Source organism: Enterobacter sp. QK-SA4 (genome assembly GCF_056856775.1).
In genome coordinates this window covers 3867252-4097937 of the sequence record NZ_JBXFXH010000007.1, presented here as the reverse complement: position 1 = coordinate 4097937, position 230686 = coordinate 3867252, and the positions used below count along the sequence as shown (strand labels likewise).

General features: G+C 55.9%; 201 protein-coding genes, 4 tRNA genes, 3 rRNA genes, 1 pseudogene, 1 riboswitch and 1 other annotated feature (2 of these 211 only partly in view). Of the genes and pseudogenes, 129 read left to right on the top strand and 80 right to left on the bottom strand.

Translation table 11 applies throughout. The features are described from left to right. Nucleotides 1-670, bottom strand: the 5' portion of a protein-coding gene (gene ettA, locus AC1VYI_RS21340) for an energy-dependent translational throttle protein EttA (RefSeq protein WP_003856515.1). Its footprint begins 998 nt before the window's first position; the window shows 670 of its 1668 coding nt (coding positions 1-670); it begins with the start codon at nt 668-670; the stop codon falls past the left edge of the window. Between the two features lie 227 nt (nt 671-897). Here ettA and sltY point away from each other — a divergent pair, with 227 nt between their 5' ends. Together sltY and trpR are read left to right on the top strand one after the other, a co-directional pair. Next, nucleotides 898-2835 (top strand): murein transglycosylase, encoded by a 1938-nt coding sequence (sltY, locus tag AC1VYI_RS21335; RefSeq protein ID WP_023310329.1) that lies wholly within the window; start codon nt 898-900, stop codon nt 2833-2835. A 55-nt stretch (nt 2836-2890) separates the two neighbouring features. Continuing rightward, nucleotides 2891-3220 carry a trp operon repressor gene (trpR, locus tag AC1VYI_RS21330; RefSeq protein ID WP_023310330.1) on the top strand — a complete coding sequence of 110 codons (330 nt, stop codon included), beginning with the start codon at nt 2891-2893 and terminating at the stop codon, nt 3218-3220. A gap of 27 nt (nt 3221-3247) precedes the next feature. Here the strand turns inward: trpR and yjjX are convergent, their stop codons facing one another. Then, the gene (gene yjjX / locus AC1VYI_RS21325; RefSeq protein WP_134866824.1) at nt 3248-3763 is read right to left on the bottom strand and encodes an inosine/xanthosine triphosphatase; all 516 of its coding nucleotides are present in this window, start codon (nt 3761-3763) and stop codon (nt 3248-3250) included. Between the two features lie 50 nt (nt 3764-3813). Here yjjX and gpmB point away from each other — a divergent pair, with 50 nt between their 5' ends. Continuing rightward, on the top strand, nt 3814-4461 hold the full coding sequence (gene gpmB / locus AC1VYI_RS21320; RefSeq protein ID WP_023310332.1) for a 2,3-diphosphoglycerate-dependent phosphoglycerate mutase GpmB: 648 nt from the start codon (nt 3814-3816) through the stop codon (nt 4459-4461). On the opposite strand, the gene robA is transcribed toward gpmB, so the two are convergent. Beyond that, on the bottom strand, nt 4458-5327 hold the full coding sequence (robA, locus tag AC1VYI_RS21315; protein WP_023310333.1) for an MDR efflux pump AcrAB transcriptional activator RobA: 870 nt from the start codon (nt 5325-5327) through the stop codon (nt 4458-4460). The two genes, gpmB and robA, sit on opposite strands and share 4 nt — an antisense overlap. 211 nt (nt 5328-5538) lie before the next feature. Here robA and creA point away from each other — a divergent pair, with 211 nt between their 5' ends. Beyond that, nucleotides 5539-6012 (top strand): protein CreA, encoded by a 474-nt coding sequence (creA, locus tag AC1VYI_RS21310; protein ID WP_032660778.1) that lies wholly within the window; start codon nt 5539-5541, stop codon nt 6010-6012. 46 nt (nt 6013-6058) lie between these two features. Here creA and arcA read toward each other — a convergent pair whose 3' ends face one another. Further along, nucleotides 6059-6775, bottom strand: a complete 717-nt coding sequence (gene arcA / locus AC1VYI_RS21305; protein ID WP_003856501.1) for a two-component system response regulator ArcA — start codon at nt 6773-6775, stop codon at nt 6059-6061. 95 nt (nt 6776-6870) lie between these two features. Between arcA and yjjY the strand changes: the two genes are divergently transcribed. The 7 genes from yjjY to AC1VYI_RS21270 all read left to right on the top strand — a co-directional run bounded on the left by yjjY (nt 6871) and on the right by AC1VYI_RS21270 (nt 13746). Continuing rightward, entirely contained in the window at nt 6871-7011 is a 141-nt protein-coding gene (gene yjjY / locus AC1VYI_RS21300; protein WP_085928893.1) for a YjjY family protein, read from the top strand. 399 nt (nt 7012-7410) lie between these two features. Then, a complete protein-coding gene (locus AC1VYI_RS21295) occupies nt 7411-8097 on the top strand; it encodes a tRNA/rRNA methyltransferase (RefSeq protein WP_032660775.1) in 687 nt (228 codons plus the stop codon). A 211-nt stretch (nt 8098-8308) separates the two neighbouring features. Continuing rightward, entirely contained in the window at nt 8309-8377 is a 69-nt protein-coding gene (gene thrL / locus AC1VYI_RS21290) for a thr operon leader peptide (RefSeq protein ID WP_015572623.1), read from the top strand. Continuing rightward, nucleotides 8316-8433 (top strand) — a sequence feature (Thr leader region). It overlaps the preceding gene by 62 nt. 24 nt (nt 8434-8457) lie before the next feature. After that, entirely contained in the window at nt 8458-10920 is a 2463-nt protein-coding gene (gene thrA / locus AC1VYI_RS21285) for a bifunctional aspartate kinase/homoserine dehydrogenase I (RefSeq protein WP_226483421.1), read from the top strand. Nucleotide 10921: 1 nt separating this feature from the next. Then, the gene (gene thrB, locus AC1VYI_RS21280) at nt 10922-11851 is read left to right on the top strand and encodes a homoserine kinase (protein ID WP_134866823.1); all 930 of its coding nucleotides are present in this window, start codon (nt 10922-10924) and stop codon (nt 11849-11851) included. Between the two features lie 3 nt (nt 11852-11854). Further along, a complete protein-coding gene (thrC, locus tag AC1VYI_RS21275; RefSeq protein WP_134866822.1) occupies nt 11855-13141 on the top strand; it encodes a threonine synthase in 1287 nt (428 codons plus the stop codon). A 302-nt stretch (nt 13142-13443) separates the two neighbouring features. Next, the gene (locus tag AC1VYI_RS21270; protein WP_023310339.1) at nt 13444-13746 is read left to right on the top strand and encodes a DUF2502 domain-containing protein; all 303 of its coding nucleotides are present in this window, start codon (nt 13444-13446) and stop codon (nt 13744-13746) included. Between the two features lie 31 nt (nt 13747-13777). Here the strand turns inward: AC1VYI_RS21270 and yaaA are convergent, their stop codons facing one another. After that, nucleotides 13778-14551 carry a peroxide stress protein YaaA gene (gene yaaA, locus AC1VYI_RS21265; protein WP_045355099.1) on the bottom strand — a complete coding sequence of 258 codons (774 nt, stop codon included), beginning with the start codon at nt 14549-14551 and terminating at the stop codon, nt 13778-13780. A 66-nt stretch (nt 14552-14617) separates the two neighbouring features. After that, on the bottom strand, nt 14618-16048 hold the full coding sequence (locus AC1VYI_RS21260; RefSeq protein WP_134866821.1) for an alanine/glycine:cation symporter family protein: 1431 nt from the start codon (nt 16046-16048) through the stop codon (nt 14618-14620). 262 nt (nt 16049-16310) lie between these two features. Between AC1VYI_RS21260 and tal the strand changes: the two genes are divergently transcribed. From tal to AC1VYI_RS21245, 3 genes are all read left to right on the top strand, one after another. Further along, entirely contained in the window at nt 16311-17264 is a 954-nt protein-coding gene (gene tal, locus AC1VYI_RS21255; RefSeq protein ID WP_023310342.1) for a transaldolase, read from the top strand. Between the two features lie 110 nt (nt 17265-17374). After that, nucleotides 17375-17962 (top strand): molybdopterin adenylyltransferase, encoded by a 588-nt coding sequence (gene mog, locus AC1VYI_RS21250; protein ID WP_023310343.1) that lies wholly within the window; start codon nt 17375-17377, stop codon nt 17960-17962. Between the two features lie 121 nt (nt 17963-18083). Further along, nucleotides 18084-19406 (top strand): MFS transporter, encoded by a 1323-nt coding sequence (locus AC1VYI_RS21245; protein ID WP_226483422.1) that lies wholly within the window; start codon nt 18084-18086, stop codon nt 19404-19406. On the opposite strand, the gene satP is transcribed toward AC1VYI_RS21245, so the two are convergent. Next, nucleotides 19383-19949 (bottom strand): acetate uptake transporter, encoded by a 567-nt coding sequence (gene satP, locus AC1VYI_RS21240; RefSeq protein WP_023334461.1) that lies wholly within the window; start codon nt 19947-19949, stop codon nt 19383-19385. The two genes, AC1VYI_RS21245 and satP, sit on opposite strands and share 24 nt — an antisense overlap. A 296-nt stretch (nt 19950-20245) precedes the next feature. Here satP and dnaK point away from each other — a divergent pair, with 296 nt between their 5' ends. From dnaK to nhaR, 4 genes are all read left to right on the top strand, one after another. Continuing rightward, nucleotides 20246-22159 carry a molecular chaperone DnaK gene (gene dnaK / locus AC1VYI_RS21235; protein WP_023310346.1) on the top strand — a complete coding sequence of 638 codons (1914 nt, stop codon included), beginning with the start codon at nt 20246-20248 and terminating at the stop codon, nt 22157-22159. 87 nt (nt 22160-22246) lie between these two features. Continuing rightward, nucleotides 22247-23392: a molecular chaperone DnaJ gene (gene dnaJ / locus AC1VYI_RS21230; protein ID WP_045400956.1), complete on the top strand. Its 1146-nt coding sequence runs from the start codon at nt 22247-22249 to the stop codon at nt 23390-23392. Nucleotides 23393-23564: 172 nt separating this feature from the next. Then, the gene (nhaA, locus tag AC1VYI_RS21225) at nt 23565-24740 is read left to right on the top strand and encodes a Na+/H+ antiporter NhaA (protein ID WP_134866820.1); all 1176 of its coding nucleotides are present in this window, start codon (nt 23565-23567) and stop codon (nt 24738-24740) included. Nucleotides 24741-24798: 58 nt separating this feature from the next. Beyond that, nucleotides 24799-25698, top strand: coding sequence for a transcriptional activator NhaR (nhaR, locus tag AC1VYI_RS21220; protein WP_032660752.1), 900 nt, complete (start codon nt 24799-24801; stop codon nt 25696-25698). Nucleotides 25699-25755: 57 nt separating this feature from the next. Here nhaR and rpsT read toward each other — a convergent pair whose 3' ends face one another. Beyond that, complete coding sequence (rpsT, locus tag AC1VYI_RS21215) at nt 25756-26019, bottom strand: 30S ribosomal protein S20 (protein WP_003856458.1); 264 nt, start codon at nt 26017-26019, stop codon at nt 25756-25758. Between the two features lie 101 nt (nt 26020-26120). On the opposite strand from rpsT, the pseudogene AC1VYI_RS21210 reads away from it, so the two are divergent. The 13 genes and pseudogenes from AC1VYI_RS21210 to folA all read left to right on the top strand — a co-directional run bounded on the left by AC1VYI_RS21210 (nt 26121) and on the right by folA (nt 41420). Then, nucleotides 26121-26339, top strand: a pseudogene (locus AC1VYI_RS21210) (DUF2575 domain-containing protein). A gap of 7 nt (nt 26340-26346) precedes the next feature. Beyond that, nucleotides 26347-27273, top strand: coding sequence for a bifunctional riboflavin kinase/FAD synthetase (ribF, locus tag AC1VYI_RS21205; RefSeq protein ID WP_023310350.1), 927 nt, complete (start codon nt 26347-26349; stop codon nt 27271-27273). 45 nt (nt 27274-27318) lie between these two features. Beyond that, complete coding sequence (ileS, locus tag AC1VYI_RS21200; RefSeq protein WP_134866819.1) at nt 27319-30135, top strand: isoleucine--tRNA ligase; 2817 nt, start codon at nt 27319-27321, stop codon at nt 30133-30135. Continuing rightward, a complete protein-coding gene (lspA, locus tag AC1VYI_RS21195; RefSeq protein WP_023310352.1) occupies nt 30135-30635 on the top strand; it encodes a signal peptidase II in 501 nt (166 codons plus the stop codon). Before ileS ends, lspA begins: the two co-directional genes overlap by 1 nt. Before the next feature lie 52 nt (nt 30636-30687). Next, the gene (fkpB, locus tag AC1VYI_RS21190; RefSeq protein ID WP_003856450.1) at nt 30688-31137 is read left to right on the top strand and encodes an FKBP-type peptidyl-prolyl cis-trans isomerase; all 450 of its coding nucleotides are present in this window, start codon (nt 30688-30690) and stop codon (nt 31135-31137) included. 1 nt (nt 31138) lies between these two features. Then, the gene (gene ispH, locus AC1VYI_RS21185) at nt 31139-32089 is read left to right on the top strand and encodes a 4-hydroxy-3-methylbut-2-enyl diphosphate reductase (protein WP_045355108.1); all 951 of its coding nucleotides are present in this window, start codon (nt 31139-31141) and stop codon (nt 32087-32089) included. Between the two features lie 205 nt (nt 32090-32294). After that, the gene (gene dapB, locus AC1VYI_RS21180; protein ID WP_134866818.1) at nt 32295-33116 is read left to right on the top strand and encodes a 4-hydroxy-tetrahydrodipicolinate reductase; all 822 of its coding nucleotides are present in this window, start codon (nt 32295-32297) and stop codon (nt 33114-33116) included. A 454-nt stretch (nt 33117-33570) separates the two neighbouring features. After that, nucleotides 33571-34719, top strand: coding sequence for a glutamine-hydrolyzing carbamoyl-phosphate synthase small subunit (gene carA / locus AC1VYI_RS21175; protein WP_010427050.1), 1149 nt, complete (start codon nt 33571-33573; stop codon nt 34717-34719). Nucleotides 34720-34737: 18 nt separating this feature from the next. Next, nucleotides 34738-37962 carry a carbamoyl-phosphate synthase large subunit gene (gene carB, locus AC1VYI_RS21170; RefSeq protein ID WP_023310356.1) on the top strand — a complete coding sequence of 1075 codons (3225 nt, stop codon included), beginning with the start codon at nt 34738-34740 and terminating at the stop codon, nt 37960-37962. A 138-nt stretch (nt 37963-38100) separates the two neighbouring features. Continuing rightward, nucleotides 38101-38334, top strand: a complete 234-nt coding sequence (locus AC1VYI_RS21165; protein ID WP_023310357.1) for a YgdI/YgdR family lipoprotein — start codon at nt 38101-38103, stop codon at nt 38332-38334. A gap of 103 nt (nt 38335-38437) precedes the next feature. After that, entirely contained in the window at nt 38438-38968 is a 531-nt protein-coding gene (gene kefF, locus AC1VYI_RS21160) for a glutathione-regulated potassium-efflux system oxidoreductase KefF (RefSeq protein WP_023310358.1), read from the top strand. Then, a complete protein-coding gene (gene kefC / locus AC1VYI_RS21155; RefSeq protein ID WP_482882694.1) occupies nt 38961-40826 on the top strand; it encodes a glutathione-regulated potassium-efflux system protein KefC in 1866 nt (621 codons plus the stop codon). Before kefF ends, kefC begins: the two co-directional genes overlap by 8 nt. 114 nt (nt 40827-40940) lie before the next feature. Continuing rightward, the gene (gene folA / locus AC1VYI_RS21150; protein ID WP_008502023.1) at nt 40941-41420 is read left to right on the top strand and encodes a type 3 dihydrofolate reductase; all 480 of its coding nucleotides are present in this window, start codon (nt 40941-40943) and stop codon (nt 41418-41420) included. 39 nt (nt 41421-41459) lie between these two features. Here folA and apaH read toward each other — a convergent pair whose 3' ends face one another. From apaH to lptD, 6 genes are read right to left on the bottom strand one after another with little or no spacing between them, the layout of a single operon-like run. Continuing rightward, on the bottom strand, nt 41460-42308 hold the full coding sequence (gene apaH, locus AC1VYI_RS21145) for a bis(5'-nucleosyl)-tetraphosphatase (symmetrical) ApaH (RefSeq protein ID WP_023310360.1): 849 nt from the start codon (nt 42306-42308) through the stop codon (nt 41460-41462). Between the two features lie 4 nt (nt 42309-42312). Beyond that, on the bottom strand, nt 42313-42690 hold the full coding sequence (gene apaG, locus AC1VYI_RS21140; RefSeq protein WP_023310361.1) for a Co2+/Mg2+ efflux protein ApaG: 378 nt from the start codon (nt 42688-42690) through the stop codon (nt 42313-42315). Between the two features lie 3 nt (nt 42691-42693). Then, nucleotides 42694-43515 carry a 16S rRNA (adenine(1518)-N(6)/adenine(1519)-N(6))-dimethyltransferase RsmA gene (gene rsmA / locus AC1VYI_RS21135; protein ID WP_134866817.1) on the bottom strand — a complete coding sequence of 274 codons (822 nt, stop codon included), beginning with the start codon at nt 43513-43515 and terminating at the stop codon, nt 42694-42696. After that, entirely contained in the window at nt 43512-44498 is a 987-nt protein-coding gene (gene pdxA, locus AC1VYI_RS21130) for a 4-hydroxythreonine-4-phosphate dehydrogenase PdxA (RefSeq protein WP_134866816.1), read from the bottom strand. Before pdxA ends, rsmA begins: the two co-directional genes overlap by 4 nt. Next, the gene (gene surA / locus AC1VYI_RS21125) at nt 44498-45784 is read right to left on the bottom strand and encodes a peptidylprolyl isomerase SurA (RefSeq protein WP_134866815.1); all 1287 of its coding nucleotides are present in this window, start codon (nt 45782-45784) and stop codon (nt 44498-44500) included. Before surA ends, pdxA begins: the two co-directional genes overlap by 1 nt. Before the next feature lie 53 nt (nt 45785-45837). Beyond that, complete coding sequence (gene lptD / locus AC1VYI_RS21120) at nt 45838-48189, bottom strand: LPS assembly protein LptD (protein ID WP_226483424.1); 2352 nt, start codon at nt 48187-48189, stop codon at nt 45838-45840. 239 nt (nt 48190-48428) lie between these two features. Here lptD and djlA point away from each other — a divergent pair, with 239 nt between their 5' ends. Beyond that, nucleotides 48429-49244 carry a co-chaperone DjlA gene (gene djlA / locus AC1VYI_RS21115; protein ID WP_023310366.1) on the top strand — a complete coding sequence of 272 codons (816 nt, stop codon included), beginning with the start codon at nt 48429-48431 and terminating at the stop codon, nt 49242-49244. A gap of 28 nt (nt 49245-49272) precedes the next feature. Here the strand turns inward: djlA and rluA are convergent, their stop codons facing one another. The 6 genes from rluA to araB all read right to left on the bottom strand — a co-directional run bounded on the left by rluA (nt 49273) and on the right by araB (nt 59419). After that, a complete protein-coding gene (gene rluA / locus AC1VYI_RS21110; RefSeq protein ID WP_008502014.1) occupies nt 49273-49932 on the bottom strand; it encodes a bifunctional tRNA pseudouridine(32) synthase/23S rRNA pseudouridine(746) synthase RluA in 660 nt (219 codons plus the stop codon). A 12-nt stretch (nt 49933-49944) separates the two neighbouring features. Next, the gene (gene rapA / locus AC1VYI_RS21105) at nt 49945-52851 is read right to left on the bottom strand and encodes an RNA polymerase-associated protein RapA (RefSeq protein WP_226483425.1); all 2907 of its coding nucleotides are present in this window, start codon (nt 52849-52851) and stop codon (nt 49945-49947) included. 128 nt (nt 52852-52979) lie between these two features. Then, on the bottom strand, nt 52980-55337 hold the full coding sequence (gene polB, locus AC1VYI_RS21100; RefSeq protein WP_134866814.1) for a DNA polymerase II: 2358 nt from the start codon (nt 55335-55337) through the stop codon (nt 52980-52982). 116 nt (nt 55338-55453) lie between these two features. After that, the gene (araD, locus tag AC1VYI_RS21095; RefSeq protein ID WP_045355118.1) at nt 55454-56149 is read right to left on the bottom strand and encodes an L-ribulose-5-phosphate 4-epimerase; all 696 of its coding nucleotides are present in this window, start codon (nt 56147-56149) and stop codon (nt 55454-55456) included. Nucleotides 56150-56196: 47 nt separating this feature from the next. Further along, the gene (gene araA, locus AC1VYI_RS21090; RefSeq protein ID WP_023310371.1) at nt 56197-57699 is read right to left on the bottom strand and encodes an L-arabinose isomerase; all 1503 of its coding nucleotides are present in this window, start codon (nt 57697-57699) and stop codon (nt 56197-56199) included. A gap of 10 nt (nt 57700-57709) precedes the next feature. Further along, on the bottom strand, nt 57710-59419 hold the full coding sequence (gene araB, locus AC1VYI_RS21085) for a ribulokinase (protein WP_023310372.1): 1710 nt from the start codon (nt 59417-59419) through the stop codon (nt 57710-57712). A 338-nt stretch (nt 59420-59757) separates the two neighbouring features. On the opposite strand from araB, the gene araC reads away from it, so the two are divergent. Beyond that, complete coding sequence (araC, locus tag AC1VYI_RS21080; protein WP_023310373.1) at nt 59758-60603, top strand: arabinose operon transcriptional regulator AraC; 846 nt, start codon at nt 59758-59760, stop codon at nt 60601-60603. Between the two features lie 128 nt (nt 60604-60731). Then, nucleotides 60732-61499, top strand: a complete 768-nt coding sequence (locus AC1VYI_RS21075; RefSeq protein ID WP_023310374.1) for a DedA family protein — start codon at nt 60732-60734, stop codon at nt 61497-61499. Nucleotides 61500-61531: 32 nt separating this feature from the next. Here AC1VYI_RS21075 and thiQ read toward each other — a convergent pair whose 3' ends face one another. The 4 genes from thiQ to sgrR form a co-directional block, all read right to left on the bottom strand. Continuing rightward, the gene (thiQ, locus tag AC1VYI_RS21070; protein ID WP_023310375.1) at nt 61532-62233 is read right to left on the bottom strand and encodes a thiamine ABC transporter ATP-binding protein ThiQ; all 702 of its coding nucleotides are present in this window, start codon (nt 62231-62233) and stop codon (nt 61532-61534) included. After that, a complete protein-coding gene (gene thiP, locus AC1VYI_RS21065) occupies nt 62217-63827 on the bottom strand; it encodes a thiamine/thiamine pyrophosphate ABC transporter permease ThiP (protein WP_134866813.1) in 1611 nt (536 codons plus the stop codon). Before thiP ends, thiQ begins: the two co-directional genes overlap by 17 nt. After that, nucleotides 63803-64786 (bottom strand): thiamine ABC transporter substrate binding subunit, encoded by a 984-nt coding sequence (gene thiB / locus AC1VYI_RS21060; protein ID WP_134866812.1) that lies wholly within the window; start codon nt 64784-64786, stop codon nt 63803-63805. The genes thiP and thiB overlap by 25 nt, the downstream gene beginning before the upstream one ends. 31 nt (nt 64787-64817) lie before the next feature. Continuing rightward, a riboswitch (TPP riboswitch) is annotated at nt 64818-64918 on the bottom strand. Between the two features lie 36 nt (nt 64919-64954). Continuing rightward, entirely contained in the window at nt 64955-66610 is a 1656-nt protein-coding gene (sgrR, locus tag AC1VYI_RS21055; RefSeq protein ID WP_059445787.1) for an HTH-type transcriptional regulator SgrR, read from the bottom strand. A gap of 88 nt (nt 66611-66698) precedes the next feature. Between sgrR and sgrT the strand changes: the two genes are divergently transcribed. Continuing rightward, nucleotides 66699-66851 carry a glucose uptake inhibitor SgrT gene (gene sgrT, locus AC1VYI_RS21050; RefSeq protein ID WP_023310379.1) on the top strand — a complete coding sequence of 51 codons (153 nt, stop codon included), beginning with the start codon at nt 66699-66701 and terminating at the stop codon, nt 66849-66851. A gap of 119 nt (nt 66852-66970) precedes the next feature. Beyond that, complete coding sequence (locus AC1VYI_RS21045; RefSeq protein ID WP_023310380.1) at nt 66971-68149, top strand: sugar efflux transporter; 1179 nt, start codon at nt 66971-66973, stop codon at nt 68147-68149. 48 nt (nt 68150-68197) lie between these two features. Here AC1VYI_RS21045 and AC1VYI_RS21040 read toward each other — a convergent pair whose 3' ends face one another. From AC1VYI_RS21040 to leuL, 7 genes are all read right to left on the bottom strand, one after another. After that, entirely contained in the window at nt 68198-68779 is a 582-nt protein-coding gene (locus tag AC1VYI_RS21040; protein ID WP_045400998.1) for a cytochrome b/b6 domain-containing protein, read from the bottom strand. Nucleotides 68780-68885: 106 nt separating this feature from the next. Next, a complete protein-coding gene (locus AC1VYI_RS21035) occupies nt 68886-69776 on the bottom strand; it encodes a cation diffusion facilitator family transporter (protein WP_134866811.1) in 891 nt (296 codons plus the stop codon). Nucleotides 69777-69938: 162 nt separating this feature from the next. Continuing rightward, a complete protein-coding gene (leuD, locus tag AC1VYI_RS21030; RefSeq protein WP_039260825.1) occupies nt 69939-70544 on the bottom strand; it encodes a 3-isopropylmalate dehydratase small subunit in 606 nt (201 codons plus the stop codon). 10 nt (nt 70545-70554) lie between these two features. Next, nucleotides 70555-71955 carry a 3-isopropylmalate dehydratase large subunit gene (gene leuC, locus AC1VYI_RS21025; protein ID WP_047742830.1) on the bottom strand — a complete coding sequence of 467 codons (1401 nt, stop codon included), beginning with the start codon at nt 71953-71955 and terminating at the stop codon, nt 70555-70557. Nucleotides 71956-71957: 2 nt separating this feature from the next. Beyond that, nucleotides 71958-73049 carry a 3-isopropylmalate dehydrogenase gene (leuB, locus tag AC1VYI_RS21020; RefSeq protein WP_134866810.1) on the bottom strand — a complete coding sequence of 364 codons (1092 nt, stop codon included), beginning with the start codon at nt 73047-73049 and terminating at the stop codon, nt 71958-71960. After that, complete coding sequence (gene leuA, locus AC1VYI_RS21015; RefSeq protein WP_226483426.1) at nt 73049-74620, bottom strand: 2-isopropylmalate synthase; 1572 nt, start codon at nt 74618-74620, stop codon at nt 73049-73051. The genes leuB and leuA overlap by 1 nt, the downstream gene beginning before the upstream one ends. Before the next feature lie 91 nt (nt 74621-74711). After that, nucleotides 74712-74798 (bottom strand): leu operon leader peptide, encoded by an 87-nt coding sequence (gene leuL / locus AC1VYI_RS21010; protein ID WP_071786497.1) that lies wholly within the window; start codon nt 74796-74798, stop codon nt 74712-74714. A gap of 606 nt (nt 74799-75404) precedes the next feature. Here leuL and leuO point away from each other — a divergent pair. The 23 genes from leuO to mutT all read left to right on the top strand — a co-directional run bounded on the left by leuO (nt 75405) and on the right by mutT (nt 102581). After that, nucleotides 75405-76349 (top strand): transcriptional regulator LeuO, encoded by a 945-nt coding sequence (gene leuO / locus AC1VYI_RS21005; protein WP_029741223.1) that lies wholly within the window; start codon nt 75405-75407, stop codon nt 76347-76349. A gap of 380 nt (nt 76350-76729) precedes the next feature. Continuing rightward, nucleotides 76730-78454: an acetolactate synthase 3 large subunit gene (gene ilvI, locus AC1VYI_RS21000; protein ID WP_134866809.1), complete on the top strand. Its 1725-nt coding sequence runs from the start codon at nt 76730-76732 to the stop codon at nt 78452-78454. A 1-nt stretch (nt 78455) separates the two neighbouring features. Beyond that, entirely contained in the window at nt 78456-78947 is a 492-nt protein-coding gene (ilvN, locus tag AC1VYI_RS20995) for an acetolactate synthase small subunit (RefSeq protein ID WP_023310389.1), read from the top strand. Between the two features lie 179 nt (nt 78948-79126). After that, nucleotides 79127-80134, top strand: a complete 1008-nt coding sequence (gene cra / locus AC1VYI_RS20990; protein WP_008501993.1) for a catabolite repressor/activator — start codon at nt 79127-79129, stop codon at nt 80132-80134. A 599-nt stretch (nt 80135-80733) separates the two neighbouring features. Next, nucleotides 80734-81192 (top strand): division/cell wall cluster transcriptional repressor MraZ, encoded by a 459-nt coding sequence (gene mraZ, locus AC1VYI_RS20985; protein WP_021240528.1) that lies wholly within the window; start codon nt 80734-80736, stop codon nt 81190-81192. A 2-nt stretch (nt 81193-81194) separates the two neighbouring features. After that, complete coding sequence (gene rsmH, locus AC1VYI_RS20980; protein WP_134866808.1) at nt 81195-82136, top strand: 16S rRNA (cytosine(1402)-N(4))-methyltransferase RsmH; 942 nt, start codon at nt 81195-81197, stop codon at nt 82134-82136. Beyond that, nucleotides 82133-82498: a cell division protein FtsL gene (ftsL, locus tag AC1VYI_RS20975; RefSeq protein WP_008501989.1), complete on the top strand. Its 366-nt coding sequence runs from the start codon at nt 82133-82135 to the stop codon at nt 82496-82498. Before rsmH ends, ftsL begins: the two co-directional genes overlap by 4 nt. Before the next feature lie 15 nt (nt 82499-82513). Continuing rightward, complete coding sequence (locus AC1VYI_RS20970) at nt 82514-84280, top strand: peptidoglycan glycosyltransferase FtsI (protein ID WP_023310391.1); 1767 nt, start codon at nt 82514-82516, stop codon at nt 84278-84280. Beyond that, nucleotides 84267-85754 carry a UDP-N-acetylmuramoyl-L-alanyl-D-glutamate--2,6-diaminopimelate ligase gene (gene murE, locus AC1VYI_RS20965; RefSeq protein WP_134866807.1) on the top strand — a complete coding sequence of 496 codons (1488 nt, stop codon included), beginning with the start codon at nt 84267-84269 and terminating at the stop codon, nt 85752-85754. The genes AC1VYI_RS20970 and murE overlap by 14 nt, the downstream gene beginning before the upstream one ends. Then, nucleotides 85751-87109, top strand: a complete 1359-nt coding sequence (gene murF / locus AC1VYI_RS20960; protein WP_134866806.1) for a UDP-N-acetylmuramoyl-tripeptide--D-alanyl-D-alanine ligase — start codon at nt 85751-85753, stop codon at nt 87107-87109. The genes murE and murF overlap by 4 nt, the downstream gene beginning before the upstream one ends. Continuing rightward, the gene (gene mraY, locus AC1VYI_RS20955; protein WP_008501985.1) at nt 87103-88185 is read left to right on the top strand and encodes a phospho-N-acetylmuramoyl-pentapeptide-transferase; all 1083 of its coding nucleotides are present in this window, start codon (nt 87103-87105) and stop codon (nt 88183-88185) included. Before murF ends, mraY begins: the two co-directional genes overlap by 7 nt. A gap of 2 nt (nt 88186-88187) precedes the next feature. Continuing rightward, nucleotides 88188-89504: a UDP-N-acetylmuramoyl-L-alanine--D-glutamate ligase gene (gene murD, locus AC1VYI_RS20950; protein WP_045355138.1), complete on the top strand. Its 1317-nt coding sequence runs from the start codon at nt 88188-88190 to the stop codon at nt 89502-89504. Then, complete coding sequence (ftsW, locus tag AC1VYI_RS20945; protein ID WP_023310395.1) at nt 89504-90748, top strand: cell division protein FtsW; 1245 nt, start codon at nt 89504-89506, stop codon at nt 90746-90748. Before murD ends, ftsW begins: the two co-directional genes overlap by 1 nt. Continuing rightward, nucleotides 90745-91809, top strand: a complete 1065-nt coding sequence (gene murG, locus AC1VYI_RS20940; protein ID WP_039260813.1) for an undecaprenyldiphospho-muramoylpentapeptide beta-N-acetylglucosaminyltransferase — start codon at nt 90745-90747, stop codon at nt 91807-91809. The genes ftsW and murG overlap by 4 nt, the downstream gene beginning before the upstream one ends. Nucleotides 91810-91865: 56 nt before the next feature. After that, nucleotides 91866-93341, top strand: a complete 1476-nt coding sequence (gene murC, locus AC1VYI_RS20935; RefSeq protein ID WP_134866805.1) for a UDP-N-acetylmuramate--L-alanine ligase — start codon at nt 91866-91868, stop codon at nt 93339-93341. Then, nucleotides 93334-94254 carry a D-alanine--D-alanine ligase gene (locus AC1VYI_RS20930; protein WP_134866804.1) on the top strand — a complete coding sequence of 307 codons (921 nt, stop codon included), beginning with the start codon at nt 93334-93336 and terminating at the stop codon, nt 94252-94254. The genes murC and AC1VYI_RS20930 overlap by 8 nt, the downstream gene beginning before the upstream one ends. 1 nt (nt 94255) lies before the next feature. Then, the gene (gene ftsQ / locus AC1VYI_RS20925; protein WP_134866803.1) at nt 94256-95065 is read left to right on the top strand and encodes a cell division protein FtsQ; all 810 of its coding nucleotides are present in this window, start codon (nt 94256-94258) and stop codon (nt 95063-95065) included. Between the two features lie 29 nt (nt 95066-95094). Continuing rightward, nucleotides 95095-96351, top strand: coding sequence for a cell division protein FtsA (ftsA, locus tag AC1VYI_RS20920; protein WP_023334508.1), 1257 nt, complete (start codon nt 95095-95097; stop codon nt 96349-96351). 63 nt (nt 96352-96414) lie between these two features. Next, nucleotides 96415-97566, top strand: coding sequence for a cell division protein FtsZ (gene ftsZ, locus AC1VYI_RS20915; RefSeq protein WP_008501978.1), 1152 nt, complete (start codon nt 96415-96417; stop codon nt 97564-97566). A gap of 101 nt (nt 97567-97667) precedes the next feature. After that, nucleotides 97668-98585: a UDP-3-O-acyl-N-acetylglucosamine deacetylase gene (gene lpxC, locus AC1VYI_RS20910; RefSeq protein ID WP_010426966.1), complete on the top strand. Its 918-nt coding sequence runs from the start codon at nt 97668-97670 to the stop codon at nt 98583-98585. 278 nt (nt 98586-98863) lie between these two features. After that, nucleotides 98864-99367, top strand: a complete 504-nt coding sequence (gene secM, locus AC1VYI_RS20905; RefSeq protein WP_023310401.1) for a secA translation cis-regulator SecM — start codon at nt 98864-98866, stop codon at nt 99365-99367. A 58-nt stretch (nt 99368-99425) separates the two neighbouring features. Beyond that, nucleotides 99426-102131, top strand: a complete 2706-nt coding sequence (gene secA, locus AC1VYI_RS20900; RefSeq protein WP_023310402.1) for a preprotein translocase subunit SecA — start codon at nt 99426-99428, stop codon at nt 102129-102131. A 57-nt stretch (nt 102132-102188) separates the two neighbouring features. Continuing rightward, the gene (mutT, locus tag AC1VYI_RS20895; RefSeq protein WP_023310403.1) at nt 102189-102581 is read left to right on the top strand and encodes an 8-oxo-dGTP diphosphatase MutT; all 393 of its coding nucleotides are present in this window, start codon (nt 102189-102191) and stop codon (nt 102579-102581) included. A gap of 34 nt (nt 102582-102615) precedes the next feature. Here the strand turns inward: mutT and yacG are convergent, their stop codons facing one another. The 3 genes from yacG to coaE are packed head-to-tail and all read right to left on the bottom strand — an operon-like array spanning nt 102616 to nt 104183. Next, on the bottom strand, nt 102616-102810 hold the full coding sequence (yacG, locus tag AC1VYI_RS20890) for a DNA gyrase inhibitor YacG (protein WP_023310404.1): 195 nt from the start codon (nt 102808-102810) through the stop codon (nt 102616-102618). Between the two features lie 9 nt (nt 102811-102819). Further along, entirely contained in the window at nt 102820-103563 is a 744-nt protein-coding gene (zapD, locus tag AC1VYI_RS20885) for a cell division protein ZapD (protein ID WP_023310405.1), read from the bottom strand. Further along, a complete protein-coding gene (gene coaE / locus AC1VYI_RS20880) occupies nt 103563-104183 on the bottom strand; it encodes a dephospho-CoA kinase (RefSeq protein WP_045355148.1) in 621 nt (206 codons plus the stop codon). The genes zapD and coaE overlap by 1 nt, the downstream gene beginning before the upstream one ends. Nucleotides 104184-104411: 228 nt before the next feature. Here coaE and AC1VYI_RS20875 point away from each other — a divergent pair, with 228 nt between their 5' ends. Beyond that, nucleotides 104412-105455 carry a GMP reductase gene (locus tag AC1VYI_RS20875; protein WP_023310407.1) on the top strand — a complete coding sequence of 348 codons (1044 nt, stop codon included), beginning with the start codon at nt 104412-104414 and terminating at the stop codon, nt 105453-105455. A gap of 43 nt (nt 105456-105498) precedes the next feature. Here AC1VYI_RS20875 and hofC read toward each other — a convergent pair whose 3' ends face one another. The 4 genes from hofC to nadC all read right to left on the bottom strand — a co-directional run bounded on the left by hofC (nt 105499) and on the right by nadC (nt 109571). Continuing rightward, complete coding sequence (gene hofC, locus AC1VYI_RS20870) at nt 105499-106683, bottom strand: protein transport protein HofC (protein WP_134866802.1); 1185 nt, start codon at nt 106681-106683, stop codon at nt 105499-105501. After that, on the bottom strand, nt 106673-108055 hold the full coding sequence (gene gspE / locus AC1VYI_RS20865; protein ID WP_226483428.1) for a type II secretion system protein GspE: 1383 nt from the start codon (nt 108053-108055) through the stop codon (nt 106673-106675). The genes hofC and gspE overlap by 11 nt, the downstream gene beginning before the upstream one ends. Nucleotides 108056-108065: 10 nt before the next feature. Next, nucleotides 108066-108503 (bottom strand): prepilin peptidase-dependent pilin, encoded by a 438-nt coding sequence (gene ppdD / locus AC1VYI_RS20860; RefSeq protein ID WP_134866801.1) that lies wholly within the window; start codon nt 108501-108503, stop codon nt 108066-108068. A gap of 174 nt (nt 108504-108677) precedes the next feature. Then, on the bottom strand, nt 108678-109571 hold the full coding sequence (gene nadC / locus AC1VYI_RS20855; protein WP_134866800.1) for a carboxylating nicotinate-nucleotide diphosphorylase: 894 nt from the start codon (nt 109569-109571) through the stop codon (nt 108678-108680). A gap of 87 nt (nt 109572-109658) precedes the next feature. On the opposite strand from nadC, the gene ampD reads away from it, so the two are divergent. Continuing rightward, complete coding sequence (gene ampD, locus AC1VYI_RS20850; RefSeq protein WP_134866799.1) at nt 109659-110210, top strand: 1,6-anhydro-N-acetylmuramyl-L-alanine amidase AmpD; 552 nt, start codon at nt 109659-109661, stop codon at nt 110208-110210. A gap of 9 nt (nt 110211-110219) precedes the next feature. Next, nucleotides 110220-111074, top strand: a complete 855-nt coding sequence (ampE, locus tag AC1VYI_RS20845; RefSeq protein WP_023310413.1) for a beta-lactamase regulator AmpE — start codon at nt 110220-110222, stop codon at nt 111072-111074. A gap of 18 nt (nt 111075-111092) precedes the next feature. Here ampE and AC1VYI_RS20840 read toward each other — a convergent pair whose 3' ends face one another. The 4 genes from AC1VYI_RS20840 to AC1VYI_RS20825 all read right to left on the bottom strand — a co-directional run bounded on the left by AC1VYI_RS20840 (nt 111093) and on the right by AC1VYI_RS20825 (nt 115260). Beyond that, on the bottom strand, nt 111093-112043 hold the full coding sequence (locus tag AC1VYI_RS20840) for a glycoside hydrolase family 43 protein (RefSeq protein ID WP_134866798.1): 951 nt from the start codon (nt 112041-112043) through the stop codon (nt 111093-111095). Nucleotides 112044-112053: 10 nt separating this feature from the next. Beyond that, on the bottom strand, nt 112054-113451 hold the full coding sequence (locus AC1VYI_RS20835; RefSeq protein WP_045355156.1) for a glycoside-pentoside-hexuronide (GPH):cation symporter: 1398 nt from the start codon (nt 113449-113451) through the stop codon (nt 112054-112056). 164 nt (nt 113452-113615) lie between these two features. Then, complete coding sequence (aroP, locus tag AC1VYI_RS20830) at nt 113616-114986, bottom strand: aromatic amino acid transporter AroP (RefSeq protein ID WP_482882578.1); 1371 nt, start codon at nt 114984-114986, stop codon at nt 113616-113618. A 46-nt stretch (nt 114987-115032) separates the two neighbouring features. Continuing rightward, nucleotides 115033-115260: a hypothetical protein gene (locus tag AC1VYI_RS20825; RefSeq protein WP_023310417.1), complete on the bottom strand. Its 228-nt coding sequence runs from the start codon at nt 115258-115260 to the stop codon at nt 115033-115035. 263 nt (nt 115261-115523) lie between these two features. Here AC1VYI_RS20825 and pdhR point away from each other — a divergent pair, with 263 nt between their 5' ends. From pdhR to lpdA, 4 genes are all read left to right on the top strand, one after another. After that, complete coding sequence (gene pdhR, locus AC1VYI_RS20820; RefSeq protein WP_008501960.1) at nt 115524-116288, top strand: pyruvate dehydrogenase complex transcriptional repressor PdhR; 765 nt, start codon at nt 115524-115526, stop codon at nt 116286-116288. 123 nt (nt 116289-116411) lie between these two features. Next, the gene (gene aceE, locus AC1VYI_RS20815; protein WP_023310418.1) at nt 116412-119075 is read left to right on the top strand and encodes a pyruvate dehydrogenase (acetyl-transferring), homodimeric type; all 2664 of its coding nucleotides are present in this window, start codon (nt 116412-116414) and stop codon (nt 119073-119075) included. Between the two features lie 14 nt (nt 119076-119089). After that, complete coding sequence (gene aceF, locus AC1VYI_RS20810) at nt 119090-120985, top strand: pyruvate dehydrogenase complex dihydrolipoyllysine-residue acetyltransferase (protein ID WP_134866797.1); 1896 nt, start codon at nt 119090-119092, stop codon at nt 120983-120985. Between the two features lie 175 nt (nt 120986-121160). Further along, entirely contained in the window at nt 121161-122585 is a 1425-nt protein-coding gene (gene lpdA, locus AC1VYI_RS20805; RefSeq protein WP_003856313.1) for a dihydrolipoyl dehydrogenase, read from the top strand. Between the two features lie 53 nt (nt 122586-122638). Here lpdA and AC1VYI_RS20800 read toward each other — a convergent pair whose 3' ends face one another. Both AC1VYI_RS20800 and AC1VYI_RS20795 read right to left on the bottom strand, forming a co-directional pair. Beyond that, nucleotides 122639-123430: a DUF2950 family protein gene (locus tag AC1VYI_RS20800; RefSeq protein WP_134867399.1), complete on the bottom strand. Its 792-nt coding sequence runs from the start codon at nt 123428-123430 to the stop codon at nt 122639-122641. Nucleotides 123431-123440: 10 nt separating this feature from the next. Next, nucleotides 123441-124994 carry a DUF3300 domain-containing protein gene (locus AC1VYI_RS20795; RefSeq protein WP_045355162.1) on the bottom strand — a complete coding sequence of 518 codons (1554 nt, stop codon included), beginning with the start codon at nt 124992-124994 and terminating at the stop codon, nt 123441-123443. Nucleotides 124995-125393: 399 nt separating this feature from the next. Between AC1VYI_RS20795 and acnB the strand changes: the two genes are divergently transcribed. Both acnB and yacL read left to right on the top strand, forming a co-directional pair. Next, entirely contained in the window at nt 125394-127991 is a 2598-nt protein-coding gene (gene acnB, locus AC1VYI_RS20790) for a bifunctional aconitate hydratase 2/2-methylisocitrate dehydratase (protein ID WP_045355163.1), read from the top strand. 190 nt (nt 127992-128181) lie between these two features. After that, nucleotides 128182-128544, top strand: a complete 363-nt coding sequence (yacL, locus tag AC1VYI_RS20785; RefSeq protein ID WP_023310423.1) for a protein YacL — start codon at nt 128182-128184, stop codon at nt 128542-128544. A 31-nt stretch (nt 128545-128575) separates the two neighbouring features. Here the strand turns inward: yacL and speD are convergent, their stop codons facing one another. From speD to AC1VYI_RS20770, 3 genes are all read right to left on the bottom strand, one after another. Then, nucleotides 128576-129370 (bottom strand): adenosylmethionine decarboxylase, encoded by a 795-nt coding sequence (gene speD / locus AC1VYI_RS20780; protein ID WP_008501953.1) that lies wholly within the window; start codon nt 129368-129370, stop codon nt 128576-128578. Continuing rightward, on the bottom strand, nt 129371-130240 hold the full coding sequence (speE, locus tag AC1VYI_RS20775; protein WP_023310424.1) for a polyamine aminopropyltransferase: 870 nt from the start codon (nt 130238-130240) through the stop codon (nt 129371-129373). A gap of 115 nt (nt 130241-130355) precedes the next feature. Further along, nucleotides 130356-130703 carry a YacC family pilotin-like protein gene (locus AC1VYI_RS20770; RefSeq protein WP_014882582.1) on the bottom strand — a complete coding sequence of 116 codons (348 nt, stop codon included), beginning with the start codon at nt 130701-130703 and terminating at the stop codon, nt 130356-130358. 145 nt (nt 130704-130848) lie between these two features. On the opposite strand from AC1VYI_RS20770, the gene cueO reads away from it, so the two are divergent. Continuing rightward, complete coding sequence (gene cueO, locus AC1VYI_RS20765) at nt 130849-132417, top strand: multicopper oxidase CueO (protein ID WP_134866796.1); 1569 nt, start codon at nt 130849-130851, stop codon at nt 132415-132417. 132 nt (nt 132418-132549) lie between these two features. On the opposite strand, the gene AC1VYI_RS20760 is transcribed toward cueO, so the two are convergent. Beyond that, a complete protein-coding gene (locus tag AC1VYI_RS20760) occupies nt 132550-134940 on the bottom strand; it encodes a glucose/quinate/shikimate family membrane-bound PQQ-dependent dehydrogenase (protein WP_134866795.1) in 2391 nt (796 codons plus the stop codon). 208 nt (nt 134941-135148) lie between these two features. On the opposite strand from AC1VYI_RS20760, the gene hpt reads away from it, so the two are divergent. Next, a complete protein-coding gene (gene hpt, locus AC1VYI_RS20755; RefSeq protein ID WP_008501948.1) occupies nt 135149-135685 on the top strand; it encodes a hypoxanthine phosphoribosyltransferase in 537 nt (178 codons plus the stop codon). 61 nt (nt 135686-135746) lie between these two features. Here hpt and can read toward each other — a convergent pair whose 3' ends face one another. Beyond that, nucleotides 135747-136409 carry a carbonate dehydratase gene (gene can, locus AC1VYI_RS20750; protein WP_008501947.1) on the bottom strand — a complete coding sequence of 221 codons (663 nt, stop codon included), beginning with the start codon at nt 136407-136409 and terminating at the stop codon, nt 135747-135749. A 107-nt stretch (nt 136410-136516) separates the two neighbouring features. Here can and AC1VYI_RS20745 point away from each other — a divergent pair, with 107 nt between their 5' ends. The 4 genes from AC1VYI_RS20745 (at nt 136517) to AC1VYI_RS20730 (ending at nt 140065) form a co-directional block, all read left to right on the top strand. Next, nucleotides 136517-137443: an ABC transporter ATP-binding protein gene (locus tag AC1VYI_RS20745; protein WP_003856300.1), complete on the top strand. Its 927-nt coding sequence runs from the start codon at nt 136517-136519 to the stop codon at nt 137441-137443. After that, the gene (locus AC1VYI_RS20740; RefSeq protein WP_023310428.1) at nt 137440-138210 is read left to right on the top strand and encodes an ABC transporter permease; all 771 of its coding nucleotides are present in this window, start codon (nt 137440-137442) and stop codon (nt 138208-138210) included. The genes AC1VYI_RS20745 and AC1VYI_RS20740 overlap by 4 nt, the downstream gene beginning before the upstream one ends. A 104-nt stretch (nt 138211-138314) precedes the next feature. Further along, complete coding sequence (locus AC1VYI_RS20735) at nt 138315-138755, top strand: PTS sugar transporter subunit IIA (protein WP_033144654.1); 441 nt, start codon at nt 138315-138317, stop codon at nt 138753-138755. Nucleotides 138756-138817: 62 nt separating this feature from the next. Then, a complete protein-coding gene (locus tag AC1VYI_RS20730; protein ID WP_045355167.1) occupies nt 138818-140065 on the top strand; it encodes a polysaccharide deacetylase family protein in 1248 nt (415 codons plus the stop codon). A 3-nt stretch (nt 140066-140068) separates the two neighbouring features. On the opposite strand, the gene panD is transcribed toward AC1VYI_RS20730, so the two are convergent. The 9 genes from panD to thpR all read right to left on the bottom strand — a co-directional run bounded on the left by panD (nt 140069) and on the right by thpR (nt 147007). After that, nucleotides 140069-140449 (bottom strand): aspartate 1-decarboxylase, encoded by a 381-nt coding sequence (gene panD, locus AC1VYI_RS20725; RefSeq protein WP_006810068.1) that lies wholly within the window; start codon nt 140447-140449, stop codon nt 140069-140071. Nucleotides 140450-140482: 33 nt separating this feature from the next. Continuing rightward, the gene (gene panC / locus AC1VYI_RS20720) at nt 140483-141334 is read right to left on the bottom strand and encodes a pantoate--beta-alanine ligase (protein ID WP_023310431.1); all 852 of its coding nucleotides are present in this window, start codon (nt 141332-141334) and stop codon (nt 140483-140485) included. An 11-nt stretch (nt 141335-141345) separates the two neighbouring features. Then, a complete protein-coding gene (gene panB / locus AC1VYI_RS20715; protein WP_023310432.1) occupies nt 141346-142137 on the bottom strand; it encodes a 3-methyl-2-oxobutanoate hydroxymethyltransferase in 792 nt (263 codons plus the stop codon). Between the two features lie 123 nt (nt 142138-142260). Next, nucleotides 142261-142740, bottom strand: coding sequence for a 2-amino-4-hydroxy-6-hydroxymethyldihydropteridine diphosphokinase (gene folK / locus AC1VYI_RS20710; RefSeq protein WP_134866793.1), 480 nt, complete (start codon nt 142738-142740; stop codon nt 142261-142263). Next, nucleotides 142737-144134, bottom strand: coding sequence for a polynucleotide adenylyltransferase PcnB (pcnB, locus tag AC1VYI_RS20705; RefSeq protein WP_072162357.1), 1398 nt, complete (start codon nt 144132-144134; stop codon nt 142737-142739). Before pcnB ends, folK begins: the two co-directional genes overlap by 4 nt. A 42-nt stretch (nt 144135-144176) precedes the next feature. Further along, the gene (gluQRS, locus tag AC1VYI_RS20700; protein ID WP_134866792.1) at nt 144177-145067 is read right to left on the bottom strand and encodes a tRNA glutamyl-Q(34) synthetase GluQRS; all 891 of its coding nucleotides are present in this window, start codon (nt 145065-145067) and stop codon (nt 144177-144179) included. A gap of 59 nt (nt 145068-145126) precedes the next feature. Beyond that, complete coding sequence (dksA, locus tag AC1VYI_RS20695; RefSeq protein WP_001155232.1) at nt 145127-145582, bottom strand: RNA polymerase-binding protein DksA; 456 nt, start codon at nt 145580-145582, stop codon at nt 145127-145129. 176 nt (nt 145583-145758) lie between these two features. Further along, nucleotides 145759-146463: a DNA/RNA nuclease SfsA gene (sfsA, locus tag AC1VYI_RS20690; RefSeq protein ID WP_023310436.1), complete on the bottom strand. Its 705-nt coding sequence runs from the start codon at nt 146461-146463 to the stop codon at nt 145759-145761. Beyond that, nucleotides 146453-147007 (bottom strand): RNA 2',3'-cyclic phosphodiesterase, encoded by a 555-nt coding sequence (thpR, locus tag AC1VYI_RS20685; RefSeq protein ID WP_023310437.1) that lies wholly within the window; start codon nt 147005-147007, stop codon nt 146453-146455. Before thpR ends, sfsA begins: the two co-directional genes overlap by 11 nt. A 73-nt stretch (nt 147008-147080) precedes the next feature. On the opposite strand from thpR, the gene hrpB reads away from it, so the two are divergent. The 6 genes from hrpB to fhuB all read left to right on the top strand — a co-directional run bounded on the left by hrpB (nt 147081) and on the right by fhuB (nt 158382). Continuing rightward, entirely contained in the window at nt 147081-149510 is a 2430-nt protein-coding gene (hrpB, locus tag AC1VYI_RS20680) for an ATP-dependent helicase HrpB (RefSeq protein ID WP_226483429.1), read from the top strand. 144 nt (nt 149511-149654) lie between these two features. Beyond that, nucleotides 149655-152180: a bifunctional glycosyl transferase/transpeptidase gene (gene mrcB, locus AC1VYI_RS20675; RefSeq protein WP_023310439.1), complete on the top strand. Its 2526-nt coding sequence runs from the start codon at nt 149655-149657 to the stop codon at nt 152178-152180. A gap of 235 nt (nt 152181-152415) precedes the next feature. Beyond that, complete coding sequence (gene fhuA / locus AC1VYI_RS20670) at nt 152416-154665, top strand: ferrichrome porin FhuA (RefSeq protein WP_226483430.1); 2250 nt, start codon at nt 152416-152418, stop codon at nt 154663-154665. A gap of 50 nt (nt 154666-154715) precedes the next feature. Further along, nucleotides 154716-155513, top strand: a complete 798-nt coding sequence (gene fhuC / locus AC1VYI_RS20665) for a Fe3+-hydroxamate ABC transporter ATP-binding protein FhuC (protein ID WP_033144663.1) — start codon at nt 154716-154718, stop codon at nt 155511-155513. Further along, nucleotides 155513-156403 carry a Fe(3+)-hydroxamate ABC transporter substrate-binding protein FhuD gene (fhuD, locus tag AC1VYI_RS20660; RefSeq protein WP_033144664.1) on the top strand — a complete coding sequence of 297 codons (891 nt, stop codon included), beginning with the start codon at nt 155513-155515 and terminating at the stop codon, nt 156401-156403. The genes fhuC and fhuD overlap by 1 nt, the downstream gene beginning before the upstream one ends. Then, a complete protein-coding gene (gene fhuB / locus AC1VYI_RS20655) occupies nt 156400-158382 on the top strand; it encodes a Fe(3+)-hydroxamate ABC transporter permease FhuB (RefSeq protein WP_134866791.1) in 1983 nt (660 codons plus the stop codon). Before fhuD ends, fhuB begins: the two co-directional genes overlap by 4 nt. Before the next feature lie 93 nt (nt 158383-158475). Here the strand turns inward: fhuB and hemL are convergent, their stop codons facing one another. After that, nucleotides 158476-159756, bottom strand: a complete 1281-nt coding sequence (gene hemL, locus AC1VYI_RS20650; RefSeq protein ID WP_023310444.1) for a glutamate-1-semialdehyde 2,1-aminomutase — start codon at nt 159754-159756, stop codon at nt 158476-158478. A gap of 177 nt (nt 159757-159933) precedes the next feature. On the opposite strand from hemL, the gene clcA reads away from it, so the two are divergent. Both clcA and erpA read left to right on the top strand, forming a co-directional pair. After that, nucleotides 159934-161334 (top strand): H(+)/Cl(-) exchange transporter ClcA, encoded by a 1401-nt coding sequence (gene clcA / locus AC1VYI_RS20645; protein ID WP_023310445.1) that lies wholly within the window; start codon nt 159934-159936, stop codon nt 161332-161334. Between the two features lie 79 nt (nt 161335-161413). Then, nucleotides 161414-161761 (top strand): iron-sulfur cluster insertion protein ErpA, encoded by a 348-nt coding sequence (gene erpA / locus AC1VYI_RS20640; protein ID WP_023310446.1) that lies wholly within the window; start codon nt 161414-161416, stop codon nt 161759-161761. A 93-nt stretch (nt 161762-161854) separates the two neighbouring features. Here erpA and AC1VYI_RS20635 read toward each other — a convergent pair whose 3' ends face one another. The 3 genes from AC1VYI_RS20635 to mtnN are packed head-to-tail and all read right to left on the bottom strand — an operon-like array spanning nt 161855 to nt 163997. Beyond that, the gene (locus AC1VYI_RS20635) at nt 161855-162478 is read right to left on the bottom strand and encodes a TRIC cation channel family protein (RefSeq protein WP_023310447.1); all 624 of its coding nucleotides are present in this window, start codon (nt 162476-162478) and stop codon (nt 161855-161857) included. Between the two features lie 27 nt (nt 162479-162505). Continuing rightward, a complete protein-coding gene (gene btuF / locus AC1VYI_RS20630; protein ID WP_134866790.1) occupies nt 162506-163306 on the bottom strand; it encodes a vitamin B12 ABC transporter substrate-binding protein BtuF in 801 nt (266 codons plus the stop codon). Then, nucleotides 163299-163997, bottom strand: a complete 699-nt coding sequence (gene mtnN / locus AC1VYI_RS20625; RefSeq protein ID WP_014882620.1) for a 5'-methylthioadenosine/S-adenosylhomocysteine nucleosidase — start codon at nt 163995-163997, stop codon at nt 163299-163301. The genes btuF and mtnN overlap by 8 nt, the downstream gene beginning before the upstream one ends. A gap of 82 nt (nt 163998-164079) precedes the next feature. Here mtnN and dgt point away from each other — a divergent pair, with 82 nt between their 5' ends. The 3 genes from dgt to cdaR all read left to right on the top strand — a co-directional run bounded on the left by dgt (nt 164080) and on the right by cdaR (nt 168466). Next, nucleotides 164080-165594: a dGTPase gene (gene dgt, locus AC1VYI_RS20620; RefSeq protein WP_045355182.1), complete on the top strand. Its 1515-nt coding sequence runs from the start codon at nt 164080-164082 to the stop codon at nt 165592-165594. Nucleotides 165595-165725: 131 nt separating this feature from the next. Then, nucleotides 165726-167162 carry a serine endoprotease DegP gene (gene degP / locus AC1VYI_RS20615; RefSeq protein WP_134866789.1) on the top strand — a complete coding sequence of 479 codons (1437 nt, stop codon included), beginning with the start codon at nt 165726-165728 and terminating at the stop codon, nt 167160-167162. A 146-nt stretch (nt 167163-167308) separates the two neighbouring features. Further along, a complete protein-coding gene (gene cdaR, locus AC1VYI_RS20610) occupies nt 167309-168466 on the top strand; it encodes a DNA-binding transcriptional regulator CdaR (protein ID WP_023310452.1) in 1158 nt (385 codons plus the stop codon). 92 nt (nt 168467-168558) lie between these two features. Here the strand turns inward: cdaR and AC1VYI_RS20605 are convergent, their stop codons facing one another. From AC1VYI_RS20605 to map, 4 genes are all read right to left on the bottom strand, one after another. Further along, entirely contained in the window at nt 168559-168945 is a 387-nt protein-coding gene (locus AC1VYI_RS20605) for a DUF3461 family protein (RefSeq protein WP_014168696.1), read from the bottom strand. Between the two features lie 111 nt (nt 168946-169056). Continuing rightward, nucleotides 169057-169881, bottom strand: coding sequence for a 2,3,4,5-tetrahydropyridine-2,6-dicarboxylate N-succinyltransferase (dapD, locus tag AC1VYI_RS20600; protein ID WP_008501915.1), 825 nt, complete (start codon nt 169879-169881; stop codon nt 169057-169059). 32 nt (nt 169882-169913) lie between these two features. Continuing rightward, a complete protein-coding gene (glnD, locus tag AC1VYI_RS20595; protein ID WP_029741204.1) occupies nt 169914-172589 on the bottom strand; it encodes a bifunctional uridylyltransferase/uridylyl-removing protein GlnD in 2676 nt (891 codons plus the stop codon). A gap of 63 nt (nt 172590-172652) precedes the next feature. Beyond that, a complete protein-coding gene (gene map / locus AC1VYI_RS20590) occupies nt 172653-173447 on the bottom strand; it encodes a type I methionyl aminopeptidase (RefSeq protein ID WP_023310454.1) in 795 nt (264 codons plus the stop codon). Nucleotides 173448-173768: 321 nt separating this feature from the next. Between map and rpsB the strand changes: the two genes are divergently transcribed. From rpsB to tilS, 20 genes are all read left to right on the top strand, one after another. Then, nucleotides 173769-174494, top strand: a complete 726-nt coding sequence (gene rpsB, locus AC1VYI_RS20585; protein WP_003856207.1) for a 30S ribosomal protein S2 — start codon at nt 173769-173771, stop codon at nt 174492-174494. A 117-nt stretch (nt 174495-174611) separates the two neighbouring features. Then, nucleotides 174612-175463, top strand: a complete 852-nt coding sequence (tsf, locus tag AC1VYI_RS20580) for a translation elongation factor Ts (RefSeq protein WP_014882627.1) — start codon at nt 174612-174614, stop codon at nt 175461-175463. Nucleotides 175464-175613: 150 nt separating this feature from the next. After that, nucleotides 175614-176339, top strand: coding sequence for a UMP kinase (gene pyrH / locus AC1VYI_RS20575; protein WP_008501910.1), 726 nt, complete (start codon nt 175614-175616; stop codon nt 176337-176339). Between the two features lie 167 nt (nt 176340-176506). Next, nucleotides 176507-177064, top strand: a complete 558-nt coding sequence (frr, locus tag AC1VYI_RS20570; RefSeq protein WP_003856180.1) for a ribosome recycling factor — start codon at nt 176507-176509, stop codon at nt 177062-177064. A 95-nt stretch (nt 177065-177159) separates the two neighbouring features. Next, nucleotides 177160-178359 carry a 1-deoxy-D-xylulose-5-phosphate reductoisomerase gene (ispC, locus tag AC1VYI_RS20565; RefSeq protein WP_182931550.1) on the top strand — a complete coding sequence of 400 codons (1200 nt, stop codon included), beginning with the start codon at nt 177160-177162 and terminating at the stop codon, nt 178357-178359. Nucleotides 178360-178545: 186 nt separating this feature from the next. Then, nucleotides 178546-179304, top strand: coding sequence for a (2E,6E)-farnesyl-diphosphate-specific ditrans,polycis-undecaprenyl-diphosphate synthase (gene ispU, locus AC1VYI_RS20560; RefSeq protein WP_024907522.1), 759 nt, complete (start codon nt 178546-178548; stop codon nt 179302-179304). Between the two features lie 12 nt (nt 179305-179316). Then, complete coding sequence (cdsA, locus tag AC1VYI_RS20555; protein WP_023310457.1) at nt 179317-180174, top strand: phosphatidate cytidylyltransferase; 858 nt, start codon at nt 179317-179319, stop codon at nt 180172-180174. Between the two features lie 11 nt (nt 180175-180185). Continuing rightward, nucleotides 180186-181538 carry a sigma E protease regulator RseP gene (gene rseP, locus AC1VYI_RS20550; RefSeq protein ID WP_059445822.1) on the top strand — a complete coding sequence of 451 codons (1353 nt, stop codon included), beginning with the start codon at nt 180186-180188 and terminating at the stop codon, nt 181536-181538. A gap of 29 nt (nt 181539-181567) precedes the next feature. Next, entirely contained in the window at nt 181568-183985 is a 2418-nt protein-coding gene (gene bamA, locus AC1VYI_RS20545) for an outer membrane protein assembly factor BamA (RefSeq protein WP_023310459.1), read from the top strand. Nucleotides 183986-184106: 121 nt separating this feature from the next. Then, nucleotides 184107-184601, top strand: a complete 495-nt coding sequence (skp, locus tag AC1VYI_RS20540; RefSeq protein WP_023310460.1) for a molecular chaperone Skp — start codon at nt 184107-184109, stop codon at nt 184599-184601. Between the two features lie 3 nt (nt 184602-184604). Continuing rightward, nucleotides 184605-185630: a UDP-3-O-(3-hydroxymyristoyl)glucosamine N-acyltransferase gene (lpxD, locus tag AC1VYI_RS20535; RefSeq protein ID WP_047742778.1), complete on the top strand. Its 1026-nt coding sequence runs from the start codon at nt 184605-184607 to the stop codon at nt 185628-185630. 102 nt (nt 185631-185732) lie between these two features. After that, nucleotides 185733-186188 (top strand): 3-hydroxyacyl-ACP dehydratase FabZ, encoded by a 456-nt coding sequence (gene fabZ / locus AC1VYI_RS20530; RefSeq protein ID WP_010426706.1) that lies wholly within the window; start codon nt 185733-185735, stop codon nt 186186-186188. 3 nt (nt 186189-186191) lie between these two features. Then, nucleotides 186192-186980 (top strand): acyl-ACP--UDP-N-acetylglucosamine O-acyltransferase, encoded by a 789-nt coding sequence (gene lpxA, locus AC1VYI_RS20525; RefSeq protein ID WP_023310462.1) that lies wholly within the window; start codon nt 186192-186194, stop codon nt 186978-186980. Further along, on the top strand, nt 186980-188128 hold the full coding sequence (gene lpxB / locus AC1VYI_RS20520) for a lipid-A-disaccharide synthase (RefSeq protein ID WP_023334578.1): 1149 nt from the start codon (nt 186980-186982) through the stop codon (nt 188126-188128). The genes lpxA and lpxB overlap by 1 nt, the downstream gene beginning before the upstream one ends. Further along, nucleotides 188125-188721 (top strand): ribonuclease HII, encoded by a 597-nt coding sequence (rnhB, locus tag AC1VYI_RS20515; RefSeq protein WP_023310464.1) that lies wholly within the window; start codon nt 188125-188127, stop codon nt 188719-188721. Before lpxB ends, rnhB begins: the two co-directional genes overlap by 4 nt. 38 nt (nt 188722-188759) lie before the next feature. After that, on the top strand, nt 188760-192242 hold the full coding sequence (gene dnaE, locus AC1VYI_RS20510) for a DNA polymerase III subunit alpha (RefSeq protein ID WP_134866788.1): 3483 nt from the start codon (nt 188760-188762) through the stop codon (nt 192240-192242). Between the two features lie 12 nt (nt 192243-192254). Continuing rightward, nucleotides 192255-193214: an acetyl-CoA carboxylase carboxyl transferase subunit alpha gene (accA, locus tag AC1VYI_RS20505; RefSeq protein WP_023310466.1), complete on the top strand. Its 960-nt coding sequence runs from the start codon at nt 192255-192257 to the stop codon at nt 193212-193214. 100 nt (nt 193215-193314) lie between these two features. Beyond that, the gene (locus tag AC1VYI_RS20500) at nt 193315-195447 is read left to right on the top strand and encodes a lysine decarboxylase LdcC (protein WP_134866787.1); all 2133 of its coding nucleotides are present in this window, start codon (nt 193315-193317) and stop codon (nt 195445-195447) included. 65 nt (nt 195448-195512) lie between these two features. Next, nucleotides 195513-195902, top strand: a complete 390-nt coding sequence (locus tag AC1VYI_RS20495) for a VOC family protein (RefSeq protein ID WP_023310468.1) — start codon at nt 195513-195515, stop codon at nt 195900-195902. 58 nt (nt 195903-195960) lie between these two features. Then, nucleotides 195961-197250 carry a tRNA lysidine(34) synthetase TilS gene (gene tilS, locus AC1VYI_RS20490; RefSeq protein WP_182931554.1) on the top strand — a complete coding sequence of 430 codons (1290 nt, stop codon included), beginning with the start codon at nt 195961-195963 and terminating at the stop codon, nt 197248-197250. 28 nt (nt 197251-197278) lie between these two features. Here the strand turns inward: tilS and rof are convergent, their stop codons facing one another. After that, on the bottom strand, nt 197279-197539 hold the full coding sequence (gene rof, locus AC1VYI_RS20485; protein WP_008501890.1) for a Rho-binding antiterminator: 261 nt from the start codon (nt 197537-197539) through the stop codon (nt 197279-197281). Continuing rightward, on the bottom strand, nt 197526-197726 hold the full coding sequence (locus tag AC1VYI_RS20480; protein ID WP_008501889.1) for a YaeP family protein: 201 nt from the start codon (nt 197724-197726) through the stop codon (nt 197526-197528). The genes rof and AC1VYI_RS20480 overlap by 14 nt, the downstream gene beginning before the upstream one ends. Nucleotides 197727-197922: 196 nt before the next feature. Between AC1VYI_RS20480 and AC1VYI_RS20475 the strand changes: the two genes are divergently transcribed. Genes AC1VYI_RS20475 through nlpE form a run of 3 tightly spaced genes read left to right on the top strand, consistent with a single transcriptional unit; the run spans nt 197923 to nt 199620 of the window. Further along, entirely contained in the window at nt 197923-198468 is a 546-nt protein-coding gene (locus AC1VYI_RS20475) for a YaeQ family protein (RefSeq protein ID WP_023310470.1), read from the top strand. After that, nucleotides 198465-198887, top strand: coding sequence for an alternative ribosome rescue aminoacyl-tRNA hydrolase ArfB (gene arfB / locus AC1VYI_RS20470; protein WP_134867398.1), 423 nt, complete (start codon nt 198465-198467; stop codon nt 198885-198887). The genes AC1VYI_RS20475 and arfB overlap by 4 nt, the downstream gene beginning before the upstream one ends. A 34-nt stretch (nt 198888-198921) precedes the next feature. Then, entirely contained in the window at nt 198922-199620 is a 699-nt protein-coding gene (nlpE, locus tag AC1VYI_RS20465) for an envelope stress response activation lipoprotein NlpE (RefSeq protein ID WP_032660574.1), read from the top strand. A gap of 47 nt (nt 199621-199667) precedes the next feature. Here nlpE and proS read toward each other — a convergent pair whose 3' ends face one another. The 6 genes from proS to metN form a co-directional block, all read right to left on the bottom strand. After that, complete coding sequence (proS, locus tag AC1VYI_RS20460) at nt 199668-201386, bottom strand: proline--tRNA ligase (RefSeq protein ID WP_134866786.1); 1719 nt, start codon at nt 201384-201386, stop codon at nt 199668-199670. A gap of 112 nt (nt 201387-201498) precedes the next feature. Continuing rightward, on the bottom strand, nt 201499-202206 hold the full coding sequence (gene tsaA / locus AC1VYI_RS20455) for a tRNA (N6-threonylcarbamoyladenosine(37)-N6)-methyltransferase TrmO (protein WP_023310474.1): 708 nt from the start codon (nt 202204-202206) through the stop codon (nt 201499-201501). Further along, the gene (gene rcsF, locus AC1VYI_RS20450) at nt 202203-202607 is read right to left on the bottom strand and encodes an Rcs stress response system protein RcsF (RefSeq protein WP_008501883.1); all 405 of its coding nucleotides are present in this window, start codon (nt 202605-202607) and stop codon (nt 202203-202205) included. Before rcsF ends, tsaA begins: the two co-directional genes overlap by 4 nt. Before the next feature lie 106 nt (nt 202608-202713). Further along, on the bottom strand, nt 202714-203529 hold the full coding sequence (metQ, locus tag AC1VYI_RS20445) for a methionine ABC transporter substrate-binding lipoprotein MetQ (RefSeq protein ID WP_014168729.1): 816 nt from the start codon (nt 203527-203529) through the stop codon (nt 202714-202716). A 40-nt stretch (nt 203530-203569) separates the two neighbouring features. Next, nucleotides 203570-204223: a methionine ABC transporter permease MetI gene (locus tag AC1VYI_RS20440; RefSeq protein ID WP_003856130.1), complete on the bottom strand. Its 654-nt coding sequence runs from the start codon at nt 204221-204223 to the stop codon at nt 203570-203572. After that, nucleotides 204216-205247, bottom strand: a complete 1032-nt coding sequence (gene metN, locus AC1VYI_RS20435; protein WP_023310475.1) for a methionine ABC transporter ATP-binding protein MetN — start codon at nt 205245-205247, stop codon at nt 204216-204218. Before metN ends, AC1VYI_RS20440 begins: the two co-directional genes overlap by 8 nt. A 188-nt stretch (nt 205248-205435) precedes the next feature. Between metN and gmhB the strand changes: the two genes are divergently transcribed. The 8 genes from gmhB (at nt 205436) to dkgB (ending at nt 212547) form a co-directional block, all read left to right on the top strand. Further along, nucleotides 205436-206002: a D-glycero-beta-D-manno-heptose 1,7-bisphosphate 7-phosphatase gene (gene gmhB / locus AC1VYI_RS20430; RefSeq protein ID WP_029741186.1), complete on the top strand. Its 567-nt coding sequence runs from the start codon at nt 205436-205438 to the stop codon at nt 206000-206002. 368 nt (nt 206003-206370) lie between these two features. Further along, nucleotides 206371-207912, top strand: a 16S ribosomal RNA gene (locus AC1VYI_RS20425). A gap of 69 nt (nt 207913-207981) precedes the next feature. Further along, nucleotides 207982-208058, top strand: a tRNA-Ile gene (locus tag AC1VYI_RS20420). Between the two features lie 42 nt (nt 208059-208100). After that, nucleotides 208101-208176, top strand: a tRNA-Ala gene (locus tag AC1VYI_RS20415). Nucleotides 208177-208357: 181 nt separating this feature from the next. After that, nucleotides 208358-211262 (top strand): 23S ribosomal RNA (locus AC1VYI_RS20410). 73 nt (nt 211263-211335) lie between these two features. Beyond that, nucleotides 211336-211451: ribosomal RNA gene (rrf, locus tag AC1VYI_RS20405) — 5S ribosomal RNA — on the top strand. Together the 16S, 23S and 5S rRNA genes with 3 tRNA genes alongside form the textbook arrangement of a ribosomal RNA operon. 55 nt (nt 211452-211506) lie before the next feature. After that, nucleotides 211507-211583: transfer RNA gene (locus AC1VYI_RS20400), tRNA-Asp, on the top strand. Between the two features lie 160 nt (nt 211584-211743). Beyond that, nucleotides 211744-212547: a 2,5-didehydrogluconate reductase DkgB gene (dkgB, locus tag AC1VYI_RS20395; RefSeq protein WP_059446033.1), complete on the top strand. Its 804-nt coding sequence runs from the start codon at nt 211744-211746 to the stop codon at nt 212545-212547. 29 nt (nt 212548-212576) lie between these two features. Here the strand turns inward: dkgB and yafC are convergent, their stop codons facing one another. Beyond that, complete coding sequence (gene yafC, locus AC1VYI_RS20390) at nt 212577-213482, bottom strand: DNA-binding transcriptional regulator YafC (RefSeq protein ID WP_029739684.1); 906 nt, start codon at nt 213480-213482, stop codon at nt 212577-212579. Nucleotides 213483-213586: 104 nt separating this feature from the next. Between yafC and AC1VYI_RS20385 the strand changes: the two genes are divergently transcribed. From AC1VYI_RS20385 to AC1VYI_RS20375, 3 genes are all read left to right on the top strand, one after another. Then, complete coding sequence (locus tag AC1VYI_RS20385; protein ID WP_134866785.1) at nt 213587-214762, top strand: MFS transporter; 1176 nt, start codon at nt 213587-213589, stop codon at nt 214760-214762. 136 nt (nt 214763-214898) lie between these two features. Then, nucleotides 214899-215699, top strand: coding sequence for an endonuclease/exonuclease/phosphatase family protein (locus AC1VYI_RS20380; protein ID WP_024909448.1), 801 nt, complete (start codon nt 214899-214901; stop codon nt 215697-215699). Nucleotides 215700-215774: 75 nt separating this feature from the next. Continuing rightward, nucleotides 215775-216548, top strand: coding sequence for a class I SAM-dependent methyltransferase (locus AC1VYI_RS20375; RefSeq protein ID WP_134866784.1), 774 nt, complete (start codon nt 215775-215777; stop codon nt 216546-216548). A gap of 52 nt (nt 216549-216600) precedes the next feature. Here AC1VYI_RS20375 and mltD read toward each other — a convergent pair whose 3' ends face one another. Together mltD and gloB are read right to left on the bottom strand one after the other, a co-directional pair. Further along, nucleotides 216601-217965: a murein transglycosylase D gene (mltD, locus tag AC1VYI_RS20370; RefSeq protein WP_134866783.1), complete on the bottom strand. Its 1365-nt coding sequence runs from the start codon at nt 217963-217965 to the stop codon at nt 216601-216603. Nucleotides 217966-218033: 68 nt separating this feature from the next. After that, complete coding sequence (gene gloB / locus AC1VYI_RS20365) at nt 218034-218792, bottom strand: hydroxyacylglutathione hydrolase (protein WP_134866782.1); 759 nt, start codon at nt 218790-218792, stop codon at nt 218034-218036. Between the two features lie 32 nt (nt 218793-218824). Here gloB and AC1VYI_RS20360 point away from each other — a divergent pair, with 32 nt between their 5' ends. Continuing rightward, nucleotides 218825-219544, top strand: a complete 720-nt coding sequence (locus tag AC1VYI_RS20360) for a class I SAM-dependent methyltransferase (protein WP_134866781.1) — start codon at nt 218825-218827, stop codon at nt 219542-219544. Here the strand turns inward: AC1VYI_RS20360 and rnhA are convergent. Continuing rightward, nucleotides 219541-220008, bottom strand: coding sequence for a ribonuclease HI (gene rnhA, locus AC1VYI_RS20355; RefSeq protein ID WP_023310485.1), 468 nt, complete (start codon nt 220006-220008; stop codon nt 219541-219543). The genes AC1VYI_RS20360 and rnhA overlap by 4 nt on opposite strands. A gap of 64 nt (nt 220009-220072) precedes the next feature. On the opposite strand from rnhA, the gene dnaQ reads away from it, so the two are divergent. From dnaQ to AC1VYI_RS20310, 9 genes are all read left to right on the top strand, one after another. After that, entirely contained in the window at nt 220073-220804 is a 732-nt protein-coding gene (gene dnaQ, locus AC1VYI_RS20350) for a DNA polymerase III subunit epsilon (protein WP_029739690.1), read from the top strand. A gap of 132 nt (nt 220805-220936) precedes the next feature. Further along, a tRNA-Asp gene (locus AC1VYI_RS20345) sits at nt 220937-221013 on the top strand. A gap of 379 nt (nt 221014-221392) precedes the next feature. Beyond that, on the top strand, nt 221393-222112 hold the full coding sequence (locus AC1VYI_RS20340; RefSeq protein WP_134866780.1) for a FadR/GntR family transcriptional regulator: 720 nt from the start codon (nt 221393-221395) through the stop codon (nt 222110-222112). Beyond that, the gene (locus tag AC1VYI_RS20335; RefSeq protein ID WP_023310488.1) at nt 222109-223122 is read left to right on the top strand and encodes an ABC transporter ATP-binding protein; all 1014 of its coding nucleotides are present in this window, start codon (nt 222109-222111) and stop codon (nt 223120-223122) included. Before AC1VYI_RS20340 ends, AC1VYI_RS20335 begins: the two co-directional genes overlap by 4 nt. Then, entirely contained in the window at nt 223119-224201 is a 1083-nt protein-coding gene (locus AC1VYI_RS20330; protein WP_045356212.1) for an ABC transporter ATP-binding protein, read from the top strand. Before AC1VYI_RS20335 ends, AC1VYI_RS20330 begins: the two co-directional genes overlap by 4 nt. Before the next feature lie 2 nt (nt 224202-224203). Continuing rightward, nucleotides 224204-225718, top strand: a complete 1515-nt coding sequence (locus AC1VYI_RS20325) for an ABC transporter substrate-binding protein (protein WP_226483432.1) — start codon at nt 224204-224206, stop codon at nt 225716-225718. Between the two features lie 18 nt (nt 225719-225736). Then, complete coding sequence (locus tag AC1VYI_RS20320) at nt 225737-226678, top strand: ABC transporter permease (RefSeq protein ID WP_023310491.1); 942 nt, start codon at nt 225737-225739, stop codon at nt 226676-226678. 2 nt (nt 226679-226680) lie between these two features. Next, entirely contained in the window at nt 226681-227556 is an 876-nt protein-coding gene (locus AC1VYI_RS20315) for an ABC transporter permease (protein ID WP_023310492.1), read from the top strand. A 9-nt stretch (nt 227557-227565) separates the two neighbouring features. Continuing rightward, entirely contained in the window at nt 227566-229167 is a 1602-nt protein-coding gene (locus AC1VYI_RS20310; protein ID WP_045356214.1) for a gamma-glutamyltransferase family protein, read from the top strand. Nucleotides 229168-229274: 107 nt separating this feature from the next. Here the strand turns inward: AC1VYI_RS20310 and AC1VYI_RS20305 are convergent, their stop codons facing one another. Next, nucleotides 229275-230045 (bottom strand): amidohydrolase, encoded by a 771-nt coding sequence (locus AC1VYI_RS20305; protein ID WP_023310494.1) that lies wholly within the window; start codon nt 230043-230045, stop codon nt 229275-229277. A gap of 108 nt (nt 230046-230153) precedes the next feature. Further along, nucleotides 230154-230686, bottom strand: the end of a protein-coding gene (gene fadE / locus AC1VYI_RS20300; protein ID WP_023310495.1) for an acyl-CoA dehydrogenase FadE. 1912 nt of this gene lie beyond the right edge of the window; the window shows 533 of its 2445 coding nt (coding positions 1913-2445); the start codon falls outside the window, past its right edge; it ends in the stop codon at nt 230154-230156.

Below are 230686 nucleotides of genomic sequence, written 5' to 3'. Positions count from 1 at the left end.
TGTCGAGGAAGTAACGGTCGTGGGTAATCGCCACAACGGTGCCTTCGAAGTCGTGCAGGAAGCGCTCCAGCCACGCCACGGATTCTGCATCCAGGTGGTTAGTCGGTTCGTCGAGCAGCAGCATGTCTGGTTTTTCCAGCAGCAGGCGGCACAGCGCCACGCGGCGGCGTTCACCACCGGAGAGGTTAGCGATTTTCGCATCCCAGTCTGGCAGACGCAGGGCATCAGCCGCGCGCTCCAGCTGCACGTTCAGATTGTGACCGTCGTGCGCCTGGATGATCTCTTCATACTTGCCCTGCTGTGCGGCCAGCTTGTCGAAGTCCGCATCCGGCTCGGCGTATTTGGCATACACTTCGTCCAGACCTTTCAGCGCGTTAACCACTTCGGATACCGCTTCTTCAACGGATTCGCGAACGGTGTGTTCCGGGTTCAGCTGAGGTTCCTGCGGCAGGTAACCAATCTTGATGCCGGGCTGCGGACGGGCTTCACCTTCGATGTCTGTATCAATGCCGGCCATGATGCGCAGCAGGGTGGACTTACCGGCACCGTTGAGACCCAGAACACCGATTTTTGCGCCCGGGAAGAAGCTCAGCGAGATATTTTTAAGAATATGACGTTTCGGCGGGACAACTTTGCCGACACGATGCATGGTATAAACGAATTGAGCCACGTTGGACTTCGCCTCTTTTATCGTAATGAGAAGGAATTTCAGCCTCGAAGTGTAGCCTTTTTCACGTCCTAATCCCAGCCAGGAACGTCGGGAGTGTTAAAACGCGCAAGAAAGGTAAAAAAGTGTCCATGACGTGGCGCGTTGAAGGATGCCTGGTTAGCATAAGTTAATTAGACTTTGACGTAGCAAGACGCTGCAATTGACGAAAAAACAATGAGGAAGAGCTTGTGGAAAAAGCCAAACGGGTGGTCTGGCGTCTGCTGGCTGCCAGCGTATGCGTAATGGCGGTAAGCCAGGCGGTGCATGCCGATTCACTGGATGAACAACGTAACCGCTACGCCCAGATTAAACAGGCGTGGGACAACAAGCAGATGGATACCGTGCAGGCACTGATGCCGACGCTAAAGGATTATCCGCTGTATCCGTATCTGGAGTATCGCCAGATTACGGACGACCTGATGAACCAGCCTACCGTCACCGTGAATAACTTCATTCAGGCGAACCCGACCCTGCCGCCTGCCCGAAATCTCCAGTCTCGTTTCGTTAACGAGCTGGCGCGTCGCGAAGACTGGCGCGGCCTGCTGGCGTTTAGCCCTGAAAAGCCGAATGCCACCGAAGCCCAGTGTAACTATTACTACGCAAAATGGGCGACCGGCCAGCAGGAAGAGGCCTGGGCCGGGGCGAAAGAGCTCTGGCTGACCGGAAAAAACCAGCCGAACGCCTGTGATTCCCTGTTTAGCGCGTGGCGTGCTTCCGGCAAGCAGGATCCGCTGTCCTACCTTGAGCGCATCCGTCTGGCGATGAAAGCCGGTAACACGCGTCTGGTGACCACGCTGGCGGGGCAGATGCCGTCCGATTACCAGACGATCTCCACGGCGGTTATCGGGCTTGCAAACGATCCCAACAGCGTGCTGACCTTTGCCCGCAGTACGGGCGCGACCGATTTCACCCGCCAGATGGCGGCGGTGGCCTTTGCCAGCGTGGCGCGTGACGATGTGGAAAACGCGCGGCTGATGATCCCGCAGCTGGTGCAGGCGCAGCAGCTCAATGAGGAGCAAACCCAGGAGCTGCGCGACATCGTGGCGTGGCGACTGATGGGCACCGATGTGACCGATGAACAGGCGCGCTGGCGTGACGATGCCATTATGCGTTCGAACTCCACGTCGCTGGTGGAACGCCGCGTGCGCATGGCGCTGGGCACGGGCGATCGTCGCGGGCTCAATACCTGGCTCGCGCGCTTGCCAATGGAGGCCAAAGAGAAAGACGAATGGCGCTACTGGCAGGCCGATCTGCTGATGGAGCGCGGCCGTGATGATGAAGCCAAAGAGATCCTCCATACGCTGATGCAGCAGCGCGGGTTTTACCCGATGGCAGCCGCGCAGCGTCTGGGCGAGGAGTACACCTTCCGCATTGATAAAGCGCCTGCCAACGCGAACCCGGCGCTGACGCAGGGGCCAGAAATGGCGCGCGTTCGAGAGCTGATGTACTGGAATATGGATAACACCGCGCGCAGCGAGTGGGCGAATCTGGTGACCAGCCGCACCACCGATGAGAAAGCCCAGCTTGCCCGCTATGCGTTTGATAATCACTGGTGGGATCTCAGCGTGCAGGCGACGATCGCCGGCAAGCTTTGGGATCATCTGGAAGAGCGTTTCCCGCTGGCGTACAAAGATCTTTTCGATCGCTACACCAGCGGCAAAGATATCCCGCAAAGCTACGCGATGGCGATTGCCCGTCAGGAGAGCGCCTGGAACCCGAAAGTCCGTTCCCCGGTGGGCGCCAGCGGCCTGATGCAGATTATGCCAGGCACGGCGACGCACACGGTGAAGATGTTTAATATTCCGGGGTACAGCAGTCCGTCGCAGCTTCTGGATCCGGATACCAACATCAATATCGGTACCAGCTATCTCCAGTACGTGTATCAGCAGTTCGGCAATAACCGCATCTTCTCATCGGCGGCGTATAACGCGGGGCCAGGACGCGTGCGCACCTGGCTCGGCAACAGCGCCGGACGCATCGACGCGGTAGCGTTTGTGGAGAGTATCCCGTTCTCGGAAACGCGCGGCTACGTGAAGAACGTGCTGGCCTATGACGCTTACTATCGCTACTTCATGGGGCAGAAAGATACCCTGATGAGCGATGCCGAGTGGCAGAGGCGTTACTGATCGGCGTGGGTTGTGTTATGCTGTACTCGCTAAAGAGTACAAGAGGCAGCATAACATGACCCAGCATTCCCCGTATTCCTCGGCAATGGCCGAACAACGTCATCTGGAGTGGCTTCGTTTTGTGGAGCTGCTGCGTCAGTCTTACGAACAGGATCTGCATTTACCCCTGATGCAGCTGATGCTCACGCCGGACGAGCGTGAGGCGCTTGGCACGCGCGTGCGGATCATTGAAGAGCTGCTGCGCGGAGAAATGAGCCAGCGCGAGCTGAAAAATGAGCTCGGCGCGGGCATTGCAACGATCACCCGCGGCTCGAACAGCCTGAAGTCGGCGCCGGTTGAGCTGCGCCAGTGGCTGGAAGCGGTATTGCTGAAAAATGCCGGATGACGGCTTTTCTTTACCCGGCCAACAAACTTACCGATAAATCGCGTTATGGAACGGGCTTAACGCCAGAATCACGGCCTGGTGGTAAACGCCTGAACGCGTCAGCTTGCCAGCGGTAAAGACGCCAATAGCCCCTTCTTTACGGCCAATCTCATCGATGCCGGTGTACTGCGACATCACTGGCCCGAGCGCTTCACCCGCACGGACTTTTTCCAGAATGATTTCCGGCAGCGGCAGGGTGGCCGAACGCGCTTCACCGCGCTGCTCGCGGCTTTCGATGACAACCCAGCTAAAGGTTGCGCCTTCGTCGATACCTGCTTCAATCGCTACCCAAAAATCAGCATTCGGTGCGGCGGCCTTAGCGTTTGCCACGCGATTTCGTGCGCCAGCGCGCGTTTCCTCGCTGCCAAACGGCTGTTCAGGAACGCCACTCTCGACGCCGATGGCCTCAATATGGCAGGATCCTGCGCCGAAGATCTCGTCAAATGCCCTTAGAATTGCCTGAATTTTGGCAGGATTAGTGGTAGCAGAGACAACATGGTGCATAATTAAGCTCGATTCAAAAAAAACTCATCGCAGTATAACGGAAAAAAAGCATGTTACAGGTATACCTTGTTCGCCACGGTGAAACGCAGTGGAACGCCGAGCGACGTATTCAAGGCCAGTCAGACAGTCCTCTCACCGAGAAGGGGGTGCAGCAAGCGTGGCAGGTGGCGGAACGCGCCAGAACGCTGGGCATTACCCACGTGATTACCAGCGATTTAGGTCGCACACAGCAGACGGCGCGCATCATCGCAGACGCCTGCGGCTGCGACGTCATGCTGGAGCCGCGCCTGCGCGAGCTGGATATGGGCGTGCTGGAGAAACGCCATATCGATACGCTGACGGAAGCGGAGGAGGGCTGGCGCCGCACGCTGGTGAACGGTACCGAAGATGGTCGAATTCCTGAAGGCGAATCCATGCAGGAGCTTAGCGTACGCATGCATGCCGCCCTGGCGGAATGCCTGAAGCTGCCGGCGGGAAGCCGTCCGCTGCTGGTGAGTCACGGGATTGCGTTGGGTTGCCTGGTGAGCACCATTCTGGGGTTACCGGCTTACGCTGAGCGCCGTTTGCGTCTGCGCAACTGCTCCATTTCCCGGATTGATTATCAGGAAAGCGCGTGGCTGGCGTCGGGCTGGGTAGTGGAGATGGCAGGGGACATTTCGCATCTTGATGCCCCTGCGCTTGACGAACTGCAGCGTTAACGACGTATTGGAATCAAGAATTCCATACGCAGATTGATTGGGCCTTCTTCCGGTTTGGCATCCTGCGCCGGGTAGTAGCGCTCAATGTCCTGACCTTTACGGCGATTCAGATTCAGCATCGGCATGCAGGTTCCGTAAACGGTCAGGATAAACTCCTGAACCCCCGTTCCCAGCCCTTCATAGGCGAACATCACGTATTCGCCGCCTTCCAGCACGACAGGCTTCGAACCCTGAATATACCCATTCGCCATCTCTGGCGTCAGCGCGGTGGTGTAGAACACCTCCTGCTCGTCGTCTTTTTCCTGGCTTGGGTGCGTTTCGTTGAGGCCATACAGGATTGGCGGGATCGTCGGTGCGTGGCTCAGGAAGTCGCGCCAGAACTGGACGCGCATCTGATGACGGAACTCAGAAATCTGCTCCAGTGAACAGGAGTAGCTCTGCGTCGTGCCGATCAGATGGGTTTCCGGCAGCGCGACAATTTCATATTTCGGCATCGCGAACTCGCCCAGACGCAGCGGCGGACGCATGCCAAACGAGCTCCAGTCAGGCGAGCGACGATACAGCGCTGGCGTCAACGAAAACTGTTTTTTAAAGGCGCGGGTGAAGGTCTGCTGCGAATCGAAACGATATTGCAGGGCAATATCCAGAATCGGCCGCGCGGTCAGGCGCAAAGCCACCGCAGATTTTGATAAACGACGTGCGCGAATATAGGCCCCGATAGCATGACCGGTGACATCCTTGAACATCCTTTGCAGATGCCACTTGGAATAGCCTGCTTTAGCCGCCACATTATCCAGTGACAAAGGCTGGTCGAGATGACCTTCCAGCCAGGTGAGCAGGTCGCGAATAATTCCAGCCTGATCCATATACTATCCTCATCCTTAAAACAGCAGGTGCCTGATAACAGGTTAGCGGATAATAGCATTTTTTGATGTTTTAGCATTCAGTGTTTTTTTTGCGCATTCATGCTTTTTAGAGCACATTACAGGCAGATATATTCTAATCCTGTGATCTTGCTACATTTTTGTCTAAAGTGTTGAATAATCGCTCAGTGTAATTTTAAAGAATGGTAACAATATGAAATACAAGACTTTGATCTTCACCGCGTTGATGCTGATGGTCGGGCGCGTGGCGCAGGCAGAGCAGATTGGCTCCGTCGATACCGTGTTCAAAATGTTCGGCCCGGACCACAAAATCGTGGTGGAGGCGTTTGACGATCCGGACGTGAAAAACGTCACCTGCTACGTCAGCCGCGCGAAAACGGGCGGTATCAAAGGCGGGCTGGGACTGGCGGAAGATACTTCCGATGCGGCGATTTCTTGTCAGCAGGTGGGGCCGGTTGAGTTGAGCGATAAAATTAAAAACGGCAAAGCGCAGGGCGACGTTGTATTCCAGAAACGGACTTCGCTGGTATTCAAAAAACTGCAGGTGGTGCGTTTCTATGATGCCAAACGCAACACCCTGGCGTACCTTGCCTACTCTGACAAAGTGGTGGAAGGCTCGCCGAAAAACGCAATCAGCGCGGTGCCGATTATGCCGTGGCGGGAATAAAAAAAACGGCGCAAATGCGCCGTTTTTTAATGCGTTAACTGCGGGATTACTCCTGCAGATCGCCGCAGAAACGATACCCTTCGCCGTGGATCGTGGCGATGATTTCCGGCGTATCTGGCGTAGATTCGAAATGCTTACGAATACGACGAATGGTCACGTCTACGGTACGGTCGTGCGGTTTCAGCTCACGGCCGGTCATTTTCTTCAGCAACTCTGCACGGGACTGAATTTTGCCCGGGTTTTCGCAGAAGTGCAGCATCGCGCGGAATTCACTGCGCGGCAGTTTATACTGCTCACCGTTCGGGCTAATCAGCGAACGGCTATTGATATCAAGTTCCCAGCCGTTGAATTTGTAGCTGTCTACGCTACGACGCTCTTCGCTGACCGTACCCAGGTTCATGGTGCGGGACAGCAGGTTGCGTGCACGAATGGTTAACTCGCGAGGATTGAACGGCTTGGTGATGTAGTCATCCGCACCGATTTCCAGGCCAAGAATTTTATCAACTTCGTTATCACGGCCTGTCAGGAACATTAACGCGACGTTCGCCTGCTCGCGCAGTTCGCGCGCCAGAAGAAGACCGTTTTTGCCCGGCAGGTTAATATCCATGATCACCAGGTTGATATCATTTTCAGAAAGGATCTGATGCATCTCTGCGCCATCGGTCGCTTCAAAGACATCGTAGCCTTCTGCTTCGAAAATGCTCTTTAACGTGTTGCGTGTTACCAACTCGTCTTCAACGATAAGAATGTGCGGGGTCTGCATGTTTGCTACCTAAATTGCCAACTAAATCGAAACAGGAAGTACAAAAGTCCCTGACCTGCCTGATGCATGTCGCAAATTAACATGATCGGCTTAACGTGACTAAAGTACGTAATTGCGTTCTTGATGCACTTTCCATCAACGTCAACAACATCATTAGCTTGGTCTTGGGTACTTTCCCTTTGGACCCGACAGTGTCAAAAACGGCTGTCATCCTAACCATTTTAACAGCAACATAACAGGCTAAGTGACACCAGACACCCAATAAAACTACGCTTCGTTGACATATATCAAGTTCAATTGTAGCACGTTAACAGTTTGATGAAATCATCGTAGCGGAATGCTAGCCTTTGTCACAATTTTTCAATAAACCAACTAGTTGCGGACATTGATTTATAAACGAAGCGAATCCAATCAGAATAGGGTATTCATGTTGCTATTATCATTATAAAACATAGGGATAATAGTGTTCTGTTAACATTCTAACTGATTGTTCAGACAAGGAATAGTTTAGCGTTTTTAATTTGTTATGAAACGCTATTTCGGTGATTTGTGTTGCAATTTTGTAAATTCTCGCTGCGTAATATGTTGAAGTGCATCACATTTTTACCCGCTAACTGATTAAAAAGAGAGCATAAATGCATCTGTCGATTGTACTGGTTGCCCCAGCCAGAGCCGAAAATATAGGCGCTGCCGCGCGTGCCATGAAAACCATGGGGTTCACAGATTTACGTATCGTGGACAGCACTGCCCACCTGGAGCCTGCGGCTCGTTGGGTAGCGCACGGATCGGGCGATATCCTCGATAATATAACCACTTACGCTACGCTTGCTGATGCGCTGCACGACATTTCGTTTACCGTTGCGACCACCGCGCGCAGCCGTGCGAAGTTCCATTACTATGCCACGCCAGCGGAGCTGGTGCCGATGCTGAGCGAGAAAAGCCAGTGGCTGGAGAAGGCCGCTCTGGTGTTTGGTCGCGAAGATTCCGGATTAACCAACGAAGAGCTGGAGCTGGCGGACGTTCTTACCGGTGCGCCGATGGTCGCCGATTATCCCTCCCTGAATTTAGGCCAGGCGGTCATGGTTTACTGCTATCAATTAGCCTCCCTAATACAAATCCCCCAACCTCCGGCAGAAGGGGCAAATGAAAATCAGCTGGCTGCGCTGCGCGCTCGCGTTGAGCAACTGTTGTCTCAGCTGGGGGTAGCGGACGATCAGAAAATGGCTGACTGGCTGCAGCAGCGTTTGGGCCGTCTTGAGCAGCGGGACACCGCAATGCTGCACCGTTTGCTGCACGATATTGAAAAAAAATTAGCGGAGTAAAATCCTGTCATAAGTTTTTACTATGGAGAATAAGTCTGTCCTGATGGGTTGCATCTGGGCGAATCGGATGAAAATAAATCTGCAAACAGCGGGAGGTGAGAGTCTCCCGAATTGTGATCAAATTAAAAATTCGTTGACTTAAGGTGCCCGATCCTTTAACCCTAAAAGAATACAGCACAGACAGATAATAATGACAGAGTACACAACATCCATGAAACGCATCAGCATCACCACCATTACCACAACCATCATCATTACCACAGGTAACGATGCGGGCTGACGCGTACAGGAAAAACAAAAAAAAGCCCGCACCTAGACAGTGCGGGCTTTTTTTTCGGCTAAAGGAAACGAGGTAGAACCATGCGAGTGTTGAAGTTCGGCGGTACATCAGTGGCAAATGCAGAACGTTTTCTGCGTGTTGCCGATATCCTGGAAAGCAACGCCAGGCAGGGGCAGGTTGCTACCGTGCTCTCTGCCCCGGCAAAAATCACGAACCATCTGGTGGCGATGATTGAAAAAACCATCGGTGGCCAGGATGCACTCCCGAACATCAGCGACGCAGAACGTATCTTCGCTGATTTATTGCAAGGGCTGGCAGAGGCGCTGCCTGGCTTCCCGCACGCTCAGCTGAAGTCCTTCGTTGAGCAGGAGTTCGCGCAAATCAAACACGTCCTGCACGGCATCAGCCTTCTCGGCCAGTGCCCGGACAGCGTCAACGCGGCGCTGATCTGCCGGGGCGAAAAACTTTCTATCGCCATCATGGCCGGCGTGCTGGAAGCGCGCGGCCATAGCGTGACCGTAATCGATCCGGTTGAAAAACTGCTGGCGGTGGGCCACTACCTCGAATCCACCGTTGATATTGCCGAATCAACCCGCCGTATCGCCGCCAGCAAAATTCCGTCTGACCACATGATCCTGATGGCAGGCTTCACCGCCGGTAACGAGAAGGGCGAGCTGGTGGTGCTGGGCCGTAACGGCTCCGACTACTCCGCCGCCGTGCTGGCCGCCTGTTTACGTGCGGACTGTTGTGAAATCTGGACTGACGTCGACGGCGTTTATACCTGCGACCCGCGCCAGGTACCCGATGCCAGACTGCTGAAGTCGATGTCGTACCAGGAAGCGATGGAGCTTTCCTACTTCGGCGCCAAAGTGCTTCACCCGCGTACCATCTCCCCGATTGCCCAGTTCCAGATCCCTTGCCTGATTAAAAACACCGGTAATCCGCAGGCGCCGGGTACGCTGATTGGCGCGAGTACCGATGAAGACGGTTTGCCGGTCAAAGGCATCTCCAACCTCAACAACATGGCGATGTTCAGCGTCTCCGGTCCGGGGATGAAGGGGATGGTCGGCATGGCGGCGCGCGTCTTTGCTGCTATGTCCCGTAACGGTATCTCGGTGGTGCTGATTACCCAGTCTTCTTCCGAATACAGCATCAGCTTCTGCGTGCCGCAGGCCGACTGCCTGCGCGCCCGCCGCGCGCTGGAGGACGAGTTCTACCTGGAGCTGAAAGAAGAGCTGCTGGAGCCGCTCGCCATTCAGGAGCGTCTGGCGATTATCTCCGTGGTCGGCGACGGCATGCGTACGCTGCGCGGTATCTCCGCCAAGTTCTTTGCCGCGCTGGCGCGCGCCAATATCAATATCGTGGCGATTGCCCAGGGCTCGTCAGAGCGTTCAATTTCTGTTGTTGTGGACAACGATGACGCCACCACCGGCGTACGCGTGGTTCACCAGATGCTGTTTAACACCGATCAGGTTATCGAACTGTTCCTGATTGGCGTCGGCGGGGTGGGCGGCGCGCTGCTGGAGCAGGTGAAGCGTCAGCAGGAGTGGCTGAAGAAGAAACATATCGATCTGCGCGTCTGTGGGATTGCCAACTCCAGAGCGTTGCTGACCAATGTGCATGGCCTTAAACTGGAAAACTGGCAGGCCGAGATGAACGAGGCGAAAGAGCCGTTCAACCTGGGGCGCCTGATCCGCCTGGTGAAAGAGTATCATCTGCTTAACCCGGTGATCGTCGACTGTACCTCGAACCAGGCGGTGGCCGATCAGTACGCCGACTTCCTGCGCGAGGGGTTCCACGTGGTGACGCCGAACAAAAAGGCCAACACCTCGTCGATGGATTACTATCACCAGCTGCGTCTGGCGGCGAGCAAGTCGCGCCGCAAGTTCCTGTACGACACCAACGTGGGCGCGGGCCTGCCGGTTATCGAGAACCTGCAGAACCTGCTGAACGCCGGCGACGAACTGCAGCGTTTCTCCGGCATTCTCTCCGGCTCGCTGTCGTTTATCTTCGGCAAGCTGGATGAGGGGATGAGCCTGTCGGAAGCCACCCGCGCCGCGCGCGAGCTGGGCTATACCGAGCCGGATCCGCGTGACGATCTCTCCGGTATGGACGTGGCGCGCAAGCTGCTGATCCTCGCCCGTGAAACGGGCCGTGAGCTTGAGCTTTCCGATATCGTGATTGAACCCGTGCTGCCAGCAGAATTTGACAGCAGCGGTGATGTCGCTGCATTCATGGCAAATTTGCCGCAGCTTGACGACGCTTTTGCCGCTCGCGTTGCGAAAGCCCGTGATGAAGGTAAGGTATTGCGCTATGTTGGCAACATTGAAGAAGATGGCGTGTGCCGGGTGAAGATTGCCGAAGTGGATGGCAACGACCCGCTGTACAAAGTCAAAAACGGCGAAAACGCCCTCGCGTTTTACAGCCACTATTATCAGCCACTGCCGCTGGTGCTTCGCGGCTATGGCGCAGGGAACGATGTTACGGCGGCGGGTGTGTTTGCCGATCTGCTGCGTACCCTGTCATGGAAGTTAGGAGTTTAACATGGTCAAAGTTTATGCCCCGGCTTCCAGCGCGAATATGAGCGTCGGATTTGACGTGCTGGGCGCGGCGGTGACGCCGGTGGATGGTTCACTGCTGGGCGATACGGTCACGGTGGACTCGGCAGACAGCTTCAGCCTGAACAACGTGGGCCGCTTCGCCAGCAAACTGCCGTCAGACCCGCGCGAGAATATCGTCTATCAGTGCTGGGAACGCTTCTGTCAGGAGATCGGTAAAAACGTGCCGGTTGCCATGACGCTGGAAAAAAGTATGCCGATTGGCTCGGGTCTGGGTTCCAGCGCCTGCTCGGTGGTCGCCGCGCTGGTGGCGATGAACGAGCACTGCGGCAAGCCGCTAAACAACAACCGCCTGCTGGGGTTGATGGGCGAGCTGGAAGGGCGCATCTCCGGCAGCATTCACTATGACAACGTGGCGCCGTGCTTCCTCGGCGGCATGCAGCTGATGATCGAAGAAAATGGCATCATCAGCCAGCAGGTGCCAGGGTTTGATGAGTGGCTGTGGGTGCTGGCCTATCCGGGCATTAAGGTCTCTACCGCGGAAGCGCGTGCGATCCTGCCCGCGCAGTATCGTCGTCAGGACTGTATCGCCCACGGGCGTCATCTGGCGGGCTTTATCCACGCCTGCTACACCCGTCAGCCGCAGCTGGCGGCGAAGCTGATGAAGGACGTCATTGCCGAGCCGTACCGCACGAAGCTGCTGCCTGGCTTTAACGAGGCGCGACAGGCATCCATGGATATCGGCGCGCAGGCGTGCGGCATCTCCGGCTCCGGCCCGACGCTGTTCGCCCTGTGCGACAAGCCTGACACCGCGCAGCGCGTGGCGGACTGGCTCTCTAAACACTACCTGCAAAATCAGGAAGGCTTTGTTCATATTTGCCGTCTGGACACGGCTGGCGCACGAGTACTGGGATAATTAATGAAACTCTATAACCTTAAAGATCATAACGAGCAGGTCAGCTTCGCGCAGGCGGTAACTCAGGGGCTGGGCAAAAATCAGGGGCTGTTCTTCCCGCATGACCTGCCGGAATTCCAGCTGACCGACATCGACGAGCTGCTGAAACAGGACTTCGTCACCCGCAGCACCAAAATTCTGTCTGCGTTTATCGGCGACGAAATTCCGCAGGAGCTGCTGGAAGAGCGCGTGCGTGCGGCGTTCGCTTTCCCGGCGCCGGTGAAGCAGGTTGAGCCTGACGTTGGCTGCCTGGAGCTGTTCCACGGCCCGACGCTGGCGTTTAAAGACTTCGGCGGCCGCTTTATGGCGCAGATGCTGACCCACATCAGCGGCGATAAACCGGTGACCATCCTCACCGCGACATCCGGCGATACCGGTGCGGCGGTGGCGCATGCCTTCTACGGCCTGAAAAACGTCCGCGTGGTGATCCTCTATCCGAAAGGCAAAATCAGCCCGCTGCAGGAAAAACTGTTCTGTACGCTCGGCGGCAACATTGAAACCGTGGCAATTGACGGCGATTTCGATGCCTGCCAGGCGCTGGTCAAGCAGGCTTTCGACGACGAAGAGCTGAAGGTGGCTCTGGGTCTGAACTCTGCTAACTCCATCAACATCAGCCGTCTGCTGGCGCAGATTTGCTACTACTTCGAAGCGGTGGCGCAGCTGCCGCAGGAAGCGCGCAACCAGCTGGTGATCTCCGTGCCGAGCGGTAACTTCGGTGACCTGACGGCAGGTCTGCTGGCGAAATCCCTGGGTCTGCCGGTGAAACGCTTTATCGCCGCGACCAACGCCAACGACACCGTGCCGCGCTTCCTGAAAGACGGGAAGTGGGCGCCGAACGCTACGCAGGCGACGCTCTCCAACGCGATGGATGTGTCACAGCCGAACAACTGGCCGCGCGTGGAAGAGCTGTTCCGCCGTAAGATCTGGCGTTTGGGTGACCTGGGTTACGCCGCGGTGACGGATGAAACCACCAAAGAGACCATGCGCGAGCTGAAGGCGGTGGGGTATACCTCTGAACCGCACGCGGCGATTGCCTACCGCGCGCTGCGCGACCAGCTTAACCCGGGTGAATATGGCCTGTTCCTGGGCACCGCGCATCCGGCGAAGTTCAAAGAGAGCGTAGAAGCGATCCTGGGCGAAACGCTGCCGCTGCCGAAAGAGCTGGCCGAGCGCACCGACCTGCCTCTGCTGTCACATGAGCTGCCGGCAGATTTTGCCGCGCTGCGTAAGCTGATGATGACCCGCGCGTGATTGTGTTGCCCGGTGGCGGCTACGCCTTACCGGGCCTACAACGACCACGACGACCTAATCGTAGGCCGGGTAGCGCAGCGCCACCCGGCAATCGCAACACCGATCTCTATGCCGGGTAAGGCGAAGCCGCCACCCGGCTTTTTTATGGAGAAATTAAGGAGAGAAAAAGCAGGAAAAAAGCAGAAATTCCCAATAAATGCGGTCACTTAGCCTTTAGGATTGCAGAGAATAACATCCCCCGTTCCCCTCGCGTAATCTCCTTACATCGGCCCACGTTGGGCAAGAAGAATAAGGAGTCACCTGTGTCTACACTGAAACCTGCACTCATCGCGCTTTCACTGGTGCTGGCCGCCCCCATGGCGGTTCAGGCATCTGAAATTACCCTCGTACCGGCGGTTAAACTGCAGATTGGCGACCAGGATAACAACGGTCATTACTGGGACGGCGGCCGCTGGCGCGACCACGACTGGTGGAAGGCGCATTATGACTGGCGTGATAACCACTGGCGTCCACATGATGAGCATCGTAAACACGACGATCGTCACGATGACCATCACCACGATGACCACCGCGACGATCGCGGCCCGGACTGGAAACACCATTAATGCAAAACCCCGCCAGCTGGCGGGGTTTGTTTTACTGCTCGTGGCGCTTAAACACCAGTTCGCCTTTCCCTGACGCTTCTTCGTCAAAGAAATAGCCTTCGCTGTTAAAGGCGGTCAGCTGCTCCGGCTTCGTCAGGCGGTTCTGGATGATGTAGCGGCTCATCAGGCCGCGCGCTTTCTTGGCGTAGAAGCTGATCACCTTGAACTTACCGTTCTTCTCGTCGAGGAATACCGGTTTGATAATCTCCGCATCCAGCTTTTTCGGCTTCACCGACTTGTAGTATTCATCGGATGCCAGGTTTATCACCACGTTGTCGCCCTGGGCGTGCAGCGCCGCATTAAGCTTGTCGGTAATGATATCGCCCCAGAAATGGTACAGATCTTTGCCTTTGGCATTTTCCAGGCGAATCCCCATCTCCAGACGATACGGCTGCATCAGATCCAGCGGGCGCAGTACGCCGTACAGTCCCGACAGCATGCGCAGATGCTGCTGGGCAAAATCGAAATCGGCTTCGCTAAAATCTTCCGCCTGCAGGCCGGTGTAGACATCACCTTTAAACGCCAGAATCGCCTGGCGAGCGTTTGCCGGGGTGAAATCCGGGTGCCACTCGTGAAAGCGGGTCGCGTTAAGATCGGCCAGCTTGTCGCTGATGCTCATCAGCGAGGCGATTTGCGGCGCAGAGAGCTTACGCGCTTCGCGGATCAGCTGTTGCGAGTAGTCCAGCAGTTCAGGCTGGGTATAGCGCTCGGTGGCGAGCGGGCTCTGGTAGTCGAGCGTTTTTGCAGGTGAAATCAGAATCAGCATATCCAGTCCTTGCAGGAAATTTAGAGCGACTTTAGCAAAAAATCGCCCTGAATTGATCGATAGCTGTTATTGCCGCGGCAAATCATCCCACGTGCCGGGGGCAAGCTGCACCTTAACGTCGGGATAGCGGGCGGGATCAAATACCGGCGGAACGCCGAGTTTGCGCTGACGCAGATAGTCTCTGGCAATCAGGATCACAACGGGTGAGAGCAGCAGGATAGCGGTGAGGTTCGTGATCGCCATCAGCGCCATAATGATATCGGCCAGCTGCCAGACCAGCGGCATACTGAGGAAGGAGCCAGCGATGATCATCAGAATGACCGCGAGACGCAGGGTTCCGATTGCGGCGCGGGAGTCGAGTTTCAGGAAAATAAGGTTATTTTCGGCGTAGAGGTAATTCACCACAATCGAACTGAAGGCAAACAGCACCAGGACGAGCGAGACAAATCCTGCTCCCCAGCCGCCGGTCAGGTTCACCAGCGCCTGCTGGAGAAGCTGTATCCCGGCGGTACCAGAAGAATGCGGGACGGGGCCTGCCAGCAGCAAAATCATGGCGCTGGCGGAGCAGATGATAATGGTATCGGTAAAGACGCCAATCATCTGCACAATGCCCTGTGCCGCCGGGTGTGGCGGCCAGGAAGAGGCGGCAGCGGCCGCGTTGGGGGTTGACCCCATTCCGGCTTCATTGGAGAACATGCCCCGCTGAAAACCCGCCATCAGCGCCTGGCTGAAGGTGTAGCCCAGCGCCCCGGAGGCCACCTCGCGCCAGCCAAAAGCGCTTTTGACGATGGTCGCAATCACGCCCGGCACCTGGTCGATATGCAGTGCGGCGACGAACAGGCTCGCGACAACCCAAAGCAGCGCCATAACGGGAACCAGCCACTGCATCAGGCGGGCGATGCCCCTGAGACCGGCTGAAATGGTGAGCAAAACGACGAGGGCTAACACGATACCGGCGATCCACTCCGGGCAGGAGAAGGCATAGCGCAGGGCATTGGCGACAGAATTTGCCTGGACGGTATTAAAAATAAGGCCGTACGCGAGCAGTAAAAAAAGCGAGAACAGAACGCCCATCCAGCGCATCCCTAAGCCACGCGCCATGTACCAGGCAGGACCGCCGCGAAACTGGCCGTTTTTATCTTTCTCTTTATACAGCTGGGCGAGCGAACTTTCCGCAAAGGAGGTTGCCATCCCGAGTAGCGCCGTTACCCACATCCAGAAGACCGCGCCTGGCCCACCGGCGCTGATGGCCAGCGCAACGCCCGCCAGATTCCCGCTGCCGAGGCGTGCCGCCAGGCTGGTACAGAGTGCCTGGAACGACGTTAATCCGCCCGGCTGGGGCGTAACGCTGTTTTTCAGACTTCTGCCAAACTTGCGAATATAACGAAACTGGATAAACCCACTGCGTAGCGTAAACCAAATACCTGCTCCCAGAAGCAGGTAAATCATTATCGAACCCCACAGGACTTCGTTAATAAAGAAAAAGAAATCAGGCATTAACGTCCCTCTTGTTGATGCCAAAGTGAATATGTAAGCGCTACCACTGATTGGGCATGCTGTTGCTTAGCAGCCTGTTAATCTTCCGAGTTTACCATACTCTACCTAAGCGCACTGTCTGCGGTTGCGCTGCCTCTCACTCGTGTTATCATCAGGGCAGACCGGTTACATCCCCCTAACAAGTAAACCTGTCATTTTTCCGCTGCAGGCATGCTGTCGGTAGCGTGAATTATCCAGGGCACGTTAAAAGAGAAACACTATCATGACGGATAAATTGACCTCCCTTCGTCAGTTCACCACTGTCGTAGCTGACACCGGAGATATCGCGGCAATGAAGCTGTACCAGCCGCAGGATGCCACAACCAACCCTTCTCTGATCCTTAACGCCGCACAGATCCCTGAGTATCGCAAACTGATTGACGACGCAGTGACCTGGGCGAAAGCACAGAGCAACGATCGCGCGCAGCAGGTTGTGGACGCTACCGACAAGCTGGCAGTGAACATCGGTCTGGAAATCCTGAAGCTGGTTCCTGGCCGTATCTCTACCGAAGTGGATGCACGTCTCTCCTACGACACCGAAGCGTCTATCGCGAAAGCGAAACGCCTGATCAAAATGTACAACGACGCTGGCATCAGCAACGACCGTATCCTGATCAAACTGGCTTCTACCTGGCAGGGTATCCGCGCGGCAGAGCAGCTGGAAAAAGACGGTATCAACTGTAACCTGACCCTGCTGTTCTCCTTCGCGCAGGCGCGTGCATGTGCAGAAGCAGGCGTATACCTGATTTCTCCGTTCGTGGGCCGTATTCTGGACTGGTACAAAGCTAACACCGATAAGAAAGAGTACGCGCCGGCTGAAGATCCAGGCGTGGTTTCTGTTACTGAAATCTACGAATACTACAAACAGCACGGCTATGAGACCGTGGTTATGGGCGCAAGCTTCCGTAACGTCGGAGAAATCATCGAGCTGGCTGGCTGTGACCGCCTGACCATCGCCCCTGCGCTGCTGAAAGAGCTGGCAGAAAGCGAAGGTACCATCGAGCGTAAGCTGTCCTACACCGGTGAAGTGAAAGCACGCCCAGAGCGCATCACTGAATCCGAGTTCCTGTGGCAGCACAACCAGGATCCAATGGCTGTAGACAAGCTGGCGGACGGTATCCGTAAGTTTGCTGTTGACCAGGGCAAACTGGAAAAAATGATCGGCGACCTGCTGTAATCATTCTGCGTGACCGGGCACCCGGTCACGCGACTTCTTTCGTCCCCTGTCTGAATCTCCTCTCTGCGTGTATCATTCCCTTTAATCAGTACTTTTTGAATGGAATGGATATGAATACCTTACGCATCGGCTTAGTGTCGATTTCTGACCGCGCCTCCAGCGGCGTTTACCAGGATAAAGGCATCCCCGCTTTGGAAGAGTGGCTTGGCAGCGCGCTGACCACCCCCTTTGACATTCAGACCCGCCTGATCCCTGACGAACAGCCGATCATCGAGCAGACGCTCTGCGAGCTGGTGGATGAGATGAGCTGCCACCTTGTTCTGACGACGGGCGGAACCGGCCCCGCGCGCCGCGACGTGACGCCGGACGCAACGCTGGCGATCGCCGATCGTGAAATGCCGGGCTTCGGCGAACAGATGCGCCAGATCAGTCTACACTTTGTTCCGACGGCCATTCTTTCCCGCCAGGTGGGAGTGATCCGCAAGCAGGCGTTGATTCTGAACCTGCCGGGGCAGCCGAAGTCGATCAAAGAGACGCTGGAAGGGCTGAAGGCGGAAGATGGCAGCGTCCTCGTTCACGGCATCTTTGCGAGTGTACCGTATTGTATACAGCTGCTTGACGGCCCCTATGTGGAAACCGATGAGAAAGTAGTAGCAGCTTTTCGTCCGAAAAACGCACGCCGCGAAACAATCTCCTGAAATTAACCAATATGTGGCATTAGCTGAAGCGGCGATAGCGTGGTAAAGCTTTTACGGTATAGTAATTTTTTCTTTACGATTGCTGTAAAAATAAATCCACAATATACGCAAATGGTTCGCTATGTCACATAACACCCGACCTCTGAATCGACAGGACTACAAAACTCTCACGCTCGCGGCCTTAGGCGGCGCGCTGGAGTTTTACGACTTTATCATCTTCGTCTTCTTCGCCGCCGTGGTGGGAGAACTCTTCTTCCCGGCGGATATCCCGGAATGGCTGCGTCAGGTGCAAACCTTCGGTATTTTTGCCGCCGGATATCTGGCGCGTCCGCTGGGCGGCATTATCATGGCCCACTTTGGCGATCTGGTCGGGCGCAAGAAGATGTTTACCCTTAGCATTCTGCTGATGGCCGTGCCGACGCTGGCCATTGGCCTGCTGCCCACCTATGCCTCGATGGGCATCCTTGCTCCGTTCCTGCTGTTGCTGATGCGCGTCCTTCAGGGCGCGGCGATTGGCGGTGAAGTGCCGGGCGCATGGGTGTTTGTCGCGGAGCATGTTCCGGCGCGCCGCATTGGTATTGCCTGCGGAACCTTAACCGCGGGGTTAACGGTAGGGATTTTGCTTGGTTCCGTCGTCGCGACAATTGTAAACACCAGCATGACGCAGCAGGCCGTGCACGACTGGGGCTGGCGTATTCCGTTCCTGCTGGGCGGGGCGTTTGGTCTGGTCGCGATGTACCTGCGCCGCTGGCTGCAGGAGACGCCGATTTTCCTCGAGATGCAGCAGCGCAAGGCGCTGGCGCAGGAGCTGCCGGTGAAGGCGGTCGTGGTACGCCATAAAAAAGCGGTGGTGGTGTCGATGCTGCTCACCTGGCTGCTCTCGGCGGGCATTGTGGTGGTGATATTGATGTCCCCGGTGTGGCTGCAAAAGCAGTACGGTTTCGCTCCTGCCGTGACGCTACAGGCGAACAGTATCGCGACAATCATGCTCTGCTTTGGCTGCCTGGCCGCCGGGCTGGCGGCAGATCGTTTCGGTGCCAGCGTTACCTTTATCGTCGGCAGCCTGTTACTGGCCGCATCAAGCTGGGCGTTTTACCATCTGGCGGGCAGCCATCCTGAACAGCTGTTCCTGCTGTACGGCACGGTAGGGCTGTGCGTGGGCGTTGTCGGGGCGGTACCGTACGTGATGGTCCGCGCGTTCCCGCCGGAGGTACGCTTCACCGGGATCTCATTTTCCTACAACGTGTCGTATGCCATTTTTGGCGGGCTGACGCCGATTGCGGTGACGGTGCTGATGGGCGTGTCGCCGATGGCGCCAGCCTGGTATGTACTCGCGCTCTCGCTGATGGGGCTGGTATTAGGATTTTGGCTTCGTCAGGCGGGGGGATGTCGTGCCCGCGAGGCGGGCACGACAGAGGGATCAGTGTTTTTCACCAATCGGTAGAATGGTGCGGTCAAACTGCTCGTTCAGCACTTCACCCATTGCGAGGTAGATAGCGCTTGCGCCGCAAACCAGACCAATCCAGCCTGCAACATGAACGATGCCTTCGTTATCCACCAGGTGACCAATCGCCAGCAGGGCGAACAGTACGGTCAGGCTCAGGAAAACGAACTGCAGCATGCGGTTACCTTTCAGGGTACCGAAGAACATGAACAGGGTGAAGACGCCCCACAGGCCCAGGTAAACGCCCAGGAAGTGGGCGTTTGCCGCGTCTGCCATGCCCATTTTAGGCAGCAGCAGAATGGCAACCAGGGTCAGCCAGAAAGAACCGTAAGAGGTGAAGGCGGTTAAGCCGAAGGTATTGCCTTTCTTATATTCCAGCAGGCCCGCGAAGATTTGCGCGATACCGCCGTAAAAAATGCCCATCGCCAGAATAATGCCATCCATCGGGAACATCCCGATGTTGTGCAGGTTCAGCAGGATAGTGGTCATGCCAAAACCCATCAGGCCCAGCGGAGCCGGATTAGCCAACTTAGTGTTGCCCATAAGTCCTCAAAAAAATCATCATTAATATGGTGAAATGGTTAAACCCGCGTCAATACTCCCTGACGGGGCGCGGCATCATAATGGGCGCTATCGATGGCGTCTATGATCTCATCAGGGTGAAATTAAAATTTTTTTTATGCTTGCCCCTTGATGGATGCCGTCGCGACCCCATCTTGTAGTCAACCGCAGTGTGTGGACCTGAAAAAAATCAAATCTGGGCAGTTGAAAAAGCACGTTCTGCCCTTATTACAGGTACACAACCACATGTTGACTGAATTTTTAGTGGAGACGTTTAGATGGGTAAAATTATTGGTATCGACCTGGGTACTACCAACTCTTGTGTAGCGATTATGGATGGCACTACTGCTCGCGTGCTGGAGAACGCCGAGGGCGATCGCACCACGCCTTCTATCATTGCTTATACCCAGGATGGTGAAACTCTGGTTGGTCAGCCGGCTAAACGTCAGGCAGTGACAAACCCGCAAAACACCCTGTTTGCGATTAAACGCCTGATCGGCCGCCGCTTCCAGGACGAAGAAGTTCAGCGTGACGTTTCCATCATGCCTTACAAAATCATCGCGGCAGATAACGGCGATGCATGGCTTGATGTGAAAGGCACCAAAACTGCACCACCGCAGATTTCTGCTGAAGTGCTGAAAAAAATGAAGAAAACCGCTGAAGATTACCTGGGTGAGCCGGTAACTGAAGCTGTTATCACCGTTCCTGCATACTTCAACGATGCTCAGCGTCAGGCAACCAAAGATGCTGGCCGTATCGCAGGTCTGGAAGTAAAACGTATCATCAACGAACCAACCGCTGCTGCACTGGCTTACGGTCTGGATAAAGAAGTTGGCAACCGTACTATCGCGGTTTACGACCTGGGTGGTGGTACCTTCGATATTTCTATTATCGAAATCGACGAAGTTGACGGCGAAAAAACCTTCGAAGTTCTGGCAACCAACGGTGATACCCACCTGGGTGGTGAAGACTTCGATACCCGTCTGATCAACTACCTCGTTGACGAGTTCAAGAAAGATCAGGGCATTGACCTGCGTAACGATCCGCTGGCCATGCAGCGCCTGAAAGAAGCCGCTGAGAAAGCGAAGATCGAGCTGTCTTCCGCTCAGCAGACCGACGTGAACCTGCCGTACATCACCGCAGACGCGACCGGTCCTAAACACATGAACATCAAAGTGACCCGTGCGAAACTGGAAAGCCTGGTAGAAGACCTGGTGAACCGTTCTATCGAGCCGCTGAAAGTTGCACTGCAGGACGCTGGCCTGTCCGTGTCTGACATCCAGGACGTTATCCTGGTTGGTGGTCAGACGCGTATGCCAATGGTTCAGAAGAAAGTGGCTGAGTTCTTTGGTAAAGAGCCACGTAAAGACGTTAACCCGGACGAAGCGGTCGCAATCGGTGCTGCGGTTCAGGGTGGCGTACTGACCGGTGAAGTTAAAGACGTACTGCTGCTGGACGTTACCCCGCTGTCTCTGGGTATCGAAACCATGGGCGGTGTGATGACTGCGCTCATCAACAAAAACACCACCATCCCAACGAAACACAGCCAGGTATTCTCTACCGCTGAAGACAACCAGTCTGCGGTAACCATCCATGTGATTCAGGGTGAGCGTAAGCGCGCGGCGGATAACAAATCTCTGGGTCAGTTCAACCTGGACGGTATTAACCCGGCACCGCGCGGCATGCCGCAGATCGAAGTGACCTTCGACATCGATGCTGACGGTATCCTGCACGTGTCTGCGAAAGACAAAAACAGCGGTAAAGAGCAGAAGATCACCATCAAGGCATCTTCTGGCCTGAACGAAGCGGAAATCGAAAAAATGGTTCGCGATGCCGAAGCTAACGCGGAATCCGACCGTAAGTTCGAAGAGCTGGTTCAGACCCGCAACCAGGGTGACCATCTGCTGCACAGCACCCGTAAGCAGGTTGAAGAAGCAGGCGATAAGCTGCCAGCGGAAGACAAGACTGCTATCGAAGCTGCACTGAGCGCGCTGGAATCCTCACTGAAAGGTGAAGATAAAGCGGACATCGAAGCGAAGATGCAGGAACTGGCGCAGGCTTCTCAGAAGCTGATGGAAATCGCTCAGCAGCAGCACGCTCAACAGCAGGCGGGCGCTGACGCTTCGGCGAACAACGCGAAAGACGACGACGTTGTCGACGCTGAGTTCGAAGAAGTTAAAGATAAAAAATAATCGCCCTGATGCAGGGTAATTAATCGGCACGGGCGTAGGAGAACTCTCCACGCCCGTGCTCGCATGTTAAGGGGCTTAAAAAAAACAATGGCAAAGCAAGACTATTACGAGATTTTAGGCGTTCCGAAAACTGCGGAAGAGCGTGAAATCAAAAAGGCGTACAAGCGCCTGGCCATGAAATTCCACCCGGACCGTAACCAGGGTGACAAAGAGGCTGAAGCCAAATTTAAAGAGATCAAAGAAGCCTACGAAGTCCTGACCGATGCACAAAAACGCGCGGCCTATGACCAGTACGGTCACGCAGCCTTTGAACAGGGCGGCATGGGCGGCGGTGGATTCGGCGGTGGCGGCTTTGGCGGCGGCGCTGACTTCAGCGATATCTTTGGCGATGTGTTCGGCGATATCTTCGGCGGCGGTCGTGGTCGTCAGCGCGCGACGCGCGGCGCGGACCTGCGCTACAACATGGAGCTGACGCTGGAAGAGGCCGTTCGCGGCGTCACCAAAGAGATCCGTATCCCGACGCTGGAAGAGTGTGACGTTTGCCACGGCAGCGGCGCGAAAGCGGGTACGCAGCCACAGACCTGTCCAACCTGTCACGGCTCTGGTCAGGTACAGATGCGCCAGGGCTTCTTCGCGGTACAGCAGGCCTGTCCTCACTGTCACGGTCGCGGCACGCTGATTAAAGATCCATGCACCAAATGCCACGGGCACGGTCGCGTTGAGAAAACGAAAACCCTGTCCGTTAAAATCCCGGCTGGCGTTGATACGGGCGACCGCATCCGTCTGGCAGGTGAGGGCGAAGCAGGGGAGCACGGCGCACCGGCGGGCGATCTGTACGTTCAGGTTCAGGTCAAGCAGCACGCTATTTTCGAGCGTGAAGGTAATAACCTGTACTGCGAAGTGCCGATCAACTTCGCGATGGCGGCACTCGGCGGTGAAATCGAAGTGCCTACGCTGGACGGTCGCGTGAACCTGAAAGTACCTGGGGAAACCCAGACCGGCAAGCTGTTCCGCATGCGCGGAAAAGGCGTTAAATCCGTTCGCGGTGGCGCCCAGGGCGATCTGCTGTGCCGCGTCGTCGTAGAAACGCCGGTTGGCCTGAACGACAAGCAGAAACAGCTGCTGAAAGAACTGCAGGAGAGCTTTGGCGGCCCAACGGGTGAGAAAAACAGCCCGCGTTCCAAAAGCTTCTTCGATGGCGTCAAAAAATTCTTCGATGATTTGACCCGCTAATTCGTTAGCTGATTTTCATCTTCGAAAAGCCCGGAAGCGATTCCGGGCTTTTTTATTTGCGCGTATAGCTCGGTTAAACTGAGTCTATACTCAACATTAATCTGTTTTTGCCGAGCTATTTGGCTTGGTATTATGGTTTTATCGAGGTATTGTTGTAAAAGAGAGAACTTAAATGAAATTACTACACCGTTTCTTTAGCAGTGAGGCGTCCGGTGGGGTGCTCCTGATTATTGCCGCAGCGGCCGCGATGGTGCTGGCTAACCTTGGCATCACGCAGGATCTCTACCATGCATTTCTGGAAACGCCCGTTGAGCTGAAGGTCGGGGCGCTGGAAATTAACAAGAACATGCTGCTGTGGATCAACGATGCGCTAATGGCGGTATTCTTCCTGCTGGTGGGTCTTGAGGTTAAGCGTGAGCTGGTTCTGGGCTCGCTTGCCAGCCGCCAGCGCGCGGCGTTTCCTGTGATCGCAGCCATCGGCGGAATGGTCGTTCCGGCGTTGCTCTTCCTGGCGTTCACCTGGCAGGATCCTGTTGCGCGTGACGGCTGGGCGATCCCGGCCGCGACGGATATCGCCTTTGCGCTCGGTGTCTTAGCCTTGCTCGGTAGCCGCGTGCCGGTGGCCCTGAAAATCTTCCTGATGGCGCTGGCGATCATCGATGACCTGGGCGCCATTGTGATTATCGCGCTGTTCTACACCAGCGATCTGTCGATCCTGTCCCTGAGCGTCGCCGCCGGGGCGATTGCGGTGCTGGCGCTGCTGAACATCTTCAATGTTCGCCGTATCGGTATCTATATCCTGGTGGGGATGGTGCTGTGGACGGCGGTGCTAAAATCCGGCGTGCACGCCACGCTGGCAGGCGTGATTGTGGGCTTCTTCGTGCCGCTTAAACCGCAGGACGGCAAGTCGCCTGCCAAACAGCTGGAGCATGTGCTGCACCCGTGGGTTGCCTTTATGATCCTGCCGCTGTTTGCGTTTGCCAACGCAGGCGTTTCCCTCGGCGGCGTGACGCTGGACGGGCTGACGTCCGTGCTGCCGCTGGGCATCATTGCCGGGCTGTTTATTGGTAAGCCGTTGGGCATTAGCCTCTTCTGCTGGCTGGCGACGAAGCTGAAGCTGGCGTCATTACCGCACGGCACAACGTTTGGTCAAATTATGGCCGTCGGCGTGCTGTGTGGCATCGGGTTTACGATGTCGATCTTTATCTCGACCCTTGCGTTTGGTGCGCATGCGCCTGAGCTTATCGTCTGGGCTAAACTCGGCATTCTCATCGGATCATTACTGGCCGCGGTAATCGGTTATACCTTGTTGAAGGTGAAGTTGTCCGGACAGGCCGTCCAGGCATAACGGAACACCGGGAGGAGGCGATCCTCCTTCCGATATACACTCAGGGAGAGAAGACGCGATGTCTCATTTAAATTACAACCATCTGTACTACTTCTGGCACGTTTACAAACAGGGCTCGGTGGTGGGGGCGGCAGAGGCGCTCTACCTGACTCCGCAAACCATCACCGGGCAAATCAAGGCCCTGGAAGAGCGCCTGCAGGGCAAGCTGTTCAAGCGTAAAGGGCGTGGGATTGAACCCAGCGAACTGGGTGAACTGGTGTTCCGCTATGCGGACAAAATGTTCACCCTGAGCCAGGAGATGCTGGATATCGTCAACTATCGCAAAGAGTCGAACCTGCTCTTTGACGTGGGCGTGGCGGATGCGCTGTCCAAACGGCTGGTGAGCGGCGTGCTGGATGCGGCGGTAGTCGAAGACGAGCAAATCCACCTGCGCTGCTTTGAATCCACCCACGAGATGCTGCTGGAACAGCTGAGCCAGCACAAGCTGGACATGATTATCTCGGACTGCCCGATTGACTCCACCCAGCAGGAAGGGCTATTTTCGGTGAAGATTGGCGAATGCGGCGTGAGCTTCTGGTGCATTAATCCACCGCCGGAGAAACCGTTCCCCGCGTGCCTTGAAGAGCGCCGTCTGCTGGTGCCGGGAAGACGTTCCATGCTCGGACGCAAGCTGCTGAACTGGTTTAATTCGCAGGGGCTGAAGGTAGAAATCCTCGGTGAGTTCGACGATGCGGCGCTGATGAAAGCCTTTGGCGAAGCGCATAATGCGATCTTCGTTGCGCCGACGCTGTACGCGCACGATCTCTATTCAGACGACAAGATTACGGAGATAGGCAGAGTGGATAACGTGATGGAGGAGTACCACGCCATATTTGCCGAAAGAATGATTCAGCACCCGGCGGTGCAGCGAATCTGCAATCGTGACTACTCGGCGCTGTTTACGCCACCGGCAATCTGAAGGCATAAAAAAACCCGCGTTAAGCGGGTTCTTTAAACAAGCAACAACAAGTAGCGATTAAGCCAGTTTGTTGATCTGCGCGGTCAGGTTTGCTTTATGACGCGCTGCTTTGTTTTTGTGGATCAGACCTTTAGCAGCCTGACGATCCACGATTGGTTGCATTTCGTTAAATGCGTTCTGCGCTGCAGCTTTGTCGCCTGCTTCGATTGCTGCGTATACTTTCTTGATGAAAGTACGCATCATAGAGCGACGGCTTGCGTTGTGCTTACGAGCCTTTTCAGACTGAACGGCACGTTTCTTAGCTGATTTGATATTAGCCAAGTCCAACTCCCAAATATGTTCTATGTGGACAATTCAAAGGCCGAGGAATATGCCCTCTTTGCCTTCTTTTGTCAATGGATTTGTGCAAATAAGCGCCGTTAATTAGCGACGCTACGTTACGTAGTGATGGCGCAGGATTCTACCAGCTTGTCTTCCCTGAATACAGCCTTTCGGCATAAAAATCGCAGTTCAGGAGCAGATTTTTTCGCTGCGAAAGGTCAGCCTGATGAAATCATTACGGCTTTCTGTTTTGCGCGAACAATCGCCGGTTAACCTTAACCGCTGTACAAGGTATACTTTGGCGATTTTCACTGTTTTGAGCCAGACATGAAGCTGATACGCGGCATACATAATCTCAGCAGCGCGCCACACGGGTGCGTGCTGACTATTGGTAATTTCGACGGCGTGCATCGTGGTCATCAGGCGCTGTTGCAGGGATTGCGTAAAGAAGGGGAGGCCCGCGGCCTGCCCGTTGTAGTGATGATTTTCGAGCCGCAGCCGCTGGAGCTGTTCGCGGGCGATAAATCTCCCGCCCGACTCACTCGCCTGCGCGAGAAATTGCGCTATCTGGCGGAGTCCGGCGTGGACTATGTATTGTGTTTACGTTTCGATCGTCGCTTTGCCGCGCTGACAGCACAAAATTTCGTCAGCGACCTGCTGGTTAAGCGTCTTGGCGTACAGTTTCTCGCCGTGGGTGATGATTTCCGCTTTGGCGCTGGTCGTCAGGGCGATTTCTTGCTATTACAGAAGGCTGGTCTGGAGTATGGATTTGACGTCACCAGCGCGATGACCTTCTGCGAAGGCGGCGTACGCGTCAGCAGCACGGCGGTGCGTCAGGCGCTGGCTAATGATGACCTGGACACGGCAGAAACCCTGCTGGGGCATCCGTTCACTATCTCTGGCCGCGTGGTTCATGGCGATGCGCTGGGCCGCACGATAGGCTTCCCGACGGCGAATATACCGCTGCGTCGTCAGGTTTCCCCGGTTAAAGGGGTGTATGCGGTGGAAGTAGCAGGACTGGGCGATAAGCCGTTCTACGGCGTCGCCAACATTGGCACGCGTCCGACCGTCGCCGGTGTGCGTCAACAGTTAGAAGTGCACCTGCTGGACGTTGTAATGGACCTCTATGGTCGCCATATAGATGTGATACTGCGTAAAAAAATACGCAACGAGCAGCGATTTGGTTCGCTGGATGAACTAAAAGCGCAAATTGCGCGAGATGAATTGACGGCCCGCGAGTTTTTTGGGCTTTGAACCCGGCTTAACTGCCTACGTGATAAATACGGAACCGAGAATCTGATGAGTGACTATAAATCAACCCTGAATTTGCCGGAAACAGGGTTCCCGATGCGCGGCGATCTCGCCAAGCGCGAACCGGGAATGCTGGCGCGTTGGACCGATGATGACCTGTACGGCATCATTCGTGCAGCCAAAAAAGGCAAAAAAACCTTCATTCTGCATGATGGCCCTCCATATGCGAATGGCAGCATTCATATTGGTCACTCGGTTAACAAGATTCTGAAAGACATTATCGTGAAGTCCAAAGGCCTCACGGGATATGACTCGCCTTATGTTCCAGGCTGGGACTGCCACGGTCTGCCAATCGAGCTGAAAGTGGAGCAAGAGTTTGGCAAGCCTGGTGAGAAGTTCACCGCCGCCGAGTTCCGTGCGAAGTGCCGCGAATACGCAGCCACGCAGGTTGACGGTCAGCGCGCTGACTTCATCCGTCTGGGCGTGCTGGGCGACTGGTCGCATCCGTACCTGACCATGGACTTCAAAACTGAAGCCAACATCATCCGTGCGCTGGGTAAAATCATCGGTAACGGCCACCTGCACAAAGGCGCTAAGCCGGTGCACTGGTGCGTGGACTGCCGTTCTGCGCTGGCAGAAGCGGAAGTTGAATATTACGACAAAACCTCTCCATCTATCGACGTGGCGTTCCAGGCCGTCGATCAGGATGCGGTGAAAGCTAAATTTGGCGTCTCCTCGGTAAACGGCCCGATCTCTCTGGTGATCTGGACCACCACCCCGTGGACCCTGCCAGCCAACCGCGCGATCTCCCTGTCCGGTGAGTTCGAATACGCGCTGGTTCAGGTTGAAGGTCAGGCGGTTATCCTGGCGAAAGATCTGGTTGAGAGCGTGCTGAAGCGCGCGCATATCAGCGACTACACCGTGCTGGGCACCGTGAAAGGCGACGCGCTGGAGCTGATGCGCTTCAAACACCCGTTCCTGGACTTCGACGTTCCGGCGATCCTGGGCGACCACGTGACGCTGGAAGCGGGTACCGGTGCGGTGCATACCGCCGGTGGCCACGGTCCTGACGACTACAACATCAGCCTGAAGTACGGTCTGGAAATCGCTAACCCGGTTGGCCCGGACGGATCTTATCTGCCTGGCACCTACCCGGCGCTGGACGGTATCAACGTCTTCAAAGCGAACGACATCATCGTCGACATGCTGCGCACCAGCGGCGCGCTGCTGCACGTTGAAAAAATGCAGCACAGCTATCCGTGCTGCTGGCGTCACAAGACCCCGATCATCTTCCGTGCGACCCCGCAGTGGTTCGTCAGCATGGATCAGAAAGGCCTGCGCGAGCAGTCTCTGAAAGAGATCAAAGGCGTGCAGTGGATCCCTGACTGGGGCCAGGCGCGTATCGAATCCATGGTGGCTAACCGTCCTGACTGGTGTATCTCCCGTCAGCGTACCTGGGGCGTGCCGATGTCTCTGTTCGTACATAAAGAGACGCAGGAGCTGCACCCGAACACTCTGGAACTGATGGAAGAAGTGGCGAAGCGCGTCGAAGTTGACGGCATTCAGGCGTGGTGGGATCTCGACTCCCGCGACATCCTGGGCGCTGACGCAGACAACTACGAGAAAGTGCCGGATACCCTGGACGTGTGGTTCGACTCCGGGTCTACTCACTCCTCCGTGGTTGACGTGCGTCCGGAATTTGCCGGTCACGCTGCCGATATGTATCTGGAAGGGTCGGACCAACACCGCGGCTGGTTCATGTCATCTCTGATGATCTCCACCGCCATGAAGGGTAAAGCGCCTTACCGTCAGGTACTGACTCACGGCTTCACCGTGGATGGTCAGGGCCGCAAGATGTCCAAATCTATCGGTAACACCGTTTCTCCGCAGGATGTGATGAACAAGCTGGGCGCAGACATTCTGCGTCTGTGGGTGGCCTCTACCGATTACACCGGCGAAATGGCGGTGTCTGACGAGATCCTGAAGCGTGCTGCCGACAGCTATCGTCGTATCCGTAACACCGCGCGCTTCCTGCTGGCGAACCTGAACGGGTTCGATCCGGCAAAAGACATGGTGAAACCGGAAGAGATGGTGGTGCTGGACCGCTGGGCAGTAGGCTGCGCGAAAGCGGCGCAGGAAGATATCCTGAAAGCCTATGAGTCTTACGACTTCCACGAAGTGGTGCAGCGCCTGATGCGCTTCTGCTCCATCGAGATGGGCTCGTTCTACCTCGACATCATCAAAGACCGCCAGTACACCGCGAAGGCGGACAGCGTGGCGCGTCGTAGCTGCCAGACCGCGCTGTTCCACATCGCAGAAGCGCTGGTTCGCTGGATGGCGCCGATCATGTCCTTCACCGCGGACGAAATCTGGGGCTACCTGCCGGGCGACCGTGAGAAGTATGTGTTCACGGGCGAGTGGTACGAAGGTCTGTTCGATCTCTCCAGCACCGAAGCGATGAACGATGCCTTCTGGGACGAGCTGCTGAAAGTGCGTGGCGAAGTGAACAAGGTGATCGAGCAGGCGCGCGCGGACAAGAAAGTCGGCGGCTCCCTTGAAGCAGCAGTTACGCTGTATGCCGAACCGGAGCTGGCGGCGAAGCTGACGGCGCTGGGCGATGAATTACGATTTGTCCTGTTGACCTCCGGTGCGAAAGTTGCGGATTATGCCGAGGCTTCTGCTGATGCTCAGCAGAGCGAGCTGCTCAAAGGACTGAAAGTCGCGCTGAGCAAAGCCGACGGTGAAAAATGCCCGCGTTGCTGGCATTACACCACCGATGTCGGCCAGGTGGCGGAACACGCAGACATCTGCGGACGCTGTGTAAGCAACGTCGCCGGTGACGGCGAAAAACGTAAGTTTGCCTGATGAGTAAAACTCTCTGTTCAACAGGACTGCGCTGGCTGTGGCTGGTTGTGGTGGTGCTGATTATCGATCTGGGCAGCAAGTTCCTGATCCTCCAGAACTTTGCTCTGGGGGAGACGGTTCCGCTGTTCCCGTCGCTTAACCTGCACTACGCGCGTAACTACGGCGCAGCGTTTAGTTTCCTTGCCGACAGCGGTGGCTGGCAGCGCTGGTTCTTTGCGGGTATCGCTCTCGGTATCTGCGTGATCCTCGCGGTGCTGATGTACCGCTCGAAGGCGACGCAAAAGCTGAATAACATCGCCTACGCGCTGATCATTGGCGGCGCGCTGGGCAACCTGTTTGACCGCCTGTGGCACGGCTTTGTGGTCGATATGATCGACTTCTACGTCGGCGACTGGCACTTCGCGACCTTTAACCTGGCCGACACCGCAATTTGCGTTGGCGCCGCGTTAATCGTGCTGGAAGGCTTCCTGCCTAAACCCGCCGCGAAAGAGCAGGCGTAACACACTCGCCCGGCGGCGTAACGCCACCGGGCAAAACAAGCGAGCAATTTGCATGTCTAAATCCGTACAGAGCAACAGCGCGGTTCTCGTTCACTTCACGCTGAAGCTGGATGACGGCTCCACGGCCGAATCCACCCGCAATAACGGCAAACCGGCCCTGTTTCGTCTTGGCGATACCTCCCTGTCTGAAGGTCTTGAGCAGCAGCTTCTGGGCCTGAAAGAGGGAGAGAAAAAAGCCTTTTCGCTGGAGCCGGATGCCGCGTTTGGCGTGCCGAGTCCGGACCTGATCCAGTATTTCTCGCGCCGCGAGTTTATGGACGCGGGTGAACCGGAAATTGGCGCGATTATGCTCTTTACCGCTATGGACGGCAGCGAAATGCCTGGCGTGATCCGCGAAATTAACGGCGACTCTATTACCGTTGACTTCAACCATCCGCTTGCCGGGCGTACCGTTCATTTTGATGTTGAAGTGCTGGAAATCGATCCTGCACTGGAGGCCTGAAATGCAGATCCTGTTGGCTAACCCGCGCGGCTTCTGCGCCGGTGTAGACCGCGCTATCAGCATTGTTGAAAACGCGCTGGAGATTTACGGCGCGCCGATTTATGTGCGTCACGAAGTGGTGCACAACCGCTACGTGGTCGACAGCCTGCGCGAGCGCGGCGCCATCTTTATCGAGCAGATCAGCGAAGTGCCGGACGGTGCGATCCTGATCTTCTCCGCGCACGGCGTCTCGCAGGCGGTACGTAACGAAGCGAAAAGCCGCGACCTGACCGTCTTCGATGCCACCTGTCCGCTGGTGACAAAAGTGCATATGGAAGTGGCGCGCGCCAGCCGTCGTGGTGAAGAGTCGATTCTGATTGGCCATGCCGGTCATCCGGAAGTCGAAGGCACCATGGGGCAGTACAGCAACCCTGAAGGGGGGATGTATCTGGTTGAGTCGCCTGAAGATGTCTTTACGCTGAACGTTAAAAATGAGGCCCGTCTGTCGTTTATGACTCAGACGACGCTCTCCGTAGACGATACCTCAGACGTGATTGACGCGCTGCGTCAGCGCTTCCCGAAAATCGTCGGTCCACGTAAGGATGATATCTGCTACGCGACCACTAACCGTCAGGAAGCGGTGCGCGCGCTGGCTGAACAGGCGGATGTGGTGCTGGTGGTCGGCTCCAAAAACTCGTCTAACTCCAACCGTCTGGCCGAACTGGCGCAGCGTATGGGGAAAGCGGCGTTTCTGATCGACGATGCTACGGACATTCAGGAAGCGTGGGTGAAAGAGGCGAAATGTGTAGGCGTCACCGCAGGCGCTTCCGCGCCGGATATTCTGGTGCAAAACGTGATTACCCGTCTGCAGGAGCTGGGCGGTGGCGAGGCTATTCCGCTGGAAGGGCGTGAAGAGAACATCGTTTTCGAAGTCCCGAAAGAACTGCGCATCGACGCCCGCGAAGTCGAATAGTCCTTTTTCTGATGAAAGGCCAGCACCTCCTGTGCTGGCCTTTTTTTTACCCGTTACTTTATCGTGACGACAAAATCATGTCTTTTACTGATATTTAAGTCGGTTTCACGTTAAATTCTAATTATCGGTGTTTTCAGTTGGCAGTGCTTCTCAAGGCTGGTTAATCTGAAAACGGTTTACATCATTTTAACGTAAGAGAATAACTATGCATGATGCACAGATCCGTGTCGCCATTGCGGGCGCGGGTGGACGTATGGGCCGTCAGCTGATTCAGGCGGCACTTCAGATGGATGGCGTCGCGCTTGGCGCGGCACTGGAGCGTGAAGGTTCGTCGCTTCTGGGGTCCGATGCCGGTGAGCTGGCAGGCGCAGGCCACACGGGCGTTACCGTGCAAAGCAGCCTGGAGGCGGTTAAAGAGGATTTCGATGTCTTCATCGATTTTACCCGCCCGGAAGGGACGCTCGCGCATCTGGCATTTTGCCGTCAGCACGGCAAAGGGATGGTGATCGGCACCACCGGTTTTGACGATGCGGGCAAGCAGGCTATCCAGGATGCATCCAAAGAGATTGCGATTGTCTTCGCCGCAAACTTCAGCGTCGGCGTTAACGTCATGCTGAAGCTGCTGGAGAAGGCCGCGAAGGTGATGGGCAACTATACCGATATTGAGATCGTAGAAGCTCACCACCGTTACAAGGTTGATGCGCCATCTGGTACGGCGCTGGCGATGGGCGAAGCGATTGCGCATGCACTTGATAAAGATTTAAAAGACTGCGCGGTCTATACCCGCGAAGGTTACACCGGCGAACGCGTGCCTGGCACCATTGGTTTCGCAACCGTGCGCGCGGGTGACATCGTCGGCGAACACACGGCGATGTTCGCCGATATTGGCGAACGTGTCGAAATTACGCATAAAGCCTCCAGCCGGATGACGTTCGCCAACGGCGCCGTACGTTCCGCTTTGTGGCTTAAAAGTAAGAAAGATGGCCTTTTTGATATGCGAGACGTGCTCGATCTCAACAATTTGTAAGCATTATTACCCATCGTGATGTGGTTATTGCAGTCGTAATTGTTTGATTGCATAGGGCAATATTTTATTGCCCTTTTATTTTATCTGTTTCATCGCGTGCTTTTGCTTAATGCTCTAAAAATATATCTCTTATAGCGTTTTAACGTTACTGAAATGTAAATTTTGACCATCCGGTCTACTTTTTCATGTTCCAACACGACATTTTTTATTAAACCCGGCGCGCAAGCGTTTTCTGCGGTGATTTACCTGATCTTTTTGTCGCTTAAGCTCTGTTCCGCTCGCCAGGCTTGCAAAAGGCTAAGCAAAATATCCGTTTTAAGTTGACTTTTACCCACCAAATCTCCAGAATGCCGCCGTTTGCCAAAAATCCGCTGGCAACACATTTGCATTGATTCATGACATGGTTATGAATTAATATGCAAATAAAGTGAGTGAATATTCTCTGGAGGGTGTTTTGATTAAGTCAGCGCTATTGGTTCTGGAAGACGGAACCCAGTTTATCGGTCGGGCCATAGGGGCAACGGGTTCGGCGGTTGGGGAAGTCGTTTTCAATACTTCAATGACCGGTTATCAAGAAATCCTCACTGATCCTTCCTATTCTCGCCAAATCGTTACTCTTACTTATCCTCATATCGGCAATGTCGGCACCAATGCGGCTGACGAAGAATCTTCTCAGGTACATGCGCAAGGCCTGGTCATCCGCGACCTGCCGCTGATTGCCAGCAACTTCCGCAATACTGAAGACCTCTCTTCTTACCTGAAGCGCCATAACATCGTGGCGATTGCCGATATCGATACCCGTAAGCTAACGCGTCTGCTGCGCGAGAAGGGTGCACAGAACGGCTGCATCATCGCGGGTGATAACCTCGATGCGACGCTGGCGCTGGAAAAAGCGAAAGCCTTCCCGGGCCTGAACGGCATGGACCTGGCGAAAGAAGTGACTACTGCTGAAGCCTACAGCTGGACTCAGGGTAGCTGGACGCTGGAAGGCGACCTGCCGGAAGCGAAAAAAGAGAGCGAGCTGCCGTTCCACGTGGTGGCCTACGATTTCGGCGCCAAGCGCAACATCCTGCGTATGCTGGTTGACCGCGGCTGCCGCCTGACGGTGGTTCCGGCACAAACGTCCGCCGAAGACGTGCTGAAGATGAATCCGGACGGTATTTTCCTGTCCAACGGCCCTGGCGACCCGGCGCCGTGTGATTATGCCATCGCCGCTATCAAGTCCTTCCTGGAAACTGATATCCCGGTATTCGGCATCTGCCTCGGCCATCAGCTGCTGGCGCTGGCGAGCGGAGCGAACACCGTCAAGATGAAGTTCGGCCACCACGGTGGTAACCACCCGGTAAAAGATATCGATAACAACACGGTGATGATCACCGCGCAGAACCACGGCTTCGCCGTCGATGAAGCCTCAATGCCGGCTAACCTGCGCGTGACCCATAAGTCGCTGTTCGATGGCACCCTGCAGGGGATTCATCGCACCGATAAGCCTGCGTTCAGCTTCCAGGGCCACCCGGAAGCGAGCCCGGGCCCGCACGACGCCGCGCCGCTGTTCGATCACTTCATCGAACTTATCGAGCAATACCGTAAGACCGCTAAATAATCAGGAGCCGAGAAGACAATGCCAAAACGTACAGACATAAAAAGCATCCTGATCCTTGGCGCTGGCCCGATCGTCATCGGCCAGGCCTGCGAATTCGACTACTCCGGCGCGCAGGCGTGTAAAGCCCTGCGCGAAGAGGGTTACCGCGTAATCCTGGTAAACTCTAACCCGGCAACCATCATGACCGACCCGGAAATGGCCGATGCAACCTACATCGAGCCGATTCACTGGGAGGTGGTGCGTAAAATCATCGAGAAAGAGCGTCCGGACGCGGTGCTGCCAACCATGGGCGGCCAGACGGCGCTGAACTGTGCGCTGGAGCTGGAGCGTCAGGGCGTGCTGGAAGAGTTCGGCGTGACCATGATTGGTGCGACCGCCGACGCGATTGATAAAGCAGAAGACCGTCGCCGCTTCGACGTGGCGATGAAGAAAATCGGCCTCGACACCGCGCGTTCCGGTATCGCACATAACATGGAAGAAGCGCTGGCCGTCGCGGCTGACGTGGGCTATCCGTGCATCATCCGTCCATCGTTCACCATGGGCGGCACCGGCGGCGGTATCGCCTACAACCGCGAAGAGTTCGAAGAGATTTGCGAACGCGGTCTGGATCTCTCCCCAACCAAAGAGCTGCTGATTGATGAATCGCTGATTGGCTGGAAAGAGTACGAGATGGAAGTGGTGCGTGATAAAAACGACAACTGCATCATCGTCTGCTCCATCGAAAACTTCGATGCGATGGGTATCCACACCGGCGACTCCATCACCGTTGCGCCAGCCCAGACCCTGACCGACAAAGAGTATCAAATCATGCGTAACGCCTCGATGGCGGTACTGCGTGAAATCGGCGTGGAAACCGGCGGTTCTAACGTGCAGTTCTCGGTGAACCCGAAAACCGGCCGTCTGATTGTTATCGAAATGAACCCGCGCGTGTCCCGTTCCTCCGCGCTGGCCTCTAAAGCGACCGGCTTCCCGATTGCGAAAGTGGCGGCGAAGCTGGCGGTGGGTTACACCCTCGACGAGCTGATGAACGACATCACCGGTGGCCGCACGCCTGCGTCCTTCGAGCCGTCCATCGACTACGTTGTCACCAAAATTCCACGCTTCAACTTCGAGAAGTTCGCAGGCGCGAACGACCGTCTGACCACCCAGATGAAGTCTGTCGGTGAAGTGATGGCGATTGGCCGCACGCAGCAGGAATCCCTGCAGAAAGCGCTGCGCGGCCTCGAAGTGGGCGCGACTGGCTTCGACCCGAAAGTGAGCCTGGACGACCCGGAAGCGCTGACCAAAATTCGCCGCGAGCTGAAAGACGCGGGCGCTGAGCGTATCTGGTACATCGCCGATGCCTTCCGTGCGGGCCTGTCCGTCGACGGCGTGTTCAACCTGACCAACATCGACCGCTGGTTCCTGGTGCAGATTGAAGAGCTGGTGCGTCTGGAAGAGCAGGTCGCGGAGCTGGGCATCACCGGCCTGGACGCTGATTTCCTCCGCGTGCTGAAGCGTAAAGGCTTCGCCGATGCGCGTCTGGCTAAGCTGGCGGGCGTGCGTGAAGCGGAAATCCGCAAGCTGCGCGACCAGTATGACCTGCACCCGGTCTACAAGCGCGTGGACACCTGTGCGGCTGAATTCTCGACCGACACCGCCTACATGTACTCCACCTATGAAGACGAGTGCGAAGCGAACCCGTCCGTCGACCGCGACAAGATTATGGTGCTGGGCGGCGGTCCAAACCGTATCGGCCAGGGCATCGAGTTCGACTACTGCTGCGTACACGCCTCGCTGGCGCTGCGCGAAGACGGTTACGAGACCATCATGGTGAACTGTAACCCGGAAACCGTCTCTACCGACTATGACACCTCTGACCGCCTCTACTTCGAGCCGGTTACCCTGGAAGACGTGCTGGAAATCGTGCGCATCGAGAAGCCAAAAGGCGTTATCGTGCAGTACGGCGGCCAGACCCCGCTGAAGCTGGCGCGCGCGCTGGAAGCAGCAGGCGTGCCGGTTATCGGCACCAGCCCGGACGCGATTGACCGTGCTGAAGACCGCGAGCGTTTCCAGCAGGCGGTTGACCGTCTGAAGCTGAAACAGCCGGCGAACGCCACCGTCACCGCCATTGAAATGGCCGTTGAGAAGGCGAAAGAGATTGGCTACCCGCTGGTGGTGCGTCCTTCGTACGTGCTGGGCGGCCGCGCGATGGAAATCGTGTATGACGAAGCCGACCTGCGCCGCTACTTCCAGACCGCTGTGAGCGTGTCGAACGATGCGCCAGTGCTGCTCGACCGCTTCCTCGACGACGCGGTGGAAGTGGATGTGGACGCCATCTGCGACGGCGAAATGGTGCTGATTGGCGGCATCATGGAGCACATCGAGCAGGCTGGCGTGCACTCCGGCGACTCCGCCTGTTCTCTGCCGGCGTACACGCTGAGCCAGGAGATTCAGGACGTGATGCGCCAGCAGGTGCAGAAGCTGGCCTTCGAGCTGCAGGTTCGCGGCCTGATGAACGTCCAGTTCGCGGTGAAAGACAACGAAGTCTACCTGATTGAAGTGAACCCGCGTGCGGCACGTACCGTACCGTTCGTCTCCAAAGCCACCGGCGTACCGCTGGCGAAAGTGGCGGCGCGCGTGATGGCGGGCCAGACGCTGGCGCAGCAGGGCGTGACCAAAGAGATCATTCCACCGTACTACTCGGTGAAAGAAGTGGTGCTGCCGTTCAACAAATTCCCGGGCGTTGACCCGCTGTTAGGGCCAGAAATGCGCTCTACCGGGGAAGTGATGGGCGTGGGCCGCACCTTCGCCGAAGCGTTCGCGAAGGCGCAGCTGGGCAGTAGCTCCACCATGAGAAAATCAGGCCGTGCGCTGCTCTCCGTTCGCGAAGGCGACAAAGAGCGCGTGGTTGACCTGGCCGCCAAGCTGCTGAAACAGGGCTTCGAGCTGGACGCAACCCACGGTACGGCGATTGTGCTGGGCGAAGCCGGCATCAACCCGCGTCTGGTGAACAAGGTGCATGAAGGTCGTCCGCACATTCAGGACCGTATCAAGAATGGCGAGTACACCTACATCATCAACACCACCGCAGGCCGCCAGGCGATTGAAGACTCCAAGCTGATTCGCCGCAGCGCGCTGCAGTACAAAGTGCACTACGACACCACCCTGAACGGCGGTTTCGCGACGGCCATGGCGCTGAACGCGGATGCCACCGAGAAGGTGATTTCGGTTCAGGAAATGCACGCGCAGATTAGCAAGTAAGTAAAAATGCCCGGTGCCGTTCGGTTGCCGGGCATTCTCCCATCTTCAGAACCTTCTGGTTTTTCATCCGCTTTCAGTCAGTTAGCCTAAAATGGTTAGGTCGATAACGAAATTCAACTGAGAGCAGGGGAAAACACCATGCAAAATAAATTACTGATCGCTTCCGTTCTGGCTGCCACGACAATGTTCACCGTTGCGGGCTGTTCGTCTAATCAGGCCGTAAAAACCACCGATGGCAAAACCATTGTCACCGACGGCAAACCGCAGGTAGATGACGATACCGGTCTGGTGTCGTATAAAAACGCCGAAACCGGTCAAACCGAGCAGATCAACCGTGACCAGGTGAAATCCATGGGCGAGCTGGATAACTAATTCAGAATTCTGACGTAAGCCCGTCAATAATATTCACTATTAGCCTGTTGAATTACTGACTACACTCTTTTGTTAAAAGAAAGCAGTAACAACAGGCTAATCAATGATTCTGATAATTTATGCCCATCCTTATCCGCAGCACTCGCATGCGAATAAGCGGATGCTTGAGCAGGTAAGGACGCTTGATAACGTAGAGATACGTTCCCTCTATCAACTTTATCCCGATTTTAATATCGATATCGCCGCCGAACAGGAGGCGCTCTCCCGTGCCGATCTGATTATCTGGCAGCACCCCATGCAGTGGTACAGCACGCCCCCGCTCCTGAAGCTGTGGATTGATAAAGTCTTCTCCCACGGCTGGGCGTATGGCCACAACGGCAATGCGCTAAAAGGAAAAAGCCTGATGTGGGCGGTCACCACCGGCGGCGGTGAAAGCCATTTTGATATCGGTTCCTTCCCGGGTTTTGACGTTCTGGCTCAGCCGCTGCAGGCGACTGCGCTCTATTGCGGTCTGAACTGGCTCCCGCCTTTTGCGATGCACTGCACGTTTGTTTGCGACGATGAAACGCTGCAGGCGCAGGCTCGCCATTATAAACAACGCTTACTTGAGTGGCAGGAGACGCACCATGGATAGCCATACGCTGATACAGGCGCTGATTTACCTCGGCGCGGCGGCGCTGATTGTGCCCGTGGCGGTACGCCTGGGGCTGGGCTCGGTGCTCGGCTACCTGATTGCGGGCTGCGTCATTGGGCCGTGGGGCTTTCGGCTGGTCACGGATGCCGAGGCGATTCTCCATTTCGCTGAAATCGGCGTGGTGCTGATGCTGTTTGTGATTGGCCTGGAGCTCGACCCGCAGCGGCTGTGGAAGCTTCGCGCCTCGGTATTTGGCGGCGGCGCGCTGCAGATGGTGGCCTGCGGCCTGCTGCTGGGCGGCTTCTGTATTCTGCTGGGGATGGACTGGAAGGTGGCAGAGCTCATCGGCATGACGCTGGCGCTCTCCTCGACGGCGATTGCCATGCAGGCGATGAACGAGCGAAATCTGACGGTCTCCCAGATGGGACGCAGCGCGTTCTCGGTGCTGCTGTTCCAGGACATTGCCGCTATCCCGCTGGTGGCGATGATCCCGCTGCTGGCGGCCAGCGGCTCTTCTACCACGCTGGGCGCTTTCGCGCTGTCGGCGCTGAAGGTGGCGGGCGCGCTGGCGCTGGTGGTGCTCCTTGGCCGCTACGTGACCCGCCCGCTGCTGCGGTTTGTCGCCCGCTCTGGCCTGCGCGAAGTGTTCAGCGCCGTAGCGCTGTTCCTGGTGTTTGGCTTCGGTCTGCTGCTGGAGGAGGCCGGGCTGTCGATGGCGATGGGGGCGTTCCTCGCAGGCGTTCTGCTGGCGAGCTCTGAATACCGTCACGCGCTGGAAAGCGATATCGAGCCGTTCAAAGGACTGCTGCTGGGGCTGTTTTTCATCGGCGTCGGGATGTCCGTCGACTTCGGCACGCTGGTGACGCACCCGCTGCGGATCGTCATCCTGCTCGTCGGCTTCCTGGTCATTAAAATGGTGATGCTGTGGCTGATTGCTCGCCCACTGAACGTGCCGGGCAGGCAGCGCCGCTGGTTCGCCGTGCTGCTGGGGCAGGGGAGTGAATTTGCGTTCGTGGTCTTTGGCGCCGCGCAGATGGCAAACGTGCTCGATCCCGAGTGGGCGAAGGCGCTGACGCTGGCGGTGGCACTGTCGATGGCGGCGACGCCGGTGCTGCTGGTGGTGCTGACGCGCCTGGAAAAATCGGGCAGCGAGCAGGAGCGCGAGGCCGACGAGATCGACGAGGAGCAGCCGCGCGTCATCATCGCCGGATTTGGCCGCTACGGGCAGATCGTGGGTCGTTTACTGCTGTCGAGCGGGGTGAAAATGGTCATCCTCGATCACGATCCCGACCATGTCGATACCCTGCGTAAATTTGATATGAAGGTGTTTTACGGGGATGCGACCCGCGTCGATCTGCTGGAATCCGCCGGGGCGGCAAAAGCCGAGGTGTTAATTAACGCCATTGACGATCCGGAAACCAGCATGCAAATGGTGGAGCTGGTAAAAGAGCATTTCCCGGCGCTGACTATTATCTCCCGCGCGCGCGATGTGGATCACTACATCCGGCTGCGACAGGCTGGCGTAGAGGCGCCTGAACGTGAAACGTTCGAAGGTGCGCTGAAGTCTGGCCGAGTGGCGCTGGAAAACCTGGGGCTCGGGGCGTATGAAGCGCGTGAGCGTGCAGACCTGTTCCGCCGCTTTAATACCGAGATGGTTGAAGAGATGGCGGCGATGGCCGGCAATACGGCCACCGAGCGCGCGGCGGTGTTCAAACGCACCAGCGCGATGCTGACGGAAATCATTAACGAGGACCGTAACCACCTGTCGCTGATCCAGCGCCATGGCTGGCAGGGCACGGAAGAGGGCAAGCATACCGGCGATCCGGCTGACGAGCCCGAGAGTAAACCTTCCGCGTGAAGTGGAGTTGCCAGCAATATTAAAAAATTTCTTTATCTTTACCCTGCCGCCAGTCGACGAAAGATTAAGCTTTCCGTATAGTGGCGGCAATTTTTTGCATCCGGGAAATTTTCAATGATCAGTCTGATTGCAGCGCTGGCGGTGGACCGCGTTATCGGTATGGAAAATGCCATGCCGTGGAACCTGCCTGCCGATCTCGCATGGTTTAAACGTACTACGTTAAACAAGCCGGTAGTGATGGGCCGCCTGACCTGGGAGTCGATTGGTCGTCCATTGCCGGGCCGTAAGAATATCGTTATCAGCAGCCAGCCGGGCACTGACGATCGCGTCGAATGGGTAAAATCAGTAGACGAGGCGATTGCTGCATGCGGCAATGCCGAAGAGATCATGGTGATTGGCGGTGGGCGCGTGTACGAGCAGTTCCTGCCAAAAGCGCAAAAGCTGTATCTGACCCACATTGATGCAGAAGTGGAAGGGGATACCCATTTCCCGGACTACGATCCGGACGAGTGGGAATCGGTATTCAGCGAATTCCACGACGCGGATGCACAGAACTCCCACAGCTACTGCTTCGAGATTCTGGAACGTCGTTAAGTGATTTTCCCTCTCCCGGCCGGGAGAGGGAATAGCGTATCAGGAGGCAACGGCCTCACTTTCTCCTAAGTCCAGCTGTCGGTTGGACGGCTGCACAAAGTAAGCTTTATCTTCCCAGCGTAAGCAGGTTAACTCTCCGCCCCAGCAGCATCCGGTATCCAGACCGTAAATCCCTTCCGGTGTTCCTTTTCCTTCCAGCGCAGCCCAGTGACCAAATACCACGCTGTACTCGCTGGTCACCGGTCCCGGAATGGCAAACCACGGTTTCAGCGGAGCGGGCGCGCTTTCCGGCGTCTCTTTGGAATACATGTCCAGCTGTCCGTTCGGGAAGCAGAAGCGCATGCGGGTGAACGCGTTGGTGATAAAGCGCAGACGGGCCAGACCGCTGAGATCCTCGCTCCAGTGGTTCGGCATATCGCCGTACATGGCATCGAGGAAGAAAGGATACGAGTCGCTCGCCAGCACCGCCTCAACGTCACGCGCGCAGGTTTTCGCCGTCTCAAGATCCCATTGTGGCGTGATCCCGGCATGCGCCATGACCAGCTTTTTCTCTTCGTCGATCTGCAGCAGGGGCTGACGGCGCAGCCAGTTAATCAGATCGTCTGCGTCCGGCGCATCCAGCAGTGGGGTGAGGCGATCTTTAGGTTTGTTGCGGCTGATCCCGGCGAAAACCGCCAGCAGATGCAGATCGTGATTGCCCAGCACCATGCGGACGCTGTCGCCCAGCGATTTGACGAAACGTAATACTTCAAGGGAGCCGGGGCCACGCGCGACTAAATCGCCCGTCAGCCAGAGCGTGTCCTGTCCTGGCGTAAAGTCGACCTGTTTTAACAATGCGATCAGTTCATCGTAGCAACCGTGAACGTCGCCAATCAGATATGTAGACATTAGATTAATGAATGAGTGTGGTTACGGCGAGACGGAACACAGGAATGGCAACGCGGAAATCATTGCCATCGACGTCGACCATTTCATAATGGCCTTGCATAGTACCCATCGGCGTTTCAATCACCGCGCCGCTGGTGTACTGGTACTCTTCGCCAGGAGCGATGTGGGGCTGTTCACCAACCACACCTTCGCCCTGAACTTCAATTTCGCGGCCATTGCCGTTAGTGATAAGCCAGTAGCGCCCGCGCAACTGCACGGGCATCCGCCCCAGATTGCGAATGGTCACGGTGTAAGCGAAAACAAAACGTTCTTCGTCCGGTGAGGACTGTGATTCAACATAGACGCTTTGTACATGGACACATACGCGGGGCGAATCAATCATGGCTTAACTCTCCTTCGGCGGCGCATTATCGCTGATGTAATTAGCCAGCTTGCAGTACTGCTCTACGGAAATGTTCTCTGCACGCATTGCCGGGTCGATCCCCAGCTCGGCTAACACCTCAACGGTAAACGAATTGCTCAGGCTGTTACGGATCGTTTTACGGCGCTGGTTAAAGGCTTCTGTGGTAATGCGGCTCAGTACGCGCAGATCTTTAACCGGATACGGTTTCGTCTTGTGCGGCACGAGGCGCACAACCGCTGAATCCACTTTTGGTGGTGGTGTGAACGCTGACGGCGGTACTTCGAGTACCGGGATCACGTTGCAGTAATACTGTGCCATCACGCTTAAACGACCATACGCTTTACTGTTCGGGCCTGCAACCAGACGGTTAACAACCTCTTTTTGCAACATGAAGTGCATGTCGGTAATGGCATCAGTATAGCTAAAGAGGTGGAACATGAGCGGCGTGGAGATGTTGTACGGCAGGTTGCCGAAGACGCGCAGCGGCTGGCCCATTTTTTCGGACAGCTCGCCAAAGTTCATGGTCATGGCGTCCTGCTGATAGATGGTCAGCTTCGGCCCGAGGAACGGGTGCGTTTGCAGGCGTGCGGCCAGATCGCGGTCCAGTTCGATGACGGTCAGCTCGTCGAGGCGTTCGCCTACCGGCTCGGTCAGCGCGGCAAGGCCCGGGCCGATTTCGACCATCGCCTGACCTTTTTGCGGATTAATAGCCGAGACAATGCTTTCGATCACGAACTGATCGTTAAGGAAGTTTTGCCCGAAACGTTTACGGGCTAAGTGGCCCTGATGGACTCGATTAGTCATTGAGTATTAACAATCATTTTGATGGCGAGATTAAGCGCCGTAATAAAACTGCCGACATCCGCTTTCCCCTGGCCTGCCAGATCCAGCGCAGTACCGTGGTCAACGGACGTTCGAATAAAGGGTAAACCGAGGGTGATATTCACCCCGCGGCCAAAGCCCTGGTATTTTAGCACGGGCAGGCCCTGATCGTGGTACATCGCGAGCACGGCGTCGGCATTATCCAGGTATTTCGGCTGGAAAAGGGTATCTGCAGGCAGCGGCCCGCTGAGGTTCATCCCCTTCGCCCGCATTTCGTTGAGTACCGGAATGATGGTGTCGATCTCTTCGGTGCCCATGTGCCCGCCTTCACCGGCGTGCGGATTCAGGCCGCAGACCAGCACGTGCGGCTGCGGGATCCCAAACTTTGTCTGCAGATCGTGATGCAAAATCCCGATGATCTCGCGCAGGAGTTCAGGGGTGATCGCGTCAGGAATGGCTTTGATCGGCAGATGGGTGGTCACCAGCGCAACGCGCATCTCCTCCGTCGCCAGCATCATCACCACTTTCGGGCTGTGCGAGCGCTCTTCGAAGAATTCCGTATGCCCGGTAAAGGGTATACCCGCTTCGTTGATGACGCCTTTGTGGACGGGGCCGGTAATAAGGGCGGCAAATTCGCCCTTCAGGCAACCGTCGCAGGCGCGCGCAAGGGTTTCAACGACATAGTGACCGTTTTCCGTGCTGAGCTGGCCCGGGATGACCAGCGTACGAAGGGGAACTGAAAGAAGGGTGAGCGTACCGGCTTGCTGGGGTGCAGGCTGTTGGCCTTCAACGTAAGGGATGAGCGTTAAAGGCAGACCGAGCAGCGTTGCCCGGTCTTGTAACAGTGTTGCATCGGCGCAGACAACCAGTTCTACCGGCCAGCTGCGCTGGGCGAGCTGGACAACGAGGTCAGGCCCAATCCCGGCGGGTTCGCCGGGCGTGATAACAACACGATGCTGTTTCATTAGTTGCTCAGAACTTTCACGTAAGCGCTGGCGCGTTGTTCCTGCATCCAGGTTGCTGCTTCTTCAGAGAACTTACGGTTAAACAGCATACGGTAGGCTCTGTCTTTCTGTGCCGCATCCGTTTTATCAACGTTACGGATGTCCATCAGCTCGATCAAATGCCAGCCGAATGAAGAGTGGACCGGCGCGCTGATCTGGCCTTTGTTCAGCTTCATCAACGCATCGCGGAAGGCAGGATCGTAGATATCCGCAGCCGCCCAGCCCAGATCGCCGCCCTGGTTAGCAGAGCCTGGATCCTGAGAGAGCTCTTTTGCTGCTTTCGCAAATGAGGTTTTACCGCTCTTAATGTCAGCTGCGATCTGTTCCAGCTTCACACGCGCCTGATCGTCAGTCATGATCGGTGACGGTTTCAGAAGAATGTGGCGAGCGTGAACTTCGGTGACGGAGATATTTTGGCTCTGGCCGCGCAGATCGTTCACCTTCAGAATGTGGAAGCCCACGCCTGAACGGATAGGACCGACGATATCCCCTTTCTTCGCCGTGCTCAGCGCCTGGGCAAAGATGGATGGCAGCTCCTGAATACGGCCCCAGCCCATCTGGCCGCCTTTCAGCGCCTGTTGGTCAGCGGAGTAGGTGATTGCCAGCTTGCCAAAGTCGCCGCCGTTACGCGCCTGTTCAACAATAGAACGCGCCTGGCTTTCGGCTTCCGCAGCCTGATCGGACGTTGGGTTCTCTGGCAGTGGGATCAGAATGTGGCTCAGGTTCAGCTCTGTGCTCGCATCGTTCTGGTTACCCACCTGTTTTGCCAGCGCGTCGACTTCCTGAGGCAGGATGGTAACGCGGCGACGCACTTCGTTGTTACGCACTTCCGAAATCAGCATCTCTTTACGGATCTGGTTACGGTAGGTAGCGTAGCTGATGCCGTCATAGGCCAGGCGGCTGCGCATCTGGTCTAAAGACATATTGTTCTGCTTCGCGATGTTAGCGATCGCCTGATCGAGCTGCTCGTCAGTGACCTTCACACCCATTTTCTGCCCCATCTGCAGAACGATCTGATCCATGATCAGACGCTCCAGGATCTGGTGGCGCAACGTGGCGTCATCCGGAAGCTGTTGACCGGCTTCGCCCGAATTGAGCTTCACCGATTTCATCAGACCGTCAACGTCACTTTCAAGCACGACGCCGTTGTTAACCACAGCAGCGACTTTATCAACAACCTGGGGGGCCGCGAAGCTGGTATTCGCAACCATAGCGACACCGAGCAGCAGCGTTTTCCAGTTCTTCATACTTTTTCCATTTCAATTAATCGCAAAGCGGATTACGTTGCAAATCAAGCACATTACAAGGCGCTACTGTACGGCAGAATATTCGAGCGCAGCATTTTCTGCGTACCCAGACCGTAGTTGGAACTCAGGCCGCGTAACTCGAAGTTAAAGCCAATCACGTTATCGTATTTGCTCTGATTGTTTTGAGTATCCCAGCCGTTAAGCTTGCGTTCGTAGCCGACACGCAGCGCGTAACAGCAGGAGTTATATTGCAGACCCACCATCTGGTCAGCAGGTTTATTGGCGTTAGTGTCGAAGTAGTATGCGCCTACGATTGACCAGCGGTCGGCGATCGGCCAACTCGCTGCGCCACCCACCTGCGAGATACCGTCTTTATACTGTTCTGCACCAGCATATGATGGCAATGTTGCCTGAATATATTCCGGGCTGGCGTAACGATAAGTCAACTGCACCATACGGTCTTCATCGCGACGGTACTCAATAGCCGCACTACTTGTGGCAATATTATCGAGGCGAGTGTCATATTGCACACCACCGCGCAGACCCCAACGATCGGTCATACGCCAGTAAGTATCTCCCGCCCAGACCAGCGATCCCGTTTTGTTATCTTTCTCCCAGTTAATGTTGTCATCACCGGTGCGTGACTCGGTGAAATAGTAGATTTGACCAACAGAAACGTTAAAACGTTCAACGGCAGCATCATCATAAACACGTGTTGTGACGCCGGTCGTTAACTGGTTAGCAGACGCGATGCGGTCAAGACCGCCGTAAGTACGGTCACGGAACAGGCCGCTGTAGTCAGACTGCAGTAAAGAGGAGTCGTAGTTCTGGATTTTGCTCTGGTCGCGGTATGGCACGTACAAATACTGCATACGCGGTTCAAGCGTTTGGGTATAACCATCCGCCAGCAGAGCCATATCACGTTCGAAGATCAGCTTCCCGTCCATTTTGAACTGCGGAAGCGTTCGGTTGACCGACTCCTCAAGGTTGGCATTTCTACTGGCATTGTAATTATCGATATTTTTTTGCTGATAGTGAGTCGCCATCAGCTTGGCTTCGGTATTCAGGCTCGCCCAGTCGTTAGACCACGGCAGATTGATCGTCGGCTCAAGGTGAACACGCGTCGCTTCAGGCATGTCCGAATCCGTGTTAACGAAATGTACCGCCTGAGCGTAAACCCGGGTGTCGAATGGACCCACGTCATTCTGATACCAGTTAACGTCCAGCTGTGGCTCTGCCCCATATGTAGGCGTGGACTGGTCAGAAAATACCTGGAATTGCTTGGTCGAGACGGTTGCGTCAAAGTTCTGTACCGCATAGCCTACGCTGAATTTCTGCGTGGCATAGCCATCGGTACTTGAGCCGTATTTGGACGAGAAGTCATTAAAATAAGACGAATCGCTAACTTTGGTGTAGTCAACATTAAAGCGCCATACCTGATCCATTACCCCGGCATGCTGCCAGTAGAATAACCAGCGGTGCTTGTCGCCTTCGGTCGGATGCTCGTCCTGGAAGACTTTATCGGACGGCAGATAATCCAGCTCCATCAGACCCGCACCGGCGTGGGTCAGATAGCGGAACTCGTTTTCCCACATGATGTTGCCGCGCTTGTGGATATAGTGCGGCGTGATCGTCGCATCCATGTTTGGCGCGATGTTCCAGTAATACGGCAGATAGAACTCAAAGTAGTTCGACGTGCTGTACTTGGCATTCGGGATCAGGAAACCGGAGCGACGTTTGTCACCGACGGGAAGCTGCAGATAAGGGCTGTAGAATATGGGTACTGGACCCAGCTTAAAGCGGGCGTTCCAGATCTCTGCGACCTGTTCTTCGCGGTCATGGATAACCTCGCTCCCGACCACGCTCCAGGTATTTGAACCCGGCAGACATGATGTGAACGTACCGTTTTCCAGGATCGTATAGCGGTTTTCACCGCGCTGTTTCATCAGGTCAGCGTCGCCGCGCCCCTGGCGACCCACCATCTGGTAATCACCTTTCCAGACGTTAGTATCTTTAGTATTCAGGTTTGACCAGGCTTTCGGACCTTTCAGGATGACCTGATTGTCGTCATAGTGCACATTACCCAGCGCATCCACCGTTCGTACCGGCTCGGCCGCATCTTCCGGCTGCTTCTGGTGCAGCTGCACTTCGTCTGCCTGCAGGCGGCTATTGCCCTGGTTAATATCGACATTGCCCGTAAACGTGGCATTGTCAGGGTAAGTCCCTTTCGAACTGTCGGCAGTAATGGTTACCGGCAAGCTATTTGTATCGCCACTCACCAGTGGGCGATTATAACTTGGGACGCCAAGCATACACTGCGAGGCGAGATCGGCCGCCAGCCCCTGTTGACTGTACAGGGCGGAGCCAATCATTGTGGCCAGGAGGGTGGGGATACGTTTTTTCATACGTTGTATTTTATTGTTCCGTCATCAGTGGCTACGGCTTACAAACGCTCAGAGACTATCTTACTCATCTGCGCAGTACCAGCGTTAATCCTGCCCGTTTGCGTGCCAGAGTGTTAGGCTCGCTATCGAATGACGAGTATGATAAAGCAAATTATAGGCGATGTCCTTCAATTGACCGTGACTTGAACACAGTGATGATGACGTTGCGTCGGCCAGGAATATGACTATCCGGGGAGTATATGCAGTATTGGGGTAAAATAATCGGCGTTGCGTTCGCCATCATCATGGGTGCCGGGTTCTGGGGAATTGTGCTTGGGCTTATTATCGGCCATATGTTTGATAAGGCGCGCAGCCGCAAAATGGCCTGGTTTGCCAATCAGCGCGAGCGTCAGTCACTCTTTTTCTCCACCACCTTTGAGGTCATGGGGCACTTAACCAAATCCAAAGGGCGTGTCACAGAAGCCGATATTCAGATTGCCAGCGTTTTTATGGATCGCATGAACCTGCACGGCGACTCCCGTCTGGCAGCGCAAAATGCGTTTCGCATCGGTAAGTCGGATAATTATCCGCTTCGCGAAAAAATGCGTCAGTTCCGCAGCATCTGCTTTGGACGTTTTGATTTAATTCGGATGTTTCTGGAAATTCAAATCCAGGCGGCCTTCGCAGACGGCTCACTTCACCCTAACGAACGTGACGTGCTGTACGTCATTGCGGAAGAGCTGGGCATCTCCCGTATGCAGTTCGATCAGTTCCTGCGCATGATGCAGGGCGGGGCGCAGTTTGGCGGTGGCTATCATCAGCAGTCGTCCGGCGGTGCCTGGCAGCAGGCGCAGCGTGGTCCGACGCTGGAAGACGCCTGTAACGTGCTTGGCGTTAAGCCCTCTGACGATCAGACCACGATTAAACGTGCCTATCGCAAGCTCATGAGTGAACACCATCCGGACAAACTGGTCGCGAAAGGCTTACCGCCAGAAATGATGGAGATGGCGAAGCAAAAAGCGCAGGAAATCCAGAAGGCGTACGAGCTCATTAAAGAGAAGAAAGGTTTCAAATAAAAAAAGCCCGACGATGTCGGGCTTTTTTTTAGAAGTCCACCGGGGCTTTAAACGTCATCGCGTTACCGAAGGCCGGATGGGTGATGGTGAGCGTCTGCGCATGGAGCTGCAGACGTGGCGCTAAGGCCAGCGCTTCAGGCGGCGCGTAGAAGCGGTCGCCCAGAATCGGATGACCCAGGGCGAGCATATGCACGCGCAGCTGGTGCGAACGTCCGGTAATCGGCTTAAGCAGGACGCGCGCGGTATTATCCGGAGCGTACTCCAGCACTTCGTACTCGGTCTGCGCGGCCTTGCCGGTTTCGTAACACACCTTCTGCTTAGGCCGGTTCGGCCAGTCGCAGATCAGCGGTAAATCCACCAGGCCTTCCGCCTGCGCGGGGTGGCCCCAGACGCGGGCGACATACTGCTTTTTCGGCTCGCGCTCGCGGAACTGGCGCTTTAACTCGCGTTCCGCCGCTTTGTTCAGCGCTACCACAATCACGCCGCTGGTGGCCATATCCAGGCGATGGACAGACTCCGCCTGCGGATAATCGCGCTGAATGCGCGTCATCACGCTGTCTTTGTGCTCGTCCAGACGCCCCGGCACGGACAACAGGCCGCTGGGCTTGTTGACCACCATAATGTGTTCATCCTGATACAGAATGACCAGCCAGGGATCCTGCGGCGGATTGTAAGGCTCCATCACCATCTTGCGCTCCGTTTACTGATGCGTCACAACGATAAGACGCAGGGCATCCAGACGCCAGCCAGCCTGATTCAGGCTTTCCAGCACCTGCTGACGGTTGCTTTCAATCGCCGCCAGCTCGTCGTCGCGGATGTTCGGGTTGACCGCTTTTAACGCCTCCAGACGGGACAGCTCCGCAGACAGTTTCTCGTCGGCTTCACTGCGCGCGGCGTCAATCAGCGCTCTGGCCGCTTTTTCAATCTGGGTTTCGCCCAGTTGCAGAATCGCGTGCACATCCTGCTGTACCGCGTTCACCAGCTTGCTGCCCGTATGGCGGTTTACCGCGCTCAGCTGTCGGTTGAAACTCTCGAATTCAACCTGTCCTGCCAGGTTAGTGCCGTTTTTGTCCAGCAGCAGGCGGACGGGCGTTGGCGGCAGGAAACGGGTGAGCTGCAGCTGTTTCGGCGCCTGCGCTTCCACAACGTAGATCAGCTCTACCAGCAGGGTGCCCACCGGCAGCGCCTTGTTTTTCAACAGGGAGATGGTGCTGCTGCCGGTATCGCCGGAGAGAATCAGGTCCAGCCCATTGCGGATCAGCGGGTGTTCCCAGGTGATGAACTGGGCATCTTCACGGGACAGCGCCACATCACGCTCGAAGGTGATGGTGCAGCCATCTTCCGGCAGGCCCGGGAAATCTGGAACCAGCATGTGATCGGACGGGGTCAGGACAATCAGGTTCTCGCCGCGATCGTCCTGGTTGATGCCGACGATGTCGAACAGGTTCATGGAGAAGCCGATCAGGCTGGTGTCATCATCCTGCTCTTCGATGCTCTCTGCCAGCGCCTGCGCTTTCTCACCGCCGTTGGAATGGATCTCCAGCAGGCGATCGCGGCCCTGTTCCAGCTGTGCTTTCAGCGCGTCATGCTTCTCACGACAGGATTTAATCAGATCGTCAAAGCCCTCGGTGTTTTCCGGCGCGGCCAGGTAGCCGATCAGATCGCCATGCACTTGATCATAAATGGTGCGGCCCGTCGGGCAGGTATGTTCAAACGCGTCCAGACCTTCGTGGAACCAGCGTACCAGCACGGACTGCGCGGTTTTTTCCAGATACGGCACGTGGATCTGAATATCATGCGCCTGACCGATACGATCCAGACGGCCGATACGCTGCTCCAGCAGATCCGGGTTAAACGGCAGATCGAACATCACCAGGTTGCTGGCAAACTGGAAGTTACGGCCTTCAGATCCGATTTCCGAGCACAGCAGAACCTGTGCGCCGCTGTCCTCTTCCCCGAACCACGCCGCGGCGCGGTCGCGCTCGACGATGGACATGCCTTCGTGGAACACGGCGGCGCGAATGCCTTCACGCTCGCGCAGAACCTGCTCCAGCTGCAGCGCGGTGGCCGCTTTAGCGCAGATCACCAGCACTTTCTGGGAGCGGTGCGCGGTCAGGTAGCCCATCAGCCACTCCACGCGCGGGTCGAAGTTCCACCAGGTGCCGGTATCGCCTTCAAATTCCTGGTAGATTTGTTCCGGATAAAGCATGTCGCGGGCGCGCTCTTCCTGGGTTTTGCGCGCCCCCATAATGCCGGAGACTTTAATCGCCGTCTGATACTGCGTCGGCAGCGGCAGTTTAATCGTATGCAGCTCGCGTTTCGGGAAGCCTTTAACGCCGTTACGGGTGTTACGGAACAGCACGCGGCTGGTGCCGTGGCGGTCCATCAGCATGTCGATCAGCTCTTTACGCGCGGATTCCGCGTTGTCGCTGTCGCTGTTCGCAGCCTGCAAAAGCGGCTCGATATCCTGCTCGCCAATCAGATCGCTCAGGGTGTTGAGCTCGTCATCAGAAAGACGCTTGCCCGCCAGCAGCATGGCGACGGCATCCGCGACCGGACGGTAGTTATTTTGTTCTTCCACGAACTGCGCAAAGTCGTGGAAACGGTTTGGATCGAGCAGGCGCAAGCGGGCGAAGTGGCTTTCCAGACCCAGCTGCTCCGGCGTTGCGGTCAGCAGCAGAACGCCAGGCACGCGCTCGGCAAGCTGCTCGATAGCCATGTATTCGCGGCTCGGCGCGTCTTCGCTCCAGACCAAATGGTGCGCCTCGTCAACAACCATAATGTCCCACTCGGCATCGCACAGGTGCTCAAGACGCTGCTTGCTGCGGCGCACGAAGTCCAGAGAGCAAATGACCAGCTGTTCGGTTTCAAACGGGTTGTCGGCATCGTGCTGCGCTTCGGCATAGCGTTCATCGTCGAACAGGGAGAAACGCAGGTTAAAGCGGCGCAGCATTTCAACCAGCCACTGGTGCTGCAGAGTTTCTGGCACCACGATCAGCACGCGTTCTGCAGCGCCGGAAAGCAGCTGTTGATGCAGGATCATGCCCGCTTCGATGGTTTTACCCAGGCCCACTTCATCTGCCAGCAGCACGCGCGGCGCGTGGCGACGGCCCACGTCGTGGGCGATGTTCAGCTGGTGGGGGATCAGGCTGGTGCGCTGGCCGCGCAGGCCGCTCCACGGCATGCGGTACTGTTCACTCTGGAACTTACGCGCGCGATAGCGCAGGGAGAAGCGATCCATACGGTCGATTTGCCCGGCAAACAGGCGGTCCTGCGGCTTACTGAACACCAGTTTGCTGTCGAGCAGCACTTCACGCAGGACGACATTGGCTTCATCCGTATCAAGACGAGTACCAATGTAGGCGAGCAGTCCATTCTCTTCTTTTACGTCTTCAATCTTGAGCTGCCAGCCGTCATGGCTGGTCACGGTGTCACCCGGATTAAACATCACGCGGGTTACAGGGGAGTCATTGCGAGCGTACAGACGGTTTTCACCGGTGGCAGGGAAGAGGAGGGTAACCATACGCGTATCGATTGCTACGACGGTTCCTAATCCAAGTTCGCTTTCTGTATCGCTGATCCAGCGTTGACCAAGTGTAAAAGGCATAGTTGTTCGGCTCTAATCTTTAATTGCAGGCAATAGTTCGACTACCGTCAAAAAAGACGGTCATCGAAAAATGGGTCCGGGAATGGAAAGGGCGCTATGGTACTGGATGGCAGCCATTTCGTCACGCGTCAAAATAGGCCAAGTTGCCCTGTCACTAGTGTAGCAAAATCATCGTCGATGAAGGGCAAAATTCCGTCGGCAACCGGCTGAAGCTGACGCGTCAGATAGTGTTCGTAATCCAGAGGAGAATGCTGATAATCCACGGGTTCCGGGCCGCTAGTGGTCCAGACGTATTTAATGGTTCCCCGGTTTTGATATTGCGGCGCGCGGCCACGGCGGACGTTTTCTTCATCCGCCAGACGCGCGGCGCGTACGTGCGGAGGAACGTTGCGCTGGTACTCCGCCAGCGGGCGGCGCAGGCGCTTGCGGTATACCAGCTGCGCGTCAAGTTCGCCCGCCATCAGGCTGGCTATCGTCTCGCGCACGTAGTCCTGATACGGCTCATTGCGAAACACCCGCAGATAGAGCGTCTGCTGGAACTGCTGCGCCAGCGGCGTCCAGTCGGTACGTACCGTCTCCAGCCCTTTAAAAACCATCCTCTGCGCGTCACCTTCCTGAATCAGCCCGGCGTAGCGCTTCTTGCTGCCCTGATCGGTGCCGCGAATGGTGGGCATTAAAAAGCGGGCGAAATGGGTTTCAAATTCCAGCTCCAGCGCGCTGGTTAACCGCTCTTTCTGCAAATGTTCCTGCCACCAGTCGTTCACGAAGGCGACCAGCGCTTTGCCGATTTGCGCGGCGTCGTCTTCAGAGTGCGCGCCCTTAAGCCACACAAAGGTGGAGTCGGTGTCGCCGTAGATGACGTCATAGCCCCGGGACTCAATCAGCGCTTTGGTCTGGCGCATGATCTCGTGCCCGCGCATGGTGATCGAGGAGGCCAGACGCGGATCAAAGAAGCGGCAGGCGCTGGTGCCCAGCACGCCGTAAAAAGCATTCATAATGATTTTTAGCGCCTGAGAAAGGGGCTTGTTGCCGTGGCGCTTGGCCTCATCGCGGCCGTGCCAGATGTTTCCCACGATTTCAGGCAGGCAGTGTTTTTCCCGCGAGAAGCGTGCGCCGAGGAAGCCTTCGGTGCTGTGCTCATCATCAGGCTGGGCCAGGCCTTCCACCAGCCCGACGGGGTCGATCAGGAAGGTGCGGATAATCGACGGGTAGAGGCTTTTGTAATCCAGCACCAGAACGGAGTCATACAATCCTGGCCGGGAGTCCATGACGTATCCGCCGGGGCTGGCCTGCGGCGGCACGTCCCCGAGGTTGGGGGCGACGTATCCTGCCCGATGCATCCGCGGAAAATAGAGGTGGCTAAAGGCCGCTACGGAGCCGCCGTGTCTGTCGACGGCCAGGCCGTTTACCGTCGCGCGCTCCAGCAGGAACGGCATAATCTCGGTTTTGTGGAAGATCTGCGTGACCAGCTCGCAGTCTTTCAGGTTATAGGTGGCGAGCGCGGGTTTGTCTTCGTTAAAGCGCCGGTCAATTTCGTCCATTCTGTCCCAGGGGTTGTCGATGGATTTGCCTTCGCCAAGCAGCTCCTGCGCGACGGCTTCCAGGGAGAATGAAGAGAAGTTCCAGAAGGCGGATTTTAGCGCCTCGATGCCGTCGATAATCAGGCGACCGTTAGCCTGCGCGAAGAAAACGCCGTTCTTAAAACCGTGTTCGCGCCATTCCAGCTCGCTGTTTCCGCGCCCCAGCATCAGCGGGATGCGGTAGCGCTCGGCGTGTTTTTGCAGCACGCGCAGGTCAAACTGCACCACGTTCCAGCCGATCAGGACGTCGGGGTCGTTGTCTGCAAACCACTGGTTAAGCTTCTCCAGCAGCTGCGGGCGGCTGTTGACGTACTCAAGCCGGAAATCCAGCGCGGAGGCATCGCCATTCGGCGGCCCGAGCATATAGACAACCCGATCGCCGCAGCCTTCCAGACCGATGCAGTACAGTTCGCCGTGGCGGGTGGTTTCAATATCCAGTGAGACCCACTTCAGCGGCGGGCGGTAGTGCGGATTGGGCTTCAGGCGCGCGTTAACGAGGCTGCCGCTATGATCGGTGCCGTCGACCCAGACGGGGGCAGTAATAAACCGCTCCATCAGAAAGCGTTCCGGTGGGCGAATATCCGCCTCGTAGAGCGTCACGCCCGCCTCGCGGAGCAGCTTTTCATAGCGCATCAGCTGACGATGGGCGCGACAGTAGAGGCCGTAAACCGGCTGGCGTTGGAAATCTTTCAGCTCAAGCGGGGTGATGCGCCAGCCGTTTTCGCCGCGCAGCAGCTGCTTCACCTTCTCGACGTGGGCTTCAGGAATAAAGGCAACGGATTCCTGCGGGGGCAGCGTAACGTGCAGCGGACCGCTGTCGGTTGCCAGCCAGAACGCGACCTCGGTGCCCTGAGGGGTATCCCGCCAGTGTCGGGTCAGTAAAAAACCTTCTTGCGCCTGCGCCACGCCGTTATCCCAGAAAACAAAACCAGGCCTGATTATAGCCTGGTTAAGGTTGTTTTGCTGGGGTTTTATACAGTATCTGTTTTGCCAGATTGCGCTGCGCTTGTCCAGCCTGCAAACTACTGCCCGTAATAGGCCTTCGCGCCGTGCTTGCGCAGGTAATGCTTATCCAGCAGGGTTTGCTGCATATCCGGCAGCTGCGGCGCCAGCTGGCGACAGAAGATCCCCATATAGGCGACCTCTTCGAGCACGATGGCGTTATGCACCGCGTCTTCTGCGTTTTTACCCCAGGCAAACGGGCCGTGGGAGTGCACCAGCACGCCGGGCATCTGCGCCGCGTCGATCCCCTGTTTTTCGAAGGTTTCGACAATCACATTCCCCGTTTCCCACTCGTACTCACCGCCGATCTCCGCATCGGTCATCAGACGCGTGCAGGGAATGGTACCGTAGAAGTAGTCCGCGTGGGTGGTGCCGGTCGCCGGGATGGACTGGCCCGCCTGCGCCCAGATGGTGGCGTGGCGCGAATGGGTATGCACGATGCCGCCGATGCTCGGGAATGAGCGGTACAGCAGGCGGTGAGTCGGCGTATCGGAGGACGGTTTTTTCTTACCTTCGACCACTTCGCCGGTCTCGAGGCTGACAACGACCATATCGTCTGCGGTCATCATCGTGTAATCCACGCCGGAAGGCTTAATCACCAACACGCCTTTTTCGCGGTCAACGGCGCTGACGTTGCCCCAGGTCAGGGTGACCAGATTATGTTTCGGCAGCGCCAGGTTGGCTTCGAGAACCTGACGTTTGAGATCGTCTAACATTGTTGTCTCCCTGCCCGGTGAGCGTAGCGTCACCGGGCATTCCGTACTTAGCGTTTTGAACCGTAATAGACTTCGTTCCAGCGCAGCGCGTCCTTGAAGGCGGGCAGGCGGGTATCGTTATCAATCACGGTCAGCTCGATATCGTGCAGCTCGGCGAACTGACGCATGTCGTTCAGATCAAGGGCGTGGCTGAACACCGTGTGGTGCGCGCCGCCGGCCAGGATCCATGCCTCAGAGGCGGTTGGCAGATCAGGCTGCGCTTTCCACAGGGCGTTGGCGACCGGCAGTTTCGGCAGAGAGTGCGGCGTTTCAACCGCATCGACGCAGTTCACCAGCAGGCGGAAGCGATCGCCCAGGTCGATCAGGCTGGCGTTGATGGCCGGGCCCGTACGGGTGTTGAAGATCAGGCGCGCCGGATCGGCTTTACCGCCGATGCCGAGGTATTGCACGTCGAGGATCGGTTTCTCTTCCACGGCGATCGTCGGGCACACTTCCAGCATGTGCGAGCCGAGCACCAGGTCGTTGCCGTTTTCGAAGTGATAGGTGTAGTCCTCCATAAAGGAGGTGCCGCCCTGCAGACCGGTCGACATCACCTTCATGATGCGAAGCAGAGCGGCAGTTTTCCAGTCGCCTTCGCCCGCAAAGCCGTAGCCCTGCTGCATCAGACGTTGTACCGCCAGGCCCGGCAGCTGTTTCAGGCCGTGGAGGTCTTCAAAGGTAGTGGTAAAGGCGTGGAAGCCGCCCTGTTCCAGGAAGCGCTTCATGCCCAGCTCGATGCGCGCCGCGTCCAGCACGTTCTGACGCTTGTCGCCGTTGATTTGTGCCGCAGGCGTCAGGCGGTAGCTGCTTTCGTACTCGTCCACCAGCGCGCTCACGTCGCCGTCGCTGATTTCATTCACCACCTGCACCAGGTCGCCCACGGCCCAGGTATTTACGGAGAAGCCGAACTTGATCTGCGCGGCCACTTTGTCGCCGTCGGTGACCGCCACTTCACGCATGTTGTCGCCGAAACGCACCACTTTCAGATGGCGGGTATCCTGTTTGGATACTGCCTGGCGCATCCAGGAGCCGATACGCTGTTGCGCTTTGCCATCCTGCCAGTGGCCGGTGACCACCGCGTGCTGCTGGCGCATACGCGCGCCGATGAAGCCGAACTCGCGGCCGCCGTGCGCGGTCTGGTTCAGGTTCATAAAGTCCATGTCGATGCTGTCCCACGGCAGGGAGGCGTTGAACTGGGTATGGAACTGCAGCAGCGGTTTGTTGAGGATAGACAGGCCGTTGATCCACATTTTGGCGGGTGAGAAGGTGTGCAGCCACACCACCAGACCGGCGCATTTATCGTCGTAGTTGGCGTCGCGGCAGATGTGGGTAATTTCATCCGGCGTGGTGCCCAGCGGTTTCAGCACCAGTTTGCACGGCAGTTTAGCTTCCGCATTCAGCGCGTTAACGACGTGCTCCGCGTGTTTCGTCACCTGCTGCAGCGCTTCCGGTCCGTACAGATGCTGGCTGCCAATCACAAACCACACTTCATAGTTATTAAAAATGGTCATCATCGTGTCCTTAATGGGTCAGGGTTGCCGTAGTGTCCGCGGTGCTTTTGGCCGGGGCGGCGACAGGGAGATAGTGAAGTTCGGCGCTTTTTGCCCATTGCTGGTAGCGCTGATAAAGCTGTTCAAAGCGCTGTGCCTGTTGGGTGCGCGGCTGGAGCGTGTTTTCGACGGCGCTCGCCATATGCTGCTGTGCGGTCGGGATGTCGGCATGGACGCCCGCGGCCACGGCGGCGAAAATCGCCGCGCCCAGCGCGCAGCACTGATCGGAGGCCACAATCTGCAGCGGACGGTTCAGCACGTCGCAGCAGGCCTGCATGATCACCGGGTTTTTACGGGCGATGCCGCCCAGCGCCATCACGTTGTTCACGTCGATGCCCTGCCCGGTGAAGCACTCCATAATGGCGCGGGCACCGAAGGCCGTTGCGGCAATCAGACCGCCGAACAGCGCGGGCGCGTCGGTCGCCAGGTTGAGATCCGCGATCACCCCTTTCAGGCGCTGGTTGGCAAACGGCGTGCGGCGGCCGTTAAACCAGTCCAGCACCACCGGGAGGTGATCGAGAGACGGATTTTTGGCCCAGGCGTCGGTAAGCTGCGGCAGAAGCTGCTTTTTGCTGTCGGCTATCTGGGTTTTCAGTTCAGGATGCGCCGCCGCCAGCCGATCCAGCGGCCAGCCCAGCACGCGGCCAAACCAGGCGTAGATATCGCCAAACGCGGACTGACCGGCTTCCAGACCGATAAAGTCCGGCACCACGCTGCCGTCAACCTGGCCGCAGATGCCTTTCACCGCGCGGTCGCCGACGGTGGCTTTATCCGCCGTCAGGATGTCGCAGGTGGAGGTGCCGATAACTTTCACCAGGGTGTTTGGCTGTGCGCCCGCACCCACGGCGCCCATATGGCAGTCAAAGGCGCCGCCGGAGATGGCCACGTTCTGAGGCAGGCCGAGGCGCGTCGCCCACTCTTCGCAGAGGGTGCCGACCGGAATATCAGCGGTGAAGGTGTCGGTAAACAGCGGGTACGTCAGGCTCTTGTTGATGATCGGATCGAGCTCGTCGAAGAACGTAGCCGGAGGCAGACCGCCCCAGCTTTCGTGCCACAGGGATTTATGCCCGGCGCTGCAGCGGCCGCGGCGGATATCCTGCGGGCGAGTGGTGCCGGAGAGCAGGGCAGGCACCCAGTCGCACAGCTCAACCCATGACGCCGCAGCCTGCGCAACGGCTGCGTCGGCACGGGTGACGTGAAGGATCTTGGCCCAGAACCATTCGCTGGAATAAATCCCGCCGATGTAGCGCGAGTAGTCTGTCTTGCCCGGCTGATGGCACAGGCGCGTAATGGCTTCAGCCTCTTCTACGGCGGTGTGGTCTTTCCACAGCACGAACATGGCGTTCGGGTTGTCGGCAAACTCCGGGCGCAGCGCCAGCACGCGGCCTTCGGCATCCACAGGGGCCGGCGTGGAGCCGGTGCTGTCGACGCCGATTCCGACAATCTCAGCCCGCTGGGCGTCGGTCAGTTCAGCCAGAACGGTTTTGATCGCCGCTTCCATCGACTCGATATAGTCACGCGGGTGGTGACGGAACTGGTTGTTAGGCGCATCGCAGTAGCGCCCCTCTTGCCAGCGCGGGTACCACTCAACGCTGGTTGCTATCTCCTGGCCGGACGTACAGTCCACTGCCAGCGCGCGAACCGAATCGCTGCCAAAATCGAGGCCAATCGCAATTGCCATGGTGTTGCTCCATCGAAAAAACAGGTATGGAAGAACATTAGAGACTGGGGAAAAAAGTCGTCAGGCAGGATCCGCTAATCTTATGGACTAAATTGCTGTTACAACGGAAAGTGTGACGCCGTGCAAATATTCAATGTGGACATTTCTGCCGCACTTATAGACACTTTTGTTACTGGTTATCTGCCTGCTCTGGCGGAGAAATCAGGGGGGAAAGGCTGAAACATGGCGGACGTAAAAGCGGCGTGATGCTTTTTGGATCTTTTCGCGGGCCATTTTAAAGCTGCTTTTAGTGATATGGACAATTGGTTTCCTTCAGGACCCTTGGGAGAACTGAATCTATGGCCGAAACGCAAAACGATCCCCTGCTGCCGGGATACTCGTTTAACGCGCACCTTGTGGCGGGACTGACCCCTATCGAGGCTGAGGGATACCTCGACTTTTACGTCGACCGACCGCTCGGCATGAAAGGGTATATCCTCAATCTGACCGTGCGAGGAGAAGGGATCATCAAGAACGGTGACCAGCAGTTTGTCTGCCGCCCCGGCGATATCCTGCTGTTCCCGCCGGGGGAGATCCACCACTATGGCCGTCATCCCGATGCCAAAGAGTGGTATCACCAGTGGGTCTATTTCCGTCCGCGCGCCTACTGGCAGGAGTGGCTTTCGTGGCCAGCTATTTTTGCGCACACCGGTTTTTATCGCCCGGATGAGGTTCATCTGGCGCAGTTTCGCGAGCTTTTTGCGCAGATTATCGAGGCGGGACAGGCCGGTGGTCGCTACGCCGAACTGCTGGCGATTAACCTGCTCGAACAGCTGCTGCTTCGCCGCATGGAGGCGATTAACGAGTCGCTTAACCCCCCGCTGGACAACCGCGTGCGCGACGCCTGCCAGTACATCAGCGACCACCTGGCCGATAGCCAGTTTGATATCGCCAGCGTTGCTCAGCACGTCTGCCTGTCGCCGTCGCGGCTGTCGCATCTTTTCCGCCAGCAGCTGGGCGTCAGCGTATTGAGCTGGCGCGAGGATCAGCGCATCAGCCAGGCGAAGCTGCTGCTCAGCACCACCCGGATGCCGATTGCCACCGTGGGGCGTAACGTGGGCTTTGAGGATCAGCTCTATTTCTCCCGGGTATTTAAAAAATGCACCGGTGCCAGCCCGAGCGAATTCCGCGCGGGATGTGAATAAACGGTAAAAAAAGATAAACAAACAGGTGAATGCAGAAAGCAACCTGTAAACTATTCAGACAATTGTTGCCTTGACGCGGTGCGGGGCGCTAAGCAGAATCGCTGATTCGTTTTCTGACCGGAATAGTTATGCAGGCATTGCTGGAACACTTTATTACCCAGTCCGTTATGTACTCGCTCATCGCCGTGGCGCTGGTGGCGTTTCTGGAATCGCTGGCGCTGGTTGGGCTGATCCTGCCCGGCACCGTGATGATGGCAGGGCTTGGGGCGCTGATTGGCAGCGGCGAGGTTAATTTCTGGCAGGCGTGGCTGGCCGGGATAATCGGCTGCCTGCTCGGTGACTGGATCTCCTTCTGGCTGGGCTGGCGCTTTAAGAAGCCGCTGCACCGCTGGTCGTTCATGAAAAAGAACAAAGCCCTGCTGGATAAAACCGAGCATGCGCTGCATCAGCACAGCATGTTTACCATCCTCGTCGGCCGCTTTGTCGGGCCAACGCGTCCGCTGGTGCCGATGGTGGCGGGGATGCTGGATCTGCCCGTCGCAAAATTCGTGGTGCCGAACATTATCGGCTGCGTCTTCTGGCCGCCGTTCTACTTCCTGCCGGGGATCCTCGCGGGCGCTGCCATCGATATTCCTGACGGTATGCAAAGCGGTGAGTTTAAGTGGCTGCTGCTGGGCACGGCTGTGCTGCTGTGGCTGGCGGCATGGCTCTGCTGGCGGCTGTGGCGCAGCGCGAAAGCCAGCGTCGATCGTCTGACGCGCTATCTCCCGCGCACTCGTCTTTTGTGGCTGGCCCCGCTGACGCTGGGTGTGGCCGTGGTAGCCCTGGTCGCGCTGATTCGCCACCCGCTGATGCCGGTGTACGGTGAGATTTTATTGAAAGTGGTGAGCCGTTAAGGACTTTTTCCCTCTCCCTGTGGGAGAGGGCATCAGACGGCACGAATGCCCAACAGTGAAGACGCCCCCGCTTTACCGCTCAGCAGTTCTTCTGTTTTTCCATCCCACAAAATACGCCCTTCGGCAATCACTACCGATCGCGGGGCGATGCGGGCAGCATCCTCAATACTGTGTGAAACCATCAGCATCGTCAGCTGCTGGCGCTGACAGACGTCCTGCACCAGGGCGAGCATCTCCTGGCGCAGCGCGGGATCGAGCGCCGAGAACGGCTCATCCAGCAGCAGGATCGGCTGCTCGCGGACCAGACATCGCGCCAGCGCCACGCGCTGACGCTGGCCGCCGGAAAGCTCGCCCGGGAGCCTGTCGATGAACTCGTTGATCCCCATCTGGGCGGCAATGATCTCCAGCTTCTGACGCTGGGCATCGTTCAGCCTGAGTCCCGGATGCATTCCCAGCGCGATGTTTTGCCGCACCGTCAGGTGGGTAAACAGGTTGTTTTCCTGAAACAGCATTGAGACCGGACGTTTTGCGGGCGGCGTGTGGGTATGATCTTGATTGTTAATGGCGATCGCACCGCTTGCCGGCTGCAGAAAACCCGCAATCAGATTAAGCAGCGTGCTTTTTCCCGCGCCGCTTGGGCCAAGTACGGCGATCATCTCCCCCTGGCGCACGGAGAGCGTGAAGCGCATCGGCAGATGCTGATAAAGCCAGGTTACATCAGTCAGTTTTAACATCACGCCCCGGAAGTTTCTCGATAACGGTAAATAAGGCAAAGCACAGCAGCAGCAGTAACAGTGCGGTGACCGCGCCGTCCTGGCTGCGGTAAGAGCCGATTTGCTGATAGAGCCAGTATGGCAGCGTGCGGAAATCGTCATTGCCGAACAGCGCCACGACGCCAAAGTCTCCAATAGAGAGCACGCAGGCAAACGCCAGCGCCTGCGCCAGCGGACGTTTCAGTGCGCGCAGTTCGACCACCTTCAGCCGCTGCCAGCCCTGCATGCCCAGCGACTGGCACAGCAAACCGTAGCGGCTGTTGACGTCGCGCATCGGGTTTTCCAGCACTTTGAGCGCGTAAGGGATGGCCATTAAGGCGTTGGTAAAAATCACAATGCCGTCGGCGCTTTCCGGCAGGCCGACGGTGCTGTTGAACAGTAAAAAGAAGCCCGTCGCCAGCACGATGCCCGGCATCGCCAGAATCAGCATGCCCGTCAGCTCCAGCATTTGCCCGGCCTTACGGGCCTGACGCGCGTAGAGTTCGCGGCTGCTCCACAGCAGCATCATGGTCAGCATGATGCACAGTAACCCTGCCGCCAGCGCGATACGCAGCGAGGTCCAGGTCGCCTGCCAGAGGACGGGCTGTTGCAGGACGGAGATGAGATTGAGGTTCAGTCCGTCAACGATAACGGCCATCAGCGGCGGCAGCAGAAGCAGAAGCGCCAGCGCGATCAGGATAAAATCGGTAACGCGGCTGTGCAGGCTGTCCTGCGGATCGCGCCAGCCGGTTATTTGATTACTGCCCGCGGGAATGGCTTTACTCAGCCGCTGGCTCAACAGGACCAGCACAAGGCAGCACGCCATCTGCACCATCGCCAGCAGCGCGGCGCGACCGGGATCGTAGTCGTAACTCAGTGCCTGGTAAATCGCCAGCTCAATAGTGGTGGCCTGCGGCCCGCCGCCGAGCGACAGCACGGTGGCAAAGCTGGCAAAGCAGAGCATAAAGATTAACGCCGCGACGGGCGGGATCTGACGGCGCAGCCACGGCCATTCGACAAAGCGGAAGAATGACCAGCCGCGCATGCCGAGCTGAGCCGCAATCTGGCGCTGTTCGCCGGGAATATTTTCCAGCGCCTGCAAAAAGAGGCGCGTCGCCATCGGCATATTGAAAAACACGTGCGCCAGCAGAATGCCCTGCAGTCCGTAAGGCGAGAATGACCATTCCAGACCAAGCTGGCCGAACAGCGAAGCCAGCCAGCCCTGGCGACCGTAAACGCTGAGGATCCCAAATACCGCCACCAGCACGGGCAGGATCAGCGTCATGGCACAAAGGCGAAGCAGCGCCTCTCTGCCTGGGAAACGCCGACGATACAGCGCGCGCGCCAGGAAAATAGCCGGGATCGCCGACAGCAGGGCAGAGAGAGACGCCTGCCAGAAGGAGAACCGGATAACGTGCCAGAGGTAGCTGTCGTGCCAGAGGGCGAGCAGGTCGCTCTCTGGCGCGTTGAACCACAGCGCAAGAAAAGCCCCCAGGCTGACCGCCACCATCACTGTGGCGGCGAGCAGCCCGGGAAGTAACCAGCCGGGAATCAACGGCTGACGGCGCGTTGCCATTCACTTACCCATGCTGCACGCTGCGCGGCGACCTGCTGCGGCGTAAACTCCAGCGAGGTGTTTGGTTTGGTCAGTTGCTCGAAACCTGCGGGCAGGGTAACGTTCGTGACCGGATACATCCAGTTGCCTGCGGGAATCGCATTCTGGAAAGCCGGTGAAACCATAAACTTCAGGAACTTCTCGGCCAGCTCCGGCTGTTTGCTGGCAGCGGTACGCGCGGCCACTTCCACCTGCAGATAGTGCCCTTCAGCAAAATTAGCGGCAGCGTAGTTATCTTTCTTCTCGGCGATAATGTGGTAGGCCGGAGAGGTGGTGTAGCTCAGCACCAGGTCGCTTTCGCCTTTCAGGAACAGGCCATAGGCTTCGCTCCAGCCTTTGGTGACGGTGACGGTTTTAGCGGCCAGTTTCTGCCACGCCTCCGGCGCTTTATCCCCGTAAACCTTTTGCATCCACAGCAGCAGGCCCAGGCCTGGCGTACTGGTGCGCGGATCTTCATAAATCACGCGCCATTTCTGGTCACTTTCCACCAGCTCTTTCAGGCTCTTCGGCGGGTTTTTCAGCTTATTTTTGTCGTAAACAAAAGCAAAGTAGCCATAGTCGAACGGCACAAAGGTGTCGTTTTTCCAGCCTCCCGGCACGTTAACGGCCTCTGCCGCGACGCCGCTTTTGGCAAACAGTTTGGTCTGCGAGGCGGCTTCCAGCAGGTTGTTATCCAGCCCGAGCACCACGTCGGCCTTGCTGTTTTTCCCTTCCATGCGCAGACGGTTGAGCAGCGATACGCCATCTTCCAGCGCCACGAACTTCAGTTCGCAGTTACAGTCCGCTTCGAAAGCTTTTTTGACTACCGGGCCAGGGCCCCAGTCGGCAGAGAAGGAGTCATAGGTGTAGACCGTCAGGACGGGCTTCGCAAAAGCAGGCAGCGCAAACAGCGCCAGCAGGGGGAGAACTTTTTTTAACACTTTGCACCTCAAAGTTGAGTGGCAAAGGATTTTGAGAGACAGCCTCAAATCCCTTCGCCGGCGTTATCCGGATCAGGTTCGACGGGTATTATCTCAGCGCACATCTGTGATGCAGCACCCCGTTGAGAACGGCGCTATTGTAATGATTTGGTGAATATTACGAAAGCGTTATGGCTCCGGCGGCGCAAACCAGGCGGATTTAAAATCAAACCAGCCCAGGGTGTTCATCCGCAGGCCGCGCATGCTGCGCTGGCCCTGGATCATCAGCCAGTGGTGGATCAAGGGTACGATCGCCTGCTCGGCCAGCAGCTGCTGGCACCACGCTGCAAGATTCATTTCGCCCGCGCGCCACAGGGCGGCGTCCTGCTGCCAGTCACGGTCGATGCAGTGCTGGATCAGCGGGACTTCATACAAATGCGAGAAAAGGGAAAAATCGAGCGGCAGGGTAAAGTTGGCGCTGTTGAGCCAGATATCACTGGCGATCTCCCCCTGATGCCATTCGTCATAGTCCACTTCCCTGACCTCTAACCTGACCCCCTCGGCTGCCAGCAGCCGGGTCATGATTCTGGCGATAAAACGATGCTCCACGTGCTCGCGGTAGTAGGTCAGGGTGATGGACTCCAGCCCTGCGGGTTTGTCGCAGTGCACCGGGCGGGCGTGGTGCCAGCGCGGAAGCAGGCCGTACGCCGGGAACCAGTATGTCTGGTACTGCTCTTCCGCATGGTAAATCAGATTGGAAGGGGACAAAACGTGGCTGATCCACTTGCGGACGGCCTGATTTGCCCCACGGTGGGTGCGGCGGTCAAACAGGAGATAGTAACACCCTTCCTCGAGGCGACTCTCCACGGCTTTTTCTCCCGTGGTGGGGCCTTCCAGCGTCAGCCCGCAGCTCAGGTCTTCATTGAGATCCGGCAATACCCAGACGTTCACTTCGTCGATCAGCGCCCGATAGCCAAAGTAGTCGTCGAACGCGCGGATTTTCAGCTGGTTGCTGTTATTGCGGGACACGGAGTAAGGCCCGGTGCCAATCGGCAGGCTGGCAAAGTTGTTCATTGATTCCCACTCGCCGGGCAAAATCATCGACGGCACATAGCCCAGCAGCCAGGGAAGCCACTTATCCTGCTGCGACAGCTCAATATCCAGCGTCCAGGCCGTGGGCGAGTGGACGCGGGAGATATGCGAGTAGAGTGGGAGCCTGCGGGCACGTTCCAGGGAGGCGATAACGTCGTGCATTTCCAGCTCGCGGCCGTGGTGAAAGTGGATACCGGGGCGTAAAAAAAAGCGCCAGTGAAGCGGGGAAACCTGCTGCCAGTGGTGCGCGATATCCGCCTCCAGTTCCCCGTTTTCCTCATTTATCCGCGTCAGGCCGCTGAAGATTTGCCGGGCCATGTGGGTTTCAGAGCGGCGTAAGGCCGTGCCGGGCAACAGATTTTTCATCGGGCGATAGTAGAGCACCCGCAGAATGTGTCGGCCCTGACGAAAGCTGCGCCCGAGGTGGGAAACCAGCATCTGGCGCACGGCGGCTTTGTCGCCCACCAGCTGTACCAGCTGATCGATGCGATCCTGCTCGAGCAGATCTTCCGCGCGCTGCTGCTGCAGCGCCAGCCCGGTATAGAGGAAAGTCAGCCGCGAGCGTTTGCCGCGTCCCGCCTCCGCTTCCCAGCTTAACCAGCCCTGCTGCTGCATGGTGTTGAGCAGCGTGCGCATATGGCGGCGGGAGCAGCTAAGCAGGTCAGCCAGCTCGTTGAGCGTGGTCTCCTGCGATTGCCCCTCGCAGCACTGCCAGAGGCGGATAAACTGTTGTTGCAGACGACCGGAAGGCATAAAAGGGGAACTCCTGACAAAAAACCAGCAATTTATTTATCCCTATATTAGGCCAATAATTTTCCCCGATGAAGCGAGGAGGTAAATTATGAAGAGGTCTACCGCACGTCAGTTCTATCAGCAGTACTTTTCAGCGACAAAAGGAGCGTCCTGGCTGGCCCGCCGGTGTGCAGAGCAACGGCTGAAAACGTTAGAAGAATTGATGCAGTGGGACGTTACAGCCCCGACCTCTTCCCGCTAACTCGCCTCGATCATGTGTGACTGAGTATTGGTGCTTATCACCCGCCAGCAAAATGTTTTTGCTGGCTTTTTTCGTTTACTATTCACCCAATTTCGATTCGCTTTCACAAGGACTTGCGCATGCTGTGGTTGATGACGATGGGGCGACGCCTGAACGGCGTGTATGCCGCTTTTATGCTGGTGGCCTTTATGATGGGCGTGGCGGGGGCGCTGCAGGCCCCGACGCTGAGCCTGTTTCTCAGCCGCGAGGTGGGGGCGCAGCCGTTTTGGGTCGGCCTGTTTTACACCGTTAACGCCATTGCCGGGATCCTGGTCAGCCTCGCGCTGGCGAAACGATCGGACAGCCAGGGCGATCGCCGCAGGCTGATCCTCTTTTGCTGCGCCATGGCCGTGGGTAACGCGCTGCTCTTTGCCTTCAACCGTCATTATCTGACGCTCATTACCTGCGGCGTGCTGCTGGCGTCGCTGGCGAACACCGCCATGCCGCAGCTGTTCGCGCTGGCCCGTGAATATGCGGATAACTCGGCGCGGGAAGTGGTGATGTTCAGCTCGGTGATGCGCGCCCAGCTTTCGCTGGCGTGGGTCATTGGCCCGCCGCTGGCCTTCATGCTGGCGTTGAACTACGGCTTTACCACCATGTTTTCCATCGCCGCCGGGATTTTTGTCATCAGCCTGGCGCTTATTGCCTTCGCGCTGCCGTCCGTGGCGCGCGTCGAACAGACGACGGATAAACCTGTCACCGAAGTGAGCGGCTGGCAGGACAAAAACGTCCGCATGCTGTTTATTGCCTCCACGCTGATGTGGACCTGCAACACCATGTACATCATCGATATGCCGCTGTGGATCAGCAGCGATCTGGGCCTGCCGGACAAGCTTGCGGGGATCTTGATGGGAACTGCCGCCGGGCTGGAAATTCCGGCAATGATTCTGGCGGGTTACTACGTTAAGCGGTTTGGAAAGCGCAGGATGATGATCGTCGCCGTGGCGGCCGGGGTGCTGTTCTACGCGGGGCTGATCCTTTTCCATTCGCGGGAAGCGTTGCTGGCGCTGCAGCTGTTTAACGCCGTGTTTATTGGGATTGTTGCCGGGATCGGCATGCTCTGGTTTCAGGATCTCATGCCCGGCCGTGCCGGCTCGGCGACCACGCTTTTTACCAACAGCATTTCAACCGGGGTGATTCTGGCGGGCGTGATTCAGGGGGCGCTGGCGCAAAGCTACGGCCATGCGTCTGTCTACTGGATGATTGCGGCGCTATCCGTCGTGACGCTTCTGCTAACCTGCCGCGTAAAAGACGTGTGATCGGATGAACGAAACGGAGCCCGGGAACGCCGGGCTCTGTGAACCGTTTTATTCTGAATACTGATATTTACGCTGCGCTCGTAGCGTCAGGTACATATGAACGAGGCCCATGAAGCCGTGTGCCCAGAAATATGTCTCAATAAAGACCGTCAGGAATTTATGCAAATCTAAGACGGATTCCGTGACGGACGAAACCGGCCCGAGCGTGGCGTTCAGCACGAACCAGGCCGCGCCGCAGAGTGCAACGCCCAGCAGCGCCAGCACGCCCAGACCTTGCACCGTTGCCGCCATACCGCCAGCATGCGCGTCAGGAAGCTGACGCTGCGCGAGGGTGCGAATATCGTCAACAATTCCGCGAAAATCCAGCGCCAGCCAGGCGAAGTAATACTTAAATCCGCGCTGGGTTAACATCCATGCCATCATGGCAATGCCACAAAAAATTAAACCAAATCCGGAGATAACATGGATCCAGGTGACAATTCCGTTCAGCCCGGATTCGTGGAGGGCTTCACTTTCGGTGAAATTAGAATTGATAATCTGGGCCAGGACCAGTACGGCCACAAGAATGTGCAGTATGCGAAGAAAAGGCGTTTCTTTATGGGGAAGCGTATCGCGTAATGTTGGTTTCATCGCATTTTACCTCAATAATGAGAGAGCTGATGCGATGCAGTGTGACGCAGATTAATTAACGAAACCTTAACGATAGGTTGCGTCACACTGTATTTATGCGTTTCGATTAGCGGGCAGGATCAATATGCGTCATCACGTTCAGCACATTGAATTTTTGCATCACGTTATTTCTGGCATTAACGGCAATCTGATGTCCTTCTTTTACGCTTAATTCGCCGTTTACTTCCAGATGAACATCGACAAGGGCTAAATCACCCATCTTGCGGGTTTTTAAATCATGGAGTCCGGTGACGCCCTCGGTTGCGAGAAGACACGTTTTGATGTCGTGCTCCAGTTCGGGCTCCAGCGAGCGGTCCATCAGGTCGTGCAGGGCATCGGCAGCAAATTTGTAACCCATATGGGCGATGAAAATCCCGACAATCAGGGCCGCAATGAGGTCCATCGCGTGAAAACCCACTAAATTCCCGGCAATGCCGATGGCGACAACCACTGACGACGCTGCGTCAGAACGGGCGTGCCAGGCATTGGCTATCAGCAGCGAGGACTGAATACGTTTTCCCGTGGCAAACATGTATCTGAACAGGCTTTCCTTTACCACCAGCGCCAGAATCGCCACCCACAAGGCGGCCCCTTTCACCAGCTGATGCGTCTCGGGGTGAAGCAGTTTATTCCCTGCGGACCAGAGCATCCCGACCCCCACAAGCAGCAGAATAGCGCCAATAATGAGCTTTGCACCGTTTTCGAAACGCAGATGACCGTAATGATGATCGATATCAGAGGCTTTCTGACTCTTTTTATTCGCAATCAGAACGACAAAGTCGGAGGATAAATCGGAAAGAGAATGAATTCCATCAGCAATTAAACCTTGTGAGCCGGAAAATATTCCTGCAACTATCTGAAAGGCAGTGAGTAAACTATTTATTATTACGCTTACTAATGTGCATTTATGTATTTCCCGAGAACGGATATGAGACTCATTGCCATTTTTCTTTTCCATGATTGTTTCCGCTGCCAGCTGATTGAGCGGTTATTCTGCGCAGGAAACATTAAATTGACATTAAATATAACGTCATTAGTGGCTGGGTTTGGGAAGTATTTACAGAAGGAGTCGGGTATCAAGATAAAACGCGGCCTGCAGAGTGGACTGCAGGCCGGAGGATTATTTCATAAATGCAGGTTGTTTGTTTTCGTAAGCGGCAATCGCCGCGTCGTGCTGGAGAGTTAAACCAATGCTGTCCAGACCGTTCAGCATGCAGTGACGGCGGAAGGCATCAATGCTGAAGCTGTAGGTCTTATCCCCGGCTTTCACCACTTCGGCTTCCAGATCCACTTCAAACGAAATGCCCGGATTCGCCTTAACCAGCGCGAACAACTCATCGACCTGTTCATCGCTCAGCGTGACGGGCAGCAGCTGGTTGTTGAAGCTATTGCCGTAGAAGATATCCGCGAAGCTAGGGGCAATGACCACTTTAAAACCGTAGTCGGTGAGCGCCCACGGCGCGTGTTCACGGGATGAGCCGCAGCCAAAGTTTTCGCGTGCCAGCAAAATGGAGGCGCCTTTGTATTCCGGGAAGTTCAGAACGAATTCCGGATTAGGCACTTCGCCCTTATCGTCCAGGAAACGCCAGTCGTTAAACAGATGTGCGCCGAAACCGGTACGCGTTACTTTCTGCAGAAACTGTTTAGGAATAATAGCGTCAGTATCGACGTTAGCGGCGTCCAGCGGGACAACCCGGCCCGTATGTTGGGTAAATTTCTCTGCCATGATTGTCTCCTTATTTCAGGCTGCGAATATCGGCGAAATGGCCGGTGACTGCCGCAGCGGCTGCCATTGCCGGGCTGACCAGATGGGTGCGCCCACCGCGGCCCTGACGGCCTTCAAAGTTTCGGTTGCTGGTGGAGGCGCAGCGCTCGCCCGGATTCAGGCGATCGTTGTTCATGGCCAGACACATGGAGCAGCCGGGCAGGCGCCACTCGAAGCCCGCTTCGATAAAGATCTTATCCAGACCTTCGGCTTCCGCCTGGGCTTTCACCGGACCGGAGCCAGGTACCACCAGCGCCTGCACGCCCGGTGCCACTTTGCGGCCTTTGGCAATCTCGGCGGCGGCACGCAAATCCTCGATACGGGAATTGGTGCAGGAACCGATAAAGACTTTATCAATGGCGACATCGGTCAACGGCACGCCGGGCTTCAGTCCCATATAGGCCAGCGCTTTTTCGGCACTGGCGCGCTCGACCGGATCGGTAAAGGATGCCGGGTCAGGGATATTGTCGTTAACGGAAATCACCTGGCCCGGATTGGTGCCCCAGGTCACCTGAGGCGCAATCTCTTCTGCCTGCAGCGTGACGACGGTGTCAAACGTTGCCCCATCGTCGGTTTTCAGGGTTTTCCAGTACGCTACCGCGTCGTCAAAATCCTGATCTTTCGGCGCGTGCAGACGACCCTTCACGTAGTTGAAGGTGGTTTCGTCCGGCGCTACCAGACCGGCTTTTGCGCCCATCTCAATCGCCATATTGCACAGGGTCATGCGTCCCTCCATGCTCAGCGCCTGGATGGCTTCCCCGCAGAATTCAACAACATGACCGGTGCCGCCCGCGCTGCCGGTTTTACCGATGATGGCCAGCACGATGTCTTTTGCGGTAATACCCGGTGCGGCTTTACCCTTCACTTCAATCTTCATGGTTTTGGCGCGGCCCTGTTTCAGGGTCTGCGTTGCCAGAACATGTTCCACCTCGGACGTGCCAATCCCGAATGCCAGAGCGCCAAACGCGCCGTGGGTCGCGGTATGGGAGTCCCCGCAGACGATGGTCATGCCCGGCAGGGTGATCCCTTGCTCAGGCCCCATCACGTGGACGATCCCCTGGTATGGATGGTTCAGGTCGTACAGCTCAACGCCAAACTCGTTGCAGTTCTTAATCAGCTCCTGCATCTGGATACGGGCCATCTCACCCGAGGCATTAATGTCTTTGGTCTGGGTGGATACGTTGTGATCCATCGTCGCGAAGGTTTTACCCGGCTGACGTACCGGACGCTTGTGCGCCCGCAGGCCGTCAAATGCCTGAGGAGAGGTCACTTCGTGCACCAGATGACGGTCAATGTACAGCAGCGGGGTTTCGTTTGGCGCCTCGTAAACAACGTGCGCATCAAACAACTTTTCATATAACGTCTTAGCCATGATTACACCCCTTCAGCGACATAGCGGGCAATGATGTCGCCCATTTCATCGGTACTGACTGCCGCCGTGCCGCGTGCTAAATCGCCGGTACGGACGCCTTCTTCTAACGCCCGGTTAATGGCGTTTTCAATTGCGGTTGCTGCATCGCCTGCATCCAGGCTGTAGCGCAGCAGCAGGGCCAGGGAGAGGATCTGCGCAATAGGGTTGGCAATGTTTTTGCCTGCAATATCCGGCGCGGAGCCGCCCGCAGGCTCGTACAGGCCAAAGCCTTCTTCATTCAGGCTTGCGGAGGGCAGCATGCCCATCGAGCCGGTGATCATCGCGCACTCGTCAGAGAGGATATCGCCGAACAGGTTGGAGCACAGCAGCACGTCAAACTGGGACGGATCTTTAATCAGCTGCATGGTCGCATTGTCGATGTACATGTGCGACAGCGCGACGTCCGGGTACTCCCTAGCGACTTCACTGACGATCTCGCGCCACAAAATGGAGGACTGCAGCACGTTCGCTTTATCAATGGAGGTTACTTTATGGCGGCGTTTGCGCGCCGACTCGAAAGCGATGTGGGCGATACGTTCGATTTCGAAACGGTGATACACCTCGGTGTCGAACGCTTTCTCGTGTTGTCCGCTGCCTTCGCGGCCTTTTGGCTGACCGAAGTAGATCCCGCCGGTCAGTTCACGCACGCACAGAATGTCGAAACCGTTGGCGGCGATATCCGCGCGCAGCGGGCAGAACTCTTCCAGACCCTGATACAGCTTCGCCGGACGCAGGTTGCTGAACAGCTTGAAATGTTTACGCAGCGGCAGCAGCGCGCCGCGCTCTGGCTGCTCTGCCGGCGGCAGGTGTTCCCATTTCGGGCCACCGACGGAACCAAACAGCACGGCATCGGCATTTTCGCAGCCTTCCAGGGTCGCTTTTGGCAGCGGCGTGCCGTGGTTATCAATCGCAATACCGCCCACGTCATAGTGGCTGGTGGTGATTTTCATCGCAAAACGCGCGCGAACGGCTTCCAGTACTTTCAGCGCCTGTGCCATCACTTCCGGACCAATACCGTCGCCCGGCAACACAGCAATATGGTAATTCTTCGACATTACACGGTTTCCTTGTTGTTCTCTTTATTCTGAGCTTTGCGTTGCAACTCTTTTTCGACTTCGGCGGCGCGCCAGATGTTGTTCAGCACATGCACCATCGCTTTCGCGGAGGATTCAACGATATCGGTCGCCAGGCCCACGCCATGGAAGCGGCGGCCATTGTGGGTAACAACAATGTCGACCTGACCCAGTGCATCTTTGCCGTGGCCCTTGGCCGTCAGGTCATATTTCACCAGCTCAACGTCGTACTCGGTGACGCGATTAATCGCCTGGTAGATGGCATCGACAGGGCCGTTACCGTTAGCGGCCTCTGCTTTAATTTCATCCCCGCAGGCCAGTTTGACCGAGGCGGTTGCGATGTCGCTGGAGCCGGACTGCACGTTGAAGTAATCCAGACGGAAGTGCTCCGGCTCTTCCTGCTGCTTGTTAATAAAGGCCAGCGCTTCCAGGTCATAGTCGAACACCTGACCTTTTTTGTCGGCCAGCTTCAGGAACGCGTCGTACAGCTGATCCATGTTGTAATCGCTGTCCTTATAACCCATCTCTTCCATACGGTGTTTAACCGCGGCGCGACCGGAACGGGAGGTCAGGTTCAGCTGTACCTGATTCAGGCCAATGGATTCCGGAGTCATGATTTCGTAGTTTTCACGGTTCTTCAGGACGCCATCCTGGTGAATACCGGAGGAGTGCGCGAAGGCGCCGGTACCGACAATCGCTTTGTTAGCCGGAATCGGCATGTTGCATATCTGGCTGACGGTCTGGCTGGTGCGCCAGATTTCGTTGTGATTGATGCGGGTGTGCACGTCCATGATGTCTTTGCGCACTTTGATCGCCATGATCACCTCTTCCAGCGAACAGTTGCCCGCGCGTTCGCCGATGCCGTTCATCGCGCCTTCTACCTGACGCGCGCCGGCGTGTACCGCGGCGATGGCATTGCCCACGGCCAGACCCAAATCATCGTGGGTGTGGACGGAGATAATTGCCTTATCAATATTCGGCACGCGGTCATACAGGCCGGTGATGATGTTGGCGAACTCAAACGGCATGGTGTAGCCGACTGTGTCCGGGATGTTGATGGTTTTCGCACCCGCGTTGATGGCGGCTTCCACAACGCGTGCCAGGTCTTCGATTGGCGTACGGCCCGCATCTTCACAGGAGAATTCAACGTCATCGGTATAGTTGCGTGCGCGCTTAACCATGTAAACCGCACGCTCAATCACCTCATCCAGCGTGCTGCGCAATTTGGTTGCGATGTGCATAGGCGAGGTGGCAATAAAGGTGTGGACACGGAACGCTTCGGCGACCTTCAGCGACTCGGCGGCGACGTCGATGTCTTTCTCTACGCAGCGCGCCAGGGCACAGACGCGGCTGTTTTTAATGGTGCGCGCAATGGTCTGTACGGATTCGAAATCACCCGGGGAAGAGACAGGGAAACCGACCTCCATCACGTCGACACCCATACGTTCGAGAGCCAGCGCGATCTGCAGTTTCTCTTTTACACTCAGGCTTGCCTGTAATGCCTGTTCACCGTCACGTAAAGTAGTATCGAAAATAATGACTTGCTGGCTCATGGGTTAGGTCCTTGTCAGTCTTAGGGCGCCTTGCTACGAGCATAAAAAAACCCGCGCAGTGGCGCGGGTTTTTAGTCTTACTGGTGACGATTCAACGCTGAATTTCGCCCGCCAGTCTACCGCGCACAGTGGATGCGTTTAGTAGTAGTAGACCGGTGAAACGAATGGTGCGTGTCATGAATCGTGCTCCGTTAAATTCAATATGCTTTTAGTGGTACTGGATACGGCTGTTCATGTCAACCCCTGAGGATGAAAACGGGCCCGACAGACGGAATCAACAGGATATTCACTTTAGCTAATTGTGCTGGTTTTAGCTTTTCCTGCCCGACTAATTGTCTAATTTTGGACTTAAGAAAAGAGTTGCAGAAACAAATGAATATAATTGTTTAAAAATGAGTGAAATGTCATGAAGAGGATGCTTTATGCTTAAAGAGTTTGGATATCATTAAGTTATAAATGCAGTGAATCTATTTCTGAGTGCTAAAAAACGAACAGAGATAACAGGTTGTTAACTAACTGTAGGGAGATAGCAATAACAGTTTAATAATGCTTAAGTCATCATTAACCTGATGGCAATTGTATATTTGTTTGGTTTATGGTTTCATTCAGATCCTAAAGTCAAACATATCTTTTTTGCTCATTAATTTTCGTTAGTATAGAGTCTTTATATATTCCGAATTTTAAATAATTCTCTTTCGCTGATCGTATTTGCATGATAAATCATATTTTTCGAGATTATTACAGTACGTTGGCAAAGGAGTGTAGCGTGACAGTGGAGTCAGAAGTGCCAGAAAATAATATTAAACAGTCTCAAGCTACTGATGGGATTAAACCGCAGTTACGCACGGTGGATCTGAATCTTCTGACGGTGTTTGATGCGGTTATGCAGGAACAGAATATCACCCGCGCGGCTCAAGCGTTGGGGATGTCACAACCTGCGGTGAGTAATGCCGTCGCCAGACTTAAGCTCATGTTTAACGACGAATTATTTGTTCGCTACGGGAGGGGGATCCAGCCTACGGCACGCGCATTCCAGCTGTTCGGCTCCATCCGCCAGGCGTTGCAACTGGTCCAAAATGAGCTGCCGGGATCGGGCTTTGAACCTTTAAGCAGCGAGCGCGTATTTCATCTTTGTGTCTGCAGCCCATTAGATAATTATTTAACGTCAATAATCTATAATAAAGTTGAAGAGATCGCACCAAATATCCATCTTGTTTTTAAATCATCTCTGAATCAAAACACGGAACATCAGTTACGCTATCAGGAGATCGAATTCGTTCTGGGATATGAAGAGTTCCGTCGTCCGGAATTTTCCTGCGTGCCGCTGTTTAAAGATGAAATGGTTCTGGTCGCCAGTAAAAAACACCCGCGCCTGAATTCTCCGCTGCGAGAAAACGATGTTTATAACGAGCAGCACGCCGTTGTTGCGCTCGACAGATATGCTTCCTTTAGCCTGCCGTGGTATGACACTGCGGATAAACAGGCGAGCGTGGCTTATCAGGGCATGGCCATGGTCAGCGTATTAAACGTGGTTTCCCAGACACAGCTGGTGGCAATTGCGCCGCGCTGGCTGGCAGAAGAGTTTTCTGACCCTTTAAATCTGCAAATTTTGCCTCTGCCGCTCAAGCTAAATAGCCGTACCTGTTATCTTTCCTGGCATGAAGCGGCGGGCCGGGATAAAGGGCATCAGTGGATGGAAGAGTTGCTGGTTGGCATCTGCCGCCGGTAAACGCATCAGGATAAATCGCATTGGTTTATGTGATTTATCCTGAGTTTTTCAGAATACTTGCTATTTTGTTCTGTGAATCTTTTTTTCTGACTGCTCTCCGGCGCGCAAAAATAGATGATTTCCTGCATTGTCGCGGTTTTCAGCGATGATTTATCACCCCATCCTCTATTCCCAGAGGAATTAACCATATCTTCTGATAACGGCTGCTTTTTCTGCTTTACGCAGCGTTTATCTCACCGGGTTTGCTAATTGCCTGCCTCATAACGAGCGGTTAAGGTAAAGAACACTCTGCAAAATATAAGATTGGTTTATCCCAATCGTAAGACGGTGCGGAAATGAATTCGGCAGTCCGTCTATAACAAAATGCCTGGAGGCAAAGCATGGAGATGTTGTCTGGCGCGGAAATGGTCGTTCGGTCGCTGATCGATCAGGGCGTAAAGCAAGTGTTCGGCTACCCTGGCGGTGCGGTCCTCGATATTTATGATGCGCTGCATACGGTTGGGGGCATTGACCATGTTCTGGTACGTCACGAGCAGGCGGCGGTACACATGGCTGACGGCCTGGCACGTGCGACGGGTGAAGTGGGCGTGGTATTAGTCACGTCCGGCCCCGGCGCGACAAACGCCATTACCGGCATTGCGACGGCCTATATGGACTCCATTCCGCTGGTGATCCTCTCCGGGCAGGTAGCAACCTCGCTGATTGGCTACGATGCGTTTCAGGAGTGCGACATGGTCGGGATTTCGCGTCCCGTTGTGAAGCACAGCTTTCTGGTCAAGCAAACAGAAGACATTCCCGGCATACTGAAAAAAGCCTTCTGGCTGGCGGCGAGCGGACGCCCGGGACCGGTGGTGGTCGATCTGCCTAAAGATATTCTCAACCCGGCAAACAAGCTGCCTTATGTCTGGCCGGAATCGGTCAGCATGCGCTCTTATAACCCCACAACGCAGGGGCATAAAGGTCAGATCAAGCGAGCGTTGCAAACGCTTCTGGCCGCCAAAAAACCGGTGGTCTATGTCGGTGGCGGGGCGATCAACTCTGCCTGTGAAGCCCAGCTTCGTGAACTGATTGAAAAGCTTAACCTTCCCGTTGCGTCGTCGCTGATGGGGCTGGGGGCGTTCCCTGCCACCCATCGTCAGGCGCTGGGGATGCTGGGTATGCACGGTACCTATGAAGCCAACATGACAATGCATCATTCCGATGTGATCTTTGCCGTCGGCGTGCGCTTTGACGATCGCACCACTAACAACCTGGCGAAGTATTGTCCGAACGCCACCGTGCTGCACATTGATATCGATCCAACGTCAATTTCAAAAACGGTGTCGGCTGATGTGCCGATCGTCGGCGATGCCCGTCAGGTTCTGGAGCAAATGCTGGACCTGCTGACCCAGGAGAGTGTAACCCAGCCGCTGGATGAGATCCGCGACTGGTGGCAGCAGATTGAACAGTGGCGCGCGCGTCAGTGCCTGAAATATGACACGCAAAGTGAAAACATTAAGCCGCAGGCGGTCATTGAAGCGGTGTGGCGACTGACGAAAGGTGAGGCGTACGTGACCTCAGACGTGGGGCAGCATCAGATGTTTGCCGCCCTGTATTACCCGTTTGATAAACCGCGACACTGGATCAACTCCGGTGGTTTAGGAACCATGGGCTTTGGTCTGCCCGCCGCGCTGGGCGTGAAGCTGGCGCTGCCGAATGAAACCGTCGTCTGCGTGACCGGAGACGGCAGCATTCAGATGAACATCCAGGAGCTGTCTACCGCGCTGCAATATGAACTGCCGATACTGGTGCTGAACCTGAATAACGGCTACCTCGGGATGGTGAAGCAGTGGCAGGATATGATCTACTCTGGCCGACATTCTCAGTCCTACATGCAATCTCTGCCGGATTTTGTTCGTCTTGCTGAAGCTTATGGCCATGTAGGCATGCGGGTGACGGATCCGGCCGAGCTGGAAACGAAGATTGCCCAGGCGCTTGAGCACGTTAAAAGCAACCGCCTCGTCTTTATGGATGTGATTGTTGATGGAACCGAGCACGTTTATCCGATGCATATTCGGGGTGGTGGTATGGATGAAATGTGGTTAAGCAAAACGGAGAGAACCTGATATGCGCCGGATATTATCTGTTTTACTGGAAAACGAGTCTGGCGCACTGTCGCGCGTCATTGGCCTTTTTGCGCAGCGCGGCTATAACATTGAAAGCCTGACCGTTGCCCCGACGGAAGACCCGACGCTGTCGCGCATGACGATCCAAACCGTCGGCGATGCCAAAGTACTTGAGCAAATTGAAAAACAGCTGCATAAGCTGGTCGACGTACTGCGCGTGAGCGAGCTGGGGCAGGGTGCCTACGTTGAACGTGAGGTCATGCTGGTGAAAATCCAGGCCAGCGGCTACGGGCGTGATGAAGTCAAACGCAATGCGGATATTTTCCGCGGCCAGATTATCGACGTCACGCCTTCTCTTTATACAGTTCAGCTGGTCGGGACAAGCGACAAGCTGGATGCTTTCCTGGCGTCCGTGCGGGATGTCGCAAAAATTGTCGAGGTCGCGAGATCGGGGGTTGTGGGTCTGTCACGCGGCGAGAAAATCATGCGTTAGTTGTCAAAAAGGTTCGCCTCTTTCTGCCCGGTCACCAAAGCCGGGCTTTTTTTTGCGTAATCAGCCGACAACGCAGATAAAAGCGGTTGCCGCGAAGGCTTTTCTGCGTTTAGATGTTAAAAGATTTAACCATAACCTTGACAGGGCCATGGACTCTTTTCTTTTTTTAAGGGGCAATTGTGAAACTGGATGAAATCGCCCGGCTAGCCGGCGTGTCACGAACAACGGCCAGCTATGTGATTAACGGTAAAGCAAAGCAGTACCGTGTCAGCGACAAGACCGTTGAAAAAGTTATGGCGGTGGTTCGTGAGCATAACTACCATCCGAATGCTGTCGCAGCCGGTCTGCGTGCCGGGCGTACCCGCTCTATTGGTCTGGTGATCCCTGACCTGGAAAACACCAGCTATACCCGTATCGCCAACTATCTTGAACGTCAGGCGCGCCAGCGCGGCTATCAATTGCTGATTGCCTGCTCGGAAGACCAGCCCGACAACGAGATGCGCTGCATTGAGCATCTGCTCCAGCGCCAGGTGGATGCAATCATCGTGTCGACCTCCTTGCCGCCAGAGCATCCGTTCTACCAGCGCTGGGCGAACGACCCGTTCCCAATCGTTGCGCTGGATCGCGCGCTCGATCGCGAGCATTTCACCAGCGTCGTGGGTGCGGATCAGGATGATGCAGAAATGCTGGCCGCAGAGCTGAGAACGTTCCCCGCAGAGACAGTGCTGTATCTTGGCGCGTTGCCCGAGCTTTCCGTGAGCTTCCTGCGCGAGCAGGGATTCAGAACCGCCTGGAAAGACGATCCGCGCGAGGTCCACTACCTCTATGCCAATAGCTACGAGCGTGAAGCCGCGGCGCAGCTGTTCGAAAAATGGCTGGAAACGCACCCAATGCCTCAGGCGCTGTTCACCACCTCGTTTGCGCTGTTGCAGGGCGTCATGGATGTGACCTTACGCCGTGAAGGTAAACTGCCCTCCGATCTGGCGATTGCCACGTTCGGGGATAACGAGCTGCTCGACTTCCTCCAGTGCCCGGTGCTGGCGGTAGCACAGCGTCACCGCGATGTGGCTGAACGCGTGCTGGAGATTGTGCTGGCAAGTCTGGATGAGCCGCGCAAACCGAAGCCGGGCCTGACGCGGATCAAACGTAATCTCTACCATCGCGGAATTTTAAGCCGCCAAAAATGAAATGACTGGGGCGGCGAAATCTGCCCCATTTTGTTGCGATAATTCGTGCGCATAATTCCCGGAGAGAAATTAGGATAATTCTTGAGAAATCCTAATCGCCTATTTTCTTAATTCATTCCTGCTTTTAAATTGGCCCTTTAAAGAACGTCCGGGCGATTTTAAACAGCCATCTTTGTATTAATTTGTTACAAACCCTCTTCGGCCGATGAATATTCAGACGTTTTTCCTCCTCCTTTGTCAGCTTACGTGGCAACCGCCGCGCTTACCGGGTGCCCGAGTGAATCTGGCGCTGTTATCCCCTGAGAATCTGTCATAAAATGCTGCCCGCGTCGCAAACTGACACTTTATATTTATCTGCGATGATATTGAGTGAGCTTTAACGCTAGTGTGCATATTCGGTTTTTTTCTTACAAATATTCATAACGTTAATTTTGCCTCGCCAGTTGTGCAGTTATTAACCAGGACTGTTTATCTCTGTAAATAGAGGGCTTTCGGGTTCTTATAGGGAGAGTCCTGGCTTGACAAGCTTTTCCCTCGCTCCGTAAACTCCTTTAGGTGGGAATTTGTGGGTTAAAGTGGTGAGGAGGGGTGAGACTGGCATGTTCCGTGGAGCTACGTTAGTCAATCTCGACAGCAAAGGGCGTTTATCGGTACCAACCCGATACCGCGACCAGCTGATTGAGAACGCTGCGGGTCAAATGGTTTGCACCATTGACATTAACTCCCCCTGCCTGCTGCTTTACCCCTTGCCTGAATGGGAAATTATTGAGCAAAAGCTGTCGCGACTGTCGAGCATGAACCCGCAGGAACGCCGCGTGCAGCGGCTTTTATTGGGACATGCCAGTGAATGTCAGATGGATAACGCAGGGCGATTACTGATTGCGCCTGTGTTGCGGCAACATGCCGGTCTGACCAAAGAAGTGATGCTGGTCGGGCAGTTCAACAAGTTTGAACTGTGGGATGAAACGACCTGGTATCAACAGGTCAAGGAAGATATCGACGCTGAGCAGTCTGATTCCGCGACATTATCGGAACGGCTGCAGGACTTGTCTCTATAAATATGATGGAAAATTATAAACATAAAACGGTGTTACTGGACGAGGCCGTTAACGGTCTGAATATTCGTCCGGATGGCATCTACATTGATGGCACGTTTGGTCGCGGTGGTCACTCGCGTTTGATTCTCTCCCAGCTTGGAGAGGAAGGACGTCTGCTGGCAATCGATCGCGATCCGCAGGCAATTGCCGTTGCACAGACCATCAATGATCCACGCTTTTCCATCGTGCATGGACCTTTCTCTGCGCTCGCGGAATATGTTGCCGAGCGCGGCCTGACGGGCAAGATCGACGGGATTCTTCTCGATCTTGGCGTCTCTTCACCCCAACTTGATGATGCCGAACGTGGTTTCTCCTTTATGCGTGATGGTCCGCTGGACATGCGGATGGACCCGACGCGCGGTCAGTCTGCCGCTGAGTGGTTACAGACCGCTGACGAAGCAGACATTGCATGGGTCATCAAAACGTTTGGCGAAGAGCGCTTTGGCAAACGTATTGCGCGCGCCATCGTTGAGCGCAATCGCATTGAGCCAATGACCCGCACCAAAGAGTTGGCTGAGGTGATCGCGGCGGCGACACCGGTGAAGGATAAGCACAAACATCCCGCGACCCGTACCTTCCAGGCGGTTCGCATCTGGGTAAACAGTGAACTGGAGGAAATAGAGCTGGCGCTAAAAAGCTCGCTCGACGTGCTGGCCCCGGGTGGGCGGTTATCCATCATCAGCTTCCATTCGCTGGAAGACCGTATTGTGAAACGCTTTATGCGTGAACAAAGCCGCGGTCCAAAGGTGCCAGCGGGGCTGCCGATGACGGAAGAACAACTCAGGAAGCTGGGTGGCCGTCAGTTGCGAGCATTAGGCAAGTTGATGCCGGGCGAAGAAGAAGTGGCAGAGAATCCACGCGCCCGTAGTTCAGTGCTGCGTGTTGCAGAGAGGACGAACGCATGATCGGCAGAGTGACAGAGACCCTAAGCAAAGTTAAGGATTCGTTAGGAAGCAACGAGCGCCATGCCTTGCCTGGCGTGATCGGCGACGATCTTTTGCGGTTTGGGAAACTGCCACTCTGTCTGTTCATTTGCATCATTGTCACGGCAGTTACGGTGGTGACCACCGCCCACCATACACGTTTATTGACTGCGCAACGCGAGCAGATGGTACTGGAACGCGATGCGCTGGATATTGAATGGCGAAATCTGATCCTTGAAGAAAACGCGCTCGGCGATCACAGCCGGGTTGAACGGATCGCAACGGAAAAGCTGCAACTGCAGCATGTTGATCCTTCGCAGGAAAATATCGTAGTACAAAAATAAGGGAAAACGCGACGCATGAAAGCAGCGGCAAAAACGCTAAAACCAAAACGTCAGGAAGAACAGGCCAACTTTGTCAGTTGGCGTTTTGCGTTGCTTTGCGGCTGCATTTTACTCGCTCTGGGTTTTCTGCTGGGACGCGTGGCCTGGCTGCAAATCATCGCCCCTGACATGCTGGTGCGCCAGGGCGACATGCGCTCCCTGCGCGTCCAGGAAGTGTCGACATCCCGCGGGATGATCACCGACCGTTCGGGTCGTCCGCTGGCGGTGAGCGTGCCGGTGAAGGCGATCTGGGCCGATCCTAAAGAACTGCATGATGCTGGCGGGATCACGCTTGATAACCGCTGGAAGGCCCTTGCGGATGCGCTGAAGATGCCGCTTGACCAGTTAGCTTCACGCGTAAATACGAACCCGCGAGGGCGGTTTATCTATCTGGCACGTCAGGTGAACCCTGACATGGCAGACTACATCAAAAAATTGAAGCTGCCGGGGATCCATCTGCGTGAAGAATCTCGTCGTTACTATCCTTCCGGCGAAGTGACTGCTCACCTCATTGGCTTTACTAACGTAGATAGCCAGGGGATTGAAGGCGTCGAAAAAAGCTTTGATAAATGGCTAACCGGCCAGCCGGGCGAACGCATTGTGCGTAAAGACCGCTACGGTCGCGTGATCGAGGATATTTCCTCTACGGACAGCCAGGCCGCACACAACCTTGCGCTGAGTATCGATGAGCGCTTGCAGGCGCTGGTTTACCGTGAGCTGAACAACGCCGTGGCCTTCAACAAAGCGGAATCGGGCAGTGCCGTGTTAGTCGACGTCAACACGGGTGAAGTGCTGGCGATGGCCAATAGCCCTTCCTACAACCCTAACAATCTCACCGGTACGCAGAAGGATGTTATGCGTAACCGTACCATCACCGACGTATTCGAACCGGGTTCGACCGTTAAGCCGATGGTAGTCATGACTGCACTCCAGCGCGGTATCGTCAATGAAAACACCGTACTGAATACCATTCCATACCGAATTAACGGCCACGAAATCAAAGACGTGGCGCGCTACAGCGAATTGACCCTGACCGGGGTGTTACAGAAGTCGAGTAACGTCGGTGTTTCAAAGCTGGCGTTAGCGATGCCGTCCTCAGCGTTAGTAGAGACTTACTCACGTTTTGGGCTTGGAAAGGCGACCAATTTGGGGTTGGTCGGAGAACGCAGTGGCTTATATCCTCAAAAACAACGGTGGTCTGACATAGAGAGGGCCACCTTCTCTTTCGGCTACGGGCTAATGGTGACACCGTTACAGTTAGCGCGAGTCTACGCAACGATCGGCAGCTATGGCGTTTATCGTCCGCTGTCGATTACCAAAGTTGATCCACCGGTTCCCGGCGAGCGTATCTTCCCGGAATCAACCGTCCGTACTGTTGTTCATATGATGGAAAGCGTAGCGCTGCCCGGCGGCGGCGGCGTGAAGGCGGCAATCAAAGGTTATCGCATCGCCATCAAGACCGGTACGGCGAAAAAAGTAGGGCCGGACGGCCGCTATATCAATAAATACATTGCCTATACCGCAGGCGTTGCGCCTGCAAGCAATCCGCGTTTTGCGCTGGTGGTCGTGATAAACGATCCACAGGCGGGTAAATACTACGGCGGCGCCGTCTCCGCGCCTGTGTTCGGGGCTATCATGGGCGGCGTGTTACGCACCATGAACATCGAGCCGGATGCGCTGGCGACGGGCGAAAAAAGTGAATTTGTAATTAATCAAGGCGAGGGTACAGGTGGCAGATCGTAATTTGCGCGACCTTCTCGCTCCGTGGGTGCCAAATGCACCGGAGCGAGCACTGCGAGAGATGGTACTGGACAGCCGCGTGGCTGCTTCTGGCGATCTTTTTGTGGCGGTGGTCGGTCATCAGGCGGACGGGCGTCGTTATATCCCGCAGGCGATTGCGCAAGGTGTGGCTGCCATTATTGCTGAGGCCAAAGATGAGGCAACCGACGGTGCGATCCGTGAAATGCACGGGGTGCCGGTCATCTATCTCAGCCAGTTAAACGAGCGTCTTTCCGCGCTGGCGGGGCGTTTTTATCACGAACCTTCCGACCAGCTGTGCCTGGTTGGCGTGACGGGTACCAACGGTAAAACCACTACCACGCAGCTGATGGCGCAGTGGGCCCAGCTGCTGGGTGAAACCGGTGCGGTGATGGGTACCGTGGGTAACGGCCTGCTGGGCAAAGTGAGCCCGACGGAAAACACCACCGGCTCGGCGGTAGACGTACAGCATGTGCTTGCCGGTCTGGCAGGGCAGGGGGCAACCTTTGCTGCGATGGAAGTCTCTTCGCACGGTCTGGTTCAGCACCGCGTCGCGGCGCTGAAATTTGCCGCGTCCGTGTTTACCAACCTGAGCCGCGATCATCTTGATTATCACGGTGATATGGAGCATTACGAAGCCGCGAAATGGCTGCTGTTCTCTACTCACCATTACGGACAAGCCATCATCAACGCCGACGACGAAGTGGGCCGCCGCTGGCTGGCGAAACTGCCGGATGCGGTTGCAGTGTCGATGGAAGACCATATCAATCCGAACTGCCACGGCCGCTGGCTGAAGGCGGTTGAGGTGAATTATCACGACAGCGGAGCGACAATCCGCTTTGCCTCTTCCTGGGGGGAAGGTGAAATTGAAAGCCGCCTGATGGGCGCCTTTAACGTCAGCAACCTGCTGCTGGCGCTGGCAACGCTGCTGGCGCTGGGTTATCCGATGGCTGAACTGCTGAAAACCTCAGCGCGTCTGCAGCCTGTTTGCGGCCGTATGGAAGTGTTCAGCGCGCCGGGCAAACCGACCGTTGTGGTTGATTATGCCCACACGCCGGATGCGCTGGAAAAAGCGCTGGAGGCGGCGCGCCTGCACTGCACAGGGAAGCTCTGGTGCGTGTTTGGCTGCGGCGGCGATCGCGACAAAGGCAAACGCCCGCTGATGGGGGCTATTGCCGAGCAGTTTGCAGATATTCCGGTTGTGACCGATGACAACCCGCGTACCGAAGAGCCGCGCGCCATTATTAATGACATTCTGGCGGGCATGCTGGACGCGGGCCGCGCTCGCGTGGTGGAAGGGCGTGCGGAAGCCGTGACCAACACCATCATGCAGGCGCAGGAGAATGATGTTGTTCTGCTGGCGGGCAAAGGCCATGAAGATTATCAGATCGTTGGCAATCGCCGTCTGGACTACTCGGACCGCGTAACGGCAGCACGCCTGCTGGGAGTCGTGGCATGATTAGCATCACGTTAAGCCAGGCCGCTGCTATTCTGCAGGGCGACCTCTACGGGCAAGACCTGACCATTGATGCCGTAACGACGGACACCCGTAAAATCACCGCAGGCTGTCTGTTTGTGGCGCTGAAAGGCGAGCGTTTTGACGCACATGATTTTGCGGAACAGGCCAAAGAGAACGGCGCTGGTGCGCTGCTCGTCAGCCGCAGGCTCGATATCGATCTGCCGCAAATTGTGGTGAAAGATACGCGTCTCGCGTTCGGTGAGCTGGCCGCCTGGGTTCGTCAGCAGGTCCCTACTCGCGTTGTCGCCTTGACCGGTTCATCAGGCAAGACGTCGGTGAAAGAGATGACGGCGGCGATCCTCAGCCAGTGCGGGAATACGCTTTATACCGCGGGCAACCTCAATAATGACATCGGCGTGCCGATGACATTACTCCGTCTGACTAAAGAACACGAATTTGCGGTGATCGAGTTAGGGGCGAACCACCAGGGCGAAATCGCCTGGACCGTGAGCCTGACTCGCCCGGAAGCCGCGCTGGTGAACAACCTCGCGGCGGCGCATCTGGAAGGTTTTGGCTCGCTGGAAGGCGTAGCGAAAGCCAAAGGTGAGATTTATACCGGCCTGCCGGATGACGGTATCGCCATCCTGAACGCCGACAACAACGACTGGCTGAACTGGCAAAGCATCATTGGTTCGCGTAAAACCTGGCGCTTCTCGCCGAATGCGGCCAGCAGTGATTTTACCGCGACCAATATCCACGTGACGTCGCACGGTACGGAGTTCACCCTCACCACCCCAACGGGTGGCATTGATGTGCTGCTGCCGCTGCCGGGTCGCCATAACATCGCCAATGCGCTTGCGGCGGCGGCGTTGTCGACGGCGGTGGGCGCGTCGCATGAAGCGATTAAAACCGGGCTGGCGAACCTGAAAGCCGTGCCGGGGCGTCTGTTCCCGATTCAGCTTTCGGAAAACAAGCTGCTGCTGGATGACTCCTACAACGCGAACGTTGGCTCAATGACGGCGGCGGTGCAGGTGTTATCTGAAATGCCGGGCTATCGCATCATGGTGGTGGGCGATATGGCAGAGCTGGGCGACGAAAGCGAAGCCTGCCATACCCAGGTCGGTGAAGCGGCGAAAGCGGCGGGGCTGGACTGCGTGCTGAGCGCAGGAAAACTGAGCCAGGCGATTAGCCATGCCAGCGGCGTTGGCGAGCATTTTGCTGATAAAACCGCGTTGATAGCGCGCCTTAAGGCGTTGATTACAGAAAAACAAATTGTGACTGTGTTAGTGAAAGGTTCACGTAGTGCCGCCATGGAAGAGGTTGTGCACGCATTACAGGAGAACGGGACATGTTAGTTTGGCTGGCCGAACATTTGGTCAAATATTATTCAGGCTTTAACGTCTTTTCGTATCTGACGTTTCGCGCCATCGTCAGCCTGCTGACTGCGCTGTTCATCTCGTTGTGGATGGGCCCGCGCATGATTGCCCGTCTGCAAAAACTCTCTTTCGGCCAGGTTGTGCGTAACGACGGTCCGGAATCGCACTTCAGCAAGCGCGGTACGCCGACGATGGGCGGGATCATGATCCTGACCGCCATCGTCGTTTCCGTGCTGCTGTGGGCGTATCCCTCCAACCCGTACGTCTGGTGCGTTCTGACGGTACTGGTGGGTTACGGGATCATCGGTTTTGTTGATGATTACCGCAAAGTCGTTCGCAAAGATACTAAGGGCCTGATCGCGCGCTGGAAATATTTCTGGATGTCGGTGATCGCGCTGGGCGTGGCCTTCGCACTGTATCTGGCAGGCAAAGACACGCCAGCCACCGAGCTGGTCGTGCCGTTCTTTAAGGACGTGATGCCGCAGCTGGGGCTGTTCTACATCCTGCTGGCCTACTTTGTGATTGTTGGTACCGGCAACGCCGTTAACCTGACCGACGGCCTGGATGGTCTGGCGATTATGCCAACCGTCTTTGTGGCCGCCGGTTTTGCGCTGGTGGCGTGGGCGACCGGTAACATGAACTTTGCAAATTATCTGCACATCCCTTATCTGCGCCACGCGGGTGAGCTGGTGATCGTCTGTACGGCGATTGTCGGCGCGGGGCTGGGCTTCCTGTGGTTCAACACCTATCCGGCGCAGGTCTTTATGGGTGACGTCGGTTCTCTGGCTTTGGGCGGTGCGCTCGGCATTATCGCCGTACTGCTGCGTCAGGAGTTCCTGCTGGTGATCATGGGCGGCGTGTTTGTGGTTGAAACCCTGTCGGTGATTTTGCAGGTCGGTTCCTTCAAGCTGCGCGGTCAGCGCATCTTCCGTATGGCGCCGATTCACCACCACTATGAACTGAAAGGCTGGCCGGAGCCGCGCGTGATTGTGCGCTTCTGGATTATTTCGCTGATGCTGGTGCTGATTGGCCTGGCAACGCTGAAGGTACGTTAATCATGGCAGATTACCAGGGCAAAAAAGTCGTTATCATCGGGTTGGGTCTCACGGGGCTCTCCTGCGTGGACTTTTTCCTCGCACGCGGCGTGACGCCGCGCGTGATGGATACGCGTGTCTCTCCGCCGGGTCTGGACAAACTGCCGGAACAGGTTGAACGCCACCTTGGTGGTCTGAATGATGACTGGCTGCTGGCAGCCGATCTGATTGTCGCAAGCCCAGGTATGGCGCTGGCGCATCCTTCGCTGAGCGCTGCCGCGGATGCGGGCGTTGAGATTGTCGGCGATATCGAACTCTTCTGCCGCGAAGCGCAGGCGCCCGTTATCGCCATTACCGGTTCTAACGGTAAAAGCACCGTCACCACCCTGGTGGGTGAAATGGCGAAAGCGGCGGGAATGAACGTCGGCGTTGGCGGTAACATTGGTTTACCCGCTCTGATGCTGCTGGACAAAGGCTGCGAGCTGTATGTTCTCGAGCTTTCCAGCTTCCAGCTGGAAACCACCTCCAGCCTGCACGCTGCGGCTGCGACGATCCTCAACGTGACTGAAGATCATATGGACAGGTATCCATTTGGTCTTCAGCAGTACCGTGCCGCCAAGCTCCGCGTTTATGAAAATGCCAAAGTCTGCGTTGTTAACGCCGATGACGCGCTAACCATGCCGGTGCGTGGCGCAGACGATCGCTGTATTAGCTTCGGTATCACGATGGGCGATTACCACCTGAACCGTCAGCTGGGCGAAACCTGGCTGCGCGTGAAGGGTGAGAAAGTGCTGAACGTGAAAGAGATGAAGCTCTCAGGTCAGCACAACTATACCAATGCCCTGGCGGCGCTGGCGCTGGCGGATGCAGTAGGACTTCCGCGCTCCTCCAGCCTGAAAGCGTTAACCACGTTTTCTGGTCTGGCGCACCGTTTCCAGCTGGCGCTGGAGCACAACGGCGTGCGCTGGATCAACGACTCCAAAGCCACCAACGTGGGCAGCACCGAGGCCGCGCTGAATGGCCTGCACGTTGACGGCACCCTGCATTTACTGCTGGGCGGCGACGGTAAATCAGCGGATTTCTCCTCCCTGAAGCCGTATCTCGCCGGAGATAACATCCGCCTGTACTGCTTCGGCCGTGACGGCAGCGAGCTGGCTGAACTGCGCCCTGAGGTTGCCGAGCAAACCGAAACCATGGAACAGGCGATGCGGCTGATTGCCCCTCGCGTGAAGCCAGGCGATATGGTGCTGCTCTCTCCGGCCTGCGCCAGCCTCGATCAATTCAAGAATTTCGAACAGCGTGGTGATGTCTTTACCCGCCTGGCGAAGGAGTTAGGCTAATGCGTTTATCTCTCCCTCGCCTGAAAATGCCGCGCCTGCCAGGATTTGGGATCCTGGCATGGGTGTTTGCGGCGCTCAAAGGCTGGGTGATGGGCTCTCGTCAAAAAGATAACGACAGCCTGGTCATGTACGATCGCACGCTGTTCTGGCTCACGATGGGGCTGGCGGCGGTCGGCTTCATTATGGTCACGTCAGCTTCAATGCCCGTCGGGCAGCGTCTGGCGAACGATCCTTTCCTGTTTGCCAAGCGTGATGGTCTGTACATTATCCTGGCATTCTGCCTGGCGCTGGTGACCTTGCGTCTGCCGATGGAGTTCTGGCAGCGGCACAGTACGGCGATGCTGATCGCCTCGATTATTATGCTGCTGATCGTGCTGGTGGTGGGGAGCTCTGTTAACGGCGCATCACGCTGGATCGCCTTTGGCCCGCTGCGCATTCAGCCTGCGGAATTTACCAAGCTCTCCCTGTTCTGCTACCTCGCTAACTACCTGGTGCGTAAGGTAGATGAAGTGCGTAACAACCTGCGCGGCTTCTTAAAACCGATGGGCGTGATTCTGGTGCTGGCGGTATTACTGCTGGCGCAGCCTGACCTCGGTACCGTTGTCGTGCTGTTCGTTACCACCCTGGCGATGCTGTTCCTGGCGGGCGCGAAGCTGTGGCAGTTCATCGCTATCATCGGGATGGGGATTTCAGCGGTTGTGCTGCTGATCCTCGCCGAGCCTTACCGTATTCGCCGTGTAACCTCGTTCTGGAACCCGTGGGAAGATCCGTTCGGCAGCGGTTATCAGCTGACGCAGTCGCTGATGGCCTTTGGTCGCGGTGAAGTCTGGGGGCAGGGGCTGGGTAACTCAGTACAGAAACTGGAGTATTTACCGGAAGCGCATACTGACTTCATCTTCTCCATTATTGCGGAAGAACTGGGTTATATCGGTGTGGTATTAGCGCTATTAATGGTATTCTTCGTCGCTTTCCGCGCCATGTCCATCGGGCGGAAAGCGCTGGAGATCGATCACCGCTTCTCAGGATTCTTAGCCTGTTCAATTGGTATCTGGTTTAGCTTCCAGGCATTGGTTAACGTCGGGGCCGCAGCGGGTATGCTGCCGACCAAAGGTCTGACGTTGCCGTTGATCAGTTATGGTGGTTCCAGTCTGTTGATTATGTCGACGGCCATCATGTTTTTGTTGCGCATAGATTATGAAACGCGTCTGGAAAAAGCCCAGGCGTTTACACGAGGTTCACGATGAATCAACCGAAGCGGTTAATGGTGATGGCAGGCGGTACCGGTGGACACGTGTTCCCGGGACTGGCGGTTGCGCACCATTTAATGGATCAGGGCTGGCAGGTACGCTGGCTGGGAACCGCAGACCGCATGGAAGCCGATCTGGTACCGAAGCACGGTATTGAGATCGACTTTATTCGTATTTCCGGCCTTCGGGGCAAAGGCCTCAAGGCAATGCTGCTGGCACCGGTGCGTATTTTTAACGCCTGGCGTCAGGCGCGCACCATCATGAAGCGCTTTAAGCCAGATGTGGTGCTGGGCATGGGCGGTTATGTCTCGGGTCCTGGCGGGCTGGCGGCGTGGTCGTTAGGCATTCCCGTTGTGCTGCATGAACAGAACGGTATTGCCGGACTGACCAACAAGTGGCTGGCGAAAATCGCTACCAAAGTTATGCAGGCATTTCCCGGCGCGTTCCCGAAAGCGGACGTGGTGGGTAACCCGGTGCGTGTGGACGTGCTGGCGCTGCCGCTACCGGATGCTCGCCTGACGGGCCGTGAAGGGCCGGTTCGTGTACTGGTCGTCGGCGGCTCTCAGGGCGCACGCATTCTAAACCAGACGATGCCGCAGGTTGCCGCAAAGCTGGGGGATACCGTGACGATCTGGCACCAGAGCGGAAAAGGCGCTCAGCAGACCGTTGAGCAAGCGTACGCAGACGAAGGCCAGCCGCAGCATAAAGTCACAGAGTTTATCGACGACATGGCGGCAGCGTATGCCTGGGCCGATGTCGTGGTCTGTCGTTCAGGCGCGCTGACGGTGAGCGAGATCGCCGCCGCGGGTCTGCCGGCCCTGTTTGTGCCGTTCCAGCACAAAGACAGACAGCAGTACTGGAATGCGCTGCCGCTTGAGAAAGCCGGTGCCGCGAAGATATTTGAGCAGCCACAATTTACCGCCGACGCGGTCGCCACCACCCTGGCGGGCTGGAACAGAGACGCACTGCTGGAGATGGCGCAACGCGCGCGCGCGGCCGCTATCCCTGATGCGACGGAACGGGTGGCAAAAGAAGTGAGCCTGGCAGCCCAGGCTTAACCCTCGCAGCGCGTGTTGCGCTGCACGAATTTTAAGTAGTCGATGGCGTTTAGAGAATGAATACACAACAACTGGCAAAACTGCGTTCAATCGTGCCCGAGATGCGTCGCGTCCGGCACATTCACTTTGTTGGCATCGGTGGTGCTGGCATGGGCGGTATTGCCGAAGTGTTAGCTAACGAAGGCTATCAGATCAGCGGGTCTGACCTGGCGCCAAACCCTGTAACGCAGCAGCTGGCGTCGCTTGGGGCGACTATCTATTTCAACCATCGCCCGGAAAACGTGCGCGATGCGAGCGTGGTGGTGGTCTCAAGCGCTATCTCCTCTGACAACCCGGAAATCGTTGCCGCGCACGAAGCGCGCATTCCGGTGATCCGCCGTGCAGAAATGCTGGCGGAACTGATGCGTTTCCGTCACGGCATCGCCATTGCCGGGACCCACGGTAAAACCACGACCACGGCGATGGTCTCCAGTATTTATGCGGAAGCGGGTCTCGACCCGACGTTCGTCAACGGCGGTCTGGTCAAAGCAGCGGGCGTACATGCGCGTCTGGGACACAGCCGTTACCTGATTGCTGAAGCGGATGAGAGCGACGCGTCGTTCCTGCACCTGCAGCCGATGGTGGCGATTGTCACTAACATCGAAGCTGACCATATGGATACCTACCAGGGCGACTTCGAGAACTTAAAGCAGACCTTCATCAACTTCCTGCACAACCTGCCGTTCTATGGACGCGCGGTCATGTGCGTTGACGATCCGGTGATCCGCGAGCTGCTGCCGCGCGTGGGTCGTCAAATCACCACTTACGGCTTCAGCGAAGACGCTGACGTCCGCGTGGAAGAGTACAAACAGATCGGTGCGCAGGGGCATTTCACTCTGGCGCGTCAGGACAAAGAGCTGCTGCACGTCACGCTGAATGCGCCAGGGCGCCATAACGCCCTCAATGCCGCAGCGGCTGTGGCCGTCGCGACGGAAGAAGGCATTGATGATGATGCCATTCTGCGCGCGCTGGAAAGCTTCCAGGGCACCGGCCGTCGTTTCGACTTTCTCGGTGAATTCCCGCTGGACGCCGTTAACGGTAAAGCCGGCACAGCGATGCTGGTGGACGACTACGGCCACCATCCGACCGAAGTGGACGCCACCATTAAAGCCGCGCGTACAGGCTGGCCTGACAAAAATCTGGTGATGATCTTCCAGCCGCACCGCTTCACGCGTACGCGCGATCTGTACGACGATTTCGCCAGCGTCCTGTCACAGGTAGACACCCTGTTAATGCTGGACGTGTACGCCGCAGGCGAGACGCCGATTCCGGGTGCTGACAGCCGTTCCCTGTGTCGTACCATCCGTGGACGCGGTAAAGTTGACCCTATTCTGGTTTCTGACCCTGCACAGGTGGCGGAAATTCTGGCACCGGTCCTGACGGGTAACGATTTGATTCTGATTCAGGGTGCGGGAAATATCGGCAAAATCGCCCGTACCTTAGCTGAAATCAAACTGAAGCCGCAAACCCAGGAGGATGAGCATCATGGCTGATAAGATTGCTGTCCTGTCTGGCGGCACCTCCGCCGAGCGCGAGGTTTCCCTGAATTCCGGCGCGGCTGTGCTGGCGGGCCTGCGCGAAGGTGGCGTCAATGCGCACCTGGTTGATCCAAAAGAGGTCGACGTGACGCAATTAAAAGCCATGGGCTTCGATAAAGTCTTTATCGCTTTGCATGGTCGCGGCGGTGAAGACGGCACCCTGCAGGGACTTCTGGATCTGATCGGCCTGCCGTACACCGGCAGCGGCGTGATGGCTTCCGCTATCTCTATGGATAAACTGCGCAGCAAGCTGCTGTGGCAGGGGGCAGGGTTACCTGTTGCGCCATGGGTAGCGCTGACGCGTCGCGAATTTGAATTGGGCCTGTCGGATAGCGTTAATGCACGCATTGCTGAGCTAGGCTTACCGGTTATTGTAAAGCCCAGCCGGGAAGGCTCCAGCGTGGGAATGTCCAAAGTCGACAAAGCTGAAGATCTTTCGTCCGCTTTAGTGCTGGCATTTCAACATGATGAAGAAGTTCTGATTGAAAAATGGCTCAGCGGGCCGGAATTTACCGTCGCGATGCTTGGCGAAGAAATTTTACCGTCAATCAGTATCCAACCGGCCGGAACCTTCTATGATTATGAGGCGAAGTATCTCTCTGATGAGACGCAATATTTCTGCCCTTGTGGTCTTGAAGCTGAGCGTGAAGCCGATTTACAGTCCCTGGTGCTTAAAGCCTGGCATGTTCTGGGTTGCCGTGGCTGGGGACGCATCGACGTGATGCAGGACAGCGATGGACAATTTTATCTGCTGGAAGCGAATACCTCTCCGGGAATGACCAGCCACAGCCTTGTGCCGATGGCCGCGCGTCAGGCGGGGATGAGTTTCTCGCAGTTAGTCGTACGCATTCTGGACCAGGCGGGCTGATATGTCTCAGGCTGCATTGAACACGCGCAACCGCGATGACGAGGACGAATACGCCTCTTCACGCCGCAGTAATGGAACGCGTCTTGCAGGCATCATTTTCCTGCTCGGGGTGCTGTGCACCGTGTTTATCAGCGGCTGGATGGTCCTGGGCTGGATGGAAGATGCACAGCGGTTGCCGCTTTCTAAGCTGGTGGTCACCGGTGAGCGTCACTACACGCGTAACGACGATATTCGCCAGTCAATACTGGCGCTGGGCTCACCTGGCACCTTTATGACGCAGGACGTCAATATTATCCAGAGCCAGATAGAACGTCTGCCATGGATAAAACAGGCGAGCGTAAGAAAGCAATGGCCTGATGAATTGAAGATTCATCTGGTTGAATATGTGCCCATTGCGCGTTGGAATGATCAGCACATGGTTGACGCAGACGGAAATTCCTTCAGCGTCCCGGCCGATCGTGTCAACAAGCAAAATTTACCGATGTTGTATGGCCCGGAAGGTAGCGAAAACGAAGTATTACAGGGTTTTCGCGAAATGGGTCAGGTGCTGGCGAAGGACAGGTTTACGTTAAAAGATGCAGCCATGACGGCGCGCCGTTCCTGGCAGCTGACGTTAACAAACGGCATTAAGCTCAACCTGGGACGCGGCGACACAATGAAGCGTCTGGCGCGTTTTGTCGAACTTTACCCGGTTTTACAGCAGCAGGCACAGACTGACGGCAAACGGATAAGCTACGTTGATTTGCGCTATGACTCAGGCGCAGCAGTCGGTTGGGTACCGGCTCCGGTCGAGGAACCTAATCAGCAATAGAATCAGGCACAGGTACAGGCAGAACAACAATGATCAAGGCGACGGACAGAAAACTGGTAGTTGGACTGGAGATTGGCACCGCGAAGGTTGCCGCTTTAGTAGGGGAAGTTCTGCCCGACGGTATGGTCAATATCATTGGCGTAGGCAGTTGCCCGTCCCGTGGTATGGATAAAGGTGGGGTAAACGATCTTGAATCGGTGGTGAAATGCGTTCAGCGCGCCATCGATCAGGCTGAACTGATGGCAGATTGCCAGATTTCTTCTGTCTATCTGGCCCTTTCTGGTAAGCATATTAGCTGCCAGAACGAAATCGGTATGGTGCCGATTTCCGAAGAAGAAGTGACGCAGGAAGACGTTGAAAACGTTGTGCACACCGCGAAATCCGTGCGTGTCCGCGACGAGCATCGCGTGCTGCACGTCATTCCGCAGGAATATGCGATTGACTACCAGGAAGGGATTAAGAACCCGGTCGGTCTTTCTGGCGTACGTATGCAGGCAAAAGTGCACCTGATCACATGTCACAACGATATGGCGAAGAACATTGTAAAAGCCGTTGAACGTTGTGGCCTGAAAGTTGACCAACTTATTTTCGCCGGCCTGGCGGCAAGTTATTCCGTACTGACCGAAGATGAACGTGAACTGGGTGTCTGTGTGGTCGATATTGGTGGTGGTACAATGGATATCGCCGTGTATACCGGCGGTGCGTTGCGCCACACGAAAGTGATCCCTTATGCCGGGAACGTTGTAACCAGCGATATTGCTTACGCTTTTGGTACGCCGCCGAGCGATGCAGAAGCGATTAAAGTGCGCCACGGCTGTGCGCTGGGATCTATCGTTGGCAAAGATGAGAGCGTTGAAGTGCCGAGCGTCGGTGGTCGTCCACCGCGTAGCCTGCAGCGCCAGACGTTGGCAGAGGTCATTGAGCCGCGCTATACCGAGCTGCTCAACCTGGTCAACGAAGAGATTTTACAGTTACAGGAACAGCTTCGTCAGCAGGGCGTTAAACATCATCTTGCGGCGGGGATTGTATTAACCGGCGGTGCAGCGCAAATTGAAGGTCTTGCGGCCTGTGCTCAGCGGGTGTTCCATACGCAGGTGCGTATTGGTGCGCCGCTGAATATCACCGGTTTAACGGATTATGCTCAGGAGCCGTATTATTCAACGGCTGTGGGCCTGCTCCACTACGGGAAGGAATCTCATCTCAGTGGTGAAGCAGAAGTGGAAAAACGCGTCTCAGTGGGGTCGTGGGTCAAACGACTGAACAACTGGTTGCGAAAAGAGTTTTAATTTTTTTAAGAGACCGGAGAGAATTAGCGGTCTCGGGCGACAGGCACAACGGAGAGAGAAATTATGTTTGAACCTATGGAACTGACCAACGACGCGGTGATTAAAGTCATCGGCGTCGGTGGCGGCGGCGGTAACGCCGTAGAGCATATGGTGCGTGAACGCATTGAAGGTGTTGAATTCTTCGCAGTTAACACCGATGCGCAGGCACTGCGTAAGACGGCTGTAGGCCAGACTATCCAGATCGGCGGTGGTATCACCAAAGGGCTGGGAGCAGGGGCTAACCCGGAAGTCGGTCGCAATGCGGCTGAGGAAGATCGTGAAGCGCTGCGCGCTGCGCTGGAAGGTGCGGACATGGTCTTCATCGCAGCAGGCATGGGTGGCGGTACCGGTACCGGCGCAGCACCTGTTGTGGCTGAAGTGGCTAAAGATTTAGGTATCCTGACCGTTGCTGTCGTGACCAAGCCTTTCAATTTTGAAGGCAAGAAGCGTATGGCCTTCGCGGAGCAGGGTATCACCGAGCTGTCCAAGCATGTGGACTCGCTGATCACCATCCCGAACGACAAACTGTTGAAAGTTCTGGGTCGCGGTATCTCCCTGCTGGACGCATTCGGTGCAGCAAACGACGTGCTGAAAGGCGCGGTTCAGGGTATCGCTGAACTGATTACCCGTCCTGGCCTGATGAACGTTGACTTTGCAGACGTTCGCACCGTGATGTCCGAAATGGGCTACGCGATGATGGGCTCTGGCGTGGCGAGCGGCGAAGACCGTGCAGAAGAAGCGGCTGAAATGGCTATCTCTTCTCCACTGCTGGAAGATATCGATCTGTCTGGTGCGCGCGGCGTGCTGGTCAACATTACCGCTGGCTTTGACCTGCGTCTGGATGAGTTCGAAACCGTGGGTAACACTATCCGTGCGTTCGCCTCTGACAACGCTACCGTGGTAATCGGTACTTCTCTTGACCCTGAAATGAACGACGAGCTGCGTGTTACCGTTGTTGCGACCGGTATCGGTATGGACAAGCGCCCAGAAATCACTCTGGTGACTAACAAGCAGACTCAGCAACCGGTAATGGATCGTTACCAGCAGCACGGTATGTCTCCTCTGACTCAGGAGCAGAAACCGGCCGCGAAAGTGGTGAACGACCCAACGCCTCAAACGGCGAAAGAGCCAGATTATCTGGATATCCCGGCGTTCCTGCGTAAGCAAGCTGACTAAGAATTGGCTGGAATTTGGGGATTTGCGCTCTTTGTGCTAAACTGGCCCACCGTTAGTGATATACACTCTCGGTTGGATAGTTAATTTGGCGAGATTATACGATGATCAAACAAAGGACACTTAAACGTATCGTTCAGGCGACTGGTGTCGGTTTACATACCGGCAAGAAAGTCACGCTGACGTTACGCCCTGCGCCGGCCAATACCGGGGTCATCTATCGTCGCACCGACTTGAATCCACCGGTAGATTTTCCGGCCGATGCCAAATCTGTGCGTGATACTATGCTCTGTACTTGTCTGGTGAACGAGCATGACGTGCGGATTTCTACCGTAGAGCACCTGAACGCCGCCCTGGCGGGTCTGGGTATCGATAACATTATTGTTGAAGTCGATGCGCCAGAAATCCCGATTATGGATGGCAGTGCTGCACCGTTCGTCTATCTGTTGCTGGATGCCGGCATCGAAGAACTGAACTGCGCGAAGAAATTTGTACGCATCAAAGAGACCGTTCGCGTCGAAGATGGCGACAAGTGGGCTGAATTCAAACCGTACAATGGTTTCTCGTTGGACTTTACCATCGACTTTAACCATCCGGCGATTGATTCCAGCACCCAACGCTATGCGATGAACTTCTCTGCTGATGCGTTTATGCGCCAGATCAGCCGAGCCCGTACATTTGGCTTCATGCGTGATATCGAATATCTGCAGTCCCGCGGCCTGTGCCTGGGCGGCAGCTTCGATTGTGCCATCGTTGTTGACGATTATCGCGTACTGAACGAAGACGGCCTGCGTTTCGAAGATGAATTCGTTCGTCACAAAATGCTGGATGCTATCGGCGACCTGTTCATGTGTGGTCACAACATCATTGGTGCATTTACCGCGTTCAAATCCGGTCATGCGCTGAACAACAAACTGTTGCAGGCCGTCCTGGCAAAACAGGAAGCCTGGGAATATGTGACCTTCGAAGACGAAGCAGAACTGCCGCTGGCTTTCAAAGCGCCAAACATGGTTCTGGCGTAACGGTTCACGCCGTTTCGTAAAAAATAGACTGGTTAACCTGGTACTCTCTCCGACCAGGGAGACCAGTCGTTTTTATTTTTACCCTTCTTAGTTTGCCCCAGCGTTATCTCTCGTTTGTCTTACGCAGAAAATGTGTGCGTTAGCTGCATTCTTGACCGTTTTTCCCCGCGGCGGCACCTCATTCCTGCTGATGTATATTGGCTTTAGTGGTACTATCTGGGCGCTAAAAAGAATAACTGAACTCAGCCTCTGCAAGGCTGGCTTATTGGGTGGAGCAGGTGAGCGGAATACTGACGCGCTGGCGACAATTTGGCAGACGTTACTTCTGGCCGCATCTCTTATTAGGGATGGTCGCGGCGAGTTTCGGCTTGCCTGCGCTCAGCAACAGTGCCGAAGCGGCGACGCCCGCAAAAACCTCCACCACCAAACACGATCTCAATTCGCGGGTTAACTTCACTAACCTCGCGTGGCTTGAAGCCAACCGCCGCCCAAACTTCTCCGTCGATTACTGGCACCAGCACGCTATCCGCACGGTTATCCGCCATCTGTCCTTCGCGATGGCACCGCAGGCCATGCCTGTTGCGGAAGAGGCGCTGCCGGTGCAGGCTCAGCATCTTGCCCTGCTGGACACGCTCAACGCGCTGCTTACGCAGGACAGCCAGCCGCCGGTCATGGTTCGTCAGACAACGCAGCGTGCGTTTGTTTCACCTGTTTCATTCTCTGTTTCAACCTGGATTAGCCAGGCCCACGGCATTCGCGCCGGGCCGCAGCGCCTCAGCTAAATTAACTTTTTCAATACCTTAATTTATCTGCCCATACTGGGGCGTTTGAGAATTTATTATGCTAATCAAATTGTTAACTAAAGTTTTTGGTAGTCGTAACGATCGTACCCTGCGCCGTATGCGCAAAGCTGTTGCCGTCATCAACGGTATGGAACCGGCGATGGAGAAGCTCTCTGATGACGAGCTGAAAGCGAAAACGGCGGAATTCCGCGCTCGTCTGGAAAAAGGTGAAACCTTAGAAAGCCTGATCCCGGAAGCGTTTGCTGTCGTGCGCGAAGCGAGTAAGCGCGTATTCGGCATGCGTCACTTCGACGTCCAGCTACTGGGTGGTATGGTGCTCAACGAGCGCTGCATCGCGGAAATGCGTACCGGTGAAGGTAAAACCCTGACCGCAACGCTGCCGGCTTACCTGAACGCGCTGACCGGTAAAGGCGTTCACGTCGTTACCGTCAACGACTATCTGGCGCAGCGTGACGCCGAAAACAACCGCCCACTGTTCGAATTCCTCGGTATGACCGTCGGTATCAACATGTCCGGCCTGCCTGCGCCAGCCAAGCGCGAAGCATATAACGCGGACATCACCTACGGCACCAACAACGAATACGGGTTCGACTACCTGCGTGACAACATGGCGTTCAGCCCGGAAGAGCGCGTCCAGCGTAAACTGCACTATGCGCTGGTGGATGAGGTTGACTCCATCCTGATCGATGAAGCGCGTACTCCGCTGATCATCTCCGGCCCGGCTGAAGACAGCTCCGAGATGTACCGTAAAGTCGACAAAATCATTCCACACCTGCTGCGTCAGGAGAAAGAGGACTCGGATACCTTCCAGGGTGAAGGCCACTTCTCCGTAGATGAAAAAGCGCGCCAGGTGAACCTGACCGAGCGTGGTCTGGTGAAAATTGAAGAGCTGCTGGTCGCTGAAGGCATCATGGAAGAGGGCGAGTCCCTGTACTCTCCGAGCAATATCATGCTGATGCACCACGTGACCGCTGCACTGCGCGCCCACGCGCTGTTCACCCGCGACGTCGATTACATCGTTAAAGACGGCGAAGTGATCATCGTCGATGAACACACCGGCCGTACCATGCAGGGACGTCGCTGGTCTGACGGTCTGCACCAGGCTGTGGAAGCCAAAGAAGGTGTGGATATTCAGAATGAAAACCAGACGCTGGCATCTATCACCTTCCAGAACTACTTCCGTCTGTATGAGAAGCTGGCGGGGATGACCGGTACTGCTGATACCGAAGCGTTTGAATTCAGCTCCATCTACAAGCTGGATACCGTGGTCGTTCCAACCAACCGTCCAATGATCCGTAAGGATATGCCGGACCTGGTGTACATGACCGAAGCGGAAAAAATTCAGGCGATCATCGAAGATATTCGCGACCGTACTGCGAATGGTCAGCCGGTTCTGGTGGGGACCATCTCCATCGAGAAATCCGAAGTGGTTTCTCACGAGCTGACTAAAGCGGGTATCAAACACAACGTTCTGAACGCCAAATTCCACGCCAAAGAAGCGGACATTGTTGCGCAGGCGGGTTATCCGGCTGCCGTAACCATCGCCACCAACATGGCGGGTCGTGGTACCGATATTATGCTGGGTGGTAGCTGGCAGGCTGAAGTGGCGGAGCTGGAAAACCCAACGCCAGAACAGATTGCCCAGATCAAAGCCGACTGGCAGGTTCGTCATGATGCCGTTCTGGCGTCCGGCGGTCTGCACATCATCGGTACAGAGCGTCACGAGTCTCGTCGTATCGATAACCAGCTGCGTGGCCGTGCGGGTCGTCAGGGTGATGCCGGTTCATCCCGCTTCTACCTGTCTATGGAAGATGCGCTGATGCGTATTTTCGCCTCCGACCGCGTGTCCGGCATGATGCGTAAGCTGGGGATGAAGCCAGGTGAAGCCATCGAGCACCCGTGGGTGACGAAAGCGATCGCTAACGCACAGCGTAAAGTGGAAAGCCGCAACTTTGATATTCGTAAGCAGCTGCTGGAATATGATGATGTGGCTAACGATCAGCGTCGTGCGATCTACACCCAGCGTAACGAACTGTTGGACGTGTCCGACGTGAGCGAAACCATCAACAGCATTCGTGAAGATGTGTTTAAAGCCACCATCGACGCGCATATTCCACCGCAGTCTCTGGAAGAGATGTGGGATATCGAAGGCCTGCAGGAACGTCTGAAAAATGACTTTGACCTCGATCTGCCAATCAAAGAGTGGCTGGATAAAGAGCCTGAGCTGCACGAAGAGACCCTTCGTGAACGTATCTTTGAAACCGCGCTGGACGTCTACAAGCGTAAAGAAGAGGTTGTTGGCGCTGAAATGATGCGTCACTTCGAAAAAGGCGTGATGCTGCAGACTCTGGACTCCCTGTGGAAAGAGCACCTGGCGGCGATGGACTACCTGCGTCAGGGTATCCACCTGCGTGGCTATGCGCAGAAAGATCCGAAGCAGGAATACAAGCGTGAATCCTTCTCCATGTTTGCCTCTATGCTGGAGTCACTGAAGTATGAAGTGATCAGCACCCTGAGCAAGGTTCAGGTGCGTATGCCGGAAGAAGTGGAAGCGATGGAGCAGCAGCGTCGTGAAGAAGCCGAGCGTCTGGCACAGATGCAGCAGCTGAGTCATCAGACCGACGACAGCGAAGCCGCAGCGGCGATCGCCGCGCAGACCGGCGATCGTAAAGTGGGTCGTAACGATCCGTGCCCGTGTGGTTCCGGTAAAAAGTACAAGGCGTGCCACGGCCGTCTGAGCTAAGTTCATAAAAAAACAAAAAGGCGCAGAAATCTGCGCCTTTTTTATGGAAGTGACAATATGAAAATACTGCAAATTGCCGTCGGGATTATTCGCAACCCGCAAAACCAAATCTTTATCACCCAGCGCGCTGCCGACGCCCATATGGCGAACAAGTGGGAGTTTCCGGGCGGTAAAATCGAGTCAGGTGAAACGCCGGAAGAGGCGCTGGTTCGGGAGCTTCAGGAAGAGGTGGGGATCACGCCGCTTGGCGCAACGCTGTTTGATAAGCTTGAGTACCAGTTTCCTGACAGGCACATCACGCTGTGGTTCTGGCTGGTGGAAAACTGGGAAGGTGAACCCTGGGGAAAAGAGGGACAGCCGGGTAACTGGGTGGAACTTCAGGCAAGTGATGCCGAAAAATTCCCGCCAGCTAATGAGCCCGTGATCCTGCGGTTAGTCGCACAACCGTAGGCCTGCCAGGCGAAGCGCCAGCAGGCTTTACAGATTACTGCTGGGTTTCGCTCCAGTCATCGCTGTCCGAGAGATCGCCTTCGCTTGGAATGCGTTTCTCTTCCGCTGCCCATTCGCCCAGGTCAATGAGCTGACAGCGCTTGCAGCAGAATGGGCGGAACGGACTGACTTCGCCCCAGACAACGGTTTTGCCACAGGTTGGGCAGCTTACGGTGGTGACATCAGACATCGGCACTCCTTAACAACAAGCCAGTTCAAAATCGAGACGTTCCGGCACGGTGCCATTTTCACTGTCCAGCGGCATAAAGCGAATCGCAAAGCGGCTCTTATGCCCGGAAATCTGTGGGTAAAGCTGTTCGCCGAGAGACAGATTGAGACGCAGAAGATCGGCATCATCACCGTTATCCTGGAAGAAACCATTCAGGCTGGTTTGCTTGCGGAACGGAGCAGAGTTACGGATCAGATCGAGGATCAGCGACAGCGTCTGGTGCATTGGCTCCAGGCTTGCCAGCCAGCTGTTCACCTGCGCGTCACGCTGCGCCTGTGGCATATGTAGCCACATATGCAGCGTCGGCAGGTCGAAGCTGCAGCAGCCGCCAGGAATGCTCAGACGCTGGCGCACCAGGCCAATCAGGCGGTCTTCACGCAAAAACTGCCCGACGCGCGGCGCGGCCATCAGGACGGCACTGCTGCTTTTCAACTGCTGGCGGAGCGCGTCGATACGGCTCTGATCTACGCCTGGGACCTCTGTCCATGCCTGCAATTTACGCTGCTGGCGCTCCAGCTCTTTGAGTAATTCTGTGCGGACATCGCCGCGTTCAATCACATCCAGCAGATCGCCTACGTTGCGGAAGAAGTGCAACGCCGTGGCATGATCGTTAACTGGCAGATGTTGTGAAAGTTGTTGAATAAGGAATTCGATGCGCAGCCAGGTGCGCATTTTTTCGTTGAGCGGATGCTCAAAAAGGATGTGTGTCGACATTATGGTTTTTCCTGTGCAACGGCCTGCGCGGCGAACGTCAGATACTGCGCGTGCAGACGGGCAACATCCGATGCAATGGCATCTGGTGCGCCGTTATTATCAATAACATCATCCGCCACGGCAAGGCGCTGAGCGCGCGTAGCCTGAGCGGCAAGAATTTGTTCAGCATGCTCCCGCGAGACGCGATCGCGCGTCATGGTTCTCTGGATTTGCGTTTCGGGTGCGACATCTATCACCAGAACCCGATCGGCTTTCTTCTGCAGCTGATTTTCAACCAGTAGCGGAACTACCCACAGGACATAGGGCGAGCGGGCTGCGGCTATCTGACGCTGAGTTTCCTGGTGGATGATGGGGTGGAGCAGGGCATTAAGCCAGGCTTTTTCCGCAGAATCAGAAAAAATGCATTCGCGAAGCTGACGGCGATTCAGTGTGCCATCGGCATTGATGACTGTCTGACCAAAATGTTCTGCGATGAACTTTAGCGCGGGTGTATTGGGCTCTACCACCTGGCGGGCAATGATATCGGCATCAATAATCGTGATACCCAAACGAGAGAACGCGTCCGCAACGGTACTTTTGCCACTACCGATGCCGCCGGTTAATGCGACGATATACCCCATTAATTCAAATCCTGGGAATTATTCATTATTAAAATCAGTTGATTAAAACTCTTAGGTGCGCCAGCAACTGTTTGGTCCTGTTTACCGGCTTTTTACCAGGTAAATTTATAGGATTGTAGCGTAAAAAAAGAGAATTTCGCAGTCTTGCGGAGCAGGTATTAGTGCGTATGATAACGTCACTGGAGTTGTGCTTTTAACATATTTGCCTCTAACCCCAGGAATCCGCACATGCGTATCGAAGAAGATCTGAAGTTAGGTTTCAAAGACGTTCTTATCCGCCCTAAACGCTCTACACTGAAAAGTCGCTCAGACGTTGAACTCGAACGTCAATTCACCTTTAAGCATTCCGGTCAGACCTGGTCTGGCGTGCCGATCATCGCCGCCAACATGGATACTGTGGGAACCTTTGAGATGGCAACCGCCCTGGCACAGTTCGACATTCTTACCGCCGTGCACAAACATTACAGCCCTGAAGAGTGGAATGCGTTTGTTGCGTCCGCGTCTGCTGACGTGGTGAAGCATGTGATGGTTTCTACCGGCACTTCCGATGCCGATTTCGAGAAGACCAAACAGATCCTGAACGCTAACCCGGCGCTCAACTTCGTTTGTATTGACGTGGCGAACGGTTACTCCGAACACTTCGTGCAGTTCGTCAGCAAGGCGCGTGAAGCCTGGCCGACGAAAACCATCATCGCAGGCAACGTGGTGACCGGTGAAATGTGTGAAGAGCTGATCCTTTCCGGTGCAGATATCGTGAAAGTGGGTATTGGTCCGGGCTCCGTGTGCACGACCCGCGTCAAAACCGGCGTCGGTTATCCGCAGCTTTCCGCCGTCATTGAATGCGCCGATGCGGCGCACGGTCTGGGCGGTCAGATCATCAGCGATGGCGGCTGTACCATGCCGGGTGATGTTGCGAAAGCCTTCGGCGGCGGCGCCGACTTCGTGATGCTCGGCGGTATGCTGGCAGGCCACGAAGAGAGCGGTGGTACCGTTGTTGAAGAGAACGGCGAGAAATTTATGCTTTTCTACGGCATGAGCTCTGAATCCGCGATGACCCGTCACGTCGGTGGCGTGGCAAAATACCGTGCGGCGGAAGGTAAAACCGTGAAGCTGCCTCTGCGTGGCCCGGTTGAATACACCGCGCGCGATATCCTCGGCGGCCTGCGCTCGGCCTGCACCTACGTTGGGGCATCTCGCCTGAAAGAACTGACTAAACGTACGACGTTTATTCGCGTTCAGGAACAGGAAAACCGCGTATTCAACAGCCTGTAATGGCTTCTGCTGGCGCATGCCCGTGCGCCAGCGCTGTTCAGCACTACCCCACGCTCATCGCATCCCCCAGATGGAAAATCGGCAGATACATTGCCACTACCAGCGTGCCGATGATGACCCCTGTCACAATCAGAAGCACTGGCTCGAGAAGTGCCGCCAGATTATCTGCCCGTTGAAAGGTCTGTTCCGTGTGGTGCCGGGCGAGATTTGCCAGCATGATGTCCAGCGCACCTGACATTTCACCGGTTCGTAAAAGCTGAATACACAGCGGGGTAAAGATGGCCGCTTTCTGAAAGGATGACCAGACGGGGAGACCTTTTTCAATGTCCTCCCGAACGCTGTGGAGTATCCCCCGCCAGTAACAACTTTCAACGGTCTCCTCTGCGCTCTCCAGACCCTGTAAAAAGGGGATACCTGCCTGCTGCGTGAGTGACAGCACGGTAAAGATGTGCCCCAGTTTTTGGCCTTTTGCCAGCGCGCCCATCACGGGTATGTGCATCAGCATGCGCTGCCAGCGAGGGTTGTGCCGCAGTGCCCAGGCGGCGGTTAAGGGCGTTAATAACGCGACGAACAACGCGAGGGCATAGGACTGGATAAATGCGGCCATCCCCATGACCATTTGCGTCAGCATCGGGAGCGGCGTGTTAAACGTTTTGTAGATCGCGGCAAACTCGGGCAAGACCAGAATGACCATCGCCAGCACCACGAGTACGGCCAGCGTCAGGACGATCGCCGGGTAGCGTAGGGCCTTTTTCACCTTCTCTCTGAGCTGCTGCTGCGCTTTTTGCTGCTGCGCGAGCTGACGGCAGCACTCCTCCAGTTTCCCTGTGAGCTCACCGGTTTTCACCATAGAGACATGCAGTGGGCTAAACACCGCTGGCCACTTTTTTAGCGACTCAGAAAAGGGGGATCCCTCACTGAGCTCATCGGCAATGCTTTGCAGCAGCGCCTGCCACGGTTTTAACGGATGTTGCTCTACCAGCATCTGCAGGCTGTGGGACAACGTCAGCCCCGCCTGCAGAAGCGTTGCGAGCTGGCGAAACATCTCGCAGCAGTGTTGCGGCTGCCAGCGGTGTCGCTGAGCGCATCGGGTCAGCGCCAGAGGATGGAGATCGCTACGCATCAGCCTGGTGAAGGCGGCAGTGCGGTCTGTGGCCCAGAGTGTTCCGCTTCGGGGTTCTCCTTCTTGGGTGAGCGCTCGCCAGCGCCAGAGCTGATTAGCAGCCATCCGGCATTCCCAGCACGCGCACCAGCTCTTCGATCGTGGTCAGCCCTTGTTCTACGGCCCTGCAGCCGTGCTCAAAAAGAGAAATCATTCCCGCCTGCCGGGCACTCGCCTCTATCACTTCGATTCCCGCCCCGCTGGCAATGGCCTGACGCAGGGCATTGTCGATCGCCAGCACTTCAAAAATGGCCACGCGGCCATAAAAACCGTGATAACAGCGATCGCAGCCGGTGGGCTGCCAGCGTGGAAGCGGTCTGGACCATACGGCGCGCGGTAATTCAGCATGCTCGCTGGCTTCCCGGCGACAGTGCGGACACAAACGCCGGACCAGTCTCTGGGCAATCACCATCGACAGCGCGGAAGATATCATCCAGCGCGCAACGCCCATCTGCTCCAGGCGAATCAGGGTTTCCGTCGTCGAGTTGGTGTGCAGCGTTGACAGCACCAGATGACCGGTCTGGGCGGCATTAATGGCAATTTCTGCCGTTTCGCCGTCACGGATTTCGCCGACCATAATGATGTCTGGATCCTGACGCAGCAGCGCCCTCAGCACGCTCTGGAATGTTAACCCCGCCCGGGGATTAATCTGCGTCTGGTTTAATCCCGCAAGGGGGATCTCAATAGGATCCTCCACGCTACAGATGTTGACGTCGGGGGTGTTACGCGCCTGCAGCGCGCTGTACAGCGTCACGGTTTTGCCGCTGCCGGTGGGGCCGGTGACCAAAATCAGCCCCTGCGGCTGGTGGAGAACCTCATTGAAACAGGCCAGTTGTTCTGCGCTCATACCAAGCGCTTTCGGCTCAAGAGCCTGCTGAACCTGATGCAGCAGACGCAGCACAATTTTCTCGCCACCGCTGCAGGGAAGCGTTGCGATCCGAAACGAGACCGGCGCGTTTGCCAGCTCAATCGTAAACTGACCGTCCTGAGGTAAACGACGTTCAGCAATATCCAGATTACCCAGCACCTTTAAACGAGCGCTGAACAGGCTGGCCAGCGAGGCGGAAAGCGGAGGCTGGGGGCAAAGAACCCCGTCGATACGTAAACGGATCTGGCATGCATGCTCCATCGGTTCGATATGAATGTCGGAGGCGCGTTGGCTGATTGCCTGCTGCAGCGTGTGGTTGAGGATATCCACCGTCGAGTGTGTTTGCGAAACGACGGGCAGATGCGATTGTGACGTTAGCTGCAGGTGTTTTTCCATGCGCTCAGCGCTCCAGCACTCAATATCAATCCGTTTCTGGGTCGCGAAGCGCAGCGCCTCCATGAGTTCAGCCGCGGGGCTGCCCACGACGGCGATGCTGACCATGTCACTGTCGCTGTTCAGCAGCAGAGCGTGATGGCGTTGACAAAGCGCCACGAGTTGATCGGTATTCATTATCCGCTCCTCAGTTATTGTCGAAGCGGAAAACGTCTTCGCAGGCCTGTTTCAGGGCGCTGTCAGCACTGATGTTGCAGTCGCGCGTCCAGCCCGTCATCCCGTTGCCGTCGTTCCACCGTGGCGTCATGGTTACCGTCAGCCCGTTAAGACTCTCCTGTCCTGTTAAGGTCACGGTCCCTTTCGCCACGCTCATTCCTGAAACGTAGCGTGTCGTGGTGGGAGAGGGGATACCGTTACTGCCCGCATCGCAGCTCTCCACGCCACCGTGATCCAGCGCGCAAAGCTCAATGGCCGTACGGTAGGGAACGAAGGTTTGCAGCATATCGGTCAGCGCCGCCTTGCGCAGGTAATTTTGATAGGCGGGAACGCCGATGGCGCTCAGAATCGCAATGATGCCAATGACCACCATCAGCTCAATGAGGGTGAAGCCTTGTTGTCTGTTCATATCTGCTCCTTATGCAAAGTGGCGCTACTTTGTCAGTGGGAAAGAGCAGAAACGAGAGGCAAAAAAGGGAACGGGAAGGAGGCTTCAGAGAATTTTTTCAGTGTTGCAGGGCAGAACAGTGGATCTGCGAGCGGGGCTGAAATTCCCCTCTCCGGGTGGAGAGGGGAGAATGCGTTATTTGAAGCGCATTGAGAGGTCGAGGGCGCGAACGTGTTTGGTCAGCGCGCCGACGGAGATGTAATCCACGCCGGTTTCGGCGAATTCACGGATCGTTTCGAAAGTGACGTTCCCGGACACTTCAAGCTGGGCCCGGCCGTTAGTCAGTTTTACCGCCTCGCGCATCTGCTCTGTTTCGAAGTTATCAAGCATGATGATATCGGCCCCGGCCTTAATCGCCTGCTCCAGCTCCTCCAGGCTTTCGACTTCCACCTCAACAGGCACGTCCGGGTGCAGCCAGAAGGCTTTCTCCACCGCCTGACGCACGGAGCCAGAGGCAATAATGTGGTTCTCTTTAATGAGGAAGGCGTCGGATAAGCCTAGGCGATGGTTAGCGCCGCCGCCGCAGAGCACCGCATACTTCAGCGCGGTACGCAGGCCCGGCAGCGTTTTGCGGGTATCCAGCAGCTGGGTGCGGGTACCGGCCAGCAGGTCAACGTAACGACGCACTTCACTGGCCACGCCAGAGAGCGTTTGTACAAAATTGAGCGCGGTACGTTCGCCGGTCAGCAAGACGCGGGAAGGACCGTCCAGTTCGAACAGCGGCTGGTTTGCCGTAATTGCATCGCCGTCTTCAACGTGCCAGATAATCTGCACATCATCACCCGCCAGCTGGGTAAAGACCTCTTCAACCCAACGCTTGCCGCAAAAAACGCCGTCTTCACGGGTGATAATGACCGCGTGCGAGCGCGTCTCTTTTGGCAACAATTGTGCGGTAATATCCTTATCAGCGTTAACGTCACCGACCAGATCTTCTTTCAAAGCATGGGAGACGCTTGCCGGAATATCCATATTAATACGTTCCAGAAGCGCTTCACGTCGGTGGTCGGGGTTGTAGCGGCGAGGCGGCATGATAAAACTCCAAATTGGTAACGAATCATAATATTGAAACATGCTACTCTGAACCGAGTCATTGCACCATACAGAAGGAGTTCCAGCATGTTGTTAGAAAACGGATGGCTGGTGGATGCGCGGCGTGTGCCCTCGCCGCACCACGATTGCCGCCCGGAGGATGAAAAGCCCACACTGCTGGTGGTTCATAATATTAGTCTCCCGCCGGGTGAATTTGGCGGCCCGTGGATCGATGCGTTATTCACGGGAACTATTGATCCCGATGCTCATCCCTTCTTTGCTGAAATTGCACATCTGCGCGTATCGGCTCACTGCCTGATTCGTCGCGATGGTGAAGTGGTTCAGTATGTTCCCTTTGATAAGCGCGCCTGGCATGCCGGCGTGTCGATGTATCACGGGCGCGAACGGTGCAACGATTTTTCTATCGGGATCGAAATGGAAGGCACGGATACTACGCCCTACACCGATTCACAGTATCAACGGCTAGCGGCAGTGACCCGCACGCTTATCGGACTCTACCCGGCTATCGCCGACAATATCACGGGACACAGTGATATTGCCCCGGAGAGAAAAACCGATCCCGGCCCGGCCTTTAACTGGCCCCGGTTTCGCGCCATGCTCACCGCGTCGTCAGAATAAGGAGATACCATGACGTTGTTTACCATGCTGCTGGTTATCATCGCTGAACGCCTGTTCAAGCTCGGCGAGCACTGGCATCTGGATCACCGGCTGGAGGTGTTATTCCGCCGTATCAAACATTTTTCCATGCTGCGCACGCTGCTGATGATGGCAGGGGTGATGGTCATTACGTTCCTGCTCCTGCGCTCGCTGTACGGACTCTTTTTCAACGTGCCGCTGCTGGTGGTGTGGATCCTGCTTGGGGTGCTGTGCATTGGCGCAGGCAAGGTGCGTTTACACTATCACGCATACCTGAAAGCCGCCTCCCGTGACGATGCCCATGCGCGCGGTGCCATGGCGAGCGAGCTGACGATGATCCACGGCGTGCCGCCGGACTGCGACGAGCGCGAATTCCTGCGCGAGCTGCAAAACGCGCTGCTGTGGATTAACTTCCGTTACTATCTTGCGCCGCTGTTCTGGTTTGTAGTGGGTGGCCCGCTGGGGCCGGTGCTGCTGATGGGATATGCGTTCCTGCGCGCCTGGCAGACCTGGCTTGCCCGTTATCTGACGCCGCATGAACGCCTGCAGTCCGGTATTGACGCCATCCTGCACGTGCTCGACTGGCTCCCGGTGCGTCTGGTCGGCGTGGTGTACGCGTTAATTGGTCACGGTGAAAAAGCGCTGCCCGCATGGTTCGCTTCTCTTGCCGATCGCCATACGTCGCAGTACCAGGTGCTAACGCGTCTGGCGCAGTTCTCGCTGGCGCGTGAGCCGCATACCGACAAGATTGAAACGCCGAAGGCCGCTGTCTCCATGGCGAAGAAAACGTCGTTTGTGGTGGTGGTTATCGTGGCGCTGCTGACGATTTACGGCACGCTGGTGTAGGCCAGCGCGCCGCAAAGGCTAAAGCGTATCCGCGGGCGGGATGCCGAAATCAGGCATCCCGTTTTCATTCCAGCGGACGAGCTTCAGTCGAGTATGGCGATTCGGATCGTACAGCGGGTCGCCCTCAATTTCGGTGTAATTCCGCGCGTGATACACCAGCACATCTTCTCCTTCCGGCGTTTGCGTAAAGCTGTTGTGTCCCGGGCCGAACTGGCGGTTTTCATAGCTGGTAACGAACACCGGACGCGGGGATTTGTGCCAGTTTGCCGGATTTTGCGGATCGGCATTCAGGTCTATCCACAGTAGACCCATGCAGTAGTTCTCGTCGGTCGCGCTGGCGGAGTAGCTGATAAACAGCTTATTGCCGTGAACCAGCACCGCCGGGCCTTCGTTGACCCAAAACCCGCGACGCTCCCAGTCATACTCCGGCTTGCTGAGCATCACCGGCTCGCCTTTCAGCGTCCACGGGTTCTCCATTTCACAGAGATAAAGATTGGAGTTTCCGGTGATGTCCGGCGCTTTTTGCGCCCACAGATACCAGCGTTTCCCCTGATGAACAAAGGTGGTGGCGTCCAGAGCGAAGGTATCGAAAGGCGTTTTGATTTGCCCTTTCTCCACCCACGTGCCGGTTAGCGGATCGCCGTCGGCACATTCAATGGCGAACATACGGTGCTGGAACATTCCGAGCGCGTCGAGCGCCTGGGTGTGCGTCGCAGCAAAATAGATGTACCACTTCCCGTCAATGTGATGCAGTTCCGGTGCCCAGATCAGCTGGCTCATCGGGCCGGTGTCGGGCTTGCGCCAGACCACCACTTCTTCGGCATTACGTAAGCCTTCAAGAGACTCTGCGCGGCGGATTGCCAGCCTGTCGTACTCCGGCACGGAGGCGATAAAATAGTACAGCCCCTCGTGGCGTAAAATGTACGGATCGGCGCGTTGTTCAATAAACGGGTTTGGCCAGGTTTGCATTCGGCTTTCCTTATTTTGTCTCAGCGACTTTGAGTTCCTGATAATCGTTCAGCTCGCGGTAGTTATTGCGACGCTTTTCCAGATCGGACTGGATCTGCTTCATGGTTTCGCGGTCCACTTTCAGCAGGCGCACCACGCCCGCGGTAATCAAGTATCCAATGCCGGGAATGACGGTAAAGAGCAGCACGATCCCATTAATGGCGTTCGCGCTCTGCGCTTTTGCGCCCGCGTCATAACCGTACCAGGAGAGCAGGAAGCCGACCATCGCCCCGGCAATCGCCAGCCCCAGCTTCAGGAAGAAGATGTTGCCGGAGAAGCTGATCCCCGTGATGCGCTTACCGGTCTTCCACTCGCCGTAGTCGTCCACGTCGGCCATCAGCGACCAGTGCAGCGGAGACGGGATCTGGTGCAGGATGTTCAGCAGGAAGTAGAGCACCACGATGGTGACGGTGGCTTTCGGGTCGAAGAAATAAAAGGTGGTTGAGAAAATCGCCAGAACGATATTGGTCCAGAAGAAGACCTTGAGCTTACACCAGCGGTCGGTCAGCACTTTTGCCAGCACGCTGCCGAGCATCATGCCGACCACGCCCAGGCTGATAAACAGCGTGGCGAAATGGGTGCTCTGGCCCATCACCCAGGTGACGTAATACATGGTGGCCGCCATGCGGATAAAGCCCGGGCAGACGTTGCACAGGGTCAGGAGCAGAATGCGTACCCACTGGTCGTTCTTCCACACGTCTTTCAGATCGTTTTTCAGCTCGTCGTTGGTCTGTACCGCCGGACGCACGCGCTCGCGCACGGTGGCGAAGCAGAACAGGAACATGCAGGTCCCAATCAGCGCCAGAACGGTCATCGCCATCTGGTAGCCTTTGGCTTTGTTATCCCCGCCAAACCAGTCGGCCATCGGCAGCAGCGTTAATGAGAGCAGCAGCGTGGCGATGCCCACCAGCACGAAGCGATACGACTGGCAGGCCACGCGCTCTTTTGGATCGTTGGTGATCACCCCGCCCAGCGAGCAGTAGGGAATGTTGATGGCCGTATAGGTCAAAGAGAGCAGGAAGTAGGTGACAAACGCATAGATAACTTTGCTGTTATAACTCCACTCCGGCGTGGTGAACATCAGGATGCTGAACAGCGCGTAGGGGAAGGCGATCCACAGCAGCCATGGACGAAACCGGCCATATTTGCTGCGGGTACGGTCGGCAATCGCCCCCATGATCGGGTCCGTTACGGCGTCAATCACGCGCACGGAAAGCAGCAGCACGCCGACCAGCGCAGGGGCGAGGCCAAAAATATCCGTATAAAAATAGTTAACAAACAGCATGATGGCGCCGAAGATGATGTTGCATCCCGCGTCGCCCATCCCATAGCCGATCTTTTCTTTTACTGACAGTGTGTTGTTATCCATCGACAGCTCTCCGGTTTACGGTATGGAGAGAATTATTTGCTGGCAAAGGAATATATGCGTTGCAGTATCAGGGCGGTGATATGGATAAATGCGCTGTGGGCATGAAAGTGTGAGGGAGGTAACAACGCGCGGCACCCGCAAAAGCAGGTGCCGCGAAGAGAGGCTTAGTGTGCCTTCATGGCATTACGGCTTTTCTGACTGAACAGATAGCCCACGCCCAGGATCGCAATCCAGACCGGGATCAGGTAGACGGAAATCGCCATACCCGGGGTGATCAGCATAATCACCAGCACGGCTGCCATAAACAGCAGGCAGATCCAGTTACCCAGCGGATAGAGCAGGGCAGGGAAGCGCGTGGTGACGCCCTGCTGCTGCTTGGCGCGGCGGAACTTCATGTGCGCCAGGCTGATCATGGCCCAGTTGATGACCAGGGCAGAGACCACCAGCGCCATCAGCAGGCCAAACGCCGATTCCGGAGCCATGTAGTTAATGAGCACGCACAGCGCGGTCACAACCGCCGAAACCAGAATTGTGTTTACCGGCACGCCGCGTTTATCGACGTTGAGTAGCGCTTTTGGCGCGTTGCCCTGCTGGGCCAGGCCGAACAGCATGCGGCTGTTGCAGTACACGCAGCTGTTGTAAACGGAGAGCGCTGCGGTCAACACCACGATGTTCAGGGCGTTGGCGACAAAGGTGTCGCCCAGCTCGTGGAAGATCAGCACAAACGGGCTGGTGTCGGCGGTCACGCGCGTCCACGGCAGCAGGGAGAGCAGCACGGCCAGCGAGCCCACGTAGAAGATCAGAATGCGGTAGATAACCTGGTTAGTGGCTTTCGGAATGCTTTGCTCCGGGTTGTCGGCTTCAGCAGCGGTGATGCCCACCAGCTCCAGGCCGCCGAAGGAGAACATAATGATGGCCATCATCATCACCAGGCCGGTCATGCCGTGAGGCAGGAATCCGCCCTGTTCCCAGAGGTTGCGCACGGTTGCCTGCGGGCCGCCGTTGCCGCTGAACAGCAGCCAGCCGCCGAAGATAATCATCGCCACTACGGCAATGACCTTGATGATGGCAAACCAGAACTCCATTTCACCGAACACTTTTACGTTGGTCAGGTTAATGGCGTTAATAATGACGAAGAAAGCGGCTGCGGAAGCCCAGGTTGGGATCTCGGGATACCAGAACTGAATGTATTTCCCAACGGCGGTAAGCTCAGCCATGGCAACCAGAACGTACAGGACCCAGTAGTTCCAGCCCGAGGCGAAACCGGCAAAGCTGCCCCAGCATTTATAGGCAAAGTGGCTGAAGGAGCCTGCGACCGGCTCTTCAACGACCATTTCACCCAGCTGGCGCATAATCAGAAAGGCAATAAAGCCGGCAATCGCGTAACCCAAAATAATGCCCGGACCGGCAGACTGGATAACGGATGCGCTGCCCAGAAACAGGCCGGTACCAATCGCACCGCCCAGTGCGATGAGCTGTATATGGCGGTTTTTAAGCCCGCGCTTTAGCTGATCGCCGTGCTGTTGAGCTTCCATTTGAAACCTCGTGTGTGGTTGTTATGTTCACGCTGTGCGTGTGTAATTATGAAAATCCATATTCTGTATTTATTTCTTTACGGTTAACGAGACCGAAAAAAGCGGAGATGGCTTCCGTAAGCGCCAGAATAGTGATAAGTGCCTGCGAATGCACCTGCTTTATGAAGGGGTGATGACGACTTGAATAAAAAGAAAGCATTTGTAAATCGGCCCGCTCGTTGTTCCTCACCCAACCTATAGAATAGAAATGCGCCTTAAGTGGGCGAATTTTCATTATTTGCCTTGTTGAATCGCTTCAGATTGCAAAAACCCTCGTTTCATTATGGTTAAAACTCCCTCTTTGGGAGTAATCAACTCATTTGTGCAAAGTTACATTTCTGAAACGTTATTTCTGTAAGGTTGTTAAAATGTGCAGGGTTTACTGATTTCAATCAAAACCAATATGGACAGAAGGTGAATACTTTGTTACTTTAGCGATACGAAATAGAAATTGGTAAGACCAATTGACTCCGGGCAAAAAGGCGTAAGACAGGGAATATGGCCTACAGCAAAATTCGCCAACCAAAACTATCTGATGTGATTGAGCAGCAGCTGGAGTTTTTAATCCTCGAAGGGACTCTGCGCCCGGGTGAGAAACTTCCGCCAGAACGCGAGCTGGCAAAACAGTTCGACGTTTCACGTCCCTCTCTGCGTGAGGCGATTCAACGTCTCGAAGCAAAGGGCTTGCTGCTTCGTCGCCAGGGCGGCGGAACCTTTGTGCAAAACAGCCTGTGGCAGAGCTTCAGCGATCCGCTGGTAGAACTTCTCTCTGACCACCCAGAATCCCAGTTTGATCTGCTTGAGACCCGTCACGCGCTTGAAGGTATTGCGGCCTATTACGCCGCCCTTCGCAGCACTGATGAAGATCGCGTGCGTATCCGCGAACTGCATCAGGCCATTGAACGGGCACAGCAGTCCGGCGATTTAGACGCCGAGTCCAGCGCCGTCGTCCAGTATCAAATTGCCGTCACCGAAGCGGCCCACAACGTGGTGCTCCTCCATCTGCTACGCTGCATGGAGCCCATGCTGGCCCAGAACGTTCGTCAAAATTTTGAATTGTTGTATGCCCGTCGGGACATGCTCCCACTGGTAAGCAACCATCGCACCCGAGTATTCGAGGCGATAATGGCCGGGGAACCGGAGCAGGCGCGCGAAGCGTCGCACCGACATCTGGCTTTCATTGAGGAAATCTTGCTGGACCGCAGCCGTGAACAATCGCGTCGCGAACGTTCATTACGCCGCATACAGCAACGAAAGGATTAAGCGCCAGGTACTTTTAGAGCGCGGCAACTAAACGCAGAACCTGTCTTATTGTGTTTTCTGGCGAAAATACAATGGGACAGGTTCCAGACAAATCAACGTATTAGATAGATAAGGAATACCCCCATGTCAGAACGTCTCCAAAATGACGTGGATCCGATCGAAACTCGCGACTGGCTACAGGCGATCGAATCGGTCATCCGTGAAGAAGGTGTTGAGCGCGCTCAGTATCTGATTGATCAGCTGCTTTCTGAAGCCCGCAAAGGCGGCGTGAAGGTTGCTTCAGGTGCAGGGGCTAGCAACTACGTAAACACGATTGCCGTCGAAGACGAACCGGAATACCCGGGCAATCTGGATCTGGAACGTCGTATCCGTTCTGCAATCCGCTGGAACGCCATCATGACCGTTCTGCGCGCATCCAAGAAAGACCTGGAACTGGGTGGCCACATGGCGTCCTTCCAGTCTTCTGCGACCGTTTACGAAGTGTGCTTCAACCACTTCTTCCGTGCAGCGAACGAGAAAGACGGCGGCGATCTGGTGTACTTCCAGGGCCACATCTCTCCGGGCATCTATGCACGTGCATTCCTGGAAGGTCGTCTGACTGAAGAGCAGATGAATAACTTCCGTCAGGAAGTACACGGTAAAGGTCTGTCTTCTTACCCGCACCCTAAACTGATGCCTGAATTCTGGCAGTTCCCGACCGTATCTATGGGTCTGGGCCCAATCGGCGCGATCTACCAGGCTAAATTCCTGAAGTATCTGGAACACCGTGGCCTGAAAGACACTTCTGAGCAGACCGTTTACGCCTTCCTGGGCGACGGCGAAATGGATGAGCCAGAATCGAAAGGCGCGATCACCATCGCGACCCGTGAGAAGCTGGACAACCTGTGCTTCATCATCAACTGTAACCTGCAGCGTCTGGATGGTCCGGTAACCGGTAACGGCAAGATCATCAACGAACTGGAAGGCATCTTCGCAGGTGCTGGCTGGAACGTGATCAAAGTCATGTGGGGCGGTCGTTGGGATGAGCTGCTGCGTAAAGACACCAGCGGTAAACTGATCCAGCTGATGAACGAAACCGTTGACGGTGACTACCAGACCTTCAAATCCAAAGACGGTGCCTACGTTCGTGAGCACTTCTTCGGCAAATATCCTGAAACCGCAGCACTGGTTGCTGACTGGACTGATGAGCAGATCTGGGCGCTGAACCGCGGTGGTCACGATCCGAAGAAAGTCTACGCTGCACTGAAAAAAGCTCGCGAAACCAAAGGTAAAGCGACTGTAATCCTGGCCCATACCATCAAAGGTTACGGCATGGGTGATACCGCAGAAGGTAAAAACATCGCTCACCAGGTTAAGAAAATGAACATGGACGGCGTGCGTTATATCCGCGACCGTTTCAACGTTCCAGTGACCGATGAGCAGGTAGAAAACCTGTCTTACATCACCTTCCCGGAAGGTTCTGAAGAGCATAAGTACCTGCACGAACGTCGTCAGGCGCTGAAAGGCTACCTGCCAGCTCGTCAGCCAAACTTCACCGAGAAGCTGGAACTGCCGGCGCTGGAAGACTTCTCCCAGCTGCTGGAAGAGCAGAACAAAGAGATCTCTACCACTATCGCTTTCGTTCGTGCCCTGAACGTGATGCTGAAGAACAAGTCGATCAAAGATCGTCTGGTTCCAATCATCGCCGACGAAGCGCGTACTTTCGGTATGGAAGGTCTGTTCCGTCAGATCGGTATCTACAGCCCGAACGGCCAGCAGTACACCCCGCAGGACCGTGAGCAGGTTGCATACTACAAAGAAGACGAGAAAGGTCAGATCCTGCAGGAAGGTATCAACGAGCTGGGCGCAGGCGCATCCTGGCTGGCTGCTGCGACCTCTTACAGCACCAACAACCTGCCGATGATCCCGTTCTACATCTACTACTCCATGTTCGGGTTCCAGCGTATCGGTGACCTGTGCTGGCAGGCAGGCGACCAGCAGGCTCGCGGCTTCCTGGTAGGCGGTACCTCCGGTCGTACGACTCTGAACGGTGAAGGTCTGCAGCACGAAGATGGCCACAGCCACATTCAGTCTCTGACTATCCCTAACTGTATCTCTTACGACCCGTCTTACGCGTACGAAGTGGCAGTCATCATGCATGACGGTCTGCAGCGCATGTACGGTGAAGCGCAAGAGAACATTTACTACTACATCACCACCCTGAACGAAAACTACCACATGCCGGCAATGCCAGCAGGTGCCGAGGAAGGTATCCGTAAAGGTATCTACAAACTCGAAACCATCGAAGGTAGCAAAGGTAAAGTTCAGCTGCTGGGCTCCGGCTCTATCCTGCGTCACGTACGTGAAGCAGCGCAGATCCTGGCGAAAGACTACGGCGTGGGTTCCGACGTGTACTCTGTGACCTCCTTCACTGAACTGGCGCGTGATGGCCAGGATTGTGAGCGCTGGAACATGTTGCACCCACTGGAAACTCCACGTGTTCCGTACATCGCTCAGGTGATGAACGACGCGCCAGCGGTGGCGTCTACTGACTATATGAAACTGTTCGCCGAGCAGGTTCGTACTTACGTTCCAGCTGATGATTATCGCGTACTGGGTACTGACGGCTTCGGTCGTTCTGACAGCCGCGAAAACCTGCGTCACCACTTCGAAGTTGATGCTTCTTACGTGGTTGTAGCAGCACTGGGCGAACTGGCTAAACGTGGCGAAATCGATAAGAAAGTGGTTGCGGATGCAATCACCAAATTCAACATCGATGCAGAAAAAGTTAACCCGCGTCTGGCGTAAGAGGTAAAAGAATAATGGCTATCGAAATCAATGTACCGGACATCGGGGCTGATGAAGTTGAAATCACCGAGATCCTGGTCAAAGTAGGCGACAAGGTTGAAGCTGAACAGTCGCTGATCACCGTAGAAGGCGACAAAGCCTCTATGGAAGTCCCGTCTCCTCAGGCTGGCATCGTTAAAGAGATCAAAGTCTCTGTTGGCGATAAAACCGAGACCGGCAAACTGATCATGATTTTCGATTCCGCCGACGGTGCAGCAGCTGCTGCACCTGCGCAGGAAGAGAAGAAAGCCGCTCCGGCCGCCGCTGCTCCAGCAGCTGCCGCGAGCGCGAAAGAAGTGAACGTGCCTGACATCGGCGGTGACGAAGTTGAAGTCACTGAAATTCTGGTGAAAGTGGGCGACACCGTTGCGGCTGAGCAGTCACTGATCACCGTAGAAGGCGATAAAGCCTCTATGGAAGTGCCGGCTCCGTTCGCGGGTACCGTTAAAGAGATCAAGATCAACACCGGCGACAAAGTGTCTACCGGGTCGCTTATCATGATCTTCGAAGTGGCGGGTGCAGAAGGCGCTGCTGCGCCTGCGCAGGCCTCTGCTCCGGCTCCGGCTGCTGCACCAGCAGCTGCTGGCGGCGCGAAAGACGTGAACGTACCGGACATCGGCGGTGACGAAGTTGAAGTGACCGAAGTGATGGTGAAAGTGGGCGACAAAGTTGCCGCTGAACAGTCACTGATCACCGTTGAAGGCGACAAAGCTTCTATGGAAGTGCCTGCGCCGTTCGCGGGTACCGTTAAAGAGATCAAGATCAGCACCGGCGACAAAGTGTCTACCGGCTCTCTGATCATGGTCTTCGAAGTGGAAGGCGCTGCGCCTGCCGCAGCTCCGGCTGCCGCGGCTGCTCCAGCCCCTGCTGCTGCACCGGCTCAGGCTGCTAAACCAGCCGCTGCCCCTGCTGCTAAAGCAGAAAAATCTGAGTTCGCTGAAAACGACGCTTACGTCCACGCTACCCCGCTGATTCGTCGCCTGGCGCGCGAGTTCGGTGTGAACCTGGCGAAAGTGAAAGGAACCGGCCGTAAGGGTCGTATCCTGCGCGAAGACGTTCAGACCTACGTGAAAGACGCGGTGAAACGCGCCGAAGCTGCACCTGCTGCAGCCGCCGGTGGCGGTATCCCGGGCATGCTGCCATGGCCGAAAGTGGACTTCAGCAAGTTCGGCGAAATCGAAGAAGTGGAACTGGGCCGCATCCAGAAAATCTCTGGTGCTAACCTGAGCCGTAACTGGGTGATGATCCCGCACGTTACGCACTTCGACAAAACCGATATCACCGATCTGGAAGCGTTCCGTAAACAGCAGAACGCTGAAGCTGAGAAGCGCAAACTGGACGTGAAATTCACCCCAGTAGTCTTCATCATGAAAGCCGTTGCTGCTGCCCTTGAGCAGATGCCACGCTTCAACAGCTCCCTGTCCGAAGACGGCCAGAAGCTGACGCTGAAGAAATACATCAACATCGGTGTTGCGGTTGATACGCCAAATGGTCTGGTTGTTCCGGTCTTCAAAGACGTGAACAAGAAGAGTATCACTGAGCTGTCCCGTGAACTGACCGTGATCTCCAAGAAAGCGCGTGATGGTAAGCTGACTGCCGGCGAAATGCAGGGCGGTTGCTTCACTATCTCCAGCATCGGCGGCCTGGGTACCACCCACTTCGCACCGATCGTGAACGCGCCGGAAGTGGCTATCCTCGGTGTGTCCAAGTCCGCGATGGAGCCGGTGTGGAACGGCAAAGAGTTCGTGCCGCGTCTGATGATGCCAATCTCTCTGTCCTTCGACCACCGCGTGATCGACGGTGCTGATGGTGCGCGCTTCATCACCATCATCAACAACATGCTGAGCGACATTCGCCGCCTGGTGATGTAATCGAAAAGCCGGCCAGTCGGCCGGCTTTTTTCTGATAATCTCATGGTGTTTGTGAGGTTATTGGCGAAAGCGACAATTCGTGAGCCGTTTGTTGTTTCAAAATTGTTAACAATTTTGTAAACTGCGGGCGGATAGAACGACCCGGTGGACGACGGGTATAAATTAAGAGGTCATGATGAGCACAGAAATCAAAACTCAGGTCGTAGTACTTGGGGCAGGCCCGGCAGGTTACTCCGCAGCATTCCGTGCAGCGGATTTAGGTCTGGAAACCGTCATCGTAGAACGTTACAGCACCCTCGGCGGTGTTTGTCTGAACGTCGGCTGTATCCCTTCTAAAGCGCTGCTGCACGTAGCGAAAGTTATCGAAGAAGCCAAAGCGCTGGCTGAACACGGTATCGTCTTCGGCGAGCCGAAAACCGATATCGACAAAATTCGTACCTGGAAAGAGAAAGTTATCACTCAGCTGACCGGCGGTCTGGCGGGTATGGCCAAAGGCCGTAAAGTGAAAGTGGTAAACGGTCTGGGTAAATTCACCGGTGCGAACACCCTGGAAGTGGAAGGCGAAAACGGCAAAACCGTGATCAACTTCGACAACGCGATCATCGCGGCAGGCTCTCGCCCAATCGAACTGCCATTCATTCCGCATGAAGATCCACGCGTGTGGGATTCCACCGATGCGCTGGAGCTGAAAACCGTTCCTAAGCGTCTGCTGGTCATGGGCGGCGGTATCATCGGTCTGGAAATGGGTACCGTGTACCATGCGCTGGGTTCAGAGATCGACGTGGTTGAAATGTTCGACCAGGTTATCCCGGCTGCCGACAAAGACATCGTTAAAGTCTTCACCAAACGCATCAGCAAGAAATTCAATCTGATGCTGGAAACCAAAGTGACTGCCGTTGAAGCGAAAGAAGACGGTATTTACGTTTCCATGGAAGGCAAAAAAGCCCCATCCGAACCGCAGCGTTACGACGCCGTGCTGGTGGCTATCGGCCGTGTGCCGAACGGTAAAAACCTCGACGCGGGCAAAGCTGGCGTGGAAGTGGACGACCGTGGCTTTATCCGCGTTGACAAGCAGCTGCGCACTAACGTGCCGCACATCTTTGCTATCGGCGATATCGTCGGTCAGCCAATGCTGGCACACAAAGGTGTTCACGAAGGTCACGTTGCCGCTGAAGTTATCGCCGGCATGAAGCACTACTTCGATCCGAAAGTCATTCCATCTATCGCGTACACCGAGCCAGAAGTTGCATGGGTCGGTCTGACTGAGAAAGAAGCGAAAGAGAAAGGCATCAGCTACGAAACCGCCACCTTCCCGTGGGCTGCTTCTGGCCGTGCTATCGCTTCCGACTGCGCTGATGGTATGACCAAACTGATCTTCGACAAAGAGACTCACCGCGTCATCGGTGGTGCGATTGTCGGTACCAACGGCGGCGAGCTGCTGGGTGAAATCGGTCTGGCTATCGAAATGGGCTGTGACGCTGAAGACATCGCGCTGACCATCCACGCTCACCCGACTCTGCACGAGTCCGTGGGCCTGGCGGCAGAAGTGTTTGAAGGCAGCATCACCGACCTGCCAAACGCGAAAGCGAAGAAGAAATAAGTTTCTTCAGATGAAAAAAAGCGGCCAATGGCCGCTTTTTTTATGCGCTGCGTTCAGGGCGCCACAGGCTGCCAGGTTTTATCCGGGCTATAGGCGGCTAGCGCCCGGGCTTTCTGCTCTGAATCGCTGCCGAGATCGGACTGATACACCTTGTCGTCCTGGTTTATCACAAAGCTCATTACGCCCGTCTGACCGTAGCTGACCGGCCAGGCAACCATCGCGAAACCGTGATTGTCCGGCAGGATGCGGAAGAGATAGCCATGATAGCCGGTACCCGGCTCTTTCGGGCTAAATGCCGGGCCGAGCGGGCTGGGCGCTTCGCCGGGCGAGGCTGGCCAGTACAAACCGTCTTTTTTGCCTTTCGAGCTGACAATCTTCTGCGCGTATTTCTGGTTCATCGCAAAATAGCTTTGCTGCGCATCAACATAGGCATGCAAGGCTTCAATGGCGGCGAGCTCGTTACGCCCGATTTCACGGGTCAGGATCTCTTCAGCCCCTTCTTTGATGTCGAACTGCCAGCCTGCAGAGGTTTTGATCACCGGGATGGGAAGCTGCCAGCCGCTGTCTCCGACAACCAGGTGCGCCGTATCTCCCTCGACAACCGTGGTATGACGGACGTTCCAGTCGCGCAGGAAGCGATCGACAGCATCCGGATCAACGCCCTCAGGGGGCAGAAAATCGCGCCAGTTCTCTCCGAGCAGGTCGGTCATCGCGCTCTCGTTTTGCTCACTGATGGCTTTGGTCAGCGCATCGGTTGCCCGATCGGGCGTGCTAAAGGACTGCTGCGCCATCACCGAGGCCGAAAGCATAAATAACACCATTCCGCTGAGTAGGTTACGTTTCATGTCGGTTCCCTTAGCGATGTCGAATTTCACGGCGTTCAGCACGTCCACCGGACGCCTGACGTGGCTGCTGCTGGCGCGCAGCGAGCTGTCTGCTTTGCGCACCGCGCTGCTGCTGCGCCTGCCAGTTCGCGGAGCGGCTGTCGTTACCGCTCAGCGCATTGGCCCGGGGCTGACTGTTTCGCTGCTGGAGAGAGCGTTGCTGCACGGGCTGCGAAACCCGCTTCTCATGTCTCTGGGCGGTGGTCTGGCGGTTTTCTCGCTGCTGCGCGGTACTCCGCTTCGCCGTCTGCGGTTTGGTGTCGTAGCCGCGGTAGTTGTTGCGCTGCGAAATCTGCTTCAGCTGTTCACCTGAGGCCTGACGCTGCACGTCTTTCGTTCCGGTGCGCGCCGTTTGCGGGAAGGTTTTGCCCGTGGATTTCTCCATCTGGCTCAGCGCGGCCTGACGCTGGCTGTCGCGATTTACCGGTTTTTGCTGCGTTGAACTGAGCCCTGTGGCTGTGTTGGTGGCGTGGAAGCGAGTGTTGAGCTGGTTAGTCGGATAGGGCACGCCTTCCCGATAGGCCGGGTTGTGCTGCCAGGTGCGGTTGGCGTCCGTCAGGCGCTGTCCGCTGATTTTATTGAAGTTCTCAACGTTGATATTGATATTGTTATCACCGTTGCGGTTATAGCCGCCGTGATTATCCCAGTCGTCATGGTGATGATCCCAGTCATCGTCATCATCCCAGTCGATGCTGCTGAAGATGGCATAGGTTGTGGCGACGCCCAGGCTGAAGCCTAAACCGTTTACGAAGCTGTTGCCAAACTGCTCCCCGGGCGTGGGCGGGAGATAGGTGGGCGGATAGGCGGCGTTTGGCCAGGTCCCGTAAACCGTATTGGGGTTATAGGTCGGGACGTAAACAACCTGCGGGTCGGCAGATTCAATTTTGATTACCGTAGGCGCGGACGTCGTCGTGGTCGTGGTTTCGGCGGTGCTGGTTTTCGCTGGCGCCGGTTTTGTCACGGTGGTGACCGTCTGCTGAGGCGTGGATTGTAACGCGCCGGTCTTCTGCGCCAGCGCGCGCAGGCGCTGAACGGAATCCATCACGTCCTTCGGCTGCGCGAGAAACGCATCACCCAGATTTTGTACCCACGGCGGGTTTTCACCCATCAGGGACATAAGCTGAGGAAACGCGACCAGCGATTTTACGCTGGGATCCCAGGGCTGGCTGGCAACGGCCTGAATCGCCGCGTCCCCTTCCATTTTAGGATTGTCTTTCGACCACTGCGCCGCCTGGATCACGTTGGCCGGATAGGTCGAGGCCATCAGGATTTGTGAGAGCAGGGCATCGGGGTAGAGCGCAACAGGGGCGACCCACTGATCGATTTGCGCGGCAGTGTAGGCTGGCGCGACAGCAGGGGCGGACTGGGCTGCGGCAGGCGCTGCCGGTGGAGCCGGTTGTTGTGTGACGGCGGCTGGCGCAGCGGGCTCCGTGGCGCGGCCTTTGACAAACATGACGCCCGAGGCGGCAAACAGCCCGGCACTGCACACAAGGACGAGCAGATGTGGCTTAAAGGGCAACTTCATAAAATGACTCCAACGAGACAAGCGTTGTGCCGTGAGGCGTTACGGTTGGCGTGAGTATTATTCACCCGTCTTTTACTGTTTTGACTTTTATTGGGAAGCGTCCGGGACGTCCGGATAAAGAGTGTGAGTATTTATTACACAATTATATCTGATGAAGTAAAAACTGAAGCGTCACGGTGCAGAAGATACCGCAAAAAGATGCCCTGAATCCCCGCTACACCATGCTTAACGATTCAGCAAATTTTTTAATGTTGCTTTTTTGTAAACGGATTAACACTGTGCAGAAATCCTGCTATGCTGCCCGACGCGGTATCGGGCATTTACCCTACAAACTGCTGTCTCACAGGAGCGTGAAGAGAACGCCCGCCGCATATGACAATGAGAGCGAGGAGAACCGTCGTGCTAGAAGAATACCGTAAGCACGTAGCAGAACGTGCCGCCGAGGGAATTGTACCCAAACCTTTAGATGCAACCCAAATGGCCGCGCTCGTCGAGCTGCTGAAGAACCCGCCTAAGGGCGAAGAAGAATTCCTGTTAGATCTGCTGATCAACCGCGTACCGCCTGGCGTAGATGAAGCTGCCTACGTAAAAGCCGGATTCCTTGCTGCTATCGCCAAAGGCGAAGCCACCTCCCCACTGGTTACTCCTGAAAAAGCCATTGAACTGCTCGGCACCATGCAGGGTGGTTACAACATTCATCCGCTGATTGACGCGCTGGATAACGACAAGCTGGCACCGATTGCCGCTAAAGCGCTCTCTTCCACGCTGCTGATGTTCGATAACTTCTACGATGTGGAAGAAAAAGCCAAAGCAGGCAACGTCTATGCGAAGCAGGTGATGCAGTCCTGGGCTGATGCCGAATGGTTCCTGAACCGCCCAGCGCTGGCTGAAAAAATCACCGTTACCGTCTTTAAAGTGACCGGTGAAACCAACACCGATGACCTCTCTCCGGCACCGGACGCGTGGTCTCGCCCGGATATCCCTCTGCACGCCCTGGCGATGCTGAAAAACGCCCGTGAAGGTATTGAGCCGGATCAGCCGGGCAGCGTTGGCCCGATCAAACAGATTGAAGCCCTGCAGAAAAAAGGATTCCCGCTGGCCTATGTGGGTGACGTTGTGGGTACCGGTTCTTCCCGTAAGTCCGCAACCAACTCCGTGCTGTGGTTCATGGGCGACGACATTCCGCATGTGCCAAACAAGCGCGGCGGCGGCCTGTGCCTCGGCGGCAAAATTGCGCCAATCTTCTTCAACACCATGGAAGATGCGGGCGCACTGCCGATCGAAGTGGATGTTTCTAACCTGAACATGGGCGACGTGATTGACGTTTACCCGTACAAAGGCGAAGTGCGCAACCACGAGACCAACGAGCTGCTGGCAAGCTTCGAGCTGAAAACCGACGTGCTGATCGACGAAGTGCGCGCCGGTGGCCGTATCCCGCTGATTATCGGCCGTGGCCTGACCACCAAAGCGCGCGAAGCGCTGGGTCTGCCGCACTCAGACGTTTTCCGTCAGGCGAAAGACGTTGCTGAAAGCAACCGCGGTTATTCTCTGGCACAGAAAATGGTGGGCCGCGCGTGCGGCGTAGCGGGTATTCGTCCGGGCGCGTACTGCGAGCCTAAGATGACCTCCGTGGGCTCTCAGGACACCACTGGCCCAATGACCCGTGACGAACTGAAAGACCTGGCGTGCCTGGGCTTCTCTTCTGACCTGGTGATGCAGTCCTTCTGCCACACGGCGGCCTATCCGAAGCCGGTTGACGTGACCACGCACCACACGCTGCCAGACTTCATCATGAACCGCGGCGGCGTTTCCCTGCGTCCGGGTGACGGCGTCATCCACTCCTGGCTGAACCGCATGCTGCTGCCGGATACCGTCGGTACCGGCGGTGACTCCCATACCCGTTTCCCAATCGGTATCTCCTTCCCGGCGGGCTCCGGTCTGGTGGCGTTTGCTGCTGCGACGGGCGTGATGCCGCTGGATATGCCGGAATCGGTGCTGGTGCGCTTCAAAGGTAAAATGCAGCCGGGTATCACCCTGCGCGACCTGGTTCACGCGATCCCGCTGTATGCGATTAAACAGGGCCTGCTGACCGTTGAGAAGAAAGGGAAGAAAAACATCTTCTCTGGCCGCATTCTGGAAATTGAAGGTCTGCCGGATCTGAAAGTGGAGCAGGCGTTCGAGCTGACCGATGCTTCCGCCGAGCGTTCTGCGGCGGGCTGTACCATCAAGCTGAACAAAGAGCCGATTATTGAGTATCTGAACTCTAACATCGTGCTGCTGAAGTGGATGATTGCAGAAGGCTACGGCGACCGTCGTACGCTGGAGCGTCGTATCCAGGGCATGGAAAAATGGCTGGCCGATCCGCAGCTGCTGGAAGCCGATGCTGACGCAGAGTACGCGGCGGTGATCGACATCGATCTGGCGGATATCAAAGAGCCAATCCTGTGTGCACCGAACGATCCTGACGACGCGCGTCCGCTGTCTGAGGTTCAGGGCGAGAAGATCGACGAAGTGTTCATCGGATCCTGTATGACCAACATCGGTCACTTCCGTGCTGCCGGTAAGCTGCTGGATACCCACAAAGGCCAGCTGCCAACCCGTCTGTGGGTGGCGCCGCCAACCCGTATGGACGCGGCTCAGCTGACCGAAGAGGGCTATTACAGCGTGTTTGGTAAGAGCGGTGCGCGTATCGAAATCCCTGGCTGTTCCCTGTGTATGGGCAACCAGGCGCGCGTAGCCGACGGTGCGACGGTGGTTTCCACCTCTACCCGTAACTTCCCTAACCGTTTAGGTACCGGAGCGAACGTCTTCCTGGCCTCTGCGGAGCTGGCGGCGGTTGCGGCGCTGATTGGCAAACTGCCAACGCCGGAAGAGTACCAGACCTTTGTGGCTCAGGTGGATAAGACCGCGGTGGATACCTATCGCTATCTGAACTTCGACCAGCTTTCTCAGTACACCGAGAAGGCCGACGGGGTTATCTTCCAGACGGCGGTATAAACAGCAAAACCGTCTCTACGAGACGGTTTTTAGTGTTTGCACCCTCTCCTGTGGGAGAGGGACGGGGTGAGGGCATCAGGCCGCAGGGTCTTGCTCTCACCTTTTTATTTTCATTCCTCCCACCTCTCCCGCTTTTTTTCTTCCTCGCTGCTGCGATAATTACCGTAATGGCTTTGCAGAGGAAAACACTATGGATTACGAATTTCTGCGCGACATCACCGGAGTGGTGAAAGTGCGTATGTCGATGGGCCACGAAGCCGTTGGACACTGGTTTAACGAAGAGGTGAAAGAAAATCTCGCACTTCTTGATGAAGTTGAACAGGCGGCAAATACGGTGAAAGGCAGTGAACGATCCTGGCAGCGCGCCGGGCATGAATATACGCTGTGGATGGATGGTGAAGAGGTCATGGTGCGTGCCAACCAGCTCGAGTTTTCAGGTGACGAGATGGAAGAGGGGATGAGCTACTACGACGAAGAGAGCCTGTCGATGTGCGGCGTAGAGGATTTCCTTCAGGTGGTAAATGCCTACCGCGACTTTATGAAACAGAAATAAAAGACCGGAGCATCCCTGCTCCGGCTTGCTCTTACACGGCCGGAATATTACGGCCGTAGTAAATCTCGCGCATCTCTTTCCAGAGCAGGTCAGTAATCGCCTTACGCTCTTCTTCGCTCAAATCTTCCGGCTTCGTGTGGAACATGTAGTGCTTAAGGTCAAATTCCTTAAGTAACATCTTGGTATGGAAGATGTTTTCCTGATACACGTTCACGTCCATCATGTCGTACAGCGATTTCATGTCCTCGGACATAAAGTTCTGGATGGAGTTGATCTCGTGGTCGATGAAATGCTTCATGCCGTTGACGTCACGGGTAAAACCACGCACGCGGTAATCAATGGTGACGATGTCCGATTCCAGCTGGTGGATTAAATAGTTCAGCGCGTTCAGCGGGGAAATCACGCCGCAGGTCGAGACTTCAATATCGGCGCGGAACGTACACAGCCCGCCTTCCGGGTGACTCTCCGGGTAGGTGTGCACGCAGATATGGCTTTTATCCAGGTGGGCCACGACCACTTCCGGCAGCGGGCCCGGATGTTCAGTTTTGTCGATAAGCTTCGGGTCGACCGGCTCTTCGCTGACCAGAATGGTCACGCTGGCGCCCTGAGGTTCATAATCCTGTCGGGCGATGTTCAGGATGTTTGCGCCGATAATGGAACAGGTTTCTGACAGGATCTCGGTCAGACGGTTGGCGTTGTAGAGTTCGTCGATATAGGCGATGTAACCATCGCGTTCTTCCGCTGTTTTGGCATAGCAGATATCGTAAATACAAAAACTCAGGCTTTTCGTCAGGTTGTTAAAGCCATGCAGTTTAAGCTTTTTCAATTAGCTCACCCCCTTAGTGGATAATGCGTCTTGCAGGTACTGCGGCAGAGCAAACGCTGCGGTATGAATTGCCGGATTGTAGTATCGGCACTGAAGACCGGCCTGATGGAAGCGGGCCTGAATAATTTCGGTGGAGAGATGGCGTAATACGTCGTTATCGGTCGCCCAGGCAAAGGTCATGATCCCGCCGTAGTACGTCGGAATGGCCGCCTGATAGAAGCTGACGTCATCGAAATAGGTGCTTAGCTTACGATGGCTGTCGAGCGCTTCATCCTGCTGCAGGAAGCAGACGCCATTTTGTGCGACGAAGATCCCGCCCGGGTTCAGGCAGCGCTTGCAGCCTTCGTAGAAGGAGGAGGTAAACAGCGACGCGCCGGGGCCGATAGGGTCGGTGCAGTCGGAGATAATAACGTCAAAGGTCTGCGAGGTCTGGTTAACAAAGTTAACGCCGTCGTCAATCACCAGGCTAAAGCGCGGATCGTCATAGCTACCGGCATTGTGGTTGGGCAGGTACTGGCGGCAGAAAGAGACGACTCCCGCATCGATTTCCACCATGGTGATGGTTTCAATGGAACGATGGCGGGACACTTCACGCAGCATTGCGCCGTCGCCGCCGCCGATAATCAGGACATGCTTCGCGTGACCATGCGCCAGCAGCGGGACGTGGGTCATCATCTCATGATAGATGAACTCGTCGCGCTCGGTGGTTTGCACCACGCCGTCCAGCGCCATCACGCGGCCAAAGGCGGCGTTTTCGAAGATAATGAGATCCTGGTGATCGGTTTTCTCATGATAGAGCACGTTATCAACGGCAAAGTACTGACCAAACTGGTCATGCAGTGTTTCATGCCACAACGTGTGGTCGGCCATACGCGGACTCCTCCTTTGTTAACATCCGTTACGCTCATAAAAAATGAGCGAAACATGATAGCTAACTATAACCGTGGTTGCACGGCTATAGGTTTAACAGGGGGCGTCGGGAAGGTTATTTGACGTAGGCGAGCAGGCTGAGTGAGTCGCGAGCCAGCGCTTTGCATTTTTTGGCAGTGGGAATACCAATACCGCTTAGGTCACGGTAGCTGTCTTCGCCGAGCGCCTTCATGTCGAAGCTGTCGTAGTTGCTGAGATCCCACTGGTTTTGCTGGGCAAAAAAGACCAGCGCGCGGCGAATCTGCCCGTTGGGTAAATTCTGGTAGCCACAATCATTTTTCAGGAATACAAAAACCGCCGTTAAATCGGCCATATCTTCCGCTTCATTTTCACTTAGCGCATAGCTGTTCGCACACATTGCCATCAGGCTTCCGAACAAAATTGTCCTGAAAAACGTCTTCATTGCTTCTACCACTTCTTCACGGAAAATTAACGTTAGCATACTTGATGCCGGTGCGACGATCTTTATTATTGCCGCTTTACTTGACCTTCCGGTAAGGGGAGGGTTTATGCTCAAAAGATCGCCTGCTGGAAATAAGGAAATGAACATGCAACGTCGTGATTTTTTAAAATATTCCGCTGTGCTGGGGGCTGCCAGCGCATTACCACTCTGGAGCCGCGCGGTTTTCGCGGCCGACAGGCCTGCCTTACCCATTCCTGACTTACTGACCGCTGACGCCCGCAGCCGTATCCAGCTTGTGGTTCAGGCCGGTAAAACGACGTTCGGCGAGCCCCACGCCACGACGTGGGGCTATAACGGCAATTTGCTCGGTCCGGCGCTTCAGCTACGTAAAGGGAAAACGGTGACGGTGGATATCCACAACACGCTCGCCGAAGAGACGACGCTGCACTGGCACGGGCTGGAAGTGCCGGGCGAGGTGGACGGCGGGCCGCAAGGCATCATCAAAGCGGGCGGTACGCGCAGCGTCACCTTTACGCCCGATCAGCGCGCGGCGACCTGCTGGTTCCATCCGCATCAGCATGGCAAAACGGGCCATCAGGTGGCGATGGGGCTGGCGGGGCTGGTGCTGATTGAAGACGACGAAAGCCGCCTGCTGCGCCTGCCGAAACAGTGGGGCATCGACGACGTACCGGTGATTGTGCAGGACAAGAAATTCAACGCTGACGGGCAAATTGACTATCAGCTGGACGTGATGAGCGCGGCGGTAGGCTGGTTTGGCGACACGCTGCTGACCAACGGCGCCATTTACCCTCAGCACGCCGCGCCGAAAGGCTGGCTGCGCCTGCGCCTGCTCAACGGCTGTAACGCGCGCTCGCTGAATTTCGCCGCCAGCGATAAACGCCCGCTGTATGTGGTAGCCAGCGACGGCGGCCTGCTGCCGGAGCCGGTGAAGGTGAGCGAGCTGCCGATGCTCATGGGCGAACGCTTTGAGGTGCTGGTGGATATCAGCGACGGCAAGCCGTTTGACCTCGTGACGCTGCCGGTGAGCCAGATGGGGATGGCGGTCGCACCGTTTGATAAGCCGCATCCGGTGCTGCGTATTCAGCCGCTGCTGGTGGCCGCTTCCGGCACGCTGCCTGATACGTTAACCACCCTGCCAGCCCTCCCGTCGCTGGAGGGACTTACGCAGCGCAAGCTGCAGCTCTCCATGAACCCGATGCTCGATATGATGGGCATGCAGGCGCTGATGGCGAAATATGGTGATAAGGCGATGGCGGGGATGCATCACGGCCAGATGATGGGCCACATGAATATGGACCACGGCAAAATGGGCGGCATGGGGAATATGAATCACGGCGACCATGGCTTTGATTTCCACAACGCCAACATGATCAACGGCAAAGCGTTCGACATGAATACGCCGATGTTTACTGCGACAAAGGGTCAGCTTGAGCGCTGGGTGATTTCAGGCGAAGGGGACATGATGCTACATCCGTTCCATATCCACGGCACACAGTTCCGCATTCTCACAGAGAACGGCAAAGCGCCGGATGCGCATCGCGCGGGCTGGAAAGATACGGTGAGAGTGGAGGGCGGCGTCAGCGAGGTGCTGGTGAAGTTTGACCACGAGGCGCCGAAGGAGTTTGCCTATATGGCGCACTGCCACCTGCTGGAGCATGAAGATACGGGGATGATGCTCGGCTTTACCGTATAAAAAAAGCCGGGTGGCGGCTTCACCTTACCCGGCCTGGATTTCGCAGGTGCGGCCTGATGCCCTCACCCTGACCCTCACCCACAGGGAGAGGGAACAAACACAAAAACGGCAACCGAAGTTGCCGTTTTGCTTTTATTTGCCTTCGTCAGGCAACGCATATGCGACGATGTAGTCGCCCATTTTTGTGCCAAACGAACCGTGACCGCCGGCAGAGATGACAACGTACTGCTTGCCATTCACTTCATAGGTCATCGGCGTGGCCTGTCCACCCGCTGGCAGACGGCCCTGCCACAGTTTTTCACCGTTGGTCATGTTGTACGCGCGCAGATAGTTATCTGCGGTTGCCGCGATGAACAGCACGTTACCGGCGGTGGAAATTGGGCCACCCAGCATTGGCATACCCATATTGAACGGCACCGGAACAGGCATCGGGAACGGCATGCTGTCCTGAGGCGTACCAATACGTTTTTTCCACACGATCTGGTTGGTTTTCAGATCCAGGCCGGAGATATAACCCCAGGCAGGCTGTTTACACGGCAGACCAAACGGAGACAGGAACGGGTTCAGCGTTACGCCAAACGGCACGCCGTACTGCGGCTGAATGCCGGCTTCGGTACCGCTGCCTTTCGCGTCTTTCGGCTGCTCCATTGGGTTGCCCGGACCGCGCGGTATCAGACGGGAAACGAACGGCAGCGCCATTGGGTTGGCGATCGCTACCTGACGGTTAGGGTCAACGGAGATCCCGCCCCACTCGAACATCCCCAGGTTACCCGGGAAGACCAGCGTGCCCTGCTCAGACGGCGGCGTGAAGATGCCTTCATAGCGCAGCTGGTGGAACATCACGCGGCACACCAGCTGGTCAAACATGGTGGCACCCCACATGTCTGCCCCGCTGAGGTCTTTCTTCGGACGGAAGCTCAGGTCAGAGAACGGCTGGGTTTTGCTGACGTAATCCCCTTTTGCCGCGCCCTGCGGAACCGGTTTTTCCGGTGCAGGCACAACCAGCTTACCGTTGCTGCGATCCAGCACGAAGATGTTGCCCGTCTTGGCCGGCGCGTAAATCACCGGAACGGTTTTGCCATTAACGGTAATGTCCGCCAACGTCGGCTGGGACGGCATGTCCATATCCCACAGATCGTGGTGTACGGTCTGGTAGCTCCATGCCAGTTTGCCGGTGGTCGCGTTCAGCGCCACGATAGCGCTCGCATAACGCTCCTGCTCTGGCGTGCGGTTACCGCCCCAGATATCTGGCGTGGTCACGCCCATTGGCAGGTAGACCAGGTCCAGCTTCGCGTCATACGCCGCTGGTGCCCAGGAGTTTGGCGAGTTAAAGGTAAAGGTGTGCTCGTCCGAAGGGATCGCGTTGGGATCTTTCGCGCCCGGGTCGAAGGCCCACAGCAGTTTACCGGTGTTCACGTCGAAACCACGGATAACACCGGAGGTTTCACGCGTGGAGAAGTTATCCGTTACCGAACCGGCAATCACGATGGTTTTATCGGTGATGATTGGCGGCGAGGTGGGCTCATACAGACCCGGCGTGGTGTCCGGCATGTTGGTCTGCAGGTTCAGGATACCTTTGTTGGCAAAGGTTTCGCACAGCTTGCCCGTTTCGGCATTGATGGCGAACAGACGGCCATCGTTCACCGGCAGCATAATGCGGCGAGGACAGTCGGCAATGACCTCCGGGCTGGCATTATCGGCGCGCGCTTCATGGTAAGAGACGCCGCGACAGGTGACGTGCTGGAAGGACGGGTTGGAATTCAGCTGCGGATCGAAGTGCCATTTCTCTTTACCGGTGGCCGCGTCAAGCGCGAACAGACGCTGGTGCGCCGTACACAGATAAAGCATGTTGCCGACTTTAATCGGCGTCACTTCGTTGGTCAGCTCGCCCGGATCGTTCGGCATCTTCAGGTCGCCGGTACGGAATACCCAGGCTTCCTTCAGGTTTTTAACGTTGTCCGCGTTGATCTGCTTCAGCGGAGAGTAGCGTTGACCTTCCTGGTTACGACCATACGCTGGCCAGTCGCCGTCAGCGACCTGGGAGATAGCTGCCGCAGGCGTGGATTCCGCGTTCAGCGTACCGTTGATCTCCTGCGGGTCATTAAAGCCGGCCCAGGTCAGAATGCCGCCGGTAATCAGCAGGGCAACAACCAGGCCCGCCACCGCACCGCTGGAAGGCACAATCAGGCGACGCCAGACGAACGGCAGGATCAGCCAGATACCGAAGAAGACCAGGATGTCGCTGCGCGGCGTCAGTGCCCAGAAGTCAAAACCGACTTCCCAGACGCCCCAGATCATGGTGGCAAGGAGGAGGGCGGCATACAGCCACAGTGCAGATTGTTTTCTACGCAACAGCAGGACGGTTACGGCTACCATAACCAGACCCGCAATCGGGTAGTACCAGGAGCCGCCTAAAGCGACCAGCCAGACGCCACCGATTAACAGATACAGCGCGCAGAAGGCTGCGAATGCGGCTGTTAATGTCACCAGTAGACGCGGCTGTTTAGAGTTTGTTTCAGCCATAGAAAGTGTACTCGTCAGTTTTTGTTAATAATTTGCTAGCAACTAATTATAGGTATTAACAAGTGTGATCGGAATCACAATATTTGCTTTTTATAACTCATACGCCAGGCTTATCCATTTGCTGATATAATGGCTGGCTTGCGTATCAGTGCTGGATATTAACTCATCCGTATTGAGAGATTTTCACTAAAATCATTTGGTTAGTAATATGAAACATACTGTTGAAGTGATGATCCCGGAAGCCGAGATCAAAGCGCGTATCGCCGAACTGGGTCGTCAAATCACCGAACATTACAAGGACAGCGGCAGCGAAATGGTGCTGGTCGGTCTGTTGCGCGGCTCTTTCATGTTCATGGCAGACCTGTGCCGTGAGGTGCATGTGCCCCATGAGGTCGATTTTATGACCGCCTCCAGCTACGGCAGCGGCATGTCCACTACCCGTGATGTGAAAATCCTGAAAGATCTGGATGAAGATATTCGTGGCAAAGATGTGTTGATCGTTGAGGACATCATCGACTCCGGCAACACGCTGTCAAAAGTGCGCGAGATCCTGAGCCTGCGTGAACCAAAATCTCTGGCGATTTGTACCCTGCTGGATAAACCTGACCGTCGTGAAGTGCAGGTGCCGGTAGAGTTCGTGGGCTTCTCGATTCCGGACGAATTCGTCGTCGGTTACGGCATTGACTACGCGCAGCGCTATCGTCATCTGCCGTATGTGGGGAAAGTGGTACTGCTGGACGAGTAATCGAGGGCTGATGTCCTCACCCCGACCCTCTCCCACAGGGAGAGGGAGAACATTCCCGGCTTTATTTATGGTTCACATGCTTAAGCTGAAGGTTGGCAATCCCCGAACGGTAACGCTGCTCCAGCGTTTCGCGGTTGGTGGCGGTCACTTCCAGATTGCGCAGCAGGCCATCGTGAATACCGTACGCCCAGCCGTGGATAGAAACCTTCTGCCCGCGTTTCCACGCTGATTGCATGATCGTTGAGTGGCCCAGGTTATATACCTGCTCCATCACGTTGAGTTCGCAAAGGGTATCCATGCGACGCTCCTGCGGCATTTCGCCCAGCAGTGAGCTATGTTTGAACCAGATATCGCGGATGTGCAGTAGCCAGTTATCAATGAGCCCCAGTTCCGTGTTTTCAACCGCCGCCTGCACGCCGCCGCAGCCATAATGGCCGCAAATGATGATGTGCTCGACTTGCAGAACGTCCACGGCATACTGAACAACAGAAAGACAGTTGAGATCGGTGTGAATCACGAGATTGGCGACATTGCGGTGAACAAACAGTTCGCCGGGTTCAAGGCCGGTCAGGCGCTCCGCCGGTACGCGGCTGTCGGAACATCCAATCCAGAGAAAGCGTGGGTTCTGAGCCTGCGCGAGTTTTCCAAAAAATCCGGGGTCTTCCTCCACCAGCATTTTTGACCATAGTGCATTGTTGCTGATGAGTGTATCTATGTTGTTCATGGAGGTTAGCGACCTGTAACCGAGTTATTGCGTTGCGCTACTATAGGGTAACCCGACTTTTAATGAAACCACACAACGTGTGTAAGAACTGAAGGTAAGTTAATTTCATGGCAATTGCACTGGAGCTTGAGCAGCTTAAAAAAACCTATCCGGGTGGCGTTCAGGCGCTACGCGGAATAGATCTGAAAGTAGAGGCCGGTGATTTTTACGCGCTTCTGGGGCCGAACGGGGCGGGGAAATCGACCACCATTGGGATTATCAGCTCGCTGGTCAATAAAACGTCCGGCCGGGTGAGCGTCTTTGGGTACGACCTGCAAAAAGATGTGGTGAACGCCAAGCGCCAGCTGGGGCTGGTACCGCAGGAGTTCAACTTCAACCCGTTCGAGACGGTGCAGCAAATTGTCGTTAACCAGGCGGGCTATTACGGCGTTGAGCGTAAAGAGGCCCTCGAGCGTAGCGAAAAATACCTTAAGCAGCTCGATCTGTGGGAAAAGCGTAACGAACGCGCGCGCATGTTGTCCGGCGGGATGAAGCGCCGCCTGATGATCGCCCGTGCGCTGATGCATGAGCCAAAACTGCTGATCCTCGATGAGCCGACTGCGGGTGTCGATATCGAACTTCGTCGCTCCATGTGGGGCTTCCTGAAAGATCTCAACGATAAAGGCACCACCATTATTCTGACCACCCACTATCTGGAAGAGGCTGAAATGCTGTGCCGCAACATCGGCATCATTCAGCACGGCGAGCTGGTGGAGAACACCTCGATGAAGAATCTGCTCTCCAAGCTGAAATCGGAAACCTTCATTCTCGATCTGGCGGCGAAAAGCGCGCTGCCAAAACTTGAAGGTTACAACTATCGTCTGGTGGATACCTCGACGCTGGAAGTGGAAGTGCTGCGCGAGCAGGGGATTAACAGCGTGTTCTCACAGCTGAGCGCGCAGGGGATTCAGGTTTTAAGTATGCGTAACAAAGCGAACCGACTGGAAGAGCTGTTTGTCTCTCTGGTACATGACAAACAAGGAGACAAGGCATGACGCATCTTTACTGGGTCGCGCTGAAAAGTATCTGGGCGAAAGAGATCAACCGCTTTATGCGTATTTGGGTGCAAACCCTGGTGCCGCCGGTTATCACGATGACGCTCTATTTCATCATCTTCGGTAACCTGATTGGTTCCCGGATTGGTGAAATGCACGGCTTTACCTATATGCAGTTTATCGTGCCGGGCCTGATCATGATGGCGGTGATCACCAACGCCTATGCCAACGTGGCGTCGTCATTCTTCAGCGCCAAGTTCCAGCGCAATATTGAAGAGCTGCTGGTCGCGCCGGTGCCGACGCACGTCATTATCGCGGGCTATGTTGGCGGCGGCGTGGCGCGCGGGCTGTGCGTGGGGATCCTGGTCACGGCGATTTCGCTGTTCTTCGTGCCGTTCCAGGTCCACTCGTGGCTGTTTGTCGCGCTCACGCTGCTCCTGACGGCGATCCTGTTCTCGCTGGCCGGTCTGCTGAACGCCGTGTTCGCCAAAACGTTTGACGACATCAGCCTGATCCCGACCTTCGTGCTGACGCCGCTGACCTATCTCGGCGGGGTGTTCTACTCCCTGACGCTGCTGCCACCGTTCTGGCAGGCGCTGTCGCACCTGAACCCGATTGTCTACATGATCAGCGGGTTCCGCTTTGGCTTCCTCGGTATCACCGATGTGCCGCTGTTTACCACGGTGGCGGTGCTGGTGGTGTTTATCATCGCCTTCTACCTGCTCTGCTGGTCGCTGATCCAGCGCGGACGCGGGCTGCGCAGCTAATCTTTTGCCCGGCAACGTTCTGTTTGCCGGGCACTTTCTTTGACAGTTATCACCGTAAGCTAACCTTCACTCCGCTAAACTACTTGCCTGCTAAGGAGGGAGTTATGCTGGGATGGGTTATCACCTGCCACGATGAACAGGCGCAGGAAATGCTGGATAAGCTTGAAGCCAGATTTGGCCCGCTGGTGCAGTGCCGGGCGGTAAACTACTGGCGCGGGTTGAGCACCAACATGCTGAGCCGCATGATGTGCGATGCCCTGCATGAAACGGACACCGGCGATGGCGTGATTTTTCTTACCGATAAATCGGGCGCGGCGCCTTACCGCGCAGCCGCGTTGCTGAGCCATAAGCACGCGTGCTGTGAAGTGATCTCGGGTATTAACTTCTCCCTGCTGGCGTTAATGTATCCGCAGCGTGGATCCTTAAGCAGCGCAGAGTTTCGCCAGGCCATCGTGGCGCAGGGCGTTCCGGGCGTCAGCAGCTTGTGGCATCAGCAGCAAAAAAATCCTCCCTTCGTCCTGCTCCACGATTTGTATAAGAATTAAACGTTGGTATTGATGTCTCATTTGTTACAATAGCGGCAGTTTTCCGCACCGATTAAGACACCATGCTACCGCGCATTCTTTTCTTGCTATTGATGCTCATTTCCGGCGTCAGCTCAGCCAGTTTACTCAGTCAGCACACGCTGCCTGCCCAGTACATGCAAACCACCGAAGACGCGGCGATCTGGGCGCAGGTTGGGAACAGCGTGATCAACGTCGGTAACGTCCGCGCCGGGCAGATCCTGGCCGTTGTGCCCGCGGCGGCGGACTACTACGAATTTCGCTTTGGTTTTGGCACGGGTTTTATCGACAAGGGACACCTGGAGCCGGTTCAGGGGAAACAGCGCGTCGAGGACAGCCTCGGGGATCTCAATAAACCCCTCAGCAATCAGAACCTGATTACCTGGAAAGACACGCCGGTGTATAACGCGCCGTCGAGCGGCAGCGCGCCTTTCGGCACGTTAAGCGCCAATCTGCGCTATCCGATACTGAATAAACTGAAGGACCGTCTGAATCAGACCTGGTTCCAGATCCGCATCGGCAATCGTCTGGCGTGGATCAGCAGCCTGGACGCGCAGGAAGATAACGGACTTCCGGTTCTGACCTACCATCATATTCTGCGTGATGAAGAGAACACCCGTTTTCGACATACGTCCACGACCACCAGCGTACGCGCTTTCAACAACCAGATGGCCTGGCTACGCGATCAGGGTTATACCACCCTGACGATGTACCAGCTTGAAGGGTACGTGCGTAACAAAATGAACCTGCCTGCAAAATCGGTGGTGATTACCTTTGACGACGGCCTGAAATCCGTCAGCCGCTATGCCTATCCAGTGCTGAAAGAGTACGGCTTCAAGGCTACCGCGTTTATTATCTCTTCCCGCATAAAAGGCCATCCGCAGAAGTGGGATCCAAAATCGCTGCAGTTTATGAGCGTGCAGGAGATTAAGGGGATTCAGGATGTGTTCGATATTCAGTCTCACACCCATTTCCTGCACCGCGTGGATGGGTATAAACACCCGATTTTACTGAGCCGCAGCTATCACGTGATTTTGTTTGATTTTGAACGCTCGCGTCGCGCGCTGGCGCAGTTTAATCCACGCGTGCTCTATCTTTCCTATCCGTTTGGCGGCTACGACAATAAAGCGATAAAGGCGGCGAATGACGCCGGTTTTCATCTGGCGGTGACGACGGTGAAAGGGAAGGTGAAGCCGGGGGATAATCCGTTCTTACTGAAACGCCTGTACATCTTAAGAACGGATTCGCTGGAGACAATGTCGCGGCTGATCAGCAATCAGCCGCAGGGATAGTGCTTAAGCAACCTGAACCGGAATCGCCTTCGCGGTACGTTTCATGTCGTTGTCGCCTTCAAAGTAGGCAACTTTCGGCTGCCAGCGGCGTGCTTCTTCATCAGACATCATCACGAAGCTGGCGATAATCACAATATCGCCCACGTCCGCGCAGTGCGCTGCCGCGCCGTTAACGGAGATGATTTTAGACCCGCGCTCGGCGGCGATGGCGTAGGTTGAGAAACGTTTGCCGTTGTTAACGTTCCAGATATCAATCGCTTCGTTTTCAAGGATGCCCGCAGCATCAAGGAAATCCTGGTCGATGGCGCAGGAGCCTTCATAGTGCAGGTCGGCCTGGGTGACTTTCACACGGTGAAGCTTACCTTGCAGCATTTTGCGAATCATTACGTTTACCTTTCATCTTCCGGGTAGAGAAACCTACGCCAGTTCAACCACTTTGTTGTCGATTAGGCGGGCCTGACCAAGCCATGCCGCCACCAGAATGACCGCACGTTTGCTGGTCTGTGTAAGCTCCAGAAGCGTGTCGGCATCGCGAATTTGAATATCATCAGCGCGGAAGCCTTTATCGTTCAGCGCCTGTTCAGCCAGAGCAATAATCTCTTCGGCCGTTAACTCTTTCGCCAGCAGCTGTTCTGCCATGGTGTTCATGACCTTGCTTAAGCCCGGCGCGATTTTACGCTGGTCCGCGGTCAGGTAGCCATTTCGCGAGCTGAGCGCCAGACCGTCTTTCGCGCGTACAATCGGTACGCCGACAATCTCGATATCGTAACCCATATCCGCAACCATCTTGCGGATCAGCGCCAGCTGCTGGAAATCTTTCTCACCGAAGCAGGCAACGTCCGGCTGCACCAGGTTGAACAGCTTGCTGACGATGGTCGATACGCCGCGGAAATGACCCGGGCGGCTTGCGCCTTCCAGCATGGTGGAAATGCCCGGTACGTCAACGTAAGTGGCCTCATCGGTACCCTGAGGATAGACATCCGCCGGTGCCGGAGAGAAGACAATATCCGCATGGCGTTTTTTGAGCTTCTCGCAATCTTCCTGCAGGGTGCGCGGATAGCGTGCCAGATCGTCGGCGCGGTCAAACTGCATTGGGTTAACGAAGATACTGACCACCACGATATCTGCACGGGCTCTTGCTTCGTCAACCAGCTTCATATGGCCGTCATGCAGGTTGCCCATGGTCGGGACCAGTGCGATACGTTTACCTTCCTGACGCGCGCGGCGGATATGCTGGCGAAGCAGCGGCAGGGTTTCAATGATTAGCACAACGAGACTCCTTAATGGAAACTGTGTTCTTCACCCGGGTAAACACCGGATTCAACGTCGGCAATATACTGCCTGACCGCAGCGCGCATGTCGCCCGCTTCGGTGAGGAAATTTTTGGCAAACTTCGGAATATGCCCGCCGGTGATGCCAAAGGCGTCGTGCATCACCAGGATCTGGCCGTCGGTCACGTTGCCTGCACCGATACCAATCACCGGAATCGACAGGGCTTCAGTAATACGCTTCGCCAGTTCAACCGGCACGCACTCCAGCACCAGCAGCTGTGCACCTGCGGCTTCCAGCGCCAGAGCATCATCCAGCAGCGTCTGGGCGGCGTCACCGCGGCCCTGCACCTTATATCCACCAAAGATGTTGACGGACTGCGGCGTCAAGCCCAAATGGCCGCACACCGGCACGGCGCGCTCGGTGAGCATCTTCACCGTATCCACCAGCCAGGCGCCGCCTTCAATTTTGACCATGTTAGCGCCAGCACGCATAACCGCTGCCGCGTTTTCGAATGCCTGCTCCGGCGTGGCATAGGCCATAAACGGCAGATCGGAAAGCAGCAGGCAGGCTGGAGCCCCGCGGCGCACCGCACGTGTATGGTAAGCGATATCCTCAACCGTGACCGGCAGGGTGGAATCATGTCCTTGTACCGTCATCCCTAACGAATCTCCGACCAGCATGACGTTGATACCCTCTTCGGCAAAGAGTTTTGCGAAGCTGTAGTCATACGCGGTGATGGTGGCGAAGCGTTTTTTTTCCTGTTTGCATTTCTGCAGTAAGGAGATGGTGGTTGGTTTCATACTGTTTCCTGATAGCCCAAAAGCGAATCTTTGCGCATTCTAACAGTAACATTCGGGGGAACAATGATTTTAGATAACCGATTAGCCACAATTATTTTGAGGTTAATCGGCAGGGGAACCGGATCACCAGCGGGCGGGTCTTTCCGCGTTGAGGTTGTCCAGAATGGTCCTGAGTGGGATGCCATCCGGGAAGATGAGATCGGGGGCGACTTCAAACAGCGGCCAGAGCATAAACCCGCGATTTTTCATGTCGTAATGCGGAACGGTGAGACGTTCAGTGTTAATGGTCTCGTGACCAAACAGCATAATGTCGAGGTCCAGCGTGCGCGGTCCCCAGCGCTCGGCTTTGCGTACGCGACCCTGCTGCAGTTCGATGCGCTGGGTGTTATCCAGCAGCGTTTCGGCATTCAGAGCGGTTTCCAGCACCACGGCGGCATTGAGATAATCAGGCTGATCCTGAGGACCCAGCGGCGGCGTGCGGTAGAAAGAGGAGACCGCCACGATCTTGCTTTGCGGGATCTCCCCCAGCGCCTGTACGGCAGCGTTCACCTGCTCCAGCGGAGAGGCTAAATTGCTGCCGATGGCGATATACGCAATGGTCATGCTGTCCCTTCACGACGCGGCGCGCGTTTGCGCGGACGACGATGGCGGCGACGCGGTTCCGGCTCTTCATCCAGCCCGGTGAGCATGTCTTTTTGCTCCGGCGGTGCTGAGACCTGGAATTCGGCCCACCACTGCGCCAGGCGCTGCAGCTCCTGATTGCGTTCAATTTCAGCACGCAGCGACAGCAGATCGAAGGCGGCGCGGAATTTTGGATGCTCCATCAGCTTCCAGGCGCGTTTGCCCTGACGACGGGACATGCGCAGCTGAAGCTGCCAGATATCGCGCACCAGCGTGGTAATGCGTTTTGGAATGGCGAGCGTACGGCACCCTTCGTCCAGCACGTCGTTTGCGGCCAGCGCGAAGGCATCATAGTAGGCAAGCCCGCTCTCCTGGGTAATTCGTTGGGCCGTTTCGAGCAGCGGATACCAGAACATCGCCGCAAACAGGAACGCCGGATTGACGCGCATGTCGTTGCGAATACGGGTATCGGTATTTTTCAGCACCTGCGCAATCATCCGCTCCATTGGGCTGTCACCGCTTTCGGTGAAGTAGCGGGTAATGGTCGGGAACAGGGGCTGGAACAGGTTGTATTCGCGCAGCAGATTGTAGGTTTCAAAGCCGTGGCCGGCCTGCAGCAGCTTCAGCGCCTCTTCAAACAGGCGAGCAGGCGGCACGTCGTTAATCAGCGTCGCCAGGCGCGGAATCGGCTCTGCCGTTTCCGGGCTGATGCGCATATTGAGCTTGGCGGCGAAACGCACGGCGCGCAGCATACGCACGGGATCTTCGCGATAGCGCGTTTCCGGCGTGCCAATCAAACGGATCAGACCTTCTTTCAGGTCCTGCATGCCGCCGACGTAATCACGCACGGTGAAATCCGCCACGCTGTAATAAAGGCTGTTGATGGTGAAGTCGCGACGCTGGGCATCTTCTTCGATAGAGCCGAAGATATTGTCACGCAGCAGCATGCCGTTCTGGCCGCGCTGTGACGTGGTGCGATCGGATGCGCCGGCTTCGTGGTGGCCGCGGAAGGTCGCCACTTCGATAATTTCCGGCCCAAACATCACGTGAGCCAGACGGAAACGGCGGCCAACGAGACGGCAGTTGCGGAATAATTTGCGCACCTGCTCAGGCGTGGCGCTGGTCGTCACGTCGAAATCTTTTGGTTTTTTGCCCAGCAGTAAATCACGTACTCCACCGCCCACGAGATAGGCCTCGTAGCCCGCTTTATTCAGACGATAGAGCACCTTGAGGGCATTTTCACTGATATCTTTGCGGGAAATAGTGTGCTGCTCACGCGGAATAACCGACATGTGTGGCTGTGCAATAGCATCGTTCGCCATGCTCTCTTCGCGGCTTAGCACTTTACGGCAAAAATTAGCGACTCGGGTAAAAATGGTACACCTCGTAGTGTGTTTTGTTATGAAAAAAGCGGCTAATCATAGCTCAGCGCAACGCATTTGAGAATGCTGGATTTTTGGCACTGCCGCGAGCGTCCAGTTGGCAACGGCCATTTTCAGCAGTTCGTCAATACGTAGATCCTGCCATTCGTTGGTTACATTCTGGTTGAGAAATCGCAGCGCGTCGATCAAAACAGGACGCGGATCGCCGTCTGGCAGGGCCGGGGCGTGGTTCTGCTTTGACAATTTAAAGCCCTGCGCATTGACCGCCAGCGGCAGATGAATGTAGTCCGGTGCCGTCCAGCCAAACTGGTGATACAGCGATATTTGTCGCACGGTCGGTTCGACCAGATCCGCCCCGCGCACAATTTCCGTCACGCCCTGAAAACGATCGTCGACGACCACCGCCAGGTTATAGGCAAACAGGCCGTCACGGCGGTGAATAATAAAATCCTCACGCGCCAGGCGTTCATCGGCATGAACCTCACCGGAGAGTAAATCGGTAAAGCGCGTCACCGGGGAGCGCTGCTTTATACGTACGGCGGCATTTTCCGGGGGAAGATTAAGCATGCGGCAGTGGCCGTCATAGACGCCACCCATGCTCTGGATACGCGCGCGGGTGCAGGTGCAGTTATAGGAAAGTCCCCGATCGCGAAGCCAGGCCAGACGTTCCCGATAGGCATCGTGACGTTTTGACTGCCAGAGCACCTCGTCATCCCAGTGAAGACCGTAATGTTCCAGCTGACGCAGAATCGTCTCTGCAGCACCGGGAACTTCACGCGGGGGGTCAATATCTTCAATACGGACAAGCCATTTTCCCAGGCGGGCGCGAGCCTGCAGGTAGCTGCCGAGCGCGGCAATTAATGAGCCGAAGTGTAATTCACCGGAAGGAGATGGCGCGAAGCGCCCAATATAGTGTGATTCAGACATATCAACAGTAACAAGGCGGGAGAGACTCCCGCCTTTGGAGTGTGTAAACAGCGCTGGTATTAACCGGCCATCTGTTTTTCGCGGATTTCGGCCAGCGTTTTACAGTCGATGCACAGATCGGCGGTTGGACGCGCTTCCAGGCGACGAATACCGATTTCAACACCGCAGGATTCGCAGTAGCCAAAATCTTCGTCTTCGACTTTTTTCAGCGTTTTCTCGATCTTTTTGATCAGTTTGCGTTCGCGGTCACGGTTACGCAGTTCGAGGCTGAACTCTTCTTCCTGAGCGGCACGGTCTACCGGATCCGGGAAGTTAGCAGCTTCATCCTGCATATGAGTAACGGTGCGATCGACTTCATCCCTGAGTTGATTACGCCATGCTTCAAGAATACGCTTGAAGTGCGACAGCTGGGCTTCGTTCATATACTCTTCGCCCGGCTTCTCTTGATACGGCTCCACCCCAGCGATGGCGAGAATACTCAGGGACGATGTTTTACGGTTTTGCCCTTCTTGCATGTTGCTTCTCCTTAACACGCACTATCGATCCCCGTGTTGGGGGAAAAATCAGGTCGCTATAAATAGCAGATGCTTTTCCGTATGGCAATTATCTAAACGTAACACTTGACAAGCCTGTGAGGAAAAGCGTATTTGCGCACGCGGCCAGAACACTTATTCGACAATCGTCTAATCCCTTATAAGACAATGGGAAGAGACGATCTCAGAGTCATATTATCGGCAGAAAGTTCCGCTTTATAAGCGAAAACCTCTACCCCCTGCTTTTGTGCCTCATTCAACAATTGCGCGTATTTAGGATCAATATGGCGGGCAGGGGAGAAACGTTCAATGGCTGAATGCAACACCGCAAACAGCAATACGGCGCGTTTGCCCGCCGCCGCAACACTCATTAGCTCTCGCAGATGCTTCTGGCCACGTAGCGTTACCGCATCCGGGAAGTAGCCATTTTCCTGTTCCGCTAACGTCACTGATTTTACTTCAATATAGCACTCGGGCCTGTCTTCCGCCTGTAACATGAAGTCAATTCTGCTGCCTTCATCGCCATATTTCACTTCACTTTTATGCGTGCCATATCCCACCAGTTCGGGAATGGTGCCAAGGGTCAGCGCTTCCTTAACCAGCTGATTTGCGCGCTGGGTATTGACGCAAATAAATGCCCCGTTTTGCGTTTCGGTCATTTCCCAGGTATGGGCATATTTGCGTTTGCTATTTTCTGATGTGGAATACCAGACTCTGTCACCCGGCGTCGCACACCCCGTCATGGCGCCGGTATTGGGGCAGTGCAGGGTGAGCTGAACCCCTTCGGGGGTAATCACGTCGGCGAGGAAGCGTTTGTAGCGTTGGATAAGCGTGGCGTGCTGCAGGGGAGGACTAAACTTCATCGGAATTCCTTTCGGTGTTGCCCAGCGTCCAGCGCTGTAGCGGCGTATAGCGGGTGCGTCCCTGTGCAAAGACGGATTCGTAAAGCGCGAATGCGTTGACCGGAAAGGCCCAGTGAAAACCCGGCGGCGGGATGGCAACGGCCTGACCGGCATCGCGCAGCAGCGTGATATGTGGATGAAACGGCTGTGGGCTCTGATAACAGCCGCTGCGCGCCGCCTGGGCGCGCAGCATATTCGCCAGCTGCAATAATCCGCGCGGCGGCTGGCGCGTTCCCAGCCACACCACGCGCGAACGCGGCCACTGGCCCGCGTCGTCGAGGTGCAGCGTAAATTCCGGCTGGGCAATACGCCCGGCCATTGCGGCTAACGCCCGCTGTTTTTCGGCACTGACGTCGCCCAAAAAGGCCAGCGTCAGGTGCAGGTTGGCCGCAGCGACAGGGCGGCCTGCTTCCGGCGGAAAGCAATCGGCGCGCCAGCGAACAATTTGACGCTGTATGGTGGTGGGCAATTCAATGGCAAAAAACAGCCGTTTCGACTCAGGCATACGGAGGACTCGGTAATGATATGCGCCGATGCTACAATGTACGCCGACTAATGTTAACCCTCTGGAGCTGTTAGTGTCCTCATTGCCGGTCGCCGTCATTCTTCCTGAGCTTCTCGCTGCCTTACACCATGCCCCGCAGGTTTTGCTGAATGCTCCTACGGGCGCGGGCAAGTCCACCTGGCTGCCGCTGCAGATTCTGAAAGACGGAAACATCAGCGGGAAAATTATCCTGCTGGAGCCGCGCAGGCTGGCCGCGCGCAACGTGGCGCAGCGTCTGGCGGAACTGCTGAATGAAAAACCGGGTGAAACGGTAGGTTACAGGATGCGTGCCGAGACCTGCGTTGGCCCGACCACGCGTCTTGAAGTGGTCACCGAGGGTATTCTCACCCGCATGCTGCAAAACGATCCTGAGCTGACCGGCGTCGGGCTGGTGATCCTCGATGAATTCCACGAGCGCAGCCTGCAGGCGGATCTGGCCCTCGCGCTGTTGCTGGACGTGCAGCAGGGGCTGCGCGACGATCTCCGGCTGCTTATTATGTCGGCCACGCTGGATAACGAGCGGCTACGACAGGCATTACCCGATGCGCCGGTCATCAGCTCAGAAGGGCGGGCGTTTCCGGTTGAACGCCGCTATCAGCCGCTTCCCTCCCATCAGCGTTTAGACGAGGCCGTCGCCATTGCCACCGCTGAGCTGCTGCGCCAGGAGCCCGGTTCCCTGCTGCTGTTTTTGCCCGGCGTGGGCGAAATCCAGCGCGTGCAGGAGCAGCTTTCTACCCGCGTAGGCGGCGACGTGCTGCTTTGCCCGCTCTACGGCGCGTTGTCGCTACAGGATCAGCGTAAAGCCATCCTTCCGGCACCGGCGGGGCAGCGCAAGGTGGTGCTGGCAACCAACATTGCTGAGACCAGTTTGACCATTGAAGGGATTCGCCTGGTGGTGGATAGCGCGCAGGAGAGGGTGGCAAGCTTTGATCCGCGTACCGGGCTGACTAAACTCCTGACGCAGCGCATCAGCCAGGCGTCGATGGTGCAGCGCGCGGGCCGCGCGGGGCGTCTTGAGCCGGGCATATGCCTGCATTTGACCAGCGCGGAACAGGCTGAACGCGCCGCACAGCAAAGCACGCCGGAAATTTTACAAAGCGATTTGTCTGGTCTGGTGATGGATCTGCTCCAGTGGGGCTGCCCGAACCCTGAGCAGCTCACCTGGCTTAATCCTCCTCCTGTCGTAAACCTCACCGCTGCGCGCACCCTGCTGACTCAGCTCGGCGCGCTGGAAGGCGAGCGTCTGACGGCGCGCGGCCAGAAAATGGCGGCGCTGGGCAACGATCCGCGTCTGGCCGCGATGCTGGTGGCCGCGCAAGGGGATGATGAAATTGCCACGGCGGCAAAACTGGCGGCTATTCTTGAGGAGCCGCCTCGCGGTGGCAGCAGCGATCTGGGGCAGGCGTTTTCGCGCAGCCAGGGGAACTGGCAGCAGCGTGCGCAGCAGTTGTGCAAACGCCTGAATAGCCGGGGAGGAGTGCCTGATAGCGATAAGATTGCCTTCCTGCTGGCACAGGCCTTCCCGGACAGGATCGCGCGTCGGCGCGGGCTGGACGGTCGCTACCAGCTGGCAAACGGCATGGGGGCGATGCTGGACAGCGATGATGCGCTGACGCGTCACGAATGGCTGATCGCCCCGCTGCTGCTGCAGGGCAGCCATTCTCCGGATGCGCGTATCCTGCAGGCGATTGCCGTAGAGATTGACGCCCTGACGCGTGCCTGTCCGCAGCTGCTTCAGCAATCTGATACCGTGGAATGGGATGACGCCCAGGGCACGCTGAAGGCCTTTCGTCGCAGCCAGATTGGCAAGCTGACGTTAGGAACGAAGCCGCTGGCGAAGCCGTCGGAAGACGAGCTTCACCAGGCGATGCTGAACGGAATTCGGGAAAAAGGGCTGAGCGCCCTGAACTGGACGCCGGAAGCGGAGCAGTACCGCATTCGTCTGCACTGTGCCGCGAAGTGGCTACCGGAATACGGTTGGCCTGCGGTGGATGACGAGACGCTGCTCGCTACGCTTGAGCGCTGGCTACTGCCGCAAATGAGCGGCGTACACTCTCTGCGAGCCCTTAAGGCGCTTGATGTTAAGACCGCGTTACAGAATTTACTGGACTGGTCATTACGTCAACGTCTGGATAGTGAACTGCCAGGGCATTACACTGTGCCGACCGGAAGCAGGATTGCCATCCGTTATCATGAGGATAATCCGCCGGCGCTGGCGGTTCGGATGCAGGAGATGTTTGGTGAAGCCACCACGCCGTCCATTGCGGAAGGGCGTGTGCCGTTAGTGCTTGAGCTGCTGTCGCCTGCGCATCGTCCATTACAAATCACCCGAGATCTGGGGGCGTTCTGGGCGGGAAGCTACCGTGAAGTGCAGAAAGAGATGAAGGGGCGATATCCCAAACATGTCTGGCCGGACGATCCGGCGAATACGGCGCCGACGCGGCGAACGAAGAAATATTCGTAAAAGGGGAGTGCGGCCTGATGCCCTCACCCCGGCCCTCTCCCATGGGGAGAGGGAGAAAACAAATTTTGAGAGATTTCTTCTTTCACAGGCCTGTGAAAGAAAAGAAAATCTGGCCTTTGCGCCTGAAAGTTGCGGAGAAAAAGCATGGCGGGGAATGACCGCGAGCCAATAGGACGTAAGGGAAAACCAACGCGTCCGGCGAAAGAAAAGGTAAGCCGTCGTCGCCTCAGAGATGAGGACTATGACGATGACTATGAAGACGATTATGAGGATGAAGAACCGATGCCGCGTAATGGAAAAGGCAAAGGGCGTAAGCCTCGGGGCAAACGCGGCTGGTTCTGGCTGCTGCTGAAGCTATTTATTGTTTTTGTCGTGCTGATGGCGATTTACGGCGTGTATCTGGATCAGAAGATCCGCAGCCGTATCGACGGTAAAGTCTGGCAGCTACCTGCGGCAGTGTATGGCCGTATGGTGAACCTTGAGCCAGATATGTCCATCACCAAGAACGAGATGGTCAAACTGCTGGAAGCCACCCAGTATCGTCAGGTGTCTAAAATGACCCGTCCTGGCGAATTTACCGTGCAGTCCAACAGCATTGAGATGATCCGTCGTCCGTTTGATTTCCCGGACAGCAAAGAGGGGCAGGTGCGTGCGCGTCTGACCTTTGACGGCGATCGTCTGGACACCATCGAGAACATGGATAACAACCGTCAGTTCGGTTTCTTCCGCCTCGATCCGCGTCTGATCACCATGCTTTCGTCAGCAAACGGCGAGCAGCGCCTGTTCGTGGCGCGTAACGGCTTCCCGGATCTGCTGGTTGATACCCTGCTGGCAACCGAAGACCGTCACTTCTACGAGCACGATGGCATTAGCCTCTACTCGATTGGTCGTGCGGTGCTGGCTAACCTGACTGCCGGTCGTACCGTGCAGGGAGCGAGTACGCTGACCCAGCAGCTGGTGAAAAACCTGTTCCTCTCCAGCGAACGCTCTTACTGGCGTAAAGCGAACGAAGCCTACATGGCCGTGCTGATGGATGCGCGCTACAGCAAGGATCGTATCCTTGAGCTGTACATGAACGAGGTGTACCTCGGTCAGAGCGGCGATAACGAAATCCGCGGCTTCCCGCTGGCGAGCCTGTACTACTTTGGCCGTCCGGTAGAAGAGCTGAGCCTGGACCAGCAGGCGCTGCTGGTGGGCATGGTGAAAGGGGCGTCCATTTATAACCCGTGGCGTAACCCGAAACTGGCGCTGGAACGTCGTAACCTCGTTCTGCGTCTGCTGCAACAGCAGCAGGTGATTGACCAGGAGCTGTACGACATGCTGAGCGCGCGTCCGCTCGGCGTTCAGCCGCGCGGTGGCGTGATTTCGCCTCAGCCTGCGTTTATGCAGCTGGTGCGTCAGGAGCTGCAAAGCAAGCTCGGTGATAAGGTCAAAGATCTCTCCGGCGTGAAGATCTTCACCACCTTTGACTCCGTGGCGCAGGATGCGGCCGAAAAAGCGGCCGTTGAGGGCATTCCGGCGCTGAAGAAACAGCGTAAGCTGAGCGATCTGGAAACCGCGATGGTGGTGGTTGACCGTAACTCCGGTGAAGTTCGCGCCATGGTGGGCGGGGCCGAGCCGCAGTTTGCAGGCTACAACCGCGCCATGCAGGCGCGTCGCTCAATCGGCTCTCTGGCAAAACCGGCAACCTACCTCACAGCCCTGAGCCAGCCAAATCAGTATCGCCTGAATACCTGGATTGCGGATGCGCCGATCTCCCTGCGCCAGCCTAATGGCCAGGTCTGGTCACCGCAGAACGATGATAAACAGTTCAGCGGCCAGGTCATGCTGGTGGATGCGTTGACCCGTTCCATGAACGTGCCAACGGTGAACCTGGGCATGTCGCTGGGACTGCCGGCGATTGTCGATACCTGGCAAAAACTGGGCGTGTCGAAAGATCAGCTGCACCCGGTGCCGGCGATGATCCTCGGCGCGCTTAACCTGACGCCGATCGAAGTGGCGCAGGCGTTCCAGACCATTGCCAGCGGGGGCAACCGCGCGCCGCTGTCTGCCCTGCGCTCAGTGATTGCCGAAGATGGCTCCGTGCTGTATCAGAGCTTCCCACAGGCGGAGCGTGCCGTTCCTGCTCAGGCCGCCTATATGACGCTGTGGACGATGCAGCAGGTTGTGCAGCGCGGTACCGGCCGTCAGCTGGGCGCGAAGTATCCGGGTCTGCATCTGGCGGGTAAAACCGGGACCACCAACAACAACGTCGATACCTGGTTTGCCGGTATTGATGGCCGTGAAGTGGTGATCACCTGGGTAGGCCGCGACAACAACCAGCCGACCAAGCTGTACGGCGCGAGCGGGGCGATGTCGATTTACCAGCGCTATCTGGCGAATCAGTCTCCTGTGCCGCTGAATCTGGTCGCGCCGGAAGATATCGTTGATATGGGCGTGGACAGCTCCGGTAACTTCGTCTGCGGCGGTGGAATGCGTACGCTGCCTGTCTGGACCGCAAACCCGGACTCGCTGTGCCAGCAAAGCCAGCCAGAACAGCCAACGGGTAACCCGTTCGACCAGTCTTCTCAACCACAGCAGCCGCAGCAGCAACAGCCGCAGCAGCAGAATGAGAAGAAAGACAGCGACGGTGTCGCGGGCTGGATTAAAGACATGTTCGGCGGTAACTAAGCTTTCAAAGCCCTCTTCCCTGGAAGGGGGCTTTTTTTACCCGTAAACCTCATTTCGTTAACCCTCGCTTTAATTCTGATTAACCCTTCGTTTTCTCTTGATGATTTCTTAAACCCTTAATTCTCATAGGGCCGCTTACTGCTTGCTATGCAACCAGCGTTTCGCATATTATTCTGGCGCTCATAATAATAATTCTCGTTTACGTTATCATTCACTTTCACATCAGAGATTCAACATGGCGCTTTCCAATACTGCTCAGCCAAAGAATACGTCGCTGCGTAAGCTCGCGGTCGTCGTCGCCACAGCGGTTGCCGGCATGTCTGCTTATGCTCACGCGGCCGAAACCCCGAAAAAAGAAGAAACCATTACGGTAACCGCAGCACCTGCGGCACAGGAAAGTGCCTGGGGGCCTGCTGCGACCATCGCCGCACGGCAATCCGCGACCGGAACCAAAACGGATACCCCTATTCAAAAGGTTCCGCAGTCGATTTCTGTGGTCACGGCCGAAGAGATGGCGCTGCATCAGCCGCGCTCGGTGAAAGAAGCCCTGAGCTATACGCCGGGCGTTGCGGTAGGCACGCGCGGCGCGTCTAACACCTATGACTATTTGATCATTCGCGGCTTCGCGGCCGATGGTCAGACGCAGAATAACTACCTCGACGGCATGAAAATGCAGGGGAACTTCTATAACGACGCGGTGATTGATCCTTATATGCTGGAGCGCGCCGAGATCATGCGCGGTCCGGTTTCCGTTCTGTACGGCAAAAGCAGCCCGGGCGGCTTGCTGAACATGGTCAGTAAGCGCCCAACAACCGAGCCGCTGAAAGAGATCCAGTTCAAAGTCGGCACGGATAGCCTGTTCCAGACCGGGTTTGACTTTAGCGATGCGATCGACGACGACGGCGTTTACTCTTATCGCTTAACGGGCGTTGCGCGTTCTAATAACGCCCAGCAGGAGCGTGCGGAAGAGCAGCGTTACGCCATCGCGCCATCGTTCTCCTGGCGTCCGGATGATAAAACCACCTTCACGTTCCTCTCCTACTTCCAGAACGAGCCTGAAACGGGCTACTACGGCTGGCTGCCAAAAGAGGGAACGGTTGAGCCGCTGCCGAACGGCGATCGTCTGCCGACGAACTTCAACGAAGGCGCGAAGAACAATACCTATTCCCGTAACCAGAAAATGGTGGGATACAGCTTCGACCACGAGTTCAACGATACCTTTACCGTGCGTCAGAACCTGCGCTTTGCCGAGAACAAAACCTCGCAAAACAGCGTATACGGTTATGGCGTCTGTACCGACCCGGCAAACAGCGGCAACAAACAGTGTGCCGCGCTAGCGCCATCGGACAAAGGCCATTATCTGGCGCGTAAATACGTTGTCGATAACGAAAAGCTGCAGAACTTTACCGTTGATACCCAGCTGCAGAGCAAATTCTCAACCGGCGAGGTGGACCACGTCCTGCTGACCGGCGTTGACTTTATGCGCATGCGAAATGACATCAACTCCTGGTTCGGTTACGACGACTCTGTTCCGCTGCTGGATCTCTACAATCCGGTGAACAGCGATTTTGATTTCGGCTCAAAAGATCCCGCGACCTCCGGTCCATATCAGATCCTCAACCGTCAGAAACAGACGGGGCTGTACGTTCAGGATCAGGCGCAGTGGGATAAAGTGCTGGTAACCCTGGGCGGCCGTTATGACTGGGCCGATCAGGAATCCTACAACCGCGTGACGAACACCACCTCCAAACGTGATGATACCCAGTTCACCTGGCGCGGTGGCGTTAACTATCTGTTTGATAACGGCGTAACTCCGTACTTTAGCTACAGCGAATCGTTTGAACCGGCTTCGCAGACCGATGCCCAGGGCAAGCTGTTCTCGCCGTCTAAAGGCAAACAGTACGAAGCGGGCGTGAAATACGTGCCGAACGATCGTCCGATCGTCGTCACCGGCGCGTTGTACCAGCTGACCAAAACCAACAACCTGATGGCGGACCCGGCGGGCTCCTTCTTCTCGGTTCAGGGCGGTGAAATCCGCGCGCGTGGCGTAGAACTGGAAGCGAAAGCGGCCCTGTCTGCGAGCGTCAACCTGGTGGGGTCTTATACCTACACCGATGCGGAATACACCACGGACACCACCTACAAAGGCAACACGCCTGCTCAGGTGCCAAAACACATGGCATCGTTGTGGGGCGATTACACCCTGTTTGACGGTGCGCTGTCTGGTCTGACGCTGGGTACCGGTGTGCGTTACACAGGCTCAAGCTATGGCGATCCGGCGAACTCCTTCAAGGTGGGCAGCTATACCGTTGTCGATGCGCTGGTCAGATACGATCTGGCACGCGTTGGCATGGCTGGCTCAAACGTGGCGCTGCACGTGAACAACCTGTTCGATCGTGAGTACGTTGCCAGCTGCTTCAATACCTACGGCTGCTTCTGGGGTGCTGAACGTCAGGTTGTTGCCACCGCGACCTTCCGCTTCTAATCTCTCTTCGGGCACGGTTCGCCGTGCCCTTTTTATTTAAGTTGGCTGATATGCAGGATATTCAAACGCAACCCGACACCACCTTTACGCTCAACCATCTCTCCTTTCGCGTACCCGGGCGCACGCTGCTGCATCCGCTCTCTCTGACGTTTCCGGCCGGTAAAGTGACGGGACTGATTGGTCACAACGGTTCCGGTAAATCCACGCTGCTCAAGATGCTGGGGCGCCATCAGCCGCCTTCAGAAGGCGATATTCTGCTGGATGACCAACCGCTGGAGAGCTGGAGCAGTAAAGCCTTTGCCCGCAAAGTGGCCTATCTGCCGCAGCAGCTGCCGCAGGCGGAAGGGATGACGGTGCGTGAGCTGGTGGCGATTGGGCGTTATCCGTGGCACGGTGCGCTTGGGCGCTTCGGCGTCGCCGACAGAGAGAAGGTGGAAGAGGCGATTGCGCTTGTCGGGCTAAAACCGCTGGCACACCGTCTGGTGGATAGCCTGTCCGGCGGCGAACGTCAGCGCGCGTGGATTGCGATGCTGGTGGCGCAGGACAGCCGCTGTCTGCTGCTGGATGAACCGACCTCTGCGCTGGATATCGCCCATCAGGTCGATGTCCTGGCGCTGGTGCATCGCCTGAGCCAGCAGCGTGGCCTGACGGTCATTGCGGTCCTGCACGATATCAACATGGCCGCGCGCTATTGTGACTACCTCGTCGCGCTGCGCGGGGGCGAGATGATTGCCCAGGGGACACCGGCCGAGCTGATGCGCAGCGAAACGCTGGAACATATTTACGGTATTCCGATGGGTATTCTGCCTCACCCGGCCGGGGCTGCACCGGTGAGCTTTGTCTACTGATGCTGAATAACACACGCATTAGCCGCCGTCGCCTGCTGACGGCGATGGCGCTCTCGCCGCTGCTGTTAAAAATGAATACGGCGCGTGCCGCCGCCGTCGATCCGCACCGTATTGTGGCCCTGGAGTGGCTGCCGGTCGAACTGATGATGGCGCTCGGCGTCACGCCCTATGGCGTAGCGGACATTCCTAACTATAACCTCTGGGTGAACGAGCCAAAGCTGCCGGACTCGGTAATCGACGTCGGCCTGCGAACGGAGCCAAACCTTGAGCTGCTCACCCAGATGAAACCCTCGTTCCTGTTCTGGTCAGCGGGCTACGGCCCGTCAGAGGAGACTATGGCGCGCATTGCGCCAGGACGTGGATTTGCTTTCAGCGACGGTAAAAAACCGCTGGCCGTGGCGAAAAACTCGATTAACGAGATGGCGCATTTCCTCAACCGCGAAGCGGAGGCCAAAAAGCATCTCGACGAATTTGATGCCCTGATAGACTCGCTGAAGCCGCGCTTTGCTCACCGGGGCGATCGTCCGCTGCTGATGGTGACGCTGCTGGATGCCCGCCATATGCTGGTCTTCGGTAAAAACTGTCTGTTCCAGGAGGTGCTGGACAGCTTCGGCATTCGCAATGCCTGGGAAGGGGAGATGACCTTCTGGGGCAGTACCGCCGTGGGTATCGATCGTCTGGCGGCGTTTCGCGATGTGGACGTGCTCTGTTTCGACCACGGTAACGAACGCGACATGCAAACCCTGATGGCGACCCCGCTCTGGCAGGCGATGCCGTTTGTACGCGAGAAGCGCTTCCAGCGCGCCCCGGCGGTCTGGTTCTACGGTGCGACGCTGTCGGCCATGCATTTTGCCCGCGTGCTGGATAACGCCCTGGGAGGTAAAGCATGAGTACGCGTATCGCCCGCTTCCCGGCGCTGCTGTTATCCCTGCTTTTTCTGGTTGCGCTGGTATTTACCGGATTCAACCTCTCCGCGGCCTTACCACGCGCGCAGTGGGGGGCCGCTCTGGCCTCGCCGGATATCGACAATATTCAGCAGATGCTGTTCCACTACAGCCTGCTGCCGCGTCTGGCGATCTCCCTTTTGGTCGGGGCCGGCTTAGGGCTGGTGGGCGTGCTGTTCCAACAGGTTTTACGTAACCCGCTGGCAGAGCCAACCACGCTCGGCGTCGCGACCGGCGCGCAGCTTGGGATCACCATCACCACGCTGTGGGCGCTGCCGGGAGCGTTAACCTCGCAGTTTGCGGCACTCGCGGGGGCGTGCGTGGTGGGCGCGCTGGTCTTTGGCGTGGCCTGGGGCAAGCGCCTTTCTCCTGTAACGCTTATTCTGGCCGGGCTGGTGGTGAGCCTGTACTGCGGGGCGATTAACCAGCTGCTGGTGCTGTTCCATCACGATCGGCTGCAAAGCATGTTCCTGTGGAGTACCGGCACGCTCACCCAAACCGACTGGAGCGTTGTCCTGCACCTCTGGCCGCAGCTGGCTGGCGGCGTCGTGCTGACGCTGCTGCTCCTGCGCCCTCTGACGCTCATGGGGCTGGATGATGGCGTGGCGCGTAACCTGGGGCTGGCGCTGTCGCTGGCTCGTCTGGCGGCGCTGACGCTGGCGATTGTATTAAGCGCCCTGCTGGTCAACGCGGTCGGCATCATCGGGTTTATCGGCCTGTTTGCGCCGCTGCTGGCGAAAATGCTCGGGGCGCGTCGCCTGCTGGCGCGTCTGATGCTGGCGCCGCTGATTGGGGCCCTGATCCTCTGGCTTTCCGATCAGCTTGTTCTCTGGCTGGCGCAGGTCTGGAGGGAAGTGTCCACCGGCTCGGTGACCGCGCTTATCGGGGCGCCGCTGCTGCTGTGGCTGCTCCCACGCCTGCGCAGCATGAGCGCACCGGCGATGGACGCCGGCGATAAAGTTTACGCTGAACGTCGGTCGGTGCTGTGGTTTAGCCTTGCCGGTCTGGCTGTGCTGATTATCGCTTCGTTTGCGGCGCTCTCATTTGGACGCGATGCCGTGGGCTGGCACTGGGCGACGGGGGATTTACTCAATGAACTGGTGCAGTGGCGCTGGCCGCGTATCTTCGCTGCGCTGATCGCAGGGGTAATGCTGGCGGTGGCGGGGTGCATTATTCAGCGTCTGACCGGCAACCCGATGGCAAGCCCGGAAGTGCTCGGGATCAGCTCTGGCGCCGCCTTTGGCGTGGTGCTGATGCTGTTCTTTGTGCCGGGGAATGCGTTTGGCTGGCTGATGCCTGCCGGCAGTATCGGTGCGGCAGTCACGCTGATGATTATCCTTATTGCCGCCGGTCGCGGCGGATTTTCACCGCACCGCATGCTGCTGGCCGGGATGGCGCTCAGCACCGCGTTTACCATGCTGCTGATGATGCTGCAGGCCAGCGGCGATCCGCGTATGGCGAAGATCCTGACCTGGATTTCCGGCTCAACCTACAACGCCACCGGCAGCCAGGTGGTCTGGTCCGGGATCGCGATGCTCGTGCTGCTGGCGATGGTGCCGCTGTGCCGCCGCTGGATGACCATTCTGCCGCTCGGCGGCGAAACCGCGCGCGCGGTGGGAATGGCGCTGACGCCAGCGCGCGTGGCCCTGCTGCTGCTGGCGGCGTGCCTGACGGCTGTGGCAACCCTGACGATTGGACCGCTGAGTTTTGTCGGATTAATGGCGCCGCACATTGCCAGAATGATGGGGTTCCGCCGGACGATGCCGCATATTGTGATGTCGGCACTGACGGGCGGGATGATGCTGGTGTTTGCGGACTGGTGCGGAAGAATGGTGCTGTTCCCGTATCAGATCCCGGCGGGTCTATTGTCGACCTTTATCGGTGCGCCGTACTTTATTTATCTGTTGAGAAAGCAGAGCCGGTAATAAAAGTAAACGGCAATCCTTAGATTGCCGTTTTAGTGTTTGCTCCCTCTCCCCGTGGGAGAGGGTTGGGGTGAGGGCATCAAGCCGCACATCTTACAGCTTCGCAAACACCTTGCGCGCCGCGTCGATGGTGTTGTTGATATCTTCTTCGCTGTGCGCCACGGACATAAAGCCCGCTTCGAACGCGGACGGCGCCAGGTATACGCCTTCTTCCAGCATCAGGTGGAAGAAGCGCTTGAAGCGTTCAACGTCGCACTTCACCACGTCCTGATAGCAGGTCACGGTTTTCGCATCGGTGAAGAAAATCCCGAACATGCCGCCCACATGGTTGACCACCAGAGGGATACCGGCCTCTTCTGCGGCTTCCAGCAGACCGTTTGCCAGCTGCGTGGTCAGGTCGGTCAGGGTTTCGTGAATACCCGGCTGTGCCACTTCGGTCAGGCAGGCAAAGCCCGCCGCCATGGCGATGGGGTTACCGGAGAGCGTGCCCGCCTGGTAAACCGGACCGGTTGGCGCCAGGGCTTCCATCACGTCCTTACGACCACCGAAAGCGCCGACCGGCATGCCGCCGCCGATGATTTTGCCGAGGCAGGTCAGGTCCGGCACGACGTCGTAGTAAGACTGGGCACCCGCCAGCGCGACGCGGAAGCCGGTCATGACTTCATCGATGATCAGCAACGCGCCGAACTCATCGCACAGGGCGCGCAGGCCCGGCAGGAAGTCAGGCTGCGGTGGGATGCAGTTCATGTTGCCGGCAACCGGCTCAACGATGATGCAGGCGATCTCCTGCGGATACTGCTCGAACGCCGCGCGAACGGTAGCAAGATCGTTGTAGGTGCAGGTCAGGGTGTGCTTCGCGAAATCTGCCGGTACGCCAGGCGAGTTCGGCTGGCCGAGCGTCAGCGCGCCGGAACCGGCTTTCACCAGCAGGCAGTCCGCATGACCGTGGTAGCAGCCTTCGAACTTGATGATTTTATCGCGACCGGTAAAACCGCGCGCCAGGCGGATGGCGCTCATGGTGGCTTCGGTACCGGAGTTCACCATACGCACCATGTCCATGGTAGGCACCAGCTCGGTCACCAGCTCCGCCATTTTCACTTCCATTTCGGTTGGCGCACCGAAGCTCAGGCCACGCTGGGCGGCTTCAATCACCGCGTTACGAATGGCAGGGTGGTTGTGCCCCAGCACCATCGGTCCCCAGGAACCTACATAATCGATATAGGCTTTGCCATCGACATCATACAGATACGCGCCGTCAGCACGTTCGATAAACAGCGGCGTACCGCCCACGCCGGTGAAGGCGCGCACAGGTGAGTTCACGCCACCCGGAATAAGCTCGCGGGCTGCACTGTAGAGGTTTTCAGACTTGCTCATGGCGTCGTTCCTGGTTCGAATAAAATGGTTAAGCCCACTATTCTATGTGATTCGAGGAAGGTTATGAAATTTTTAGCCGGGCAATGCTTTAAGATTTGTTAAGTAATTTTCAGGAGACGGTGGGGCCGTCTCTGGTAAAATCCTTGCGGCTTTTTGTGTGACAAATAAGAACAGGACATGAAATCAGATTCTCCGTCTTTTGAAGAACAACAGTTTACGCGCGCCCAGCACCGAATCAGCATTCGGCGGCTGCTCAATCGCGATAAAACGCCGCTGGCGATCCTGCTGGCCGCTGCCGTGGTGGGTACTCTCGCGGGCCTGGTTGGCGTAGCGTTTGAAAAAGCGGTTAATGCCGTACTCAACTGGCGAGTGGGCACCGTGGCCGGTTTCGCCGACAGCGAATGGCTGGTCTGGGTGTGGGCATTCGGGCTGTCCGCGCTGTTTGCCATGGTGGGGTATTTTCTGGTGCGTAAATTCGCGCCGGAGGCGGGGGGATCGGGCATCCCGGAAATTGAGGGCGCGCTCGAGGAGCTGCGTCCGGTGCGCTGGTGGCGGGTGATTCCGGTTAAGTTCATCGGCGGCATGGGGACTCTGGGCGCGGGAATGGTGCTTGGACGGGAAGGACCCACGGTACAGCTGGGGGGGAACGTCGGCCGCATGGTGGGCGATCTGTTTCGGATGCGAAGCGCCGAAGCGCGCCATACGCTGCTGGCAACCGGCGCGGCGGCTGGGCTTTCCGCCGCGTTTAACGCGCCGCTGGCGGGCATTTTGTTTATTATTGAAGAGATGCGCGCGCAGTTCCGCTACAACCTGATCTCGATTAAAGCGGTGTTTACCGGCGTCATTATGTCGAGCATCGTGTTTCGCATCTTTAATGGCGAGGGCGCGGTCATTGAGGTGGGTAAACTCACCAACGCGCCGGTCAATACCCTGTGGCTTTACCTGATCCTCGGCATGATTTTTGGCGTGGTGGGGCCGCTGTTTAACACCTTTATCCTGCGCACTCAGGATATGTTCCAGCGCATTCACGGCGGGAACACCACGAAATGGGTGCTGATGGGTGGTCTGCTGGGCGGCATGTGTGGCGTACTCGGGTTTATCGAGCCGAATGCCGCAGGCGGCGGGTTCGGGCTGATTCCCATTGCGGCGGCGGGGAATTTCAGCGTGGGTCTGCTGCTGTTTATGTTTATCTCCCGGGTTATCACGACGGTACTGTGCTTCTCTTCCGGCGCGCCCGGGGGGATTTTTGCCCCGATGCTGGCGCTGGGTACGCTGCTCGGGACCGCATTTGGTATGGCGGCTGAAGTGGGCTTTCCCGCCTATCACCTTGAAGCCGGGACCTTTGCGGTGGCCGGAATGGGGGCGCTGCTGGCCGCGTCCCTGCGTGCGCCCTTGACCGGGATCGTGCTGGTGCTGGAGATGACGGACAATTACCAGCTCATTTTGCCAATGATCATTACCTGCCTCGGCGCGACACTATTAGCCCAGTTCCTGGGTGGAAAACCGTTATACTCCACCATCCTCGCACGTACCCTGGCGAAACAAGAGGCTGAACGGGCCGCCACGCAGAATACTTGAATGAATTACCAGGGTATTAGATAATGAGACAAAGAATTGGGTGAATTTTACCCAATAGCAGTATTCATGGGAGCATAAGATGAGTGATGACGTAGTAGCTGTACCGCTCGAATTTACCGAAGCAGCAGCCAACAAAGTGAAAGTCCTGATTGCCGACGAAGACAATCCGGATCTGAAACTGCGTGTCTATATTACCGGTGGCGGCTGCAGCGGCTTCCAGTATGGTTTTACCTTTGACGATCAGGTTAACGATGGCGATATGACTATCGAGAAACAGGGCGTCGCGCTGGTGGTTGACCCGATGAGCCTGCAATATCTGGTGGGTGGTTCGGTGGATTACACCGAGGGTCTGGAAGGTTCGCGCTTTGTGGTCACTAACCCGAATGCGACAAGCACCTGCGGGTGTGGATCTTCGTTCAGCATCTAAGAGAGTGCGGGCTGATGCCGTTACTCCGTCCCTTTCTCACAGGGATAGGGCGTAAATACTCAAAACGGTAACCTTGCGGTTACCGTTTTGCTTTTACCTGCCATTATCATCCAGCGCAAACGTCGGCAGCTTCAGGTGCCAGCGTATCGCCGCTAAGCGTATCACCAGCGTCACGACCATCCCCAGCATCGCGGCATTTTCCAGCGGGAGGGCAAAGGTGTAGTACGCGGTAGCGTGAACAATCCCGCCCACAATGCAGGCCGTTGCGTAAATTTCAGTACGCAGGATCATCGGCACTTCACGCGCCAGAATGTCGCGAATGATCCCACCGCCCACGCCGGTTAATACGCCCATGCAGATCGCCACCATCGGACCGGTACCCGCATTAAACGCCTTGTTGACGCCAATACCGACAAACACGGCCAGACCCACGGCATCCAGTACCGGCAATATCCACTTGGGTAAGCGGCGGGGCTGGCGAACCAGCACAATGGTTAACAGGCAGGTGACCATCGCGACCACCAGATCGGTAGGATCTTTCACCCAAAAAACCGGGCCATTCGCCAGCGCCATATCGCGGATAGTCCCGCCGCCGACGGCGGTCACGACGCCCAGCACCAGCACGCCAAACGGATCCATGCGTAGTTTTCCGGCGAGCAGAACGCCGGAGATAGCAAAAACGGCTGTGCCAAGAATATCCAGCCAATAAACGAGCATCGTTAAATCCTCGAAAAGGGTCTTATGTTAGTGACTCTCTGCCAGCGCGGCACAGAGCTGTTTTGCGGCGAGGATAATACGCGGGCTGGCGCGTTCAAACCAGTCGCTGTTGAGCGGGATCACCGGAATTTTTAGCTGCCTTTGCCAGAATTGTTCAATTTTAGGAATCTCGCTCGCATTTCCGACCACGACGATGGCCTGCGGCTGGCGCGCCAGAACCTGCTCGCGGCTCACCTGCGGCCAGGGTACCCGGCTGGCAGCAAAGATGTTTTCACCGCTGCAGACTTCCAGCACCTGGTTCTGAATCGACCCTTTTCCGGTGGTAAACAGCGGCTGGCTGCCAAACTGCAGGAAGATGCGCTTTTTAACAGGGGTATCGTATCGGGATTTCAGCGCGGCATAATCGCTCAGCATCTGTTTCGCCGCAGCCTCGGCTTTTTTGGGCGTAGGGCTATAGGGGGCCAGGGCGCGTAGCGCCTGAGCGACCTGCTCAATGCTGACGGCGTCAATCCACATGACCTTTATGCCAAGCGAGGTGAGCTGGTTGACCTGCCGCTCGGCGTTGCCGCCGCGCCAGGCCAGCACGAGATCCGGTTTAAGCGCCACGATGCGCTCAAGGTTCATCCCCTGCCAGGTTGCCACCTGTTCAATACCCGCGGCCTGCGGTGGGTAATCCGAAAAGCTACTCACGCCAACGGGCGTGATCCCGGCGGCAAACGCCAGTTCAGTATTTGCGGGAGAGAGGGTAATCACGCGCGGTAACGCATAGAGCCACAGCGGTGCGAGAAGAAGCAGGGCGGCCAGCGCCCTGACGGTATGTTTAGCCACGTGCCAGATTCTGCACTAGGCGCTCCACCATCACGGTGGACTGTTTTGCCGCAACGGTCAGGAACTCGTCGAAGCTGATGTGGGACTGCTGGTCTGCCACGTCAGAGATGGCGCGAACCACCACGAAGGGTACGCTGAAGTTATGGCAAACATGAGCGATCGCGGTCGCTTCCATCTCAACGGCAACCGCCTGAGGGAAGTTATGACGAATTTTCGCCAGCCCAACGGAGCCGTTGATGAAGGCATCACCGCTGACAATCAGACCGCGTACCGCGTTGAGGTTGAGTTCTGCGATGCAGGTCTCTGCCGCCGCAATCAGCTTGTCGTCAGCTTTAAAACCAGCAGGGCAGCCCGGGAGCTGTCCGTACTCGTAACCGAACGCGGTGACGTCGGCATCGTGGTAACGCGCTTCGTCGGAGACAACGATATCGCCCACTTTCAGCGTCGGCGCCAGGCCGCCCGCAGAGCCGGTATTCACGATCACGTCCGGCTTGCAGCGCTCAAGCAGCAGGGTTGCACCCAGCGCAGCAGCCACTTTACCGATGCCTGATTTCAGCAGAGCCACGTCAACACCGTTCAGCTGGCCGGTGTAGATCTCACAACCTCCCAGAGAGAGGGTCTGACGGTTCTCAATTTTGTCACGCAGCAGCGTAACTTCTTCTTCCATTGCACCAATAATGCCGATTTTCATAGATTTACTCGCGATGTGCCTTGTTAAGATGCATAGTCTATCATGCGGTTAAGGGGAAACGCATTCTCACGCGGGGGAGCACATGTCACCAATCGATTTTCGTACCAAAATTAACTGGCACCGACGTTTCCGTTCGCCGCAGGGCGACAAGAGCGAACATGAGATCCTGCGTATCTTCGAGAGCGATCGCGGGCGGATCGTTAACTCGCCTGCCATCCGCCGTCTGCAGCAAAAAACTCAGGTGTTCCCGCTGGAGCGTAACGCCGCGGTGCGCACGCGCTTAACCCACTCGATGGAAGTGCAGCAGGTCGGGCGCTACATTGCCAAAGAGATTTTGAGCCGTCTCAAAGAGCAGCGTTTACTGGAAGCCTATGGTCTGGATGAGCTGACGGGGCCCTTCGAGAGCATCGTTGAGATGGCCTGCCTGATGCATGACATCGGCAACCCGCCTTTCGGCCACTTTGGTGAGGCGGCGATCAATGACTGGTTTAAGCAGCGGCTTTATCCTTCGGATGCGGTAAGCCAGCCCCTCAGCGATGACCGCTGCATCGTACGCGATTTACGCCTGCGTGAAGGTGAAGAGCGGCTGAACGACCTGCGCCGCAAAGTGCGCCAGGATTTGTGTCACTTCGAGGGCAACGCGCAGGGGATCCGGCTGGTCCATTCCCTGATGCGCATGAACCTGACCTGGGCACAGGTTGGCTGCATTCTGAAATATACGCGCCCCGCGTGGTGGATGGGGGATACGCCCGCGTCCCACAGCTATTTAATGAAAAAACCGGGCTATTACCTTTCCGAAGAGGCCTATATTGAACGGTTACGTAAAGAACTTTCATTGACGCCAAACGGCCGCTTTCCATTGACCTGGATTATGGAAGCCGCGGATGATATTTCCTATTGCGTGGCCGATCTGGAAGATGCCGTGGAGAAAAGAATCTTCAGCGTCGAGGAGCTTTATCAGCATCTTTATGCGGCCTGGGGCACCCATGAAAAAGGTTCGCTGTTTGCGCAGGTTGTCGAAAATGCCTGGGAAAAATCGCGCTCAAATACATTAAGCCGCAGTACGGAAGACCAGTTCTTTATGTATTTGCGGGTCAATACATTAAATAAACTGGTGCCGTATGCGGCGTCGCGTTTTATTGATAATTTGCCGCTCATTTTCAGCGGGGAATTCAACCACGCGCTGCTGGAAGATGACAGCAGTTTCAGTCAACTCCTTGAGCTTTATAAACATGTGGCGATGCGACATGTATTCAGCCATCCGGATGTCGAGCAGCTGGAGCTGCAGGGCTATCGGGTAATCAGTGGGTTACTGGAAATTTATTCCCCGTTGCTTCAGCTGTCGGTCGATGAATTCAGCGAACTGGTGGAACACGAGCGCGTGCGCAGAATACCCATCGAATCGCGGCTTTATCAAAAACTCTCTACCCGGCATCGTCTGGCGTATGTCGAAGCGATTGGCAAGCTGGAACGCAACTCTCCCGAATGGCCGGTGATGGAATATTATTATCGCTGCCGTCTTATCCAGGACTATATCAGCGGCATGACGGATTTGTATGCCTGGGATGAATACCGCAAGCTGATGGCGGTGGAATAATTCCGGAGTTTTGTAAAGACGGCCAATAAATTTTTACCTTTTCCATAAACTTATCGCCGGAACTAAGCGGTATAAAACGAATCTGAGTTACACAGCAATTTTGCGTTACCTGTAAATCGAGATTGAGAAACATGAAAAAAACCACATTAGCAATGAGTGCACTGGCTCTGAGTTTAGGTTTAGCGCTGTCTCCTCTGACTGCTACTGCAGCCGAGACCGCGTCGTCGGCAGCAACCGCGCAGCAGATGCCAAGCCTGGCACCGATGCTCGAAAAAGTGATGCCATCGGTGGTGAGTATTAACGTTGAGGGCAGCACGACCGTCAATACGCCGCGTATGCCGCGTAACTTCCAGCAGTTCTTCGGCGACAACTCGCCGTTCTGCCAGGACGGTTCGCCATTCCAGAGCTCTCCGTTCTGTCAGGGCGGCGGTGCCGGGGATGACAGCCAGGGCGGCGGCCAGCAGCAGAAATTCATGGCGCTTGGCTCGGGGGTAATTATTGATGCGGCGAAAGGCTACGTCGTCACTAACAACCACGTTGTCGATAACGCGAACAGCATTAAGGTTCAGCTGAGCGATGGCCGCAAGTTTGACGCCAAAGTGGTGGGTAAAGACCCGCGCTCCGACATTGCGCTGATCCAGATTCAGGATCCGAAAAACCTGACGGCGATTAAAATTGCCGACTCTGACGCGCTGCGCGTGGGCGACTATACCGTGGCGATCGGTAACCCGTTCGGCCTGGGTGAAACCGTGACATCCGGTATCGTCTCTGCGCTGGGTCGTAGCGGCCTCAACGCGGAAAACTACGAAAACTTCATCCAGACGGATGCGGCGATCAACCGCGGTAACTCCGGCGGTGCGCTGGTGAACCTGAACGGTGAGCTGATCGGTATCAACACCGCTATCCTGGCTCCGGACGGCGGCAACATCGGTATCGGTTTTGCTATCCCAAGTAACATGGTGAAAAACCTGACCTCGCAGATGGTGCAGTATGGTCAGGTGAAACGCGGCGAGCTGGGTATCCTCGGTACGGAGCTGAACTCCGAACTGGCTAAGGCGATGAAAGTTGACGCTCAGCGCGGGGCATTCGTCAGCCAGGTGATGCCGAATTCCTCCGCGGCGAAAGCGGGCATTAAAGCGGGGGATGTGATCACCTCCCTGAACGGTAAACCGATCAGCAGCTTTGCTGCCCTGCGTGCCGAAGTGGGCTCGATGCCGATTGGCAGTAAAGTGACCCTCGGCCTGCTGCGCGACGGTAAGCCGGTTAACGTGAGCCTGGAGCTGCAGCAGAGCAGCCAGAATCAGGTGGATTCCAGCACCATCTTCAGCGGGATTGAAGGTGCCGAGATGAGCAACAAAGGCGCAGACAAAGGCGTGGTGGTGAACAACGTGAAAGCGAATTCACCGGCAGCCCGTATCGGCCTGAAAAAAGGCGATGTGATCATGGGCGCTAACCAGCAGCCGGTGAATAACATCGCTGAACTGCGCAAAATTCTTGAGAGCAAGCCTTCCGTACTGGCGCTGAATATTCAGCGTGGTGATACCTCTCTTTATCTGCTGATGCAGTAATTCTCTGAAGCCCCTGTTCGCAGGGGCTTTCTCGTTTCTGTGACGCTTACCGCAACTCCTTACTTCTCCCTCTTTCTTTGTGCATTCGCACAATGCAGCCGTCGCTGAACTTCCCTATGCTTGAGCTCTGCTCACGGGAGGGTTACATGGCTGGCTGGCATCTTGATACAAAAATGGCGCAGGATATCGTGGCGCGCACCATGCGCATCATTGATACCAATATCAACGTAATGGATGCCCGCGGGCGCATTATTGGCAGCGGCGATCGCGAGCGTATTGGGGAATTGCACGAAGGTGCGCTGCTGGTGCTTTCTCAGGGGCGGGTCGTGGATATCGACGATGCGGTAGCGAAACACCTGCACGGCGTACGTCAGGGCATCAATTTACCGCTGCGTCTTGAAGGCGAAATTGTGGGGGTAATCGGCCTCACCGGCGAGCCCGAGTCACTGCGAAAATACGGTGAGCTGGTCTGTATGACGGCTGAGATGATGCTGGAGCAGTCGCGCCTGATGCACCTGCTTGCCCAGGACAGCCGCCTGCGTGAAGAGCTGGTGATGAACCTTATTCAGGCGGAAGAGCATACGCCTGCGCTCAGCGAATGGGCGCAGCGTCTGGGGATCGATCTCAACCAGCCGCGCGTGGTAGCGGTCATTGAGGTCGATAGCGGCCAGCTTGGCGTGGACAGCGCGATGGCCGAGCTGCAGCAGCTGCAAAATGCGCTGGCGACGCCGGAGCGCGATAACCTGGTGGCGATCGTTTCTCTGACGGAAATGGTGGTCCTCAAACCCGCGCTCAATGCGTTCGGCCGCTGGGATGCCGACGATCATCGTCGTCGCGTGGAGCAGCTGATCTCCCGGATGGAGGAGAACGGCCAGCTGCGTTTTCGCGTTGCGCTGGGCAACTACTTTACCGGGCCGGGCAGTATCGCCCGCTCCTGGCGTACCGCGCGCACCACCATGATGGTGGGCAAGCAGCGGATGCCGGAGAGCCGCAGCTATTTCTATCAGGACCTGATGCTGCCGGTGCTGCTCGACAGCCTGCGCGGGGGCTGGCAGGCCAATGAGCTGGCGCGGCCATTGGCGCGTCTGAAAGCCATGGACAACAACGGCCTGCTGCGCCGGACGCTGCAGGCGTGGTTCCGCCATAACGTGCAGCCGCTGGCGACCTCGAAGGCGCTGTTTATTCACCGCAATACGCTTGAGTATCGGTTAAACCGGATTTCAGAGCTGACGGGGCTGGATCTGGGAAACTTTGACGACAGGCTGCTGCTGTATGTGGCGCTTCAGCTGGACGAGCAGAGATGACTGAGTGCGGTCTGGTGCACTTACCCCATCCCTCTCCGACGGGGAGAGGGCGCAAACACTAAAAACGGCAATCAAGGATTGCCGTTTTGCTTTTATTTCCGCGTTAATTTCTCAAGATCCGCTTCAATCTCGCTGATCTTATTTGTTACAACGCTTTCAAGGTGACGCAGATCGTCAAGGATCTTACGCTTGAGATCGACTTCGGTGCGGTCGCGCTGGCAGATCTGATCGAGTTCATCGATCACATAGCGCAGGTTAGGGCTGATTTCCTGTACTTCTTTGTAGCCCTGTCCTACACCGTCAGCCACAACGGTCTTACGCTGGCGTGGATATTTAAACTTCACGCTTTTGGCGAAAAACTCTCCTTTGTCCTTGTGAAAATAGATTTTCAGAATATCGTTATTGGCTTCCTGACGGAGGCTGTAACGATCAATTTCATCAGGATTGGTAATGCCCAGACTTTTCAGATTATCGTACATAGCGGTACCCTTGATCTCAACATAACCTTTGAATAATTAACGAAAAAATCTATTTTCGCCACCCTCAGATATAAAAAAAGCGGGGTTGCCCCCGCTTTTTGTTATACCCGATTAATCGATGGTGCGCAGCAATTCGTTGATGCCCACTTTACCGCGCGTTTTCGCATCCACTTTCTTCACGATAACCGCACAGTACAGGCTGTATTTGCCATCTTTTGACGGCAGGTTGCCGGAAACCACCACGGAGCCCGCCGGAACGCGACCGTAGTGAACTTCACCGGTTTCACGGTCGTAAATACGGGTGCTCTGACCGATGTAAACGCCCATAGAGATCACGGAACCTTCTTCAACGATCACGCCTTCAACCACTTCAGAGCGCGCGCCGATGAAGCAGTTGTCTTCGATAATGGTCGGGTTAGCCTGCAGTGGCTCCAGAACACCACCGATGCCCACGCCGCCGGACAGGTGAACATTTTTACCGATCTGCGCGCAGGAACCGACGGTCGCCCAGGTGTCGACCATGGTGCCTTCGTCAACGTAGGCACCGATATTCACGTAGGATGGCATCAGCACGGTGTTACGTGCGATGAACGCACCCTGGCGAACCGCCGCAGGCGGTACCACGCGGAAGCCTTCTTTCTGGAAACGCGCTTCGTCGTAGTCAGCGAATTTCATTGGCACTTTATCGAAGTAGCGGCTTTCTGCTCCGTCGATAACCTGGTTATCGTTGATGCGGAAAGAGAGCAGCACGGCTTTCTTCAGCCATTGATGAGTGACCCACTGACCGTCGATTTTTTCTGCCACGCGCAGCGCGCCGGAATCCAGAAGGGAAATCACCTGGTTTACCGCTTCACGGGTCACGGTATCCACATTTGCCGGGGTAATCTCGGCGCGACGCTCAAAAGCGGACTCAATAACGTTCTGTAACTGCTGCATTGTTTACTCTTTCCATTTCACTAAAAAACATATCACCCTTTATCGTTTGGATTGAGGGCTGCTGTCAACCGTTGTTGCACTTCAAGCTGCAGGTCATTATTAAGGGCACGCCGGTCCGCTGTCGCGATTATAAATAAATCTTCTACTCGCTCGCCAATCGTTGTAATTCGGGCCCCATGGAGCGAAATTCCCAGATCGGCAAAAACCTGGCCGACGCGAGCAAGCAGCCCCGGCTGGTCGAGCGCGATCAGCTCCAGGAACGATTTACGGTCGGTGTGGGTCGGCAGGAAATTGACCTCGGTATCGACGGTAAAGTGGCGCAATTTCGCCGGCTGGCGACGCGGCTGCGGGGGCTGCCAGCTGCGCTGGGTAATCGCCTGTTCCAGACCAAAACGTATCCCTTCATGCCTGTCCGACGAGAGCGGGCTGCCGTCCGGCTCAAGCACGATAAAGGTGTCCATCGCCATGCCGTCGCGGGTGGTGAAAATCTGCGCGTCATGAACGCTCAGGTTACGCCTGTCCAGCTCGGCGCAGACCGCAGCAAACAGGTAAGGTCGGTCCGGGCTCCAGATGAAAATCTCCGTCCCGCCGCGGGTGGCCTGCGGGCTCAGCAGGATCATCGGCTGGGACAGATCGTGCTTGAGCAGATGCCGCGCGTGCCACGCAAGCTGGTTTGGACTATGGCGGACAAAATAGTTGGCGCGGCAGCGGGCCCAAATCTGATGCAGTGCCTCTTCATCAATATTATCCATCCGCAGCAGCGCCAGCGCCTGCAGCTGGTGATGACGCACGCGTTCGCGCATGTCCGGGGTGTTTTGCATCCCGCGACGTAGCTGTTTTTCGGTGGCGAAGTACAGCTCGCGCAGCAGGCTCTGCTTCCAGCTGTTCCACAGGGTCTCGTTGGTGGCGCAGATATCGGCCACCGTCAGGCAGACCAGATAGCGCAGGCGGTTTTCCGTCTGAACCTCTTCAGCGAACTGCTTGATCACTTCCGGATCCTGAATGTCACGACGCTGCGCGGTGACCGACATCAGCAGGTGATGGCGCACCAGCCAGGCCACCAGCTGCGTTTCACGCGAGTTCAGGCCGTGCAGTTCGGCAAATTTCAGCACATCCTGCGCGCCCAGCACCGAGTGGTCACCGCCGCGACCTTTGGCGATATCGTGGAACAGGGCGGCAATCAGGATCAGTTCCGGATGGGTCAGGCGCGGCCACAGCTCCACGCAGAGCGGGTGGCGGGAGCGCGTCTCTTCTTTCGCAAAGCTTTCCAGCTTGAGCATCACGCGGATCGTGTGTTCATCCACCGTGTAGGCGTGGAACAGATCGAACTGCATTTGCCCGACAATGTGCGACCACTGCGGCATATAGGCCCACAGCACGCTGTGGCGGTGCATTGGCAGCAGGCCGCGGCTGACGGCGCCCGGGTGGCGGAGCATGCTCAAGAACAGCGAACGCGCTTCCGGGATATAGCACAGCGGCTGCGTCAAATGACGGCGCGCATGGCGCAGATGGCGCAGGGTGGTGGAGTAGATGCCTGTGATGGTGCTGTTGCGCACCATGGTATAGAACATCCGCAGAATCGCTTCCGGCTCGCGGATGAACAGCGTTTCGTCGCGCAGGTCGATAAGCGTGCCGCGCAGCTGGAATTCGTCATCAATCGGGCGCGGCTTTTCGTCCGCCGTCAGGGCCAGTATGGCCTCGTCGAACAGCTGCAATAGCATCTGGTTCAGCTCGGTCACCCGGCGGGTGACGCGGAAGAAATCCTTCATCATGTGCTCAACCGGCTCGTTGCCTTCGCCCTGATAATTCAGACGCTGAGCCACGCTGAGCTGGCGGTCAAACAGCAGGCGGTTATCGTAGCGGGTGACTTCCAGATGCAGGGCAAACCGGATGCGCCACAGCAGGTGCAGGCACTCGTTCAGCTCGTTACGCTCGGCCTCGGTTAAAAAGCCGAAGCCGACCATCTCGTCCATCGAGGTGGCGCCAAAATGGCGGCGGGCGACCCACTGCAGGGTGTGGATGTCGCGCAGGCCGCCTGGGCTGCTTTTAATATCGGGTTCAAGATTATAGCTGGTGCCGTGGTAGCGCTGGTGGCGCTGATTTTGCTCCTCGACCTTCGCGGCGAAGAACTTTTCTGACGGCCAGAAGCCGTCGCTGAAGATGTGTTTTTGCAGCTCCAGGAACAGAGCGACGTCACCAATCAGCAGGCGGGTTTCAATCAGGTTGGTGGCTACGGTCAGGTCCGATAACCCTTCCAGCAGACACTCTTCCAGGGTGCGCACGCTGTGGCCGACTTCCAGCTTTACGTCCCAGAGCAGCGTCAGCAGTTCGCCAATTTTTTGCGCCTGTTCGTCCGGCAGCTTTTTGCGGCTTAAGATCAGCAGATCGATATCGGAAAGCGGATGCAGCTCACCGCGGCCATAGCCCCCGACGGCAACCAGAGCAACGTCGCTGATTTGCCCAAACCCGTAATCGATCCACAGGCGCTGCAGCAGCTGGTCGATAAATTCGGTGCGCGCTTCAATGAGCTGCTCGGCCGACACGCCTGCGTCGAACGCGCTGCCCAGCCAGCGATGGAAAACATCCATATGGGCTTTAATATGCGCGCAGGTCAGCTCGTGCGACGGCCAGACGCCCGGGTTATCGGGCTGGTCGGGGAGGGTGGGAAGTGCTGTGTTAGCATACTGTTCGGGTAAAAGATTACTCATCGTGCGCCACCCATAAGAAAAAGCTATAGCCATTAAAAAAGCCGGCATTTGCCGGCTTTTTTATCATTCATCGTGCGTCAGTATCGCCGGGATGGTGTCATCCTTGCGCAACGTCATAATTTCGCAGCCGTTGTCTGTTACCACAATAGTATGCTCGTACTGCGCAGACAAGCTTCTGTCTTTGGTTTTCACCGTCCAGCCGTCTTTCATGGTACGGATGCGGTAGTCACCCGCGTTGACCATCGGCTCAATGGTAAAGGTCATGCCTTTTTGCAGCACCACGCCGCCGTCATCTGCGTCATAGTGCAGGACCTGCGGTTCTTCATGGAAGACGCGACCAATGCCGTGACCGCAGTACTCGCGCACCACGGAGAAACCTTCTGCTTCCACAAACTTCTGGATTGCCGCACCGATGGTACGCAGGCGAATACCCGGTTTAACCATTTTCAGCGCCAGATAGAGGCTCTCTTGCGTCACTTTACACAGACGCTCGCCAAGAATAGTCGGCTTGCCAACGATGAACATTTTTGAGGTGTCACCGTGGTATTCGTCTTTAATGACGGTTACGTCGATGTTGACGATGTCGCCATCTTTCAGCAGTTTTTCATCGTCCGGAATACCGTGACACACCACTTCATTAATAGAGATGCAGACGGATTTCGGAAAACCGTGGTAGCCGAGGCAGGCGGAAACCGCGTGCTGCTCGTTTACGATATAGTCGTTACAGATACGGTCCAGCTCACCGGTGCTGACGCCCGGCTTCACGAACGGCTCGATCATTTCCAGCACTTCCGCGGCCAGACGACCGGCGACGCGCATCTTTTCAATTTCTTCAGGTGTCTTAATAGAGATAGCCATGTAATCTGTCCATCGGTGTCGATTTTTTCGACAATACTAGTCTAAGTGTCGTCAATGGTATCAGTCAGGCACGCTCCGTGCCAAATTGAGAATCATTAACAGCACACTCCGCCAACAACTGTTGGTTTCTGGTCGTGTTTTGTGGTATAAAGCGCGCCGGACTTCCGATCCATCTCAGATACACAGGCTGGACGGAAGCGACAAATCTCACTTTGTGTAACAACACACACGTATCGGCACATATTCCGGGGTGCCCTTCGGGGTCGGTAATATGGGATACGTGGAGGCATAACCCCAACTTTCAATATAGAGGTTTTAAACATGGCAACTGTTTCCATGCGCGACATGCTCAAGGCTGGTGTTCACTTTGGTCACCAGACCCGTTACTGGAACCCGAAAATGAAGCCTTTCATCTTCGGCGCACGTAACAAAGTTCACATCATCAACCTTGAGAAAACTGTACCAATGTTCAACGAAGCCCTGGCTGAGCTGAACAAGATCTCTTCCCGTAAAGGTAAGATTCTGTTCGTTGGTACTAAGCGCGCTGCAAGCGAAGCTGTGAAAGATGCTGCTAACAGCTGCGACCAGTTCTTCGTGAACCATCGCTGGTTGGGCGGCATGCTGACCAACTGGAAAACTGTTCGTCAGTCCATCAAACGCCTGAAAGATCTGGAAACCCAGTCTCAGGACGGTACTTTCGACAAGCTGACTAAGAAAGAAGCGCTGATGCGCACTCGTGAACTGGACAAGCTGGAAAACAGCCTGGGCGGTATCAAAGATATGGGCGGCCTGCCAGACGCGCTGTTCGTAATCGATGCAGACCACGAGCACATCGCAATCAAAGAAGCTAACAACCTGGGTATCCCGGTATTCGCTATCGTTGATACCAACTCCGATCCGGACGGTGTTGACTTCGTTATCCCGGGTAACGACGACGCAATCCGTGCTGTTAGCCTGTACCTGAGCGCTGTAGCTGCTACCGTTCGTGAAGGCCGTTCCCAGGATCTGGCTTCTCAGGCGGAAGAAAGCTTCGTAGAAGCTGAATAATAAGGTTTTACCCCTTATTAGTACCGTGTATGAATAGGGGCCCATTACCGGCCCCTTTTTTCAATTTACACTGTTTGGCCCCCGGCCGGGCAGTTCACATCTCCCGAGGATTTAAGAATGGCTGAAATTACCGCATCCCTGGTAAAAGAGCTGCGCGAGCGTACTGGCGCAGGCATGATGGATTGCAAAAAAGCGCTGACTGAAGCGAACGGCGACATCGAGCTGGCAATCGAAAACATGCGTAAATCCGGTGCGATCAAAGCAGCTAAAAAAGCAGGCAACGTTGCTGCTGACGGCGTGATCATCACTAAGATCGACGGCAACTACGGCATCATTCTGGAAGTTAACTGCCAGACTGACTTCGTTGCTAAAGATGGCGGTTTCCAGGCATTTGCTAACAAAGTTCTGGACGCAGCTGTTGCGGGTAAAATCACTGACGTTGAAGTTCTGAAAGCACAGTTCGAAGAAGAACGTGTTGCGCTGGTTGCTAAAATCGGTGAGAACATCAACATCCGTCGCGTATCTTCTCTGGAAGGCGACGTTCTGGGCTCTTACCAGCACGGTGCACGTATCGGTGTTCTGGTTGCGGCTAAAGGCGCTGACGAAGAGCTGGTTAAACAGCTGGCAATGCACATCGCTGCAAGCAAACCAGAATTCGTTAAGCCAGAAGACGTGTCTGCTGAAGTGGTAGAGAAAGAGTACCAGGTTCAGCTGGACATCGCGATGCAGTCTGGTAAGCCAAAAGAAATCGCTGAGAAAATGGTTGAAGGCCGCATGAAGAAATTCACCGGCGAAGTTTCTCTGACTGGCCAGCCATTCGTAATGGACCCAAGCAAGTCTGTTGCTCAGCTGCTGAAAGAGCACAACGCTGACGTAACTGGCTTCATCCGCTTCGAAGTGGGCGAAGGCATCGAGAAAGTTGAGACTGACTTCGCAGCAGAAGTTGCTGCAATGTCCAAGCAGTCTTAATGTTTGAAAAGGAGCCGCCTGAGGGCGGCTTCTTTTTGTCACCCGTCACAGGAAATCAGACAGGCTCCAGTATCGCTGTGCTGATTTGCGGCATATCATGTCGCCAGAATTAACCCCCATCTTAATCGTTGACAGTCTCAGGAAAGAAACATGGCTACCAATGCAAAACCCGTGTACAAACGCATTCTGCTTAAGCTGAGTGGCGAAGCGCTGCAGGGATCGGAAGGCTTCGGTATTGACGCAAGCATCCTTGATCGCATGGCACAGGAAATCAAAGAACTGGTCGAACTGGGTATCCAGGTTGGCGTGGTCATTGGCGGTGGCAACCTTTTCCGTGGTGCTGGTCTGGCGAAAGCGGGGATGAACCGCGTTGTGGGCGACCACATGGGTATGCTGGCAACCGTCATGAATGGCCTGGCGATGCGTGATGCACTGCATCGCGCCTATGTGAACGCCCGCCTGATGTCCGCTATTCCTCTGAATGGCGTATGCGATAATTACAGCTGGGCAGAAGCCATCAGCCTGCTGCGCAACAACCGCGTGGTGATCCTCTCCGCCGGTACGGGTAACCCGTTCTTTACAACCGATTCCGCCGCCTGCCTGCGCGGTATCGAGATCGAAGCCGATGTGGTACTGAAAGCGACCAAAGTAGACGGCGTGTTTACTGCCGACCCGGCAAAAGATCCTTCTGCCACCATGTACGATCAGCTGAGCTACAGCGAAGTGCTGGATAAAGAGCTGAAAGTGATGGATCTTGCCGCCTTCACGCTGGCTCGCGACCACAAACTGCCGATCCGTGTCTTCAACATGAATAAGCCTGGCGCACTGCGTCGCGTGGTCATGGGCGAAAAAGAAGGCACTTTGATCACGGAATAATTTCCGTTGACGATAAATACAGGTAAGATTCCGCTTTATTTTGTAGTGGTATCTTACCCGGGCGCGCCTTTGGCGTTGTCATGAATTAAACGCGACTATACTTAGCACACCTGTAGCGCTGTGCTGGCGGATAGTCTGCCTGAGACAAGTTTTCAAGGATTCGTAACGTGATTAACGACATCAGAAAAGATGCTGAAGTACGCATGGACAAATGCGTAGAAGCGTTCAAAAACCAAATCAGCAAAATCCGTACTGGCCGTGCTTCCCCAAGCCTGCTGGATGGCATCATCGTAGAATATTACGGTACGCCAACCCCTCTGCGCCAGCTGGCGAGCGTGACGGTAGAAGATACCCGTACGCTGAAAATTAACGTCTTCGACCGCTCTATGAGCCCGGCCGTTGAGAAAGCGATTATGGCCTCTGACCTCGGACTGAACCCAAGCTCTGCGGGCGCAGACATCCGTGTTCCACTGCCTCCGCTGACGGAAGAGCGTCGTAAAGATCTGATCAAAGTCGTTCGTGGCGAAGCTGAGCAGGGTCGTGTATCCGTGCGTAACGTCCGTCGCGACGCGAACGATAAAGTGAAAGCACTGCTGAAAGAAAAAGAGATCAGCGAAGATGACGATCGTCGTTCTCAGGACGACATTCAGAAAATGACCGACGCGGCCATCAAGAAAATTGATGCGGCGCTGGCAGAAAAAGAAGCGGAACTGATGCAGTTCTGATTTCTGTCGTACACTGATAAACGCCGTTCAGAGGGACTTCAGGTCTTGCTGGCGGCGTTTTGCTTTTATCTGGTCTAACTTTTTTCGGGCATCCCATGAAGCATTTAACACTCCTCGGCTCAACCGGCTCTATCGGTTGCAGCACTCTCGACGTCGTTCGCCATAATCCTGAACTTTACACCGTGACAGCGCTGGTGGCCGGTAAGAATGTGCAGCGAATGGTCGAACAGTGCCTGGAGTTTGCGCCCCGCTATGCGGTGATGGATGACGAAGAGAGCGCGCGTCTGCTGACAGCACAGCTGCGTGAAAAGGGCAGCCGAACCGAAGTGCTGAGTGGCCAGCAGGCGGCCTGCGAGATGGCGAGGCTGGACGAGGTGGATCAGGTGATGGCGGCCATTGTCGGCGCGGCAGGATTATTGCCCACTCTTGCCGCGATTGATGCCGGTAAAGATGTTTTGCTGGCCAATAAAGAGTCGCTGGTCACCTGCGGACGCCTGTTTATGGATGCGGTGAAGCAGCGCGGCGCGCGTCTTTTGCCGGTCGACAGCGAACACAACGCGATTTTTCAGAGTTTACCGCAACCTTTTCAACAGAACCTGGGGTACGCTGACCTGGAGCAGAATGGCGTGGTGTCTATTCTGCTTACCGGGTCTGGTGGCCCGTTCCGTGAAACGCCACTGTCTGAACTGCGTGCAATGACACCCGATCAGGCGTGCCGTCATCCGAACTGGTCGATGGGGCGTAAAATCTCCGTTGATTCTGCCACCATGATGAACAAAGGTCTGGAATACATTGAAGCACGCTGGCTGTTTAATGCGTCAGCGAAACAGATGGAAGTACTGATTCACCCGCAATCGGTGATTCACTCGATGGTGCGTTATCAGGATGGCAGCGTGCTGGCACAGTTGGGCGAGCCGGATATGCGTACGCCGATTGCCCATTCAATGGCGTGGCCAAATCGAGTGAAATCCGGCGTGAAGCCGCTTGATTTCTGCAAGCTAAGTTCCCTGACGTTCAGTGAACCAGACTACGACCGCTATCCTTGTCTGAAGCTTGCGATGAATGCCTTTGACCAGGGGCAGGCGGCGACGACGGCACTTAATGCAGCCAATGAAATTACCGTTGAGGCATTTCTGAATCAGCAAATTCGTTTTACCGATATCGCGTCGTTAAATTTATCGGTGCTGGAGATGATGGATTTGCGCGAACCACAAAGCGTGGAAGAGGTGCTGGCGGTGGATGCAGCTGCGCGTAATATTGCGCGTCAACAGGTGACACGTCTCGCAAGCTGGTGATAAAGCAAGCACTAGTCGTCGTGCTATTTGTTAGCGTTGGGCTTCAGTGATATAGTCTGCGCCACCTGATCGCAGGTATTTGACTTAATGTGGTCAGGTGAGCCGTGGTTTGACACGGCTTTTTTATGTATAGGCTTCAGTATTCCTGAGTACCGTTAAATCCTTTTCAGGGACAAAAAACGCGTTATGTTGTCTGCGAATCAACCAATAAGCGAAAATTTGCCAGCTCATGGCTGCCGTCATGTAGCAATCATTATGGATGGCAATGGCCGCTGGGCGAAAAGACAAGGGAAGATACGAGCCTTTGGGCATAAAGCGGGGGCGAAATCCGTTCGCCGCGCCGTTTCTTTTGCCGCTAACAACGGCATTGATGCGTTAACGCTCTATGCTTTTAGCAGTGAAAACTGGAATCGACCTCTGCAGGAAGTGACTGCGTTGATGGAATTGTTTGTGTGGGCGCTAGACAGCGAAGTAAAAAGCCTGCACCGCCACAACGTCCGCCTGCGTATCATTGGCGATACCAGTCGTTTCAACTCACGTTTGCAGGAACGGATTCGTAAAGCAGAAGCGCTGACGGAAAATAATACCGGTCTGACGCTGAATATTGCGGCGAATTACGGCGGACGCTGGGATATTATCCAGGGCGTTCGGCATCTGGCCGAACAGGTTCAGGAAGGGCTGTTGAGACCCGACCAAATTGATGAAGAGGCGCTGAGCAAGCAAATCTGCATGAATGAACAGGCACCTGTGGATTTGGTAATTAGGACAGGGGGGGAACATCGCATAAGTAACTTTTTGATATGGCAAATTGCCTATGCCGAACTTTACTTTACAGATGTTCTTTGGCCCGATTTTGATGAACAAGACTTTGAAGGTGCGCTGCATGCCTTTGCCAATCGAGAGCGTCGTTTCGGCGGCACCGAGCCTGGTGGCGACAAAGCCTGATGGGGGTAGCTTTTGCTGAAGTATCGCCTGATTTCCGCTTTTGTATTAATACCCATTGTCATAGCGGCGCTGTTTTTACTGCCCCCGGTGGGATTCGCTATTGTCACGCTGGTGGTGTGCATGCTCGCCGCGTGGGAATGGGGACAGTTTAGCGGCTTTACCTCGCGCACTCAGCGAGTATGGCTTGCGGTACTTTGTGGCTTTATCCTGGCCATAATGCTGTTTACGTTGCCTGAATATCACCATGATATTCACCAGCCCCTGGTTGCCGGTTCCTTGTGGATATCGTTGGCCTGGTGGGTTGCCGCGCTGTTGCTGGTTCTTTTTTATCCGGGTTCAGCGGCATTATGGCGTAATTCAAAAGTGCTGCGACTGATTTTTGGCTTGCTCACAATTATTCCTTTTTTCTGGGGTATGGTTGCGCTGCGAGCCTGGCACTACGACGAAAACCACTACAGCGGTGCGATCTGGCTGCTTTATGTGATGATTCTGGTCTGGGGGGCTGACTCCGGGGCCTATATGTTTGGTAAACTGTTTGGCAAACATAAGCTGGCACCGAAGGTTTCCCCGGGCAAAACCTGGCAAGGATTCATCGGCGGCCTGTTTACGGCTGCGATCATCTCCTGGGGCTACGGCGTCTGGGCGAATCTTGAAGTGGCACCGTCAATACTGCTGGTGTGCTCGATTTTTGCTGCGCTTGCCTCCGTGCTCGGTGATTTAACCGAAAGTATGTTTAAGCGTGAAGCAGGGATTAAGGACAGTGGACACCTGATTCCAGGGCATGGCGGTATACTGGATCGCATTGATAGCCTGACAGCGGCTGTTCCAGTGTTTGCGTGTTTGCTTTTACTGGTATTCGGGACGATTTAACGGAAGGTTTTATGCTGAGCATTCTCTGGAATCTGGCGGCGTTCATTGTTGCACTGGGTGTACTGATTACCGTGCATGAATTTGGCCATTTCTGGGTTGCTCGCCGCTGTGGCGTGCGCGTAGAGCGATTTTCCATCGGTTTTGGGAAATCACTCTGGACGCGCACCGACCGCCACGGCACGGAATTTGTCATCGCCCTTATCCCGCTGGGCGGCTACGTCAAAATGCTCGACGAACGCGTCGAGCCTGTCGCTCCTGAGCTGCGACACAGCGCATTCAACAATAAAACCGTTGGACAACGCGCCGCCATCATTGCTGCCGGACCGGTAGCCAACTTCATCTTTGCGATTTTCGCTTACTGGCTGGTGTTTATCATCGGCGTCCCGGGCGTACGTCCGGTGGTGGGTGAAATTGCCCCCAATTCCATCGCGGCGAGTGCGCAAATTACATCCGGGATGGAACTTAAAGCGATTGATGGCATCGAAACCCCTGATTGGGATGCCGTGCGACTGCAGCTGGTAGCTAAAATTGGCGATCCGCAGACTACCATCAGCATATCGCCGTTTGGTTCAGATACGCGTCAGGACAAAGTACTCGATTTACGTCACTGGCGTTTCGAGCCAGACAAAGAAGATCCCGTTGCTGCGCTGGGCATTCGTCCACGCGGCGCGCAGATCGAGCCGGTATTGGCCGAAGTACAGGCAAATTCGGCGGCGAGCAAAGCGGGTTTGCAAGCGGGCGACAGGATCGTTAAAGTCGATGGTCAACCATTAACAGAGTGGATGACCTTTGTTACTCTGGTGCGCGATAATCCGGGAACGTCTCTCGCGCTGGAAGTTGAAAGGCAGGGCAGTCCGCTTTCGCTGACGCTGATCCCGGATACCAAGTCGGTCGGCAAAAAGGCAGAAGGGTTCGCAGGCGTTGTGCCGAAAGTGATCCCGCTGCCAGATGAGTACAAGACAATACGCCAGTATGGGCCGTTCAGCGCCATTCTTGAAGCCACGGATAAAACATGGCAACTGATGAAGCTGACGGTCAACATGTTGGGGAAATTGATAACCGGTGATGTGAAACTGAACAACCTCAGTGGGCCAATTTCGATTGCTCAGGGGGCTGGGATGTCAGCGGAATTCGGGGTGATTTACTATCTCATGTTCCTCGCGCTCATTAGCGTGAACCTTGGGATAATCAACCTGTTCCCGCTTCCCGTTTTAGACGGGGGTCATCTGCTGTTTTTGGCAATTGAAAAGCTAAAAGGCGGACCGGTATCCGAGCGAGTTCAAGACTTTAGTTATCGCATTGGCTCGATTTTGCTGGTGCTGTTAATGGGGCTTGCACTTTTCAATGATTTCTCTCGGTTGTAAGAGAGTGTTAGGAAGAACGCATAATAACGATGGCGATGAAAAAGTTGCTCATAGCGTCGCTGCTGTTTAGCAGCGCCACCGTATACGGTGCTGACGGGTTCGTAGTGAAAGACATTCATTTCGAAGGCCTCCAGCGTGTCGCCGTTGGTGCGGCCCTCCTCAGTATGCCTGTACGCCCCGGCGATACGGTTAATGATGATGATATCAGTAACACCATCCGTGCTCTGTTTGCCACCGGCAACTTTGAGGACGTCCGCGTCCTGCGCGATGGTGATACGCTGCTGGTACAGGTAAAAGAACGTCCGACGATCGCCAGTATCACTTTCTCCGGTAACAAGTCGGTGAAAGATGACATGCTCAAGCAGAACCTTGAAGCATCCGGTGTTCGTGTGGGTGAATCCCTGGACCGCACAACCCTTTCAGACATTGAAAAAGGTCTGGAAGACTTCTACTACAGCGTCGGTAAATACAGCGCCAGCGTGAAAGCGGTTGTCACTCCGCTGCCGCGTAACCGTGTTGACCTGAAGCTGGTCTTCCAGGAAGGTGTTTCTGCGAAGATCCAGCAGATCAACATTGTCGGCAACCACGCGTTCAGCACCGACGAACTGATCTCCACCTTCCAGCTGCGCGATGAAGTGCCATGGTGGAACGTGGTAGGCGATCGCAAATACCAGAAACAAAAACTGGCGGGCGACCTTGAAACCCTGCGCAGTTACTATCTCGATCGTGGCTATGCGCGTTTCAACATCGACTCGACTCAGGTCAGTCTGACTCCGGACAAGAAAGGCATCTACATTACGGTTAACATCACCGAAGGCGAGCAGTACAAGCTTTCTGGTGTTGAAGTGAGTGGTAACCTTGCGGGGCATTCTGCTGAAATCGAATCGCTGACCAAAATTCAGCCGGGCGACCTGTACAGCGGTTCTAAAGTAACCAAAATGGAAGACAGCATTAAGAAGCTGCTCGGCCGCTACGGTTATGCCTATCCGCGCGTACAGACTCAGCCGGAAATCAATGACGCGGATAAAACCGTTAAGCTGCACGTGAATGTGGATGCGGGGAACCGTTTCTACGTGCGTAAGATCCGCTTCGTCGGTAACGACACCTCCAAAGATTCCGTTCTGCGTCGCGAAATGCGTCAGATGGAAGGCGCATGGTTGGGAAGCGACCTCGTTGATCAGGGTAAAGAGCGTCTGAACCGTCTGGGCTATTTTGAAACGGTGGATACCGATACCCAGCGCGTACCGGGCAGCCCGGATCAGGTTGATGTCGTATATAAAGTGAAAGAGCGCAACACCGGTAGCTTTAACTTCGGTGTGGGCTACGGTACTGAAAGTGGCGTAAGCTTCCAGGTCGGCGTGCAGCAGGATAACTGGCTGGGTACGGGTTACTCTGTCGGTATTAACGGCACCAAAAACGACTACCAGACCTACTCTGAGTTCTCTGTGACTAACCCATACTTCACCGTAGACGGTGTGAGCCTGGGCGGTCGTATCTTCTATAACGACTTTAAAGCAGATGACGCGGACCTGTCTTCATACACCAACAAGAGTTACGGTGTAGACGGTACGCTTGGCTTCCCGGTTAACGAATACAACACCCTGCGTGCAGGCTTGGGCTACGTGCATAACGACCTGTCCAACATGCAACCGCAGGTGGCAATGTGGCGTTACCTGGACTCTATTGGTCAGTCGGCAAGTAAGTCCAGTGATAATAACGGTTTCGCTGCGGATGACTTCACCTTTAACTACGGCTGGACCTATAACCGCCTTGACCGTGGTTACTTCCCAACGGAAGGTTCTCGCGTCAACCTGAACGGTAAAGTTACCGTACCGGGTTCCGATAACGAGTTCTACAAGGTCACGCTGGATACCGCATCCTACTTCCCGATTGATGACGATCATAAGTGGGTAGTCCTGGGTCGTACCCGTTGGGGCTATGGAGATGGTCTGGGTGGCAAAGAAATGCCATTCTACGAAAACTTCTATGCGGGTGGTTCCAGCACCGTTCGTGGCTTCCAGTCCAATAACATTGGTCCGAAAGCGGTCTACTACGGCGGGAACGACAAAGACAACTGTTATAAGTCTTCCTCCTCCGAAGTCTGTAGCTCTGATGATGCGGTGGGCGGTAACGCAATGGCGGTGGCCAGCCTGGAGTTCATCACACCAACGCCGTTTATCAGTGATAAATACGCGAACTCTGTCCGTACGTCCTTCTTCTGGGATGCCGGTACAGTATGGGATACCAACTGGCAGAATACAGCCCAGATGCGTGCGGCAGGCGTTCCAGATTATAGCGATCCGAGCAATATTCGCATGTCTGCCGGTATCGCATTACAATGGATGTCACCGCTGGGGCCGTTGGTCTTCTCTTACGCCCAGCCGTTTAAGAAATATGATGGAGATAAGTCGGAGCAATTCCAGTTTAACATTGGTAAAACCTGGTAATAATCCGCTGCAAAGGAATGCGTTGGCAGTGTAGCGCTGACAACTGGCGATCGGAAAACGGTCGCCTTGCCACGCAAAGAACGGTACCTTCTGGTGCCAATGGGATGGTAAGGAGTTAATTGTGAAAAAGTGGTTATTAGCTGCAGGTCTCGGTTTAGCGATGGCAACTTCTGCTCAGGCAGCAGACAAAATTGCAATCGTCAACATGGGTAATTTGTTCCAGCAGGTTGCACAGAAAACGGGTGTTTCTGCGACTCTGGAAAACGAATTCAAAGGCCGTGCAAGCGAACTGCAGGGTATGGAAAACGATCTTCAGTCCAAAATGCAGCGTCTGCAGCGTGATGGTTCTACCATGAAAGCAAGCGAGCGCAGCAAACTGGAAAAAGACGTAATGGCTCAGCGTCAGACGTTCTCCCAGAAAGCTCAGGCTTTCGAGCAGGATCGTCAGCGTCGTTCTAACGAAGAACGTGGCAAGCTGGTGACTCGCATTCAGACTGCTGTTAAAGCAGTAGCTGCCGATCAGAGCATCGATCTGGTTGTTGATGCGAACGCCGTCGCTTTCAACAGCAAAGATGTTAAAGACATCACCGCTGATGTTCTGAAACAGGTTAAATAAGTAATGCCTTCAATTCGACTGGCTGATTTAGCTCAGCAGTTGGATGCAGAATTACACGGTGATGGCGATCTCGTCATCACCGCTGTTGCGTCCATGCAATCTGCTAAAGCTGGCACGATTACCTTCATGGTAAGCCCTAAGTACCGTGAGCAACTGGCTCAATGCCAGGCGTCAGCTGTTGTTCTGACGCAGGACGATCTTCCATTTGCCACTGTAAGCGCGCTGGTAGTGAAAAACCCCTACCTGACGTATGCACGCATGGCTCAAATTCTTGATACCACGCCGCAGCCGGCCCAGAACATTGCTGCCAGCGCAGCGATTGATCCGACGGCTAAGCTGGGTAACAACGTCGCCGTTGGCGCAAATGCGGTTATCGAATCCGGCGTTGTGCTGGGCGATAACGTCGTCATTGGCCCGGGCTGCTTCGTTGGGAAAAATACGAAAATCGGCGCCGGGACCCGTTTATGGGCCAACGTGTCCGTTTATCATGACGTTGAAATTGGCGAAAATTGCCTCGTCCAGTCCAGCACCGTCATTGGTTCTGATGGCTTTGGTTACGCTAACGATCGCGGTAACTGGGTTAAGATCCCGCAGCTTGGTCGCGTTATTATTGGCGATCGCGTAGAGATCGGCGCCTGTACCACCATTGACCGTGGCGCGCTTGACGACACGATCATTGGCAATGGTGTTATCATCGATAACCAGTGCCAGATTGCGCATAACGTTGTGATTGGCGACAATACCGCGGTTGCGGGTGGCGTCATCATGGCAGGCAGCCTGAAAATTGGCCGTTATTGCATGATTGGCGGCGCGAGCGTGATTAATGGCCATATGGAAATATGCGACAAGGTGACTGTGACGGGAATGGGCATGGTAATGCGTCCTATCACTGAACCTGGCGTGTATTCCTCAGGTATTCCGCTACAACCCAACAAGGTATGGCGTAAAACAGCAGCTCTGGTGATGAACATTGATGATATGAGCAAGCGCCTCAAGTCTCTTGAGCGTAAGATCGATCAACAAGATTAAGCGTCATCCGTTGAACGCTATTTTTCCCGGCCTGTCGGCTTTCTAATAAACCGGCAGGCCGTGTTATTATTGTTATCAGTACATTTTGACAGGAAGAGTATTTTGACTACTGACACTCATACTCTGCATATTGAAGAGATTTTAGAACTTCTGCCGCACCGCTACCCGTTTCTGCTGGTAGACCGTGTGCTGGATTTTGAAGAAGGTCGTTTTCTGCGCGCAGTGAAAAATGTTTCCGTGAACGAGCCGTTCTTCCAGGGGCACTTCCCTGGTAAGCCTATCTTCCCGGGTGTGTTGATTCTGGAAGCGATGGCTCAGGCTACCGGTATTCTGGCGTTTAAAAGCGTCGGCAAACTGGAGCCAGGTGAGCTGTATTACTTCGCGGGTATTGATGAAGCGCGCTTTAAGCGCCCTGTCGTGCCTGGTGATCAGATGATCATGGAAGTCACTTTTGAAAAAACGCGTCGTGGCCTGACTCGCTTCAAAGGCGTAGCGCTGGTTGACGGCAAAGTTGTTTGCGAAGCGACGATGATGTGTGCTCGTAGCCGGGAGTCCTGATACGTGATTGATAAATCCGCCTTTATTCATCCTACCGCTATTGTGGAAACCGGTGCCATCATTGGCGCTAACGTCCACATTGGCCCGTTTTGTATTGTTGGACCCCATGTCGAAATTGGTGAGGGTACAGTACTGAAATCTCACGTTGTCGTGAATGGTCACACGACCATTGGCTGCAATAACGAGATCTATCAGTTCGCTTCCATCGGCGAAGTTAACCAGGATCTGAAATATGCTGGTGAGTCGACCCGTCTGGAAATTGGCGATCGTAACCGTATTCGCGAAAGCGTCACTATTCATCGTGGAACAGTACAGGGTGGTGGGTTGACGAAGGTGGGCAGCGATAACCTGTTTATGGTTAATGCGCATATCGCGCACGACTGTACCGTGGGTGACCGCTGTATTCTTGCCAACAACGCAACGCTGGCAGGACACGTATCGGTTGATGACTTCGCAATTATTGGCGGCATGACCGCAGTCCATCAGTTCTGCATCATTGGTGCGCACGTGATGGTAGGCGGATGCTCCGGTGTGGCGCAGGACGTTCCACCGTATGTGATTGCGCAGGGCAACCATGCCACGCCGTTTGGCGTGAACATCGAAGGCCTCAAGCGTCGTGGTTTTAGTCGCGAAGCGATTACTGCCATCCGCAACGCGTACAAACTGCTGTACCGTAGCGGTAAAACGCTGGAAGAGGCGAAGCCGGAAATTGCCGAGCTGGCGAATAAGCACCCGGAAGTGAACGCGTTCATGGAATTCTTTGACCGTTCAACAAGGGGTCTGATTCGTTAATGGTCGACAGTCGTCCGCTTACGATAGCCCTGGTCGCCGGAGAAACCTCCGGCGATATTCTTGGTGCCGGTCTCATCCGCGCGCTTAAGGCGCGTGTACCCAATGCTCGCTTTGTCGGCGTTGCTGGCCCGCTGATGCAGGCCGAAGGCTGTGAAGCCTGGTATGAAATGGAAGAGCTCGCCGTGATGGGCATCGTTGAGGTGCTGGGACGGCTACGCCGTTTGCTGCACATCCGCGCCGATCTCACCCGTCGTTTTACCGAACTCAAACCCGATGTGTTTGTCGGTATCGATGCGCCTGATTTCAACATTACCCTCGAAGGGAATCTGAAAAAGCAGGGTATCAAAACGATTCACTACGTCAGTCCGTCCGTCTGGGCGTGGCGACAGAAACGCGTTTTCAAAATCGGACGGTCCACCAATCTGGTGCTGGCTTTCCTGCCTTTCGAAAAAGCGTTTTACGACAGATTTAATGTTCCGTGCCGTTTTATCGGTCATACCATGGCGGATGCGATGCCATTGGATCCGGATAAAAACGCGGCGCGCGACGCGCTGGGCATCCCGCATGATGTGCACTGTCTGGCACTGCTGCCAGGCAGCCGTGGTGCAGAAGTTGAGATGCTGAGCGCCGATTTCCTCAAAACAGCGCAAATTCTTCGCCAGACCTATCCGGATCTTGAAGTGGTTGTTCCGCTGGTAAATGCCAAGCGCCGCGAGCAGTTTGAGCGCATCAAAGCGGAAGTCGCCCCGGATCTTCACGTCCGTCTTCTGGACGGGAAAGGGCGGGAAGCGATGTATGCGAGCGATGCCGCGCTGCTGGCCTCCGGTACGGCGGCGCTGGAATGTATGCTGGCGAAATGCCCTATGGTGGTCGGCTATCGCATGAAGCCGTTCACCTTCTGGCTGGCAAAGCGTCTGGTTAAAACGGATTATGTCTCCCTGCCAAACCTGCTTGCCGGGCGCGAGCTGGTGAAAGAGCTGCTGCAGGATGAGTGCCAGCCGCAGGCGCTTGCCGATGCGCTGCTGCCGCTGCTCGCCAACGGCAAGACCAGCCACCAGATGCACGATACCTTCCGCGAACTTCATCAACTAATCCGCTGTAATGCTGATGAGCAAGCGGCTGATGCGGTGCTGGAGCTAGCAAAATGATGGAATTTGTTTATCCTCACACTCGCCTTGTGGCGGGCGTGGACGAAGTGGGTCGCGGCCCGTTGGTCGGGGCAGTGGTGACCGCCGCGGTGATCCTCGATCCGGATCGCCCGATTATCGGGCTGAACGACTCTAAAAAATTGTCAGAAAAGCGCCGTCTGGCGCTGTTTAGTGAGATTCAGGAGAAGGCGCTGGCCTGGAGCCTGGGCCGCGCTGAACCGCATGAAATAGACGAGCTGAATATTTTGCATGCCACGATGCTGGCGATGCAGCGTGCGGTTGCAGGTCTGAAAATTTCCCCGGAATATGTTCTGATTGACGGCAACCGCTGTCCGGCATTGCCCATGCCATCAATGGCGGTCGTTAAAGGCGATAGCCGGGTCGCAGAAATTAGCGCAGCTTCTATTATTGCCAAAGTGACGCGTGACGCCGAAATGGCCGCGCTGGACCTCACTTACCCTCAGTATGGTTTCGCCCAGCATAAGGGGTATCCCACACCTTTCCATCTGGAAAGGCTGGCTGAACATGGCGCAACCGAACACCACCGGCGCAGTTTCGGCCCGGTGAAACGCGCGCTGGGACGGGTGTCCTGAATCAATACGCAAGCAATTAAGTAACGCGGAATCTGAAGATGGCTGAACCACGTTTCGTACACCTGCGGGTGCATAGCGACTACTCCATGATCGATGGGCTGGCGAAGACCGGGCCGCTGGTAAAAAAGGCGGCCTCCCTTGGCATGCCCGCGCTGGCGATCACCGATTTTACCAACCTGTGTGGCCTGGTGAAGTTCTACGGAACGGCGCACGGCGCGGGGATGAAGCCCATCGTCGGCGCAGATTTTCACGTGCAAAGCGATCTCATCGGCGATGAAATGACGCAAATCTCCGTGCTGGCGATGAACAACACGGGCTATCAAAACCTTACGCTGCTGATCTCAAAAGCCTATCAGCGCGGCTATGGCGCGCTGGGGCCGTGGATCGACCGTGACTGGCTGGCTGAACTGAACGAAGGGCTGCTGCTGATCTCGGGTGGCCGTATGGGTGACGTCGGCAAATGTCTGCTGCGCGGCAATAGCGCGCTGGTGGATCAATGCGTCTCGTTCTATGAAGAATATTTCCCGAATCGTTATTACCTGGAGTTGATCCGTACCGGCCGTCAGGATGAAGAGAGCTATCTTCATGCCGCGGTGGCGCTCGCAGAGGAGCGCGGTTTGCCCGTGGTGGCCACCAACGACGTGCGGTTCCTTGAGGCTGGTGATTTCGACGCGCATGAGATTCGCGTGGCGATCCACGATGGCTTCACGCTCGACGATCCGAAGCGGCCGCGTAATTACTCCGCGCAACAGTACATGCGCAGCGAGGAGGAGATGTGTGAGCTCTTCTCCGATATCCCCGAAGCGCTGGAAAACAGCGTAGAGATTGCCAAGCGCTGCAACGTCACCGTTCGCCTCGGCGAATACTTCCTGCCGCAGTTCCCGACGGGTGAAATGACCACGGAAGATTTCCTGGTCGCGAAATCAAAAGAAGGCCTGGAAGAGCGTCTGGAATTCCTGTTCCCGGATGAAGAAGAGCGTAAAAAGCGTCGCCCTGAGTATGACGAACGCCTGGACATTGAACTCCAGGTAATCAACCAGATGGGCTTCCCGGGCTACTTCCTGATCGTTATGGAGTTCATCCAGTGGTCGAAGGATAACGGCGTGCCGGTTGGACCGGGCCGTGGCTCCGGTGCGGGCTCGCTGGTGGCGTACGCGCTGAAAATTACCGACCTCGATCCGCTGGAATTCGACCTGCTGTTCGAACGTTTCCTTAACCCGGAACGTGTCTCTATGCCCGACTTCGACGTCGACTTCTGCATGGAGAAACGCGATCAGGTCATTGAGCACGTGGCCGATATGTACGGCCGTGATGCGGTATCGCAGATTATTACCTTCGGTACGATGGCGGCGAAAGCGGTTATCCGCGACGTGGGACGCGTGCTGGGCCACCCGTACGGGTTTGTCGATCGTATTTCTAAGCTGGTGCCGCCCGATCCGGGCATGACGCTGGCAAAAGCGTTTGAAGCCGAACCTCAGCTGCCGGAAATCTACGAAGCTGACGAAGAGGTCAAAGCGCTGATCGACATGGCGCGCAAGCTGGAAGGCGTCACGCGTAACGCCGGTAAGCATGCGGGGGGCGTGGTTATCGCCCCAACTAAAATTACGGATTTTGCACCGCTTTACTGTGACGAAGCGGGCCAACACCCGGTAACCCAGTTTGACAAGAACGACGTAGAATACGCCGGGCTGGTGAAGTTCGACTTCCTGGGCCTGCGTACGTTGACCATCATCAACTGGGCGCTGGAGATGATTAACGCCCGCCGCGAGAAGAACGGCGAACCGCCGCTGGATATCGCGGCCATCCCGCTGGATGACAAGAAAAGTTTCGATATGCTGCAGCGCTCGGAGACCACCGCCGTCTTCCAGCTTGAATCCCGCGGCATGAAAGACCTGATTAAACGTCTGCAGCCCGACTGCTTCGAAGATATGATCGCACTGGTCGCCCTGTTCCGTCCGGGCCCGCTGCAGTCAGGGATGGTAGATAACTTTATTGACCGTAAGCACGGTCGCGAAGAGATTTCTTACCCGGACGTTCAGTGGCAGCATGAAAGCCTGAAGCCGGTACTGGAGCCCACCTACGGCATTATCCTGTATCAGGAACAGGTCATGCAGATTGCTCAGGTGCTTTCCGGCTATACGCTCGGCGGCGCGGACATGCTGCGTCGTGCGATGGGTAAGAAAAAGCCGGAAGAGATGGCTAAGCAGCGTTCCATCTTTGAAGACGGGGCGAAGAAAAACGGCGTTGACGGCGAGCTGGCGATGAAAATCTTCGACCTGGTGGAGAAATTCGCCGGGTACGGGTTTAACAAATCCCACTCCGCCGCCTATGCTTTGGTGTCGTATCAAACGCTGTGGCTGAAAGCGCACTATCCTGCTGAATTTATGGCGGCGGTAATGACGGCCGATATGGACAACACCGAGAAGGTGGTTGGCCTGGTGGACGAGTGCTGGCGCATGGGGCTGAAGATCCTGCCGCCGGATATTAACTCAGGGCTCTACCACTTCCACGTCAACGACGACGGAGAGATCGTTTACGGGATCGGCGCGATCAAAGGCGTGGGCGAAGGTCCGATCGAGGCGATCATCGAAGCGCGTAACAACGGCGGGTATTTCCGCGAGCTGTTCGATCTCTGCGCTCGTACCGACACCAAAAAACTGAACCGTCGCGTGCTGGAAAAACTGATCATGTCCGGCGCGTTTGACAGACTCGGGCCGCATCGCGCCGCGCTGATGAATTCCCTCGGCGACGCGCTGAAAGCGGCGGATCAGCATGCAAAAGCGGAAGCCATTGGTCAGGCGGATATGTTCGGGGTGCTGGCGGAAGAGCCAGAGCAGATTGAGCAATCTTATTCCAACTGCCAGCCGTGGCCAGAACAGGTCGTACTGGATGGGGAGCGTGAGACGTTAGGCTTGTACCTGACGGGGCACCCGATAAACCAGTACATCAAAGAAATTGAGCGCTATGTCGGCGGCCACAGGCTTAAAGACATGCATCCGACAGAACGTGGTAAAATCACCACGGCTGCGGGGCTCGTGATTGCCGCAAGGGTTATGGTCACCAAGCGCGGCAATCGTATCGGCATCTGTACGCTGGATGACCGTTCCGGGCGTCTGGAGGTGATGTTGTTCACCGACGCGCTGGATAAATACCAGCAATTGCTGGAAAAAGACCGCATACTTATCGTCAGCGGACAGGTCAGCTTTGATGACTTCAGTGGGGGGCTTAAAATGACCGCCCGCGAAGTGATGGACATTGACGAAGCCCGGGAAAAATATGCTCGCGGGCTTGCTATCTCGCTGACGGACAGGCAAATTGATGACCAGCTTTTAAACCGACTCCGTCAGTCTCTGGAACCCCACCGCTCGGGGACAATTCCAGTACATCTCTACTATCAGAGGGCGGATGCACGTGCGCGGTTGCGCTTTGGTGCAACGTGGCGTGTCTCTCCGAGCGATCGTTTACTGAACGATCTCCGTGGCCTCATTGGTTCGGAGCAGGTGGAACTGGAGTTTGACTAATACAGGAATACTATGAGTCTGAATTTCCTTGATTTCGAACAGCCGATTGCTGAGCTGGAAGCGAAAATCGATTCTCTGACAGCGGTAAGCCGTCAGGATGAAAAACTGGATATTAACATCGACGAAGAAGTGCATCGTCTGCGCGAGAAAAGCGTAGAGCTGACGCGCAAAATCTTTGCCGATCTCGGCGCATGGCAGGTGGCCCAGCTGGCCCGCCATCCACAGCGTCCGTACACCCTGGATTATGTCCGCCTGGCGTTTGACGAATTTGACGAACTGGCAGGCGATCGCGCATACGCTGACGATAAAGCTATCGTTGGCGGTATCGCGCGTCTGGACGGACGCCCGGTGATGATCATTGGTCATCAGAAAGGTCGTGAAACCAAAGAGAAAATCCGTCGTAACTTCGGTATGCCAGCACCAGAAGGCTACCGTAAAGCCCTGCGTCTGATGGAGATGGCTGAGCGTTTCAACATGCCAATCATCACCTTCATCGACACCCCGGGTGCATACCCTGGCGTGGGCGCGGAAGAGCGCGGTCAGTCTGAAGCTATCGCGCGCAACCTGCGCGAGATGTCTCGTCTGAAGGTGCCGGTCATCTGTACCGTTATCGGTGAGGGTGGTTCCGGCGGTGCGCTGGCTATTGGCGTGGGCGATAAAGTGAATATGCTGCAGTACAGCACCTATTCCGTTATTTCCCCGGAAGGCTGCGCATCCATTCTGTGGAAAAGCGCCGACAAAGCGCCGCTGGCTGCGGAAGCAATGGGCATCATTGCGCCACGCCTGAAAGAGCTTAAGCTGATCGACTCCATCATCCCGGAACCACTGGGTGGTGCACATCGTAAGCCGGAAGTGATGGCAGCGTCCCTGAAAGCGCAGCTGCTGGCTGACCTGGCAGACCTGGACGTGCTGAGCAAAGACGATCTGCTCAACCGCCGTTACCAGCGTCTGATGACCTACGGTTACGCGTAAGCTTCACAATTATCTGAAAAGCCGCACACTGTTGCGGCTTTTTTTATACCTGCGGTTTAGCCGGACTATGCTTAGCTAATGTTTTTTAAGGAGGAAGCCCATGAATATCATTGCCGTTATGGGGCCACACGGCGTCTTTTATAAAGATGAGCCGATTAAGGAGCTGGAGCAAGCCCTGCAGTCGCGCGGGTATCAGCTAATCTGGCCGCACAACAGCGCCGATCTGCTGAAGTTCATCGAGCATAACCCGCGTATCTGCGGCGTGATCTTCGACTGGGACGAATATGATCTTGAACTGTGCAGCGATATCAACAGGCTGAACGAATACCTTCCGCTGTACGCGTTTATTAATACTCACTCAACCATGGACGTCAGCGCCAATGATATGCGTATGGCGCTGTGGTTCTTTGAATATTCACTCGGCGTGGCGGAAGACATTGCGACCCGAATTGAGCAATACACGAATGAATATCTCGATAACATCACTCCGCCGTTTACTCGCGCGCTCTTCACCTACGTGAAGGAGGGCAAATATACCTTCTGTACGCCAGGTCATATGGCGGGAACGGCCTATCAAAAAAGCCCGGTGGGCTGCCTGTTCTATGATTTCTTCGGTGGCAACACGCTGAAAGCGGACGTGTCGATTTCAGTCACCGAACTAGGCTCTCTGCTGGATCACACCGGCCCGCATCTGGAAGCCGAAGAGTATATCGCCCGCACCTTTGGCGCCGAGCAGAGCTATATGGTGACCAACGGCACTTCGACCTCGAACAAAATCGTCGGGATGTACGCTGCGCCTGCTGGCAGCACCTTGCTGATTGACCGTAACTGCCATAAATCGCTGGCACATCTGCTGATGATGAGCGACGTCGTACCGCTCTGGCTGTCGCCCACGCGTAACGCGCTCGGTATTCTTGGCGGTATTCCGCGCCGGGAGTTCACCCATGACGCCATTGAACGTAAGGTTGCGGCAATTCCTGGCGCAAGCTGGCCTGTGCATGCGGTGATCACCAACTCCACCTACGACGGTCTGCTGTACAACACGAACTGGATCAAACAGACGCTGGACGTGCCGTCGATCCACTTCGATTCCGCATGGGTGCCATATACTAATTTCCATCCTATTTACGCCGGCAAAAGCGGCATGAGCGGTGAACGCGTGCCGGGTAAAGTGTTCTTCGAAACGCAGTCGACCCATAAAATGCTCGCGGCGTTTTCCCAGGCTTCGCTTATTCACATCAAAGGCGAGTACGACGAAGACACGTTCAACGAAGCCTTTATGATGCATACCACCACCTCACCGAGCTATCCGCTGGTAGCCTCCATAGAAACGGCCGCGGCGATGCTGCGCGGCAATCCGGGCAAACGACTCATCAACCGTTCGGTAGAACGCGCGCTGCATTTCCGCAAAGAGGTTCAGCGTCTGAAAGATGAAGCCGACGGCTGGTTCTTTGATATCTGGCAGCCGGAAGAGATTGATGAAGCAGAATGCTGGCCCGTCTCGCCCGGAGAAGACTGGCATGGCTTCCGGGATGCCGATAGCGACCATATGTTCCTCGACCCGGTAAAAGTGACGATCCTGACGCCGGGTATGGATGAGCAGGGCAAGATGAGTGATGAAGGTATTCCGGCCGCGCTGGTCGCGAAATTCCTTGATGAACGTGGCGTAGTGGTGGAGAAAACCGGCCCCTATAACCTGCTGTTCCTGTTCAGTATTGGTATCGATAAAACCCGGGCGATGGGGTTGCTGCGCGGCCTGATGGAGTTTAAGCGCGCCTACGATCTCAACCTGCGGGTGAAAAACATGCTGCCGGATCTCTACGCGGAGGATCCTGACTTCTATCGAAATATGCGCATTCAGGATCTGGCCCAGGGGATCCACAGGCTGATCCGTCAGCACGATCTGCCGCGTCTGATGCTTCAGGCGTTCGATGTCTTACCGGAGATGAAGTTTACCCCGCACAAAGCATGGCAGCGCCAGGTGAAAGGGGAGGTCGAAACCGTCGAGCTGGAAAACCTGGTCGGGCGCGTATCGGCTAACATGATCCTGCCATACCCGCCGGGCGTTCCGCTCCTGATGCCGGGAGAGATGATTACCGAAGAGAGTCGGGCCGTGCTCGATTTCCTGCTGATGCTCTGTTCGGTTGGGCGGCACTATCCCGGTTTTGAGACGGATATCCACGGTGCGAAGCGCGACGAGAACGGCGTTTACTGGGTGCGAGTCCTAAAATAAGGGTGACCGCTTGCCAGGTGCGGGTTTTCGGTTGTAACGTTCAGGCATCATAAAAAGGAGAAGCTATGCTGGGTTTAAAACAGGTTCATCATATTGCGATCATTGCGACCGACTACGCGAAAAGTAAGGCCTTCTACTGCGACATTCTGGGCTTTACGCTCATAAGCGAGGCCTACCGCGAGGAGCGTGACTCCTGGAAGGGCGACCTGGCGTTAAACGGGCAATATGTGATTGAGCTGTTCTCTTTTCCTTTTCCGCCTGCGCGTCCGTCCCGCCCGGAAGCCTGTGGACTGCGTCATCTTGCCTTCAGCGTCGATGACCTGGATAGCGCGGTAAAACATCTGGAGGCGCACGGCGTGACGTGCGAAGCGATACGCGTCGATCCGTTCACCGACAAGCGTTTTACCTTTTTCAACGACCCGGACGGCCTGCCCCTGGAGCTTTATCAGCAGTAATGGTTGTCCTGTGTGATAATGCCCGCTCAGTTCGGGCATTTTTTATGTGTAATCTCCTATGACCTTACCCGCTATCGCACAAGCCGTTTCACCGTACCGCCAGCTGCTGGTGGGGTTTAGCGGTGGCCTGGATTCTACCGTGTTGCTGCATCGTCTAAAGCTTTGGCGCGATCGGGAACCTGACGTCCAGCTTCGGGCGATGCATATTCACCACGGATTAAGTCCTCACGCAGAGGCGTGGGTGGCGCACTGCGAAGCCTTATGTGCGGCCTGGGCGATCCCGCTCATCGTTGAGCGAGTGACGCTTGCGGAGGAAGGGCTGGGCATCGAGGCGCAGGCGCGGAAAGCCCGCTATGCCGCGTTTGCCGGGGCATTACGTGCTGGAGAAGCGCTGGTCACGGCCCAGCATCTGGACGATCAGTGTGAAACCTTTCTGCTGGCGCTTAAGCGGGGTAGCGGGCCGGCGGGACTTTCTGCCATGCCGGCGCGTTCTGAATTTGCCGGCACAACGTTACTGCGTCCGCTGCTTGGCGAGACGCGTGCCTCACTGGAAGCATGGGCGCGAGAACATCAGCTGAACTGGATCGAAGATGAGAGTAACCAGGATGACGGCTATGACCGTAACTTCCTGCGCCTGCGCGTCCTCCCGCTTTTGGGTGAGCGCTGGCCGCATTTCGCCGACGCGACGGCAAGAAGCGCCATGCTGTGCGCCGAACAGGAGTTGTTGCTGGATGAGCTGTTGAGCGACGAGCTGGCTGGGCTGATTTCTGCCGACGGGGCGCTGGCGATCGCACCGATGAAAGCGATGAGTCCGGTACGTCGCGCCGCGCTGCTACGACGCTGGCTGGCCTTTCATCGCGCCGCGATGCCGTCGAGGACAATGCTGAGCCGTATCTGGGAAGAAGTCGCTCTGGCGCGGGATGATGCTTCCCCGTGCGTCCACCTGAACGGTTTTGAGGTTAGACGCTATAAGGGGGAGCTCTGGTGGATAAAATCCATGCCCTCGCTGACCGATGTGGTGCTCGACTGGCTTTCTCCTGACGCGCCCCTGATATTGCCCTGTGAGGCAGGACGCGTTTCTCTTCTGTCGTCTGGTCATGTGCGGCTGCCGAAGCCCGGAGAACCTGTCACCGTGCGCTTTAAGGCTGGCGGCATGCTGCATATCGTCGGGCGCAACGGGGGACGGAAGCTGAAGAAAATATGGCAGGAGTGTAACGTGCCGCCATGGCTGCGCGACACCACGCCGCTACTGTTCTACGGTGAAACGCTTATCGCTGCGGCAGGGGTTTTCATCACGGAAGAGGGGTGGTCAGAAGAGGGTGTCCGTTTTGAGTGGCAAAAAGCGTAACGGGCAGCCAGGCTGCCCGTTAGTGTCATCAGGATTCGCTCACCACGACGGTGCCGATTTGCGGGTGGCTGAAGCTGGCTATTTTGTCCAGACGCAGCTCACGCGTCGCACCGGCGTCTTCCACTATCAGGTATTCCACATTCTTTCGTGAAACCAGATCGCTGGCTTTCGCCTTCAACACTTCGCCATCTTTTAGCTCCAGCGTCAGTAATAAATGATGCTGGCAGGCGAGTTCGAGGTTGTCATAGTCATCACAATTGATGGGTTGATAAGTATCATTCATCGACATAATCGCTCACCAGTAAATTCGCCGCAGCATACGCTGCTTTTTCCCTGACCGACTCTGAAAGGCTCTCATCAGAGGCCACTTCATTAAGCACCTTCAATACACAGCCCAACGCGTCCGGGACATACCCCAGATCTCCGCTGGCGATTTCCGCATACCGTTTGCGAATTAACTCACAATAATTATTCACATCCCCTCCCGCCAGCGCACTGACTTACTGTGAGATATCATTAAGCCTACGAAGATAAACTCGGTTTAGCAAGGTGACTATACCATACTCATTTAAGCAATATCAGAGCCTTGATAGCGGTGTATTTAACACCCTGTAACAGCCTTTTGCCGCGGTTTTCGCTACAATGTGCGCCTGATTTGAATGGAGTTCTCTCATGGCGCTGAAAGCGACAATTTATAAAGCAGTGGTCAATGTGGCCGATCTGGATCGCAACCAGTTCCTCGACGCGTCGCTTACGCTGGCACGCCACCCCTCCGAAACCCAGGAGCGCATGATGCTGCGCCTGTTGGCGTGGATTAAGTATGCCGACGAGCGTCTGCAGTTTACCCGTGGGTTAAGCGCAGAAGACGAGCCTGAAGCCTGGCTGCGCAACGATCATCTGGGTATCGATTTGTGGATCGAACTCGGCCTGCCTGACGAGCGCAGAATTAAGAAGGCCTGCACCCAGTCCGCTGAAGTGGCCTTATTCGCGTATAATCAGCGCGCTGCGGAGATCTGGTGGCAGCAAAACAAGAGCAAGTGCGGACAGTTTAAAAATCTCACGGTCTGGTATCTGGACGATGAGCAGCTGGCGCAGCTGAGCGAATTTGCCAGCCGGACCATGGTTTTGCAGGCGACGATTCAGGATGGCGCCATCTGGCTCTCTGATTCTCAGAATAATCTGGAAATTCATTTAACGGCGTGGCAACCCGCGTCATGATCGTCTTGTCCCGAAACGTCAGCATCCCTGACATCGAGCTGGAGATCACCGCCATCCGTGCGCAGGGGGCTGGCGGGCAGCACGTCAACAAGGCGTCGACGGCTATCCATTTGCGTTTTGACATTCGGGCCTCAAGCCTGCCAGAGTATTATAAAGAAAGCCTGCTTGCCGCCAGCCATCACCTGATCACCAGCGATGGCGTGATTGTGATCAAAGCCCAGGAGTACCGCAGCCAGGAGCTCAACCGGGAAGCGGCGATAGCCAGGCTGGTGGCGGTCATCAAAGAGTTAACGACGGTACAAAAAAGCCGCCGGGCAACGCGGCCAACCCGCGCATCGAAAGAGCGTCGGTTGTCCTCGAAGGCCCAAAAATCCACAGTGAAAGCACTACGCGGTAAAGTTCGTCGCCCGACAGAGTGACGAAAGGGAACACACTTTTCATAAGGAATTCATTGTGAAAAAAGTATTATGGTCAGCGCTGGCAGCGAGTACGCTTTTTGCGCTTTTTGGGTGTAACAACCGCTCCGAAACGCAGGTTTTACAACCCACGCAAACGGAAGAATTAAAACCAATGCAGCAGAGCTGGCGCGGCGTATTGCCTTGTGCGGACTGCGAAGGCATTGAAACGTCTCTGTTCCTGCAAAAAGACGGCACCTGGGTGATGAACCAGCGCTATCAGGGCGCAAAAGAGCCTTCTTCTTTTGCAACTTATGGAACATGGGCGCGTACGGCCGAGAAGCTGGTCCTGACGGACACCACCGGTGAGAAAACCTTTTTCCGCGCCAAAGGTGAGGGGATGGAGATGCTTGACCGCGAAGGCAACCCGATTGAATCCCAGTTCAACTACACGCTTGCGCCGGTAAAAGCGGCTCTGCCTGCCACGCCGATGGCAATGCGGGGAATGTACTTCTATATGGCGGATGCGGCGATCTTTACCGACTGCGCAACTGGCAGGAAGGTCAGCGTGGCAAACAATGCGCAGCTTGAACGTGATTACGCTGTGGCACGCGGCAATGACAGCAAGCCGGTATTGCTGACGGTTGACGGTCACTTTACGCTGGAGCCAAACCCGGATAGCGGGGAGATGGTGAAAACGCTGGTGGCAGATAAAGACGCGAAGTTTGTTGCGGGTAAAGACTGTAACAGTAAATGAGCTGACGCTGAGCCATTAAAAAACCCCGCCTGAGCGGGGTTTTTTGTTTAGCCTTTGATGGCTTTCACCAGGTAATCAAGAATGTCGCCGGTCTTGATCATCTGTTTTTCGCCGCTGCGACGGTATTTGTATTCAATCTCATCGCTGTCGAGGTTACGGTCGCCGATGACGACGGTGTGCGGGATACCGATCAGTTCCATATCGGCAAACATCACGCCTGGACGCTCTTTTCGGTCATCCATCAGCACTTCGATACCCTGAGCGCGCAGCTCGGCATACAGCTTCTCGGCCAGCTCCTGCACGCGGTAAGACTTGTGCATGTTCATTGGCAGAATGGCCACCTGGAACGGCGCGATATTGTCCGGCCAGACGATGCCGCGTTCGTCGTAGTTCTGCTCAATCGCCGCAGCCACCACGCGCGTCACCCCGATACCGTAGCAACCCATGGTCAGGATCTGGTTACGGCCATCTTCACCCTGAACAGCGGCGTTCAGCGCCCGAGAGTATTTATCGCCCAGCTGGAAGATGTGACCGACTTCGATGCCGCGCTTAATCATCAGGGTACCCTGACCGTCCGGGCTTGGATCGCCTGCAACCACGTTACGGATGTCAGCCACTTCCGGCGTCGCCACGTCGCGATCCCAGTTGATGCCGAAGTAGTGTTTACCGTCGATGTTCGCACCTGCAGAGAAGTCGCTCATTGCAGCAACCGTGCGGTCAATAACAACCGGCACCGGCAGATTGACTGGACCCAGTGAGCCTGGACCCGCATTCACCACGGCGCGGATTTCCGCTTCCGTTGCGAAGGTCAGCGGGCTGGCTACCTGCGGCAGCTTCTCGGCTTTCACTTCGTTCAGCTCATGATCGCCACGCACCAGCAGGGCAACCAGCGGATAAGCGCTACCTTCGGAGGATTTCACCAGCAGGGTTTTCACGGTTTTTTCGACAGGCAGATTGAACTGTTCAACCAGCTCGGCAATGGTTTTCGCATTTGGCGTATCAACCAGCGTCATCTCTTGCGTTGCCGCGCCGCGCGGTTCTTTTGGCGCCAGCGCTTCTGCAAATTCGATGTTCGCCGCGTAGTCTGAAGAGTCAGAGAAGATCACATCGTCTTCACCGCTCTGCGCCAGTACCTGGAACTCATGGGATGCGCTACCGCCGATGGAGCCGGTATCGGCCTGCACAGCGCGGAAATCCAGACCCATGCGGGAGAAGATCTTGCTGTACGCCGCGTACATTGCGTCGTAAGTCTCTTGCAGTGATTCCTGAGAGGTATGGAAAGAGTAAGCATCTTTCATCAGGAATTCGCGAGAGCGCATGACGCCGAAACGTGGGCGAACTTCGTCACGGAACTTGGTCTGGATCTGGAAGAAGTTCAGCGGCAGCTGTTTGTAAGAGCTCAGCTCGTTACGAATCAGGTCAGTAATGACTTCTTCATGCGTTGGGCCGAGAACGAAAGGACGCTCGCCGCGATCGACAAAGCGCAGCAGTTCAGGACCATATTGCTCCCAACGGCCGCTCTCCTGCCACAGGTCAGCGGGCTGAACCACAGGCATGGACACCTCGATAGCACCGGCGTTGTTCATCTCTTCACGCACGATGTTTTCGACTTTTTTCAGGACGCGCACGCCGGTCGGCAGCCAGGTGTATAACCCGGAGGCCAGCTTGCGGATCATCCCGGCGCGCAGCATCAGCTGATGGCTGATCACTTCGGCGTCGGCAGGCGTCTCCTTCAGAGTGGAGAGCAGATATTGGCTAGTACGCATGTTGTTACGGTTCCATTTCGACGATTGGAACAGGCTGAAACACCAGCCTGACACAAAAAAAGTGGTTTAGTTTACCAGTGTGGCAAAGATGCCAAAAGAGAGGAGAACAAAATTACCTGGGTTCAAGGGCAAACACTTCAAAACCTGCCCCGGTGACGCGCCAGCGAACATTGAAATCAAGCAGCCAGACGGCGTACGTTTTTCCTTCTTCCTCTTCTTTACGGTAGGCCGGACGCGGGTCCTGTGCCAGAACTTCAGTGATGAAATCCCGTAAGCGAGGATAGCGTTTCTCCAGCTGACCGAGCTGCGCGGTTATCTCTGGCGTAAAATAAACAGGCATGTCCGCCTGCGGCGCGTCCTGAGCATAGCTTGCACGCGCGTCCGGGAGCGCTTCGGCGAAGGGCAAATAGGGTTTGATGTCGATTACCGGCGTGCCGTCTACCAGGTCCAGACTACCTAACTCCAGTATCACCCGATCTTTCTGGCAGCGTATGCCTTTCAGTTCAACCAGCGACATTCCAACCGGGTTTGGGCGGAAGGTCGAGCGAGTCGCAAACACGCCCATTCTCGCATTTCCGCCAAGACGAGGAGGACGCACGGTAGGACGCCAGCCGCCTTCCATCGTCTGGTGAAACACGAACACCACCCATAAATGGCTGAAAGCCTCGAGCCCGCGTACCGCATCGGCCTGATTGTAAGGCGCAATCAGGTGTAGCTCACCGCTTCCGCTGGTGACCAGACCGGGCTGGCGGGGGACGGCGAACTTCTCTTTATAAGGAGAGTGGATAACGCCTATCTGCTCGAACTGAAATGCACTCATTTCGCCGTGATGTTCAGCGCAGAACCGATGCAAACCGCCTGACGATAGCAGCCCGGCGTGCCGCTGGTGACTTCACAGCTGTGCAGCAGAACCGCGTTAGCTTTCATTTTTGCGGCATTAATCTGCATACGTTTACGCGCTGTCGGAATATTCGGTGGTGAGTCCTGATTGGTAGCCTGACAGGATTCGCCGCTCACTTCGCCCAGTTCACGGAACGGTTTACCGACGAGTTCGTCCGCTTTCGTGATAATACGAACCGGCGCAGGGCGAACCACTTTCGGTTTCGCAGGCTCGGTCTTTGGCGGGGTTGCCGTGCTTTGAACAGGTTCAACGGGAGATCTGCTTAGCATAGAACAGCCGCTCAGCATGAGTGCTAAAAGACAGATCGGTAAAGCACGCATAATATTTCCTCAATGGATAATCAAAACGTCAGATATTGAATCAGTTGACTGCACAAATGACAAGACGGGCATAAGCCCGTCCTGATGATATTACACTGAGGTGAGATTACCAGCCTTTAACAGCGCCGCCGTTAAACACTTTGTTGGCTTCCTGGTAAACTTCATCTGACTGATAGGCCTGAACGAATTTCTTCACGTTTTCCGCGTCCTTGTTGTCTTCGCGAGTCACGATCAGGTTAACGTACGGGGAGTCTTTATCTTCAACGAAGATACCGTCTTTGGCTGGCGTCAGGCCAATCTGGCTGGCGTAAGTGGTGTTGATAACGGCCAGGGCAATCTGCGCATCGTCCAGAGAACGTGGCAGCTGCGGTGCTTCCAGTTCAACAATTTTCAGATTTTTCGGGTTCTCGGTGACGTCCAGAACGGTTGGCAGCAGGCCAACACCATCTTTCAGTTTGATCAGGCCCACTTTCTGCAGCAGCAGCAGGGAACGACCAAGGTTAGTCGGGTCGTTAGGCACGGCAACCTGAGAGCCTGGCTGCAGTTCGTCCAGTGATTTAATTTTCTTAGAGTAACCGGCAATTGGATAAACGAAGGTGTTACCCACGCCTACCAGTTTATAGCCGCGATCTTTGATCTGCTGATCCAGATATGGCTTATGCTGGAAGGCATTCGCGTCGATATCGCCTTTGCTCAGCGCTTCGTTCGGCAGAACGTAATCGTTGAAGGTCACCAGCTCAACGTCCAGGCCATACTTCTCTTTTGCTACTTTCTGAGCAACTTCTGCAACCTGCTGTTCTGCACCCACGATAACGCCCACTTTAATGTGGTTTGGATCCTTTTCGTCCTGACCGCAACCCACCAGTGCCAGAGAGCCGATCAGCGCGCCTACTGCTGCGAAGGTCTTTAATTTAAACGCCATGTTTTATCCTTAACTCGTAGAGTTTGTGTTGTGTGTAACGTTATTTGTGCGTAACAGCCCGGACGATGCGATCGCCAGAGAACTGGATTAAGTAAACCAGAACAACCAGCAATACCAGAACGGTATTCATCACGGTAGCGTTATATCCAATATAGCCGTACTGGTAACCAATTTGACCTAAACCGCCGGCGCCAACGGCACCGCCCATCGCGGAATAACCGACCAGGGTGATAAGCGTAATAGTTGCCGCATTCACCAGCCCAGGCAGCGCCTCAGGCAGCAGAACCTTGCGGACGATCTGCATCGGCGTGGCACCCATCGCGCGTGATGCTTCGATCAAACCGGTTGGGATCTCCAGCAGGGCGTTTTCCACCATACGGGCAATAAACGGCGCAGCGCCAACGGTCAGCGGAACGATAGCTGCCTGCAGGCCGATAGACGTTCCGACGATCACGCGGGTAAATGGAATCATCCACACCAGCAGAATAATGAACGGGATAGAACGGAAGATATTCACCAGCGCGGAGAGCGTACGGTACAGTTTCGCGTTCTCAATGATTTGCCCCGGACGCGTCACGTACAGCAATACGCCGACCGGCAGGCCAATCACAAAACCAAAGAAGCCAGAGACAAAGGTCATTGCCAGCGTTTCCCAAACGCCGCGAACCAGCAGCCACATCATCGGCTCAGACATAACCCAGTACCTCTACTTTTACATGGTGTTCTTGCAGCCAGGCAATCGCGGCCTGGGTTTCTTCTTGTGTGCCGTGCATTTCTGTCAGCATGATGCCGAACTTCACGCCGCCGGCGTAATCCATCTGCGCGCTGATGATGTTGTTGTTCACGTTAAAGCGACGCGCGGTTTCGGAAAGCAGGGGAGCGTCAACGGACTGACCGGTGAACTCCATGCGCAGCATCGGGACGCTGTCTGCTGCGGGTTCGGTTTTCAAACGCTCCAGATAATCTTCCGGAATATCCAGATGTAGCGTGGACTGGATGAACTGCTGTGCCAGAGGCGTCTTCGGATGCGAAAACACTTCACTTACCGTGTCCTGCTCGATCAGTTCACCGTTGCTGATGACCGCCACGCAGTCGCAGATGCGTTTCACCACGTCCATCTCATGTGTAATAAGGAGGATCGTCAGGCCCAGGCGACGGTTAATGTCTTTCAGCAGTTCCAGAATAGAACGCGTGGTTGCCGGATCCAGTGCGCTGGTGGCTTCATCACACAGAAGTACCTTAGGGTTGCTTGCCAGCGCGCGGGCAATGGCCACACGCTGTTTCTGCCCACCGGACAGATTTGCCGGGTAGCTATCATGTTTGTCGCCCAGACCCACGAGGTCTAGCAGCTCGGTAACGCGACGCTTCACTTCTTCTTTCGGCGTGTTATCCAGCTCAAGCGGCAGGGCAACGTTGCCGAACACGGTGCGGGAAGCCAGCAGGTTAAAGTGCTGGAAGATCATGCCAATCTGACGACGCGCTTTGGTGAGTTCTTTCTCTGAGAGGGCGGTAAGTTCCTGGCCGCCAACTTCTACGCTGCCCTGGGTTGGGCGCTCAAGCAGGTTAACACAACGAATCAGCGTGCTTTTACCTGCACCCGATGCGCCAATGACGCCATAAATTTGACCAGCAGGAACATGCAGGCTGACGTTGTTCAGTGCCTGAATGGTTCGGTTCCCCTGCTGGAACACTTTGGTGATATTGGAAAGTTTAATCATTAGATTATTTTTATCGTATGTAAGTTAGCCGTGGCATTTTCTTCTGCCAGATACGGGTGATGACCGTAAACAAAACGGATGTTAAGGCATCCAGACGTCTAAATCAATCCAACACTGTACGATGAGCACTTTATTGCGCTGCGATTCATGAGATACTAGTCGAACATGCCTTTTTCAGGAGCAAACCGGTGGCAAAATCAGTACCCGCAATTTTTCTCGATCGTGACGGCACTATTAATGTGGATCACGGTTATGTCCATGAGATTGATGAGTTCGAGTTTATCGAGGGCGTAATAGATGCCATGCGCCAGCTGAAAGAGATGGGCTATGCGCTGGTGGTGGTGACGAACCAGTCCGGTATTGCACGCGGTAAATTCACCGAAGCGCAGTTCGAAACGCTGACGGAATGGATGGACTGGTCGCTGGCCGACCGAGGCGTGGATCTCGACGGCATCTACTATTGTCCGCACCACCCGCAGGGAACGGTAGAAGCGTATCGCCAGACCTGTGACTGCCGTAAGCCGCATCCGGGGATGTTCATCTCTGCGCAGGAGTTCCTGCACATTGATATGTCTGCTTCTTATATGGTGGGCGATAAACTGGAAGATATGCAGGCAGCCGCCGCAGCGGGTGTAGGGACCAAAATATTAGTTCGTACCGGTAAGCCAGTGACGCCAGAAGCAGAAAATGCAGCGGATTGGGTAATTAATAGTCTGGCCGACCTGCCAAAAGAGATTAAAAAGCACCAAAAATAGCCTTTTTGGTGAAAAGGTGAGCGGTTGAAATAAAAATGCATTTTTCCGCTTGTCATTCCTCGGCGGCCCCCTATAATGCGCCTCCATCGACACGGCGGATGTGAATCACTTCACAAACAACCCGGTCGGCTAAAGAGAAAAAATCCTGAAATAACGGGTTGACTCTGAAAGAGGAAAGCGTAATATACGCCACCTCGCAACGGTGAGCGAAAGCCGCGTTGCACTGCTCTTTAACAATTTATCAGACAATCTGTGTGGGCACTCAAAGTGACATGGATTCTTAATGTCTCCGGACAATAAATGAATACCAAGTCTCTGAGTGAACATACGTAATTCATTACGAAGTTTAATTCACGAGCATCAAACTTAAATTGAAGAGTTTGATCATGGCTCAGATTGAACGCTGGCGGCAGGCCTAACACATGCAAGTCGAGCGGCAGCGGAAAGTAGCTTGCTACTTTGCCGGCGAGCGGCGGACGGGTGAGTAATGTCTGGGAAACTGCCTGATGGAGGGGGATAACTACTGGAAACGGTAGCTAATACCGCATAACGTCGCAAGACCAAAGAGGGGGACCTTCGGGCCTCTTGCCATCAGATGTGCCCAGATGGGATTAGCTAGTAGGTGGGGTAACGGCTCACCTAGGCGACGATCCCTAGCTGGTCTGAGAGGATGACCAGCCACACTGGAACTGAGACACGGTCCAGACTCCTACGGGAGGCAGCAGTGGGGAATATTGCACAATGGGCGCAAGCCTGATGCAGCCATGCCGCGTGTATGAAGAAGGCCTTCGGGTTGTAAAGTACTTTCAGCGGGGAGGAAGGCGATAAGGTTAATAACCTTGTCGATTGACGTTACCCGCAGAAGAAGCACCGGCTAACTCCGTGCCAGCAGCCGCGGTAATACGGAGGGTGCAAGCGTTAATCGGAATTACTGGGCGTAAAGCGCACGCAGGCGGTCTGTCAAGTCGGATGTGAAATCCCCGGGCTCAACCTGGGAACTGCATTCGAAACTAGCAGGCTAGAGTCTTGTAGAGGGGGGTAGAATTCCAGGTGTAGCGGTGAAATGCGTAGAGATCTGGAGGAATACCGGTGGCGAAGGCGGCCCCCTGGACAAAGACTGACGCTCAGGTGCGAAAGCGTGGGGAGCAAACAGGATTAGATACCCTGGTAGTCCACGCCGTAAACGATGTCGACTTGGAGGTTGTGCCCTTGAGGCGTGGCTTCCGGAGCTAACGCGTTAAGTCGACCGCCTGGGGAGTACGGCCGCAAGGTTAAAACTCAAATGAATTGACGGGGGCCCGCACAAGCGGTGGAGCATGTGGTTTAATTCGATGCAACGCGAAGAACCTTACCTACTCTTGACATCCAGAGAACTTAGCAGAGATGCTTTGGTGCCTTCGGGAACTCTGAGACAGGTGCTGCATGGCTGTCGTCAGCTCGTGTTGTGAAATGTTGGGTTAAGTCCCGCAACGAGCGCAACCCTTATCCTTTGTTGCCAGCGGTTAGGCCGGGAACTCAAAGGAGACTGCCAGTGATAAACTGGAGGAAGGTGGGGATGACGTCAAGTCATCATGGCCCTTACGAGTAGGGCTACACACGTGCTACAATGGCGCATACAAAGAGAAGCGACCTCGCGAGAGCAAGCGGACCTCATAAAGTGCGTCGTAGTCCGGATTGGAGTCTGCAACTCGACTCCATGAAGTCGGAATCGCTAGTAATCGTAGATCAGAATGCTACGGTGAATACGTTCCCGGGCCTTGTACACACCGCCCGTCACACCATGGGAGTGGGTTGCAAAAGAAGTAGGTAGCTTAACCTTCGGGAGGGCGCTTACCACTTTGTGATTCATGACTGGGGTGAAGTCGTAACAAGGTAACCGTAGGGGAACCTGCGGTTGGATCACCTCCTTACCTTAAAGAACCTGCCTTTGTAGTGCTCACACAGATTGTCTGATGAAAAACAGCAGTAAAAATCTCTGCAGGCTTGTAGCTCAGGTGGTTAGAGCGCACCCCTGATAAGGGTGAGGTCGGTGGTTCAAGTCCACTCAGGCCTACCAAACTCCTTTTAAAGGATGAGCGGTACAGAGATTATAAACGATGGGGCTATAGCTCAGCTGGGAGAGCGCCTGCTTTGCACGCAGGAGGTCTGCGGTTCGATCCCGCATAGCTCCACCATCTTTTACTGCGAACCCAAGAAAACTTCAGAGTGAACCTGAAAAGGTGCACTGCGAAGTTTTGCTCTTTAAAAATCTGGATCAAGCTGAAAATTGAAACGACACATCTTAAATGGTGTGTTCGAGTCTCTCAAATTTTCGCAAGTCGATGATGAATCGAAAGAAACATCTTCGGGTTGTGAGGTTAAGCGACTAAGCGTACACGGTGGATGCCCTGGCAGTCAGAGGCGATGAAGGACGTGCTAATCTGCGAAAAGCGCCGGCGAGGTGATATGAACCTTTGACCCGGCGATGTCCGAATGGGGAAACCCAGTGCAATTCGTTGCACTATCGTTAACTGAATACATAGGTTAACGAGGCGAACCGGGGGAACTGAAACATCTAAGTACCCCGAGGAAAAGAAATCAACCGAGATTCCCCCAGTAGCGGCGAGCGAACGGGGAGCAGCCCAGAGTCTGAATCAGCTTGTGTGTTAGTGGAAGCGTCTGGAAAGTCGCACGGTACAGGGTGACAGTCCCGTACACGAAAGCACACAGGCTGTGAACTCGAAGAGTAGGGCGGGACACGTGGTATCCTGTCTGAATATGGGGGGACCATCCTCCAAGGCTAAATACTCCTGACTGACCGATAGTGAACCAGTACCGTGAGGGAAAGGCGAAAAGAACCCCGGCGAGGGGAGTGAAAAAGAACCTGAAACCGTGTACGTACAAGCAGTGGGAGCACCCTTGTGGTGTGACTGCGTACCTTTTGTATAATGGGTCAGCGACTTATATTCTGTAGCAAGGTTAACCGTATAGGGGAGCCGAAGGGAAACCGAGTCTTAACTGGGCGTTAAGTTGCAGGGTATAGACCCGAAACCCGGTGATCTAGCCATGGGCAGGTTGAAGGTTGGGTAACACTAACTGGAGGACCGAACCGACTAATGTTGAAAAATTAGCGGATGACTTGTGGCTGGGGGTGAAAGGCCAATCAAACCGGGAGATAGCTGGTTCTCCCCGAAAGCTATTTAGGTAGCGCCTCGTGAACTCATCTTCGGGGGTAGAGCACTGTTTCGGCTAGGGGGCCATCCCGGCTTACCAACCCGATGCAAACTACGAATACCGAAGAATGTTATCACGGGAGACACACGGCGGGTGCTAACGTCCGTCGTGAAGAGGGAAACAACCCAGACCGCCAGCTAAGGTCCCAAAGTCATGGTTAAGTGGGAAACGATGTGGGAAGGCACAGACAGCCAGGATGTTGGCTTAGAAGCAGCCATCATTTAAAGAAAGCGTAATAGCTCACTGGTCGAGTCGGCCTGCGCGGAAGATGTAACGGGGCTAAACCATGCACCGAAGCTGCGGCAGCGACGCGTATGCGTTGTTGGGTAGGGGAGCGTTCTGTAAGCCGTTGAAGGTGTGCTGTGAGGCATGCTGGAGGTATCAGAAGTGCGAATGCTGACATAAGTAACGATAAAGCGGGTGAAAAGCCCGCTCGCCGGAAGACCAAGGGTTCCTGTCCAACGTTAATCGGGGCAGGGTGAGTCGACCCCTAAGGCGAGGCCGAAAGGCGTAGTCGATGGGAAACAGGTTAATATTCCTGTACTTGGTGTTACTGCGAAGGGGGGACGGAGAAGGCTATGTTAGCCGGGCGACGGTTGTCCCGGTTTAAGCATGTAGGCGGAGGTTCCAGGTAAATCCGGTACCTTTTAACGCTGAGGTGTGATGACGAGGCACTACGGTGCTGAAGTAACAAATGCCCTGCTTCCAGGAAAAGCCTCTAAGCATCAGGTAACACGAAATCGTACCCCAAACCGACACAGGTGGTCAGGTAGAGAATACCAAGGCGCTTGAGAGAACTCGGGTGAAGGAACTAGGCAAAATGGTGCCGTAACTTCGGGAGAAGGCACGCTGATATGTAGGTGAAGCCCCTGCGGGTGGAGCTGAAATCAGTCGAAGATACCAGCTGGCTGCAACTGTTTATTAAAAACACAGCACTGTGCAAACACGAAAGTGGACGTATACGGTGTGACGCCTGCCCGGTGCCGGAAGGTTAATTGATGGGGTTAGCGGCAACGCGAAGCTCTTGATCGAAGCCCCGGTAAACGGCGGCCGTAACTATAACGGTCCTAAGGTAGCGAAATTCCTTGTCGGGTAAGTTCCGACCTGCACGAATGGCGTAATGATGGCCAGGCTGTCTCCACCCGAGACTCAGTGAAATTGAACTCGCTGTGAAGATGCAGTGTACCCGCGGCAAGACGGAAAGACCCCGTGAACCTTTACTATAGCTTGACACTGAACACTGGTCCTTGATGTGTAGGATAGGTGGGAGGCTTTGAAGCGTGGACGCCAGTCTGCGTGGAGCCGTCCTTGAAATACCACCCTTTAATGGCTGGTGTTCTAACGTAGACCCGTGATCCGGGTTGCGGACAGTGTCTGGTGGGTAGTTTGACTGGGGCGGTCTCCTCCCAAAGAGTAACGGAGGAGCACGAAGGTTAGCTAATCCTGGTCGGACATCAGGAGGTTAGTGCAATGGCATAAGCTAGCTTGACTGCGAGAGTGACGGCTCGAGCAGGTGCGAAAGCAGGTCATAGTGATCCGGTGGTTCTGAATGGAAGGGCCATCGCTCAACGGATAAAAGGTACTCCGGGGATAACAGGCTGATACCGCCCAAGAGTTCATATCGACGGCGGTGTTTGGCACCTCGATGTCGGCTCATCACATCCTGGGGCTGAAGTAGGTCCCAAGGGTATGGCTGTTCGCCATTTAAAGTGGTACGCGAGCTGGGTTTAGAACGTCGTGAGACAGTTCGGTCCCTATCTGCCGTGGGCGCTGGAGAATTGAGGGGGGCTGCTCCTAGTACGAGAGGACCGGAGTGGACGCATCACTGGTGTTCGGGTTGTCATGCCAATGGCACTGCCCGGTAGCTAAATGCGGAAAAGATAAGTGCTGAAAGCATCTAAGCACGAAACTTGCCCCGAGATGAGTTCTCCCTGACCCTTTAAGGGTCCTGAAGGAACGTTGAAGACGACGACGTTGATAGGTCGGGTGTGTAAGCGCAGCGATGCGTTGAGCTAACCGATACTAATGAACCGTGAGGCTTAACCTTACAACGCCGAAGCTGTTTCGGCGGACGAGACGACATAATCAAATTTCAGCCTGATACAGATTAACAGAATTTGCCTGGCGGCTTTAGCGCGGTGGTCCCACCTGACCCCATGCCGAACTCAGAAGTGAAACGCCGTAGCGCCGATGGTAGTGTGGGGTCTCCCCATGCGAGAGTAGGGAACTGCCAGGCATCAAATTAAGTAGTAAGCCGGTGCATAAATCCGGTGGTTACAGCAGTCTTCGGTGGAGCGGTAGTTCAGTCGGTTAGAATACCTGCCTGTCACGCAGGGGGTCGCGGGTTCGAGTCCCGTCCGTTCCGCCACTTATTAAAAGCCCTGAGCTCACGCTCAGGGCTTTTTTCTTATCTGACGTTTAATTATTGCGAAATTAGCAAAAATCCTCTGCGTTTTGCGATCTTTTTCTCTATAACAACGCCAGCGATAATCTTCCTCAGTTTACGAACATAATGATTGAGGAATAGTATGACTCTCCCTGCATTTGGTCTTGGCACTTTCCGCCTGAAAGACGACGTTGTTATCGCATCGGTTAAAACCGCACTTGAACTGGGTTATCGTGCAGTTGATACGGCACAGATCTATGAAAACGAAGCTGCCGTTGGACAAGCTCTCGAAGAGAGTGGTGTGCCGCGTAACGAACTGTTTATCACCACGAAAATCTGGATTGAGAATCTCAGCAAAGATAAGCTGATCCCTAGTCTGAAAGAGAGCCTGAAAAAACTGCGTACTGACTACGTAGATCTGACGCTGATCCACTGGCCATCACCGAATGATGCCGTCTCAGTAGAAGAATTCATGCAGGCGCTGCTGGAAGCGAAAAAACAGGGCTTAACCCGCGAAATTGGGATCTCCAACTTCACCATTCCGCTGATGGAAAAAGCCATTGCCGCTGTTGGCGCAGAAAATATTGCGACCAACCAGATTGAGCTGTCTCCATACCTGCAAAACCGCAAAGTCGTGGACTGGGCAAAACAGCACGGGATCCACATCACTTCATACATGACGCTGGCCTACGGTAAAGCGCTGAAAGATGAAGTGATTAGACGTATCGCAGAGAAACATAACGCCACTGCTGCGCAGGTGATTCTGGCATGGGCAATGGGTGAAGGTTATGCAGTGATCCCATCATCAACTAAGCGTGAAAACCTGGCCAGCAACCTGTTAGCAGCGAATCTTCATCTGGATGCTGACGATAAAAAAGCGATCGCAGCACTGGAGTGCAACGATCGCCTGGTAAGCCCGGAAGGTTTAGCTCCTGACTGGGATTAAGTTTGACCCACCCTCTGTAACCTGAACCCTCACACAGCTCCTCCTGGAGCTGTTTTTATATGTTCACTCAGGAAGTCAATAAAGGCGCGAATGCGCGTGCTTACCGCTCTGTCACTGTAATACACTGCGCTAAAGGGCATTTCGACCGGCAGACGTTTGTCGGCCATCAGCTCCACCAGTTCACCCCGCGCTATCTCCTTATCAATCATATAGTCTGATAAACAGGCGATCCCGTTCCCTTCCAGGCACAGCTGTTTGAGCGTCTCTCCGCTGTTAGACGATAATCCGCAGGTAATTTCATAAAGTTGACCATCATGGCAGGCAACAGGCCAGGTGTTCAGCGACACCGGCTCCGTAAAGCCCAGGCACAGGTGCTGCTTCAGTTCTTCAACCGTCTCCGGTTTACCATGTTCGGCAATATACTCTGGTGATGCGATAATTTTGCGGTAGCTGGCAAACAAAGGGCGGGCGCGCAAGCTTGAATCTGTCAGTGTTCCCGCCCGGATAGCCACATCCACTTTCCGCTCGATGAGGTTGATAAACGTCTCTGAGGAGACCAGAGAAAGCGTCATCTCCGGATAGCGTTCGCGGAAAGGCTTGATCAGCGGCATCAGAAAGTGAAGCACCACCGGCGTGGCCGCATCAATGCGCAGCAATCCACGCGGCGTGCTGCGGGTCTCCATAATCTCCGTCTCCGCTGCAGCCATCTCCTGCAATACTGACTGCACGCGGCGGAAGTAACGCTCTCCTTCTTCCGTCAGGCTCAGCTGCCGCGTCGTTCGGTTGAGCAGACTCACTCCAAGCTTCATCTCCAGTTTTTTTACCGAACGGCTGATGGCCGAATTAGCCTGTCCCAGCTGTTCGGCCGCGCGGCTAAAGCTGCCGCTTTCAACGACGGCGACAAAGATTGTCAGCTCTTCCGAAGTTGCTTTCATTTTTGCACCACCTGCAAAATTCTATTGAGATTTTGACCATTTTTGTTATTTAAGCACTGGCGCATACTGCCTGTCATCTTAATCCTGATGATACGGAGTATTTTATGCCACTGGCGCTACTTGCCCTGACGATCAGTGCCTTTGCAATTGGCACGACCGAATTTGTTATCGTGGGCCTGGTTCCCACTATTGCTAACCAGCTTGCGATCTCGTTGCCCTCTGCGGGGTTGCTGGTATCAATCTACGCCCTGGGCGTCGCCGTCGGTGCGCCAGTGCTGACGGCCCTGACCGGACGTTTTCCGCGTAAGCAGCTGCTAGTCGCGCTGATGGTGCTGTTCACCGCCGGCAACGTTCTGGCCTGGCAGGCGCCGGACTACACCACGCTGGTGATTGCCCGTCTGTTAACCGGCCTTGCACACGGCGTGTTTTTCTCGATTGGTTCCACCATTGCAACCAGCCTGGTGCCCAAAGAGAAAGCGGCTTCAGCTATTGCGATCATGTTTGGTGGGCTGACCGTCGCACTCGTTACGGGCGTACCGCTGGGAACGTTTATCGGACAACACTTCGGCTGGCGCGAAACGTTTCTGGCCGTCTCCCTGCTGGGCGTCATCGCTCTGGTGACCAGCCTGCTGCTGGTACCGTCGAATATTCCAGGTCGGGCAAGCGCCAGCCTGCGCGATCAGCTGAAGGTGCTCACGCATCCGCGTTTGCTGATTATTTACGCGGTAACTGCGCTGGGCTATGGTGGCGTATTCACCGCCTTTACCTTCCTGGCGCCGATGATGCAGGACCTGGCGGGCTTCTCACCCAATGCCGTGAGCTGGATTTTGCTGGGATACGGTATTTCCGTTGCCATTGGCAATATCTGGGGCGGCAAGCTTGCGGATAAGCATGGTGCGGTACCGGCGCTGAAATTCATCTTCGCCGCCCTGGTTGTTCTGCTGATGATTTTCCAGTTCACGGCTTCGCTACACTACGCCGCGCTGGTCACGGTGCTGGTCATGGGGATCTTTGCCTTTGGTAATGTGCCCGGGCTTCAGGTTTACGTGGTCCAGAAAGCCGAGTTCTATACGCCAAATGCGGTGGATGTGGCATCGGGTCTGAACATTGCCGCATTTAATATTGGCATTGCGCTGGGCTCCATCATTGGCGGACAAACCGTAGCGCATGTTGGGTTAACCCAGACTCCGTGGATTGGCGCGGTGATTGTCCTGGTGGCCTTCCTGCTGATTGGCCTGAGTGGGCGCCTTGATAAACCTGCTCGCGTCGCGCTGGGTTAACATCAGTAAGTGCTTGCTTACAAAACTGGAAAGCGGTTTCTCAGAAATTGCGTTGAAAGTATGACCTAAAGTCCCTATAACATTAGAACCAGTCCGTTTTCCGGGCTGGTTCATGTTACAGAGGCTGTTTCCAAAAGTGCGAAAAAATACCTATGCCATGCGTTATGTTGCCGGAATGCCCGCGGAGAGGATCTTGCCTCCGGGGTCATTTGCGAGCATAAGCCAGGCATTACCCGCCGGCACACCGTTAAGCAGCGATGAGAAAATCCGTGTACTGGTGTGGAATATCTTTAAGCAGCAGCGTGCCGAGTGGTTATCGGTACTCAAGAATTTTGGAAAAGATGCCCACCTGGTTCTGCTTCAGGAGGCGCAAACCACCCCTGAGCTGGTACGGTTTGCCACCACGAACTATCTTGCCGCCGACCAGGTGCCTGCGTTTGTCCTGCCGCAACACCCCTCAGGTGTGATGACGCTTTCAGCAGCACATCCGGTTTATTGCTGTCCACTGCGCGAACGTGAACCTATCCTGCGTCTGGCAAAATCGGCGCTGGTGACGGTCTATCCGCTGCCGGATACCCGAATGCTGATGGTCGTAAATATCCATGCGGTAAATTTCAGTCTGGGCGTGGATGTCTACAGTAAGCAGCTACTTCCGATCGGCGATCAGATTGCCCATCACAGCGGGCCCATCATTATGGCCGGCGATTTCAATGCCTGGAGCCGTCCGCGCATGAATGCGCTGTATCGCTTTGCGCGCGAAATGTCGCTGCGTGAAGTTCGTTTTAGCGATGACCAGCGCAAAAAAGCCTTTGGTCGCCCTCTCGATTTTGTCTTCTATCGTGGTTTGAGCGTGCACGATGCCTCGGTTCTGGTGACGCGCGCCTCGGATCATAACCCTCTACTAGTCGAATTCAGTCCCGGCAAACCTGATAAATAATGGTGTGTCAGGTCTGCCGTGGGGCAGGCCTGCGCGGGTGCTGCCCTTTATTTTTCACTCACAAAGGACAGTACGATGACAACAACACGCTCCCATCATGACAATGTAGAAAAACAGTTTGGTTCTCAGGCAAGTGCCTATCTGAGCAGCGCCGTGCATGCTTCTGGCCGCGATCTGGTGCGTCTCGGTGAACGTCTGGCGGCGTTCCCGCAGGCGCACGTGCTGGATTTAGGCTGCGGGGCAGGGCATGCCAGCTTTACGGCTGCGCAGCAGGTCGCTCACGTTACCGCGTATGACTTATCCAGCCAGATGCTGGACGTTGTTGCCGGTGCGGCGGAAGCGAAGGGACTGGACAACATCGATACGCAACAGGGCTATGCCGAATCCTTACCGTTCGATGATGAGTCGTTTGAGGTGGTTATCAGCCGTTACTCCGCGCACCACTGGCACGATGTCGGCCAGGCATTGCGCGAGGTCAAACGTGTTCTGAAGCCGGGCGGCACCTTCATCATTATGGATGTGATGTCTCCCGGACACCCGGTGCGCAATATCTGGCTGCAGACGGTAGAAGCGCTGCGCGATACCTCGCATGTGCAAAACTACGCCAGCGGAGAGTGGTTGTCGCTTATCACTGAAGCGGGGCTGATCGCGCGCGCGTTGATTACAGACCGCTTACCGCTGGAGTTCAGCTCCTGGATCGCGCGTATGCGCACCCCGGAAGCATTAAGCCAGGCGATCAGGCTCTATCAGGAGAGTGCGTCCGCGGAGGTAAAAGCGTACTTTGAACTGCAGGAAGATGGATCGTTTACCAGCGATACCATCATGGCCGAAGCGCAAAAAGCGGGATAAACAAAAAAGGCACCGAGGGGAATCGGTGCCTTTTTATCTTTCGATCGTGTTATCAGGAGTCTGGCGTCGCGCTGTTCTTCACAAACAGCGTCAACTGGTCGCCTGGTTTCAGGTTGTCAGTATCATTGTTCCAGCGCATCACATCCTTGATGTTCACGCCGTGTCGTTTTGCGATACTGGACAGTGAATCGCCCTTGCGCACGCGATAGGTAATGCTATCGCTGTTGCTGGCGAGACGCTGTGCGCTGCTACCTGCACCTACCGTCAGAGTCTGACCCACTTTCAGGCCGGAGCTGCGCAGATTATTCCACTGCTGCAGATCCTTCGCATTCACGCCAAGACGTGACGCAATGCCCGAAAGCGTATCACCTGAACGAACCTTATAGCTGCGGCTGCTAACGGATGAAGCATCGGCGATCAGCGTTGACTGAACGGCGGCAATTTCACCCGATGCTAAAGACTCACGTAACTGCGCCGCATGTTTCTGCGGAACCATCACATACTGCGGGCCGCTTGCCCCCAGCGTCGAGCCTTTAACGCCTGCATTAAAGGTTTTCAATTTACTTACCGACATACCCGTCATATCAGCAACTTGTTGAATATCAACCGGATTGCTGAGGCGAACACGCGCCAGTGCACGACTTTCGTCTGGTGTTGGCAGTTGTACACCGTAACGCTTGCTGTTCTTGAGAATATCGCTCAATGCCAGCATTTTCGGTACGTAAATCTTTGTTTCCTGTGGCAGTGAGAGCGACCAAAAATCGGTGGATTTACCCCGTGCTTTATTCGCTTTCATTGCCTTCAGTACACGACCTTCGCCACTATTATACGCTGCGACCGTTAACAGCCAGTCGCCATCAAACATCTTGTTCAGACGTTGCATCATGTCGAGAGCGGCTGTCGTTGAAGCGACAACATCGCGACGCGCATCATAGTTGCGGGTCTGTTTCAGACCATAGTTTCGCCCGGTGCTCGGAATGATCTGCCAAATGCCTGCGGCATTGGCGCCAGACGTCGCGTGTGGGTCAAAAGCGCTCTCCACTATGGGTAGGAGTACCAGCTCCATAGGCATGTTACGTTTCTTAACTTGCCCGGCTATCCAGTACATATACGGCTCTGCCCGTAACGTTACATCGTGGAGATAGCTCTTATTACTTAAATACTTCTGTTTCTGTTCGCGAATCCGGGGATTTTCCGGAATTCCCATCTTTAGCTCGTCGCCAATAGAGGTCCACAAGTTTTGATCCTGCGCGTAAGATGTTCCATCGTCCATCCAGCGCGCCGAACTTGCAAACTTCCCTGCTTCCCCTTGACCAGCCGCAGAAAGGCTCTGTGCGTGCTGTTGTACGTTGCTGCCGTTTTGCGACTGGCAACCTACAAGCAGGACAGAGGCGAGTAATATCGCTTTTGCCTTCATGTGTGTGTCAATAGTTGCTTAAAAGACGAGCGATGATAACGGCGAAATTTTGAAAAGGCAACCCGCAATTATCTGAAGTTATCTTTCTTTGACCTTAACCATGCAAATCGTTGTTCTGGTTGTTGCAAATTTGTTTCTTGGTTAATTTTATTAATTAAATCAATATCATCTGTTCGTAAAAATAAATTAATTTGGCGTTCGTTTTTCAGAATTACGGGGAGTGTTTTTTGGTTTTTTGCACGTAACTCCTTCACTTTGTGATAATAATCCTGAATCGCTCGATCCTCGGGTAAGAGGCTCACGGCAAACTTCATATTTCCTAATGTATACTCATGGGCGCAACAAACGAACGTCTCATCGGGTAGCGCGTTAATCTTTTGTAAAGACTGATACATTTGAGCTGGCGTACCTTCAAACAGTCTTCCGCAGCCTCCGGAGAACAGCGTATCGCCGCAAAAAAGATAAGGCTTACTGTAGAAACACAGATGTCCCAAAGTGTGACCCGGTGTAGCAAATACGGAAAACTCCCACTCGCGTATGAGGATATTTTCGCCTTCTTCGACTACATGCGTGATTCCCTTATCTTGTGCTTCTGCCGGTCCGTAAACCACAAGATGAGGAAAATGGGCGCGCAGTTCAGGCACGCCGCCAGTGTGATCGTTATGATGATGCGTCAACAAAACGGCTTCTGGCTTCCAGCCGTTCTCTTTTATGGCGTGCAGAACAGGGGCGGATTCTCCGGGATCGACAATGACGCATCGGCGATCGTCGTCAACCAAAACCCAGATGTAATTGTCCTGAAACGCTGGAATACTGATAAGATTCATACATTACCTCTTAGAGCGTGGCGGGTGTTTTGATGAAACCGGCAAGGATACCTCAGACTGTCGCAGCACCGGAACGTTGGGCGGAATTGCCCTGGGGTGAATACTATCGCGAAGCGTTAGAACAGCAGCTGAAGCCCTGGCTCGCGAAAATGTATGGCTTTCACCTGCTTAAGATTGGCAATCTCAGCGCGGAAATCAATACCGAAAGCTGCGCTATCTCGCATCAGGTTAACGTCTCTCTCGGCGGATCGCCGGTTCAGGTGAAGGCAGACCCGCTGCATCTGCCGTTTGCGGAAAAATCCGTCGATGCGTGTTTGCTCGCACATACGCTACCCTGGTGCAGCGATCCGCATCGTCTGCTTCGCGAAGCCGATCGCGTGTTGATTGATGACGGCTGGCTGGTACTTAGCGGATTCAATCCGCTAAGCCTGATGGGCCTGCGTAAGCTAGTACCGGTGCTGCGCCGGATTCCACCTTACAACAGCCGGATGTTCACCATGATGCGCCAGCTCGACTGGCTTTCGCTGCTGAACTTTGAGGTGCTCTGCTACGGAGGTTTTCAGGTGCTGCCCTGGGCGCGGCAGGGGGGCGTGGTACTGAGCACCCATCTCCCCGCATTGGGCTGTTTGCAGTTTATCGTTGCGCGTAAGCGAACTATTCCCCTTACGCTTAACCCTATGAAGCAGAGCAAGTCGAAAACGCCCATTCGCCAGACCGTCGGCGCCACGCGGCAGTACAAAAAAACCGATTAGGCGTCGGGCTGATAGCCCGCATCTTCATGTGCGGGATTGGATGCCGCAGCACGCGCCAGTTCGTCGCAGCGTTCGTTTTCCGGGTGGCCAGCGTGGCCTTTAACCCACTCCCACTTAATCTGGTGCTGGCCCAGCGCAGCATCAAGACGTTTCCAGAGATCGACGTTCTTGACCGGCTTCTTATCGGCGGTTTTCCAGCCGCGTTTTTTCCAGTTATGGATCCACTGGGTGATCCCCTGACGCACGTACTGACTGTCGGTGCTTAACACCACGTCACAATGTTCTTTTAACGCCTCCAGCGCCACGATGGCCGCCATCAACTCCATCCGGTTGTTGGTGGTCAGAAAATAGCCTTCGCTAAAGGTTTTTTCGTGCTGGCGATAGCGCATAATCGCGCCGTAGCCGCCGGGCCCTGGGTTACCGAGACAAGATCCATCGGTGAAAATTTCTACCTGTTTACGCATCTCTGGTAGACTTCCTGTATTCGAAACGTTCAGTTAAACGATAAGTCTGACATAAATGACCGCTATGAGCACTGCAATTACTCGCCAGATTGTCCTCGATACCGAAACCACCGGTATGAACCAGATCGGCGCGCACTACGAAGGGCATAAGATCATCGAGATCGGCGCCGTTGAAGTGGTGAACCGTCGTCTTACGGGGAACAACTTCCACGTCTACCTCAAACCCGATCGGCTGGTGGATCCTGAAGCGTTCGGCGTTCACGGTATTGCCGATGAGTTCTTGCTGGATAAGCCGACTTTTGCGGATGTCGCTGACGAGTTCCTGGAATATATCAAGGGCGCCGAGCTTGTCATCCATAACGCATCGTTCGATATCGGCTTTATGGATTATGAATTCAGCAAGCTTAATCGTGATATTCCGAAGACGAACACCTTCTGTAAGGTGACGGACAGCCTGGCGCTGGCAAGGAAGATGTTCCCCGGCAAGCGTAACAGCCTGGATGCACTCTGCTCGCGCTACGAGATAGACAATACCAAGCGAACGCTCCACGGGGCGTTGCTCGATGCCCAGATCCTGGCCGATGTCTATCTGACGATGACCGGCGGGCAGACGTCAATGAAGTTCAGTATGGAAAATGAATCCCAGCAGACGCAAGGCGAAGCCGGCATCCAGCGTGTTGTTCGTCAGGCCAGTCGCTTGCGGGTTGTTTTAGCCAGTGATGAAGAGCTTCTTAACCACGAATCCCGGCTTGATCTGGTACAGAAGAAGGGCGGCAGCTGTATGTGGCGCGCCTGAAAAAACGCCTGAATGCCTGTAAAATCATCGTTTGGGCGATTTTTGCAGCAAACGATTCAAAACGTGAGAAAAAGCGTTGACGAGATCGGAGGCGCACCGTAATATGCGCCTCGTTCCCCAAACGGGAACAGTGGAGCGGTAGTTCAGTCGGTTAGAATACCTGCCTGTCACGCAGGGGGTCGCGGGTTCGAGTCCCGTCCGTTCCGCCACTATTCAGAAGGCCTGAATCAGAAATGATTCAGGCCTTCGTCGTTTCAGCCTTCTGTAATCTCATCCTCTCACTTATTGTTAACATAAAGTTAATATGCATGGTGCAATTTATTAACAATCGCACAACCATAGTGCATTATTTGCACTATGGTTGTGCATTTCTCCATCGATCCTCTCCTCGCACCTCGTTCAGAATGTTTCTTTCTGTAAAAATAATTCACGCAGAATCATTTGGTTAACTCCTGCTTTCCAAAAATATGCCGAACCAATTAAGTATTGGTTTGGTTATTGCTTAATCATTAGCACGATAAGCTTCATTCCATATCAATAACTTATCGTTAATAAAAATAAAGCAATGATGAAAGCGAGCGAACCAATATGGAAAAACCGTCACGGTTTCTGGCAAATTCCAGCACCGCGCTTGAGCAGCTGCGCGGGCTTATCAACCAGCATGAGTCAACACCAGGCATACCGCTGCCCACGGAACGTGAGCTGTCGGACACTCTCGGCGTAGGACGACGTGAAGTGCGTCGTGCGCTGGACGTGCTGGAAGAAGAGGGGCACATCTGGCGTAAGCAGGGCAAAGGGACCTTTATTGGCCCGGCGGCACCTGTTGAACCGCTGGCCCTTCAGGGATTGGTTCAGCAGACCAACCTTCTGGAAGTGATGGAAGCTCGTCTACAGCTCGAACCCGGCTTAGCCCGGCTTGCGGCACTGCGTGCCACCAGGGAAAACCTCGCGCTCATGCAGCGCATGCTGGAACGCATCGACAATGTCAGCCCGGATGACCGCGATCTCAACGAACTCTGGGACAGCGCCTTTCACCGGGCAATTGCCGAGGCGGCGGGCAACCGTCTGATGCTCGGCCTGTTTGATGCCATTGATGCCGTTCGGCGCGAACCGGGCTGGCAGCATCTGCGCGAATTAGCCCGCACGCCCGAACGTGTCGACAGCTATAACGACCACCACCATAAGATCATGTCTGCGATTATCCATCGCCAGCCTAATGAAGCCGCGGCCGCCATGCGCGAACACCTGCTCAGCCTGCAAACCGCCCTGATTCAGGCGATCCACCTTGAGGACGACTTCACGCCATGACGACAATACCCTTTAAGGACGCCACGCCCGTATTGCGGGTGCAAAACCTCAACGTTACGTTTGCTGGCTCGCCGGCTAGCGTGCTTGATGGTATCTCGCTGACCGTCAGGGCGGGCGAAACGCTGGCGCTGGTGGGAGAGTCCGGCTGCGGGAAAAGTATCACCTCACTGGCGCTGATGGGGTTACTGCCCGCCAGCGCGCAGATTGTCAGCGGCGAGATGCAGTTTCGCCGCCACGATCTGCGAAAGCTCTCGCCGCGGGAATATGCCGACCTGCGCGGCAGCGAGTTGGCGATGATTTTCCAGGAGCCGATGACCTCGCTCAATCCGGCGTTTACGCTGGGGGATCAGCTTAGCGAAGCGGTTATGCGGCACCAGAACGTCTCGCGCGCAGAGGCGATGAAGGTCGCGCTGCAGATCCTCGAGAAGGTACAGATCCCGGCGGCAGAGATGCGCCTGAAAGCATATCCCCACCAGCTTTCCGGCGGCATGCGCCAGCGGGTGATGATTGCGATGGCGCTGATTAACCATCCCAAACTGCTGATTGCCGACGAGCCCACCACTGCGCTCGACGTCACCATCCAGGCGCAAATCCTCGCCTTGCTCAACGCCTTAAAAGAGGAAACCGGCACGGCGGTGCTGATGATCACCCACGATTTAGGCGTCGTAGCAGAAGTCGCCCAGCAGGTAGCGGTGATGTATGCCGGACAGGTGGTGGAGCAGGGGAGCGTGGAGGCCATCTTTGCCGACCCGCAGCATCCGTACACCATCGGCCTGATGGGCTCGATTCCTTCACTTGGGGCACGCAAGGGCCAGCTCTCCACCATTCCCGGATCGGTCCCGCTCCCGGAATCCATGCCGAAAGGCTGCCGTTTTGCCACCCGCTGTCCGTTTGCGCAGTCGCGCTGCCATGCTGAAAAACCGCAGCTCACCGCGCTCGGCGCGGGCCATCAGGTCGCCTGCTTCCGCGTGCCGCTCGAACAGCACATTGCCCTGGGAGAAATCGCATGACCACGCCCATTCTTGAAGCCCGTGACCTCAGCAAGCTTTTCCCCGGCCCCAAAAAACTCTTTACCCCGGCACGGTTTGTCACCGCGGTCGATCGCGTTTCGCTTGCCGTGATGCCGGGCGAAACGCTGGCGATCGTCGGCGAGTCCGGCTCCGGGAAATCTACCCTCGGTCGTCTGCTGTTGCGCCTGCTGGCCGCCAGCGAAGGGCGCGTGTTTTACCAGGGGGAAGAGATCACCGACGCCTCCGGTGCCCGCCTGAACCAGCTCCGGCGCGAGCTGCAGATTATCTTCCAGGATCCCTTCGCCTCGCTCAACCCGCGCATGACGGTGGAGCAGATCGTCGGGGAGCCGCTGTGGCTGCATCAGAACATGAAAAAAGCGGATCGCCAGTACCGCGTTGCCGAGCTGCTCAAAACCGTTGGCCTGCCTGCCGCCTGGGCCGGGCGCTATCCGCACGAGTTTTCCGGCGGGCAGCGCCAGCGTATCGGCATTGCGCGCGCGCTGGCCTCGGGACCGAAACTGCTGCTGGGCGATGAGCCGGTGTCCGCGCTGGACGTCTCCGTTCAGGCGCAGGTGGTCAACCTGCTGGAAAGCCTGAAGCACCAGCTGGGGCTGACGATGGTGATTGTCGCCCACGGCCTGGCGGTGATCCGCCATATGAGCGACCGCGTGGCGGTCATGTATCTCGGGCAAATCGTCGAGCTTGCCACCGTCGACGAGATTTTTGACGCGCCGCTGCACCCCTATACGCAGGCATTGATCGCCTCGGCACCGCAGATGCAGCCGGGCGTTGAACGCGACGCGCCGCTGCTGCAGGGGGATCTGCCCAACCCGGCCAGCCCGCCGTCCGGCTGCCGTTTCCACACCCGCTGCCCGTACGTTACCGATGAATGCCGCCAGGTTGAGCCGATCAATCAGGTGCTCGACGGTGGACGTCAGGTTGCCTGTCATCGCTGGCAGGAGATCAACCGCGATCGCAGCATTATTCAGATCGCACCGCCATCCGCCGCCTTTCTGCGCCGCCGCGCGCTGTTTGAACACGCGGCCACTCACTCGTCCCTTCCTTCAAGGAACTCATGATAATGACAATGCGTAATTCTCTTTTGACCGTACTGGGAAGTGTTATGTTGCTTGGCGCGGCGCTGCCCGCCCATTCTGAAAGCGTGCTGCGGATCGGCCTGGGCGCTGACCCGGACATGCTCGACCCGCATCTGGCGCGCACCTACTATGGCCGCTTCGTCTTTGCCTCCCTGTGCGACAGGCTGGTGGACGTGGATGAAAATCTGAAGGTCGTCCCCGGCCTGGCTAAAGACTGGGCGTGGAGTGACGACGGTAAAACCCTGACGCTCAATCTGCGCGAAGGCGTCACCTTCCACGACGGTGAGAAATTCGATGCCGCCGCCGCAAAATACAACCTCGACCGCGCCCTGACCTTAAAAGGCTCTCTGCGTAAAAGCGAGATCTCTTCCGTTGAATCGGTCGAGGTCACCGGCCCGATGCAGATTGCGCTGCACCTGAAGACCCCCGATGCCGCTCTGCTGATGCAGCTCACCGACCGCGCGGGCGCGATGATGGCCCCCGAGGCGGCCAAAAAGCCTGACTTTGCCGCCCACCCGGTCTGCTCCGGCCCGTATAAATTCGACAGCCGCGTGTCCCAGGACCGCATCGTGCTGACCCGCTTCGACAACTACTGGAACAAAGGCGCCTACCACTTCGACAAAATCATCTATCTGCCGATCCCGGATGCCTCCGTGCGCCTCGCGAACCTGCGCGCGGGCGATCTTGACCTGACCGAAGGCATCGCCGCAAGCGACGTTAAAACCGTCGAAGCCGACAGCAAGCTGGCGCTGGCGAAGGTGACGGGCCTGGGCTATCAGGGCATCACCTTCAACATCAACAACGGCAAGGTGCCGGCCAACGATCCGTTCAAGGACGCCCGCGTGCGCGAGGCGTTTTCACAGGCCATCGACCGCGATGCGTTGAACCAGGTGGTCTTCGAAGGGCTTTACACCCCGGCAAACCAGGCGTTTTCCCCGGTCAGCCCGTATCACGTCAACCTGCCAGTCCCGCCGCGTGACGTCGACAAGGCTAAAGCGCTGCTGAAAGCGGCAGGCGTCACCGCGCCGCTCACCGTCAACCTGCTGGTGCCGAACAACTCAACCTCACAGCAGGTGGGCCAGGTGCTGCAGGCGATGGTCGCCGAGGCCGGATTTAACCTGAACCTGCAGATGACCGAATTCGCCACGCTGCTGGATCGACAGCAGAGCGGCGACTATCAGCTGAGCTTCTCCGGCTGGTCGGGTCGTCCGGATCCGGACGGCAGCATCTACGGCTTTATCCACAGCAAAGGCACGCTGAACGACGGCCGCTACAGCAACGCGCAGGTCGATGAGTGGCTGACCCAGGCGCGCCAGAGCACCGATCAGGCCGCACGCCAGCCGCTGTACGACAAGGTGGTGAAGCAGCTGCAAACCGACATGCCGATTGCCTACCTCTACTTCGAGCCGCGCATTTTCGGTCTGAACAAAAGCGTGCAGGGCTTTAAGCCGTACCCGGACGGCATCGTGCGTCTGGCGGGTTTGACGCTGGCGAAATAAAGGTCCTGAGGAGAACCCATGCTGGAACTGATTTGCAAACGTCTGCTGCTGGCTATACCAACCCTGCTGCTGGTGAGCATGATGGTGTTCGGACTGCAAAAGCTGCTGCCCGGCGACCCGCTGATCGCCATGGCCGGGGAGGAGCGCGACCCGGCGGTCATCGCCCAGTTGCGTGCGGAGCTGAACCTCGATGCGCCGATCCCCGTGCAGTATTTCCACTGGCTGACGCGGGCGCTGCAGGGCGATCTGGGCGTCTCCTTACGCACGCACGAACCGGTGACGCAGCTGATCGCCAGCAAGCTGCCGGTCACGCTGGAGTTGTCCCTGCTAGCGATGATTATCGCGCTGGTGTTTGGCATCAGCATGGGGATCCTCGCGGCGGTGAACAAAAACAGCTGGGTCGATCACGGGGCGAACTTCGTGGCGATCTCGGGGATCTCGATCCCGCACTTCTGGCTGGGGATCCTGCTGATACTGGTCTTTTCGGTGAACCTGCAGTGGCTGCCCGCATCCGGCTACGTGCCGTTCAGTGAAGATCCGCTTCAGAACCTGCGCACGCTGCTGCTGCCCGCGTCCGTGCTCGGAACCGGCCTCGCGGCGACGCTGATGCGCCACACCCGCGCCTCGATGATTGCCGTGCTGAAAGCGGATTACATCCGCACCGCGCGGGCGAAAGGGCTGCTGCCGAAGGCGGTGATCCTAAAGCACGCGTTTCGCAACGCGCTGGTGCCGGTGATCACCCTCACCACGCTGCTGTTCGGCGAGCTGCTGGGCGGCGCGGTGCTGACCGAGCAGGTCTTCACCATTCCGGGCTTCGGCAAGATGATCGTCGACTCGGTATTTAACCGTGACTACGCGGTGGTACAGGGCGTGGTGCTGATCGTGGCGATCGGCTTCCTGATGCTGAACCTGCTGGCCGACGTGCTTTACGTCCTTATCAACCCGAAAATGCGAGGTTAACCATGGCGGAACTGACGACGCAAACCGTTACGCCCGCGCTGCCGCGCGCGCAAAACCGGGTGCTGAAGAAATTCCTCGCCAACAAAAGCGCGGTGATTGGCGCGGTGGTGGTGGGCTTCTTTGTGCTGGTGGCGCTGCTGGCGCCGTGGATCGCCCCGTTCGACCCGGTCAAAGCTAACTTCCTGGCGGTGCGCAAAGCGCCGTCGGCGATGTACTGGTTCGGCACCGACGAGCTGGGGCGCGACATTTTATCCCGCATAATCTGGGGAGCTCGCACCTCGCTGATGGCGGGCTGTATGTCGGTCGTTATCGCGGTGGTCATCGGCGTGCCGCTGGGGCTGGTGGCGGGTTACTTCCAGAAGATGTGGGACGGGGTGATCTCGCGGTTTATCGAGGCGCTGCTGGCCTGTCCGTTCCTGATCATGGCGATCGCGCTGGGGGCATTTTTGGGCCCGAGCCTGACCAACGCGATGATCGCCATCGGTCTTTCGGCGATGCCGATCTTCGCCCGCCTGACGCGCGGTCAGGTGATCGCTATTCGCAACGAAGAGTATATCGACGGCGCGCGGGCGATTGGTCTGCCGGATCGCTGGATTATCGTCAAATACGTCCTGCCGAACGTGATGTCGCCGATCCTGGTGCAGGCCACGCTGGCGATTGCCTCAGCGATTATCGCCGAAGCCAGCCTGTCGTTTTTAGGGCTGGGGCAGCAGCCGCCCAATCCGTCATGGGGCTCCATGCTCAACACCGCGAAAGGGTTTCTGGAGCAGGCGCCGTGGATGTCCGTTTTCCCCGGCGTGGCGATTTTCCTCGCCGTGCAGGGCTTTAATTTACTCGGCGACGGGCTGCGCGATGCGCTCGATCCGCGCCACGACTAAGGAGTCATGATGACCAAAGCGCTTGATTTTACGTCCGGTTACGCTTCACGCCGCCCGCCAATGATGGGCCGTAACGCCGTCGCCACGTCGCAGCCGCTGGCGGCACAGGCGGGAATGAAAATGCTGCAGCTGGGCGGCAACGCCGTTGATGCGGCAATTGCTGCCGCGATGGCGCTGACGGTGGTTGAGCCGACCGGCAACGGGATCGGCAGCGACGCCTTTGCCATCGTCTGGGACGGTGAAAAGCTGCACGGCCTGAACGCGTCCGGTCGTTCGCCTGCGAGCTGGCATGCGGATCTGTTTGCCGGAAAAACCGCGGTGCCGGAAATTGGCTGGGACGCGGTGACCGTGCCGGGCGCGGTATCCGGCTGGGTGGCGCTGGCGGAACGCTTCGGCACGCTGCCGCTGACCACGCTGGCGCAGCCTGCTATTGACTACGCGCGCAACGGTTTCCCTGTCTCCCCGCTGATTGGCCATCTCTGGCAGCGCGGCTATAGCAAGCTGAAAGATCAGCCGGGTTTTAGCGCCTGTTTCGCGCCGGAAGGCCGCGCCCCGCGCGTGGGGGAAATCTTCCGTAATCCGGCGCAGGCGAACTCGCTGGAGCTGATTGCCCGCACCAACGGTGAAGCCTTTTACCGCGGCGAGCTGGCGCAGAAAATTGCCGCTTTCGCCAAAGAACACGGCGCACACCTGACGGCTGAAGATCTGGCAAACCATCGCGTGGACTGGGTAGAGCTGCTGTCGCGCGACTTCGCGGGCGGTTCGGTGCAGGAATTGCCGCCAAATGGCCAGGGGATCGCCACGCTGATTGCGCTCGGCATTCTGGAGCAGTGCGGCATTGAGAAGCATCATCCGGATTCCGTGCAGTCCCTGCACCTGTCCATTGAGGCGATGAAGCTGGCGCTGGCGGATCTCGACCGCTACGTGGCGGATGAAGACCATATGGCGTTCGCGGCGAAAGAGCTGCTGAGCGACCATTATCTGAAGTCGCGCGCGGCGCTTATCAATCACGAGCACGCCTCTGATTTTGTCTACGGTTCCCCGACCCAGAGCGGCACGGTCTACATCAGCACCGCCGACGCCAGCGGGATGATGGTGTCGTTTATTCAGTCCAACTACATGGGCTTCGGTTCAGGCATTGTGGTGCCGGATACCGGGATCAGCCTGCAAAACCGGGGATGCGGGTTTGTGCTGGATCCCAATCACCCGAACGCGCTGGCGGGCAGCAAGCGACCGTTCCACACCATCATTCCGGGCTTTGCGATGGACGGCAACGGCCAGCCGCTGATGTCCTTCGGCGTGATGGGCGGCCCGATGCAGGCGCAGGGGCACATGCAGATGGCGCTGCGCATTATGCTGCACGGGCAAAACCCACAGGCGGCAATTGATGCCCCGCGCTGGCGCGTAGTGCAGGGCAGGGAGGTGATCGTTGAATCGACCTTCGATCGCAATACTATCGCCGCGCTGCGCGAGCGGGGGCATCAGATCGTGGTGGAAGATCCGCTTCAGGATTACAACTTCGGCGGTGCGCAGGTGATTTACCGCCTGCCGGAAGGCCACTACGTGGCCGCGACGGAAAGCCGCAAAGACGGGCAGGCGCTGGTGAGTTAATGATTTATCCTTCCTCTCCCAAAGGGGCAGAGGGGGCCCCACAAAATAATGCCTGCACGGACGCCCCCCTCTCCCTTGAGGGAGAGGGCTGGGGTGAGGGGAACATTTCACCCAATGCTAAACGGATCCGCATCCTGCCAGGCCGGAAACTTCTCGCGATACTCCTGCAGCGCCGTCAACGACAGCTCCGCATCAATGCGCGTCGCCTGATGCGGCTCGGCGGTGGCAATGATCTCGCCCTGCGGATTCACTACCCGGCTGTCGCCGCGGTAGTGATGCCCGTTGCCGTCGGTTCCCACGCGGTTACAGCCCACCACGTACGCCTGGTTCTCAATCGCGCGCGCCACCAGCAGTGACTGCCAGTGCAGGGAGCGCGGTGCAGGCCAGTTGGCAACATACAGCGCCAGGTCGTAATCGTTGCGGTTGCGCGACCACACCGGGAAGCGCAGGTCGTAGCAAACCAGCGGCAAAATACGCCAGCCGCGCCACTCGAACACCACGCGCTCGTGACCCGCTTCATAGTGATGATGCTCATCCGCCATGCGGAACAGGTGGCGTTTATCGTAAAAATGCACTTTCCCTTCCGGCTCCACCAGCAGGAAGCGGTTCACCGGCCCGCGATCCGTTTGCAGGGCGGCGCTCCCGGCGATCAGCGCGTTGGTCTGCTGCGCTTTGGCGTGCATCCAGGCGACCACCTCATCCTGCGGCATTGACTGCTGTGCCGCTTCCATGGCGAAGCCGGTCGTGAACATCTCCGGCAGGACAATCACATCACGCCCGGTAATGTCTTCCAGTTGACGATCGAAGTGGCGCAGGTTGGCGGGGCCATCCATCCACACTAAAGGTTGCTGCAAAATCGAAATCTTCAAACCAGGCACGATACAGACTCCTCAAACGACCGCTTTTTGACACTTTAGCACGTCATTACGAGAAAATGTGGCAATAAAAAACCCCGCTCGGGGCGGGGTTAGTATAAGCGAAACGCGTTACGCCGCTTCAGGCTTGCGGTGCTTCTCCGGCAGCTTTACCGGCTGCGTCGCCAGCTCGTCCGGTTCGAAATCATCCACGTTAATACTGCGCAGACGGCTCTCTTCGGCTTTCACCAGCAGAGCGGCTTCATCTTTATTGATAATGCCGCCGGCCAGCGCCTGTTTTGCCAGTTCGTCCAGACGGGTAAACGGCAGGTTTTTGCCCAGCTGTTTACAGATTTTCTGGTGAATCGGATCGGCAGCCATCACGTCCAGCAGCGCCTCTTCCAGCAGACCCACCGGGTTATGCGGCGTCGGCGTCAGATACTGACCACGACCGATACGGGAGCGGGTTGCGCTCGGTACCTGCAGGATCTTCGCCACCTTGTGGTCCAGCTTGTCGGACGGCGCCAGATGGTGACGACCGGTCGGGAAGATCACCGCGCGCAGAGCGCCCGCCACGAAGCGGTTCGGGAAGTTCGCCAGCAGGTCGTCAATCGCCTGTTCAGCCTGATACATCGCATCCTGAACGCCCCAGTGCACCAGCGGCA

Bases quoted from the DNA above. Each gene is read 5' to 3' on its own strand.
- gpmB (WP_023310332.1), top strand. From the start codon at position 3,814: ATGTTACAGGTATACCTTGTTCGCCACGGTGAAACGCAGTGGAACGCC.
- AC1VYI_RS20745 (WP_003856300.1), top strand. From the start codon at position 136,517: ATGGCAATTGCACTGGAGCTTGAGCAGCTTAAAAAAACCTATCCGGGT.
- fhuD (WP_033144664.1), top strand. From the start codon at position 155,513: ATGCTGAATAACACACGCATTAGCCGCCGTCGCCTGCTGACGGCGATG.
- dapB (WP_134866818.1), top strand. From the start codon at position 32,295: ATGCATGATGCACAGATCCGTGTCGCCATTGCGGGCGCGGGTGGACGT.
- murG (WP_039260813.1), top strand. From the start codon at position 90,745: ATGAATCAACCGAAGCGGTTAATGGTGATGGCAGGCGGTACCGGTGGA.
- AC1VYI_RS21035 (WP_134866811.1), bottom strand. From the start codon at position 69,776: ATGGAAAAGAAAAATGGCAATGAGTCTCATATCCGTTCTCGGGAAATA.
- gspE (WP_226483428.1), bottom strand. From the start codon at position 108,055: ATGAATACCGATCAACTCGTGGCGCTTTGTCAACGCCATCACGCTCTG.
- lpxC (WP_010426966.1), top strand. From the start codon at position 97,668: ATGATCAAACAAAGGACACTTAAACGTATCGTTCAGGCGACTGGTGTC.
- AC1VYI_RS20635 (WP_023310447.1), bottom strand. From the start codon at position 162,478: ATGCTCGTTTATTGGCTGGATATTCTTGGCACAGCCGTTTTTGCTATC.
- AC1VYI_RS21040 (WP_045400998.1), bottom strand. From the start codon at position 68,779: ATGAAACCAACATTACGCGATACGCTTCCCCATAAAGAAACGCCTTTT.
- cdaR (WP_023310452.1), top strand. From the start codon at position 167,309: ATGGCTGGCTGGCATCTTGATACAAAAATGGCGCAGGATATCGTGGCG.
- leuC (WP_047742830.1), bottom strand. From the start codon at position 71,955: ATGGCTAAGACGTTATATGAAAAGTTGTTTGATGCGCACGTTGTTTAC.
- rpsB (WP_003856207.1), top strand. From the start codon at position 173,769: ATGGCAACTGTTTCCATGCGCGACATGCTCAAGGCTGGTGTTCACTTT.
- satP (WP_023334461.1), bottom strand. From the start codon at position 19,949: ATGGGCAACACTAAGTTGGCTAATCCGGCTCCGCTGGGCCTGATGGGT.
- pdxA (WP_134866816.1), bottom strand. From the start codon at position 44,498: ATGAAACAGCATCGTGTTGTTATCACGCCCGGCGAACCCGCCGGGATT.
- AC1VYI_RS21295 (WP_032660775.1), top strand. From the start codon at position 7,411: ATGCATCTGTCGATTGTACTGGTTGCCCCAGCCAGAGCCGAAAATATA.
- aroP (WP_482882578.1), bottom strand. From the start codon at position 114,986: ATGGAAGCTCAACAGCACGGCGATCAGCTAAAGCGCGGGCTTAAAAAC.
- clcA (WP_023310445.1), top strand. From the start codon at position 159,934: ATGAAATCAGATTCTCCGTCTTTTGAAGAACAACAGTTTACGCGCGCC.
- ileS (WP_134866819.1), top strand. From the start codon at position 27,319: ATGAGTGACTATAAATCAACCCTGAATTTGCCGGAAACAGGGTTCCCG.
- yafC (WP_029739684.1), bottom strand. From the start codon at position 213,482: ATGAAAGCAACTTCGGAAGAGCTGACAATCTTTGTCGCCGTCGTTGAA.
- arfB (WP_134867398.1), top strand. From the start codon at position 198,465: ATGATCGTCTTGTCCCGAAACGTCAGCATCCCTGACATCGAGCTGGAG.
- creA (WP_032660778.1), top strand. From the start codon at position 5,539: ATGAAATACAAGACTTTGATCTTCACCGCGTTGATGCTGATGGTCGGG.
- AC1VYI_RS21075 (WP_023310374.1), top strand. From the start codon at position 60,732: ATGCAGGCATTGCTGGAACACTTTATTACCCAGTCCGTTATGTACTCG.
- rsmA (WP_134866817.1), bottom strand. From the start codon at position 43,515: ATGACTAATCGAGTCCATCAGGGCCACTTAGCCCGTAAACGTTTCGGG.
- metQ (WP_014168729.1), bottom strand. From the start codon at position 203,529: ATGGCGTTTAAATTAAAGACCTTCGCAGCAGTAGGCGCGCTGATCGGC.
- fhuC (WP_033144663.1), top strand. From the start codon at position 154,716: ATGCAGGATATTCAAACGCAACCCGACACCACCTTTACGCTCAACCAT.
- pyrH (WP_008501910.1), top strand. From the start codon at position 175,614: ATGGCTACCAATGCAAAACCCGTGTACAAACGCATTCTGCTTAAGCTG.
- kefF (WP_023310358.1), top strand. From the start codon at position 38,438: ATGATTCTGATAATTTATGCCCATCCTTATCCGCAGCACTCGCATGCG.
- AC1VYI_RS20840 (WP_134866798.1), bottom strand. From the start codon at position 112,043: ATGCAAACCTGGCCAAACCCGTTTATTGAACAACGCGCCGATCCGTAC.
- murD (WP_045355138.1), top strand. From the start codon at position 88,188: ATGGCAGATTACCAGGGCAAAAAAGTCGTTATCATCGGGTTGGGTCTC.
- AC1VYI_RS20730 (WP_045355167.1), top strand. From the start codon at position 138,818: ATGCTACCGCGCATTCTTTTCTTGCTATTGATGCTCATTTCCGGCGTC.
- AC1VYI_RS20740 (WP_023310428.1), top strand. From the start codon at position 137,440: ATGACGCATCTTTACTGGGTCGCGCTGAAAAGTATCTGGGCGAAAGAG.
- tal (WP_023310342.1), top strand. From the start codon at position 16,311: ATGACGGATAAATTGACCTCCCTTCGTCAGTTCACCACTGTCGTAGCT.
- accA (WP_023310466.1), top strand. From the start codon at position 192,255: ATGAGTCTGAATTTCCTTGATTTCGAACAGCCGATTGCTGAGCTGGAA.
- hofC (WP_134866802.1), bottom strand. From the start codon at position 106,683: ATGGCTGCTAATCAGCTCTGGCGCTGGCGAGCGCTCACCCAAGAAGGA.
- leuB (WP_134866810.1), bottom strand. From the start codon at position 73,049: ATGTCGAAGAATTACCATATTGCTGTGTTGCCGGGCGACGGTATTGGT.
- ftsZ (WP_008501978.1), top strand. From the start codon at position 96,415: ATGTTTGAACCTATGGAACTGACCAACGACGCGGTGATTAAAGTCATC.
- mltD (WP_134866783.1), bottom strand. From the start codon at position 217,965: ATGAAGGCAAAAGCGATATTACTCGCCTCTGTCCTGCTTGTAGGTTGC.
- dnaK (WP_023310346.1), top strand. From the start codon at position 20,246: ATGGGTAAAATTATTGGTATCGACCTGGGTACTACCAACTCTTGTGTA.
- can (WP_008501947.1), bottom strand. From the start codon at position 136,409: ATGAACAACATAGATACACTCATCAGCAACAATGCACTATGGTCAAAA.
- dapD (WP_008501915.1), bottom strand. From the start codon at position 169,881: ATGCAGCAGTTACAGAACGTTATTGAGTCCGCTTTTGAGCGTCGCGCC.
- AC1VYI_RS20385 (WP_134866785.1), top strand. From the start codon at position 213,587: ATGCCACTGGCGCTACTTGCCCTGACGATCAGTGCCTTTGCAATTGGC.
- map (WP_023310454.1), bottom strand. From the start codon at position 173,447: ATGGCTATCTCTATTAAGACACCTGAAGAAATTGAAAAGATGCGCGTC.
- AC1VYI_RS20835 (WP_045355156.1), bottom strand. From the start codon at position 113,451: ATGGATAACAACACACTGTCAGTAAAAGAAAAGATCGGCTATGGGATG.
- coaE (WP_045355148.1), bottom strand. From the start codon at position 104,183: ATGGGGTATATCGTCGCATTAACCGGCGGCATCGGTAGTGGCAAAAGT.
- aceF (WP_134866797.1), top strand. From the start codon at position 119,090: ATGGCTATCGAAATCAATGTACCGGACATCGGGGCTGATGAAGTTGAA.
- AC1VYI_RS20605 (WP_014168696.1), bottom strand. From the start codon at position 168,945: ATGTACGATAATCTGAAAAGTCTGGGCATTACCAATCCTGATGAAATT.
- AC1VYI_RS20375 (WP_134866784.1), top strand. From the start codon at position 215,775: ATGACAACAACACGCTCCCATCATGACAATGTAGAAAAACAGTTTGGT.
- sfsA (WP_023310436.1), bottom strand. From the start codon at position 146,463: ATGAAGTTTAGTCCTCCCCTGCAGCACGCCACGCTTATCCAACGCTAC.
- AC1VYI_RS20335 (WP_023310488.1), top strand. From the start codon at position 222,109: ATGACGACAATACCCTTTAAGGACGCCACGCCCGTATTGCGGGTGCAA.
- arcA (WP_003856501.1), bottom strand. From the start codon at position 6,775: ATGCAGACCCCGCACATTCTTATCGTTGAAGACGAGTTGGTAACACGC.
- hemL (WP_023310444.1), bottom strand. From the start codon at position 159,756: ATGAGCAAGTCTGAAAACCTCTACAGTGCAGCCCGCGAGCTTATTCCG.
- apaH (WP_023310360.1), bottom strand. From the start codon at position 42,308: ATGTCTACATATCTGATTGGCGACGTTCACGGTTGCTACGATGAACTG.
- ftsW (WP_023310395.1), top strand. From the start codon at position 89,504: ATGCGTTTATCTCTCCCTCGCCTGAAAATGCCGCGCCTGCCAGGATTT.
- metN (WP_023310475.1), bottom strand. From the start codon at position 205,247: ATGATTAAACTTTCCAATATCACCAAAGTGTTCCAGCAGGGGAACCGA.
- erpA (WP_023310446.1), top strand. From the start codon at position 161,414: ATGAGTGATGACGTAGTAGCTGTACCGCTCGAATTTACCGAAGCAGCA.
- ppdD (WP_134866801.1), bottom strand. From the start codon at position 108,503: ATGAACAGACAACAAGGCTTCACCCTCATTGAGCTGATGGTGGTCATT.
- mtnN (WP_014882620.1), bottom strand. From the start codon at position 163,997: ATGAAAATCGGCATTATTGGTGCAATGGAAGAAGAAGTTACGCTGCTG.
- AC1VYI_RS20825 (WP_023310417.1), bottom strand. From the start codon at position 115,260: ATGAAAATTCGCCCACTTAAGGCGCATTTCTATTCTATAGGTTGGGTG.
- dksA (WP_001155232.1), bottom strand. From the start codon at position 145,582: ATGCAAGAAGGGCAAAACCGTAAAACATCGTCCCTGAGTATTCTCGCC.
- leuL (WP_071786497.1), bottom strand. From the start codon at position 74,798: ATGACACGCACCATTCGTTTCACCGGTCTACTACTACTAAACGCATCC.
- AC1VYI_RS20875 (WP_023310407.1), top strand. From the start codon at position 104,412: ATGCGTATCGAAGAAGATCTGAAGTTAGGTTTCAAAGACGTTCTTATC.
- rapA (WP_226483425.1), bottom strand. From the start codon at position 52,851: ATGCCTTTTACACTTGGTCAACGCTGGATCAGCGATACAGAAAGCGAA.
- AC1VYI_RS20440 (WP_003856130.1), bottom strand. From the start codon at position 204,223: ATGTCTGAGCCGATGATGTGGCTGCTGGTTCGCGGCGTTTGGGAAACG.
- folA (WP_008502023.1), top strand. From the start codon at position 40,941: ATGATCAGTCTGATTGCAGCGCTGGCGGTGGACCGCGTTATCGGTATG.
- sgrT (WP_023310379.1), top strand. From the start codon at position 66,699: ATGAAGAGGTCTACCGCACGTCAGTTCTATCAGCAGTACTTTTCAGCG.
- degP (WP_134866789.1), top strand. From the start codon at position 165,726: ATGAAAAAAACCACATTAGCAATGAGTGCACTGGCTCTGAGTTTAGGT.
- fhuA (WP_226483430.1), top strand. From the start codon at position 152,416: ATGGCGCTTTCCAATACTGCTCAGCCAAAGAATACGTCGCTGCGTAAG.
- AC1VYI_RS20360 (WP_134866781.1), top strand. From the start codon at position 218,825: ATGAAACCGGCAAGGATACCTCAGACTGTCGCAGCACCGGAACGTTGG.
- ispH (WP_045355108.1), top strand. From the start codon at position 31,139: ATGCAGATCCTGTTGGCTAACCCGCGCGGCTTCTGCGCCGGTGTAGAC.
- AC1VYI_RS20970 (WP_023310391.1), top strand. From the start codon at position 82,514: ATGAAAGCAGCGGCAAAAACGCTAAAACCAAAACGTCAGGAAGAACAG.
- gloB (WP_134866782.1), bottom strand. From the start codon at position 218,792: ATGAATCTTATCAGTATTCCAGCGTTTCAGGACAATTACATCTGGGTT.
- yaaA (WP_045355099.1), bottom strand. From the start codon at position 14,551: ATGCTGATTCTGATTTCACCTGCAAAAACGCTCGACTACCAGAGCCCG.
- AC1VYI_RS20330 (WP_045356212.1), top strand. From the start codon at position 223,119: ATGACCACGCCCATTCTTGAAGCCCGTGACCTCAGCAAGCTTTTCCCC.
- AC1VYI_RS20500 (WP_134866787.1), top strand. From the start codon at position 193,315: ATGAATATCATTGCCGTTATGGGGCCACACGGCGTCTTTTATAAAGAT.
- djlA (WP_023310366.1), top strand. From the start codon at position 48,429: ATGCAGTATTGGGGTAAAATAATCGGCGTTGCGTTCGCCATCATCATG.
- glnD (WP_029741204.1), bottom strand. From the start codon at position 172,589: ATGAGTAATCTTTTACCCGAACAGTATGCTAACACAGCACTTCCCACC.
- nhaA (WP_134866820.1), top strand. From the start codon at position 23,565: ATGAAATTACTACACCGTTTCTTTAGCAGTGAGGCGTCCGGTGGGGTG.
- mraZ (WP_021240528.1), top strand. From the start codon at position 80,734: ATGTTCCGTGGAGCTACGTTAGTCAATCTCGACAGCAAAGGGCGTTTA.
- lpdA (WP_003856313.1), top strand. From the start codon at position 121,161: ATGAGCACAGAAATCAAAACTCAGGTCGTAGTACTTGGGGCAGGCCCG.
- cueO (WP_134866796.1), top strand. From the start codon at position 130,849: ATGCAACGTCGTGATTTTTTAAAATATTCCGCTGTGCTGGGGGCTGCC.
- thrA (WP_226483421.1), top strand. From the start codon at position 8,458: ATGCGAGTGTTGAAGTTCGGCGGTACATCAGTGGCAAATGCAGAACGT.
- AC1VYI_RS20770 (WP_014882582.1), bottom strand. From the start codon at position 130,703: ATGAAGACGTTTTTCAGGACAATTTTGTTCGGAAGCCTGATGGCAATG.
- carB (WP_023310356.1), top strand. From the start codon at position 34,738: ATGCCAAAACGTACAGACATAAAAAGCATCCTGATCCTTGGCGCTGGC.
- rof (WP_008501890.1), bottom strand. From the start codon at position 197,539: ATGTCGATGAATGATACTTATCAACCCATCAATTGTGATGACTATGAC.
- AC1VYI_RS21260 (WP_134866821.1), bottom strand. From the start codon at position 16,048: ATGCCTGATTTCTTTTTCTTTATTAACGAAGTCCTGTGGGGTTCGATA.
- AC1VYI_RS20760 (WP_134866795.1), bottom strand. From the start codon at position 134,940: ATGGCTGAAACAAACTCTAAACAGCCGCGTCTACTGGTGACATTAACA.
- rnhB (WP_023310464.1), top strand. From the start codon at position 188,125: ATGATGGAATTTGTTTATCCTCACACTCGCCTTGTGGCGGGCGTGGAC.
- pdhR (WP_008501960.1), top strand. From the start codon at position 115,524: ATGGCCTACAGCAAAATTCGCCAACCAAAACTATCTGATGTGATTGAG.
- thpR (WP_023310437.1), bottom strand. From the start codon at position 147,007: ATGCCTGAGTCGAAACGGCTGTTTTTTGCCATTGAATTGCCCACCACC.
- ispU (WP_024907522.1), top strand. From the start codon at position 178,546: ATGTTGTCTGCGAATCAACCAATAAGCGAAAATTTGCCAGCTCATGGC.
- AC1VYI_RS20325 (WP_226483432.1), top strand. From the start codon at position 224,204: ATGACAATGCGTAATTCTCTTTTGACCGTACTGGGAAGTGTTATGTTG.
- ftsL (WP_008501989.1), top strand. From the start codon at position 82,133: ATGATCGGCAGAGTGACAGAGACCCTAAGCAAAGTTAAGGATTCGTTA.
- proS (WP_134866786.1), bottom strand. From the start codon at position 201,386: ATGCGTACTAGCCAATATCTGCTCTCCACTCTGAAGGAGACGCCTGCC.
- lpxB (WP_023334578.1), top strand. From the start codon at position 186,980: ATGGTCGACAGTCGTCCGCTTACGATAGCCCTGGTCGCCGGAGAAACC.
- leuA (WP_226483426.1), bottom strand. From the start codon at position 74,620: ATGAGCCAGCAAGTCATTATTTTCGATACTACTTTACGTGACGGTGAA.
- thiP (WP_134866813.1), bottom strand. From the start codon at position 63,827: ATGGCAACGCGCCGTCAGCCGTTGATTCCCGGCTGGTTACTTCCCGGG.
- lspA (WP_023310352.1), top strand. From the start codon at position 30,135: ATGAGTAAAACTCTCTGTTCAACAGGACTGCGCTGGCTGTGGCTGGTT.
- thiQ (WP_023310375.1), bottom strand. From the start codon at position 62,233: ATGTTAAAACTGACTGATGTAACCTGGCTTTATCAGCATCTGCCGATG.
- araA (WP_023310371.1), bottom strand. From the start codon at position 57,699: ATGACCATTTTTAATAACTATGAAGTGTGGTTTGTGATTGGCAGCCAG.
- AC1VYI_RS20320 (WP_023310491.1), top strand. From the start codon at position 225,737: ATGCTGGAACTGATTTGCAAACGTCTGCTGCTGGCTATACCAACCCTG.
- kefC (WP_482882694.1), top strand. From the start codon at position 38,961: ATGGATAGCCATACGCTGATACAGGCGCTGATTTACCTCGGCGCGGCG.
- leuD (WP_039260825.1), bottom strand. From the start codon at position 70,544: ATGGCAGAGAAATTTACCCAACATACGGGCCGGGTTGTCCCGCTGGAC.
- zapD (WP_023310405.1), bottom strand. From the start codon at position 103,563: ATGTCGACACACATCCTTTTTGAGCATCCGCTCAACGAAAAAATGCGC.
- AC1VYI_RS21245 (WP_226483422.1), top strand. From the start codon at position 18,084: ATGTCACATAACACCCGACCTCTGAATCGACAGGACTACAAAACTCTC.
- AC1VYI_RS20495 (WP_023310468.1), top strand. From the start codon at position 195,513: ATGCTGGGTTTAAAACAGGTTCATCATATTGCGATCATTGCGACCGAC.
- trpR (WP_023310330.1), top strand. From the start codon at position 2,891: ATGACCCAGCATTCCCCGTATTCCTCGGCAATGGCCGAACAACGTCAT.
- AC1VYI_RS20795 (WP_045355162.1), bottom strand. From the start codon at position 124,994: ATGAAGTTGCCCTTTAAGCCACATCTGCTCGTCCTTGTGTGCAGTGCC.
- mutT (WP_023310403.1), top strand. From the start codon at position 102,189: ATGAAAATACTGCAAATTGCCGTCGGGATTATTCGCAACCCGCAAAAC.
- hpt (WP_008501948.1), top strand. From the start codon at position 135,149: ATGAAACATACTGTTGAAGTGATGATCCCGGAAGCCGAGATCAAAGCG.
- murF (WP_134866806.1), top strand. From the start codon at position 85,751: ATGATTAGCATCACGTTAAGCCAGGCCGCTGCTATTCTGCAGGGCGAC.
- panD (WP_006810068.1), bottom strand. From the start codon at position 140,449: ATGATTCGCAAAATGCTGCAAGGTAAGCTTCACCGTGTGAAAGTCACC.
- AC1VYI_RS21045 (WP_023310380.1), top strand. From the start codon at position 66,971: ATGCTGTGGTTGATGACGATGGGGCGACGCCTGAACGGCGTGTATGCC.
- thrC (WP_134866822.1), top strand. From the start codon at position 11,855: ATGAAACTCTATAACCTTAAAGATCATAACGAGCAGGTCAGCTTCGCG.
- araD (WP_045355118.1), bottom strand. From the start codon at position 56,149: ATGTTAGACGATCTCAAACGTCAGGTTCTCGAAGCCAACCTGGCGCTG.
- rsmH (WP_134866808.1), top strand. From the start codon at position 81,195: ATGATGGAAAATTATAAACATAAAACGGTGTTACTGGACGAGGCCGTT.
- nhaR (WP_032660752.1), top strand. From the start codon at position 24,799: ATGTCTCATTTAAATTACAACCATCTGTACTACTTCTGGCACGTTTAC.
- rluA (WP_008502014.1), bottom strand. From the start codon at position 49,932: ATGGTGATGGAGCCTTACAATCCGCCGCAGGATCCCTGGCTGGTCATT.
- thrB (WP_134866823.1), top strand. From the start codon at position 10,922: ATGGTCAAAGTTTATGCCCCGGCTTCCAGCGCGAATATGAGCGTCGGA.
- folK (WP_134866793.1), bottom strand. From the start codon at position 142,740: ATGACCATTGCGTATATCGCCATCGGCAGCAATTTAGCCTCTCCGCTG.
- fhuB (WP_134866791.1), top strand. From the start codon at position 156,400: ATGAGTACGCGTATCGCCCGCTTCCCGGCGCTGCTGTTATCCCTGCTT.
- AC1VYI_RS20800 (WP_134867399.1), bottom strand. From the start codon at position 123,430: ATGAAACGTAACCTACTCAGCGGAATGGTGTTATTTATGCTTTCGGCC.
- rnhA (WP_023310485.1), bottom strand. From the start codon at position 220,008: ATGCGTAAACAGGTAGAAATTTTCACCGATGGATCTTGTCTCGGTAAC.
- dnaJ (WP_045400956.1), top strand. From the start codon at position 22,247: ATGGCAAAGCAAGACTATTACGAGATTTTAGGCGTTCCGAAAACTGCG.
- AC1VYI_RS20315 (WP_023310492.1), top strand. From the start codon at position 226,681: ATGGCGGAACTGACGACGCAAACCGTTACGCCCGCGCTGCCGCGCGCG.
- ilvN (WP_023310389.1), top strand. From the start codon at position 78,456: ATGCGCCGGATATTATCTGTTTTACTGGAAAACGAGTCTGGCGCACTG.
- ampE (WP_023310413.1), top strand. From the start codon at position 110,220: ATGACGTTGTTTACCATGCTGCTGGTTATCATCGCTGAACGCCTGTTC.
- lptD (WP_226483424.1), bottom strand. From the start codon at position 48,189: ATGAAAAAACGTATCCCCACCCTCCTGGCCACAATGATTGGCTCCGCC.
- yacG (WP_023310404.1), bottom strand. From the start codon at position 102,810: ATGTCTGATGTCACCACCGTAAGCTGCCCAACCTGTGGCAAAACCGTT.
- rcsF (WP_008501883.1), bottom strand. From the start codon at position 202,607: ATGCGTGCTTTACCGATCTGTCTTTTAGCACTCATGCTGAGCGGCTGT.
- mraY (WP_008501985.1), top strand. From the start codon at position 87,103: ATGTTAGTTTGGCTGGCCGAACATTTGGTCAAATATTATTCAGGCTTT.
- AC1VYI_RS21165 (WP_023310357.1), top strand. From the start codon at position 38,101: ATGCAAAATAAATTACTGATCGCTTCCGTTCTGGCTGCCACGACAATG.
- aceE (WP_023310418.1), top strand. From the start codon at position 116,412: ATGTCAGAACGTCTCCAAAATGACGTGGATCCGATCGAAACTCGCGAC.
- surA (WP_134866815.1), bottom strand. From the start codon at position 45,784: ATGAAGAACTGGAAAACGCTGCTGCTCGGTGTCGCTATGGTTGCGAAT.
- ilvI (WP_134866809.1), top strand. From the start codon at position 76,730: ATGGAGATGTTGTCTGGCGCGGAAATGGTCGTTCGGTCGCTGATCGAT.
- araC (WP_023310373.1), top strand. From the start codon at position 59,758: ATGGCCGAAACGCAAAACGATCCCCTGCTGCCGGGATACTCGTTTAAC.
- bamA (WP_023310459.1), top strand. From the start codon at position 181,568: ATGGCGATGAAAAAGTTGCTCATAGCGTCGCTGCTGTTTAGCAGCGCC.
- AC1VYI_RS20735 (WP_033144654.1), top strand. From the start codon at position 138,315: ATGCTGGGATGGGTTATCACCTGCCACGATGAACAGGCGCAGGAAATG.
- dnaQ (WP_029739690.1), top strand. From the start codon at position 220,073: ATGAGCACTGCAATTACTCGCCAGATTGTCCTCGATACCGAAACCACC.
- panB (WP_023310432.1), bottom strand. From the start codon at position 142,137: ATGAAACCAACCACCATCTCCTTACTGCAGAAATGCAAACAGGAAAAA.
- AC1VYI_RS20475 (WP_023310470.1), top strand. From the start codon at position 197,923: ATGGCGCTGAAAGCGACAATTTATAAAGCAGTGGTCAATGTGGCCGAT.
- yjjX (WP_134866824.1), bottom strand. From the start codon at position 3,763: ATGCACCATGTTGTCTCTGCTACCACTAATCCTGCCAAAATTCAGGCA.
- AC1VYI_RS20340 (WP_134866780.1), top strand. From the start codon at position 221,393: ATGGAAAAACCGTCACGGTTTCTGGCAAATTCCAGCACCGCGCTTGAG.
- mog (WP_023310343.1), top strand. From the start codon at position 17,375: ATGAATACCTTACGCATCGGCTTAGTGTCGATTTCTGACCGCGCCTCC.
- ftsA (WP_023334508.1), top strand. From the start codon at position 95,095: ATGATCAAGGCGACGGACAGAAAACTGGTAGTTGGACTGGAGATTGGC.
- dkgB (WP_059446033.1), top strand. From the start codon at position 211,744: ATGACTCTCCCTGCATTTGGTCTTGGCACTTTCCGCCTGAAAGACGAC.
- mrcB (WP_023310439.1), top strand. From the start codon at position 149,655: ATGGCGGGGAATGACCGCGAGCCAATAGGACGTAAGGGAAAACCAACG.
- ampD (WP_134866799.1), top strand. From the start codon at position 109,659: ATGTTGTTAGAAAACGGATGGCTGGTGGATGCGCGGCGTGTGCCCTCG.
- murC (WP_134866805.1), top strand. From the start codon at position 91,866: ATGAATACACAACAACTGGCAAAACTGCGTTCAATCGTGCCCGAGATG.
- ribF (WP_023310350.1), top strand. From the start codon at position 26,347: ATGAAGCTGATACGCGGCATACATAATCTCAGCAGCGCGCCACACGGG.
- tilS (WP_182931554.1), top strand. From the start codon at position 195,961: ATGACCTTACCCGCTATCGCACAAGCCGTTTCACCGTACCGCCAGCTG.
- tsf (WP_014882627.1), top strand. From the start codon at position 174,612: ATGGCTGAAATTACCGCATCCCTGGTAAAAGAGCTGCGCGAGCGTACT.
- dgt (WP_045355182.1), top strand. From the start codon at position 164,080: ATGTCACCAATCGATTTTCGTACCAAAATTAACTGGCACCGACGTTTC.
- robA (WP_023310333.1), bottom strand. From the start codon at position 5,327: ATGGATCAGGCTGGAATTATTCGCGACCTGCTCACCTGGCTGGAAGGT.
- nadC (WP_134866800.1), bottom strand. From the start codon at position 109,571: ATGCCGCCTCGCCGCTACAACCCCGACCACCGACGTGAAGCGCTTCTG.
- gluQRS (WP_134866792.1), bottom strand. From the start codon at position 145,067: ATGTCTGAATCACACTATATTGGGCGCTTCGCGCCATCTCCTTCCGGT.
- speE (WP_023310424.1), bottom strand. From the start codon at position 130,240: ATGGCCGACCACACGTTGTGGCATGAAACACTGCATGACCAGTTTGGT.
- ispC (WP_182931550.1), top strand. From the start codon at position 177,160: ATGAAGCATTTAACACTCCTCGGCTCAACCGGCTCTATCGGTTGCAGC.
- apaG (WP_023310361.1), bottom strand. From the start codon at position 42,690: ATGATTGATTCGCCCCGCGTATGTGTCCATGTACAAAGCGTCTATGTT.
- dnaE (WP_134866788.1), top strand. From the start codon at position 188,760: ATGGCTGAACCACGTTTCGTACACCTGCGGGTGCATAGCGACTACTCC.
- sgrR (WP_059445787.1), bottom strand. From the start codon at position 66,610: ATGCCTTCCGGTCGTCTGCAACAACAGTTTATCCGCCTCTGGCAGTGC.
- ftsQ (WP_134866803.1), top strand. From the start codon at position 94,256: ATGTCTCAGGCTGCATTGAACACGCGCAACCGCGATGACGAGGACGAA.
- AC1VYI_RS20310 (WP_045356214.1), top strand. From the start codon at position 227,566: ATGACCAAAGCGCTTGATTTTACGTCCGGTTACGCTTCACGCCGCCCG.
- tsaA (WP_023310474.1), bottom strand. From the start codon at position 202,206: ATGAGTGCATTTCAGTTCGAGCAGATAGGCGTTATCCACTCTCCTTAT.
- rseP (WP_059445822.1), top strand. From the start codon at position 180,186: ATGCTGAGCATTCTCTGGAATCTGGCGGCGTTCATTGTTGCACTGGGT.
- araB (WP_023310372.1), bottom strand. From the start codon at position 59,419: ATGGCAATTGCGATTGGCCTCGATTTTGGCAGCGATTCGGTTCGCGCG.
- fkpB (WP_003856450.1), top strand. From the start codon at position 30,688: ATGTCTAAATCCGTACAGAGCAACAGCGCGGTTCTCGTTCACTTCACG.
- lpxD (WP_047742778.1), top strand. From the start codon at position 184,605: ATGCCTTCAATTCGACTGGCTGATTTAGCTCAGCAGTTGGATGCAGAA.
- AC1VYI_RS20930 (WP_134866804.1), top strand. From the start codon at position 93,334: ATGGCTGATAAGATTGCTGTCCTGTCTGGCGGCACCTCCGCCGAGCGC.
- yacL (WP_023310423.1), top strand. From the start codon at position 128,182: ATGGATTACGAATTTCTGCGCGACATCACCGGAGTGGTGAAAGTGCGT.
- secA (WP_023310402.1), top strand. From the start codon at position 99,426: ATGCTAATCAAATTGTTAACTAAAGTTTTTGGTAGTCGTAACGATCGT.